Source organism: Gulbenkiania mobilis, from assembly GCA_004346645.1.
Classification (GTDB): domain Bacteria; phylum Pseudomonadota; class Gammaproteobacteria; order Burkholderiales; family Chromobacteriaceae; genus Gulbenkiania; species Gulbenkiania mobilis.
In genome coordinates this window covers 55,750-279,584 of sequence record SMDA01000003.1, presented here as the reverse complement: position 1 = coordinate 279,584, position 223,835 = coordinate 55,750, and the positions used below count along the sequence as shown (strand labels likewise).

At 63.9% G+C, this 223,835-nt stretch carries 219 protein-coding genes, 1 pseudogene and 2 riboswitches (2 of these 222 only partly in view); of the genes and pseudogenes, 127 read left to right on the top strand and 93 right to left on the bottom strand.

Annotated elements, in window-relative coordinates:
• Together queF and murJ are read right to left on the bottom strand one after the other, a co-directional pair.
• Positions 1-333 carry the start of an NADPH-dependent 7-cyano-7-deazaguanine reductase QueF gene (gene queF / locus EV669_RS06280; protein ID WP_132098177.1) on the bottom strand. It extends 507 nt beyond the left edge of the window, so the window shows 333 of its 840 coding nt (coding positions 1-333); the start codon lies at positions 331-333; the stop codon falls past the left edge of the window.
• Positions 334-370: 37 nt separating this feature from the next.
• The gene (gene murJ / locus EV669_RS06275; protein ID WP_132098176.1) at positions 371-1,903 is read right to left on the bottom strand and encodes a murein biosynthesis integral membrane protein MurJ; all 1,533 of its coding nucleotides are present in this window, start codon (positions 1,901-1,903) and stop codon (positions 371-373) included.
• Positions 1,904-2,029: 126 nt separating this feature from the next.
• On the opposite strand from murJ, the gene rpsT reads away from it, so the two are divergent.
• The gene (rpsT, locus tag EV669_RS06270; protein WP_054284520.1) at positions 2,030-2,296 is read left to right on the top strand and encodes a 30S ribosomal protein S20; all 267 of its coding nucleotides are present in this window, start codon (positions 2,030-2,032) and stop codon (positions 2,294-2,296) included.
• Positions 2,297-2,418: 122 nt separating this feature from the next.
• Entirely contained in the window at positions 2,419-3,531 is a 1,113-nt protein-coding gene (locus tag EV669_RS06265) for a phospholipase A (RefSeq protein WP_132098175.1), read from the top strand.
• A gap of 40 nt (positions 3,532-3,571) precedes the next feature.
• On the opposite strand, the gene EV669_RS06260 is transcribed toward EV669_RS06265, so the two are convergent.
• From EV669_RS06260 to fabI, 3 genes are read right to left on the bottom strand one after another with little or no spacing between them, the layout of a single operon-like run.
• Complete coding sequence (locus tag EV669_RS06260) at positions 3,572-4,729, bottom strand: acetate/propionate family kinase (RefSeq protein WP_132098174.1); 1,158 nt, start codon at positions 4,727-4,729, stop codon at positions 3,572-3,574.
• Positions 4,726-5,664, bottom strand: coding sequence for a phosphate acetyltransferase (locus tag EV669_RS06255; RefSeq protein WP_054284523.1), 939 nt, complete (start codon positions 5,662-5,664; stop codon positions 4,726-4,728). The genes EV669_RS06260 and EV669_RS06255 overlap by 4 nt, the downstream gene beginning before the upstream one ends.
• A 31-nt stretch (positions 5,665-5,695) precedes the next feature.
• Positions 5,696-6,475, bottom strand: coding sequence for an enoyl-ACP reductase FabI (gene fabI / locus EV669_RS06250; RefSeq protein WP_132098173.1), 780 nt, complete (start codon positions 6,473-6,475; stop codon positions 5,696-5,698).
• A 256-nt stretch (positions 6,476-6,731) separates the two neighbouring features.
• On the opposite strand from fabI, the gene EV669_RS06245 reads away from it, so the two are divergent.
• The 4 genes from EV669_RS06245 (at position 6,732) to EV669_RS06230 (ending at position 10,341) form a co-directional block, all read left to right on the top strand.
• Positions 6,732-7,004, top strand: a complete 273-nt coding sequence (locus EV669_RS06245) for an FmdB family zinc ribbon protein (RefSeq protein ID WP_054284525.1) — start codon at positions 6,732-6,734, stop codon at positions 7,002-7,004.
• 1 nt (position 7,005) lies between these two features.
• The gene (locus EV669_RS06240; RefSeq protein WP_054284526.1) at positions 7,006-7,629 is read left to right on the top strand and encodes a DUF502 domain-containing protein; all 624 of its coding nucleotides are present in this window, start codon (positions 7,006-7,008) and stop codon (positions 7,627-7,629) included.
• 45 nt (positions 7,630-7,674) lie between these two features.
• Positions 7,675-9,471, top strand: coding sequence for an aspartate--tRNA ligase (gene aspS, locus EV669_RS06235; RefSeq protein WP_054284527.1), 1,797 nt, complete (start codon positions 7,675-7,677; stop codon positions 9,469-9,471).
• Positions 9,472-9,723: 252 nt separating this feature from the next.
• The gene (locus EV669_RS06230; protein WP_054284528.1) at positions 9,724-10,341 is read left to right on the top strand and encodes a peroxiredoxin; all 618 of its coding nucleotides are present in this window, start codon (positions 9,724-9,726) and stop codon (positions 10,339-10,341) included.
• Positions 10,342-10,383: 42 nt separating this feature from the next.
• Here EV669_RS06230 and EV669_RS06225 read toward each other — a convergent pair whose 3' ends face one another.
• Positions 10,384-11,619: an MFS transporter gene (locus tag EV669_RS06225; RefSeq protein ID WP_132098172.1), complete on the bottom strand. Its 1,236-nt coding sequence runs from the start codon at positions 11,617-11,619 to the stop codon at positions 10,384-10,386.
• A gap of 76 nt (positions 11,620-11,695) precedes the next feature.
• Positions 11,696-12,289: an arylesterase gene (locus EV669_RS06220; protein WP_132098171.1), complete on the bottom strand. Its 594-nt coding sequence runs from the start codon at positions 12,287-12,289 to the stop codon at positions 11,696-11,698.
• On the opposite strand from EV669_RS06220, the gene EV669_RS06215 reads away from it, so the two are divergent.
• The 10 genes from EV669_RS06215 (at position 12,288) to glf (ending at position 22,004) form a co-directional block, all read left to right on the top strand.
• Entirely contained in the window at positions 12,288-12,983 is a 696-nt protein-coding gene (locus EV669_RS06215) for an ABC transporter ATP-binding protein (protein ID WP_054284531.1), read from the top strand. The two genes, EV669_RS06220 and EV669_RS06215, sit on opposite strands and share 2 nt — an antisense overlap.
• Positions 12,980-15,469: an ABC transporter permease gene (locus EV669_RS06210; RefSeq protein WP_132098170.1), complete on the top strand. Its 2,490-nt coding sequence runs from the start codon at positions 12,980-12,982 to the stop codon at positions 15,467-15,469. The genes EV669_RS06215 and EV669_RS06210 overlap by 4 nt, the downstream gene beginning before the upstream one ends.
• Positions 15,470-15,494: 25 nt before the next feature.
• Positions 15,495-16,055 (top strand): DUF2946 family protein, encoded by a 561-nt coding sequence (locus tag EV669_RS06205; protein WP_165922714.1) that lies wholly within the window; start codon positions 15,495-15,497, stop codon positions 16,053-16,055.
• An 87-nt stretch (positions 16,056-16,142) separates the two neighbouring features.
• Positions 16,143-17,135 (top strand): endolytic transglycosylase MltG, encoded by a 993-nt coding sequence (gene mltG, locus EV669_RS06200; protein ID WP_054284534.1) that lies wholly within the window; start codon positions 16,143-16,145, stop codon positions 17,133-17,135.
• Positions 17,135-17,755, top strand: coding sequence for a dTMP kinase (tmk, locus tag EV669_RS06195; RefSeq protein WP_054284535.1), 621 nt, complete (start codon positions 17,135-17,137; stop codon positions 17,753-17,755). The genes mltG and tmk overlap by 1 nt, the downstream gene beginning before the upstream one ends.
• Complete coding sequence (gene holB / locus EV669_RS06190) at positions 17,755-18,759, top strand: DNA polymerase III subunit delta' (protein WP_054284536.1); 1,005 nt, start codon at positions 17,755-17,757, stop codon at positions 18,757-18,759. Before tmk ends, holB begins: the two co-directional genes overlap by 1 nt.
• Before the next feature lie 5 nt (positions 18,760-18,764).
• Positions 18,765-19,145, top strand: coding sequence for a PilZ domain-containing protein (locus EV669_RS06185; RefSeq protein WP_054284537.1), 381 nt, complete (start codon positions 18,765-18,767; stop codon positions 19,143-19,145).
• A gap of 15 nt (positions 19,146-19,160) precedes the next feature.
• Complete coding sequence (locus tag EV669_RS06180) at positions 19,161-19,931, top strand: TatD family hydrolase (RefSeq protein ID WP_132098168.1); 771 nt, start codon at positions 19,161-19,163, stop codon at positions 19,929-19,931.
• 41 nt (positions 19,932-19,972) lie between these two features.
• A complete protein-coding gene (locus EV669_RS06175) occupies positions 19,973-20,752 on the top strand; it encodes an MBL fold metallo-hydrolase (protein WP_054284539.1) in 780 nt (259 codons plus the stop codon).
• A gap of 115 nt (positions 20,753-20,867) precedes the next feature.
• Positions 20,868-22,004 (top strand): UDP-galactopyranose mutase, encoded by a 1,137-nt coding sequence (gene glf / locus EV669_RS06170; protein ID WP_055433163.1) that lies wholly within the window; start codon positions 20,868-20,870, stop codon positions 22,002-22,004.
• Between the two features lie 62 nt (positions 22,005-22,066).
• Here glf and trpS read toward each other — a convergent pair whose 3' ends face one another.
• The 3 genes from trpS to ppsR all read right to left on the bottom strand — a co-directional run bounded on the left by trpS (position 22,067) and on the right by ppsR (position 24,762).
• Entirely contained in the window at positions 22,067-23,092 is a 1,026-nt protein-coding gene (trpS, locus tag EV669_RS06165; protein ID WP_055433162.1) for a tryptophan--tRNA ligase, read from the bottom strand.
• A 218-nt stretch (positions 23,093-23,310) separates the two neighbouring features.
• Complete coding sequence (locus EV669_RS06160; RefSeq protein ID WP_054284542.1) at positions 23,311-23,937, bottom strand: VC0807 family protein; 627 nt, start codon at positions 23,935-23,937, stop codon at positions 23,311-23,313.
• A gap of 3 nt (positions 23,938-23,940) precedes the next feature.
• Positions 23,941-24,762: a posphoenolpyruvate synthetase regulatory kinase/phosphorylase PpsR gene (gene ppsR / locus EV669_RS06155; RefSeq protein WP_054284543.1), complete on the bottom strand. Its 822-nt coding sequence runs from the start codon at positions 24,760-24,762 to the stop codon at positions 23,941-23,943.
• Positions 24,763-25,063: 301 nt separating this feature from the next.
• Between ppsR and ppsA the strand changes: the two genes are divergently transcribed.
• Entirely contained in the window at positions 25,064-27,451 is a 2,388-nt protein-coding gene (gene ppsA / locus EV669_RS06150; protein WP_132098167.1) for a phosphoenolpyruvate synthase, read from the top strand.
• Between the two features lie 164 nt (positions 27,452-27,615).
• On the opposite strand, the gene EV669_RS06145 is transcribed toward ppsA, so the two are convergent.
• From EV669_RS06145 to EV669_RS06125, 5 genes are all read right to left on the bottom strand, one after another.
• On the bottom strand, positions 27,616-28,647 hold the full coding sequence (locus EV669_RS06145; RefSeq protein WP_132098166.1) for an HlyD family secretion protein: 1,032 nt from the start codon (positions 28,645-28,647) through the stop codon (positions 27,616-27,618).
• Complete coding sequence (locus tag EV669_RS06140) at positions 28,647-30,743, bottom strand: TolC family protein (protein ID WP_165922713.1); 2,097 nt, start codon at positions 30,741-30,743, stop codon at positions 28,647-28,649. The genes EV669_RS06145 and EV669_RS06140 overlap by 1 nt, the downstream gene beginning before the upstream one ends.
• Positions 30,736-32,088 carry a glycosyltransferase family 2 protein gene (locus EV669_RS06135; RefSeq protein WP_207913789.1) on the bottom strand — a complete coding sequence of 451 codons (1,353 nt, stop codon included), beginning with the start codon at positions 32,086-32,088 and terminating at the stop codon, positions 30,736-30,738. The genes EV669_RS06140 and EV669_RS06135 overlap by 8 nt, the downstream gene beginning before the upstream one ends.
• Positions 32,085-33,485: a TackOD1 domain-containing metal-binding protein gene (locus EV669_RS06130; RefSeq protein WP_132098164.1), complete on the bottom strand. Its 1,401-nt coding sequence runs from the start codon at positions 33,483-33,485 to the stop codon at positions 32,085-32,087. The genes EV669_RS06135 and EV669_RS06130 overlap by 4 nt, the downstream gene beginning before the upstream one ends.
• 93 nt (positions 33,486-33,578) lie before the next feature.
• Positions 33,579-34,496 (bottom strand): LysR family transcriptional regulator, encoded by a 918-nt coding sequence (locus EV669_RS06125; RefSeq protein WP_132098163.1) that lies wholly within the window; start codon positions 34,494-34,496, stop codon positions 33,579-33,581.
• 351 nt (positions 34,497-34,847) lie between these two features.
• Between EV669_RS06125 and EV669_RS06120 the strand changes: the two genes are divergently transcribed.
• Positions 34,848-35,753, top strand: coding sequence for a DMT family transporter (locus tag EV669_RS06120; protein WP_054284549.1), 906 nt, complete (start codon positions 34,848-34,850; stop codon positions 35,751-35,753).
• Positions 35,754-35,776: 23 nt separating this feature from the next.
• A complete protein-coding gene (locus tag EV669_RS06115; RefSeq protein WP_245622671.1) occupies positions 35,777-36,814 on the top strand; it encodes a carbonic anhydrase in 1,038 nt (345 codons plus the stop codon).
• Positions 36,815-36,887: 73 nt separating this feature from the next.
• Here the strand turns inward: EV669_RS06115 and mfd are convergent, their stop codons facing one another.
• Positions 36,888-40,292, bottom strand: a complete 3,405-nt coding sequence (mfd, locus tag EV669_RS06110; RefSeq protein WP_132098162.1) for a transcription-repair coupling factor — start codon at positions 40,290-40,292, stop codon at positions 36,888-36,890.
• Between the two features lie 149 nt (positions 40,293-40,441).
• On the opposite strand from mfd, the gene EV669_RS06105 reads away from it, so the two are divergent.
• From EV669_RS06105 to rplI, 7 genes are all read left to right on the top strand, one after another.
• Positions 40,442-43,711, top strand: coding sequence for a bifunctional diguanylate cyclase/phosphodiesterase (locus tag EV669_RS06105; RefSeq protein WP_318271342.1), 3,270 nt, complete (start codon positions 40,442-40,444; stop codon positions 43,709-43,711).
• Between the two features lie 59 nt (positions 43,712-43,770).
• Positions 43,771-44,520, top strand: a complete 750-nt coding sequence (gene rlmB, locus EV669_RS06100) for a 23S rRNA (guanosine(2251)-2'-O)-methyltransferase RlmB (protein WP_055433155.1) — start codon at positions 43,771-43,773, stop codon at positions 44,518-44,520.
• Positions 44,521-44,578: 58 nt separating this feature from the next.
• Positions 44,579-44,914 carry a metal-sensitive transcriptional regulator gene (locus EV669_RS06095; RefSeq protein WP_082446327.1) on the top strand — a complete coding sequence of 112 codons (336 nt, stop codon included), beginning with the start codon at positions 44,579-44,581 and terminating at the stop codon, positions 44,912-44,914.
• Between the two features lie 110 nt (positions 44,915-45,024).
• Entirely contained in the window at positions 45,025-45,408 is a 384-nt protein-coding gene (gene rpsF / locus EV669_RS06090; protein WP_054284553.1) for a 30S ribosomal protein S6, read from the top strand.
• Between the two features lie 14 nt (positions 45,409-45,422).
• Complete coding sequence (gene priB, locus EV669_RS06085; protein ID WP_054284554.1) at positions 45,423-45,722, top strand: primosomal replication protein N; 300 nt, start codon at positions 45,423-45,425, stop codon at positions 45,720-45,722.
• A gap of 4 nt (positions 45,723-45,726) precedes the next feature.
• The gene (rpsR, locus tag EV669_RS06080) at positions 45,727-45,954 is read left to right on the top strand and encodes a 30S ribosomal protein S18 (RefSeq protein WP_054284555.1); all 228 of its coding nucleotides are present in this window, start codon (positions 45,727-45,729) and stop codon (positions 45,952-45,954) included.
• Between the two features lie 22 nt (positions 45,955-45,976).
• Positions 45,977-46,426: a 50S ribosomal protein L9 gene (gene rplI, locus EV669_RS06075; protein WP_054284556.1), complete on the top strand. Its 450-nt coding sequence runs from the start codon at positions 45,977-45,979 to the stop codon at positions 46,424-46,426.
• A gap of 146 nt (positions 46,427-46,572) precedes the next feature.
• On the opposite strand, the gene EV669_RS06070 is transcribed toward rplI, so the two are convergent.
• Positions 46,573-46,902, bottom strand: coding sequence for a DUF2322 family protein (locus tag EV669_RS06070; protein WP_054284557.1), 330 nt, complete (start codon positions 46,900-46,902; stop codon positions 46,573-46,575).
• A 75-nt stretch (positions 46,903-46,977) separates the two neighbouring features.
• Here EV669_RS06070 and EV669_RS06065 point away from each other — a divergent pair, with 75 nt between their 5' ends.
• The 5 genes from EV669_RS06065 (at position 46,978) to EV669_RS06045 (ending at position 51,905) form a co-directional block, all read left to right on the top strand.
• Positions 46,978-48,051, top strand: coding sequence for an efflux RND transporter periplasmic adaptor subunit (locus tag EV669_RS06065; RefSeq protein ID WP_132098161.1), 1,074 nt, complete (start codon positions 46,978-46,980; stop codon positions 48,049-48,051).
• Complete coding sequence (locus EV669_RS06060; RefSeq protein ID WP_054284559.1) at positions 48,051-49,262, top strand: ABC transporter permease; 1,212 nt, start codon at positions 48,051-48,053, stop codon at positions 49,260-49,262. The genes EV669_RS06065 and EV669_RS06060 overlap by 1 nt, the downstream gene beginning before the upstream one ends.
• Positions 49,255-49,971, top strand: coding sequence for an ABC transporter ATP-binding protein (locus tag EV669_RS06055; protein ID WP_132098160.1), 717 nt, complete (start codon positions 49,255-49,257; stop codon positions 49,969-49,971). Before EV669_RS06060 ends, EV669_RS06055 begins: the two co-directional genes overlap by 8 nt.
• Positions 49,972-50,092: 121 nt before the next feature.
• Complete coding sequence (locus tag EV669_RS06050; protein ID WP_318271341.1) at positions 50,093-50,851, top strand: isocitrate lyase/PEP mutase family protein; 759 nt, start codon at positions 50,093-50,095, stop codon at positions 50,849-50,851.
• Complete coding sequence (locus EV669_RS06045; RefSeq protein WP_054284562.1) at positions 50,838-51,905, top strand: bifunctional transcriptional activator/DNA repair enzyme AdaA; 1,068 nt, start codon at positions 50,838-50,840, stop codon at positions 51,903-51,905. Before EV669_RS06050 ends, EV669_RS06045 begins: the two co-directional genes overlap by 14 nt.
• Positions 51,906-52,189: 284 nt before the next feature.
• Here EV669_RS06045 and EV669_RS06040 read toward each other — a convergent pair whose 3' ends face one another.
• Entirely contained in the window at positions 52,190-52,741 is a 552-nt protein-coding gene (locus EV669_RS06040; protein WP_054284762.1) for a hydrolase, read from the bottom strand.
• A 126-nt stretch (positions 52,742-52,867) separates the two neighbouring features.
• Between EV669_RS06040 and EV669_RS06035 the strand changes: the two genes are divergently transcribed.
• A complete protein-coding gene (locus tag EV669_RS06035) occupies positions 52,868-55,702 on the top strand; it encodes an FAD-binding and (Fe-S)-binding domain-containing protein (protein ID WP_132098158.1) in 2,835 nt (944 codons plus the stop codon).
• 287 nt (positions 55,703-55,989) lie between these two features.
• Here the strand turns inward: EV669_RS06035 and EV669_RS06030 are convergent, their stop codons facing one another.
• From EV669_RS06030 to purM, 10 genes are all read right to left on the bottom strand, one after another.
• On the bottom strand, positions 55,990-56,175 hold the full coding sequence (locus EV669_RS06030) for a hypothetical protein (RefSeq protein WP_055433149.1): 186 nt from the start codon (positions 56,173-56,175) through the stop codon (positions 55,990-55,992).
• Positions 56,176-56,340: 165 nt separating this feature from the next.
• Entirely contained in the window at positions 56,341-57,585 is a 1,245-nt protein-coding gene (locus EV669_RS06025; RefSeq protein WP_054284564.1) for a uracil-xanthine permease family protein, read from the bottom strand.
• 133 nt (positions 57,586-57,718) lie between these two features.
• The gene (gene upp / locus EV669_RS06020; RefSeq protein WP_132098157.1) at positions 57,719-58,351 is read right to left on the bottom strand and encodes a uracil phosphoribosyltransferase; all 633 of its coding nucleotides are present in this window, start codon (positions 58,349-58,351) and stop codon (positions 57,719-57,721) included.
• Between the two features lie 146 nt (positions 58,352-58,497).
• Positions 58,498-59,307: an EAL domain-containing protein gene (locus EV669_RS06015; RefSeq protein WP_132098156.1), complete on the bottom strand. Its 810-nt coding sequence runs from the start codon at positions 59,305-59,307 to the stop codon at positions 58,498-58,500.
• Positions 59,308-59,404: 97 nt separating this feature from the next.
• On the bottom strand, positions 59,405-59,728 hold the full coding sequence (gene grxD / locus EV669_RS06010; RefSeq protein ID WP_054284567.1) for a Grx4 family monothiol glutaredoxin: 324 nt from the start codon (positions 59,726-59,728) through the stop codon (positions 59,405-59,407).
• An 86-nt stretch (positions 59,729-59,814) separates the two neighbouring features.
• Complete coding sequence (locus EV669_RS06005; protein WP_055433147.1) at positions 59,815-61,167, bottom strand: chloride channel protein; 1,353 nt, start codon at positions 61,165-61,167, stop codon at positions 59,815-59,817.
• Positions 61,168-61,202: 35 nt separating this feature from the next.
• Positions 61,203-62,462, bottom strand: a complete 1,260-nt coding sequence (locus EV669_RS06000; RefSeq protein WP_207913803.1) for an RsmB/NOP family class I SAM-dependent RNA methyltransferase — start codon at positions 62,460-62,462, stop codon at positions 61,203-61,205.
• Positions 62,463-62,488: 26 nt separating this feature from the next.
• Positions 62,489-63,598, bottom strand: coding sequence for a DUF3108 domain-containing protein (locus EV669_RS05995; RefSeq protein WP_132098154.1), 1,110 nt, complete (start codon positions 63,596-63,598; stop codon positions 62,489-62,491).
• Positions 63,599-63,622: 24 nt separating this feature from the next.
• On the bottom strand, positions 63,623-64,258 hold the full coding sequence (gene purN / locus EV669_RS05990; RefSeq protein WP_055433145.1) for a phosphoribosylglycinamide formyltransferase: 636 nt from the start codon (positions 64,256-64,258) through the stop codon (positions 63,623-63,625).
• Positions 64,259-64,348: 90 nt separating this feature from the next.
• Positions 64,349-65,386 (bottom strand): phosphoribosylformylglycinamidine cyclo-ligase, encoded by a 1,038-nt coding sequence (gene purM, locus EV669_RS05985; protein ID WP_054284764.1) that lies wholly within the window; start codon positions 65,384-65,386, stop codon positions 64,349-64,351.
• A 280-nt stretch (positions 65,387-65,666) separates the two neighbouring features.
• On the opposite strand from purM, the gene hda reads away from it, so the two are divergent.
• From hda to EV669_RS05955, 6 genes are all read left to right on the top strand, one after another.
• The gene (gene hda / locus EV669_RS05980) at positions 65,667-66,338 is read left to right on the top strand and encodes a DnaA regulatory inactivator Hda (RefSeq protein ID WP_132098153.1); all 672 of its coding nucleotides are present in this window, start codon (positions 65,667-65,669) and stop codon (positions 66,336-66,338) included.
• Positions 66,338-67,018, top strand: coding sequence for a histidinol-phosphatase (locus EV669_RS05975; RefSeq protein WP_132098152.1), 681 nt, complete (start codon positions 66,338-66,340; stop codon positions 67,016-67,018). Before hda ends, EV669_RS05975 begins: the two co-directional genes overlap by 1 nt.
• A 2-nt stretch (positions 67,019-67,020) precedes the next feature.
• Entirely contained in the window at positions 67,021-67,539 is a 519-nt protein-coding gene (locus tag EV669_RS05970; protein ID WP_132098151.1) for a GNAT family N-acetyltransferase, read from the top strand.
• A 14-nt stretch (positions 67,540-67,553) separates the two neighbouring features.
• Positions 67,554-68,423, top strand: coding sequence for an ATP-binding protein (locus EV669_RS05965; RefSeq protein ID WP_132098150.1), 870 nt, complete (start codon positions 67,554-67,556; stop codon positions 68,421-68,423).
• Positions 68,424-68,493: 70 nt separating this feature from the next.
• Positions 68,494-69,444 (top strand): Nudix family hydrolase, encoded by a 951-nt coding sequence (locus EV669_RS05960; RefSeq protein ID WP_132098149.1) that lies wholly within the window; start codon positions 68,494-68,496, stop codon positions 69,442-69,444.
• Entirely contained in the window at positions 69,441-69,866 is a 426-nt protein-coding gene (locus tag EV669_RS05955) for a hypothetical protein (protein WP_054284576.1), read from the top strand. Before EV669_RS05960 ends, EV669_RS05955 begins: the two co-directional genes overlap by 4 nt.
• Positions 69,867-69,933: 67 nt before the next feature.
• Here the strand turns inward: EV669_RS05955 and EV669_RS05950 are convergent, their stop codons facing one another.
• The 4 genes from EV669_RS05950 to EV669_RS05935 form a co-directional block, all read right to left on the bottom strand.
• The gene (locus EV669_RS05950; protein WP_054284577.1) at positions 69,934-70,137 is read right to left on the bottom strand and encodes a hypothetical protein; all 204 of its coding nucleotides are present in this window, start codon (positions 70,135-70,137) and stop codon (positions 69,934-69,936) included.
• 186 nt (positions 70,138-70,323) lie between these two features.
• Positions 70,324-70,806 (bottom strand): hypothetical protein, encoded by a 483-nt coding sequence (locus EV669_RS05945; protein WP_132098148.1) that lies wholly within the window; start codon positions 70,804-70,806, stop codon positions 70,324-70,326.
• Positions 70,807-70,926: 120 nt separating this feature from the next.
• Positions 70,927-71,793 (bottom strand): 4-hydroxybenzoate octaprenyltransferase, encoded by an 867-nt coding sequence (gene ubiA, locus EV669_RS05940; RefSeq protein WP_132098147.1) that lies wholly within the window; start codon positions 71,791-71,793, stop codon positions 70,927-70,929.
• Positions 71,790-72,332: a chorismate--pyruvate lyase family protein gene (locus EV669_RS05935; protein WP_318271340.1), complete on the bottom strand. Its 543-nt coding sequence runs from the start codon at positions 72,330-72,332 to the stop codon at positions 71,790-71,792. The genes ubiA and EV669_RS05935 overlap by 4 nt, the downstream gene beginning before the upstream one ends.
• A 146-nt stretch (positions 72,333-72,478) precedes the next feature.
• Here EV669_RS05935 and EV669_RS05930 point away from each other — a divergent pair, with 146 nt between their 5' ends.
• From EV669_RS05930 to EV669_RS05920, 3 genes are all read left to right on the top strand, one after another.
• Complete coding sequence (locus EV669_RS05930; RefSeq protein WP_054284581.1) at positions 72,479-72,832, top strand: CidA/LrgA family protein; 354 nt, start codon at positions 72,479-72,481, stop codon at positions 72,830-72,832.
• 4 nt (positions 72,833-72,836) lie between these two features.
• Positions 72,837-73,538, top strand: coding sequence for an LrgB family protein (locus tag EV669_RS05925; protein ID WP_132098145.1), 702 nt, complete (start codon positions 72,837-72,839; stop codon positions 73,536-73,538).
• Positions 73,539-73,612: 74 nt separating this feature from the next.
• Positions 73,613-74,077, top strand: a complete 465-nt coding sequence (locus tag EV669_RS05920; RefSeq protein ID WP_055433136.1) for a SixA phosphatase family protein — start codon at positions 73,613-73,615, stop codon at positions 74,075-74,077.
• Between the two features lie 51 nt (positions 74,078-74,128).
• Here EV669_RS05920 and metE read toward each other — a convergent pair whose 3' ends face one another.
• A complete protein-coding gene (gene metE, locus EV669_RS05915) occupies positions 74,129-76,438 on the bottom strand; it encodes a 5-methyltetrahydropteroyltriglutamate--homocysteine S-methyltransferase (RefSeq protein ID WP_132098144.1) in 2,310 nt (769 codons plus the stop codon).
• A gap of 93 nt (positions 76,439-76,531) precedes the next feature.
• Here metE and EV669_RS05910 point away from each other — a divergent pair, with 93 nt between their 5' ends.
• Positions 76,532-77,506: a LysR family transcriptional regulator gene (locus tag EV669_RS05910; RefSeq protein WP_132098143.1), complete on the top strand. Its 975-nt coding sequence runs from the start codon at positions 76,532-76,534 to the stop codon at positions 77,504-77,506.
• Here the strand turns inward: EV669_RS05910 and EV669_RS05905 are convergent.
• From EV669_RS05905 to glnA, 6 genes are all read right to left on the bottom strand, one after another.
• Positions 77,427-80,132: a cation-translocating P-type ATPase gene (locus tag EV669_RS05905; RefSeq protein WP_132098142.1), complete on the bottom strand. Its 2,706-nt coding sequence runs from the start codon at positions 80,130-80,132 to the stop codon at positions 77,427-77,429. The genes EV669_RS05910 and EV669_RS05905 overlap by 80 nt on opposite strands.
• A 98-nt stretch (positions 80,133-80,230) precedes the next feature.
• On the bottom strand, positions 80,231-80,749 hold the full coding sequence (locus EV669_RS05900) for a GNAT family N-acetyltransferase (protein WP_132098141.1): 519 nt from the start codon (positions 80,747-80,749) through the stop codon (positions 80,231-80,233).
• Positions 80,746-82,194 carry a nitrogen regulation protein NR(I) gene (gene ntrC / locus EV669_RS05895; protein WP_055433133.1) on the bottom strand — a complete coding sequence of 483 codons (1,449 nt, stop codon included), beginning with the start codon at positions 82,192-82,194 and terminating at the stop codon, positions 80,746-80,748. The genes EV669_RS05900 and ntrC overlap by 4 nt, the downstream gene beginning before the upstream one ends.
• Positions 82,195-82,223: 29 nt before the next feature.
• A complete protein-coding gene (gene glnL, locus EV669_RS05890) occupies positions 82,224-83,279 on the bottom strand; it encodes a nitrogen regulation protein NR(II) (protein ID WP_132098140.1) in 1,056 nt (351 codons plus the stop codon).
• Between the two features lie 93 nt (positions 83,280-83,372).
• A complete protein-coding gene (locus EV669_RS05885; protein WP_132098139.1) occupies positions 83,373-83,876 on the bottom strand; it encodes a DUF4124 domain-containing protein in 504 nt (167 codons plus the stop codon).
• Positions 83,877-84,008: 132 nt separating this feature from the next.
• Positions 84,009-85,427 carry a type I glutamate--ammonia ligase gene (gene glnA, locus EV669_RS05880; RefSeq protein ID WP_054284590.1) on the bottom strand — a complete coding sequence of 473 codons (1,419 nt, stop codon included), beginning with the start codon at positions 85,425-85,427 and terminating at the stop codon, positions 84,009-84,011.
• Positions 85,428-85,695: 268 nt separating this feature from the next.
• On the opposite strand from glnA, the gene EV669_RS05875 reads away from it, so the two are divergent.
• From EV669_RS05875 to EV669_RS05850, 6 genes are all read left to right on the top strand, one after another.
• On the top strand, positions 85,696-86,148 hold the full coding sequence (locus EV669_RS05875; protein ID WP_055433414.1) for a rhodanese-like domain-containing protein: 453 nt from the start codon (positions 85,696-85,698) through the stop codon (positions 86,146-86,148).
• A gap of 144 nt (positions 86,149-86,292) precedes the next feature.
• The gene (gene aroE / locus EV669_RS05870; protein WP_132098138.1) at positions 86,293-87,117 is read left to right on the top strand and encodes a shikimate dehydrogenase; all 825 of its coding nucleotides are present in this window, start codon (positions 86,293-86,295) and stop codon (positions 87,115-87,117) included.
• Between the two features lie 107 nt (positions 87,118-87,224).
• Positions 87,225-87,908, top strand: coding sequence for a monofunctional biosynthetic peptidoglycan transglycosylase (gene mtgA, locus EV669_RS05865; protein ID WP_054284768.1), 684 nt, complete (start codon positions 87,225-87,227; stop codon positions 87,906-87,908).
• Between the two features lie 222 nt (positions 87,909-88,130).
• Positions 88,131-89,573 (top strand): magnesium transporter, encoded by a 1,443-nt coding sequence (mgtE, locus tag EV669_RS05860; RefSeq protein WP_132098137.1) that lies wholly within the window; start codon positions 88,131-88,133, stop codon positions 89,571-89,573.
• The gene (prmC, locus tag EV669_RS05855; protein WP_132098136.1) at positions 89,570-90,385 is read left to right on the top strand and encodes a peptide chain release factor N(5)-glutamine methyltransferase; all 816 of its coding nucleotides are present in this window, start codon (positions 89,570-89,572) and stop codon (positions 90,383-90,385) included. The genes mgtE and prmC overlap by 4 nt, the downstream gene beginning before the upstream one ends.
• On the top strand, positions 90,382-91,140 hold the full coding sequence (locus tag EV669_RS05850; protein WP_055433130.1) for a phosphatase PAP2 family protein: 759 nt from the start codon (positions 90,382-90,384) through the stop codon (positions 91,138-91,140). The genes prmC and EV669_RS05850 overlap by 4 nt, the downstream gene beginning before the upstream one ends.
• 35 nt (positions 91,141-91,175) lie before the next feature.
• Here EV669_RS05850 and EV669_RS05845 read toward each other — a convergent pair whose 3' ends face one another.
• Positions 91,176-91,655, bottom strand: a complete 480-nt coding sequence (locus tag EV669_RS05845; protein WP_054284595.1) for an FKBP-type peptidyl-prolyl cis-trans isomerase — start codon at positions 91,653-91,655, stop codon at positions 91,176-91,178.
• A 143-nt stretch (positions 91,656-91,798) separates the two neighbouring features.
• Here EV669_RS05845 and EV669_RS05840 point away from each other — a divergent pair, with 143 nt between their 5' ends.
• Positions 91,799-92,929, top strand: a complete 1,131-nt coding sequence (locus tag EV669_RS05840) for a ribosomal protein uL16 3-hydroxylase (RefSeq protein WP_055433129.1) — start codon at positions 91,799-91,801, stop codon at positions 92,927-92,929.
• A 259-nt stretch (positions 92,930-93,188) separates the two neighbouring features.
• Positions 93,189-93,398: a hypothetical protein gene (locus EV669_RS05835; RefSeq protein WP_072242780.1), complete on the top strand. Its 210-nt coding sequence runs from the start codon at positions 93,189-93,191 to the stop codon at positions 93,396-93,398.
• Positions 93,399-93,575: 177 nt separating this feature from the next.
• Here EV669_RS05835 and bamC read toward each other — a convergent pair whose 3' ends face one another.
• Positions 93,576-94,724, bottom strand: a complete 1,149-nt coding sequence (gene bamC, locus EV669_RS05830) for an outer membrane protein assembly factor BamC (protein ID WP_054284597.1) — start codon at positions 94,722-94,724, stop codon at positions 93,576-93,578.
• A 19-nt stretch (positions 94,725-94,743) separates the two neighbouring features.
• Positions 94,744-95,619, bottom strand: a complete 876-nt coding sequence (dapA, locus tag EV669_RS05825) for a 4-hydroxy-tetrahydrodipicolinate synthase (protein ID WP_055433128.1) — start codon at positions 95,617-95,619, stop codon at positions 94,744-94,746.
• 184 nt (positions 95,620-95,803) lie between these two features.
• Here dapA and EV669_RS05820 point away from each other — a divergent pair, with 184 nt between their 5' ends.
• Together EV669_RS05820 and fabG (EV669_RS05815) are read left to right on the top strand one after the other, a co-directional pair.
• Positions 95,804-97,435 (top strand): ABC-F family ATPase, encoded by a 1,632-nt coding sequence (locus EV669_RS05820; RefSeq protein WP_054284599.1) that lies wholly within the window; start codon positions 95,804-95,806, stop codon positions 97,433-97,435.
• 219 nt (positions 97,436-97,654) lie between these two features.
• Positions 97,655-98,395, top strand: coding sequence for a 3-oxoacyl-ACP reductase FabG (gene fabG / locus EV669_RS05815; protein WP_054284600.1), 741 nt, complete (start codon positions 97,655-97,657; stop codon positions 98,393-98,395).
• Positions 98,396-98,480: 85 nt separating this feature from the next.
• Here the strand turns inward: fabG (EV669_RS05815) and cysB are convergent, their stop codons facing one another.
• The gene (gene cysB / locus EV669_RS05810; protein ID WP_055433126.1) at positions 98,481-99,422 is read right to left on the bottom strand and encodes an HTH-type transcriptional regulator CysB; all 942 of its coding nucleotides are present in this window, start codon (positions 99,420-99,422) and stop codon (positions 98,481-98,483) included.
• Between the two features lie 115 nt (positions 99,423-99,537).
• Here cysB and EV669_RS05805 point away from each other — a divergent pair, with 115 nt between their 5' ends.
• The 8 genes from EV669_RS05805 to ispH all read left to right on the top strand — a co-directional run bounded on the left by EV669_RS05805 (position 99,538) and on the right by ispH (position 108,652).
• Complete coding sequence (locus EV669_RS05805) at positions 99,538-100,245, top strand: phosphoadenylyl-sulfate reductase (protein WP_054284602.1); 708 nt, start codon at positions 99,538-99,540, stop codon at positions 100,243-100,245.
• 33 nt (positions 100,246-100,278) lie between these two features.
• Complete coding sequence (locus EV669_RS05800; protein ID WP_055433125.1) at positions 100,279-101,937, top strand: nitrite/sulfite reductase; 1,659 nt, start codon at positions 100,279-100,281, stop codon at positions 101,935-101,937.
• Entirely contained in the window at positions 101,921-102,430 is a 510-nt protein-coding gene (locus tag EV669_RS05795; RefSeq protein WP_132098135.1) for a DUF934 domain-containing protein, read from the top strand. The genes EV669_RS05800 and EV669_RS05795 overlap by 17 nt, the downstream gene beginning before the upstream one ends.
• Positions 102,431-102,650: 220 nt before the next feature.
• Entirely contained in the window at positions 102,651-103,301 is a 651-nt protein-coding gene (locus tag EV669_RS05790) for an OmpA family protein (protein WP_054284605.1), read from the top strand.
• A gap of 130 nt (positions 103,302-103,431) precedes the next feature.
• On the top strand, positions 103,432-104,367 hold the full coding sequence (locus tag EV669_RS05785; protein WP_054284606.1) for a bifunctional riboflavin kinase/FAD synthetase: 936 nt from the start codon (positions 103,432-103,434) through the stop codon (positions 104,365-104,367).
• Entirely contained in the window at positions 104,364-107,147 is a 2,784-nt protein-coding gene (ileS, locus tag EV669_RS05780) for an isoleucine--tRNA ligase (protein WP_132098134.1), read from the top strand. The genes EV669_RS05785 and ileS overlap by 4 nt, the downstream gene beginning before the upstream one ends.
• Positions 107,140-107,643: a signal peptidase II gene (gene lspA, locus EV669_RS05775; RefSeq protein ID WP_132098133.1), complete on the top strand. Its 504-nt coding sequence runs from the start codon at positions 107,140-107,142 to the stop codon at positions 107,641-107,643. Before ileS ends, lspA begins: the two co-directional genes overlap by 8 nt.
• 73 nt (positions 107,644-107,716) lie before the next feature.
• Positions 107,717-108,652 carry a 4-hydroxy-3-methylbut-2-enyl diphosphate reductase gene (gene ispH / locus EV669_RS05770; RefSeq protein WP_132098132.1) on the top strand — a complete coding sequence of 312 codons (936 nt, stop codon included), beginning with the start codon at positions 107,717-107,719 and terminating at the stop codon, positions 108,650-108,652.
• A gap of 54 nt (positions 108,653-108,706) precedes the next feature.
• On the opposite strand, the gene EV669_RS05765 is transcribed toward ispH, so the two are convergent.
• Positions 108,707-109,492, bottom strand: a complete 786-nt coding sequence (locus EV669_RS05765) for a substrate-binding periplasmic protein (RefSeq protein WP_132098131.1) — start codon at positions 109,490-109,492, stop codon at positions 108,707-108,709.
• A 123-nt stretch (positions 109,493-109,615) separates the two neighbouring features.
• On the opposite strand from EV669_RS05765, the gene htpG reads away from it, so the two are divergent.
• On the top strand, positions 109,616-111,520 hold the full coding sequence (gene htpG, locus EV669_RS05760) for a molecular chaperone HtpG (RefSeq protein ID WP_132098130.1): 1,905 nt from the start codon (positions 109,616-109,618) through the stop codon (positions 111,518-111,520).
• 57 nt (positions 111,521-111,577) lie between these two features.
• On the opposite strand, the gene EV669_RS05755 is transcribed toward htpG, so the two are convergent.
• Positions 111,578-112,504 carry a bestrophin family protein gene (locus EV669_RS05755; protein WP_054284612.1) on the bottom strand — a complete coding sequence of 309 codons (927 nt, stop codon included), beginning with the start codon at positions 112,502-112,504 and terminating at the stop codon, positions 111,578-111,580.
• A gap of 107 nt (positions 112,505-112,611) precedes the next feature.
• Between EV669_RS05755 and EV669_RS05750 the strand changes: the two genes are divergently transcribed.
• Positions 112,612-113,091: a hypothetical protein gene (locus EV669_RS05750; protein WP_132098129.1), complete on the top strand. Its 480-nt coding sequence runs from the start codon at positions 112,612-112,614 to the stop codon at positions 113,089-113,091.
• A 74-nt stretch (positions 113,092-113,165) separates the two neighbouring features.
• Here EV669_RS05750 and EV669_RS05745 read toward each other — a convergent pair whose 3' ends face one another.
• From EV669_RS05745 to aceB, 6 genes are all read right to left on the bottom strand, one after another.
• Entirely contained in the window at positions 113,166-113,774 is a 609-nt protein-coding gene (locus tag EV669_RS05745) for a glutathione S-transferase (protein ID WP_054284614.1), read from the bottom strand.
• A 98-nt stretch (positions 113,775-113,872) separates the two neighbouring features.
• Positions 113,873-114,568 carry an SIMPL domain-containing protein gene (locus EV669_RS05740; RefSeq protein ID WP_054284615.1) on the bottom strand — a complete coding sequence of 232 codons (696 nt, stop codon included), beginning with the start codon at positions 114,566-114,568 and terminating at the stop codon, positions 113,873-113,875.
• 166 nt (positions 114,569-114,734) lie between these two features.
• The gene (locus EV669_RS05735; RefSeq protein ID WP_054284616.1) at positions 114,735-115,529 is read right to left on the bottom strand and encodes an ABC transporter ATP-binding protein; all 795 of its coding nucleotides are present in this window, start codon (positions 115,527-115,529) and stop codon (positions 114,735-114,737) included.
• The gene (locus EV669_RS05730; RefSeq protein WP_132098128.1) at positions 115,526-116,425 is read right to left on the bottom strand and encodes an ABC transporter permease; all 900 of its coding nucleotides are present in this window, start codon (positions 116,423-116,425) and stop codon (positions 115,526-115,528) included. Before EV669_RS05730 ends, EV669_RS05735 begins: the two co-directional genes overlap by 4 nt.
• 66 nt (positions 116,426-116,491) lie before the next feature.
• Positions 116,492-117,457, bottom strand: a complete 966-nt coding sequence (locus EV669_RS05725; RefSeq protein ID WP_055433118.1) for an ABC transporter substrate-binding protein — start codon at positions 117,455-117,457, stop codon at positions 116,492-116,494.
• A gap of 209 nt (positions 117,458-117,666) precedes the next feature.
• A complete protein-coding gene (gene aceB / locus EV669_RS05720; RefSeq protein ID WP_054284619.1) occupies positions 117,667-119,262 on the bottom strand; it encodes a malate synthase A in 1,596 nt (531 codons plus the stop codon).
• A gap of 104 nt (positions 119,263-119,366) precedes the next feature.
• Between aceB and EV669_RS05715 the strand changes: the two genes are divergently transcribed.
• Together EV669_RS05715 and EV669_RS05710 are read left to right on the top strand one after the other, a co-directional pair.
• Positions 119,367-120,263, top strand: a complete 897-nt coding sequence (locus EV669_RS05715) for a LysR family transcriptional regulator (protein WP_054284620.1) — start codon at positions 119,367-119,369, stop codon at positions 120,261-120,263.
• 249 nt (positions 120,264-120,512) lie between these two features.
• On the top strand, positions 120,513-121,907 hold the full coding sequence (locus EV669_RS05710; RefSeq protein WP_132098127.1) for an amino acid permease: 1,395 nt from the start codon (positions 120,513-120,515) through the stop codon (positions 121,905-121,907).
• A 631-nt stretch (positions 121,908-122,538) separates the two neighbouring features.
• On the opposite strand, the gene aceA is transcribed toward EV669_RS05710, so the two are convergent.
• Complete coding sequence (aceA, locus tag EV669_RS05705; RefSeq protein ID WP_054284622.1) at positions 122,539-123,837, bottom strand: isocitrate lyase; 1,299 nt, start codon at positions 123,835-123,837, stop codon at positions 122,539-122,541.
• A 418-nt stretch (positions 123,838-124,255) separates the two neighbouring features.
• Between aceA and grpE the strand changes: the two genes are divergently transcribed.
• The 18 genes from grpE (at position 124,256) to mpl (ending at position 143,697) form a co-directional block, all read left to right on the top strand.
• Positions 124,256-124,801, top strand: coding sequence for a nucleotide exchange factor GrpE (grpE, locus tag EV669_RS05700; protein ID WP_054284623.1), 546 nt, complete (start codon positions 124,256-124,258; stop codon positions 124,799-124,801).
• A 105-nt stretch (positions 124,802-124,906) separates the two neighbouring features.
• Positions 124,907-126,832, top strand: a complete 1,926-nt coding sequence (gene dnaK / locus EV669_RS05695; RefSeq protein ID WP_132098126.1) for a molecular chaperone DnaK — start codon at positions 124,907-124,909, stop codon at positions 126,830-126,832.
• Positions 126,833-126,966: 134 nt separating this feature from the next.
• A complete protein-coding gene (dnaJ, locus tag EV669_RS05690) occupies positions 126,967-128,082 on the top strand; it encodes a molecular chaperone DnaJ (RefSeq protein ID WP_132098125.1) in 1,116 nt (371 codons plus the stop codon).
• A 216-nt stretch (positions 128,083-128,298) separates the two neighbouring features.
• Entirely contained in the window at positions 128,299-129,792 is a 1,494-nt protein-coding gene (locus tag EV669_RS05685; protein ID WP_132098124.1) for an alanine/glycine:cation symporter family protein, read from the top strand.
• A 110-nt stretch (positions 129,793-129,902) separates the two neighbouring features.
• Positions 129,903-130,133, top strand: coding sequence for a hypothetical protein (locus EV669_RS05680; protein ID WP_054284626.1), 231 nt, complete (start codon positions 129,903-129,905; stop codon positions 130,131-130,133).
• Between the two features lie 47 nt (positions 130,134-130,180).
• Positions 130,181-131,182, top strand: a complete 1,002-nt coding sequence (gene hemB / locus EV669_RS05675; protein ID WP_132098123.1) for a porphobilinogen synthase — start codon at positions 130,181-130,183, stop codon at positions 131,180-131,182.
• Positions 131,183-131,661: 479 nt separating this feature from the next.
• Positions 131,662-132,867: a glycine C-acetyltransferase gene (locus EV669_RS05665; RefSeq protein WP_132098122.1), complete on the top strand. Its 1,206-nt coding sequence runs from the start codon at positions 131,662-131,664 to the stop codon at positions 132,865-132,867.
• A gap of 74 nt (positions 132,868-132,941) precedes the next feature.
• Positions 132,942-133,967 carry an L-threonine 3-dehydrogenase gene (gene tdh, locus EV669_RS05660; RefSeq protein ID WP_054284629.1) on the top strand — a complete coding sequence of 342 codons (1,026 nt, stop codon included), beginning with the start codon at positions 132,942-132,944 and terminating at the stop codon, positions 133,965-133,967.
• A 113-nt stretch (positions 133,968-134,080) separates the two neighbouring features.
• A complete protein-coding gene (gene glyQ, locus EV669_RS05655) occupies positions 134,081-134,974 on the top strand; it encodes a glycine--tRNA ligase subunit alpha (protein WP_054284630.1) in 894 nt (297 codons plus the stop codon).
• 4 nt (positions 134,975-134,978) lie between these two features.
• Complete coding sequence (locus EV669_RS05650) at positions 134,979-135,413, top strand: surface-adhesin E family protein (protein ID WP_132098121.1); 435 nt, start codon at positions 134,979-134,981, stop codon at positions 135,411-135,413.
• Positions 135,414-135,415: 2 nt separating this feature from the next.
• Positions 135,416-137,488, top strand: coding sequence for a glycine--tRNA ligase subunit beta (glyS, locus tag EV669_RS05645; protein WP_055433413.1), 2,073 nt, complete (start codon positions 135,416-135,418; stop codon positions 137,486-137,488).
• 76 nt (positions 137,489-137,564) lie between these two features.
• The gene (gmhB, locus tag EV669_RS05640; RefSeq protein WP_054284632.1) at positions 137,565-138,110 is read left to right on the top strand and encodes a D-glycero-beta-D-manno-heptose 1,7-bisphosphate 7-phosphatase; all 546 of its coding nucleotides are present in this window, start codon (positions 137,565-137,567) and stop codon (positions 138,108-138,110) included.
• A 6-nt stretch (positions 138,111-138,116) separates the two neighbouring features.
• Entirely contained in the window at positions 138,117-138,890 is a 774-nt protein-coding gene (locus EV669_RS05635; RefSeq protein ID WP_132098120.1) for a lysophospholipid acyltransferase family protein, read from the top strand.
• Positions 138,859-139,566 carry a M48 family metallopeptidase gene (locus EV669_RS05630; RefSeq protein WP_318271337.1) on the top strand — a complete coding sequence of 236 codons (708 nt, stop codon included), beginning with the start codon at positions 138,859-138,861 and terminating at the stop codon, positions 139,564-139,566. The genes EV669_RS05635 and EV669_RS05630 overlap by 32 nt, the downstream gene beginning before the upstream one ends.
• 36 nt (positions 139,567-139,602) lie before the next feature.
• Positions 139,603-139,992, top strand: a complete 390-nt coding sequence (gene gloA / locus EV669_RS05625) for a lactoylglutathione lyase (protein WP_054284635.1) — start codon at positions 139,603-139,605, stop codon at positions 139,990-139,992.
• 129 nt (positions 139,993-140,121) lie between these two features.
• Positions 140,122-141,522 (top strand): sodium:proton antiporter, encoded by a 1,401-nt coding sequence (locus tag EV669_RS05620; RefSeq protein WP_054284636.1) that lies wholly within the window; start codon positions 140,122-140,124, stop codon positions 141,520-141,522.
• Between the two features lie 67 nt (positions 141,523-141,589).
• Positions 141,590-142,252, top strand: coding sequence for a tRNA (guanine(46)-N(7))-methyltransferase TrmB (gene trmB, locus EV669_RS05615; protein ID WP_132098119.1), 663 nt, complete (start codon positions 141,590-141,592; stop codon positions 142,250-142,252).
• Between the two features lie 62 nt (positions 142,253-142,314).
• Complete coding sequence (mpl, locus tag EV669_RS05610; protein WP_207913800.1) at positions 142,315-143,697, top strand: UDP-N-acetylmuramate:L-alanyl-gamma-D-glutamyl-meso-diaminopimelate ligase; 1,383 nt, start codon at positions 142,315-142,317, stop codon at positions 143,695-143,697.
• Between the two features lie 52 nt (positions 143,698-143,749).
• On the opposite strand, the gene EV669_RS05605 is transcribed toward mpl, so the two are convergent.
• The 12 genes from EV669_RS05605 to fumC form a co-directional block, all read right to left on the bottom strand.
• Entirely contained in the window at positions 143,750-144,253 is a 504-nt protein-coding gene (locus EV669_RS05605; RefSeq protein ID WP_235445311.1) for a hypothetical protein, read from the bottom strand.
• A 20-nt stretch (positions 144,254-144,273) separates the two neighbouring features.
• Positions 144,274-145,116, bottom strand: coding sequence for a phosphoserine phosphatase SerB (gene serB, locus EV669_RS05600; RefSeq protein WP_132098118.1), 843 nt, complete (start codon positions 145,114-145,116; stop codon positions 144,274-144,276).
• A 59-nt stretch (positions 145,117-145,175) separates the two neighbouring features.
• Positions 145,176-145,916, bottom strand: a complete 741-nt coding sequence (locus EV669_RS05595; protein ID WP_132098117.1) for an HvfC/BufC N-terminal domain-containing protein — start codon at positions 145,914-145,916, stop codon at positions 145,176-145,178.
• Positions 145,909-146,733 carry an MNIO family bufferin maturase gene (gene bufB / locus EV669_RS05590; RefSeq protein ID WP_132098116.1) on the bottom strand — a complete coding sequence of 275 codons (825 nt, stop codon included), beginning with the start codon at positions 146,731-146,733 and terminating at the stop codon, positions 145,909-145,911. Before bufB ends, EV669_RS05595 begins: the two co-directional genes overlap by 8 nt.
• A gap of 43 nt (positions 146,734-146,776) precedes the next feature.
• On the bottom strand, positions 146,777-147,043 hold the full coding sequence (locus tag EV669_RS05585) for a BufA1 family periplasmic bufferin-type metallophore (RefSeq protein ID WP_054284643.1): 267 nt from the start codon (positions 147,041-147,043) through the stop codon (positions 146,777-146,779).
• Between the two features lie 147 nt (positions 147,044-147,190).
• Positions 147,191-147,820 carry a 7-carboxy-7-deazaguanine synthase gene (gene queE / locus EV669_RS05580; protein WP_165922709.1) on the bottom strand — a complete coding sequence of 210 codons (630 nt, stop codon included), beginning with the start codon at positions 147,818-147,820 and terminating at the stop codon, positions 147,191-147,193.
• Positions 147,821-147,831: 11 nt separating this feature from the next.
• Complete coding sequence (locus EV669_RS14330) at positions 147,832-148,836, bottom strand: 6-pyruvoyl trahydropterin synthase family protein (protein WP_132098114.1); 1,005 nt, start codon at positions 148,834-148,836, stop codon at positions 147,832-147,834.
• Positions 148,833-149,528, bottom strand: a complete 696-nt coding sequence (gene queC / locus EV669_RS05570; RefSeq protein WP_054284771.1) for a 7-cyano-7-deazaguanine synthase QueC — start codon at positions 149,526-149,528, stop codon at positions 148,833-148,835. The genes EV669_RS14330 and queC overlap by 4 nt, the downstream gene beginning before the upstream one ends.
• A 138-nt stretch (positions 149,529-149,666) precedes the next feature.
• Positions 149,667-150,443 carry a substrate-binding periplasmic protein gene (locus EV669_RS05565; protein WP_132098113.1) on the bottom strand — a complete coding sequence of 259 codons (777 nt, stop codon included), beginning with the start codon at positions 150,441-150,443 and terminating at the stop codon, positions 149,667-149,669.
• Between the two features lie 161 nt (positions 150,444-150,604).
• The gene (nemA, locus tag EV669_RS05560) at positions 150,605-151,699 is read right to left on the bottom strand and encodes an alkene reductase (RefSeq protein WP_132098112.1); all 1,095 of its coding nucleotides are present in this window, start codon (positions 151,697-151,699) and stop codon (positions 150,605-150,607) included.
• A gap of 121 nt (positions 151,700-151,820) precedes the next feature.
• Positions 151,821-152,432 carry a TetR/AcrR family transcriptional regulator gene (locus EV669_RS05555; protein ID WP_132098111.1) on the bottom strand — a complete coding sequence of 204 codons (612 nt, stop codon included), beginning with the start codon at positions 152,430-152,432 and terminating at the stop codon, positions 151,821-151,823.
• 457 nt (positions 152,433-152,889) lie between these two features.
• Positions 152,890-154,278: a class II fumarate hydratase gene (gene fumC, locus EV669_RS05550; protein WP_132098110.1), complete on the bottom strand. Its 1,389-nt coding sequence runs from the start codon at positions 154,276-154,278 to the stop codon at positions 152,890-152,892.
• Between the two features lie 133 nt (positions 154,279-154,411).
• On the opposite strand from fumC, the gene EV669_RS05545 reads away from it, so the two are divergent.
• The 4 genes from EV669_RS05545 (at position 154,412) to EV669_RS05530 (ending at position 158,677) form a co-directional block, all read left to right on the top strand.
• Positions 154,412-155,938 carry a fumarate hydratase gene (locus EV669_RS05545; RefSeq protein ID WP_132098109.1) on the top strand — a complete coding sequence of 509 codons (1,527 nt, stop codon included), beginning with the start codon at positions 154,412-154,414 and terminating at the stop codon, positions 155,936-155,938.
• Between the two features lie 137 nt (positions 155,939-156,075).
• Positions 156,076-157,059, top strand: coding sequence for a bile acid:sodium symporter family protein (locus tag EV669_RS05540; RefSeq protein ID WP_132098108.1), 984 nt, complete (start codon positions 156,076-156,078; stop codon positions 157,057-157,059).
• A gap of 29 nt (positions 157,060-157,088) precedes the next feature.
• On the top strand, positions 157,089-157,523 hold the full coding sequence (locus EV669_RS05535) for a DUF4124 domain-containing protein (protein ID WP_132098107.1): 435 nt from the start codon (positions 157,089-157,091) through the stop codon (positions 157,521-157,523).
• A gap of 371 nt (positions 157,524-157,894) precedes the next feature.
• Positions 157,895-158,677 (top strand): substrate-binding periplasmic protein, encoded by a 783-nt coding sequence (locus EV669_RS05530; protein WP_132098106.1) that lies wholly within the window; start codon positions 157,895-157,897, stop codon positions 158,675-158,677.
• Here EV669_RS05530 and EV669_RS05525 read toward each other — a convergent pair.
• The 7 genes from EV669_RS05525 to smpB form a co-directional block, all read right to left on the bottom strand.
• The gene (locus EV669_RS05525) at positions 158,665-159,078 is read right to left on the bottom strand and encodes a DUF2721 domain-containing protein (protein WP_054284654.1); all 414 of its coding nucleotides are present in this window, start codon (positions 159,076-159,078) and stop codon (positions 158,665-158,667) included. The two genes, EV669_RS05530 and EV669_RS05525, sit on opposite strands and share 13 nt — an antisense overlap.
• The gene (locus EV669_RS05520) at positions 159,075-159,740 is read right to left on the bottom strand and encodes a L,D-transpeptidase (RefSeq protein WP_245622669.1); all 666 of its coding nucleotides are present in this window, start codon (positions 159,738-159,740) and stop codon (positions 159,075-159,077) included. Before EV669_RS05520 ends, EV669_RS05525 begins: the two co-directional genes overlap by 4 nt.
• A complete protein-coding gene (gene tadA, locus EV669_RS05515) occupies positions 159,734-160,471 on the bottom strand; it encodes a tRNA adenosine(34) deaminase TadA (protein WP_132098228.1) in 738 nt (245 codons plus the stop codon). Before tadA ends, EV669_RS05520 begins: the two co-directional genes overlap by 7 nt.
• 106 nt (positions 160,472-160,577) lie before the next feature.
• Positions 160,578-160,874: a hypothetical protein gene (locus EV669_RS05510; protein WP_132098105.1), complete on the bottom strand. Its 297-nt coding sequence runs from the start codon at positions 160,872-160,874 to the stop codon at positions 160,578-160,580.
• A gap of 825 nt (positions 160,875-161,699) precedes the next feature.
• Positions 161,700-163,271, bottom strand: a complete 1,572-nt coding sequence (gene guaA, locus EV669_RS05505; RefSeq protein WP_054284655.1) for a glutamine-hydrolyzing GMP synthase — start codon at positions 163,269-163,271, stop codon at positions 161,700-161,702.
• Between the two features lie 96 nt (positions 163,272-163,367).
• Positions 163,368-163,706, bottom strand: coding sequence for a hypothetical protein (locus tag EV669_RS05500; protein WP_318271335.1), 339 nt, complete (start codon positions 163,704-163,706; stop codon positions 163,368-163,370).
• Positions 163,707-163,729: 23 nt separating this feature from the next.
• Positions 163,730-164,176, bottom strand: coding sequence for an SsrA-binding protein SmpB (gene smpB / locus EV669_RS05495; RefSeq protein WP_054284657.1), 447 nt, complete (start codon positions 164,174-164,176; stop codon positions 163,730-163,732).
• Between the two features lie 152 nt (positions 164,177-164,328).
• Between smpB and EV669_RS05490 the strand changes: the two genes are divergently transcribed.
• Together EV669_RS05490 and EV669_RS05485 are read left to right on the top strand one after the other, a co-directional pair.
• The gene (locus EV669_RS05490; RefSeq protein ID WP_054284658.1) at positions 164,329-164,766 is read left to right on the top strand and encodes a type II toxin-antitoxin system RatA family toxin; all 438 of its coding nucleotides are present in this window, start codon (positions 164,329-164,331) and stop codon (positions 164,764-164,766) included.
• A complete protein-coding gene (locus EV669_RS05485) occupies positions 164,759-165,088 on the top strand; it encodes an RnfH family protein (protein WP_132098103.1) in 330 nt (109 codons plus the stop codon). The genes EV669_RS05490 and EV669_RS05485 overlap by 8 nt, the downstream gene beginning before the upstream one ends.
• Positions 165,089-165,152: 64 nt before the next feature.
• Here EV669_RS05485 and EV669_RS05480 read toward each other — a convergent pair whose 3' ends face one another.
• From EV669_RS05480 to EV669_RS05460, 5 genes are all read right to left on the bottom strand, one after another.
• Complete coding sequence (locus tag EV669_RS05480; RefSeq protein ID WP_132098102.1) at positions 165,153-166,937, bottom strand: GGDEF domain-containing protein; 1,785 nt, start codon at positions 166,935-166,937, stop codon at positions 165,153-165,155.
• 82 nt (positions 166,938-167,019) lie between these two features.
• Positions 167,020-167,316 (bottom strand): cell division protein FtsB, encoded by a 297-nt coding sequence (gene ftsB, locus EV669_RS05475; protein ID WP_054284661.1) that lies wholly within the window; start codon positions 167,314-167,316, stop codon positions 167,020-167,022.
• Between the two features lie 3 nt (positions 167,317-167,319).
• Positions 167,320-168,603: a phosphopyruvate hydratase gene (gene eno, locus EV669_RS05470; RefSeq protein ID WP_054284662.1), complete on the bottom strand. Its 1,284-nt coding sequence runs from the start codon at positions 168,601-168,603 to the stop codon at positions 167,320-167,322.
• Between the two features lie 90 nt (positions 168,604-168,693).
• Positions 168,694-169,545, bottom strand: coding sequence for a 3-deoxy-8-phosphooctulonate synthase (kdsA, locus tag EV669_RS05465; protein WP_054284663.1), 852 nt, complete (start codon positions 169,543-169,545; stop codon positions 168,694-168,696).
• A gap of 63 nt (positions 169,546-169,608) precedes the next feature.
• A complete protein-coding gene (locus EV669_RS05460) occupies positions 169,609-171,243 on the bottom strand; it encodes a CTP synthase (protein WP_054284664.1) in 1,635 nt (544 codons plus the stop codon).
• Between the two features lie 274 nt (positions 171,244-171,517).
• On the opposite strand from EV669_RS05460, the gene rpmB reads away from it, so the two are divergent.
• The gene (gene rpmB / locus EV669_RS05455) at positions 171,518-171,751 is read left to right on the top strand and encodes a 50S ribosomal protein L28 (RefSeq protein WP_054284665.1); all 234 of its coding nucleotides are present in this window, start codon (positions 171,518-171,520) and stop codon (positions 171,749-171,751) included.
• A 27-nt stretch (positions 171,752-171,778) separates the two neighbouring features.
• Positions 171,779-171,934: a 50S ribosomal protein L33 gene (gene rpmG, locus EV669_RS05450; protein ID WP_017506994.1), complete on the top strand. Its 156-nt coding sequence runs from the start codon at positions 171,779-171,781 to the stop codon at positions 171,932-171,934.
• A gap of 120 nt (positions 171,935-172,054) precedes the next feature.
• Here rpmG and EV669_RS14195 read toward each other — a convergent pair whose 3' ends face one another.
• From EV669_RS14195 to EV669_RS05405, 9 genes are all read right to left on the bottom strand, one after another.
• Positions 172,055-172,618 (bottom strand): uracil-DNA glycosylase, encoded by a 564-nt coding sequence (locus EV669_RS14195; protein WP_318271333.1) that lies wholly within the window; start codon positions 172,616-172,618, stop codon positions 172,055-172,057.
• Positions 172,619-172,947: 329 nt separating this feature from the next.
• Complete coding sequence (rimI, locus tag EV669_RS05440; protein WP_132098100.1) at positions 172,948-173,394, bottom strand: ribosomal protein S18-alanine N-acetyltransferase; 447 nt, start codon at positions 173,392-173,394, stop codon at positions 172,948-172,950.
• Entirely contained in the window at positions 173,391-174,059 is a 669-nt protein-coding gene (tsaB, locus tag EV669_RS05435) for a tRNA (adenosine(37)-N6)-threonylcarbamoyltransferase complex dimerization subunit type 1 TsaB (RefSeq protein ID WP_132098099.1), read from the bottom strand. The genes rimI and tsaB overlap by 4 nt, the downstream gene beginning before the upstream one ends.
• A gap of 21 nt (positions 174,060-174,080) precedes the next feature.
• On the bottom strand, positions 174,081-175,301 hold the full coding sequence (locus EV669_RS05430; protein ID WP_132098098.1) for an EAL and HDOD domain-containing protein: 1,221 nt from the start codon (positions 175,299-175,301) through the stop codon (positions 174,081-174,083).
• 14 nt (positions 175,302-175,315) lie between these two features.
• Positions 175,316-177,214: a chemotaxis protein CheA gene (locus EV669_RS05425; RefSeq protein WP_055433093.1), complete on the bottom strand. Its 1,899-nt coding sequence runs from the start codon at positions 177,212-177,214 to the stop codon at positions 175,316-175,318.
• Positions 177,215-177,257: 43 nt separating this feature from the next.
• Positions 177,258-178,010 carry a protein phosphatase CheZ gene (cheZ, locus tag EV669_RS05420; protein ID WP_245622665.1) on the bottom strand — a complete coding sequence of 251 codons (753 nt, stop codon included), beginning with the start codon at positions 178,008-178,010 and terminating at the stop codon, positions 177,258-177,260.
• Positions 178,011-178,058: 48 nt separating this feature from the next.
• Entirely contained in the window at positions 178,059-178,448 is a 390-nt protein-coding gene (cheY, locus tag EV669_RS05415) for a chemotaxis response regulator CheY (protein ID WP_054284671.1), read from the bottom strand.
• Between the two features lie 47 nt (positions 178,449-178,495).
• Complete coding sequence (locus tag EV669_RS05410) at positions 178,496-179,434, bottom strand: chemotaxis protein (RefSeq protein ID WP_054284672.1); 939 nt, start codon at positions 179,432-179,434, stop codon at positions 178,496-178,498.
• A 12-nt stretch (positions 179,435-179,446) separates the two neighbouring features.
• A complete protein-coding gene (locus EV669_RS05405) occupies positions 179,447-180,394 on the bottom strand; it encodes a chemotaxis protein (protein WP_054284673.1) in 948 nt (315 codons plus the stop codon).
• A 182-nt stretch (positions 180,395-180,576) separates the two neighbouring features.
• Between EV669_RS05405 and EV669_RS05400 the strand changes: the two genes are divergently transcribed.
• The 4 genes from EV669_RS05400 (at position 180,577) to EV669_RS05385 (ending at position 183,494) form a co-directional block, all read left to right on the top strand.
• On the top strand, positions 180,577-181,758 hold the full coding sequence (locus EV669_RS05400) for a sensor histidine kinase (protein WP_245622664.1): 1,182 nt from the start codon (positions 180,577-180,579) through the stop codon (positions 181,756-181,758).
• Entirely contained in the window at positions 181,755-182,060 is a 306-nt protein-coding gene (locus EV669_RS05395; RefSeq protein WP_165922712.1) for an STAS domain-containing protein, read from the top strand. Before EV669_RS05400 ends, EV669_RS05395 begins: the two co-directional genes overlap by 4 nt.
• A gap of 13 nt (positions 182,061-182,073) precedes the next feature.
• Positions 182,074-183,081, top strand: coding sequence for a SpoIIE family protein phosphatase (locus EV669_RS05390; protein ID WP_132098097.1), 1,008 nt, complete (start codon positions 182,074-182,076; stop codon positions 183,079-183,081).
• Between the two features lie 131 nt (positions 183,082-183,212).
• Positions 183,213-183,494 carry a hypothetical protein gene (locus tag EV669_RS05385; protein WP_132098096.1) on the top strand — a complete coding sequence of 94 codons (282 nt, stop codon included), beginning with the start codon at positions 183,213-183,215 and terminating at the stop codon, positions 183,492-183,494.
• Positions 183,495-183,697: 203 nt separating this feature from the next.
• On the opposite strand, the pseudogene EV669_RS05380 reads toward EV669_RS05385, so the two are convergent.
• A pseudogene (locus EV669_RS05380) lies at positions 183,698-185,119 on the bottom strand (IS5 family transposase); the annotation flags it as partial.
• Between the two features lie 266 nt (positions 185,120-185,385).
• Between EV669_RS05380 and EV669_RS05375 the strand changes: the two are divergent.
• The 9 genes from EV669_RS05375 to cheD are packed head-to-tail and all read left to right on the top strand — an operon-like array spanning position 185,386 to position 193,580.
• Positions 185,386-186,300 (top strand): hypothetical protein, encoded by a 915-nt coding sequence (locus tag EV669_RS05375; RefSeq protein ID WP_132098095.1) that lies wholly within the window; start codon positions 185,386-185,388, stop codon positions 186,298-186,300.
• 26 nt (positions 186,301-186,326) lie between these two features.
• Complete coding sequence (locus EV669_RS05370; RefSeq protein WP_132098094.1) at positions 186,327-188,081, top strand: chemotaxis protein CheW; 1,755 nt, start codon at positions 186,327-186,329, stop codon at positions 188,079-188,081.
• Between the two features lie 13 nt (positions 188,082-188,094).
• On the top strand, positions 188,095-188,589 hold the full coding sequence (locus EV669_RS05365; RefSeq protein WP_054284680.1) for a chemotaxis protein CheW: 495 nt from the start codon (positions 188,095-188,097) through the stop codon (positions 188,587-188,589).
• Between the two features lie 13 nt (positions 188,590-188,602).
• A complete protein-coding gene (locus EV669_RS14290; protein WP_404810840.1) occupies positions 188,603-190,597 on the top strand; it encodes a methyl-accepting chemotaxis protein in 1,995 nt (664 codons plus the stop codon).
• Positions 190,494-190,706 carry a methyl-accepting chemotaxis protein gene (locus tag EV669_RS14285; RefSeq protein ID WP_404810838.1) on the top strand — a complete coding sequence of 71 codons (213 nt, stop codon included), beginning with the start codon at positions 190,494-190,496 and terminating at the stop codon, positions 190,704-190,706. The genes EV669_RS14290 and EV669_RS14285 overlap by 104 nt, the downstream gene beginning before the upstream one ends.
• A complete protein-coding gene (locus EV669_RS14280) occupies positions 190,703-190,975 on the top strand; it encodes a hypothetical protein (RefSeq protein WP_404810837.1) in 273 nt (90 codons plus the stop codon). Before EV669_RS14285 ends, EV669_RS14280 begins: the two co-directional genes overlap by 4 nt.
• Positions 190,960-191,829: a CheR family methyltransferase gene (locus EV669_RS05345; RefSeq protein ID WP_132098092.1), complete on the top strand. Its 870-nt coding sequence runs from the start codon at positions 190,960-190,962 to the stop codon at positions 191,827-191,829. The genes EV669_RS14280 and EV669_RS05345 overlap by 16 nt, the downstream gene beginning before the upstream one ends.
• Positions 191,830-191,832: 3 nt before the next feature.
• Complete coding sequence (locus tag EV669_RS05340) at positions 191,833-192,897, top strand: protein-glutamate methylesterase/protein-glutamine glutaminase (protein WP_132098091.1); 1,065 nt, start codon at positions 191,833-191,835, stop codon at positions 192,895-192,897.
• Entirely contained in the window at positions 192,897-193,580 is a 684-nt protein-coding gene (gene cheD, locus EV669_RS05335; protein ID WP_072242778.1) for a chemoreceptor glutamine deamidase CheD, read from the top strand. The genes EV669_RS05340 and cheD overlap by 1 nt, the downstream gene beginning before the upstream one ends.
• On the opposite strand, the gene fdxA is transcribed toward cheD, so the two are convergent.
• Entirely contained in the window at positions 193,501-193,824 is a 324-nt protein-coding gene (gene fdxA, locus EV669_RS05330) for a ferredoxin FdxA (protein ID WP_132098090.1), read from the bottom strand. The genes cheD and fdxA overlap by 80 nt on opposite strands.
• A gap of 93 nt (positions 193,825-193,917) precedes the next feature.
• Here fdxA and gluQRS point away from each other — a divergent pair, with 93 nt between their 5' ends.
• The 9 genes from gluQRS (at position 193,918) to EV669_RS05285 (ending at position 205,973) form a co-directional block, all read left to right on the top strand.
• Entirely contained in the window at positions 193,918-194,814 is an 897-nt protein-coding gene (gene gluQRS, locus EV669_RS05325) for a tRNA glutamyl-Q(34) synthetase GluQRS (RefSeq protein ID WP_132098089.1), read from the top strand.
• 149 nt (positions 194,815-194,963) lie between these two features.
• Complete coding sequence (locus EV669_RS05320; RefSeq protein WP_054284686.1) at positions 194,964-196,304, top strand: amino acid permease; 1,341 nt, start codon at positions 194,964-194,966, stop codon at positions 196,302-196,304.
• Between the two features lie 139 nt (positions 196,305-196,443).
• A riboswitch (glycine riboswitch) is annotated at positions 196,444-196,533 on the top strand.
• 16 nt (positions 196,534-196,549) lie between these two features.
• Positions 196,550-196,646, top strand: a riboswitch (glycine riboswitch).
• 34 nt (positions 196,647-196,680) lie between these two features.
• The gene (gene gcvT, locus EV669_RS05315) at positions 196,681-197,769 is read left to right on the top strand and encodes a glycine cleavage system aminomethyltransferase GcvT (protein ID WP_054284687.1); all 1,089 of its coding nucleotides are present in this window, start codon (positions 196,681-196,683) and stop codon (positions 197,767-197,769) included.
• A gap of 60 nt (positions 197,770-197,829) precedes the next feature.
• Positions 197,830-198,216, top strand: coding sequence for a glycine cleavage system protein GcvH (gcvH, locus tag EV669_RS05310; RefSeq protein WP_055433078.1), 387 nt, complete (start codon positions 197,830-197,832; stop codon positions 198,214-198,216).
• 81 nt (positions 198,217-198,297) lie between these two features.
• A complete protein-coding gene (gene gcvP / locus EV669_RS05305; RefSeq protein WP_132098088.1) occupies positions 198,298-201,150 on the top strand; it encodes an aminomethyl-transferring glycine dehydrogenase in 2,853 nt (950 codons plus the stop codon).
• A 112-nt stretch (positions 201,151-201,262) separates the two neighbouring features.
• The gene (locus tag EV669_RS05300; protein WP_054284690.1) at positions 201,263-201,817 is read left to right on the top strand and encodes a DUF1415 domain-containing protein; all 555 of its coding nucleotides are present in this window, start codon (positions 201,263-201,265) and stop codon (positions 201,815-201,817) included.
• A gap of 171 nt (positions 201,818-201,988) precedes the next feature.
• Complete coding sequence (locus EV669_RS05295) at positions 201,989-203,569, top strand: ABC transporter substrate-binding protein (protein ID WP_132098087.1); 1,581 nt, start codon at positions 201,989-201,991, stop codon at positions 203,567-203,569.
• Positions 203,570-203,733: 164 nt separating this feature from the next.
• Entirely contained in the window at positions 203,734-205,005 is a 1,272-nt protein-coding gene (locus EV669_RS05290; protein WP_132098086.1) for an O-acetylhomoserine aminocarboxypropyltransferase/cysteine synthase family protein, read from the top strand.
• A gap of 98 nt (positions 205,006-205,103) precedes the next feature.
• Positions 205,104-205,973: a Rossmann-like and DUF2520 domain-containing protein gene (locus EV669_RS05285; RefSeq protein WP_132098085.1), complete on the top strand. Its 870-nt coding sequence runs from the start codon at positions 205,104-205,106 to the stop codon at positions 205,971-205,973.
• Here EV669_RS05285 and pncB read toward each other — a convergent pair.
• The 3 genes from pncB to EV669_RS05270 all read right to left on the bottom strand — a co-directional run bounded on the left by pncB (position 205,970) and on the right by EV669_RS05270 (position 208,547).
• A complete protein-coding gene (gene pncB / locus EV669_RS05280; RefSeq protein WP_132098084.1) occupies positions 205,970-207,172 on the bottom strand; it encodes a nicotinate phosphoribosyltransferase in 1,203 nt (400 codons plus the stop codon). The two genes, EV669_RS05285 and pncB, sit on opposite strands and share 4 nt — an antisense overlap.
• A gap of 92 nt (positions 207,173-207,264) precedes the next feature.
• Positions 207,265-207,969, bottom strand: a complete 705-nt coding sequence (locus tag EV669_RS05275; protein WP_054284694.1) for an SAM-dependent methyltransferase — start codon at positions 207,967-207,969, stop codon at positions 207,265-207,267.
• Entirely contained in the window at positions 207,969-208,547 is a 579-nt protein-coding gene (locus EV669_RS05270) for a Maf family nucleotide pyrophosphatase (protein WP_055433072.1), read from the bottom strand. Before EV669_RS05270 ends, EV669_RS05275 begins: the two co-directional genes overlap by 1 nt.
• Positions 208,548-208,606: 59 nt before the next feature.
• On the opposite strand from EV669_RS05270, the gene EV669_RS05265 reads away from it, so the two are divergent.
• From EV669_RS05265 to pabC, 10 genes are all read left to right on the top strand, one after another.
• Positions 208,607-209,110: a YceD family protein gene (locus EV669_RS05265; protein ID WP_132098083.1), complete on the top strand. Its 504-nt coding sequence runs from the start codon at positions 208,607-208,609 to the stop codon at positions 209,108-209,110.
• Positions 209,111-209,148: 38 nt separating this feature from the next.
• Positions 209,149-209,328 carry a 50S ribosomal protein L32 gene (gene rpmF / locus EV669_RS05260; protein WP_054284697.1) on the top strand — a complete coding sequence of 60 codons (180 nt, stop codon included), beginning with the start codon at positions 209,149-209,151 and terminating at the stop codon, positions 209,326-209,328.
• Positions 209,329-209,377: 49 nt separating this feature from the next.
• Positions 209,378-210,418 (top strand): phosphate acyltransferase PlsX, encoded by a 1,041-nt coding sequence (gene plsX / locus EV669_RS05255; RefSeq protein ID WP_132098082.1) that lies wholly within the window; start codon positions 209,378-209,380, stop codon positions 210,416-210,418.
• 6 nt (positions 210,419-210,424) lie between these two features.
• Positions 210,425-211,384 carry a beta-ketoacyl-ACP synthase III gene (locus EV669_RS05250; RefSeq protein ID WP_055433071.1) on the top strand — a complete coding sequence of 320 codons (960 nt, stop codon included), beginning with the start codon at positions 210,425-210,427 and terminating at the stop codon, positions 211,382-211,384.
• Positions 211,385-211,483: 99 nt separating this feature from the next.
• Complete coding sequence (gene fabD, locus EV669_RS05245) at positions 211,484-212,413, top strand: ACP S-malonyltransferase (protein WP_132098081.1); 930 nt, start codon at positions 211,484-211,486, stop codon at positions 212,411-212,413.
• A gap of 62 nt (positions 212,414-212,475) precedes the next feature.
• Complete coding sequence (gene fabG / locus EV669_RS05240; RefSeq protein ID WP_132098080.1) at positions 212,476-213,213, top strand: 3-oxoacyl-ACP reductase FabG; 738 nt, start codon at positions 212,476-212,478, stop codon at positions 213,211-213,213.
• A gap of 97 nt (positions 213,214-213,310) precedes the next feature.
• Positions 213,311-213,550 (top strand): acyl carrier protein, encoded by a 240-nt coding sequence (gene acpP / locus EV669_RS05235; RefSeq protein ID WP_054284702.1) that lies wholly within the window; start codon positions 213,311-213,313, stop codon positions 213,548-213,550.
• A 203-nt stretch (positions 213,551-213,753) separates the two neighbouring features.
• Positions 213,754-214,995, top strand: a complete 1,242-nt coding sequence (fabF, locus tag EV669_RS05230; RefSeq protein WP_132098079.1) for a beta-ketoacyl-ACP synthase II — start codon at positions 213,754-213,756, stop codon at positions 214,993-214,995.
• A gap of 114 nt (positions 214,996-215,109) precedes the next feature.
• A complete protein-coding gene (locus EV669_RS05225; protein ID WP_132098078.1) occupies positions 215,110-216,402 on the top strand; it encodes an aminodeoxychorismate synthase component I in 1,293 nt (430 codons plus the stop codon).
• A 141-nt stretch (positions 216,403-216,543) separates the two neighbouring features.
• Positions 216,544-217,353: an aminodeoxychorismate lyase gene (gene pabC, locus EV669_RS05220; protein WP_055433069.1), complete on the top strand. Its 810-nt coding sequence runs from the start codon at positions 216,544-216,546 to the stop codon at positions 217,351-217,353.
• Positions 217,354-217,430: 77 nt separating this feature from the next.
• On the opposite strand, the gene EV669_RS05215 is transcribed toward pabC, so the two are convergent.
• Positions 217,431-217,718 carry a DUF4936 family protein gene (locus EV669_RS05215; RefSeq protein WP_055433068.1) on the bottom strand — a complete coding sequence of 96 codons (288 nt, stop codon included), beginning with the start codon at positions 217,716-217,718 and terminating at the stop codon, positions 217,431-217,433.
• A gap of 101 nt (positions 217,719-217,819) precedes the next feature.
• Between EV669_RS05215 and EV669_RS05210 the strand changes: the two genes are divergently transcribed.
• Complete coding sequence (locus EV669_RS05210) at positions 217,820-218,704, top strand: prephenate dehydrogenase (RefSeq protein ID WP_055433067.1); 885 nt, start codon at positions 217,820-217,822, stop codon at positions 218,702-218,704.
• On the opposite strand, the gene EV669_RS05205 is transcribed toward EV669_RS05210, so the two are convergent.
• Positions 218,688-219,143, bottom strand: coding sequence for a nucleoside triphosphate pyrophosphohydrolase family protein (locus tag EV669_RS05205; RefSeq protein ID WP_132098077.1), 456 nt, complete (start codon positions 219,141-219,143; stop codon positions 218,688-218,690). The genes EV669_RS05210 and EV669_RS05205 overlap by 17 nt on opposite strands.
• 131 nt (positions 219,144-219,274) lie before the next feature.
• Entirely contained in the window at positions 219,275-220,570 is a 1,296-nt protein-coding gene (gene aroA, locus EV669_RS05200; RefSeq protein WP_132098076.1) for a 3-phosphoshikimate 1-carboxyvinyltransferase, read from the bottom strand.
• Between the two features lie 191 nt (positions 220,571-220,761).
• Here aroA and cmk point away from each other — a divergent pair, with 191 nt between their 5' ends.
• From cmk to EV669_RS05180, 4 genes are all read left to right on the top strand, one after another.
• Entirely contained in the window at positions 220,762-221,439 is a 678-nt protein-coding gene (cmk, locus tag EV669_RS05195) for a (d)CMP kinase (protein WP_132098075.1), read from the top strand.
• Positions 221,440-221,521: 82 nt separating this feature from the next.
• The gene (gene rpsA, locus EV669_RS05190) at positions 221,522-223,216 is read left to right on the top strand and encodes a 30S ribosomal protein S1 (RefSeq protein WP_132098074.1); all 1,695 of its coding nucleotides are present in this window, start codon (positions 221,522-221,524) and stop codon (positions 223,214-223,216) included.
• Between the two features lie 8 nt (positions 223,217-223,224).
• The gene (locus EV669_RS05185; RefSeq protein ID WP_054284711.1) at positions 223,225-223,539 is read left to right on the top strand and encodes an integration host factor subunit beta; all 315 of its coding nucleotides are present in this window, start codon (positions 223,225-223,227) and stop codon (positions 223,537-223,539) included.
• A gap of 163 nt (positions 223,540-223,702) precedes the next feature.
• Positions 223,703-223,835 carry the start of a LapA family protein gene (locus tag EV669_RS05180; protein ID WP_132098073.1) on the top strand. 158 nt of this gene lie beyond the right edge of the window, so only the first 133 of its 291 coding nucleotides appear in the window; its start codon is at positions 223,703-223,705; its stop codon lies off the right edge, out of view.

Here is a 223,835-nt window from a genome sequence, read left to right as displayed (position 1 = left end):
CAGCTGCGCCTGGAGCACCTGCAGGCTGTCGATGCGTGTCTGGTTGTAGCTGTTGAGATACAGCTTGAATGACTTGGATTCGATCAGGCGCGGCGAGTGGGCGGGGATGCGGAAGGTGGCGATCGCCACCTGTGGCTTGCCGCGCGGGTTCAGCCACGACAACTCGAAGCCCGTCCACAGGTCCACGCCGTCGAAGGGCAGGGCTTCGGCAGACACGCCGATCTCGTCGCGCTTGCTCTGGCGCGGAATGGGAAAAAGCAGCGAAGGGTCATAGGTGTCCTGGTAGCGGACGCTCTTACCCAGCGGCGACTGTTCGGGAGTGGGGGAATGCATGCGGTCTCCTTGTCGAGAGGCAGGGTTGGCCGAAGGTTCACACTTCGCGTCGTGCGAAGTCGCGAAGGCGGAAGCCCAGGGCAAACAGGCTGCCGAAATACACGGCCACGCCTGCCAGGACCAGACCCGTCAGCGAGGCGGCGCGCACATAGGCGCGGGCGTGCCAGTCAATGGGTAGCTGCAGGCCGCCCCACAGCACCAGCGCCATCGCGCCGGTGGCCGCCAAGAGGCGCAGGCCGAAGTCTTTCCAGCCAGGCTGCGGCGTGTAATGGCCGTGGCGGCGCAACAGGTACAGCAATAACCCGGCGTTCAGGCACGAAGCCAGGCCGATCGACAGCGACAACCCGGCATGTTTGAGGGGGCCGATGAAGACGAGGTTCATCAGCTGTGTGGCCGCCAGAGTCAGTAGCGCCACCTTTACCGGCGTCTTGATGTTCTGCCGGGCATAGAAGCCGGGGGCCAGCACCTTCACCAGGATCAGCCCCAGGAGGCCCACCGCGTAGGCCACCAGGGCCTGCTGTGTCATTAGCGCATCGTGGGCCGAGAAGCGTCCGTACATGAAGAGCGTGGACACGAGTGGTCCGGACAGCACGGCCAGCCCCACGGCCGAAGGCAGTGCCAGGAGCAGCGACAGCCGAATGCCCCAGTCCAGAAGCTGAGAGAAGGCCTCGCCGGTGTCGCGCGCGGCATGGCGCGAGAGCGATGGCAGCAGGATGGTGCCCAGCGCCACGCCCAGTACGCCGGTGGGAAATTCCATCAGACGGTCGGCGTAATACATCCACGACACACTGCCGGAAACCAGAAAGGAGGCGAAGATGGTGTTGATGATCAGCGAGACCTGTGCGATGGAAACGCCAAAGATGGCCGGCCCCATCTGGCGCACGATGCGCCAGACCGCCGCATCGCGCCAGGCCAGCCGCGGCCAGGTCAGCATGCCGATCTTGCGCAGGTACGGCAGCTGATAGAAAAGCTGGGCCACGCCCCCCAGAAAGACCGCCACCCCAAGGGCCAGCACCGGCGGGTTCATGTAAGGCGTGAGCAACACCGCGCACAGGATGAACGACACGTTCAGCAGGGTGGGAACGAAAGCCGGCACCGAGAAGCGGTTCCAGGTGTTGAGGATGCTGCCTGCCAGCGACGACAGCGAGATGAACAGGATGTACGGGAAGGTGATGCGCAGCAACGTCACCGTCAGCGCAAACTTGTCCGGGCTGTCGGCAAACCCTGGGGCGGATATCCAGATCACTACCGGCGCGGCCAGCATGCCCAGCGCGGTTACCACCGCCAGCACCAGCGTCAGCGCGCCAGCCACATGGGCGATGAAGGTGCGGGTCTCCTCTTCGTTGCGCGTCTGCTTGTATTCGGCCAGCACCGGCACGAAGGCCTGTGAAAAGGCCCCTTCGGCAAAGATGCGCCGCAGCAGGTTGGGCAGCTTGAAAGCCACGAAGAATGCATCGGTGGCAAAGCCGGCGCCGAACACCCGGGCGATGATCGCATCGCGGACAAACCCGAGGATCCGGGACACCAGAGTCATGCTGCTGACGGTAGCCAGCGCCTTCAGAAGATTCATCGACTGCGCAACCTTGTTTCCCAACGGCGAGCCGGCTAGTTTACGCGGGGCCGAATCGTGTTGCAAAACCTTGGCTTAGCCCTTAAAATCGCGGGTTTTAGAATCCGCTCATCAGGAGAATGTTTCATGGCCAATAGCGCACAAGCTCGCAAGCGTGCACGCCAGGCAATCAAGCAGCGCGCGCACAACGCCAGCCTGCGTACCGCCTTCCGTACCGCTGTGAAGAAAGTAGCCAAAGCGGTTGAAGCCGGCGACAAGGCTGCCGCTCAGTCCGTATTCCAGCAATCGGTCAAGGTCATCGACCGCATTGCCGACAAAGGCGTGTTCCACAAGAACAAGGCCGCCCGTCACAAGAGCCGTCTGTCGGCTCAGATCAAGGGCATGGCTGCCTGATCACGACGCGACCCAGAATTCGAAAGGCCCCGCACAAGCGGGGCCTTTTCTTTTGTCATGCGGTTGTCGGGCATGTTTTTTGCGCAGATGTGGTCGCTTTGCTGCCGGAACACGAGGAAAACATGGGCTCGACCAACAACAAACCGAACTACAAGAAGCTGATCTTCTCCATCGCACTGGCCGGTACCACCGGCCTGGCTGTAGCTGAAACACCCGCGGACGCCCTCGCGCGTTGCGCCAGACTACCCAAGGCCGATGCACGGCTGGGGTGCTTTGACGCAGCCGCCAAGGCCGCAGAGGAGGCGATCCCCGCCCCAAAGGCGGAGGAGCACCCGGAAGTGATCGTTCCGACCCGGGTGGTGGCGCTGGCTCCCCTGGGGGCACCGCCGCCCGCTCCGGACAAGCCGCTGCCGGTCAAGGAAGAATCCCCGCTTGCCAAGGCCTGGGACCTGGACCGTGAGGATGCGCTCGGTACTTTTGTCCTGCGCGGCTACCGGCCCACGTATTTCTTGCCGGTGTGGATCCAGCGCCGCCCCAATACCCAGCCGGGTACGCCCACGCAGGACGCGATCGAAGTCTTTGGCCAGTCGCTCCAGAATACCGAAGCCAAGATGCAGATCTCGTTCAAGACCAAGATCTTCAACGATGTGCTGGATTCGCCGGTGGACCTGTGGTTCGGATACACCCAGCAGTCGCACTGGCAGCTCTACAACCGCGACCAGTCGGCGCCGTTCCGCGAGACCAATTACGAGCCGGAGCTGATGGCCACGCTGCCAGTGCATGCCAAGGTGCTGGGGATGGATGTACGTCTTCTGGGGGGCGGCATCGTACACCAGTCCAACGGGCAGTCTGACCCGCTTTCGCGCAGCTGGAACCGGGTGTACGGCATTGTGGGGGCAGAGCGGGGCAACCTGACGTTGACCGGCCGGCTGTGGGCCAAACTGCCGGAACGGCGTGACAGTAGCGACAATCCGGACATCATGGACTATATGGGCTATGGTGATCTGCTGGTGGACTACAAGCTCGACAAGAACAATACCGTCGGCTCGCTGCTGCGCTACAACCCGTCCACCGGCAAAGGGGCGGTGCGCCTGGACTGGACCTTCCCGGTGGCCGGGCGGCTGCGCGGCTACATGCAGTACTTCTACGGTTATGGCGAGAGCCTGATCGACTACAACTACAAAAACCACGGTATCGGCATTGGCCTGATGCTCAACGACTGGATGTCGCCGTAAAAACGGTCCCGGCCCGCATTGCGGCCGGGACCGGGCCTGCCTAGAGCGCCAGGAGCGGCGCAGCCAGGCGGGCCATCTCGCCTTCCTCGTCGGTCTGCAGTACCCAGGCAGACCGACGGCTGTCCGCCGCGCTGATGCACTGGGCGTTGGCCAGGTTGGCCGAAGGCTCCACCGTGAAGCCCAGCCAGGCCAGCCGTGCCAGGATGCGGGCGCGCACCTCAGGGGAGCGTTCGCCGATCCCGGCGGTGAAGACCACTGCGTCCAGGCCTTCCATCGCGGTTGCAAGCGCCGCAATCTCCTTGGCCGCACGGTAGCAGAAGAGGTCCACCGCCTCCAGCGCGGCCGGCACGTCGCATCCGAGCAGGTCGCGCATGTCCGCGGAAATGCCGGACACCCCCAGCAGGCCGGAGTGCTTGTAGAGTTCGCGACGCACCTCGTCGATGCTCATCCCTTCATGCTCCATCCAGTACAGCACCACTTCCGCGTCCAGCGCGCCTGGGCGCGTTCCCATCATCAGGCCATCCAGTGCGGAAAACCCCATGCTCGAGGCGATGCTGACACCTTGGCGCAAGGCACAGGCACTGGCACCGCTGCCCAGATGGCAGACCACCACACGGGCGTCCCCCAGCCCGACGGCAGGCAGCTGGCGCGCGATCGAACCGTAGGACAGTCCGTGGAAGCCGTAGCGTCGTACGCCTTGGTCATGCCAGTGGCGGGCAATCGCGAAGCGGCTGGCTACTTGAGGCTGATGCGCATGGAAGGCCGTGTCGAAGCAGGCCGCCTGCGGTAGCGGCGGCGCCAGGTTCGCGAAGGCGTCGATCACGCCCAGGCTGACCGGCTGGTGCAACGGTGCCAGCGGAACGAATCCCTCGAGCGCCTCACGCACTGCAGGGGTGATGCGCACCGGTTCCGAAAACAGCTCGCCGCCGTGCACCACCCGGTGCGCCACGCCGGTCACCTCTTCGCCGTGGGCCCGCAACTGCTCAAGGATCGCAGCCACCGCCGCTGCACGGTCGCCAGCGGGCAAACCACGCTCGGCCAGCAGCGTACCGTCGGCTTCGGTCACCCTCAGGCTGGCCTGCGGGCTGCCGAAGCGGTCGATGACTCCGTGCAGCCGAAGGTGCCGGCCATCCCGGCTGTAGGTGCGAAACTTGAGCGTGGCCGAGCCGGCGTTGACTGCCAGCAGTACCGGCGTCACAGCGCACCTCCGGTCAGGGGCTGCTTGCGATGTGCCAGCAGGCAGGCCACCGAGGCCGAGGCCAGCCGTCCGGCGGCGTCCTCGGCTCGGCTGGTCAGCACGATAGGCACGCGCGCGCCCATCACCACGCCGGCGGAGGCCGCCGCCGCCAGATAGGTCAGCTGTTTGGCCAGCATGTTGCCCGACTCCAGGTCTGGCACCAGCAGGATGTCCGGCTCGCCCGCTACCTGCGATGCGATGCCCTTGGTGCTGGCGGCCGCATGCGAGATCGCATTGTCGAAGGCGAGCGGGCCGTCGAGGACGGCACCGGTGATCTGCCCGCGGTCGGCCATCTTGCACAGCGCGGCTGCGTCGATGGTGGAGCGCATGGCAGGACTGACAGTCTCCACCGCTGCCAGGATCGCCACCTTGGGCAGGGGGATGCCCAAGGCATGCGTCAGGTCGATCGCGTTCTGGCAGATGTCGCGCTTGGTGGCGAGGTCGGGGTCGATGTTGATCGCCGCATCGGTGATGAACAGGTAACGCGGGTAGCTTTCTACCCGCATGATGAAGACATGGCTGATGCGTCGTTCGGTTCGGACGCCGGTGTTGCGTGCCAGCACTTCGGTCATGAACTCGTCGGTGTGCAGACTGCCCTTCATCAGCATGGCAGCCCGCCCTTCCCGCACCAAGGCGACAGCGGTTTCCGCCGCCGCATGGCTGTGGGGCACGTCGATGACCTCGAATGGCGTGAGGTCCACATCCAGTTCCTCGGCCAGACGGGCGATCTTGCTGCCCGGGCCGACGAGGATAGGCACGGCGATACCGTGCTGGGAGGCCTCCACCGCCCCTAGCAGGGCCTCGCGGCTGCATGGGTGGGCCACGGCCATCGGCAGCGGGCCGAGGGCCCGCGCCTGTGCATAGATGTCATAAAAAGCGTGTTCGTCGCGGATCATCTACAGTTCTCCGGGCTGGTTGGCCGAAGCCTCAGGCCATGATATGGAAGCCGCCGTCGACATAGATCACCTCACCGGTGATGGCGCGCGACGCATCGGACACCAGGAAGGCAGTAGCCATGCCGACGTCGCGGATGTCCACCAGCCGATGCTCGGGGGCACGGGCGATGGCAGCGTCGATCAGTTGGTCGAAATGCGCGATACCGCTGGCGGCACGCGTCTTGAGCGGCCCCGGCGATACCGCGTGCACCCGGATGCCCTTGCTACCCAATTCGTACGCCATGTAGCGCGTCACCGACTCTAGGGCGGCCTTTACCGGGCCCATGATGTTGTAGTTTTCCACCACTTTTTCCGCACCGTGGTAGCTCATCGTCACCAAGGCGCCCCCTTCGGTCATCAGCGGCTCGGCATGGTGCGCCAGCTCGATGAAGGAATAGCAGGAAACGCGCATCGCCTGGGCAAAGCCCGTTTCCGAGCAGTCCACCACGCGCCCATGCAGATCGTCCATCGGGCAGTAGGCGATCGAGTGGATGACGAAGTCCAGCGTGCCCCAGGTATCGCGCAGTGTGTCGAACACGGCCTGCATCTGACCGGGCGCTTCCACGTTCATGGGCAGGATCAGCGAGGCATCAAGTCCCTCGGCCAGTGGCCGCACGTACTTCTCGGCCTTTTCGTTGAGGTAGGTCACCGCCAGCTCGGCGCCCAGTTCGCGCAGCACGCGTGCGCAGCCATAGGCAATGCTGTGCTCGTTGGCGATACCCACGACCAGCCCTCTCTTGCCGGCCAGAAGATTGCGGATGCTGTTCTCCATGTATTCCCTTTCTCCATTGATGAGGCCTGAAAGCCCGGCCAGACTGCCACGGCCCTGTTGCCAGGGTGTGAACGATTGTTTAGCGTTGCGGATTTCGTGGGCTATAATCGCCCGTTTCGGGTCAGCAAGGGCGACAGGACTTGATCTGCCGGCCGCTGCCCGCATCTTGTGAACGCCGGGCGTATGCTGCAGTGCACACTGTAGCAACATAAGTACCCTGTATGCCATCGGCACATTCACTGGACGGATCAAGACCATGCCTATCTACGAATATCGTTGCAACGCTTGCGGCATCCGCAAGGAACACCTGCAGAAGATGACAGACGCACCGGTTACCCAGTGTCCGGACTGCGGTAGCGCCGAATACCAGAAACAGGTATCCGCTGCCGGCTTCCAGCTCAAGGGCTCGGGCTGGTATGCCACCGACTTCAAGGGCAGCGCAGCCAGCAGCACCACGTCCGGCAGCACCACGTCCGGCGAGGGCAGCGTTGGCGGACACAGCTGTGGTACGGGGTGCGGCTGCGCCTGACATGAGACATATCAAACTGACACTCAAGGGCTATCTTGTCACCGGCCTGCTCATCTGGCTGCCGCTGGCGATCACCTTCTGGGTGTTGAACCTGATCGTCGGCACCCTGGACCAGACCCTCAACCTGCTGCCGCGCGAGTGGCAGCCCCAGCAGGTGTTCGGGTTCACCGTGCCTGGTCTGGGCGTAGTGCTGGCCGTGCTCATCCTACTGGGCACGGGCATGCTTGCGGCCAACGTCTTCGGCCAACGTCTGGTGCGGCTGTGGCACGCCATCCTGTCGCGCACCCCGGTGGTCAAGACCATCTACAACAGCGTCAAGCAGGTCAGCGATACGCTCCTGTCGGATTCGGGCCAGGCCTTCCGTCAGGCGCTCCTGGTACGCTTCCCGCATCAGGATGCCTGGACGGTGGCCTTCCAGACCGGCACGCCCTCGCGCCAGATCTCGGCCGCTATCGGCGAAGACGAACTGGTGAGCGTCTATGTACCCACTACGCCGAACCCGACCTCGGGCTATTTCATCATCGTGCCCAGGCGCGACACGCGCGAACTCGACATGTCCGTCGACGAAGCGCTCAAGTATGTGATCTCGATGGGGGTCGTGGCGCCGCCACCCAAAGCGCGCTAAGCTCCCGCACACCTTTCCAAAATACCCATTGAATCCAGGACAGCAATGCGAACCGACTACTGCGGACTGATCGACAAGAAATACCTGGGCCAGACCGTCACCGTTAAAGGCTGGGCCCATCGTCGTCGCGACCATGGCGGCGTGATCTTCATCGACCTGCGCGACCGTGAAGGCATCGTGCAGGTGGTGATCGATCCGGATACCCCCGAAGCCTTCAAGACGGCGGATTCGGCCCGCAACGAGTACGTGCTGTCCGTGACCGGCATCGTGCGTGCACGCCCGGAAGGCACCGCCAACGCCAAGATGATCTCCGGCGAGATCGAAATCCTGGCCAAGGACATCGAAATCCTTAACACCGCGGCCACCCCGCCGTTCCAGATCGATGATGAGAACCTCTCCGAGACCGTGCGCCTCACCAACCGCGTGATCGACCTGCGCCGTCCGGTGATGCAGAAGAACCTGCGCCTGCGTTACCGCGTGGCCATGGGTGTGCGCAATTATCTCGACAAGCAGGGCTTCATCGACATCGAGACGCCGATGCTCACCCGCTCCACCCCGGAAGGCGCGCGCGACTATCTGGTGCCCTCGCGGGTACATCCGGGCGAATTCTTCGCCCTGCCGCAGTCGCCCCAGCTGTTCAAGCAGCTGCTGATGGTGGCCGGCTTCGACCGCTACTACCAGATCACCAAGTGTTTCCGCGACGAGGACCTGCGTGCCGACCGTCAGCCGGAATTCACCCAGATCGACTTGGAAACCTCGTTCCTGAACGAGGATGAGATCATGGACATCACCGAGGGCATGGCCCGCCACATCTTCAAGGATGTGCTGGACGTGGAGCTGGGTGATTTCCCGCGCATGACCTACGCCGATGCCATGTTCTACTACGGCTCGGACAAGCCGGACCTGCGCGTCTCGCTTCAGTTCACCGAGCTGACCGACGTGATGAAGAATGAGGCGTTCAAGGTCTTCCGCGGTGCCGCGGACATGGCCGGCGGCCGCGTGGTCGCCCTCCGGGTGCCCGGTGGCGCCAGCTTCAGCCGCAAGGAAATTGACGACTACACCCAGTTCGTGGGTATCTACGGCGCCAAGGGTCTGGCCTACATCAAGGTCAACGATGCAGCCAAGCCGAACGAGGAAGGCCTGCAGTCGCCGATCGTCAAGTTCCTGTCTGCCGACGGGCTGAAGGCGATCATCGAGCGCACCGGTGCCCAGAACGGTGACATCATCTTCTTCGGTGCCGACAAGGCCAAGGTCGTGAACGAATCCATCGGTGCGCTGCGCATCCGCATCGGCCACGAACATGGGCTGGAAAACGGCTACTTCGTGAAGGAATGGCGTCCGCTGTGGGTGGTGGATTTCCCGATGTTCGAGCATGACGAGGACGATGACCGGTGGGTTGCCGTGCATCATCCGTTCACCAGCCCGAAGCCGGGGCACGAGGATCTGATGGAGACCGACCCTGGCGCCTGCCTGGCGCGTGCCTACGACATGGTGCTCAACGGCTGGGAAATCGGCGGTGGCTCGGTGCGTATCCACCGTGCGGACATTCAGGAAAAGGTGTTCGCTGCCCTGAAGATTACCCCCGAAGAGCAGGCCAACAAGTTCGGCTTCCTTCTGGACAACCTGAAGTTCGGCGCGCCGCCGCACGGTGGTCTGGCGTTTGGTCTCGACCGTCTGGTGACGCTGATGGCCGGTGCCGAGTCGATCCGCGACGTGATCGCCTTCCCCAAGACCCAGCGCGCCCAATGCCTGCTGACCCAGGCGCCCAACGCCGTGGACGAAAAGCAGCTGCGCGAGCTGAACCTGCGCCTGCGTCAAAAGGCAGAGCAGCCCTCGGCCTGATCGGGGAGGGCGGCGCGCGCTGCAGACGGGCACCTCGGTGCCCGTTTTTCATGGCGGCTGCGCAGGCTTGATAATTCTGACAGCGGGCGCACACTGCACCCGGACCCGCCGGCAATTCTGCGCGATAGGCAATGCCAATCACGGCAATATGGAATTTAAATTGGCGCAGGCCGTTGCCATGATTTATAAACTTCGGGCATCCATGCCGCATTGTGCCGGCAGGAATTGTTGAACACTCAAAAGGAGAACTCCATGGCTGTACTCGTTGGCAAACAGGCTCCGTTTTTCGATACCACCGACAAGCATTTCTCTGCGGTACTGGGCGACGGCCAGATCGTTGACAACTTCAGCTTCAAGGAAGCCGCGGCCGGCAAGTACGCCGTCGTGTTCTTCTACCCGCTGGATTTCACCTTCGTGTGCCCGTCCGAACTGATCGCCTTCGATCATCGTCTGGAAGAGTTCAAGAAGCGCAATGTGGAAGTGATCGGCGTGTCCATCGACAGCCAGTTCACCCACAATGCCTGGCGCAACACCCCGGTGGAAAAGGGCGGCATCGGCCAGGTAGGCTACACCCTGGTAGCCGATGTGAAGCACGAAATCGCCCAGGCCTTCGATGTTGAAAGCGCCGACGGTGTGGCCTTCCGTGGCACCTTCCTCGTCGACCGCGACGGCAAGGTCCGTCATCAGGTAGTGAACGATCTGCCGCTGGGCCGCAACATCGACGAAGCCCTGCGCATGGTGGACGCGCTGCAGTTCTTCGAAGAAAACGGCGAGGTTTGCCCCGCTGGCTGGAACAAGGGCAAGAAAGGCATGAAGGCCGATCCGCAGGGTGTGGCCGACTACCTGTCGCAGAATGCCGGCGAGCTGTAATACCCGCTGGATTGAATCAAGCCCTGCCTCGGCAGGGCTTTTTTATTGCTGGGGCGCAGCGGCTGACCGCATGCGGGGCAGGGCGTAAGCGTGCAGCGCCATGGTCAGCAGCGCCAGGAGGACACAGCTCCACCACAACAGCGCGGGGCCCAGCGCACCGTAGACCCAGGTGCCCAAGGCCGGGGCATACAGTGTGCGGCCGGACCAGGCTGCATTGAAGAGTCCGAGATAGCTGCCCCGGCGGCGCCCCTCGCTGTGCTGCATGACGAGCGCGGACCAGGTAGGCGAGAGCAACAGCTCGCCCACGGTCAGCACCACCATGGTAATCATGGCAAAGAAGGCACCGTGTCCCAGGTTGAGAAAAGCATAGGCGCCGCCCGTTAGCAGTACACCCAACTGGGCACTGCGGATCAGCCCCCAGCGGCCTACACGGTGGGCAATCGCAACCTGCAGGCCCACCACCATCAGGCCGTTCAGGGTAAAGAGCATCCCCACCAGGCTCGGCGACGCATGGTAATGTTCCCGGAGAAACAGGCTGAAGGTACCGTAGATCTGGTCGAAAGCTGCCATGATGATCAGCTGGCCCAGGAGGAATACCAGGAAGGGGCCGTCCCGCCAGGGAGAGGTAGTGGCAAGCGCCGGGGAGGCGGAGGGCGCACCAGCCCGTGCGCCTGCCGTAGCCGGCCAGCGGCGGTAGGCCCACACCAGCCAGACGCAGGCAAGAAGGTTGGCCGAACCCTGCGCTACGAAGACCCAGTGATAGCCCAGGCTGGCGAGCAGGCCGCCGGTGAGGCCGGCCAGCGAGACACCGAGGTTGAAGGCTACGCGGTAGTAACCTTGTGCCGTCAATCGCAAGGCCGGTGGGCACGGTTCCAGCACCAGCCGCATGTTGCCCGGGCGGAACCCGCCATCGCACAGTCCGGCTACCAGCAACAGCGGTGCGTAGGCGCCGGCCTGCCACGGCAGGGCCAGCATAAAAGTGCTCAGCCCGCTGCCGGCCAGCAAGAGCGCGCACAGGCGCCGGGCATCGAAGCGGTCGGACAGCTGTCCACCGAGATAGGCCCCCGCCACGCAACCCGCCCCGTACAGGCCCATCAGCAGGCCGATGCGGCCATAGCCGAGCTGAAAGTGCTCAAGAAAGAAAAGCGGCAGGAACAGTTTGGCGATCCCGCCCATGTTGTTGACCAACGTGGCGAACACCTGAATGTGTACCGGTGCCGGCAGGGGGCGGAAGGGACGGATTAAGCGCGCGAGCAGCGCGGCAGGCAGGGCGGTCATGAGCGGACGGTGGCGGATCGGCCCATGACTCTATCATGATGGATTCGGTGGGCACAGGCCGGCCCGCCTCCGGGGCTCAGCGGACTGGCAAGGGAAGCTGCGCGCGCACGTTCCTCAGCATGATGGGCTGGGCCTGGGCGGTGGGATGGATACTGTCGGCCTGAAAGTACGCCAGGTTGGTCTCGAACCCCTGGATCAGTAGCGGCACATAGGCCAGGCGATGCTTGCGCGCCAGCTCGTCGTAGGCGGCACGGAACTTGGCGACGTAAGGCTGGCCATAATTCGGGGGCAGACCGATGCCGACCAGCAGGACCTTCGCGCCGGCGGCCCGCGACAGCGCCACCATCTTTTCCAGGTTGGCGTACATTGTCTCCACCGGAAGCCCCCGCAGACCATCGTTGCCGCCCAGCTCCAGTACCACCACATCCGGGGTGTGACGGGTCAGTACTTGGGGGAGTCGCGACAGCCCGCCGGCGGTGGTCTCACCGGAGACGCTGGCATTGACGACGCGGTGGCGGGGCGCAAGGTCACGGGCCAGCAGGTCCACCCAGCCCTGGCCACGGCTCAGACCGTAGCCGGCGGAGAGACTGTCCCCGAAAACGAGCACCGTACCGGCCGACGCCGGAGCGGCCAGCACACACAAGACAAGCAACCTGAACAAAGCACGCATGAATCGAACTCTCCAGTCGGAAACGGTCCTGTCGGCCGAAAGTGTGGCCAAGCAGGTGATTTATCATGGCCAGACACTGCATATCCTGTCCGCTGCCAGTTTGACGGTCAGGACAGGGGAAAGTGTCGCCATCGTCGGTGCATCGGGATCGGGCAAGTCCACGCTTCTGGCGATCCTGGCCGGACTGGACACTGCCAGCCAAGGGCAGGTAGCCCTCTTCGGCCAACCCCTGGCATCGCTTTCGGAGGATGACCGTGCACGCCTGCGTCGGGACAAGGTGGGGTTCGTGTTCCAGAATTTCCAGCTCATGCCGCATCTGAGCGCACTGGAGAACGTGATGCTTCCGCTTGAGCTGGCCGGGCGCAGGGGGGCGCGCGATGCGGCGGCCGCCATGCTGGAACGGGTGGGGCTGGCACACCGGCTGGACCACTATCCGCGTCACCTTTCCGGCGGAGAGCAGCAGCGCGTGGCCCTGGCGCGGGCTTTTGCCCCGGGGCCGGGCCTGCTGTTCGCTGACGAGCCCACCGGCAATCTCGACCCGGCCACCGGCCGACAGGTGATCGATCTGCTGTTCGGTCTTAACCGCGAGGCGGGAACGGCGCTGGTGCTGGTCACCCACGACAGCGCGCTGGCCGGCCGCTGCGATGCGCTGTACCGGCTCGCCGACGGCATGCTGGCCGGAGCGGCGACATGAGGCGGCTGGCGCGCTGGGCCTTTGCGCTGCGGTTGGCGCGACGCGAATGGCTGTCGGGCGAGCTGTCGCTGCTGACCCTGGCCTTGGCAGTGGCCGTGGCCGCCATGACGAGTGTGGCGTTCTTTTCCGACCGGATCGAACGAGCCCTGACCCAGCAGGCCAGCCAGCTGCTGGCTGCCGACCTGGTGCTTAACGGCGACATGCCGGCCTCCGAAGCTTTCCGTGCCGAAGCGCGCCGCCGCGGGCTGCGCCTGGCCGAGACCGCCACCTTTCCTTCGATGGCGTTTGCGCGTGGACAGGCCGTGCTGGCCAGCTACAAGGCCGTCAGCGCAGGCTATCCCCTTCGGGGCGAGGTGCAGGTGCGGGATGGACAGGGGCAGGTTCACGCCGGTCGCTGGGCGCCTGCACCGGGTACGGCCTGGATGGACGACCGGCTCGCGCGTCGGCTGGGAGTGCATGTGGGCGAGACGGTGGAGGTGGGCGGTCGCACGCTGCGTCTGGCGGGCATCCTGCAACGCGAGCCGGACGGAGCGATGGATCTGTACAACTTCGTGCCGCGCTTGGTGTTCAACCAGGCCGACCTCGCTGCCACGGGCTTGGTACAGACCGGCAGCCGGGTACGCTGGCGGCTGCTGGTGGCCGGATCGCCCGATGCGGTGGCCGGCTATCGTGCCTGGCTTGCGCCACGGTTGCCGCGCGCGGCACGCTTGGAAGACGTGGAGGAGGCGCGGCCGGAGGTGCGCACCGCGCTGGAGCGTGCACGGCGCTTTCTGGGCCTGACTGCGATGCTGACGGTGGCCCTGTCCGCAGCGGCGGTTGCCATGGCGGTTCGGCGTTATCTGGCCCGCCACTGGCAGCCGGTGGCGGTGCTACGTTGTCTGGGTCTGACCGGGCGGGAAGTGTGGCAGGTGTTTGCCACGGTCCTGCTAACCGTAGCAGGGGTCGCAGGTGTGCTCGGCACCGTGGCGGGCTATGGGGTGCAGCTGGCGCTGACCCGAATGGCAGCAGCCTGGGTTGGGGACGGATTGCCCTCGGCCGGCTGGCTGCCGTGGCTGATGGGGCCGGCCTCGGCGGTACTGCTGCTGGCCGGTCTTGCCCTTCCACCACTGACTGCACTGCGTCGTGTGCCACCAGTGGCGGTGTTGCGCAACGAATTCGTGCCCACCCGGCAGGGGGTATTGGTGCCCCTGCTGGCGCTGGCCACCCTGCTTGGCCTGTCTGCCTGGCAGGTAGGGGATGTCACGCTGGCCGGCTGGCTCTTGGGCGCGCTGTTCGGTTTCCTGGCCGGGGTCGCCGCACTGGCGGCCGGGGTGCTGGGCGTGCTGCGCCGCCTGCCGCTGCGCCCGGGTCCGGGCGGTCGCTTCGCGCTGGCCGGGTTGGCGCGTCGCCCCTGGCTTGCCATCATCCAGACGGTGGCGCTCTCGGTGGGGCTGATGGCCCTGCTGACGCTGACGGTGGTGCGCAGCGACCTGATCGCCGCATGGCAGAAGAGCCTGCCTGCCGACGCCCCCAACACCTTCGTGATCAACATCCAGCCCGATCAGCGTGAGGGCGTGCGGCAGCATTTTCGCGCTGCCGGCCTGCCCGAGCCGGACCTCTCGCCGATGATCCGCGCCCGGCTGGTGGCCATCAACGGCAAGACGGTGCGGCCTGCCGCCTATACGGACGACCGGGCCCGCAGGTTGGCCGAACGCGAGTTCAACCTTTCTTGGCGCGCAACCCTGCCTGCCGGCAACCGCGTCAGCCGTGGAGCATGGTGGTCCGCCGGCAGCCGCGTACCGCAGTTCTCGGTGGAAAAGGGCCTGGCCGATACACTGGGCATCCGCTTGGGCGACACGCTTGGCTTCGACATCGCCGGCACGCTCTACCGGGCCCAGGTGACCAGCCTGCGCGAGGTGGCCTGGGACAGTTTCCGTGTCAACTTCTTCGTGATTGCCCCGGCCGGCTGGCTGGAGGGCGAGGCGGCCAGCTGGATCACCAGCTTCCGCCTGCCTCCCCGGGCCTCCGGCTTCGGGGATGGTCTGGTGGCGGCCTTTCCCAATCTGACGGTGATCGACGTCACCGCCATCCTGCAGGAAGTGCGCGCAGTAGTGGACCGGCTCAGCCGTGCCATCGAAACCATGTTCGCACTGGCGCTGGCCGCCGGCATCTTGGTGCTATGGGCAGCGCTGGCGGCCACGCGGGACGAGCGCCTCTCCGATCTGGCGCTGATGCGCGCCCTGGGTGCAACCCGTGCCCAGCTGCGTCGCACGCTGCTTGCCGAGCTGGCCGGTGTGGGAGCCTTGGCCGGGCTGCTGGCCGGGTTGGGTGCGCTGGCCATCGGAGCGGTAGCCGGTCAGCAGCTCTTCAACCTGCCGCTTTCGGCCAACCTCTGGCTGCTGCCGCTGGGGGCCGGGGCAGGAGTGGTCGTCGTGATCGCTGCCGGCTGGCCGATGCTGCGCCGCCTGCTGCGGGCCTCACCGCTGGATGTGCTGCGCAACGTGTAGCACGCTTGACCTCAAGGAGCAGACAATGGACGAGATCGTACGGGCCGCCATGGAAAAGTGGCCGAATGTGCCCGACCTGTATGGTTGGCTGGCCCTGGACGGGCGCGGGCGTTTCTTGCTGCAGGGCGCACGCGTGGGCAACCCGGCCATGGAGGCGTTCTTCAGTCGCAACTACGACATCGACCCGGCGGGGCGCGCCTTCGTGCAGAACGGTCCGCAACGGGTCTACGTGGCGTTCGGCCAGGCCCCTTACCTGGCACGGCGCCGCGACGGGGGGTTCAGCCTGCATCCTGGCCTGCACGAGGGCGTGGCCGGCTCCGCCTGGCTAACCCCGGAAGGTGAGATCTATCTTTCGGTGGAGGGTCGGCTGGCCCTGCTGGACGGCCCCGACATTGCCCCGCTGGTGGCTGCCGCCTGCCGTCCCGACGGCATGCCGGCGGAGGAAGACGACTGGCAGGGGTTGGCCGAAGGACGGGGCATGCTACGGCTGCGGCTGCCGGAAGGGGAAGTCAACCTCGCTCCAGCCACGCATCCCCTCCTCGTGCAGCAGTTCGGTCTGCAGCCCACACCGGAAGCGAGCGGTTAGCCGCAAGCTGTGCCAGGCTGCTATCATTCCGCGATTCCCCCATATCACGGGCGCTGTGCCTGATGCCGCGGCCCCGACCTGAAGACGATGAAGAAAATTCTGGCACGCACGGTGGCCGCCCTGCTGGCGGCATTGCTGATCTGGCTGGCCTGGGTGGTGGTGGTGCCCGTGCCCCTGCCCACCACGCCCTACAGCGTCGCGGTCGGACCCAGCCGCACCCTCTCGCAGGTGGCACGCACGCTGGAGAGCGATGGTGTGATCCGCAACCGCTGGGTGATGGTGGGGCTGTCACGCATCATGGGCACCGACCGACAGGTCAAGGCCGGGCTCTACGAATTCTCCGGCCCGGTGGCCATGTGGGGGCTGCTCAAGCGCCTGGCCGAAGGCAGCCCGGATCAGGCCGGCCTGACCGCCATTGAAGGCTGGACCTTCCGTCAGTTCCGTCAGGTGGTCGATCGCCAGAAGGACCTGGTGCATGTCACGCGCGGCTGGAGCGAGGAGCGCATCATGATGGAGATCGGCGCCACCGAAACCCGCGCCGAAGGCCTGTTCTTTCCCAGCACCTACTACTACGTCCCCGGCTCGACCGACCTGGAACTTTACCAGCGGGCCTATCGCACCATGCAGCAGCATCTGCAGTCCGTCTGGGAAGGTCGGCGTGCCGAGCTGCCCTACCACTCGGCGTATGAGTTGCTGACGATGGCCAGCCTGATTGAGAAGGAAACCGCCCACCCAGAGGATCGCACCATGGTGGCCTCAGTATTCGTCAATCGCCTGCGCATTGGCATGCGCCTGCAGACCGACCCGGCCGTGATCTACGGCATGGGAGCCAATTACCGCGGCAACATCAGCAAGGCCGACCTACGGCGTGATACCCCCTACAACACCTACACCCGTGCCGGGCTGCCGCCCACCCCGATCGCACTGCCCAGCCGGGCCTCGCTCGACGCGGCGGCGCACCCGGCCGAGTCGCGCGCCCTCTACTTCGTGGCCAGCCGTGAAGGCCGTTCACAGTTCTCGGAAACGCTGGACGAGCACAACGCCGCCGTGCGTGAATTCATCACCAAGAAAGGCCGCTGATGCATCCTGCACGCTTCATCACGCTCGAGGGCATCGACGGTGCGGGCAAAAGTTCGCATCTTGAATTCATTCGCCAGTGGCTGCAGGCCCGGGATATCTCGGCCGTGTTCACCCGCGAGCCCGGCGGCACACCGCTGGGTGAAGCGCTGCGTGGCTTGTTGCTGTCGGTCGAGACCGAGGCCTCGCTCGACACCGAAACCCTGCTGATGTTTGCAGCCCGCCAAGAGCATCTGGATCGCGTGATTCGGCCAGCCCTGGCTGCCGGCCAGTGGGTGGTATCCGACCGCTTCACCGACGCCACCTTTGCCTATCAGGGGGGGGGGCGCGGCGTGCCCGACAGCCGGATCGCAGTACTGGAACAATGGGTGCAGCAGGGCCTGCAGCCCGATCTGACACTACTTTTCGATGTCGCCCCCGATGTGGCAGCCGCGCGCATGGCCACCCACCGCACGCTCGACCGCTTCGAGCGCGAGCAGGCTGCGTTTCATGCCAGGGTGCGCGACGCCTACCTTGCCCGTGCCACCGCCCCACGCTTTGCCGTAATCGACTCGGGCCGCGACTTCGACGCTATCCGGGCGGACATTGCGTCCAGACTGCAGCGTCTGGTGGAGCAGGCCTGATGCTCTACCCTTGGCAAACCGACGACTGGGCCCGGCTCAACCTCGAGCGGGAGCGCCTGCCCAATGCCTGGTTGCTGACCGGGCCCGACGGCATTGGCAAGGGGCGGTTCGCGCGGCATCTGGCGATGTCTCTGCTGTGTGATGCCCCCGGAGCCGGCTACCACCCCTGCGGGCGCTGCGAGGCCTGCCACTGGTTCGAGGCGGGCAGCCACCCCGACTTTCGCCTTCTGGCCCCGCCGGTGGACGATGAAGGCGAGGGGGGCAAGACTGGACGCAAGCTGGCTCAGATCAAGGTGGATGCGGTACGCGAGGTGATCGACTTTGCACATCTGACTGCTCACCGTGGCCGGGGCCGGGTGGTGTTGGTGGAGCCTGCCGAAAGCCTTAATCCGGCAGCGGCCAATGCCCTGCTGAAGATCTTGGAGGAGCCGCCTGCAGATGTGCTGTTCCTGCTCCTGGCCGATGCGCCGCAGCGGCTGTTGCCCACGATCAAGAGCCGGTGCCGCCCGTTCCAGCTGTCTCGCCCTGATCGCGAGACGGCGCTGGCCTGGCTGGCAGAGCAGGGTATCGAGAATGCCCAGGTGGAATATGTCTACCACGGTGAGGTTCCCTTGTTCGAGCACGATCCGGCCTTGGTCAGCGTGCGCCGCGAATTCATCGACGGGCTGGCTGCGCCGGGCTTCGACACCGTTAACCGGTTGGCCGAACTGGTGGAAAAGCACAAGCTGCCCCTCACCCGTCCGGTGCAGTGGCTGCAGAAGTGGCTGCTGGATCTGGCCGGTTTGAGGCTCGCCGGACACATCCGCTATCATCCCCAGCGCAGGGCGGCTCTGGAAGCCTTGGCCGGCCGTGCCGACCTGGATGCCCTGATGCGCTGTCAGACGGCGCTGACCGGCATCGCGCCCTACGGGCAGCACCCCCTGAACGTCAAACTGCAGGTGGAGGCGCTGCTGATGGATTACCTTTCCGTCTTCATTCCGGCCCGACCGGCCGCTACCCGGTAACCGACATGGACACTGCTGCCCGTACCGATCCAACCCGGCAGGACCCCAACCGCCCTGGTGTGCTGTCGTTGCATATCAAGGAGCGCAGCGCGCTCTACGCGGCCTACATGCCTTTCCTGAAAAATGGCGGCATCTTCATCCCAACCACACGCGAGTACACGCTGGGAGAGGAGGTGTTCCTGCTGCTCACGCTGATGGACGACACCCAGAAGATCGCCGTCCAAGCCCGGGTGGTGTGGATTACGCCGGGCAGTGCCAACAACAGCCGCGTGCAGGGCATAGGCGTGGAGTTTGCTGCAGGGGAGGCAGGCAAGCAGGCCCGCGACAAGATAGAGGTTCTGCTCGGCGGGGTGCTCAATTCCACCCGCCCCACCCACACGATGTAAGGCTGTCCGCATACCATGCTCGTCGACTCGCATTGCCATCTCAATTTTCCGGATCTGGCCGCCCGGCTGCCCGAGGTGCTGGCCAACATGGCCGGGAACGGCGTCAGCCATGCGCTGGTTATCGGCGTTTCCCGCCCCGCCTTTGCCCAAGTGCTGGGGTTGGCCGAAGCGCACGACAACCTCTGGGCTACGGTAGGCGTGCATCCTGACGACCCCGAGGCCGAGGAATATACCCAGGCAGAACTGGAAGCACACGCCGCCCATCCGAAGGTGGTGGGCATCGGTGAGACCGGGCTGGACTACCACTGGTGCAAGGGTAACCTGGACTGGCAGCACCAGCGGTTCGCCACCCACATCCGCGCTGCACGTGCTACCGGCCTGCCGCTGGTGATCCATACCCGCGACTCCGCAGCCGACACCGTGCGACTGATGCGCGAAGAGGGGGCCGAGTGCGGCGTAATGCATTGCTTTACTGAAAGCTGGGAAGTGGCGCAGGCAGCGCTGGATTTAGGGTTTCACATCTCGTTTTCCGGGATCGTGACCTTCAAGAGCGCGCAGGCCCTCAAGGAGGTGGCGCGCAAGGTGCCCCTGGACCGGCTGCTGGTGGAGACCGACTCGCCTTACCTAGCACCAGTGCCGCATCGCGGCAAGCAGAACGAACCCGCCTTCGTGCGCCATGTGGCCGAACACGTGGCCGAACTGCGCGGGCTGTCCTTTGAAGCGGTGGCCGAGGCCACCACCGACAATTTCTTCCGGCTGTTTTCCAAGATTCCGCGCCCGGCCTGAGCCGGACCCGGGTCCGGTTTCGGCCAACCCTGGAGACTGGATTGAGCACGCTAGAAGTCACCATCCTTGGCTGCGGCTCCAGTTCGGGCACGCCCGCGATCGGTTGCCACTGCCCTACCTGCACCTCGTCTGACATCCGCAACCGGCGCACTCGCACCAGTGCTTATGTCAGGGTGGGGGCGACCGGCTTTCTGATCGATACCGGTCCGGACCTGCGCCAGCAGGCCCTGCGCGAGGGCATCACCCGGGTGGATGCCGTGCTCTACACCCATCCGCATGCCGACCATCTGAATGGCATCGACGATCTGCGTGCCTTCTGCTACGTGAAGAAGGGCAGCATCACGCTCTACGGCAATGCCTTCACCCTGGATAACATCCGTACCCGCTTTGGCTATGCGCTTCAGCCGCCCTCTCCGGTATGGGATAAGCCGGTGCTGATGCCCCAGGAGGTAGACGGCCCGTTCGAGCACGCTGGCGTTGCCCTGATGCCGATCCCGCTCCGGCACGGCACCTGGCCCTGCCTGGGCTGGCGCATCGGCAATATGGCTTGGCTGACCGATGTGTCCGACATCCCCGAAGCCAGCCTTGCTGCCCTGCAGGGGCTGGACGTGCTGTTTCTCGACTGCCTGAAGCATGACCCCTATCCTTCTCACCTAGGCGTTGAACAGGCCTTCCAATGGGCCGGACGCATCGGCGCACGGCGCACGGTGCTGATCCACATGACGCATCAGCTCGCCTTTGCCGAATTGCAGGCGCTGTGTCCGCCCGGCATCGAGCCCGGCCACGATGGGCTGAAGGTTGCGTTGCCCTTTACCGCTTGAGGCCAGTCCGTAAAAACTGCCTGTCCGTGGCAGCCTGCGCCGTTTTTCGGGCAAAAAGCCCGGGAACGCTATTTGCCTGACAAGGCTCGCCTCTCAAACTTTTCATGGAAATGTCATGGCTTATGATTTTCTGGTGGTGGGTGCCGGCTTTGCCGGTGCCGTCTGCGCCGAAAGGCTGGCCCGTGCTGGCAAGAAGGTGCTCGTGATCGACAAGCGCCCGCACATCGGCGGCAATGCCTTCGATTGCCGTGATGAGCATGGCGTGCTGATCCACCCTTACGGCCCGCACATTTTCCACACCAACTCCAAGCGCATCTTTGAATATCTGTCGCAGTTCACCCACTGGCGCTTCTACGAGCACCGTGTGCGCGCGATCGTGGAGGGCGAGGCCTACCCGATTCCCATCAACCGTACCACGATCAACCGGCTCTACGGGCTGGACCTGTCGGAGGGCGAGGTGGAAGCCTTCCTCGAGAAAGCACGCGAACCGCGCGATCCGGTCCGTACCAGTGAAGATGTAGTGCTCAACAGCGTCGGACGCGACCTGTGCGACAAGTTTTTCCGTGGCTACACCCGCAAGCAGTGGGGGCTGGACCTGTCCGAACTGTCGGCGGGTGTGGCTGCACGTATTCCCACCCGCACCAACGATGACGACCGTTATTTCGGAGACAGCTTCCAGTTCATGCCGGCCGAAGGGTATACCGCCATGTTCGAGAAAATGCTTTCCAGCCCGCTGATCGAGGTACGGCTGGGGGTGGATCTTGATACGGTGAAGGAGACCGAACGCTGGGATCACATGATCTACACCGGCCCGATCGACGCCTTCTTCGATTACCGCTTCGGCAAGCTGCCCTATCGCAGCCTGCGCTTCGAACACAGCCACCTGCCGACCTGCGACCAGTTCCAGGAAACCGGCACGATCAACTATCCGAACGATCACGCCTACACCCGCATCACCGAGTTCAAGCATCTGACCGGGCAGGTTCATCCGGGCACTTCCTTGGTGAAGGAGTATCCGCAGGCCGAGGGCGATCCGTACTATCCGGTGCCCCGCCCGGAGAACGAGGCCCTCTTCAAGCGCTACGAAGCCCTCGCTGCCGCTTGCACCGACGTCACCTTTGTTGGGCGGCTGGCACAGTACCGCTACTACAATATGGACCAAGTCGTCGGGGCTGCGCTCAAGACGGCCGAGAACATCCTTGCGCGGGATACTAGCGCGGCCCGGGTGGCCGAATCCGCGGTAGCCGGCTGACTGCAAGCCACAGTTCGACACACGGGGTGCCCTTGGGCACCCCGTCTTTATCGCTCCGGCGCTCAGTAGTAGTTGAGCCCCATGGCGCCTTTGACTTCGGCCAAGGTCTCGGCCGCCACTTCGCGTGCCCGCGCCGTGCCTGCCTTGAGCATGCCCAGTACGCCGGCCGGGTCCCGTGCGTATTCCTCCCGCCGTCTGCGGATAGGTTCGAGCAGGGCGATCAGCCGCTCTTCCAGATGCTTCTTGATAACGCTGTCGCCCAGCCCGCCGCGGCGGTAGCGCGCCTTCAGGTCTTCCACCAAGTCGGCATCAGGCTCAAACACGTCCAGATAGGTGAACACCACGTTGCCTTCCACTTGGCCCGGGTCGTCTACCCGCAGATGCTGAGGATCGGTGTACATCATCTTCACAGCCTGGCGGATCTCGTCGGGGTTGGCCGAAAGCGGTAGGGCATTGCCCAGCGACTTGGACATCTTGGCCTTGCCGTCGATGCCGGGCAACCGTGCCCCAGCCTCGGGCACCACGGCACGGGCCTCCACCAGCACTGGCCGCTCTACGCTGGCATTGAAGCGTCGCACGATCTCGTTGGTCTGCTCGATCATCGGGATCTGGTCCGCGCCCACCGGCACGATGGTGGCCTTGAAGGCGGTGATGTCCGCGGCCTGGGCGGCCGGATAGGTGAGAAAGCCCGCAGGGATGTCCCGCTCGTACCCGCGCATCTTGATCTCGTCCTTGATCGTGGGGTTGCGCTCCAGGCGGGCCACAGTCACCAGGTTGAGGTAATACGAGGCCAGTTCCGACAACTCGGGCACCAGGCTCTGGATGAAAATGGTGCTTTTCTGCGGGTCGATGCCGACGGCCAGATAGTCCAGTGCCACCTGCAACACGTTGTCGCGCACCTTAAGATAGTTGCCCATGTTGTCGGTCAGCGCTTGGGCGTCGGCCAGCAGCAGAAACTGGGTGCAGTGTTCCTGCAGCAGAACGCGGTTGCGCAGCGAACCCACATAGTGCCCCAAGTGCAGCGGGCCAGTAGTGCGGTCGCCGGTCAGGATAATGTCGCTGGAAGTGATGCCGTCTGGCAGATGCATGTCAGTCTCCAAAGTCCGTGGAAGGTTGGCTTCGGAGCTGCCGCAAGGGGAGGGGAAGATCAACAAAAAACCCGGCACCGCCTTGTCGGCAGCTTCCGGGTTTTCAAACGTACGTCACCGCGGGGCCGCCTGCTAGGGGCGCCACCACCAGAAAAAGGCAAAAGCGGTTACGGGTCGCGTATTCATGGATACAGTCTGCGCCCGGCATCACGCCCGGGTCAAGCCTGGTGTGCGCTTGGCGGCAGAGCCCCCTTCAGCCGGCCCCTGTACCAGACGGTCCAGCCCGCCAGGCTGCCGTAAAAGCCGTAGCTGATCCAAGGCGATACCAGAAGAAAGCGTTCGGGCGGCCAGCGCCAAGCCAGCATCGCTCGCACCATCGTCTCGGCCACCAGGCCCAGACCCCAGACGAGGTTCATCCGGCCGATGCGGGTGCGGAAGAGCGGGTGGGCCTGCCACAGGGCCATAAAGCGTTGTCCGCCGTCCGGCGACTGGCGCCGCACCGTGGCCAGGGCCAGGTGATAGAGCAGCGGTTGGCCGAAAGGCGTGGACAGCAGGAAGGCCAGCCCGACCAGGCCCGAGACCAGCGATTCGCGCAGCAGCAGCATGCGCGTGTCTCCCCCCAGAAGCAGCGCGATGCCCGAGAGCAGAATGCCCCCGAGAACGAGCAGGCTCAATGCGTCCACCCGCCGATGGCGTATCAGCTCGCCCAGGCTCCACACCAGCGGTGGTACCGCCGAGGCCATCAGGCCGCCAGCCTCGCCCCAGCGCGGGGCCGCCCAGCGGTACGCCAGCCAGGGCAGCAGGAAGTTGGCGGCCAGGTCAGCCAGGAGGGCTCCGCGTTTCATGGCTCAGAAGCGGCGGGTCAGGTTGGCCTTGTGGATGATGGTACTGGCGATCTCTTCGATCGACTTGTGCGTGGTGCTGATGAATGACACGCCATGCTGACGGAACATCGATTCCGCTTCGTTCACCTCGAAACGGCAATTGTCCATGCTGGCATACTTGGAGTCTGGACGGCGCTCGGTGCGGATGTTGTGCAGACGGGAAGGGTCGATCGTCAGGCCGAACAGCTTGTTGCGATAAGGCTGCAGCATCTTGGGCAGGCTGGGGCTGTCCAGATCTTCCGGTGTCAGAGGGTAGTTGGCGGCCTTGATGCCGTACTGCAGGGCAAGGTAGAGGCAGGTGGGGGTCTTGCCGGAACGGGAGACTCCGACCAGGATCACATCGGCCTCGTCCAGATCCTTCAGCTTGACGCCGTCATCATGGTTGAGCGAAAAGTTCACTGCCTCGATGCGGTAGTCATACTTTTCCTCGCTGTTCATCCCATGGGCCTTGCCTAGGGTCTCGGTCGCCTTCACGCCCAGCTCGTCTTCCAGTTCTCCGATGAAGGTTTCGAAGAAGTCCACGATCTTCACGCAGTCCACCTTCAGCGCCTGCCGCACCTCGGGATTGACGATGCTGGTGAACACCAGCGGACGCAGGTGGTCGCTGTCGGCCCGTTCGCAGATGCGGTCGGCGACTTCGCGCGCCTTTTCGACGGTATCCACAAAGGGAACGGTTTCGCGCTTGAATTCCAGTCCGTCGAACTGGGTAAGCAGGGTGTTGCCCAGCGATTCGGCAGTGATGCCGGTGCGGTCGGAGATGAAGAAGGCAGAACGGCGGTGTGGCATGGATGCACCTTTGGTCGGCGAGATACGGTAGGAGAGCCTGGGCGCATTATAGCCGTTCCGGGCGGGCGCACCGGCGGGGAAATCCCTCCCGCAGACCTCGCCAAGGGGCGTGGTTGTTGCGTTTGCGTGAAAACTGCATGAAGCGAAATCCCCGCTTCACGCTGCCCGGAAAGCCCCGGGCTCCGGGTCGGCATGGCGCAAACTCCTTGTTGTGCAACGCAAAAGGCGCTACGCAAACAAGGGGGGATTCGGCTAGAATGCGGGTTTTCTATCGTCCCAATCCAACACAGGAAATGAAGTGATGGCAGAGAACTACGTCATCTGGTTCGAGAACCTGCGCATGACCGATGTCGAACGGGTAGGCGGCAAGAACGCCTCGCTGGGTGAAATGATCAGCCAGCTTGCCGGTTCGGGTGTGCGGGTTCCCGGCGGTTTCGCCACCACGGCCGATGCCTACCGCGATTTTCTCGCGCACAACGGCCTTGCGGACCGGATCAATGCAGCACTGTCGAAGCTCGACATCGATGACGTGACCGAACTGGCGCGCGTCGGCAAGGAGATTCGCCAGTGGATCATCGACACGCCGTTCCCTGCCAAGCTCGAGGACGAGATCAAGAGCGCTTGGGACAAGATGGTGGCCGATGCCGGCAATCCGGATATCTCCGTCGCCGTACGCTCCTCGGCTACCGCAGAGGACCTGCCGGACGCCTCGTTCGCCGGTCAGCAGGAAACCTTCCTCAACATCCGCGGCCTGGACAACGTCAAGGACGCCATCAAGCACGTGTTCGCGTCGCTGTACAACGACCGTGCCATTTCCTACCGCGTGCACAAGGGCTTCGCGCATGACGTGGTGGCCCTGTCCGCCGGCATCCAGCGCATGGTCCGTTCCGACACGGGCGCTGCCGGCGTGATGTTCACCATCGACACCGAGTCCGGCTTCGAGGACGTTGTGTTCGTGACGGCCTCCTACGGCCTGGGCGAGACCGTGGTGCAAGGCGCTGTGAACCCGGACGAGTTCTACGTGCACAAGCCGACCCTCAAGGGTGGCCGCCCCGCCATCCTGCGCAAGACGCTGGGCTCCAAGCTGATCAAGATGGAGTTCACCGACGCCTCGCAGGCCGGTCGTTCGGTCCGCACCGTGGACGTGGACGCGGCTGCCCGCAAGCAGTTCTCGATCACCGATGCTGAGGTGGAGGAGCTGGCCCAGTACGCACGGATCATCGAGAAGCACTACGGTCGTCCGATGGACATCGAGTGGGGCCGCGACGGTGAGGATGGCAAGCTCTACATCCTGCAAGCCCGTCCCGAAACGGTGAAGTCGCAGGAAGCCCGCAAGGACACCCTGCGCCGCTATCGCCTGAAGAACCGCAGCCAGGTGCTGGCCGAAGGCCGCGCCATCGGCCAGAAGATCGGCCAGGGCGTGGTGCGCATGATCAAGGACGCTTCCGAGATGGACCGCGTCAAGGCTGGTGACGTGCTGGTGACGGACATGACCGATCCGGACTGGGAGCCGGTGATGAAGCGTGCGGCCGCCATCGTGACCAACCGTGGCGGACGCACCTGCCACGCCGCGATCATCGCGCGTGAGCTGGGCATTCCGGCCGTGGTTGGCTGCGGCGACGCCACCGACGTGCTGCGTGACGGCATGCAGGTGACGGTTTCGTGTGCCGAGGGCGACACCGGCAATATCTACGACGGCCTGCTGGACGTGGAGATCATCGAGCTCGAACTGGACAAAATGCCCAAGAGCCCGGTGAAGATCATGATGAACGTGGGCAACCCCGAGCTGGCGTTCGACTTCGCGCAGTTGCCCAACGAAGGTGTGGGCCTGGCCCGCCTGGAGTTCGTGATCAACCGCCAGATCGGCATTCATCCGAAGGCGCTGCTCGAGTTCGACAAGCTGCCGGCCGACCTGAAGGCAACCATCAGCGACCGCATCGCCGGTTACCCGAGCCCGGTGGACTTCTACGTTGAGAAGTTGGCCGAAGGCATCGCCACCCTGGCCGCAGCCTTCTGGCCGAAGAAAGTCATCGTGCGGATGTCGGACTTCAAGTCCAACGAGTACTCCAACCTGATCGGCGGCCAGCTGTACGAGCCGCACGAAGAGAACCCGATGATCGGGTTCCGCGGTGCTGCCCGCTACGTGGCGGACAGCTTCCGTGACTGCTTCGAGCTCGAGTGTCGCGCCATGAAGAAGGTGCGGGACGTGATGGGCCTGACCAACGTGGAAGTGATGATCCCGTTTGTCCGTACCCTGGCCGAAGCCGAGAAGGTAGTGGAAATCCTGGCGGCCAATGGCCTGAAGCGGGGCGAGAACGGCCTGCGCCTGATCATGATGTGCGAACTGCCGACCAACGCCGTGCTGGCCGAGAAGTTCCTGCAGCATTTCGACGGCTTCTCGATCGGCTCCAACGATATGACCCAGCTGACGTTGGGCGTGGACCGCGACTCCGGCGGCCCGATTGCCTCGACCTTCGACGAGCGCAACGAGGCGGTGAAGGCCATGCTGCACATGTCGATCCAGGCGTGCCGCAAGCTCGACAAGTATGTCGGTATCTGCGGCCAAGGCCCGTCGGACCATCCGGATTTCGCCAAGTGGCTGGTGGAAGAGGGGATCGAGACGATCTCGCTGAACCCGGATACCGTGGTGGAAACCTGGCTCTACCTGGCCAAGGAACTCAACAGCTAACCGGTCGTTCCGACCGCTGCTGCGCAAGCCGCCCCATGGGGCGGCTTTTTTGTGTCCTTCGGCCAACCTCGTGTTCCCTGCGAGGCTGTGGTATCGGCAGGAGGCTGTCTGGCTGCAGTGTGTGGACGAAAAAAACCGCCCCGTGGGGCGGCATGTAGAGAACCTCAGTCCTGGCTGAACGGCCACCAGCGGGACCAGTCATGCGGAAATCGCACCGTCAGCGCCAGACCGTCGACGCGCAGTCGGGCGGGCACCGGGTCCAGCAAGGCCAGCTCGGTCACGATGCCTTCGCGCACCTCACCCAGCCGGCGCACGCTGTCCGGGATGGGGCGGCTCACGTGCGGCAGGCTGAGCACGCGTGCCCGGGCCCGCTCGCCGCTGGGCCAACGCACCATGGCGAGCTGTCCGGGTTGGGCATACCGGCTGTCCTGAGGGGCCACCAGAGCCATGATGCGTGGAGCCGAGTCCGGCTGGATGGCCAGGAGCGCTTGGCCTGCCTGTACCTGAAGTCCCGGGCGGGTGACAACGCGCACCACCGTTCCGGCGGCTGGGGCGGTGATCGTCAGGCTCTGGCGTGCCGCCAGCAGCCTGGCACGCTCGGTCTCCAGCGCGCGCAACGGGGCCTCGTTCACCAGCGCTACCGCAGCGGGGGCGACAGGAGGTACCGAGGCACGTGCCTGGGCCAGCCGTTGACGGGCCTCATTCACTTCTGCCAGCGTGGCGGCCCCGGCTGCAAACAGCTGTTCATAGCGGCGCAGGTTGTCCGCCAGCCAGCCGGTATCAGGGGCAGAAGCCGCCACCGCCGGTCGAGACTGGTGGCTGGCGCGGAGGGCGGCCTGCTGCGCCAGCCACTCGCGTTCCAGGCCCTGCAGTCGCGCGTCCAGCTGCGGGTCGCGCAGCACCAGCAGCGGCGCGCCCGTCGCTACACGGCTTTCCGGCTGTGCCTGGATGGCCTCGACCACCGCGTTCTGGGGGGCTGTCAGCTCCACGACTGGCTGGTCGACGAAGCCCGGCGCCTCCACGAGCCACCAACTGGCGAGGAGGTTATACGCCAAGAGCAGGAGCGGGCTTGCCACCAGCAGCAGGATGATATACCAGCGGATCTTGTGTGCCTGGCGCTGCGGGGGGGCATAGGGCACGCGCAGGCCACGATCGACGTCCGGTTGGGCGCGTACAGGGGTAAAACGGATTTTCATTATTTGAGTCCTTGGTAATCCTGCCACGTCTGGAAATAGAGTGCCGGGGCGGCCGCACCCCGCTGGCGCAGTAGGGCTTGGGCCAAGGTGGCGATCTGCTGTCGGCCCAGCGTGGCAAAGCTTTCACTTACGGGCAGTGCCGGCTCTGCACTGACGACGAGGCTGTACGGCAGGCCCGCCAGCGACTGGAAGGCCTTGCGTTCGGTCGCCAGCACCGTGGCGCGCCGGCTGCTGAAGATCATCACGCAGGCTTCCTGCACGCCTGCGGCGCGCAGCGCATCGGCCAGATCGGGGCTGTCCAGGTGACGGTGGTGGAAGGTGGCGGCCAGCGGCCACGGGGACACGGCGGCGGCTGCGCGCAGGGTGTCCAGCCACGCCTGCCGCAAGGCTGCGCGCTCTTCCGGCCAGCCCTTGCTCTGCTCAATCTCCAAATCAAGATTCAGCCCGTCGAAGGGCAGCGGCGCCAGCTGGCGGATCAGGGCCAGCAGCCGGGGCCGTTCCTGCAGCGTCATCCAGTCGGCATCGCCCAGTAGCAGTGACACCTTCACGCCTCGGGCGTGGGCGGTGTCCAGCAAGGCTTGCAGCCGTACAGGCAGTTCGGCCTCGGCCAGCTGGCTGCCATCAAGACCGAGCAGAATCCTGCTGATACCGGCTGCCTGCCAAGCCATCACGGCCGCGTCCGGATCGGCCAGCGTGCTGTGGCTGTTCCAGAGATAGGCTCCGCTTGTCACCGCGAGGCCCGCGGCCGTCTGCGCGACGGGCTGTGTGCGGGCTGCAAGGGAGGGCGCGGCGGCCGGGGCTTCCTGCAGCGTGCTGGCCATCCGGTCCGGTAGCGGGAGCGGTGTGGGCACCAGAGGATAGCCGAAGCGGGCCAGGTCCACCGCAGCATTCTGCAGGCGTGCCCACTGTTCCAGCCGCTGCTGGGCTGCCTGATAGTAGTTGAAGCGGGCGCGGTACAGCTGCTCTTGCACATCGCCTGCGATCAGCGCACGGCGCAAGCGGCGTTCGGTCACCGCGCGCGCGGCAGCGGCCTCCTGCTCGCGGGCATACTCGGTATCGGCCAGGGCGCTGACATAGGCCGCCTCCGCCTCGCTGCGCCCCTGCGTACTCTGCTGGCGGGCAAGGTCGTAACCCAGCCGGGCCTGTTCGAGACGTGCGGCGCTTTCTTCCGCCACTGCACTGCGCAGGCGACCGAGCTCGAAAGGCAGGCTGAAGTTGATGCCGGCCTGGACCGCACGCCCGGTCTGGTCGCTGGCCCAGCTTTCCCGGCTGTTGCTGACGCTGACAGTCAGGGCCGCTTCGATGCCGGGAGCCTTCTGGGCACGTATCCGGGCCTGCTCCGCTTCCAGGCCCAGCCGTGCCAGCGCGGTGGCGGTGGTTTCGCTGTTAGCGGGACGTTTCAGGTCGGCGGCCAGGCGGGGCGGCTCCAGCGGCTCCAGCCCGGAGGGCGACAAACCGGTCAGCAGCGACAATTCCGCCAGCAGCACCTGCTCGCTGCGCAGCGCCGCCTGCCGGCGGTTTTCGGCCAACGTGTACCAGCTTTGGGCGGTCTGGGCATCGGAGGGCAGCACGAGACCAGCTTTCTGCCGTTCGCCAAGCACCTGCCGCGCCTGTACGGCGTCCGAAAGAAAGGCTTCGGCCAACCTTTTCTGCTCACGGGCCTGCCACAGGGCCACATAGGCCCGCCGTAGCCGGGTGCGTGCGTCGTCCAGGGCCAAGGCAGCCCGTGCCCCGGCCGCAACGGTTTCCTGCTGTGCTTCGACTTCACGCAGCCTTTGCTGGCTGCGGCTGCCCAGCAGTGGATAGCTGGCCCCTACGGTGTAGCCGTGGTTGCTGTAGCTGCGGGTGCTGTCTGCCGTGGCGATCTCGTGGGTACGCCCACCGCTCACCGAGCCGAACAGCCGCCAGCCGCTCTCGGCCTGGCGCTGGGTCAGCCGGCTTTGGGCGATGCGGGTTTCCTGCTGCTGGAAGGCCACGGACGGCGCATGTGCAGCCAGCCGCTGCTCCAGCTCGGTCAGGCCCAAGGCGCAGGCCACCGGGCTGGCGAGCCCGCTGAAGAGGGCGGGCATCAAAAGTAGGAAGGGAGGCTTAGTCATCTTTGTTCTTTGCATTGCGTTGCAGCACCCACCAGGGCGCCATGCTGGTTTCCTCATGACCCTTGCGCCAGATCTCGTTGACCAGGGCCACCGCGCTCCACAGCCGGTTGACCAGCAGGAAGAGCGAAAAGGCGGGCAAAAGCAGCAGGTCGGGCAGGTCACGCCTGGGCTGTCTGGAGATGCAGGTGAGGTAGACCAAATACAGCACGAAGGCGATCGCCAGGTAGAACAGCGTGATCACCAAGTTGACAGCCACGAAGACCGGCAGTGGCAGCGCCCACAGCAGGTAGAGCATGTAAAACAGGATCACGAACGGAGAGACAATCTGGAACAGCAGCCCGCCCCATACCAGGATCAGCAGGTTGCGACCGCCCACCAGTCGGCGCTGGAAGGCTTTCCAGTGCTTTTCCAGATACATGTAGGCCAGATCTCCGTCCCAGCGCAGCCGCTGCTTGAAAAAAGCCTGCCAGGTGTCGGGCGCATCGGTGTAGCCCATGGCGCGAGGTTCGAACACGATGCGCAAGCCGTTGCGTCGGAAGTACTGCTTGAGCCGCAGCGTCATGTCCAGGTCCTCGGCCGATCCGGTGTTCCAGCCCCCGGCCGTCTCCAGCACGCTGCGCCGGAAAACGCCGAAGGCGCCGGAAACGTTGTTGACCAGGTTGAACTCGGACAGACCCACCTTGGCCAGCATCAGCGACAGCCGGTATTCGATCGCCTGCAGGTGGGTGACGAGCGAATGCTGTTCGTTGCGTACCGCCAGTGCGCCGGACACGGCACACACCCGCGGATCGATAAAGTGCGCGCTAGTCTGCGCCACTATGTCGTTCTCGAACGAGGTATCCGCATCCAGCGCCATCACGATCTCGCCCCGCGCCAGCGAGAGCCCTGCATTGAGCGAGGAAACGCGCCCGCCCCGCTGCCACTTGGGCACCGGGCGGATGCGCCGGTTGGGATAGCGGTGGCCTTCGGTGGCGATGAACGAACGGATGGCGTCGTATGTGGCCTGGTTGCGCAGTGCGCCGTCGATCACCGGTAGCAGTTCGATCTCGCCCGGATAGATCTGTTCGCACAGGGTGCGCAGGGTTTGCTTGACCGCTTCTCCTTCGCTGTAACAGGTGATGATGCAGCTGACCGAGGGATAGAAGGGCACGTCCCGCGGGGGATGCATCAGCCGGTGCAGCTGGTGGCGCGCCACCCCCGCCACCAAGAGCAGATAGTAAGGCAGCTCCAGAAACAGCAGCATCGGGATGAACAGCACCGCTGCATCGGCCGGCGATGCAAGCCAGTAGTCCACGATGCCCCGCAGGGCTTCGTTGGTGGCCTGCCAGAAGGCAAAGGGACTCAAGCCGTCACCTCACTGGCCAGCACCTCCATCAGGACCTCCGGCTCCGTCGGGGCGTGGGACTCTGCCGGCGAGGTATGGCTGGCCAGATGCAGCACCAGCGGCGGCTCGGTGCCTTCTGCAAGATCGGTGAGCAGGGTTTCCAGCTTCTGCCGCAGGGCGGCCATGCCGTTCAGGTCGGTGTTGGGGAACAGCATCCAGTAGAGGTTGTCGTCGGTGCGGGTTACGAGGTCGGTGCTGCGCAGGTATTCACGCAGCCGTTCGGCCAACCCTTCCAGGATCTCATTGGTGCGCGCATAGCCATGAGCATCGATCAACTGCGGCACATTGGCGAAGTACAGCGCCAGAAGCGAGTAGCCCTGCTGCGGGTAGCGGGCCGCCAGAAGGTCGGTCCAACGCAGGGTGAAGCGGAACAGATCCGGAGAGATGATCTCCAGGGTGGACAGCGGCACCAGGGTCTGCAGAAGCTGGCCGTGGCGGCACAGCAGCTGTCCTTCCTCGGTCAGCTCCAGCACTTCGATGGGCTGGATGGCGAGGTCCTCGGGTGTATGGGTCTCGCTGCACTCCAGACAGCGTGCCACCACCTCCGGCTCCACGAACAACTCGTTGCAGGCATTGCAGTGGTAGTTCTCCATCGGGCGGTCGTAGTCGGCACCGATGTGGCGCAGTCTGGTCTGGCAGTTGGGGCATTCCAGCGTGCCCTGACGGCGGAAGCGTTCCTGCGGGGCCACGAAGCCACAGGTAAAACAATGGATTGCCGGCGTCTGCTCGATGTCCAGCGCATGGCATACCGGACAACGGTCGACGTAGGAGACATGCGCATGATGACAGGCCGGGCAGGTGCGTACCCGGTCTACCAGCCGACTGGGGGCCAGCAGGTTGCGGCGACGCAGGCGCTGCATCAGTTCCATCGCCGGCGTGCCGGCCCCCGCTGCGGTGTCGAGCACCGGATAGCGGTAGAGCAGCGGCGCCTGCCAGTCTGGCACGGGCGTGAGCGCCCGCCGGTCGCGGGCAAAGAGGAAGCCCAGCACGCGCTGCGTGGCCTCGTCCGGGTGACTCAGCTGCATGGACGTCTGCCGGCCGGCCCAGCGGCTTGCGGCTTCGGCTGCCGCGGTAGCGCCTGGCCAGCTGCCATCGAGCAGTTCGCGGCTGTCGGCATCCAACTCGGCCTCGGGCCACAGGCTGAAGATCAGCACCTGGCTGCCCCGGCCATCGCTACGCAGCCGGTAGAGCCAGGCGCGATGCGCTTCGGCGGTCTGGGGGTTGAGAAGGACCACATGCGTCTCGGGGCCCAGGGCCACCGGCTGGTCATGGCGGGTGAGCTGTCCTGCCAGAGCGGAAGCGGCTTCCAGTTCCGGTGCAGGTTGGCCGAACAGCACGGTGCGTGTGGTGGAGATCATTATTTCCAGGTATTTATCTGTTTTTTAAGCAAGTCGATATATTCTATTTGGATTTAAATCTTCTGTCGTGTCTGCTTACAGATACTGTCGCGTTTACGCATCTGCGCCGAGCAAGCTCCGCACCCGTGGCACGATAAAATCAAGAAAAACCTGGTATTTCCTAGGCATCGGCTGGCGGTAGGGGTACACAAGAAAGATCGGCCAGCTCGCGGTATGCCAGCCGGGCAGGGCTTCCACCACCTCGCCCTGTTGTAGCCAAGGGCGCATTACATAATGAGGCAAGAGGGCGATGCCCTGATGGGCGCGCATGGCTGCGGCCAGCACGGCGTACTGGTCCGCCACCAGCGTGGGTTTGATGTCCACCGACGCGATCTGTCCGCCTTTTTCCAACCGCCAGGCATGGCCGTGATCGCAGAAGCTGTTGTGCAGCGTCTGGTGCATGCTCAGGTCCTCTGGCGTCTTCGGCCAACCTTGTTGTTCCAGGTAGAGCGGGGTGGCTACCGGCACTTCACACAGAAAACCAAGGGATTTGGCCACCAGCCGGTCGTCGTGCACATTGCGGGTGCGCAGGCAGAAATCCAGGCTGGACTCCACCGGGTCTTGCAGACGGTTTTCGGCCATCAGCTCGATGCGCAGTCCCGGGTATTGCGCGCCCAGCTGTGCGAGCAGCGGCGCAAGCACATACTGGGCAAAGGCGAAGGTGGAGCCGATGCGCAGCGGGCCCTCCACACTGCCTTGGGTGTCCGTGATGTCCGGCTTCACCCGTTCCAGTAGTTCGCGCAGTCGCGCTGCGTGCTGCGCCAGACGCACGCCGGCCTCGGTCAGGGCCACCCGGCGGGTGTTGCGCAGCACCAGCACCGCTCCCAGGTCGCGCTCCAGCTCCTTCACCAATTGGCTGACCCGGCTTTTGGCACATCCCAGCGCTTCGGCCGCAGCGGTGAAGCTGCCCTGGCGGGCCAAAGCGTCAAAAGCCAGCAAGGCATCGGGGGAGGGGGGCGGTGTTGTTTTCATCGCAGAACAGTCCGTTGCTTTCAGGCGTTTTCAAGGCTTGAAGCCGAGTATATCCGATCGAAAGACCCTTCTTATTGAACAGTCGGGGCCTGCGGAAGCCTGTACGGCGCATGGGCCATGCATGGCTTGTCTGTCTGGGAACGGTACGCGTACCACGCGAGAAGGTGGCCCGTTGGGCCGGGCAGACCGGTGCAGGCAAGGGCTGTACCGTCAGCCTCTTTGGCTGAGACATGCTTTTACAGAAAGCGGCCTCGTGGCCGGATGGGCATTCGACAAGCCTGGCCCCCTCTGGGACAATCTGGGCTCTTCCCGCGGCGGAACGCCCGCCCCGCAATCCCTGTCAGGTGCCCCATGCTGCCTTATCTCGCGCTGACCACGGCCATGCTGCTGTGGGCCAGTTCCTTCATCGCGCTCAAGTATGTTTTTGCTGTTTTCGACCCCATCGTGGTGCTGTTCGCACGCATGGTGATTGCCTCACTGTGCATCGCGCTGCTGGTGTTGCGTCCGGGCGAAAAATGGCGCTACGAAAAGGGTGACTGGAAGTGGCTGCTGGCCATGGGCATTGCCGAACCTTGCCTCTATTTCATGCTGGAGGCACGCGCGCTGCTCTACACCAGTGCTTCGCAGGCCGGGGTGATCACGGCCACGCTGCCACTACTGGCGGCGCTGGTGGCCTGGGCCTACCTGAAGGAAAAGCCCACGCGCATGACCTGGCTTGGCATGGCGGTGTCCTTTTCCGGGGTGGTGATGCTGACGATGGCCGGTGAAACCAGCGATAGCGCGCCCAACCCGTTGCTGGGCAACTTTCTGGAATTCCTGGCCATGGTGTGTGCATCCGGCTACATGATGACGATCAAGCGCCTCTCTCCCCGCTACTCGCCCTTGGTGCTGACCGGAGTGCAGACGCTGATGGGCATGCTGTGGTTTGGCGGCGCACTCCTCACCCCTTGGGTAACGCTCCCTACCGAATTTCCCTTCTGGCCGGTGATGTGGGTGGTGTATCTTGGTGCGGTGATCACGCTGGGCGCATACGGGCTCAACACTTGGGCCATCAGCCGTGTACGGGTGGCCATCGCCGCCGCCTTCGTCAACCTGATTCCGGTCTTCACCGTGCTTCTGGCGTGGTTCATCCTTGGCGAAACGCTGACCTGGGTGCAGGGCCTGGCCTGCCTCCTGGTGTTCGGTGGCGTCATGCTCAGCCAGCGTCAGAGCGCGGGCGCCCCGGTGCCGGTGGCCTCGCAGCAGACGGCGGCCTAACTTCGCGCATTACAGGAAGCCCCATGCGTCTCTTTGCCCGTACCCTGCTGTCTGCCGTTCTCGCCGCGGGGCTGTCGCTCCCGTCGGGTGCGGCGCCGCTTGCCCGACCCATCGATCCGTCCAGCCCGCTGGCCACCCAGGCAGCATCGACCGTGATGCAGGTGCGCCCGGCCCCGGTTCCTGCCAGCGGCGGTGCCGAACGTTCTCACGCTCAATCCAGTGCCGCGCCTGCCGCTGCGGTGGCGCCGCACACGGCCGCCCCCGCACAGGCCTCGGCACCGACACCTGCGCCGCGGGAGCCGGTGCTGCTCAAACCGACCGCTATCCCGCCACGTGCCAAGCCGCGGCCGGCTCCGGTGCGTCCGGCGCGTCCGGTGGCATCCCGCCATACGCATGAGGCCGGTGCACATGCCGATGCCGCTCACGGCAGCGAGCTGGCCCAGGTCCGGGCGGCGGTGTCAGCACTGCTTTCGGCCAACGTGCGCATCACCGAGACGCGCGGCCCCGCCTACTACGGCCGCCTCGTTCCGCGCCAGACGCCGCGTGCTACAGTGGTGACCTGCGCCGATTCCCGCGTACAGACCAACGGCTTTCATGCGGACCCCACCAACGACCTCTTTGTCGTGCGCAACATCGGCAACCAGCTGGCCACCGCCGAAGGATCGGTCGAGTATGGCGTGCGCCACCTGCACACGCCGCTGCTGCTCTTCATCGGCCATTCGGTCTGCGGCGCGGTGACGGCCGCTGCCGGCGACACCGCTCGCCTGGAGCCGGCCATCCAGCGTGAACTGGCCACCATCGACATTCCGCGTGGCATCGACGTGACCGATGGCGTGCTGCTCAACGTCAACAACCAGGTGGAAAGCGCCATCCTCAAGTTTTCCGGGGAGGTGGAGGCTGGCCGGCTGGCCATCCTGGGGGCGTACTACGACTTCCGCAACGACCTGGGGCAGGGCGCGGGCCGGCTGGTGATCACCAACCTCAACGGCGAAACCGATCCTGCGCGCATCCGCAGCCGGCTGGCCGCGGGCGATTTGCTGCGTTACGGCTTCATGCGCTAGTCCACCGGCCGTGCCGCAAGGAAAAACCGCCGGTTTACGCCCGGCGGTTTTTTTGCGCTGGCCTGAGGCGGGGTCAGCCGCCCAGCTCGCGCAGCAGTTCTTTCACCCGCACCACGCGCACGGCCACATCCTCAATCGCCACTTCCACCCGCAGCCTGTCCTGTCCGGCCAGCCGGTAATTGCGTCGGCTCTGGATCAGCTGGATGATGCGGGCCGGCTCGATCGGCGGATTAGGTGCGAAGTGCACCTGCACCGCCACCTCACTGGCGTCCACCTTCTGGATGCCCAGCGCACGGGCCAGAAGCCGCAAGCGATGGCTGTCGATCAGCGTCTTTACCTCCTGCGGCGGCAGTCCGAAGCGGTCGATCAGCTCCTCGTGCAGACCATCGATCTCGGCTTCCGTTTCGCAGGTGGCCAGGCGTTTGTAAAGCACCAGCCGTTCGTGCACGTCCGGGCAGTAGCCTTCGGGCAGCAGCGCCGGTGCGTGCAGGTTGATCTCGGTTGTCACCCCCAGCGGCGCATCCAGGTCGGGTTCGCGCCCTTTCTTCAGGTCGCGCACCGCCTGCTTGAGCATCTCGGTGAACAGGCTGAAGCCCACTTCCTGCATCTCGCCCGACTGGCCTTCTCCCAGGACTTCGCCAGCGCCACGGATTTCCAGGTCGTGCATGGCCAGATAGAAGCCCGAGCCCAGTTCTTCGGACATCTGGATCGCCTCCAGCCGCTTCTGTGCATCCTTGCTCAGTCCTTCGGGGGTGAGCAGATAGGCATAGGCCTGGTGGTGGCTGCGACCCACGCGACCGCGCAGCTGATGCAGCTGAGCGATGCCGAACTTGTCCGCGCGGTTGATGAGGATGGTGTTGGCATTGGGTATGTCAATGCCGGTCTCGATGATGGTGGAGCACAGCAGCACGTTGTAGCGCTGCTGCAGGAAGTCGCGCATCACCTGCTCCAGCTCTCGCTCGCGCAGCTGGCCGTGGGCCACACCGATGCGCGCCTCCGGGATCAGCTCCGCCAGCTTCTCGCGCATGTTCTCGATGGTATCCACCTCGTTGTGGAGGAAGAACACCTGCCCACCGCGCTTAAGCTCGCGCAACACCGCTTCCCGGATGACGCCGTTGGAGAACGGGCTGACGAAGGTCTTCACCGACAGCCGGCGGCTGGGGGCGGTGGCGATCACCGAGAAGTCACGCAGCCCTTCCAGCGCCATCGACAGCGTGCGAGGAATCGGCGTGGCCGTCAGCGTCAGCACGTCCACATTGGCCCGCAGCCGCTTGAGCTGCTCCTTCTGACGTACGCCAAAGCGGTGCTCCTCGTCGATGATGACCAGCCCCAGGTTCTTGAACTGTATGTCCGGCTGGACCAGCTTGTGGGTGCCGATGACGATGTCCACCGTGCCTTCGGCCAACCCCTGAAGCGCCGCACGGGTTTCCTTGGTGCTGCGAAAGCGTGACAGCTCGGCGATCCGGATCGGCCAGTCGGCAAAGCGGTCGGCAAAGTTCTGGAAATGCTGCTCGGCCAGAAGCGTGGTTGGCACCAGCATCGCCACCTGCTTGCCCCCCATCACCGCTACGAAGGCTGCCCGCAGCGCTACCTCGGTCTTGCCGAAGCCCACATCGCCACAGACGAGCCGGTCCATGGGTTTTCCGCTGGTCATGTCGCCGATCACTGCCTCGATGGCGCTGGCCTGATCGGGGGTTTCCTCGAAGCCAAAGCCTGTGGCAAAGGCTTCATAGTCGTGATGGCTCAAGCTGAAGGCATGGCCTTCGCGGGCGGCGCGCTGGGCATAGAGGTTGAGAAGCTCCGCCGCGGTGTCGCGCGCCTTTTGGGCGGCCTTTTTCTTGGCTTTTTCCCACTGCGGGCTGCCCAGGCGATGCAGCGGGGCATCCTCCAGCGCACCTCCTGCATACCGTGAGATCAGGTGCAGCTGCGATACCGGCACGTAGAGCTTGGCGCCCTCGGCGTACTCCAGCTGCATCAGCTCGGTTTCGCCTTCGCCCAGGTCCATGCTCACCAGCCCCATGTAGCGACCGATACCATGCTGCTCGTGCACCACCGGGTCGCCTATCTTGACCTCGGCCAGGTCGCGCAGCATCGCATCCGAGCTGATCCGGGCAGCCCGCCGGCGGCTGTGGCTGCGCGCCACATGCTGGTAGAGCTCGGATTCGGTCACCACGGCCAGCAGCGGGGTTTCCAGCGCAAAGCCGCTGTAAAGCGGGGCTACCGTCAGTGCCAGGCGCATGCTGCCCATGAGGAAGTCGGCCCAGCCATCCACCGGTTGCGGGCGGAAACCGTGGTCTAGCAGGAACTGGTGCATCGTCTCGCGTCGGCCCAAGCTTTCGGCTACCAGCAGGATGCGGCCCTCGAAGCGGGCGGCAAAATCCGTCAGGCGATGCAGCGGATTGTCGGCGCGCCGTTCCACGGCCAGGCTGGGCAGGGCGGCGAAGCCCGGCTGCGGTGCGGCGTCGGCCGGTACCTCGATGCGCGGCCAAGGCTTTACCGCTCCGAGCAGGCCATCCTGTCGTAGAAACAGTTCGGTCGGTGGCAGGGCGGGGCGGTCGGGGTCGGTGCGGGCAATGCCATAGCGGCTTTCCGCATCTTTCCAGAAGCGCTCGGCAGCGTCCGGCACGTCGCGGTGCAGTACGATGAGCGAATCTTCACCCAGATAGTCGAAGAGGGTGGCCGTCTCGTCGAAGAACAGGGGCAGATAGTATTCGATCCCCGCCGGAAACAGCCCTGCCGACACGTCGCGGTAAATACGGCTTTTGGAGGGGTCGCCCTCGATGCGCTCGCGGTAGTTCTGGCGGAAGGTGGTGATGCCGGTTTCGTCGGTCGGGTACTCCCGCGCCGGCAGCAGGCGGATCTCGGGCACCGGGTACAGCGTGCGTTGCGTGTCCGGGTCGAAGGTGCGCAGGGTGTCGATCTCGTCATCGAACAGGTCGATGCGGTAAGGCATCGGCGAGCCCATCGGGAAGAGGTCGATCAAGCCGCCACGGATCGAGAACTCGCCCGGCGCTACCACCTGGGTCACATGCTGGTAGCCGGCGGTGACGAGGTCGGTGCGCAGCCGCTCCACGTCCAGACGGCTCTTCTGCTTGAGGAAGAAGGTGCGCCCGAGAAGGTAGCTGACCGGTGGCAGCCGTGTCATGGCGGTGGAAACCGGGGCGATGACCACGTCGCATTCGCCCTGACGGATCTGCCACAAGGTCGCCAGCCGCTCGCTGACAAGCTCGCCGTGCGGCGAGAAGTGGTCGTAGGGCAGGGTTTCCCAGTCGGGCAGCAGCGCCACACGCAGCGCCGGGGCGAAGAAGGGGATCTCCGCCCGCAAACGCTGTGCGGACTGTGCGTCGGCCGTCAGGATAACCACCAGCCGGCCCGCTTGCGCCAGGCCGGCAAAAAAGGCGGCATCGGGGCCGTCGGGAATGTGGCCGAGGCGGGTTTTTTGCCCGGCGGCCGGAACAAGTGCTTGAATATCCAGCATGATGTTAACATTTGTCGATCTCGGGGTATTATACCCCGAACCCCCCGCTCCCCCGGGGTGGCTGAACGGCCGGCTGCAATAGCCCGCCCATAACGATAAGAATCATTGACCGGCATCGCCGGGTCGAACGGCTAGGGGCCACCACCACCGTGAACATCCAGGGTTTCATTGCGTCCGCGCTGATGGCCGGCGCCTTCCTTGCGTCGGTCTTCTGCTGGCCGGCGGAGCCGTTTTCCCCTCTATGGCTGGCAAGTTTCCTGCCGCATGGCCTGTTTGCCTTCCAGTTGCAACGGCGGGGGCTGCGCAGTGTGTGGTGGTGGCCGCTGGCGGCTGGCGGCGTCTTCCTCCTGCGTGCCGATCCTGCCTGGGTCCTGGTGCTCGCCGGTTCGCTGTACGGGTTGCATGCGGGCCTTCAGATGGCCGGGCTGCGGCCCGAGGCGCCGCCACCGGCGCATCCACGCGCCCTGCTGCGCCTGCTGGCCAAACTCGCCCTTTATCCTGCGCCCGCCATCCCCTTGCTGCTGGGCTTGTGCATGCTGCCCTTTGGTCCGGCGCCCACCTTGCTGGGCTGGCTGGTGCACGGCTGGGGTGTGCTCGGCCTGGCGCTGACGCTCGCTGTGCCACTGTCCTTGGCCGAACTGCCTCCCAAACGTTTCCTGTGGCTGGAACTACCGCTGCTTTCGCTGGCGGTGATCGGCCTGGGGTTGATCCTGGTGCTAGTGGATCGGCCCCCTTTTCCAGTGGTGACGCTGTTTTTCCCCGTGATCCTGGCCGGTGCATTCCGCGGAGGCATCCACGGCACGGCGCTGACGGCTGCGCTGGCCTACCTGCTCGTTTCGCTGGGCGGCCAGTACAACTGGCTGAACACCAGCGCCGACATGGCGTTCTTGTCCGGCGGCGTCACCGACACCGTGCTGGGGCTCGCCTTTGCCGTGGCCGGGCTGTGCATGGCGGTGTTGGTAGAGGGGTTCGGTCGCAACCAGCGTGCCCTGAGCGAGTTTCAGGCGCGGATCGAATCCATGGTCAACAACAGCCCCAACATGATGTCGCTCAAGGGGCTGGACGGCCGCTTCCTGCTTGTCAACCGGGCCTATGCGCGCCTCTTGGGGCGCCTGCCCGACCAACTGGTGGGGCGTACTGCCGGCGAGTTCTTCCAGGCGGACGACGCCCGCTTGATCGAGGCCCAGGACGAGATGGTGTTGCGCAGCCTGGAGGCGCGTCAGTTCGAGGAAAGCTTCGAGCTCAACGGCAAGACCTATACCCTGCTGGTTAGCAAGTTTCCGCTGTTCGATGCGCATGGCCGGCCGGCAGGTGTGGGCAGTGTCGACACCGACATCACACAAGTGCGGGAGGAAGAGCGCGCCAAGCACGAGGCCGAGGAGAAGTTCCGTGCGCTGGTGGAGCAATCGCTGGTGGGCATCTATATCCTGCAGGACGAGCGCATGGTTTACGTCAACAGCAAGCTGGCGGACATCGCTGGCTTTGCCGTGGGCGAGATGACCGGCATGTCGCTGGAAGCGTTGCTGCTGGTGCCCGGCGAGGTGGAGCGCATCCGCAAGCAGATTGCGCGGCGCCACAGCGAGAATATTGCTGTCATGCACTACCAAACACGTGCACGACACAAGGCTGGCGGCGCGGTGGACATCGAGGTGCACAGCCGGCTGTTCGAATACCAGGGCCGGCCGGCCATCATCGGCGTGGTGGTGGACATCACCGATCGCATTTCGGCGGATGCCAACCAGAAGCTTTCGGCCAAGGTGTTCGAGACATCGGCGGCTGGCATCGTCATCACCGACGCCAGCGGGTGCATCCAGGCGGTCAACCCTGCCTTCACCCGCATCACTGGCTATGGCGAGGAGGAGGCGGTTGGGCGGGTGTCGCGCATGTTCAGCGACAGTCATCCGGGCTCGGGCACTTCCATGCGCGAGAGCCTGCTTTCTGTGGGCTACTGGCAGGGCGAGATGCTGGACCGGCGTAAGAGCGGCGACTGGTACCCGGCAGAGTTGTCGATCTCGGCACTGCGCGACCCGGAAGGCCAGGCCACCCACTTCGTCGGGGTGTTTTCCGACATCACCGTGCGCAAGCAGGCCGAGGAGCGGCTGCAGTTCCTCGCCAGCCACGACCCGCTGACCCGCCTGCCCAACCGCACCAGCCTGACGGCGGCGCTGGAGTCTGCCATCCTCGCCCGCTCCGGTACCTCCGAACCGATGGCGCTACTGTTCATCGATCTGGACCGCTTCAAGCTGATCAACGACTCGTTCGGCCATCAGGCCGGTGATGAACTGTTGCGCATCATCGCCGGCCGGCTGCAGGCAGCCGTGGGGGAGCGCGGCCAGCTGGCCCGGCTGGGCGGGGACGAGTTCACGCTGCTGGTGCCGTCCTTCCAGGCCCAGGACGATCTGGCAAGGTTGGCCGAAGACGTGTTGACGGTGCTGATCCAGCCACTGCGGCTGGAAAACCACGAGGTCTTCGTCACCGGTAGCATCGGCATCAGCCTCTATCCCAACGACGGGGTGGACGCGCGCACCCTCCTCAAGCATGCCGACGTAGCCATGTACCGCGCCAAGGAGGCCGGCAAAAATACCTATCAGTTCTTCGATGCCGAGATGAACACCCAGACCTTCGAGAGGCTGCTGCTGGAGAACGGCCTGCGCCTTGCCTTGGAGCATCAGGAGTTCGAGCTGCATTACCAGCCACAGGTAGATGCGGTCAGCCGTAGCCTGCAGGGGGTGGAAGTGCTGTTGCGCTGGCGTCACCCCGAGCTCGGGCTGATCCCGCCCAGCCGTTTCATCCCGCTGGCGGAGGAAACGGGTCTGATCCGCCCCATCGGTCACTGGGTGCTGCGCGAGGCCTGCCGGCAGGTGACTGCCTGGGAGCGGCAGGGCCTGTTCGTCCCGCGGGTAGCTGTCAACCTCTCGGCCCGTCAGTTCGAGCAACAGTCGCTCATCGGCAACGTGGCCCAGGCTCTTGCCGAGGCGCGGCTGCCGGCCAGTCGGCTGGAGCTGGAAATGACGGAAAGCATGATCATGCAGAACCCGGTGGAAGCCGTGGGTTTGCTCAAGGAGCTCAAGGCACTGGGTGTGCAGCTGTCCATCGACGATTTCGGCACTGGCTACTCTTCGCTCTCCAACCTCAAGCGCTTCCCGCTGGATACGCTGAAGATCGATCGCTCGTTCGTCGATGGCCTGCCAGACGACGAGGACAGCGCCGCCATCGCCGAGGCCATCCTCGCCATGGCGCGCAAGCTCAAGTTCACCGTGGTGGCCGAAGGCGTAGAGACCGAAGCCCAGGCGGGCTTTCTCACGCTCAAGGGCTGCGCCATGCTGCAGGGCTACCTCATCAGCCGCCCTCTGCCTGCGCCTGCCTTTGCCGATTACCTGCGGGCCCGCCTGCGGCCGGAGGCCGCCCTGGATGGCTGATTGGCCCGCACACCGGCAGCGGCGCTACAATGCGCGCAGACCATTGAAAGGGACGTGTCTTGAGCAACAAACGCCTGATCCACGGGTTTCACGCCGTCAACGCGCGGCTGTGGCAGAACCCCAAGAGCCTGATCGAACTCTACCTTGCCGGCGGTCGGCACGATGCCCGCGCCCAGGCCGTCATCGACAAGGCCGCAGAGGAAGGCCTGAAGCTGCACGTGGTGGACAAGGAGCGCCTCGACAGCATGACCGGTCGCGCGCGTCATCAGGGCGTGGTTGCCGTCATCGACGCCTCCCGTAACCATGTCGTGCTGGAAGACGTGCTGGAGCACCTCCACGAGCCGCCCCTGCTGCTGATTCTGGATGGCGTTACCGATCCGCACAACCTGGGCGCGTGTCTGCGCGTGGCCGACGCCATGGGGGTACATGCCGTCATCGCCCCCAAGGACCGCTCCGCCGGGCTCAATGCCACCGTATCCAAAGTCGCGTGTGGGGCCGCCGAAGTGGTGCCCTACATCACCGTTACCAACCTCGCCCGTACCCTGCGTGACCTCAAGGATGCAGGCGTGTGGATCGCAGGGACAGCCATGGAGGCGCAGACTGACCTGTACCATTTCGAGGCCTCCGGACCATTGGCCTGGGTCATGGGCTCCGAAGGCGAGGGCATGCGCCGCCTTACCCGCGAGCACTGCGACGTCCTGGTCTCCATTCCCATGTTCGGTACGGTGGAGAGCCTTAACGTCTCTGTCTCGGCCGGCATGGTGCTGTCCGAAAGCCGGCGCCAGCGCACGCTGAAGACACTGGGCTGAAGCACGCCTGTTTCGCGCTCTGCGACGGAGCGCCGTTTCCGCATCCCGAAAGACCATCATGCATTGCTGTCCCGATGATTTGCCTGCGTCGCCCGCCCCGTTTGAAGAGGGTGACGTTTCCGGAAAGACCGTCGTCCAGCCGGACAAGGCCGCCCTGCTCAAGCGCCTGGCGCGTATCGAAGGCCAAGTGCGCGGCATCCAGGGCATGATCGATGCCGACCGCTACTGTGTGGACGTGCTGACCCAGGTGGCGGCGGTCAAGTCGGCCCTGGATGCCGTGGCGCTGCAGCTTCTCGAAAACCACATGAAAGGCTGCGTGGCGCGCGCGCTCAGCGAAGGGGACAGCTCCGTCGCCGTGTCCGAGCTCATCGGCATCGTACGCAAGATCCGCTGAGTGGGAGCGCAGCTTGTCTTGCGCGGGGTTTTCCTGTAAAATCCGGCGGTTTTCCACCTTGCCTTCCGTGTCACGCATGACGGAAGGCTTTATAGCCACAAGGAGTTCACATGCGGCATTACGAAATCGTGTTCATCGTCCACCCGGACCAGAGCGAACAAGTTCCGGCGATGATCGAGCGCTACAAAGGCATGGTTCTGGCCGCCGAAGGCAAGATCCACCGCCTGGAAGACTGGGGCCGTCGCCAGCTGGCTTACCCGATCCAGAAGCTGCACAAGGCACACTACGTTCTGATGAACGTTGAATGCCAGGCAGAAACCCTCGCCGAAATCGAGCACGCCTTCAAGTTCAACGACGCCGTTCTGCGCCACCTGACCATCAAGATGGACCGTGCCGTGACCGAGCCGTCCCCGATGATGAAGGACGAGAAGGCCAAGAACCTGCTGGACCCGCAACCGGCTGCTGCCGAAACGGCTGAAACCGGCGCTGCCTGATTCCGGCCGGAGTCTTGCAGAACCGTCTTCTGCTGACCGCCACCGTCGAGCGCGAGGAAGCGCTCCGGGTCACGCCAGCCGGGGTTCCCGTGCTGGAAGTGTGGCTCAGGCATCAGTCCCGACAGACTGAAGCCGGCATCGAAAGAGATGTGGCCTGTGAAATTCAGGCCGTCATCGCCGGGGAAAAAGCCCGGCAGCTTTCCGGCCGGCTGAGCGGCTGCCAGATCGAGGCACAAGGCTTTGTCTGTCAGCGCAGCCTGCGCAACGCGCGGTTGGTACTGCATATCGAACACGTTGAATTTGTTAAAGGTTAGACACATGGCTCGCCAACTCTTCAAGCGCAAGAAGTTCTGCCGCTTCACGGCAGAAAACATCAAGGAAATCGACTACAAAGCCGTCGACCTCCTGAAAGACTTCATCGCCGAAAACGGCAAAATCATCCCGGCTCGCATCACCGGCACCAAGGCCCGTTACCAGCGTCAGCTGACGACCGCGATCAAGCGTGCGCGCTTCCTGGCTTTCCTGCCGTACACCGATCAGCACTAATACCGGGAAAGGAACGCTCAAGATGCAAATCATTCTGCTCGAAAAAGTGGCCAACCTCGGTCAACTGGGTGACGTAGTCAAGGTCAAAGACGGCTACGCACGTAACTTCCTGATCCCGCAAGGCAAAGCCAAGCGTGCTACCGAATCCAACCTGAAGGAATTCGAAGCCCGCCGCGCCGAGCTGGAAGCCAAGCAGGCTGCTATCCTGGCCGATGCCCAAGCGCGTGCCGGCAAGCTGGAAAACGCTGTCATCACCATCGCCCAGAAGGCCGGCGTGGACGGTCGTCTGTTCGGTTCGGTGACCAACGTCGACATCGCCGAGGCGGTTACCGCCAGCGGTGTTGAGGTGAAGCGTCACGAGATCCGCCTGCCGAACGGCCCGCTGAAGATGATCGGCGAATACGATCTGGAAATCGCCCTGCACCATGACGTGGTGACTCCGGTGAAGATCGTGGTAACGCCCGAAGCCTGATCCGGTTTGCCGGATTGCAAAAAAGCCCGCCGAGTGCGGGCTTTTTTCATGGCCGGGTGTGAAGGGGCGAGCCCGAAAGCTCGGTAGCAGGCGCTTTGGCCAACCCTGCGCCAAGGCGTCGGGTGCCGGCTGCTGGCCTCGCAGCTTCAGCCCTTGAGCACCAGCCGTACCCGTAGACCCGGCGCTGCGCCTTCGGCGATCGACAGCAGCCGGTCGATGTTGGGATGACGGCCGGGGTTGCGCCGTGCGTCTTCGGTGTGTTCCGCATACAGCACCAGGCCCTTGCGTGCGGCTTTGCGATCAATGTGGCCGAACGCCTCCACCAGGGCATGGTACACGCGTACCGAGCCGGCCGTACCGGGCTGGTTGTCCAGACGGGCCACAGGTTCGCCGTCCGGCCCTAGAAGCACGATCGCTTCGAGGTGATCGGTGGGCGGGAGCGTGGCCAGTATGGTGTTGAAATCGTCAGCGTGCATGAGAGATCGGGGTGTGGGAGGCGACACGCGCTAGAATAGCAGCATTCGGTTTTGATCTGGATTGATGGGAGCAGCATGGTCGGCAAAAAGCGGTGGCTGTTGGGGGGCGTGGCGATGGCTGCGCTGGCGGTCGTCGGGGCGCTGGCCGTGCGAGGCTGGATGGGGCCGGCGGTGTCCGCCCTGGTCGTGAAAGCGGTACCGCTGACGCGTACCGTGGTGGCGACGGGACGGGTGAGCAGCGCTCAGGAAAGCGCGCTAGGCAGTACGGTGACCGCGCGGGTGGTGGAGACGCCCGTGGCGGAAGGCGCCCAAGTGCGGGCCGGGACCATTCTGGTGCGGCTGGAAAGCGAGGCCAGCCGCGCGGACCGCGCGGCTACGGCGGCCAGTCTGGCCGAAGCCGAAGCCACCTTGGCCGAAGCGCAACGCCAACATGCCCGGCAGCTGGCACTGTTTCAGCGCGGTTTCATCAGCCGTGCAGCCTTGGACAGTGAGCAAAAGACGCTGCGGCTAGCCCAGACGCGCCGCGAGGCGGCTGCGGCACAGCTCAAGGCGGTGGAAGCCCGGCTGGGCGAGCTGGCGATCCGGGCCCCTGCAGACGGACAGCTTCTGGCGCGTGATGTGGAGGTGGGCGACCTGGCCACGGCCGGCAAGGCCATCCTCACATTCGCGGCAGCAGGCCGGACCGAAATCCGCCTGGATGTGGACGAACGCCATCTGGGCAGTCTACGGGTCGGCCAGGCCGCCCGGGTACTGGCCGATGCCTATCCCGATCAGCCTTTTGACGCCGCCGTCAGCGAGGTGGCTCCGCGCATCGACCGTGAGCGTGGTACTTTGGAAGTACGGCTCCTGCCTCAACGGCCCCCGGCCTTCCTACGACAGGACATGACCGTTTCCGCCGAGGTGGTGGTGGCGCAGCGGGCATCTGCCATCGTGGTGCCTGCCTCGGCTGTAGCCGACCCGGCCACAGCCCCCTGGGTGTGGCGCGTAGAGGGCGGGCGCGTGCAGAAGCGGCCGGTGCGTCTGGGCAGCCTTGCCGATGGGCAGGCCGAGATCCTGGCCGGCTTGGCCGAAGGCGATACCGTGCTGACCACCACCGGCACGCTTGAAGCCGGGCAGCGGGTCCGGCCACAGCTGCCGGGAGCGCACTGATGCCTTTCGAGTGGACCGTGGCCCTGCGCCTGTTGCGCGAAGGGCGCTTTCAGACGCTGCTGATTCTCGGGGGCGTCACCATCGGTGTGGCGGTCGTGGTCTACATCACCGCGCTCGTTAACGGCTTGCAGGCCAACATCATCGACAAGACGCTTTCAACTCAAGCCCATGTGGTGCTCAAGCCACAGGAAGATGAAAACCGTCGCCTAGTGCAGGCACCGGGTGTGGTAATGGCCGAGGTGGAAAAGCGCACCCAGCGTGAGAATACCATCGACAACTGGCAAAGCAGGATGGCGGCGGCCCGAGCGGTGCCAGGCGTGCGCAGCGCCGCAGCCATGGCCAGCGGGCCGGGGTTTGCCGAAAAGGGCGGGGTGCGCAAGTCTGTCGCCCTGATGGGTGTGGAACTGGCCGATTACCTAAAGGTGGTGCGCCTGGATGACAAGCTGTTGTCCGGACGCCTGCGCCTGCCCAGCGGGGCGGTGATGGTGGGCAGTGAACTGGCGCGCGAACTGGGCCTCTCCGTAGGCGACCGGCTGCGGCTGGTGGGCGCCACCGGGCGCACCGAGAGCTACCTCATCAGTGCGGTGCTGGATTTCGGCTTGAAGGACCTCAACCGCCGCTGGGTGCTGCTGCCGCTGCGCAGCGCCCAGACCTTGCTGGGGTATCAGCTCGACATCACCGAAATCTACCTGCAAGTAAACGATCTGTTCCAAGCCGAACGGATGGCGCCGCTCTTGGCCGCGCGCACCGGGCTGATGGCCGACAGCTGGCAGGTGACCAACGCGCAGCTGGTGACGGCCCTGCGCAGCCAGAGTGCCTCCACCCTGATGATCAAGACCTTTGTGTCGCTGGCCGTGGCGCTTGGCATCGCCAGCGTGATGGTGGTGTCGGTGGTGCAAAAGCGACGCGAGATCGGCATTCTGCGCGCGATGGGCACTCCGGCCCGGCGCATCCTGCGCATCTTTCTCATCCAGGGCGGGCTGGTAGGGCTGGTGGGCTCGGTGTTCGGCTCCGCGCTCGGCAGCGCTATCGCCATCCTCTTTACCCGGCTGGTGCTGGACGACCGCGGCCAGCCGATGTTCCCGATTTCAGTCACGCCCGCGTTGCTGGCAACCACCTCGCTGCTGGCTCTGCTGGTCGGAGTGCTGGCTGCGCTGGTGCCTGCCCTGAATGCAGCCCGGCTGGACCCGGTGGAGGCGATTCGTGGCTGATGTGATGACCCTCTCAGGCATCCGCAAGGCTTACGGTGGCGGACGCTCTCCTCGGGTAGAGGTACTGCACGGCATCGATCTTGCCTTGGCCGAAGGCGAGTTTGCCGCTCTGACCGGGCCCTCTGGTTCCGGGAAGTCCACGCTGCTGAACATCATGGGCCTGCTAGAGGCGCCGACCTCGGGCACGTTGGTAATTGCCGGGCAGAGCACCGCCGGTAGCGACGATGCGTTGCGGACCGCGCTGCGCAGTCGCTATCTGGGCTTCATTTTCCAGTTTCACCATCTCCTGGCGGCCTTCAGTGCGCTTGAGAACGTGATGATGCCGGTGCACGCTGCCCATGGCCGTGTCACCCGGGCGGACCGGCAGCGTGCCCTGGCGCTTCTGGAGCGGGTGGGACTTTCTGCGCACGCACACAAATCGCCTTTACAGCTCTCCGGTGGCCAGCAACAGCGTGTCGCCATCGTCCGCGCACTGATGGCCCGGCCACGGCTGGTGCTGGCGGACGAACCCACCGGCAACCTGGATACGCAGAGTGCCCAGGAAGCCTTTGCGCTGATGCGTGAGATCAATGCGAGCGACGGGGTCACCTTTCTCATCGTTACCCACGACCCGCGTTTGGCCGACACCTGTGACCGGCAGATCCGCCTGGTCGATGGCCAACTGGTCGCTTCGCCTGACACAGGGGTGAACGCGTCCCCGCCTGCCTGAGCGCTCTGGTGCGCTGCGCCTGAAAAATACCTGTCCGGTTTTCGGTTGTAGCTGCCTTGGCCCGCTCCTAAGCTGGGGGCTCCACAACAAGGAGGCAGGGTACAGGATGGACTTTTTCGCGATGCACAGGCAGCCGCAACCGCTATTGCTGGCTAATGTCTGGGATGCCGTCAGTGCGAGGGCCGCCACTGAGACAGGGTATACGGCGCTGGCCACCTCCAGTGCTGCCATGTCCGCCATGCTGGGCTGCGAAGACGGTGAAGGGCTGGACCCGGACACGCTGCTGCATTGGGTGGCTCGGCTGCGGGCGGTCACACATTTGCCGCTGACGGTGGATATCGAGGCCGGCTATGGCGGATCGCCCGAGGCGGTGGCGGCCTGGCTGAGCAGGCTAGCGGCGCTGGGGGTGGTTGGTGTCAACCTTGAGGACAGCGTAGTGCACAACGGGCAGCGCACGTTGATGGAAACCGAAAGCTTTGCACAGCGGCTGCGGGCGATCCGTGCCGCGCTGAAGGTTGCGGGGGTCCGGCTGTTCCTGAACGTGCGGACCGACCCCTATGTGTTGGCCATGCCTGCTGCCTGCCTCCATGCCATCCAACGCGGGCTTCGGTATGCGCAGCATGGGGCCGATGGCCTGTTCGTGCCGGGCGTGACAGACGAGGCAGAGATCGCCGCCATCGCAGAGGCCGTCCCCCTGCCGCTCAACGTGATGTGCATGCCGCAGCTGCCAGCGTTTGGCCGGCTGGCGCAGTTGGGAGTGAAGCGCATCAGTATGGGCAACTCCGTACTCACCGCCCTGCAGCAGCCTCTCTTCGAGCTCTTGCGTGGGATCCGACAGCAGCAGTCGTTCGAGGGGGTATTCCGGCATGCTGGTGACTGAAGCGCGACTGGCGGATCGCTATTACCGGGCGCTGCTGGAGCGGGCCCCGGAATATGCCGGCATCTTCTTTGTTGGTGTGCGCACCACCGGGGTGTTCTGCATCGCTACCTGCCGGGCACGCAAGCCCAAGCGCGAGAATGTGGAGTTCTACACCGACTTCAGGTCGGCGCTGGCGGCGGGGTTCCGTCCATGCAAGATCTGCCGACCCACCGAAAACGCACAGGGCGCGCCAGAGCCGGTACGCCAGGCCCTGGACTGGCTGCGCCGTCAGCCGGAGGGCCGCCTGAGCGACGCGCAGCTGCGGCAGGCGGGACTCAGCCCCGAGGGGGTGCGGCGCTGGTTCGTGCGTCACTACGGCATGACCTTCCAGGCCTTCCAGCGCATGGTGCGCATCAACACCGCCCTGCAGGCCCTCAGGCATGGGCGTAGTGCCACCGAGGCGGCCTTCGACAGCGGCTACGGTTCGCTCAGCGGCTTCGGCTATGCCTGCAAGAAGGCCACGGGCAGTGCTCCAAGCGAACAGCCCCAGCCGATCCTCATGCATCGCTTCACTACACCGTTGGGGCCGATGTTCGTCTGCGCCAGCGAGCGCGGCGTCTGCCTGCTGGAGTTCGTGGACCGGCGCATGCTGGAGACCGAGCTGGGAGACCTGCAGCGCCTGCTGGGTGCGCGTATCCTGGCCGGCGAAAATGTTCATACCCGTCAGGCGGAGCAGGAGATGGGCGAGTATTTCGCGGGCGTACGGCGGCAGTTCAGTGTGGCCTTGGACACGCCTGGCAGCGACTTCGAGCGAGCGGCCTGGCAGGCGCTGCTGGCGGTGCCCTACGGTCAGACGGCCAGCTACAGCCAGCAGGCCGAGGTGCTTGGGCGGCCGCAGGCGGTACGGGCCGTGGCCCGGGCCAACGGGGCTAATCGGGTAGCGGTCATCGTGCCCTGCCATCGCATCGTGGGCAGCAATGGGGCACTTACTGGCTATGGGGGCGGGCTGGCACGCAAGGCGTGGCTGCTGGCGCACGAGCGGGCACATGCACTGGTGTCGGCTGCCAGCGGCTAGTGGCTTTGCGTGGACAGGACGTGGTGCAAACGCGCACCGGTTTGGTGCATTCTGATCGCTGCCGTGCTTGCCAAGTAGGGCGGTGCGGCCAGCCCATCCGCTTCAGCAGGCTCTTCCGCGCCTTGGCACGGGTTTTGCTTTTATAGCTTCGCGTCTACGGGCGAAAGGGGTCGTCCCCATCCGCGCCGGTCTGCAAGGGAGACAAAGAGAGCGGCTCAGCCGCCATCCGTCGAATCAGGTTGGCCGAAGTGCTTTCGGCCAACCTGTTCGCTTTTGTGGCTTTTTCAAGGTTGTTCGCCGAGCAGGAACTGCTGTGACAGCAGCTTGAACTGTGGCGTACCGGCAGTGCGCAGCATCTCGAAGAGCACCATCTCGCGGGTGACAATCACGGCGCCCGCAGCCCGCATCCGTGCGATGGCGGCCAAGCGGTCACTGCCGCGGCGACTGCTGATGGCATCCTCGACCACGAAGACTGCCTTGCCCACAGCCAGCAGTTCCAGCACGGTCTGCAGCACGCACACATGGGCCTCCATGCCACAGACGATTACCTGATCGCGCTCCAGCAGCATCTCCGGCAGACAGTCGGCCGCCAAGCAGGAAAAGTGTTTTTTCTCCACCACCGTGGCATGAGGGGCCGCCTCCAGCAGCACCGCCATGGTCGGCCCCAGACCCTGCGGATACTGCTCGGAAAATACCACCGGTAGCCCGGTCGCCTGCGCCACTCCCAGCAGCCAGCGGGTTCGGGCCATCAGGCCGGCCGCATCCTCCACCGCCGGCAGCAGCTTTTCCTGGATATCCACCACCAGCAAGGTGGCCTGTTCACGGTCCATCAGCATCACGTTCTCCTTGCCATCCATCGGCCCCGCTAGGGCAAACCCTTGCTGGGCCGGGCGCCGACTTGTGGCACACTCGGCCGATCACGCTAACCGACCTGCGCCTCGGGGCGCCTGAGGATGGATTTCATGTTGTCTGGTTCCTACCGTACCTTTGTCGACCGCATCGCTCGCGCCATCGACGCCGGCCGCATCTATACCGACCCCTTGTCCACGCTGGCCTACGGCACCGACGCCTCATGCTACCGCCTGGTGCCCAAGGTGGTCATCAAGGCAGGCAGCGAGGCCGAGGTGCGGGCCATCCTGGCGGAGGCTGCCGCGCTCGATCTGCCCGTCACCTTCCGGGCCGCTGGCACCTCGCTGTCCGGTCAGGCCGTGAGCGACTCCATCCTGGTGGTGGCCAGCCATGGCTGGAAGGCACTGGAGGTGCTTGATGACGGCGCACGCATCCGTCTGCAGCCGGGCGTGATCGGCGCTCAAGCCAATGCCGCGCTGGCAGCCTATGGTCGCAAGATCGGGCCGGACCCGGCCACCATCAACTCTGCCATGATCGGCGGCATCGTCAACAACAACTCCAGCGGAATGTGCTGCGGTACCGCGCAGAACAGCTACCAGACGCTGGCTTCGGTGCGGGTGCTGCTGGCGGACGGCACATTGCTGGACACCGGGCTGCCGCAGAGTGTGGCCGCCTTCCGGCAGAGCCATGCGGGCCTCTTGTCAGCGCTGTCGGCGTTGCGTCACCGTGTACTGGCCGACCGCTTGCTGGCCGACCGCATCCGGCGCAAGTACCGCATGAAGAACACCACCGGCTACAGCCTGAACGCTCTGGTGGACTTTGAGGACCCCATCGATATTCTGGCGCATCTGATCGTGGGCAGCGAGGGCACGCTGGCCTTTGTCTCCGAGGTCGTCTATCACACCGTGCCGGAGCATGCCCACAAGGCCAGCGCATTGGTGCTTTACCCCACCATCAAGGCCGCCTGCGATGCCATCCAGGTGCTGGCGCTGCACAAAGACCGTGTGGCGGCCGCCGAACTGCTCGATCGCGCCAGCCTGCGTTCGGTGGAGGACAAGGCTGGGGTCCCGGCCACGCTGCGCACCTTGCCGCCTGAGGCCGCTGCCATCCTGATCGAAACCCGCGCTGAAGACCCGACATCCCTTTCGGCCAACGTTGCGGCCGTCACGGCGCTGCTCGCCCCGTTCGAGACGCTGGAACCCGTTCGCTTCACCGACGTGCCGGCCGAGTACACCCGACTGTGGAACATCCGCAAGGGCATGTTCCCCAGCGTGGGCGCGATGCGCGCCGCCGAGACCACCGTTATCATCGAAGACGTGGCTTTCCCGATCGCCCATCTCGCCGAAGGTACGCTCAAGCTACAGGCCCTGTTCCAGACCTTCGGCTATCACGAAGCGATCATTTTTGGCCACGCGCTCGAAGGCAACCTGCACTTTGTCTTCACCCCGGATTTCAGCGGCCCCGAGGAAGTGGCGCGCTACGAAGCGTTCATTGATGCCGTCTGTCGGCTGGTGGCGGTAGAGTACGAGGGTGCCGTCAAGGCGGAGCACGGTACCGGTCGCAACATGGCCCCGTTCGTGGAGATGGAGTGGGGGCCGGATGCCTACCGGCTGATGCAGGACATCAAGACCCTGTTCGACCCCCAGGGCATCCTCAACCCGGATGTGATCCTGACGCGCGACGCCTTGCTGCACCTGAAGGCGCTCAAGCCGATGCCTTCGGCCAACCCCCTGATCGACAAGTGCATCGAGTGTGGTTTCTGCGAGGTGATGTGCCCCAGCCGTGGGCTGACGCTGACCCCGCGCCAGCGCATCGTGGCCAACCGAGAGATGGCCGCACTGCGCACCAGTGGCCAAGCGCCCGGGCGTCTGGCCGAACTCGAACGGTTGTACGCCTATGCCGGGGACGAGACCTGCACCACCTGCGGCCTGTGCGAGACGGCCTGTCCTGTGGGCATCAATACCGGCAGCCTCACCCGCCTGTTGCGGGAAGAGGCGCTCTCTGCGCCGGGTAAGCGCGCTGCTGGCTGGCTGGCCTCGCACTATGCCAGCGCCACGTCCGCTGCACGGACCGGGCTTAAGGTGCTCGACACTTTCCAGACCATGGCCGGGCCGCAGACCACGCGTGCGATGATGCGCGGCCTGCGCAGTCTTGCCGGTCGCCGTGTCCCCCACTGGTCGCCCGCCTTTCCGCGAGCGGCCAGCCGCTTGAGCCTGCAGCCGGGCCGGGTGGGCAGTCCACGCAAGGTGGTGTATTTCCCTTCCTGCCTGACACGCACCCTGGCCCCGGCACGGGGTGTCGAAGCAGCGCGTCCGCTCAACGAGGTGGTGGCTTCGGTGCTGGGCAAGGCCGGTTACGCCATCCTCTACCCCCAAGGGTTGGCCAACCTTTGCTGTGGCACGCCTTTTTCGTCCAAGGGCGCTGCCGAGGCTGCCCGCAGCAAAGAGGCCGAAGTGCTGACCGCGCTGCTCGAAGCTAGCGAGAACGGGCGCTGGCCAGTCATCGTCGACAACGGCGTCTGTACTGCCGCCCTTCTGGACGGGCTGCGGGATCCTCGCTTGCAGATCCAGGATGTCACCACCTTCGTGGAAACGGTGGCTGCCTCCGACCTCATCTTTGAACCGGTGGAGGAGCACGTGGCGCTGCACGCGGTGTGCTCGCTGCGCAAGCGGGGGCTGGATGCGCACTTCCATGCGCTGGCCCGCCGCTGTGCCCGTCAGGTCACCATCCCGTCTGGCATCACCTGTTGCGGTTTTGCCGGTGACAAGGGGTTCACCCACCCCGAGCTCAACGCCTCGGCCCTGTCGGGGCTGCGCGAGCAGGTCTCCGGCTGCAGCGGTGGGTATTCCACCAGCGCCACCTGCGAGATCGGTCTGAGCGAGCACTCCGGTCTGAGTTATCAGCATCTGATGGTGCTGGTGGATGCGGCCACCCGTCCACGCAGCTAGGCGCTCTCGGTTCTGCGCTAAGCAATAGGGGCCGCTGGGGCTCCAGAGCTGCGACAGCCGCCGGATCGTTGTCTTGGCGGCTTCAGGCCAGCCTTGGGGTTGCACCTGTTCAGGCCTTTTGGGCAGCAAACGGCGACGGCTGGTAAAAGGAAGGCTTGGGTGCCTGTCTGGGCTTGGCGTGGGTGGCTCAAGCTGCTGAAGGGGGGCACAAGCACAAAAAAATGCCCCGGCGAACCGGGGCATAACCATGTGCAACAACACAACGTCAGAAAGGAAAGAGTAGAGCCTTAGGCCGACCGTCCGAAGTGATACGGCGACAGGCGATAGAACGGATTCAGAGGGTGGTAGCCATCGTAGGCTTTTCCGGCCTGAGAGAAGCGGGCACGCAGGCCTCCCAAGAGGAATGCCAGAGCCCCACCTACCATCGGCAAGACCAGGAAGTACAGCAGGACGGCAGCAACGATCGTTTGCATGATGGGACTCCAGAAAATTGCATACATTATTCCTGCCGTCTGTCATGGTGTCGTTCAGCTTACGGACGCCTGCGTGTGTCTATGCGACATGTAGAGTTTTTAACCAACTGATTTTCAATAAAAAACCGGAGCCAGGCTCCGGTTTTCCCAGACAGTACGGAGGCCTCAGACGTCCTGGCCTTCCAGGATGCCGTCGTGGGTGGCCGAGCGCTTGGGCAGGATCAGGTTGAGCACGATGGCCAGGATGGAGCACAGCCCCACCCCCGCAAGTTCGAGCCCGCCCAGCTTCAGCGTCAGGCCACCGATACCGGCGGTGAGCACCACCGAGATGATGACCAGATTGCGCGGCTCCATCAGGTCCACCTTGGCTTCGATCAGTGTCTTGAGGCCGATCGATGCGATGGTGCCGAACAGCAGCACCATGATGCCGCCCATTACCGGCATCGGGATCGATTGCAGCAAAGCGTTGAACTTGCCGAAGAAAGCCATGCAGATGGCGAACACCGCAGCCCAGGTCATCGTGACCGGGTTGAAGTTGCGTGTGATCATCACCGCACCGGTTACCTCGGCATAGGTGGTGACCGGCGGACCGCCGATCAGGCCGGCCACGCATACCCCGAGGCCGTCGCCCGCCAGTGTGCGGTGCAGGCCTGGGCTCTTGGTGTAGTCCTTTCCGGTGACGCCACCGATGGCCATGACGCCGCCAATGTGCTCGATGGAGGGGGCGATGGCCACTGGCAGCATGAACAGCGCAGCGGCCCAGTTCACTTCCGGAGTGTGGAACGCCGGGACGGCGAACCAGGGCGCATCGACCAGTTTGGCGAAGTCCACCACGCCCATGAAGGCAGCCACGATGTAGCCCACCGTTACGCCGGCCAGGATCGGCACCAGACGGAACATGCCCCGAGCGAAGATGGAGACCACAATGGTGGTGGCCAGCGATACGGCGGCGAGAATGAGCGAGGTCTCGTAGGGAATGACCTGCTTGCCCCCCGCCAGGCCCATGGCCATGCCGGAGGCTGCAGTGGCGACGGAAAGGCCGATGATCATGATCACAGGGCCGATCACCACCGGGGGTAGCAGGTGGTTTACGAGCGCCATGCCACGCCAGCGCACGATGGCTGCGAACACGAAGTACATGAAGCCGGCGCAGAACAGGCCGAACATGGTGGCGGCCTGCCCCCAGGTGTGCATCGAGTAAATGATCGGGCCGATGAAAGCGAAGGAGGAGCCCAGGAAGATGGGGACCTGGCGTCCGGTGCATACTTGGAAGAGCAGGGTGCCGATACCGGCGCCCAGCAGGGCCATGGCAGGGTTGAGGCCGGTCAGCAGGGGCACCAGCACCAGCGCGCCAAAGGCGACGAACAGGATCTGGGCCCCGGAAACCGCCTGCTTGACGGATTGGAACATGTCGGTTGGTCCTCGTGGAAAGGTTGGGAATCGGTTGCGGGCGCTCGCTCTGGCGGCGCTGCGGCGCCCGTTCTCAAAAAAACGCCGCTGATCCCGGAAGGAAAAAGCGGCGTTTTCGCTGTGATCGCTGTCCTCAGCTGTGTTTGGTGCCGAAGATCTTGTCCCCGGCGTCACCGAGGCCGGGAATGATGTAGCCCTGCTCGTTCAGATGGCTGTCGAGCGAGGCGGCATAGATCTGCACGTCCGGATGGGCCTCGTTGACGATCTTTACGCCTTCGGGGGCCGCAACCATGACCACGGCCTTGATCTGTCGGCAGCCTTTGCGCTTGAGCAGGTCGATGGTGGCCACCATGGAGCCGCCGGTTGCCAGCATCGGATCGATGATGAGGGCGATGCGCTCGTCGAGACTGTCCACGAACTTGTCGAAGTAGGGCACAGGCTCCAGCGTCTCCTCGTTGCGGTACAGGCCGACGACGCTGATCTTGGCCGAAGGCACGAGATCGAGCACGCCGTCGAGCATGCCGAGGCCAGCGCGCAGGATGGGCACGACGGTAACCTTCTTGCCTTTGATCTGTTCGACCTCGATCTCGCCGCACCAGCCCTGGATGGTGGTTTTTTCCAGTTCGAAGTCGCGGGTGGCCTCGTAGGCGAGGAGGCGGGCCAGTTCTTGGGTGAGCTGGCGGAATTTCATGGTGCTGATGTCGCCTTCGCGCAGCAGCCCGAGCTTGTGCTGCACCAGCGGGTGGCGCACAACCGTAATGTTCATGGTTTCCCTACCTGTGAGAAAGCCGTTTTCGCGCCGGTAACGTCCGCAAAAACGGCTTTTATTCTGGATAAACGAAACCGGCAGACGGGCTGCCGGCTGGGTTACGGACGGCCTTGCCGTTCGTTCACGCGGTATGGGCGCGTATTCTAGCCGTTTTCCCATGCAGAAATCCACGGGATTAACCCTTGGGCCGGCAAGGGTGGGCTGCAGATATAGCCCTGCACGGCGGTGCAGCGAATCTCCGTCAGCACCGCCAGGTCCGCCGCATCCTCCACGCCGATGGCCACCGTGGTCAGCCCGTGCTTCTCGCCCAACGCCACGCTCTCGCTCAGGATGGAGAGCAGGTGGCTGTTGCTGGCCGCTCCGTGTACGAAGGCCCGGTCCATTTTCAACGCGCTGAAGCAGCGGTTGTCGATCTTCTGCTCCAACCCGAAGCCTACCCCGAAGTCATCCACCGCCACGCCGAACCCCTGGGCACGCAGGGCCATCAGTTGCGGGGCGGCGGTGTCCCAGTGCTGGCGCAAGGTGTTCTCGGACAGCTCCACCATCAGGTTGGCCGGCGGCAAGCCGGCGATGCGCGCCTTCTGGGCAATGTAGGCGGGCAGCTGCTGGTCGGCCAGCGACAGGCCGGAAAGGTTGATCGAAACGAACAGGTCGTAACCGCTGTCCAGCCAGTCGCGGCAGGCGTATAGCGACTTTTCCAGGATCAGCTCGGTCAGCTCACGCATCATGCCGCGCTCTTCCATGACCGGGACGAAGGTGACCGGCGAGAGCACGCCCAAGGCAGGATGATGCCAGCGGGCCAGGGCTTCTGCTCCCAGTACCTTGCGGTCCGCCAGGTTTACGATCGGCTGAAAGAAGGGCACCAGCTGGTCGTTGACGAGGGCTTGCCAGATTTCGTCGAGCGGCATCGCGCTCTTAGCGGTGGAGGTGGGCGGGAAGACGGACATAGGCATGAGCGGTGGCAGAATCAGCCCAGATTCTATGTCAGCCGCTTGCGCTGCAGGAAGGGGTTGGCCGAAAAAGAAAACCCGCCTTGCGGCGGGTGTGGTGTCAGGCGTCGCTGCCGGCGGGCTTGAGCAGCGTTTGCAGCTCACCGGACTGGTACATTTCGTACATGATGTCCGAGCCACCGACGAATTCGCCGTTGACGTAGAGTTGAGGAATGGTGGGCCAGCTGGAATAGTCCTTGATGCCCTGACGGATCTCCGGATCGGCCAGTACGTCTACGGTGACGAATTTGTCTACACCACAGGCCTTGAGGATCTGGACGGCGCGGCCGGAGAAGCCGCACTGCGGGAACTGGGCCGAGCCCTTCATGAACAGCACGACCGGGTTCTCGGTGACGGTTTGCTTGATGGTGTTCTGGATATCCATGGCAGTTTCCTGGTTGGCGGGCCGGGCAGATGCCGCAATACCCGAGTAAATACATGGGGTATTTTACGCGTCTGCCCGTGCGGTGGTCAATTTGCGCCCGGTGCCGCGGTTGGCTTCGCCGCAGCCGGGTGCAGGATGAGGCGTGCCTGGCCTTCGTACAGTGGACGGCGCGTGAGAAAGCGCGACAGGTTGGCAGCGATCAGGGCGGTGGCCATCAGCGGAATGATCATGGTGGAGGAGTCGGTCATTTCCATCACGATCACGAAGCCGGTGAGCGGCGCGCGGGTCATGCCGGCGAAGAAGGCCACCATCCCCAGCAGGATGACCGGCGTGGCCGGCAGGAAGGGCAGCAGCTCGGCCATGTTCAGTCCAAGGCCCGCCCCCACGGCCAGCGACGGCGCGAAGCTGCCGCCCGGCGCGCCACTGATGAAGCTGAGCAGCATTGTCACCAGCTTGAGCAGGCCATAGTTTTCGAGCCCTTCCGGATGGCCGGCGAGAATGTCGCTGGCACGGAAATAGCCGGTGCCAAAGGTGGTGCCGCCACTGGCGATGCCGATGAGGGCGATCACCAGCCCGCAGGCCGCCGCGAACAGCACCGGAAAGCGCAGCCGGCAGGCGTGCAGCGGGCCGGGCAGACGTTCGCTCAGGCGTAGCATCACTGTCGCGGTCAGCCCGCCCAGTACGCCACCGAGCACCGCGCACAGCGGAACTGCAATCCAGCTGGCGCCCAGCTCGAGCTCGGCGGCCGAAGCCCGACCGAAGTAGGTGTCGTTGCCCATGACGGCAATGGCGGTCAGACCGGCGAGGATCACCGAGAAGAGGATGGTGCGGCTGGCTCGCTGGTCGAAGGTGCGGCCCATCTCTTCGATGGCGAACACGATACCTGCCAGCGGGGTATTGAAGGCGGCGGCCACGCCCGCCGCGCCTCCGGCGAGGATGAGACTGCGGGCTTGGCCTTCGTTGCGGTAAGTGCGCCGGCTTAGGGAATACTTGAGCGCGGCCCCCACCTGCACAATCGGCCCTTCATAACCGAAGGTGGCGCCCGAGGAGATGCCAAGCAGCGTGAGCAGCATCTTGCCCAAGGCGGCACGCAGGCTCAGAAAGCGGTCGCGCAGTACGCTGCCGGCGGGCTCCAGCGTGACGATGGCCTGCGGGATGCCCCCGCCTGCGGCACCCGGGAAGTAGCGGTGCATCAGCCAGACCGACAGACCGAGCCCAAAGGGGGTAATCAGCAGCGGCCAGTAGCGCGAGTGGTCATAGATCTCGAAAAACAGCTCGTGCGACAGCCGGCTGCCGCCGGCAAAAAGGCAGGCCACCAGTCCGATGAGCACGGCGGACGCCCATACCGGGCCCCAGCGGCGCCAGACCGTCAGGGACCAGTACAGGTAGCGGAACTGACGGCGGAGCCGCCGCCGCGTCTTGGAGCGTCCAGTGGGCACGATAGCAAATATTTGGATGGTCTAATATTTGCAGTTTAGTTTGTGTCAGGCTGTTTGACCAGAACGGTGGCAAAGAATCCGTCGGTATTGTGCAGATGGGGCTTGAGCTGCAGCATAGCCCCAGTGTCGAGCCCGACTTTCTGTTCGGCGAGCACTTCGTTGGCCGGCACAATGGCAAAGTCCGGGTGCGCAGCCAGGAAGGCTTCCACGATGGACTCGTTTTCCTGGGGTAGCAGGCTGCAGGTGGCATAGACGAGGCGTCCGCCGGTCTTCACCAGACGGGCTGCCGCGGCGAGGATGCTGGCCTGCTTGGTGTTGAGTTCGGCTACGCTCTCCGGGCTCTGGCGGTACTTGAGGTCGGGGTTGCGGCGCAGAGTGCCCAGCCCTGAGCACGGTGCGTCCACCAGCACGCGGTCCACCTTGCCCGCCAGCCGCTTGATGCGGGTGTCGTTCTCGTGGGCGATCAGCTGCGGATGCACGTTGGAAAGGCCGGAGCGTGCAAGGCGCGGCTTGAAGTTGGCCAGACGCTTCTCGGACACGTCGAAGGCGTATAGCCGACCGCTGGAGTGCATCTGCGCCCCCAGGAGGAGCGTCTTGCCGCCAGCACCGGCGCAGAAGTCCACCACCATCTCGCCCCGGCGGGCGCCGGTGAGCAGCCCGAGCAGCTGGCTGCCCTCGTCTTGCACTTCCACCACGCCTTCCGTGAACAGCCGGTGCCGGTTGAGAGCGGGCTTGCCCTGCAGGCGGATGCCCCAGGGAGAGTAGGGCGTGGCCTCGGCAATGAAGCCCTCGCGGTTGAGGATAAGCAGGGCTTCGTCGCGCTTCATCTTCAGCGTGTTGACACGCAGGTCGAGCGGGGCCGGTTCCATCAGGCCGCGCCCTAGGGCCAGTACCGCCTGCGGATCGGTTTCGGCCAACCTTTCGATGACCCAGGTCGGCAGTTCTGCGGCCACTTCCAGCGTATCGGGCAGCGTCCGACCCTTGATCTCGCCCAGCCAGGTGCGCTCGGTCTCGTTGGTAATGGCCGTCAGCTCGCGCAGGTTGGCGCCCCGCAGGCGCACCAGCGCCACCAGTGCCAGACGCCGGGCGCTGGGTTTCTGCGGCGCTACCAGGGCACGAAGCGACTCCAGACGGCGCAGCACGGCAAAGGCAGTTTCGGCGATCAGATGGCGATCACCACTGCCGAGCTTGTTGTGTTCGCGGAAATACGCCGACAGTACGGCGTCGGCGGGCCGGTCGAAACGGATCATCTGGCCGATGACAGCCTCGACATGTGCGAATTGTGCAGAATTGATCATTGAGTCACAGGTTGAAATGCCGGTTACCAGATGGACTTGCCATCGATTTCGATGCGGTCGATCCGCTGTTCCAGCTTTTTGTCATTATCGGTACGCAGGATGCGTACCGGCAGGTTGGAAAGTTCGGGCGCCAGCCAGAATTCCGTTTCCTCGTCGTTGCCGCGCGCCTGGACCACGATGGCGCGGATCGGGCCACGCGGCGCCTTGAGGGTGTTCTGTCCCGCCTGCGTCAACGGGTATTGGTAGACCTTCTTGCCAGTGGTCAGCTGCAGCGGCACACCATCGCTTTCGAGCCCACGCAACGCCAGCTGCCAAGCCACGCTCAGGATGTCTTGAGCGCCCGCCGCCAGCGGGGCTTCACGGCTTTCGCGGTCGCCATACTCCAGCTTCTGCGCGCTCCAGTCGAAGCGTGCGTGCTCGCGCTGGTCGCTGTTGCGCCAGGCGGTGTAGCTGTCCGGTCGCAGCCCGGCCTTGGTCACGCTGCCTTCGGATACGTAGCGCAGATTGGGGCCGATCACCGGCGTCAAACGGGTTTCCAGCCGGTAGCGGTTGCCGGTGTTCTCCCACTCGACGCGCCCGGTGCCGGCACGCATGCCATTGTAAAACACCTGATAGTAGAGCGTGGCGCGTTTGGGAAAGCGTGCCGGCGCCTCCACCTCGCCGGCGGCCGCTTCCGCTCCGCCTTTTGGGGCAGCCGGCGGCGCTGGTGTCGTGGCTGCCGCTGCCAGCTTCTGGGTTTCTCCCACGGGCTGCAGGTCTTGGCCCGGCGTGCCAGCGACAGTAGTGGCTTCCTCAGGGGCAGGGTTGGCCGAAGCGTCCGCTGGAGCGGCTTCGGCCGCGGGGGCACTGCTTTCGCCGGGGCGGTTGGCAGGGGCGGGGCCCATCAACCGGGCGGGGGGCGCGTCCGCAGGGCGTGCATCCGGCAGGCCGGCCGGTGTCTGGATCGACGGGCCGATGCTCGGCGGTGGCGGCTCCGGCTCGGTGGCCTGCGGCATCAGCCGTGCCACAATCGGACGCAGTACCCCGATGCCGTCGTCGGCATGGCTGTCCCGCGTCCAGCCCACACCCAGCAGGGCCAGGTGCACGAGCACCGAGACCAGCAGGGCAGCAGCCAGGGTACGGGGGGCAGGCATGGACGACTCCTTTCTGTTTTCAGGTTAGACGGTCGGTACGACCAGTGCTGCGGGCAATGCCGCCACGCCGCGGTGGCGGACCCGTCCGTCTTCGATGACGAGCGAGCCCTCCACGAACCAACGCACCGCAGCCGGATACAGCTGATGCTCCACCTGCAACACGCGTGCCGCCAGGGTGTCCGGCGTGTCAGCATCGTGGACCGGCACCACACCTTGAGCCACGATCGGGCCGTGGTCCAGCTCGGCGGTGACGAAATGGACGGTACAGCCGGCGACCTTGCAGCCGGCTTCGATGGCGCGCGCATGGGTGTGCAATCCGGTGAAGGCCGGCAGCAACGAGGGATGAATGTTGAGCATGCGGCCCTCGTAGCGGCGCGTGAAACCGGCGGTAAGAATGCGCATGAAGCCGGCCAGTACCACCAAGTCGGGCGTGAAGCCGTCCACGGCTTCGGCCAACGCCGCGTCGAAGGCTTCGCGCGATGGATAGGCCTTGTGGTCCAGCGCCACGGTGGCAATGCCCCGTGCGGCGGCCCAGGCCAGCCCGGCGGCGTCCGGCCGGTTCGAAATCACTGCAGCAATCCGCGCGCCGGGTGGGGTGGCCTCCACGATGGCCTGCATGTTGGAGCCGCGGCCAGAAATCAGGATGACGATGTTTTTCATGGCGATGCCAAGGATGGATACGGCCCTGAAGGGCCAAAAGCAAGCGCCGCCAGCAGCGGCCGGCGGCGCAGGAAGCGGGATGGGCGGGAGTCAGCCGACCTGCGTCTGGTGCTCGCCACCTTCGCGGGCACGTACCTGTCCGATGCGGTAAACCGTTTCCCCTTCTCCGGTCAGCAGCGCCATCGCGGCTTCGGCGTCCTCTGGCGCCACGATCACCACCATGCCGATGCCGCAGTTGAAGGTGCGGTACATCTCCTGCGCCTCAACGTTGCCTTGGGTCTGCAGCCACTGGAACAGCGGAGGCATCTCCCAGCTGGCGGCGTCAATCTGGGCCACGGTGTCTTCGGGCAGCACGCGCGGGGTGTTCTCGGTGATGCCGCCACCGGTGATGTGCGCCATGCCCTTGACGTTCAGCTTCTCCATCAGCGCCAACAGCGGCTTCACGTAGATGCGGGTGGGGGCGATGATGGCCTCGCGCAACGTCTTGCCACCATCGAAGGGCGCATCCAAGTCCGGCTGGGCGCGTTCGATGATCTTGCGTACCAGGCTGTAACCATTGGAGTGCACGCCGTTGGACCGCAGGCCCAGCACGACGTCCCCGGGGCGGATCTCGCGGCCGGTGATAACCTTGCTTTTCTCGACAACGCCAACGGCAAAGCCAGCCAGGTCGTACTCGCCCACCGGGTACATGCCAGGCATCTCGGCGGTTTCGCCACCGATCAGCGCACAGCCGGCCTGCTCACAGCCTTCGGCAATGCCCTTGATGACCTGGGTGGCCTGCGGAACGTCCAGCTTGCCGCACGCAAAGTAGTCCAGAAAGAACAGCGGTTCGGCGCCCTGTACCAGGATGTCGTTCACGCTCATGGCCACCAGGTCGATGCCTACGGTGTCATGACGGTTCCAGTCGAAGGCGAGCTTGAGTTTGGTGCCCACACCGTCGGTGCCCGAGACGAGCACCGGCTCTTTGTATTTCTTGGAGATTTCCACCAGTGCGCCGAAACCGCCGAGGCCGCCGAGAACTTCCGGGCGCATGGTGCGCTTGGCGAACGGCTTGATGTTTTCGACGAGCGCGTCGCCCGCATCGATGTCGACGCCGGCATCACGGTAACTGAGGGACGGGGTGTTCAAGTTCGACTCGCTTTCTGCTGGTTTCCGGCCTGCGCGGGCGGCGCCATGGCCGGCCTTGTGGGTGGCCCGAGGTCGCATCGGGGGCCGGGATAGTTTCACGTCAAGCTTTCTGTTCACGAAAGCGCCTGTATTTTAACCGAATTTTCCCGGTTTCGGGGCGGCGTACTCCGATGGGGCCGCCCGGTCGTGTACATGGTTTTGCCGTGGGGACGTATCGTCGTAAAATCGGGGCATTGCCTCTCTTCGGCCAACCTGTCCGTCTGAACCGTCGCACCGTATCTTGGACCAGCTCGTACTCGACCTTTCCCCCACGCCCCTGCCGGCGTTCGACAATTTCGTCGCCGAGCGCAACCGCGAGATCATCGCGGCGCTGACCCATCCGGGCGACGAGCGCTTCGTCTATCTGTGGGGGCCGCCGGGCAGTGGCAAGACCCATCTGCTGCAGGCGTGGATCGCCCACGCCGAAACGCTGGGGCGCGCCTCGATCTATCTGGATGCGCGGGTGGAACCCTTGCCGGACTTTGCCCGCGAGGCCAGCTTCATCGCGGTGGACCATGTGGACGAGCTGCCCCCCGATGACCAGATCACGCTGTTCTCGATCTACAACTCGCTCAAGGAAGGCGGCGAGGGGCGGTTGCTGATGGCGGGCCGCCGACCTCCGGCTGCACTTGAAGTGCGTGACGACCTGCGCACCCGCATCGGCTGGGGGCTGGTGTTCGCGGTGAACCCGCTCTCGGACGACGACAAGCTGGCGGCGCTGCGCGCCCATGCCGCGGACCGGCAGCTGTCTATTCCCGACGATGTCTTCCGCTATCTCCTGACGCACTGGCGCCGCGACCTGGCCAGCCTGACGGGCATGATCGACATGCTGGACCGCTATTCACTGGCTCTGCGGCGGCCGATCACCGTGCCCCTGGTGCGCAACATCCTGCAAACCGCTCCGAGCGAATGATGACTCCCACGCACAACCTTGCCCTTTTCGACCTCGACAACACGCTTCTGGCCGGTGACTCCGATCACGAATGGCCCCGGTTCCTGATCCGCCGCGGCCTGCTGGACGAGGCGCACTTCGCCCGACAGAACGATCACTTCTATGCGCAGTATCAGGCAGGCACGCTCGACATCCAGGAGTTCCTGGCCTTCCAGCTCGCGCCGCTGGCGCGCTTTTCCCGCGCGGAGCTGGATGCACTGCATGCCGAGTATCTGGAACAGCACATCCGTCCGATCATCCCGGCGCGGGCGCGCGAACTGCTGGCTGCCCATCAGGCGGCCGGTGACGTGGTAATGATCATCACCGCCACCAACCGCTTCATTACCGGCCCCATCGCCCGGGAGCTGGGGGTGGAACACCTGATCGCCGTGGAGCTGGAGGAGGGGGCCGATGGACGCTTCACCGGCCGGCCCACCGGCATCCCGAGCTTTCAGCACGGCAAGATCCAGCGCCTGGAAGCGTGGTTGGCCGAACGGGGCGAAACGCTGGGCAGCTATCCGAAAAGCTTCTTCTACAGTGATTCGCGCAATGATCTGCCGCTGCTCGAGCGGGTGACCGACCCGGTAGCGGTGGACCCGGATCCGACGCTGCGCGCGATCGCCGAAGCTCGTGGCTGGCCGGTGATCTCGCTGCGGGGCTGAGCATGCTGGACCTGCGACGGGCCACCCTCGCCGATCTGCCGGCTCTGCTCCGTCTGGTCAACCGTGCCTACCGGCCGGCGCAGGGGGAAGGCGGCTGGACGCACGAGTCCGCCCTGCTGCGCGGGGAACGCATCAATCTTGACCAGTTGTCGGCGCTGGTGGCCGGCCCGGGGGAGGTCTGGCTGGGAGGTCGTGCCGGGGTATTGCTTGCCTGCGTTTATGTGGAACCCGGCCCTGATCACGGCTACGTGGGCATGCTGGCGGTAGAGCCGGCGTGCCAGGACGGCGGGCTGGGCTCGGCCATGCTGGCCTGTGCGGAGGCACGGCTGCGCGACGTGCACGGATTGCCGCTAGCGCGGATGAGCGTGATCTCGGCCCGACCGGAACTGCGCGCGTTTTATCTACGGCGCGGCTACCAGCCCACCGGCGAGCGGCTACCTTTCCCGATGGACGCGGGTGCAGGCAGGCTGCTGCAACCGGGTCTGGCGCTGGAAGTGCTGCAGAAACCCCTGATTTCTTGAGCGACGGCCCCTACATGGACAAACTGGAACAGTTCCTCACCCGCGCGGAAGCGCTGCTGGCCCGGCTGGAGCCGCTGTTGCCCCCGGCGATGCCCGAACCCGACTGGACGGCTCCGGCTTTTCACTGGCGTCGCCAAGGGCTGGCCGGCTGGCTGGAGGCCATCCACGCGCCCCATACCGTGGCCCTGGATGACCTGACCCATATCGACCGGCAAAAGGCGCAGATCGTGCGCAATACCCGCCAGTTCCTGGCAGGGCGGCCCGCCAACAACGTGCTCTTGACAGGGGCGCGGGGCACAGGCAAGTCCTCGCTCGTGAAGGCACTGCTGGCTGCTTTTGCCAGCAACGGCCTGCGCGTGATCGAGGTGGACAAGAGCCATCTGGTGGACCTGCCGTTGATCGTGGCGCGCGTGGCCGAGCGGCCGGAGCATTTCATTCTTTTTGCCGACGATCTTTCCTTCGAGGAAGGCGACGACGCCTACAAGGCACTCAAGACCACACTGGATGGCGGGCTGGCCCGGCGCGCCGGCAACCTGCTGGTCTACGCCACTTCCAACCGGCGTCACCTGATGCCCGAGAAGGTCAGCGAGAACCGCGATGTGCAACAGCACGATGGCGAAATCCACCCCGGCGAGGCCATCGAGGAAAAGGTGTCGTTGTCGGACCGCTTCGGCCTGTGGCTGTCTTTCTACCCCTTCGACCAGCAGGCGTATCTGGCGGCCGTGGCACGCTGGCTAGCCCATTTCGGTTTGCCCTGCGACGAGGCCGCCGAGCGCGCCGCCTTGCAGTGGAGCCTGATGCGCGGCAGCCGGTCGGGCCGTGTGGCGTGGCAGTTTGCCTGCGACTGGGCCGGGCGCGACGCGACCAATGGCCCCGACGCCTGACCCCGAACCTTCGGCCAACCTTCTGACGGCTTGCGCCCGCCTCTCGGGCGGACGCTTGCGGAACTTCAATATGACCTCCCTATCCCCGAATCCTTCTCGTCTGCTGGTCGTGGCCGGTGCGCTGATGCGCCCGGATGGCAGCTTCATGCTCGGCAGCCGCCCCGAAGGCAAGCCCTATGCAGGGTACTGGGAGTTTCCCGGCGGCAAGGTGGAGCCGGGCGAGACCCCTTTTGCCGCGCTGGTGCGTGAGTTCAACGAGGAGATGGGCATCCGGGTCGAGGCGGCCACCCCCTGGCTGACCCGGGTGCATCATTACGAGCACGCCACCGTCGAGCTGCGCTTTTACCGTATCTGGCGCTGGGCAGGCACGCCACAGCCCCAGGAAGGCCAGTCCTTCGCTTGGCAGCAGCCCGGCGCGCCTTCGGTGGCGCCGATGCTGCCGGCCAACGGGCCGATCCTCAAGTCGATGGAGCTGCCATCAATGTTTGCCATTACCTGTGCCCACCTGATAGGGGAGACCGCACTGCTCCAAAGGTTGGCCGAAGGCCCCGCCTTGCCTTGGGTACAGGTGCGGGAACCGCAAATGGATCGCACACGGTTGGAGCACTTCGTCGCCCAGGTGGCCGGCATCGTTCACGCCCGCGGTGGAAAGGTGGTAGTCAATGCTGATCCGGCGTGGGTAGAAGACTGGCCGGTGGACGGAGTGCATCTGCCCGCCCACCGCCTTTGCGCACTTACTGCCCGGCCGGCGTTTGCGTGGGTGGGTGCCTCGGTGCACAACGCGCAGGAGCTGGAGTTGGCGGGAAAGCTGGAGCTGGATTACGCATTGCTCGGCCCGGTGAAGAAAACAGCCACCCATCCGGAAGCGGTACCGATCGGCTGGGATGGTTTCGAATGCCGGCTGGCGGCCGGCGCGCGCCTGCCCGTCTACGCTTTGGGCGGACTGACTAAGACCGATCTGGAGGCCGCCCGCGCTGCCGGCGCTCACGGTGTGGCGCTGATGCGGGGAGCATGGCAATGAACGCTCGACAGAAGAAGTGGCTGGCCATCGGTGTGGCCTTGATGCTCCTGGGGGGGCTGAAGATCGGCCTGATCGTGCACTATCTTCGTCAGGCGAGCAGGGTGCCGGTGCAGACCGTTGCCTGCAACGACCTGGGCCGTGGCTGTAGGCTGCCCGGTGGCGGCAGTGTGCATTTTGTCACGCCGCCTGCCAATGGTCGGCCATTCGAGATCGTGCTGACAGGCGCGGGGGGGCAGGCACCATCAGCCGAGTTTTCCATGCAGGGCATGGACATGGGGTTCAACCGCTACCGGTTCGTGGCCGATGGCAAGGTCTGGCGGGCACGGGTGACGCTGCCGGTCTGCAGCACCGGTCGCGCCGACTGGCTGATGACGCTGGAGGTCGATGGCCGGCATTACCAACTGGGCTTCACAGTGAGCTGAAAGGCTCCTTGCCAAAAACAACGGGCGCTTGGGGCGCCCGTTCTTGCTCAGCGAGACCGGCTCGGGATTACTGTGCTGCGGAAGCGGCCTTCTTGTGGGCTTTCTTGTGCACGGCTTTCTTGTGAACTGCCTTCTTGTGGGTAGCCTTTTTGGCCGCAGCCGGTTGGGAGGCTTCAGCCTTGGCAGCCGGAGCAGCGGGTGCAGCCGGGGTGGCAGCAAAAGCGGCGGTGGCGAAAGTACCAGCAATCAGGGCGGCAAGCAGTTTTTTCATGGCCAAATCCTTTTATCCAGAAGTATGGAAAGCAACGGTAACACTGGCGTTGTCTTGTTCAACCAGTCCCCTCCATAACGCAGCCTTGGGCAGGACGGTTGACAGGTTTTTGGCCCGACGCGTGAAAAGTGTGCAGCCATAAAAAACGGACCCGAGGGTCCGTTTTTTATGGTGCGAAAGGCGGGCTTACTGGCCGACCGAGCCCGAGCCGCTGCCGGCGGTGCTGGCACCCATACCCGAGGACGAGCCGGTGGTGCTGCCAGAGGTACCGTTGGTGCCGGAAGTACCGCTACCGCTAGTGGTGCTGCCAGCGCCCGAGGTGCCAGCGCCACCTTGGCCCAGGGTGCTGCCGTTACCCATACTGCTGCCCTGTTGGCCGGTGGTCGTGCCCTGGTTGTAGGTGTTGTAGGTGGAGTCCTGCGCCGGACGGTTGTTGCTGCGGGTGGTATTGGTGTTCTTGGTTCCACGGTTGTTGTTGGCGCCATTCTTCTTGGTTGCGGCGGACGGAGCCGAAGCCGAGGCCTTGCCCCCTGCGGCGGCCGAGCCGGATTGCGACCAAGTGGGCGAGCCGGAGCCGGTGTTACCGGTACCCGAGGTGGACGGCGTTGCGGCGAAGGCGCTGGTGGCCACGAAAGCGGACGCGATCAGTGCAGCAGACAACTTTTTCATCATGTATTCCCTATGGTTGCGTTGACGGATCGTCGTAAGCGGAGCGCTTCGACAAGCAGTAGGGAGATACGGGCAATTTCGATGCCTGCTGTTATTAGTTCTTTTATATTTGTTTATAAATTACAACAGGTAATCCAGGGCCAGACCGGCAAAAATGACCGCGCCCACCCGGTTGTTGTCGTTAAAGGCCTTAAAGCAGCGCGCGCGGTCACGGTCGCGGATGTCGAAATACTGCATACCGATCAACACGACTGCTGCTAGTAGTCCGGCCGCGTAGAAGATGCCCCGCCCGGTCAGCACGCCCAGCCAGGCCATCAGCCCGATGAACACCGCATGGCACAGCATGACCGCGCTTACATCGTGGTCACCGAAGGTGAGGGCAGAGGTTTTGATGCCGATCTTGATGTCGTCCGGCTTGTCGACCATGGCGTAAGCCGTGTCGTAGGCCACCGTCCAGAATGCGCTGGCACACAGGATCAGCCATGCCAGCGCCGGTACTGTACCCGTCTGCGCGGCAAACGCCATGGGAGCGCCAAACGCGAAGGCGATGCCGAGGTAGGCCTGCGGCACCGGAAAGAAGCGCTTGGTGAACGGATAGGTGGCTGCCAGGAAAAGGGCCGGCAGGCTCATCAGAAGGGTAAGCCCGTTAAGCGGCAGGATGAGGAGGAAGGCCACCAGCGCTAGACCGGCGGCCAAGAGCAGTGCCTCGCGCTCGGTGACCGCACCGCGGGCGAACGGCCGCTGTGCGGTACGCTCCACGTGCGCGTCGAAGTGGCGGTCGGCGTAATCGTTGATCACGCAGCCTGCCGAACGCATCAGGAACGTGCCCAAAGTGAAGATCAGCACAACCCGCCACTCCGGGTGCCCGTTGGCCGAAATCCACAGTGCCCAGTAGGTCGGCCATAGCAGCAGCAGTGTGCCGATGGGCTTATGCAGGCGCATCAGGTGCGCGTAGTTGTACAGTCGGGTGTGCAGTGTAGCGGTCATGACAGCAGAAACCTTTCTAGCGTGGGCAGGAACGCCTCGGCCACGATCAACGGGGCGCCGTCGCGCAGGAAGCGAGAGCGGCGTGCCGGCAGGTGCTGCAGAGGGGTATGCAGGCCGGCGGCGTCACGCGCCAGCCGGACCAGGGGGTGGTCGTCCCCGGCCCGACAGTAAGCCAGTGGGCTGCGCTCCAGGTCGTCCAGCTCTCCGAACAGCGTGAAGCCGAGTGACCGGCCCCCGCGTTCGAGCACCTCGCGCCAGAAAGTGGCATCCGGGGGGGTGACACTGCGCGCGGCCACCACTGGCGTGTCGGACAGCGTCAGCAGCACATGACGTACATAGGCCGGACTGCCTGGCGGCAGGCCCAGCCACTGCGCCTCGTCGGCGGCCACCTCGGCCATGCCCTGCATGACCACGGTCACGCCGAAGGGATGGCCGGTGGCGATCAGGTGCTCGGTGAGCGAGCCGCGCGCGGTCAGGCAGGCAAGCAACGCAGGGGGAAGGCGCGGCGGGCTGGGGTGCCAAGGGGTGTGGGCAATCATGGCGCGCATTATGCCAAAACGCGACGCAGGCTGTCCCCTAGCCGCCGCCTGGGCGGCAGGGGCGGGTTATCCCGCTGGGCGATGCTGCACCGCAAGGTTATGATGACGCTTTTGGTCCGACGACCTGCAGGACGCCTGAACCCATCATGATCGAATCGCTGATCTGGCTGCTGGGCTACCAGCTCGCCGGTGAACTCGTTAGCCGTGCATGTGGCCTGCCGATTCCCGGCGCGGTGCTCGGCATGCTCTTCCTTTTCATTACGCTGTGCTGGCGGCGCGGGACACCGGCCGTGCTGGCCAGCCACGTGCCGGCTTTCCTCAAGCACCTGTCGCTGTTGTTCATTCCGGCCGGCGCGGCAGTGCTTGCCTACCGCGACCTCCTAACCGGCCATGCGCTGGCGATCGCCTTCGTGCTGGTGGCCTCGACGCTGGTCACCCTGCTGGTGCCGGCCGCCGTGCTCAGGCTGGCGCTGCGCCTGCGCAGCGAAAGACGGGGATAGGGCCATGCTGGAGTTCATCCGTACCTCGCCCCTGGTGGCGATTTTCGTCACGCTGGTGGCGTATCGTGCAGCCATCGCCATCAACCGTCATTTTCGTGGTCATCCGCTGTCCAATCCGGTACTGGTAGGCTGCCTGCTGCTGCTGGCCTGGCTGGTGGCCACCGGTACCACCTTCGATCACTACATCCGCGGCGGGCAGTTCATCCAGATGCTGCTGGGGCCGGCCACGGTAGCGCTGGCAGTCCCTCTGTACAGCAATCTGGCCCGCCTGAAGCGGGCGGCGCTTCCCTTGGCGCTCTCTATCGGCATCGGCGGGCTGACCGGTATCGTCAGCGCCGTCGGGTTCGGCGCGGTGGCAGGCCTGCCCCATGAAGTATTGCTCTCGCTGTGCACCCGGGCCGTCACCACCCCGATCGCCATGGGTGTTTCGCAGGGTATAGGGGGCATTCCCGAACTTTCGGCGATGTTCGTTATCCTCTCTGGAATCTTCGGTGCGGTGATCGTCAAGCCGCTGTTCGGCTGGCTGAGACTGAGCGACGAGACGGTGCTGGGGGTCTCCACGGGCATTGCCGCGCACGGCATCGGCATGGCGCGGGTGTTCCAGATCTCCGAGCCGGCCGGTGCCTTTGCCGGGCTGGCCATGGGTCTGAACGGCCTCTTCACCGCCGTCGTGGTGCCGCTCCTGGTTGGCTTCATCCATCCTTAAAGCCGCCGCAACCGCGCCGAAACGCCCTTTTGGTATGCTTGTGGCCAATCAACGCGATACCGGAGGGAGGAGAGATGGATCTGATTCTGTGGCGCCACGCGGAGGCCGAGGAAGGTTCGGATGACCTGGCGCGCGCCCTGACGCGCCGTGGCCAGCAGCAGGCCAGCCACATGGCGGCCTGGCTGCGCCTGCGTCTGCCGCGGGACTACCGCTTGTTGGCCTCCGAGGCTATCCGTTCTCAGCAGACAGCCGCGTTTCTCGCCAAATCCTATGAAGTGTTGCCCGCCCTGAACCCCGATGCCGATGTGGACAGCGTGCTGGCCGCCGTCGGCTGGCCCGAGGGGGAGGGTACAGTGGTGCTGGTAGGGCATCAGCCCTACATCGGACGCACCGCAGCCCGCCTGCTGGCGGGCGAGCCGCAGCTGTGGAGCGTAAAGAAGGGCGCGGTCTGGTGGCTGCAGCACCGGGCACGCCACGGCATTGAGCAGGTACGACTGAAGGTGATGATGACGCCGGGCGTGCTGACCGCCAACGACTAGCCCCGGTGTGGCCTCTGCACCGCACCGGGGCTTTCTTCAGGCCCGTGCCCTTTATGGGCAGACGTTCTGGCCGGCTGGCAGACCGCGCCCTTCGGCCAACCTTGCCCGCAGCCGGTGGGCCACCCGCACCATGTTGCCCAGTGCGGTTTCTACTTCCGGCCACTGGCGTGTCTTGAGACCGCAGTCCGGGTTGACCCAAAGACGGGCTGCCGGCACTGTCTCCAAGGCGCGCTCCAGAAGACGAGTGATCTCCGCCTCCTGAGGGATGCGCGGGCTGTGGATGTCGTATACCCCAGGTCCGATGGCATTCGGGTAGGCAAAACTGCCGAAGTCGTCCAGAAGCGCCATGTCCGACCGCGAGGTTTCGATGGTGATCACGTCTGCATCCAGGTGCACGATGGCTGGCAGGATGTCTCCGAACTCCGCATAGCACATGTGCGTATGGATCTGCGTGGCATCGTCCACACCCGCCGAGGCGAGGCGGAAGGCTTGGCCCGCCCAGTCCAGATAGTCTGCCCACAGCGCCCGCGACAGGGGCAGCCCCTCGCGCAGCGCCGGCTCATCGATCTGGATGATGCGGATGCCGGCGTTCTCCAGGTCCAGCACTTCATCGTTCAGCGCCAGCGCGATCTGCCGGCACACCAGGCTGCGCGGCAGGTCGTCGCGCACGAAGCTCCACTGCAGCAGGGTGACTGGCCCGGTCAGCATGCCCTTGACCGGACGCGACGTCAGGCTCTGCGCATACACCGACCACGCCACGGTCATCGGTGCCGGGCGGGCCACATCCCCGTAGAGGATGGGCGGCTTCACGCAACGGCTGCCGTAGCTCTGCACCCAGCCGTGCTCAGTGAAGGCAAACCCCGAGAGCTGCTCGCCGAAGTATTCCACCATGTCGTTGCGCTCGGCCTCACCGTGCACCAGCACGTCCAGCCCCAGCGCTTCCTGACGACGGATGGCGGTTTCGATCTCGGCCCGCATCCGCTGCTCGTAGGCAGACTGGTCCAGCTCGCCCTTGCGGAAGGCGGCCCGTGCGCTGCGGATGGCCGGGGTTTGCGGAAAGGAGCCGATGGTGGTAGTCGGCAGAAGTGGCAGCTTCATCCAGGCGGCCTGACGGGCGGCACGCACCGGGTAGGAGCTGGCACGCCGGTCGCTGCCCGCGGGCAGCGCTTTCAGACGGGCCGCCACCTCCGGGCGGTGGATCAGCGGGCTGCTGCTGCGCAGCTGCCGGGCAAAACGGCTGCCGGCCAGTTCGCTGGCCACCGCATCACGCCCTTGCTCCAGCCCGCGCTTGAGGGTCTTGAGCTCGTTGAGCTTCTGCACAGAGAACGCCAGCCAGAGTTTCACGTCCTGCGACAGCCGCGTTTCCTGGGCCACATCCAGTGGGCAGTGCAGCAGCGAGCAGCTCGGTGCCAGCCACAGTGTTTCGCCCAGTTGACCGTACACGGGCTCCAGCCGGTCGAGCCAGTGTTCGAGGTCAGCACGCCAGACGTTGCGGCCATCCACCACGCCCGCCGACAGTACGCGCCCCGCCGGCCAGTGTTCGAGGAAGGTCTCCAACTGCTCCGGCGCCCGGACCAGGTCCAGGTGCAGGCCGGCCAGCGGCAGCGCGGCCAGACGCGCCGCATGGGACGCTACGCTGCCGAAGTAGGTGGCCAGCAGCAGCCGCACCGGGGCCTGGGCCAGACGCCGGTAGCAGGTGTCCAGCGCCGCTAGCCATGCCCCGGGAAGATCCAGCGCCAGGATAGGCTCGTCGATCTGTACCCAGTCCGCCCCGGCCGCTGCCAGCGCCTGAAGCAGGCTTGCATACGTCTCGACGAGGGCGGGCAGCAGCGACAGCCGGTCGAAGGGGGCGCCGCGCACCTTGCCCAGCCACAGCAGCGTTAGCGGCCCCACCAGCACGGGTTTGGCCCGCATGCCTAATCCCTGGGCGGCCTGCAGGGCTTCAAGCAAGGGCGCAGGGTTGGCCGAAAAGCAGGTATCGACCGACCACTCCGGCACCAGGTAGTGGTAGTTGGTGTCGAACCACTTGGTCATTTCCAGCGCGGGTTGTTCCGCAGTGCCACGCGCCAGGGCGAAGTAGCCTTCGTTGTCGAGCTGCGCTGCATTCAGCCCAAAACGCTCCGGTAGCGCACCGACCAGGATCTGGGCATCCAGTACATGGTCGTAGAGCGCGAAATCACCGACCGGGCTGATGTCCACTCCGGCGCCCTTCTGCAGCAGCCAGTGACGCTGCCGTAGTTGGCGGCTGCCGGTGTGAAGGGCCGTGGCGTCGATGCGGCCGTGCCAGTAGTCTTCCAGCAATGTCTTGAGCTCACGCCGCGCACCGATGCGCCCAAAGCCCAGCAGATGGATGGTGGTCATGGTTCACCTCGTCTCAATGAAGTGATTTCATCATCTGGGTTGCGGCATAATGAATCAAACGCATTATTTTTATATTTTGCATGAGTGTGATTCATGAAGCCCAGCCTGCTCGAGCTACGTCACCTGCGTACCCTGCTGACCTTGGCCGAAACCGGCAGCGTGTCGGCTGCGGCCGACCGCCTGTTCCTCACTCAGTCCGCCCTGTCTCACCAACTGCGCCAGCTGGAGGCGCATTACGGACTGAGCCTGTTCGAACGCAAGAGTCAGCCCGTGCGCTTCAGTCCCGCCGGAGAGCGGCTGCTCACGCTGGGGCGCGAGGTGCTACGCGCGGTGGAGGACGCGGACCGTGCCTTGGCCCGGCTGCGGGAAGGCGAGGCCGGTTCACTGCGGATTGCCGTGGAGTGCCACACCTGCTTCGACTGGCTGATGCCGGCGATGGACACCTTCCGCAGCCACTGGCCCGCGGTGGAGCTGGACATTGTCTCGGGGTTTCATGCCGACCCGGTGGGCCTGCTGCTGACGGGGCGGGCCGATGTGGCAATCGTGTCGGAAGCCGAGGCACAGCCTGAGGTATGCCATCAGCCGCTGTTCGCCTATCGCATGGCAGGCATTGCAGCGCGTGATCACCCGCTTGCTGAAAGGAAAGTGTGGCAGGCGGAGGACTTTGCCGACGAAACGCTGATCACCTACCCGGTGCCGGACGCCATGCTGGACCTGGTGCGCAAGGTGCTGCGGCCGGCCGGGGTGAGCCCGGCGCGGCGTACCTCGGAGCTGACCGTAGCCATCATCCAGCTGGTGGCCAGCCGGCGTGGCATCTCCGCCCTGCCGCTCTGGGCCGTCAAGCCCTATCTTGAGCGCGGATATGTGGTGGCGCGCCCGATCGGCCAGCCGCCCCTGACAAGCGAACTGTACGCTGCCTGTCGCACGCAAGACGCGCCGCTCGCTTATATGCAGGACTTCCTCGACACCGTGCGCGGTACGGCGTTCGCTACCTTGCCCGAGCTGGCGCCACTTTCTGTCCTGCCCGACGGCGCAGGGCCTTCTCCGCTTCTACCAGCAGAAAAGTGACCCCACCGCATCCAGCCACCGCCAGCCATTCGCCCGCCGAGAGCGGCGCCGTGCCGAACAGCCGCTGCATCATCGGCAGACCGGTCAGCGCGGCCTGCAAGAGCAGCAGCACGCCCACGGCCCAGGCCACCGCCGGGTTAGGCCGGCGCCCACCCCGCGGCCAGGGGGCTGCCAGCAGGGCGCGGCTGTTGAAGAGATAGCCGATCTCGGTGGCGACCATGGCATTGACGGCCAGCGTGCGGGCTTGGGCCACCGTGCTGCCGTTTGCCTCGGCCCAGAGATAGAGCGCAAACGGTAGCGCCACCATCAGTGCGCCCACGAATACCAGCCGCCACACGAACAGCCCGTCCATCAGCCGCGCCTCAGGTGGGCGTGGCGGACGCTGCATCACATCACCTTCGGGCGGCTCGAAGGCCAGCGCCAGCGCCAGCGTGACGGCGGTGACCATGTTGATCCACAGGATCTGCAGCGGGGTGATCGGCAGGGGTACCCCCGCCAGGATGGCCGCGACGATGATCGCCGCTTCACCGGCATTGGTGGGCAGGATGAACAGGATGGTCTTCTTCAGGTTGTCGTAGACGGTCCGGCCTTCTTCCACCGCCCGCACGATCGAGGCGAAATTGTCATCGGTCAGCACCATGTCGGCGGCTTCGCGCGCGGCATCGGTGCCCTTGGCTCCCATGGCCACACCCACATCGGCACGCTTGAGGGCGGGGGCATCGTTCACCCCGTCACCGGTCATCGCAATCACCCGTCCCTCGGCCTGCAGCGCCTTCACCAGCCGCAGCTTGTGCTCGGGGCTGGTGCGGGCAAACACGTCGGTGTCGCGGATGGCTTCGGCCAACGTGGTGTCGTCCAGCACCTCCAGCTGGGCCCCGGTCAGTACGCGGCGCCCGTCACCGATGCCCAGTGCCGAACCGATGGCCACGGCCGTGGCTGCATGGTCGCCGGTAATCATCTTGACGCGGATTCCGGCAGACTGGCATGCCCGCACCGCTTCGCGCGCTTCCTCGCGCGGCGGATCGATCAGGCCCACCAGGCCTAGCAGGGTCAGCCCGCCTTCGAGCAGGCTCTCATCGAGCTCGGCCTCCACCACATCCGGAACGGCTGCGAGCGCCAGCACGCGCAGACCCCGCGCCGCCAAGGCATTGACCCGTTCCTGCCAAAAGCCGACCTCCAGCGGTATCGGCCCTTGGCCCGACAGCGCGCTGACTGCCCGGGCCAGGATCACCTCCGGCGCGCCCTTCAGGTAGGCCACGCGGTGGCCCTGATGATCATGATGCAGCGTGGCCATGAAGCGCCGTTCCGACTCGAAAGGGAGGGTGTCCAGCCGGGGCAGGCGGGCAAGCAATGTTTCAGGCGGCAGACCTGCCTTGTGCGCCAGTGTGAGAAGAGCCCCCTCGGTGGGGTCGCCCTCCACCTGCCACTGGCCGTCGCGTACATAAAGCCGGGCATCGTTGCACAGGGCGGCCGCCCGCAGCAGCGGCGCAAGCGTGGGCAGCGTGCCCGCCTCCAGCGGCTGGGCCTCTCGCAGCAACCGACCCTCAGGCGCATAGCCGTTGCCTTCGGCCACGAGGGCCGCGTCGGCCAGCATGATCTCGGCCACCATCATCTCGTTGCGGGTCAGCGTGCCGGTCTTGTCGGTGCAGATCACGCTGACCGCACCGAGGGTCTCCACCGCCGGCAGCTTGCGCATGATCGCCCGCCGCCGTGCCATGCGCTCCACACCAATGGCAAGGGTAATGGTGACGATCGCTGGCAACCCCTCCGGCACTGCGGCCACAGCCAGCCCCACGCCGGCGAGGAACATCGCTTCCCAGCTCTCGCCGCGCCAGTACACACCCAGCAGCAGGGTGAGGACGGTGACGGCCAGGATGACACCGGTCAGCCAGCGGGCGAAGCGGTCCAGCAGGCGGGTAAGCGGGGTCTCGCGGCTCTCCACGCCGGCCAGAAGCGTGGTGATGCGGCCAAGTTCGGTTTCGCGACCGGTGGCCACCACCACACCCTCTGCCTGGCCATAGCTGACGACCGTGCCGGCATAGGCCATGTTGTGTCGTTCGGCCAACGGGGTATCGGCCCGGCAGGGCGCCTCGGACTTTTCCACCGGCACCGACTCACCGGTCAGCGCGGATTCGTCCACCCGCAGCGCACGCACCTCCACCAGCCGCAGGTCGGCCGGCACCTTGTCGCCGCTTTGCAGCAGCACGATGTCGCCTGGTACGAGTGAGGCGGCCTCCACCTCTTGCCGCTGGCCGCCCCGCCGTACCAGTGCGCGGGGCGCGAGGAGGGTGCGGATGGCCGACAGTGCACTTTCGGCCCGCCCTTCCTGCAGCGCACCGATTACGGCATTGATCAGCACCACGCCCAGGATCACGCCTGTGTCCAGCATGTCCCCCAGCCAGGCCGTGACGCCCGACGCGGCAAGAAGGATGTAGATCAGAAGGTTGTGGAACTGGCGGAAAAAGCGTTGCAGCAAGGTCTGCGGGCGGGCCTGGGGCAGGGTGTTGGAGCCATGGTGTGCGCGCCGCTGGCAAAGCGCCGCATCGTCCAGTCCGTCGGTGGACGTTTCAAGAGTGGCCAGGGTCTCTGCGGCACTTAGGGCGTGCCAGTCGCTGGGGGCGGCCATGGGCGATCCTTCATGACATTGGGTTCTGAAGGATAGACGACTGGCTGGAGCGCGGGTTCCGCTGCCGCACAGGAAGCTTGCGGCAGCGCAAGCTTGTCTCAGCGCCGGCCGAGCCGCTTGTAGAAGTAGCGGGTGGTGAGCAATTGCCCGTCAGGGGTGAGGGCGTAGTCTGGAATGTCCCCTACCGCCTCCCAGCCTAGATGCCGGTAGAAGCGCTCGGCAGGCGAGCCCGCCTCGGTGTCCAGCACCAGTAGGGTGCAGCCCTGGGCATGCGCGGCGTCTTCGGCTGCCTGCATCAGCCCGGCGGCAATGCCGGCCCTGCGGTGGGCAGGGTGGACCATCAGCTTCTGGATCTCGGCGCGATGCCGACCGTTGGCACGCAGACAGGGGGCTAGTTGCACGCTGCCGACCGGCTGGCCGTTCATCTCGGCCACCCAGCAGCGCAGCGCCGGGCCACCCAGCGCGCAGCCCACGGCCTGCCAGTAGGCCCGCGCCTCGCCTTCCTCCAGCGGAGCGAGGAAACCGACCGAAGCGCCGGCCTCCACCGTGGCCTGCAGGAGCTTGGCCAAGGCAGCGATGTCCTCGGCCTTGAGATGGGTGCATTCACGCAGCATCATCCTTCGCTCCCCGCCTCCAGCCCGAGTTCGTGGATCTTGCGCGTCAACGTATTGCGCCCCCAGCCCAGCAGGTGGGCGGCCTCCACCTTGCGACCGGCAGTGTGGGCCAGCCCACTGCGGATGCAGGTTTCTTCGAAGCGTCGTGTCAGGTCGTCGATGATGCCGATCTCACCCGCCCGCAGACGCCGGGCGACCTCTTCGGCCAACCCCCGTGTCCAGTCCGCAGCAACTAGCGGTGTCGGTACAGCTCCCTGAACGGCCGGCGCTGCTTCCAGGCTATTGCCCGCCATCGGGTCGCGTACCTCGGGGGGCAGGTCCGATGCTTCGACCGTCTGGCCCGGGGCCATCACCGTGATCCACTGACAAAGGTTCTCCAACTGGCGTACGTTGCCCGGGAAGGGGTAATGCCGGATGCAGTCCATCGCACTGTCGGTGAGCCGCTTCGGCTCCACGCCCAGCGTGGAGGCACTGCGTACCAGAAAATGGCGGGTAAGGAGCGGAATGTCCTCGCTGCGTTCGCGCAGCGGGGGTAGGCGCAGGCGGATCACGTTCAGACGATGGTAGAGATCCTCCCGAAACTGCCCCTGCCGGACCCGCTCTTCCAGATTTTGGTGAGTGGCCGCAATGACGCGCACGTTCGCCCTGATCGGCGTATGCCCACCTACACGGTAGAAGTGGCCGTCGGAGAGCACGCGCAGCAGACGGGTCTGCAGTTCGGTGGGCATGTCGCCGATCTCGTCGAGGAATAGCGTTCCGCCTTCGGCCTCCTCGAATCGCCCGCGGCGCATGGCCAGCGCCCCCGTAAAGGCCCCTTTTTCATGGCCGAAGAGTTCGGATTCGAGCAGGTCCTTGGGGATGGCGGCGGTGTTCAGGGCGATGAACGGCTTGCCGGCCCGCACCGAGTGCCGGTGCAGTGCCTCGGCCACACGCTCCTTGCCCGTACCCGACTCGCCGGTGATCAGCACGGTGACGCTCGACTGGCTTAGTCTGCCGATGGCACGGAACACGTCCTGCATCGCCGGCGCCTGGCCGAGCAGGGCGGGCATGTTCTCCAGCCCCGCGCCCGACTCTCCCGCCTGGGACCGCTCGCCCACCGCGCGCTCGATCAGTGCCAAGGCGTGGTCGACGTCGAAGGGTTTGGGCAGGTACTCGAAGGCCCCTCCCTGGAAAGCCGCCACCGCAGAATCCAGGTCGGAGTGTGCGGTCATGATGATGACCGGTAGCTGTGGATGCTCTGCCTTCACTTGGGCGAGGAAGCGCAAACCATCGGTGCCCGGCATGCGGATGTCGCTGATGATGGCCTGTGGCGTATGGTCGTACAGGGCATTGAGCGCGTCGTCGGCGCTGGCAAAGCTCTCGAAGCGGATGCCGCTGCGTGTGAGGGCCTTTTCCAGCACCCAGCGGATGGCTTTGTCGTCGTCGATGATCCAGACCGGTTGCGTCATGGGCATGTCCTTGTGATTGTCGCCGGCGCTCAGGCGTCGTGGCCGAAGGGAAGCAAGACGGTGAAGCAGGTGTGGCCGGGGCGTGAGTCGAACTCGATGGTGCCGCCGTGCTGGTGAACGAAGGCCTGCGCCAGGGTCAGCCCCAAGCCCGTGCCTTCGGCGCGGCCGGTCACCAGTGGATAGAAGATATGGTCGCGGATGTCCTCCGGAATGCCGGGGCCGTTGTCGACGATCTGCAGCTTGAGCGCCAGTGTGTAGCGCTTGCGGGCCAATGTGACCTGGCGCGCCACCCGGCTGCGCAGCACGATCTCGCCCTGGCCCTTCATGGCTTGGATGGCGTTGCGCACAATGTTGAGCACCACCTGGATCAGCTGCTCCTTGTCGGCGATCAGCGTGGGCAGACTGGTGTCGTAATCACGCAGCAGCGTCAGGCCACTCGGATACTCGGCCAGCACGATGCTGCGCACCCGCTCCAGCACTTCGTGAATGTTCACCTCGCTGGACACATGCCGCTTGTGCGGCGCCAGCAGGCGGTCAACCAGCGACTGCAGCCGCAAGGCTTCTTCCTTGATGACCGCGGTGTACTCCTTGAGCTCCGGCCGCTCGGCCAGCTCGTGCTCGAGCAGCTGGGCCGCACCGCGGATGCCGCCGAGGGGGTTCTTGATCTCGTGGGCCAGGTTGCGGATCAGTTCGCGGTTGGCCTGCTGCTGCAACAGAAGTCGCTCCTCGTTGGCGATCTTCAGCTGCTGGTCGAGCGGACGCAGCTCCACCAGAGCAAGCGAGCCTTCGGCATCCACCGGGGTCACCGACAGCGCCACATGCAGCTGCAGTTCGCTATGCGCCACTGTCAGTTCCAGATCGTGCTCGATGAAACTGGCGTTATGGCTCAGGGCCGTCTTCAGGGCCTGCCGCAGCGGCACACTTTCATGGAAGAGGTCGAACAGCCGGTGACGCAGCAGCTCTCGCCGTCCGAGGGCGAGCAGGTTTTCACATGCGGGGTTGACGAATTCGAGGCGGCCATCCGCCCGGGCGATGAGCACGGGCGTGTCCAGCAGTTCGAGTCCGGCATAGTGAGATGCGGTCATGGGCCTGGTCCGTAAGCACTGTCCGCGGGCTCTTAGCAATATCTACGCCAGAGCCACGGCGGGGTTTGCAGGGCTGAAAAGACCCATGTTGCACTATTTTGGTGCGGCCTGTGCTTGACCCAGCTCGCGTTGCAGGGCTTCGACGTTCTTCTGACGGTCGGTGACCGCATCCTGAAGACGTTGTACCCGGTCCAGATACTTCTGGTAGTTGCGGGTTTCATCGCCGTTGCGGGTGGCTCGCCCTTCGGCCAAGGCCTTCTGGGCCGCTTCCAGAGCTTTTTGTTCGTTGGCGAGCTCCTGCTGCAGGATCTGCTGGCGGCTGCCATCGCGCTGGCGCTGCGTGCTTGGATCCACAGACGGATAGGCCGTGGGCACACGCGGGGCCGGTGCGGCGGGTTGGGGCGCGGGCGCACTGCTGCCCTGGCCTTCCGCATTGCGGTTCGAATAGCTCGACAGACCCGGCAGCTTCATCGGCTGGGCGCCCTTGAGCGGTACGTTGGTGAAGGTGACGTTGCCGTTGGCATCGACATACCGGTAGACGGTGGCGGCCTGGGCAATGCCCGCCGCCAGCATCAGACAGACAGCGAGAAGTTTCATGGCTTGAACAGCTTGAAGGCAGTGGTGGGTGCATGATAAGCCAACGTCCGGCTGCCGGGTATGCCTGCGTTGGCCGACACCCAATAAAAACGGCAGCCCGCAGGCTGCCGTGATACACGCTGTGCCGAAGCCTTACAGGCTGTAGTACATCGCGAATTCCACCGGATGGGTGGTCATGCGGTGCAGGTTCACTTCCTGCATCTTCAGTTCGATGTAGGCATCGATCCAGTCTTTGCTGAACACGCCGCCACGGGTCAGAAACTCGTGATCGGCAGCCAGTGCAGCCAGTGCTTCCTCCAGAGAGGCGCACACGGTCGGGATCTTGGCATCCTCTTCCGGCGGCAGGTCGTAGAGGTTTTTGTCGGCGGCATCGCCCGGATGGATCTTGTTCTGCACGCCATCCAGGCCGGCCATCATCAGTGCGGCGAAGCACAGGTACGGGTTGGCCAGCGGATCGGGGAAGCGCGCCTCGATGCGACGGCCCTTCGGGTTGGCCACATGCGGAATGCGGATCGAGGCGGACCGGTTCTTGGCCGAGTAGGCCAGCTTCACGGGTGCTTCGTAATGCGGTACAAGACGCTTGTACGAGTTGGTACCCGGGTTGGTGATGGCGTTCAGCGCCTTGGCATGCTTGATGATGCCGCCGATGTAATAGAGCGCGAAGTCGGACAGGCCGGCATAGCCGTCACCGGCGAACAGGTTCTTGCCATCCTTCCAGATGGACTGGTGGACGTGCATGCCGGAACCGTTGTCGCCCACGATCGGCTTGGGCATGAAGGTGGCGGTCTTGCCGTAGCTGTGGGCCACGTTGTGTACCACGTATTTCAGGATCTGCGTCCAGTCGGCGCGCTGGGTCAGCGTGCTGAACTTGGTACCGATCTCGTTCTGGCCGGCGGTGGCCACTTCGTGGTGGTGTACTTCCACCGGTACGCCCAGCTCTTCCAGGATCAGCACCATGGCGGAGCGGATGTCCTGCGAGGAATCCACCGGCGGGACCGGGAAGTAACCTCCCTTCACGCCCGGACGGTGGCCCATGTTGCCCCCCTCGAACTCCTCCGCCGAAGCCCAGGCGGCTTCCTCGGCCTTGATCTTCACGAAGCAGCCGGACATGTCGGTGCCCCAAGTGATGCTGTCGAAGATGAAGAACTCGGGTTCCGGTCCGAAGTAGGCCGTGTCGCCGAGCCCCGATGCCTTGAGGTAGGCTTCTGCACGCTTGGCGATAGAGCGGGGATCGCGGTCGTAGCCCTTGCCGTCGGCCGGGTCGATCACGTCGCAGTGCATGAATACCGTCGGCTCGTCGAAGAAGGGGTCGATGCGCGCGGTGGCCGGGTCGGCGATCAGCAGCATGTCGGACGCCTGGATGCCCTTCCAGCCGGCGATGGAGGAACCGTCAAAGGCGTGGCCGCGCTCGAACCAGCCTTCGCCGTCCTCGAGGACGATGTGGGCGGGGATGGATACGTGCTGCTCCTTGCCGCGGGTGTCGGTAAAACGCAGGTCAACGAATTTGACATCGTTGTCCTCGATCAGCTTCAAAACGTCAGCAACCGCCATGAGGGTCTCCTAGAAATCACCCGGCGCGGGCCGGGAAGAATCGCAAAACATGTGACGGGCAGCCAAAAGCATGAACCGTGCCAACCCGCCAATGCCGAAATCGCCTAGTGTTGGTGCAGGATAAAACATTTCCAGCCTGCCGGCTTGCCCTGTTTTGGTGCGCACACAGCAGTGGTGCTCCAGAATGGTGCGCGCTCGGTGTTTGGCGGCACCGTCGGTCCTGAACAATAATGATGCTGCATTCTTTCATCCGAACGAGGAGGGCTTCATGAGCCAGATCAGCGAGATTCTCGAGCGTGCCCGCCAGCGGCGCGAAGCCCAGGACCTGCCCTATGCCGGCGCAGTAACGCCACGGGAAGCGTTTGCCCTGATGCAGGGATTGCCTCATGCCACTTTGGTCGATGTGCGCAGCGCGGCCGAGTGGCAGTTTGTGGGAACGGTGCCCGATGCCGTGCGGATCGAATACAAGACTTTCCCTGGTATGCAGCCCAATCCGCATTTCGCTACGCAGCTGACCCAGCAGGTGGACCGGGAGCGGGTAGTGCTGTTTCTGTGCCGCACCGGTGCACGCTCTGACGAGGCAGCCAGGGTGGCCGCTTCGCTCGGCTTTACGGAAGCGTACAACGTGCTGGACGGCTTCGAGGGGCAGAAGGACGCCGAGGGCCACCGGGGCCGGCAGGATGGTTGGAAGGCCTCGGGCCTGCCCTGGACGCAGGGCTGAGCAGGCCGACCAAGGTTTCGGCCAACCTTGCGGGGTTGATCCCGGTTGATGTTTGGCCGGCTTCGGGGCAAAGTGTTGCCCAAAATGCTTGCAGCCTTCCGGGCCTGCCTGCAGCGATCACACTTACCCAGGGACTGAACTTCCATGACCGACCGCTATGCCGTCATCGGCAACCCCGTTTCCCATAGCCAGTCGCCTTTCATCCACAACGAGTTTGCCAAGGCCAACGGCGAGGACATCCGTTACGAGAAGCTGTTCGCCGAGGTCGGCCGCTTCGAGGAAGTGGTGCGTGCCTTCATCGCCCAAGGGGGCAAGGGGCTCAACGTCACCTTGCCGTTCAAGGGCAATGCCTGTCGCATGTCCACCGAACTGACGGATCGCGCCCGGGCTGCCGAGGCGGTCAACACACTGACCTTCACCGAGGACGGGCGCATCCTGGGGGACAACACCGACGGCGTTGGCATCGTGCGCGACATCGTGGACAACCTCGATGTGCCGATCGTCGGCAAGCAGGTGCTGATCCTTGGCGCGGGCGGCGCGGTACGGGGCGTGCTCGGTCCCATCCTGGCGGAGAAACCGGCCTCGGTCACCATTGCCAACCGGACGCTGATCAAGGCCGAGTCGCTGGCGCACCACTTTGCGGATCACGGCAGCGTGAGCGCTGTCGGGTATGAAGACCTGCGCGACAAGCACTTCGATCTTGTCATCAACGCCACCTCCACTAGCCTGAACAACGATTTGCCGCCGATTCCGCCAGGTATCTTCACCGCCCGTACACTGGCCTACGACATGGTCTACAGCAAGGGGCTGACGCCTTTCCTCAAACGCGCCCAGGCAGAGAATGCCGGTATGCTGGCCGACGGGCTGGGCATGCTGGTGGAACAGGCCGCCGAGTCCTACCGCATCTGGCGGGGCCGTCAGCCGGAAACGCGCAAGGTCACCAACATGCTGCGCGAAGTGCTCGCGTAAGGTTCTTTCACCCCCGGTTTTTCGCGGCCCGCCTTTCTGGCGGGCCGTGGCGCATGATCCGGGCCGATGTTTGCAGGGCCGCCCTGTCCGGCGGCAAAGAGTGTCCGATGCGTGTCTTTCTGAAAGTCCTGGCCGCACTGCTGGTGCTGTTCATCCTGTACCAGCTGTGGATCTTCGGCCATATCGTTTACTGGCGTACCAACAATCCTTCGGCCAGCGCCTTCATGACCGAGCAGCTGGCCCGCCTGCAGGAAACCGACCCCAACGCCGAGCTGCGCCACAAGTGGGTGTCCTACGAGCGCATTTCCCCCAACCTGAAACGGGCGCTGATTGCGGCAGAGGATGCCAAGTTCGTCGATCACGAAGGGTTCGACTGGGATGGCATGGAAGCTGCCTTCGAAAAGAACATGAAGCAGGGACGCATCGTGGCCGGCGGCTCCACTATCAGTCAGCAACTGGCCAAGAACCTGTTTCTCTCCAGCCGCAAGACGCCTTGGCGCAAGCTGGAGGAGGCGATCATCACCGTCATGCTGGAGGCGGTGATGGACAAACGCCGCATCTTCGAGATCTACCTCAACGTGATCGAGTGGGGGAACGGCGTGTTCGGTGCCGAGGCTGCCGCACGGCACTATTACGGCATTTCCGCTTCCCGCCTCTCGGCGCCACAGGCTGCCAAGCTGGCCGCCATGGTGCCCAATCCCCGCTATTACGACGAGCATCGCAATGCCCGCGGGCTGGCGCGCAAGACGCGTATCATCCTGCGTCGCCTGCCCTATGCCGATCTGCCCTGAATGGCTTGCCGCACCGCCCGCTTACGGGTGGTCGCGGCTGGGCCTGCCATGCTAGAATCCCGCCTTTCTTTCGTTGCTGCCGCGTACGAGGCGCGGTTTTAACGTATGGACTTACCCAGTTACCCCGTAACAGAAAAGCGTTACCCCCTTACCTGTTAAACCCCGCCGCAGCAAACCGTGGTGCGCCCTGCGCTCTCGCCCTTGCGGCGGAAGGAGGCGTGCATGACGGTTGTCGACAAGAAACAACCCACCGATCGTCTGCAAGACAACCTGAGCCAGGTCCAGCGGCTGATTGAACGCCAGCGCCTGGTAGAGGAGCTCGTCCATCGCCAGGACATGCCACGGCATGACCTCGTCGAGACGTTGGTCCACAAGCAGAACCTCACCGAGCTGCAGCAAAAGCTGGCCCAGCTGCATCCGGCCGACATCGCTTACATTCTGGAGTCGCTGCCGCTCGAGGACCGGATGCTGGTCTGGGACCTGGTGCGTGCCGAGCACGACGGTGACATTCTGCTCGAAGTGTCCGATGCCGTTCGCGAGTCGCTGATCGAGTCGATGGACAAGGACGAGCTCGTGGCTGCAGTGGGCGAGCTGGATGCCGACGAGCTGGCTGACCTGGCACCCGACCTGCCGCGCCAGGTGGTGTACGAGGTGATGGGTTCGCTCGACGAGGAGGAGCGGGAGCAACTGCAGTCCGCCTTGTCCTACGAAGAGGGGCAGGTCGGCGCGCTGATGGACTTCGAGCTGGTCAAGATCCGTGCCGATGTCACCTGCGAGGTGGTCTTGCGCTATCTGCGCCGCTTCGACGAGCTGCCGGACCATACCGACAAGATTTTCGTTGTGGATGAGGACGAGCACCTTAAAGGGGTGTTGTCCATCCGCAAGTTGCTGGTCTCCGACCCGGAGGCGCTGGTAGGGGCGGTGATGGCCACCGATGTGGTGACCTTCCATCCCGAAGAGGACGCCGAAGAGGCCGCGCTGGCCTTCGAGCGCTACGACCTGATCACCGCGCCGGTAGTGGACACCCAAGGCAAGCTGATCGGCCGCCTGACGGTGGACGAGATGGTGGATGTGATCCGTGAGGAGTCAGAGTCCGACGTCCTCAACCTCGCCGGCCTGAAGGAAGAGGAGGACCTGTTCGCACCGGTGATCAACTCGGTGCGGAACCGCTGGGCTTGGTTGGCCGTCAACCTGGGCACGGCTTTTGTGGCGTCGCGCGTGATCGGTGCCTTTGAAGGTTCGATCCAGAAGATCGTGGCCTTGGCGGCATTGATGCCCATCGTAGCCGGTATCGGAGGCAACTCGGGCAACCAGACGATTACGATGATCGTGCGGGCCTTGGCGATGGGGCAATTGCAGCGTGGCCAGGCGGTGCGGCTGTGGCGCAAGGAGCTGGGCGTGAGCATCATCAATGGCATCGTCTGGGGCAGTGCGCTGGGCGTGCTGGCCTGGGCGCTGTACAGCAGCATGGCGCTGGGCCTGGTGATGATGGCGGCGATGACGCTCAACCTGATGCTGGCGGCCACAATGGGCGTGTTCATTCCGCTGACGATGGAGCGCTTTGGCCGCGATCCGGCGGTCGGCTCCAGCGTGATGATTACCGCGTGTACCGATTCCGGCGGGTTCTTCATCTTTTTGGGCTTGGCTACGCTGTTCCTGCTATGACCACCCTTGCCCAGGCCCTTCAGGCTTTCCCGTTGCCACGCCTTGAGGCGCGGCTGCTGCTGATGCATGCCAGTGGCTGCAGCCATGTGGATTTGATTGCCCATGGCGACCGGACCCTGCTGCCCGAGACGGAGGCGGCGTTCGCCGATCTTGCCGGGCGCCGTCTGGCAGGCGAGCCGGTAGCCTATCTTTTGGGCGCGCGCGAGTTTTTCGGCCGACCTTTCCAAGTCAGTCCGGCGGTGCTGATTCCGCGTCCAGATACCGAGCACCTGGTGGAAGCCGCGCTGGAGCGGGCGGCCACACTCGGCCGCTGCCGGGTGCTGGACCTCGGTACCGGCAGCGGTGCCGTGGCCATCACTCTCGCACTGGAGGCCCCGCACTGTGCGGTTTCTGCGGTGGATGTCTCGCCGGCTGCGCTGGAGGTAGCACGCCGCAACGCCGAGGCCCTTTCGGCCAACGTACGTTTCCTGCAGGGCAGCTGGTTCACGCCACTGCCTTCGGCGGAACGCTTCGAACTCATCGTTTCCAATCCGCCCTACATCCCGGCCGGCGACCCGCACCTCGCACAGGGCGACGTCCGGTTCGAACCTCAGCTGGCACTGACCGACGGTGATGACGGGCTGAGCTGCCTGCGGCATGTCGCCCAAGAAGCGCCCTACTGGTTGGTGCCGGGCGGCTGGCTGCTGGTTGAGCATGGCTACGACCAGGGCAGGGCGGTACGCCATCTGTTCGAAAGTGCCGGGTTCTGCGACGTGACTACCACAACCGACCTGGGCGGTAACGAGCGTGTCACCCAGGGGAGACGTCCATGAGTCCGCGTCATCTGGCCTTGCTGATGCTGCCGCTGGCGCTGCTGTTTACTTGGCAGCCAGAACTCAATACCCAGGCCTTCCTTTGGGCCCACACCGTCAGCCGGGGGCTGCCTGCCGGGTTGTGGCGCGTGCTCACCCTGTTTGGCGACTGGATCACGGTGGTGGCCTTGTTGTTTCCGATCGCCTATCACCATCGCGAGCGCCTGTTGCCGCTGGTATTCGGCTCCACAGGGGTGATCTTGCTGACGGTGCTGCTCAAGGCGCTGTGGGCCGAACCCCGTCCGCCCCTAGTACTGGGGCCGCTGGTCCAGCTGCTCGATCGTTTGCCCGGCAACGCCTCTTTTCCTTCCGGCCATGCAATGGCTGTCAGCTATCTGGCGGGGTGGTATGCCTCTGCCTTCACCCTGCCACTGTGGGCACGACTGGGCTTGTGCCTGCTGATGATGGCGGTGGCCTGGTCGCGCCTGGCCATCGGGGTGCACTGGCCGGTGGATGTGTGCGTCGGCCTGGCTGCCGGGGCCTGGATCGGTCACTGGGCCGCGCTACAGGCATGGCCACTGCGCTTCGACCTCTGGCGACGCCTGCTGGGCCTTCTGGTGCTGGTGCTGGTCGTGGCCGGCTGCGTACACCTGAGCTGGCTGTGGCAGACTGCGCATGCGGCAGACTTTGTCCGTTTCGGCCTGATTCTGACGCTGGGTTTGGCCACCGGCTGGGGCGTGTATCGTACCCCGGCAATGAAAAGCCCGCCTAGGTGACAGGCGGGCATTGAGGCTTCAGGCGCTTGCGGGGATCAGTGGTGATGCCCGTGCTCGCCGTGTGCGTGGCCGTGCGACTGCTCTTCCTCGGAAGCGGGGCGAACCTCGACTACCTTGGCTACAAAACGGATGGTCTGCCCGGCCAGAGGGTGGTTTGCATCGACAACGGCCTTGCCGTCCGCAATGTCGGTCACGCGGAACAGCAGCACTTCGCCGGTTTCCGGATCGTCGGCTTCGAACATCATGCCGACCTCGACATCGGAGGGGAATACATCGAGCGGCTCGACGCGTACCAGTTCTTCTTCCGGGTCACCGAAGGCGTCGTCCGGCTGCATGGTGACATCGACCGAGTCCCCCACAGCCTTGCCCTGCAGGGCTTCTTCGACCAGCGGGAAAATGCCGTCATATCCGCCATGCAGATAGCTGATCGGCTCCTCGGTCTTGTCCAGAAGAGTGTTGTTCGCGTCGAACATTTCGTAATGAAGCGTAACGACGGTGTTTTTGGCGATTTGCATGCGTATAGTCCGTGCTGGATAAATGGAAAGGCTTGGCAGCCGCGTGGAAAACATTCCTTCGCCCGCAAGCGTGAACGCGAGAGATCCCTTGCGTGTCCCTCTATTGTAAACCATTGCCTCCCCGGCTCACCGAGTAAAGCAACATGAGTTCCGTACCCCCCTTGGGCGGCCTGACGCCCGAACAGTTCCTCACAGAGTATTGGCATAAGAAACCGCTGCTCATTCGCAAGGCGGTGACCGACGTCGGCCCACCTGTCGGTTTCGAAGGGTTGGCCGAACTGGCCCTGCGTGATGATGTGGAATCCCGGCTGATCGAGAACCGCGGCGGCCACTGGCATTTAGAGCGCGGGCCCTTCCGTCCTTCCCGCTTCCGGCGCCTGCCAGAGAGTGACTGGACGCTCTTGGTGCAGAGCGTCAACCATCATCTGCCACACATTGATGCCCTGTTGTGGCGGTTCAACTTCGTCCCGTACGCACGCTTGGACGACCTGATGATCAGTTATGCCCCACCGGGCGGGACTGTAGGCCCGCATTTCGACTCCTATGACGTATTTCTGCTGCAGGTAGGCGGGCGCAAGCGCTGGCAAATATCGGCCCAGAAAGACGAGCGCTTCCTGGAGAACGAGCCCATTCGCGTGCTGCAGGACTTCCAGGTGGAGGAAGAGTACATCTTGGAGGAAGGCGACATGCTGTACCTGCCCCCCAAGTACGCGCATTACGGGGTGGCCCTCGAACCAGGCATGACCTATTCGATCGGATTCCGGGCGCCCACTGCCCAAGAGCTCACCACGCAGTTCCTCGTCTATCTGCAGGATCGCATCTGCATGGAGGGGCGCTACAGCGACCCGGATCTCGCGCTGACAGGTACGCCGGCTGCTATAGAGACTCCAATGGTGGAGCAGGTGGCCAGCATGCTCGATCGCATCGTCTGGGATCGCGACACGGTTGGCGACTTCCTCGGCCATTACCTCACCGAACCCAAGGCGCATGTCTTTTACGACGCCCCGGACGATCCGATGGATGAGGCGACATTTGAAGACGTAGTGCACACGGCCGGACTGGTGCTCGATCCGAAGAGTCAGATTCTCTACCTTGGTGAAGCCGTGTTCTGTAATGGTGAACGGCTGAACGTCCCTTCGCAGGATGTCGTGCAATGGCAACAGTTTGCCAATGCGCGACGCTTGGCTGCGGGGCCGGTCAGTGAAGAAATGCTGGACACGCTGTACGAGGGTTATCTGTCAGGATATTGGCATGAAGCATCAGATGTTGCTTAATTGCGACATCTGCTTTCGTAACGGTGGCTTAAGAACGGCTGGATTGATCTGACTACATATGGTTGAAACAACTGTTCGGCTAATATAGTTGCCTCGTGGAAAGCACGGCTTGCTGCAGTGCGGTTTTTGTGCGTTGCCGGCCCTACACAGCCGTTTTTTTCATGCTACAATCTTGCCCACTGATGAATTTTCAGTCGTTCGCTATTTGCAGAACGATTTACTGATGTCTTGTTCAACTTATCTTTAAAGGTAAAGAAAAATGAAACAGTCGCTCCTCGTTGCTGCCCTGCTGGCCGTTGCTCTTTCTGCTTGCGGCAAGAAAGAAGAAGCTCCGGTAGAAGCTTCCGCTCCGGCCGTTGAAGCTTCGGCTCCGGCTGTTGAGGCTACCACCGACGCTTCGGCTCCGGCTGCCGACGCTTCGGCTGCTGCTGCTGACGCTTCGGCTCCGGCTGCTTCCGCTGCTCAGTAATCCTTTTAGGGTTACGCAAAAAACCGGCTCGAGCGAGCCGGTTTTTTTATGCCCTCCGGAAGGAGCCAGGCGCTGTGAGAAGATGATTGCCACTTCTCGAGCCAGCCCTAAGGTTTTACCGTGTGCGTAAAAAAGCCCGTCCTTGGACGGGCTTTATGTTTCCAGCTGATGCGGGCTTTATTGCAGTTCGGTCTGCAGTCTAGACAGTGCCGTGCGGCCGAAACCATCCTGAAGGGGACGGCCCTGCGCATCGGTCAGTACTACGCGGCTCGTGCCCGGTGCGGTTTCCTTGACCTGCACGCGGAGGTCCTGACCCTTGGGTACGCCGGCCTCGTTCTTGTCGCTGCGCCAGAACGCCAGCCCAGACCAGAAACCGCCCGGCTTCTTACCCGTTTCCGTGGCCTCGTTCTCGGCCGGCTTAACGTAATAGGTGCCTGCAGAACGGTCCCGGTCGGTCACGACCAGACCCACCCGATCCAAGGCCAACCCGACACGTCGCCAAGCCCGGTCGAAGTTGTCGCTGACTTCCAAGGCGCCGTCCGTCAGGCGGGCGCGTGCCGCTACCGGTGCGGTTGCTGCGGGAGCGGCCGCGGCTTTTGCCTGGGCCTTGGCTTTTTCTTCCGTCAGGCCCAGACGCACCATGAAGCGGGAGAGGAATTCGGCCTCCAGCTCGGGATCGGCCGGACGCGGTTGCCAGCGGGTTTCGTCCTTCTTCTCGTCGACATAAACCTCCGCCATGCCGCGATGGGTGAAATAAACTTCGGTACCGTTCTGGCCCTTTTCCAGCCGAATACGGAACTTGTCGCGTTCTGCGGTCGAGTAGATGCCGCCCAGGCCGGTGGTTTCCAGCAGCTTGCGCAGCATGTCGTTGGGTAGCTTGGCCCGGTTCTCGGCCCAGTCGGTTTCCAGAATGCCCAGATCGGGCTCTTCGGTCTTGATGACGAAGCCGCTGTCCTGCCAGAAGGCTTTCAGTACCGGCCACAGCTCTGCCGGGCTGCGGTTGTCCACCACCAGCCAGCGCTGGCTACCCGCCCGTTCAATATGGGCGTCCTGCACCGGGGCCAGCACGCCGCCACTCGTGGCTACAGCCGGCTGTCCGGTCTGCGCCTGTGCTTGGGCACTGGCTGTGGCCGGACCGGTGGAGGGAATGGCGTATTTATTCTGGATCTGCGGGGCGGTCAGGTCCGGCGGCACTTCGAGGTTGTTGCCGGTCTTGGGTTCGAAGGAGCGGTAATCCAGCTTCTTGTCGGCGCTGCCGCCCATCAGGCTGCAGCCAGTCAGGGCGCCGGCTGTCAGCAGGATGGCAAAGGGTACACGGTAGTTCATGCAGTCTCCATCTGCTGGCTTAAAGGACGCCAGCCTGTTTCATTGCAGCTTCGACCGCCGGAATGGACTGGTCGTTCAACGGGGTCAGCGGCAGGCGGATGCCCTGCCCGATCAGGCCCATGCGGGCAAGGGCCCACTTGGCCGGAATGGGGTTCGGTTCGGCAAACAGGTGCTTGTGCAGGCCCTGCAGTGTGTCGTTGATGGCACGGGCCGCTGCGGCCTCACCAGCACGGGCGGCCTTGCACAGCGCGCTCATGCTCTTGGGTGCCACGTTGGCGGTGACCGAGATCACCCCGTGACCGCCGCAGAGCATGAAGGCCATGCCTGTCGGGTCGTCGCCGGAGTAGAGAGCGAAGTCTGCCGGGGCGCGGCGGATCAGGTCGCACGCACGGCCGATATCCCCGGTGGCATCCTTCAGGCCGACGATATTGTCGATCTGGGCCAAGCGCAGCACGGTGTCGTTTTGCATATCCGCTACCGTACGGCCCGGCACATTGTAAAGGATGAGCGGCAGTTCGACGGCTTCGGCGATGGCCCGGAAGTGCTGGTACATCCCTTCCTGCGTGGGCTTGTTGTAGTAGGGCACGACGGAGAGGGCGGCTGCCGCTCCTGCCTGCTTGGCGGCACGGCTCAACTCGATGGCTTCGGCCGTGGCGTTTGCGCCCGTACCTGCCACGACCGGCACGCGCCCGGCCGCCTGCTTGATGACGGCCTCGACAACGGCGATGTGTTCCTCGACTGCAAGCGTGGCCGATTCACCCGTGGTGCCGACGGCAACGATGCCATCGGTGCCATTGTCGATATGGAATTCCACGAGGCGGGCCAAGGCTTCGAAATCCACCCTGCCATCCCCGTGCATCGGGGTGATCAGGGCAACCAAGCTACCGGTGAGCATAGTAAGCCTATTCAGAAGAGAGGGAATGTCAAAGGCCTCCGATTGTAGCGGAATTCGCCAGAGCGGCAAAAGAGCGTAACCTTGCGACGCAACGGGCCGGGCGGTCTTCGGCCAACCTGGCTTTCCGTGCTAGAATCCCACGTTTTTCCGATACTTACGGTAACCGGCTTTAAGGATTGCACGCGTGATTACCACCAACAACATTACCATGCAGTTTGGCGCGAAACCCCTCTTCGAGAAGGTTTCGGTCAAATTCGGCGAAGGCAACCGCTATGGTCTGATCGGCGCCAACGGTTCGGGCAAGTCCACCTTCATGAAGATCCTTGGGGGCGATCTGGAGCCGACGTCGGGCGAGGTGGCAATCGAGAACGGCCTGCGCCTTGGCAAACTACGCCAGGACCAGTTTGCCTACGAAAGCCAGCGCGTGATCGACGTGGTGCTGATGGGGCATACCGAGATGTGGGCGGCGATGACCGAGCGCGATGCCATCTATGCCAATCCGGAGGCCACCGAAGACGACTACATGCATGCCGCCGAGCTGGAGGCCAAGTTTGCCGAGTACGACGGCTATACCGCTGAAGCCCGTGCCGGCGAACTCTTGATGGGGGTGGGCATCCCGGTAGAGCAGCACTTCGGCCCGATGAGCGAGGTGGCACCCGGCTGGAAGCTGCGCGTGCTGCTGGCGCAGGCGCTGTTCTCCAACCCGGACATCCTGCTTCTGGACGAACCGACCAACAACCTCGACATCAACACCATCCGCTGGCTGGAGAACGTGCTCAACGAGCGCAACTCCACCATGATCATCATCTCGCACGATCGGCACTTCCTGAATTCGGTCTGCACCCACATGGCGGACCTGGACTACAACACCATCCGCATCTACCCGGGCAACTACGATGATTACATGATCGCCTCCACCCAGGCGCGCGAGCGGCAGCTGGCCTCGAACGCCAAGGCCAAGGAGCGCATCCAGGAGCTGCAGGAGTTTGTGGCCCGCTTTTCGGCCAACAAGTCCAAGGCCCGTCAGGCCACCAGCCGTCTCAAGCAGGTGGACAAGCTCAAGGCCGACATGGTGGAGGTGAAGCCCTCCAGCCGGCAGAGTCCGTTCATCCGCTTTGAGGCTGACGAGCGCTACAAGCTCCACCGCCAAGCAGTGGAGGTGGACGGGTTGGGTAAGTGGTACGACAGCAAGGTACTGTTCCGCGATCTGGGCTTCATCCTAGAAGCCGGCCAGCGTCTGGCGATCATCGGCCCCAACGGCGCCGGTAAGACCTCGCTGGTGCGCCTGCTGGCCGGTGCCTTCGAAACCAAGTATGCCGACGGCCTGACAGCGGATGCCGGGACCATCAAGTGGGCCGAGAAGGCTTTGATCGGCTATTACGCGCAAGACCATGAGGAAGAGTTTGACAGCGACATGACGCTGACCGAGTGGATGCGCCAGTGGGGGCAGGATGGCGACGATGAACAGGTGATCCGCGGCACGCTCGGCCGTCTTCTCTTCGGCGGGGACGAGGTGGGCAAGCCCGTGCGGGTGCTATCCGGTGGGGAGAAGGGGCGCATGCTGTACGGCAAGCTGCTGCTGCAAAAACCCAACGTACTCATCATGGACGAGCCGACCAACCACATGGACATGGAATCCATCGAGGCGCTGAACATGGCGCTGGAGAAATACAAGGGCACCCTGATCTTCGTGTCGCACGACCGGCAGTTCGTGAGCAGTCTGGCCACACAGGTGCTGGAACTCGACGGCAAGGGCGGCTATGAGCTCTACCAAGGCAACTACGAGGACTATCTGGCAAGCAAGGGCATCGAATAAGCCTCTAGAGCGTTTGCTTTACCCGCGGAAGGGAGTGCGCTATAGTGCAACGCCGGTTTTGTGCGGTGCAGCTATTGCGGCGCACAAAACCTTCCGCGTTTTTGTTTGTCCAAAAAATATAAAAAAACAGGCACTTGCACCTGGAGGTCGTTGGTGGAGCACAAACAGCCGGCCCGTGGGTCGGGTTGCCTGCAACCCTCGTGAAATGAAGGAAAAACCATGCGATTGAAAGGGAAAGTGTCGATCATCACTGGTGCAGCCAGCGGGATCGGCAAGGCCACCGCCGAGAAGTTCGTCAAGGAAGGCGCCATCGTTGCTGTGTGCGACCTGAACCTCGATGCGGTAAATGAAGTCGTCGAGTCGCTCAAGGCCGCCGGTGGCGAGGCCGTGGGTTATCAGGTGGATGTGACCAACAAGAGCCAGATTGCGGACATGGTCGGTGACCTGAAGAGCCGTTACGGCCGTATCGACGTGCTGGTGAACAACGCCGGCATCGTGATGGACGCACAGCTCGCCAAGATGACCGAGGAGCAGTTCGACAAGGTGATCGACATCAACCTGAAAGGCGTCTACAACTGTGCCCGTGCCGTGGTCGACACCATGGTGGAGCAGGGCAGTGGCGTAATCCTCAATGCCTCGTCCGTGGTGGGCGTGTACGGCAACTTTGGCCAGACCAATTACGCAGCTACCAAGTTCGGCGTGATTGGTTTCGTGAAGACCTGGGCCAAGGAGCTGGGCAAGAAGGGCATCCGCGCCAATGCGGTCTGCCCGGGCTTTGTGGCTACCCCCATCCTGAAGGCCATGCCCGAGAAGGTGATCCAGGCCATGGAAGACAAGGTGCCGATGAAGCGCATGGCCCGCCCCGAGGAAATCGCGAATGTGTACGCCTTCCTCGCGTCGGATGAGGCCAGCTACATTAACGGCGCAGCCATCGAAGTGACCGGTGGTCTGACGCTCTGAGCACCGCCTTCAGCAGAAACGCCCCGGCAAGCAACCGGGGCGTTTTGCTTTGCGGCTTCGGCCAACCCTGCTGGGGACGGAACCCTCAGGCTTCCTCGCGGGCGTGTGCCAGCAGCGCAGCCTCCACCTCCTTACGGTGCAGGTGGGGCGCGAACAGCTCGATGAAGGTATAGGCGAACCCTCGCAGATAGGCATCCTTGCGGATACCGATCTTGGTGGTAGACGGTTCGAACAGGTGGCCGGCATCGAGGGCGCACAGCCCCCGGTCGCGTTCGGGTTCGAATGCCATCGTGGCGATGATGCCAATGCCAAGGCCCAGGCTGACATAGGTCTTGATCACGTCGGTGTCGATGGCGGTCAGCACCACATTGGGACTGAGCCCAGCGGTGGCGAAGGCCTTGTTGATCTTGCTGCGTCCGGCAAAGGCAAAGTCGTAGGTCACAATCGGGTAGGCGGCAATATCTTCCAGCGTGATCGGCCGCTCCAGCGCCAGTAGAGCGTGGTTTTCCGGCACCACCACGCTCCGGTTCCACGCATAGCAAGGGAGCATGGCCAGGTCCTTGTAGAGCGCAATCCCTTCGGTCGCGATGGCCAAGTCCGCCTCGCCTGCCACCACCATCTCGCAGATCTGCGTGGGGCTGCCCTGCTTGATGGACAGCTTGACCTTCGGGTGCTTCTGCACGAAAGCCGCGATCGTCTGGGGCAGCGCATAGCGGGCTTGGGTGTGGGTGGTGGCCACCGTCAGGGCGCCTTCGGCCTCACGCGAAAACTCTTCCCCCACGCGTTTCAGATTTTGCGCCTCGCGCAGGATGCGTTCGGCGATCCTGAGCACTTCCTTGCCCGGCTCGGACACCGCCACCACCCGCTTGCCATTGCGAATGAACACCTGAATGCCCAGTTCGTCCTCCAGAAGGCGTATCTGCTTGGAAATACCCGGTTGCGAGGTGTGGAGCTTTTCCGCAGCCTCGGACACGTTCAGGCCCTGCTTGGCCACTTCGACGAGATAGCGCAGCTGCTGGAGTTTCATGATCTTGCCGCTTTGTTAAAACCAGAAGTAATTAAATACTAACACAATATTCTTTTGTGTTTATAAGGCATCCGCTACCATCGGGCAACCTCCCTCAACCCGACCGGATTATCCCATGAGCCTGGAAGACCGCCTCGCCGCCACCGAAGCCCTGCTGCATGCGATCGCCGCGCGTCACCAGCGGGTGGTGCTGGCCAACAGCTATGGCGCCGAGGACATGGTGCTGACAGACATCGTGGCCCGCTTGGGGCTACCGTTTGCCACCTTCAGCCTCGACACCGGGCGCCTGCCTGCCGAAACCTACGCCCTGATGCAGGAGGTGGGCAGCCGCTACCCAGTGCTGCCGGTGCGGGTGTACTACCCAGATACTGCCGCGACCGAAGCCTATGTCAATACACACGGCATCAACGGTTTCTACCAGAGTGTGGAAGCGCGCAAGGCCTGCTGCCAGGTGCGCAAAATCGAGCCGCTGCGACGTGCGCTGGCCGGACAGGACGCATGGCTGACCGGACTGCGCCGTGAACAGTCGCCCACCCGGCAGGATCTCGGGGCCGAGGCCTACGATACCGACAACGGACTGATGAAGTACAACCCCCTCATCGACTGGACCGAAACGGATGTCTGGGCCTACATCCGACGGCATGGGGTGCCATACAACGCCCTGCACGACCGCCATTATCCTTCCATCGGCTGCAGCCCGTGTACGCGTGCAATCGCCGTTGGCGAGGATGTCCGGGCCGGTCGCTGGTGGTGGGAGAACCCGGATACCAAGGAGTGCGGCCTGCATGTACAGGCCAGCCCGCTCAAGCGCCCTGCGGCCTGAGCTTCTCTGCCGTCTTTAGCCTCTAGGACCGCCATGTACCTTTATGACGAAATCGACCGCCGCATCGTGAAGGAGCGGGCTGAGCAGTTCCGCGACCAGACCCGACGCTTTCTTGCCGGCGAGCTGAGCGAGGAGGAATTCCGCCCCTTGCGGCTGATGAACGGCCTCTACATCCAGCGACACGCCCCGATGCTGCGCATCGCCATCCCCTACGGCCACCTCTCCAGCCGGCAGCTGCGCAAGCTGGCCCATATCGCACGGACCTACGACCGGGGCTACGGGCACTTCACCACTCGCCAGAACATTCAGTTCAACTGGCCTGCGCTGGAGCAGGTGCCCGACATTCTGGATGAGCTTGCCGAGGTGGACATGCATGCCATCCAGACCTCGGGCAACTGCGTGCGTAACACCACGACCGATGCCTTTGCCGGCGTGGCCGCCGACGAGCTGATCGACCCGCGGCCGTACTGCGAGATCATTCGCCAGTGGAGCACGCTGCACCCCGAGTTCGCTTTCCTGCCCCGTAAGTTCAAGATTGCCGTCTCAGGCAGCACCGAGGACCGGGCCGCTACCTGGGTGCACGACATTGGCCTGCACGTGGTACGCGATGAAGGTGGGGAGGTCGGATTCAAGGTCATTGTGGGCGGGGGGCTGGGGCGTACTCCCATGGTGGGCGAGGTGATTCGCCCCTTCCTGCCTACCCGCCACCTGCTGACCTATCTGGATGCGGTACTACGCGTCTACAACCGCTTCGGCCGACGTGACAACAAGTACAAAGCGCGGATCAAGATTCTGGTCAAGGCCATGACCGCCGAGGGCTTCGCCGCCAAGGTCGAGGACGAGTGGCAGCACCTCAAGGATGGCCCTTCCACGCTGCGCGATGAGGACGTGGCCCACTTCGCCAGCTTCTTCGTCGATCCACCTTACGAGACGTTGCCGGCCTTCTCGGAAACCTTGGCCGCAAGGTTGGCCGAAGACCGCGTCTTTGCCCGCTGGGTGGAGCGCAACACCCGCCTGCACCGTCATCCCGGTTACCGTTCTGTGGTGCTGTCGCTCAAGAAGACGGGCGTGCCGCCCGGCGACATTACCGCCGAACAGATGGAGCATGCAGCCGACTGGGCCGACCGGTTCGGCTTTGGCGAGCTGCGGGTGGCACACGAGCAGAACCTTATCCTCCCGGACGTGCGCGAGGACGACCTCTACACCGTGTGGCAGTTGGCACGCGAGCAAGGCTTCGCCACCCCCAACATCGGCCTGCTGACCGACATCATCTGCTGTCCGGGCGGAGACTTCTGCTCGCTGGCCAACGCCAAGTCCATCCCGGTGGCCCAGGCGATTCAGGAGCGCTTCGACAACCTGGACCACCTTTACGACCTGGGGGAGATCGACTGCAACATGTCCGGCTGCATGAATGCCTGTGGTCACCACCATATCGGCAACATCGGCATCCTCGGCGTCGACAAGAACGGCGAGGAGTGGTACCAGATCACGCTGGGCGGCAGCCAGGGCAACCACACCGCCATCGGCAAGGTAATCGGACCTTCATTTGCCCAGGCGCAGATTCCTGACGTGTTCGAAAAGATCATGCAGGTGTACCTCGAACAGCGGCAGGCCAGCGAGCCCTTCATCGACACCGTCCGCCGCATTGGTCTTGACCCCTTCAAGGAGCGTGTGTATGCGAAGCATCATTAAGGATGGGGCGATCGTCGAGGACAACTGGCGGCTGGTGCGACCGGACGAAGCAGGTGTACTGCCCCAAGTCCCAACAGACACGGATGTGATCGTCCCTCTGAACGCCTGGCGCAGCGCTGACTGGCGCCAGCGCACCGGCCGCACGGCCGTGTGGCTGGCACCGGACGAAGACCCGGGCCTGCTTGTGTCCGACCTTGACGTATTGCCACTCATTGCCGTCGATTTTCCCTCTTTCACCGACGGCAGGGGCTACAGCATCGGACGCCTGCTGCGGGAACGCTATGGGTTCTCAGGGGAGATGCGCGCCGTGGGCGACGTATGGAAGGACGTGCTGCACTATCTGTGGCAGGTAGGCTTCGATGCCTTCGAGCTCAAGCCGGGCAAGGAAATTGCCCTGCACATGCAGGGGCTGCAGGACTTTAGCGAGCGGTACCATTCCACATGGCGGGAACCGGAGCCGCTGTTCCGTCGTCGAAGCAAGACAGGCGCATGACGGTAGGGTAAGTCCCCGGCAATCGCATGACGTCGCAAAGAGGACCGTAAACGCAACGCGCACGCTGATTGCTGTACCTGCTGTGTTGACACTGGCTTATCGCATTCCTATAGTTCGAGGTAGCTGCATAACACAGACGAAGCTCCCCTGTCGTTTGCAGTAAATTTTGATTCGGCTGGCATTCTCCGGATGACCTGCCCTGAAAAAAAGAGGGAATAACATGACTAAAATGCTGAAACTGAGTGCCCTGGCTGCTGCTCTGATGGTTTCGGCCAGCGCTTACGCCGTTAAGCCTGGCTATCTGACCGACCAAGCTACCGACAACGTCGTACGCAACAACTACGGCGAATGCTGGCGCACCGGTACCTTCGACAAGGCCCAGCATGGCCTGGTCGAGTGCGGTGACCGCGCTCCGGTTGCCCCGGTTGCCGAGGCTCCGAAGCCTGTCCTGGTGGCCGTGAAAGAAAAAGTTACCCTGTCCGCCAAGGTTCTGTTCGACTTTGACAAGGCCACCCTGCGCGCCGATGCCAAGAACGAACTGGATCCGCTGGTTGCACGCCTGAAGGGCGACGCCAACCTGCGTGGCGTTGAAGTGGCCGGCCACACCGACTTCTTCGGCACCGAGAAATACAACCAGGCGCTGTCCGAGCGTCGTGCCAACGCCGTACGCAACTACTTCGTTGCCAACGGTGTACCGGCCGAGAAAGTCACTGCAGTGGGCAAGGGCGAGTCCGAGACTCAACTGACCCAGCAATGTCAGGCTCAGAAGCTGAAGCGCACCGCCCTGAAGGCTTGCGTGGAAGGCGATCGCCGCGTCGAAGTGACCATCGATACCTCCAAGGAATCGGTTGTCCAGCAGCCGGCCAAGTAAGTCCTCCCTGGCTGAAAGCTCAAAGCCCTGCTTTTGCAGGGCTTTTTGTTTTTCCGCGAGCTACCCGCGGCTGGACGGTGGCGCGCGCCTGCCGCTAGAATCGAAAGTTTCCATGAAACGCTGACGGACAATGCAGGTATATTTCGGCAATCCGCACCGCTTTGGTCTGTCTGGCTGTGCGCTGACCATAGGCAATTTCGACGGTGTCCACCTGGGGCACCAGAAGATGCTCGCCCGCCTGCGGGACGAAGCGCGCGCGCGCGGACTGCCCTCCGCGCTCCTGACCTTCGAACCCCACCCTCGCGAATTCTTTGCAAAGGGCCTGCCGCCTGCCCGGCTGTCTACCTTGCGCGACAAGCTCGGTTATCTTGATGAGCGTAAGCTGGTGGACCGGGTGTTCGTCTACCGTTTCAACCACGCCTTTTCCCGCATGTCCGCCAGCGATTTCATCAGGACCGTGTTAGTGGAGGCCCTGCAGACGCGTTACCTGCTGATTGGCGATGATTTCCAGTTCGGCGCCGACCGAAGTGGCAATTTCGAATTACTGGCTGGTTGTCCTGACTTTGTCACCGAGGCGATGCCGTCGGTCCTGGTGCAGGGGGAGCGAGCGTCCAGCACCCTGGTTCGGGAGCGACTGGAAGCCGGTGATCTGGAGGCTGCTGCCCGGCTGCTTGGCCGGCCATATCAGATATCTGGGCGTGTAGTGCACGGCCGCAAGCTTGGCCGAACGCTGGGCTTTCCCACGGCAAACGTCCATCTTCCCCACCGTCGACCGGCGCTTTCGGGCGTGTTTGTCGTCAGCGTGGACACCCCTTTCGGGGTGGTGGGAGGCGTGGCCAGCCTGGGGCTCAACCCTACGGTGAGCGACACGCCGGAGTACAAGCTAGAGGTCCATCTCTTCGACTTCGGCCATTCTCTCTACGGACAGCGCATCCGGGTGCGCTTCCTGAAAAAGCTGCGCGATGAAGCGCGCTACGAGACTCTTCCGGACTTGGTCGCGCAGATCGAGCGCGATGCGGACCAAGCCCGAACCTATCTCTCCAGTTTGCAACGAGAAAACGCATGACCATCGACTATCGCAAGACCGTAAACCTGCTGGATTCGCCGCTGCCGATGCGTGGCGACCTTGCCCGGCGCGAGCCGGGCTGGATCAAGCGCTGGCAAGACCAGAAACGCTACGAGAAGCTGCGCCGACTGGCGGCAGGTAGGCCCAAGTTCATCTTGCATGACGGTCCGCCGTACGCCAACGGGGACATTCATGCCGGTCATGCGGTGAACAAGGTACTGAAGGACATCATCGTCCGCTCCAAGACGCTGGCGGGCTTCGATGCGCCCTACGTGCCGGGCTGGGACTGCCACGGCCTGCCGATCGAACTGATGGTGGAAAAACTGCACGGGAAGAACATTCCTGCTGCCAAGTTCCGCGAGCTCTGCCGCGAGTATGCCCATGAGCAGATTGCCCGCCAGAAAAAAGACTTCATCCGTCTGGGCGTGCTGGGCGACTGGGACAACCCCTACCTGACGATGGACTTCAAGACCGAAGCCGACATCGTGCGCACGCTGGGCAAGATCTACGAGAACGGCTACCTCTTCAAGGGGGAAAAGCCGGTGCACTGGTGCATCGAGTGTGGCTCGGCACTGGCCGAGGCCGAGGTGGAGTATGAGGACAAGAACTCCCCGGCCATCGACGTGGCCTTCAGGGTGCTGGATGGCGACCGCCTGGCTGCCGCCTTTGGTCTACCCGACAGCGTGGACGATGGCTATGCGGTGATCTGGACCACCACACCGTGGACGTTGCCCGCCAACCAGGCAGTTTCCGTGAGCCCCGACCACACCTACCAGTTGATCGACACGCCAAAGGGCAAGCTGATTCTGGTAAAAGAGCTGGCCGAAAGCGCTCTGGCCCGCTATGGCGTGGAAAACGCCCATGTGCTGGGCGAAGCCAGTGGTGAGACGCTGGATTTGATCCGTCTGCAGCATCCTTTCTATGACCGCACCGTGGCCATCATCTGCGGTAGACATGTCACCACCGATGCCGGTACCGGCCTGGTGCACACCGCGCCGGCGCATGGTCTGGAGGACTTCCAGATCGGTCAGCAGTACGGGCTGCCGGTGGAGAATCCGGTGGCAGACGACGGCCGCTACAAGTCCAGCACGCCCCTGTTTGCCGGACTGACGGTGTGGGAAGCCAACCCGAAGGTCATCGAGGTGCTGGAGGAACGGGGAGCCCTTCTGGCCAACGTACGGCTCAAGCACAGCTATCCGCATTGCTGGCGCCACAAGACACCGATCATTTTCCGTGCCACAGCACAATGGTTTATCGGTATGGACAAGGCCGGCAACGACGGCCAGACGCTGCGCACCAAGGCCAACCTTGCCGTGGAGTCCACCGAGTTCTTCCCCGCGTGGGGGCGGGCGCGTCTTGAGGCCATGATTGGCAACCGCCCTGACTGGTGCGTCTCGCGCCAGCGCAACTGGGGTGTGCCGATGACCTTCTTCGTACACCGTGAATCCGGCGAACTGCACCCACGGTCGGCCCAGCTGCTCGAAGAAGTGGCGCTGCGGATCGAGCAACAGGGCATTGAAGCCTGGTTCAGCCTGGACCCGGCCGAACTGCTGGGCGAGGAGGCCACCGAGTACCGCAAGCTGACGGATACGCTGGACGTATGGTTCGACTCGGGCTCGACGCATTTTGCAGTGCTCAAGCAGCGCCCGGAGCTGGCCTGGCCGGCCGACCTGTATCTGGAAGGCTCCGACCAGCACCGAGGATGGTTCCAGAGCTCGATGCTCACCGGCTGCGCCACCAGCGGTCGTGCGCCCTACAAACAGCTGCTCACGCACGGCTTCGTGGTGGACGGCGAGGGCCGCAAGATGTCCAAATCGCGCGGCAACGTCGTTGCCCCACAGAAGGTCAACGACACGCTGGGCGCCGACATCCTGCGGCTGTGGGTGGCGCAGACCGACTATTCGGGCGAACTGGCCTTCTCGGACGAGATTCTCAAGCGGGTAACCGAGAGCTATCGCCGCCTGCGCAACACCCTGTGCTTCCTGATGGCCAATCTGTCGGATTTCGATCCGCTGGACGACGCGTTGCCGTTCGAGGCGCTGCTGGAGGTGGACCGTTATGCGGTGCTGCTGGCCAAGAGCCTGCAGACGCGCGTGGCGGGCGAGCTCTACAGCCGCTATGCCTTCCATCACGTGATGCAAGAGCTGGTGAACTATTGCTCGGAAGACCTGGGCGCCTTCTACCTGGACGTGCTGAAGGATCGCCTCTACACCACCAAGGCCAACAGTGCGGCACGTCGCAGCGCGCAGACCGCGCTCTATCACATCACCCGCAGCCTGCTGCTCCTGGTGGCGCCGGTGCTGTGCTTCACTGCCGAGGAAGCCTGGGAAGTGCTGACACGCAGCGAGGAGGAATCCACCCTCTACCATACTTGGCACGAGTTCCCGATGGTGGAGGCCGAGGCCGAGTCGGCGCTGCTGGAAAAGTGGAACACTATCCGCGCCTTCCGGGCCCAGCTGAACAAGGACATCGAGACCCTTCGCACCGACAAGAAGATCGGCTCCTCGCTGCAGGCCGAAGTGGACATTACGGCAGATAACACGCTGTATCCCTTGCTGGCCAGCCTGGGGGACGACCTGAAGTACGTGCTGATCGTGTCCCGCGCCACGCTCGCGGCCGGCACGGAAACTTCCGTCACGGTCACCCCGTCTGAGCATGCCAAGTGCGATCGCTGCTGGCACTATACGGCCGATGTTGGAACCCATTCCGGTCATGGCGCCATCTGCGGTCGTTGCGTAGACAACATCGACGGACAAGGCGAGGTACGCACGCATGCATGATCTGGCTTCGGCACCGGTAGGGCGGGCCGAGAAGGGGCGTTGGTTGAGGTGGCTGCTAGTGGCGGTGGCGATCATCGTGGTCGACCAGTGGAGCAAGATCTACTTCAACGGCCATTACCAGTTTGGAGAGGTCCGGCCTGTCGTGCCCGGCTTCTTCAACTTCACGCTGCTCTACAATCCCGGGGCGGCCTTCAGCTTCCTCGCGGGGGCTGGGGGCTGGCAAAAGCACTTCTTCACCCTGCTGGCCTTCGGTGTCTCCAGCTGGCTGGCATGGAACGTGGTGAAGGGGCGCTTCTCGGAGATGATGAACCTGGCGGCCGCCTTCATCGTGGGCGGGGCGCTGGGCAACGTCATCGACCGGCTGGTGCATGGCCATGTGATCGATTTCATCCAGCTCTACTACCGCGACTGGTACTATCCCGCCTTCAACCTGGCAGATAGCTTCATCTGTGTCGGTGCCGTGCTGATGGTGATCGATAGCTTCCGCAAGCCCTGAACAGAGCGGCTGCAGAGGGTTGGCCGAAGGGTGCTTCGGCCAACCCTGTTTCATGTAAAACGCAAGGAATGCGATGAACAAGACCATCATGCTCGCCAACCCCCGTGGCTTCTGCGCCGGGGTGGACCGGGCCATCGCCATCGTCGAGCGGGCGCTGGAACGCTACGGCGCCCCGATCTATGTGCGGCACGAAGTGGTGCACAACCGTTTCGTGGTGGACAACCTGCGTGACAAGGGGGCCATCTTCATCGAAGAGCTGGACGATGTGCCTGCGGGCGCCACGCTGATCTACTCGGCCCACGGTGTGCCCCAGTCGGTGCGCCACGAGGCCGAGTCGCGCGGCTTGCGTGTGTTCGACGCCACCTGTCCGCTGGTGACCAAGGTGCATGTGGAAGTGAAGCGGATGCATAAGGCTGGCATGGAGATCATCATGATCGGCCACGCCGGGCATCCCGAAACCGAAGGCACGATGGGCCAGGTGTCGGACCGCATGTATCTGGTGCAGAACGTGGAGGAGGCCGAGGCCCTGCAGGTGAGCAACCCGGAGGCATTGGCTTACGTCAGCCAGACCACGCTGTCGGTGGACGAGACCCAAGACATCATTGCCGTGCTGCGCCGCCGCTTTCCGCAGATTGCCAGCCCCAAGAAGGACGACATCTGCTACGCGACACAGAACCGGCAGGATGCGGTGAAGACCTTGGCCGAAGCCTGTGACCTGGTGATCGTGGTCGGCTCACCCAACAGTTCCAATTCCAATCGCTTGCGCGAAGTGGCGGCCCTGCGCGGCGTTGAGGCCTACATGATCGACAACGCCAGCCAACTGGACCCGGCCTGGCTGCAGGATCGCAGACAGATCGGCGTGACGGCCGGCGCCAGTGCCCCCGAGGTCCTGGTGCAAGCGGTGATCGAGGCCATCCGCAACTATGGCGGTGCCACGGTGACCGAGCTGCCCGGTGTGGAAGAAACCACCTCCTTCGCCTTGCCGCCTGCGCTGCGGCAACCGGCCTGAGGACAGGCAACTTCGTTAAAAACCCCGCTTCGGCGGGGTTTTTAACGGGCGATGTCAGCGGCTGCCTTCTGCCAGCTCCGCCTGTTGACGCCATTCGCCAAAGCCCTGACCGGTATGCTGACGGTAGAGGGTGTCGAAACGGCCACTGCGCCGCATCGCACGCAGCACCCGGCTGAGCCGTGGCGCCAGTGCTGCGTGCGGCCGGGCCAAGGCAGCATACAGGGGCTGCGCATTCACCAGCGGGCGTAGTGCGCGCAAAGGCAGGCCGAGGGCGCGGTTGCGTGTTTCGAAGTCCACCAGGTCCAGGAACACCACGTCTACCCGCCGGTTTTCCAGCTGCCGGTAAGCCTGCACCGGTGAGAAGGTCATGCGCGCCCGTGGAGCAATGAAACGGGCAAGGGCCTCCGGATACACGTACCCTTCCACGGTACCAACCAGGCTGCTGCGGAAGGTTTCCAGCCCGGTGAAGCGTTGCCAAGGGGCGTCACGGTGCACGATAGCCGCAAGGAGCCAGTATTCGGTGGGTTCGCGGGTGGTCGGCAGGTCCGGCAGCTCATTGGCCAGCACGAAGAGCTTCATGTCCATCGTACCCAGCCGTACCTCCTCCGAGCAGCGGTTGTACGAAATCGGCAGAAACTCCACCGTGTGGATGCCCAAGTTGGCCAGTGCCTCGCGATAAATGTCCACGCTGGGTCCGGTGACGCTGGTGCCCGCCACAAAGGCATGGGGAGGCCAGTCTTCCAGGCAGATGCGGAAGGGGCGGCTCCAGGCGTGCACGGGAGACAGCAGGCAAAGGATAAACAGCCAGGCAGCCAGGCGGTAGCAGCTGGACGGGTTCATGCAGTCGGTCAGGGGGCGTTTGGGGAGGACAGCTTACTCGAATCATGACAGAGGGGTTGAAAAAAGCGTTTCCGCCCCGATGTCAGCCGTCGTTCCTGTTAACCCTAAACAACAGACCCGACCATGAGCGTACAGAAAGAAACCCTGGGCTTTCAGACCGAAGTCAAACAGCTTCTGCACCTGATGATCCACTCCTTGTACTCCAACAAGGAGATCTTCCTTCGGGAACTCATCTCCAATGCTTCCGATGCCGCCGACAAGCTGCGCTTTGAAGGGTTGGCCCACCCGGAACTGTTCGAGGACGATCCGGAACTACGCATCCGCATCACCTTTGACAAGGACGCGCGCACCATCACTCTCTGCGACAACGGCATCGGCATGAGCCGTGACGAGGTGATTGCCAACATCGGCACCATCGCCAAATCCGGCACCAAAGCCTTCTTCGAGCAGCTTTCTGGCGATGCCAAGAAAGACGCCAACCTGATCGGCCAGTTCGGTGTGGGCTTCTATTCCGCATTCATCGTCGCGGACACCGTGACACTGACCACACGCCGTGCCGGCCAGCCGGCCAGCCAGGGCGTGCGCTGGACCTCGAAGGGGGAAGGTGAGTACACGCTGGAGACGGTAGAGCGCGCCCAGCGGGGTACCGAGATCGTCCTGCACCTCAAGGAGGGCGAGGACGAACTGCTGAACGATTGGACGCTCAAGCGCATCGTGCGCACCTACTCGGACCACATCTCGATCCCGATCGAGATGAAGAAGGGCAACAGCTACGGCGAGGACGGCGAGGTCATCGTCAGCGACGAGTTCGAGGCCGTCAACGAAGCTTCTGCCCTGTGGACGCGTAGCAAGAACGAAATCACCGAAGAGCAGTACAAGGAATTCTACAAGCACGTCGCTCACGACTTTTCCGACCCGCTGGCCTGGAGCCATGCCCGGGTGGAAGGCCGCCAGGAGTACACCGAGCTGCTGTACATCCCGTCGCGCGCACCGTTCGACCTGTGGGACCGCGAGCGCAAACAGGGCGTGAAGCTGTATGTGCGCCGCGTCTTCATCATGGAGGACAGCCACAAGCTGATGCCACAGTACCTACGCTTTGTGCGTGGCGTGATCGACAGCAACGACCTGCCGCTGAACGTGTCGCGCGAGATCCTGCAGGCGTCGAAGGACATCGACGCCATCCGTTCGGGCTGCGTCAAGAAGGTGCTGGGTCTGCTGGAGGATCTGGCGGAGAACGACAAGACCAAGTACGCCGACTTCTGGCAGGAGTTCGGCCAAGTGCTGAAGGAAGGCGTTGGCGAGGATTTCGCAAACAAGGAACGCATTGCCAAGCTGCTGCGCTTCGTGTCTACCGTCTCCGAGTCCGATGTGCCCGAGATCTCGCTGAGCGACTACATCGGCCGCATGAAGGATGGACAGGACAAAATCTATTACATCACCGCCGACACGCTCTCGGCCGCACGCAACAGTCCGCATCTGGAAGTGTTCAAGAAAAAGGGTGTGGAAGTACTGCTGCTGACCGATCGTGTGGACGAATGGGTGGTAGGCTCGCTCACCGAGTTCGACGGCAAGAAGCTGCAGTCGGTGGCCAAGGGCGCGCTCGATCTGGGAGCGCTGGAAGACGAAGCCGACAAGGCAGCGCAGAAGCAGGTGGAAGAGGCCGCCAAACCGGTGGTGGAATTGGTGCAGAAGGCGCTGGGTGAGCGGGTGGAAGCCGTGCGCGCCACAGCCCGGCTGACCGACAGCCCGGCCTGCCTGGTGGTGGGCGAGCACGACATGAGTGCGCATCTGGAGCGTCTGCTCAAGCAGGCGGGGCAGCCGGTGCCCGAGGGCACGAAGCCCACGCTGGAAATCAACCCCGAGCATGTGCTGGTGAAACGCCTGGCCGAAGAGCAGGATGAAGCCCGGCGCACTGATCTGGCGCATGTGCTGTACGATCAGGCGCTGTTGGCCGAAGGCGGTAAGCTGGACGACCCGGCCACCTTCGTGAAGCGGATCAACAAGCTGATGCTGGAGCTCTCTGCCTGAGAAGCACTCCGCACCACGACAAAGCGGGCCTTGGGCCCGCTTTTTTCATGTCTGCATTCACAGCAGCACGTCGCCCACCGGACGCGGCGCTTCGGCCAACGGGGCTACCCCCACCAGCTCGCATACCGAGGCTTCGATCGTATAGCACATCGCACCCAGCGCCAGGTCGTTGGGCTCTTCGCCGAAGGGTTCCTCGATTTCCTCTGCAATCGCGTCCAGCGCCAGAAAGGCATAGGCGACGAAACCGGCGATCAACGGCGTCAGCCAGCCGATGCTGCTGGCCAGGCCTAGCGGCAACAACAGGCAATAGCCCATGACGGTACGGTGGATCAGCACCCGGTAAGTGTAGGGAATCGGGGTGTTGGCAATGCGCTCGCAGCCGCCCAGCACCTCCGACAGGGTATTGAGTGTGAGGTTGAGCGATTGTAGCTGCAGGTCGGTGATTGCTCCTTGACGCCAGAGTGCGGCCACCTCGTGTCCGAGGAACAGCAATACCGCTGAAGGCTTGAAATGTGCACTGCCGATGCCGGCCATCGCCTCGGGCGGCAGACGCTGCACAAGGTCGGCCGAAGCATCGCTGCCGCGCAGCTGGTGCTTGAGAGCCAGGGAAAAAGCCGCTACGCCGCGTGCGATCCGCGTGCGCGCTTCGGCGTACTCCGGACTGGGGGCGAAACTTGCCACCTCCCGTACCAGGGAACGGGAAAAGATCACCAGCGTGCCCCAGAGCTTCCGGGCTTCCCAAAAGCGGTCGTAGCTGGCGGTGTTGCGAAAGCCGAGAAAGATGGCAAGGGCTACCCCCATCAGGGTGAAGGGGGGAATGCCAAGCGCGGAGCCGGCATGTTCGGCCAACCACCAAGGGCTGCACAGGACGCTGATCACCGACACCAGCAGTACCCACAGCAGTCGCCACCCCAGGCGTTGCAGTACCGAGCCTCGCCAAGTGAAGAGCAGGTGCAGCCAGTGGTGATGAGAGCGGACGATCATGGCGGGAAACCGGGCAAAGAAGCCGATGATACCAGCGTTTGTATTCGCTCCGGACAGGCCCCGGGCTTGCTTGTGGCTTCGGGAAGGCTTGTGATGGGAGGTTCCTTATGCCACGACGACGTCACACACTGCTTGGGCGGCTGGTGCTCTATCTGGGTTGGATGGGGGTGGGGCTGCTGGCCGCCTGTCAGGTGCGGGCGAGCCCGCGGGTGTTTTATCTGCCGCCAGCGACCCTCCAGTCTGGGTGCGGATGCAGCTTTCACGTACCGGCGCAGGCCGGTGCGAGGGGCCAGGCCGTGCTGCAGTGGCTGCAGGGACAGCCTGCCCTGATGCGCATCGACCAGCGCTTGGTCCGGCTGCAGCCCTTGCCGGCCCAGGGGGTCCCCGAGGTGGACCAAGCTCCGGGCACCAAGCGAACCTATACCCTGACCGCTCCCGGCATCCGGGTAACGGCGGACTGTACCGCCTTGCAAAGCTGCGCCGGCGGGGCTCCGGGCTGCGAAGCAGCCAGCTACCGGGTGCGACTTTCCGTGGTCAGCGCTCAGGGGAGGCGTGTTCTGCCTGCATGGGGCTCTTGCGGCTGCTAGTACCTGGTGAGGGGCGTGCGCAGGCAAGAAAAAGCCGGCCTGCGCCGGCGGGGAGGGGGCTGTGCCTTGTTTCTTCAGCGAGGGGGAAGGGTATCGAGAAAACTTGGGCGGGCGGCCAAGCGTTCGGACAGAGCCTCGAGATTGGGATAGCTGGTGCGCCATTCGACGTCGGGGAAGCGAAAATCCAGGTAGCCCAGGCAGCACCCCACTGCGATGTCAGCCAGGCTGTAGCTGTCGTTGTTGCACCAGGTGCGTTCGCCCAAGTCGCCGGACATGGCTGCGAGCGCACGGTTGATCTTGGTGTACTGGCGGTCGATCCAGTCCGGGTCCTGCTTCCCTTCGGGGCGCTTGCGTTCCAAGAAGACGGCCACAGCGGCGTCACACAGGCCATCGGCCAGTGCTTCCCAGCGGCGGGTCGCAATGAGTGGCCGGTTTTCCTGCGGCAGAAGGCGGGACACCGGGGAGATGTTGTCCAGGTACTCGACGATCACGCGCGAGTCGAACAGCGTGCTGCCATCATCCAGAACCAGCACGGGCACCTTGCCCAGCGGATTGTAGTCGGGCACGTGGGTGTCGGCGTTCCAGGGAATGTCTTCTTCCAGCGGGCAGTCGATCTTCTTTTCGGCCAGCACGATGCGCACCTTGCGGGCGTAGGGGCTGGTAAGGGAGGCGATCAGTTTCATGGCTGGTCTTGATCTCGGGAGGGCCACACGGTTCCGGCCCGGGTTGGGGATGCAGCCGTTACTTTACCGCACCGCCACCGGGGCCGGGTAGTCGGCAATCAGCGCAGCTCGGCCTTGCCGTTGACCTGCAGCTGGATGAGGCTGCGTCCCGGCTGCCACTCAGGGGCGGCCACATCGGCCGCAGCACTCTCCATCCGCGCCTTGGCCTGCATCATCATCGGGCGCACCATCGGGGGCGCACTCTGGCCCACCTCCAGCGATTTCAGGCTGACCGTGCTGCGCCCCACTGCCCGCGCGGTGGTTTGCGCCTGGGCCTGCAGGGCCGCGATGGCTTCGGGCAGAAGCTGGTTCTCGGTGGCGCGGCGGGCTTCATCCGATACGCTGAACTGTACACCCTCGAGCAGCATGCGCTTTTGCAGGCGCGCTACCAGCTCGGTGGTGGGCGTCAGCTCACGGCTCTTGAGCATCAGCTCGGCACGGCCGGTCCATCCTTGGATGCGGCCGTTCTTGTCGTATTCGGGCCAGGTGCTGTAGCTGCCGCTGCTGGCCGTGACCGCGGGGAACTGGCGGGCTTCGGCCAACCCTTCCTTCAGTTGCTGGTTGAGGCGGTTGGCCAGCTGGGCCGGGCTGGCCTGCCGCTCCTGCACATAAAGGGTGGCACTGATCTGGTCGTTGGCCACTTCGCGTTGTGCACTGGCTGAGAGGGTCAGTTCGATCGGGTCAGCGGCCAGCGCGCCGGCGGAGGTCAGCGCCAGGGCGGTGGAGAGGGCAAGCAGGGGGAGCCGGAGATGCATGGTTATTGTCCTTTCTGGTGGGACGGGCCTGCCGTCTGCAGGCGGGCCCAGGCATAGGACCGTGCCTAGGGGTAGACGGTTCCACACGGTCGACGTGGCTATTGTGCGGCAAGCGACCGCGCGGCAGCCAGCGCGCGCGTCCAGACGCGGCCTGCCTGATCGGCGGTCAGCCCAGCAGTAGGGCGTCGTCGTCCAGTTGCTCCCCGCGTGTGCGCTCGAACAGGTGCAGCAGGTCCGGTACATCCAGGCGCGCCCGCTCCTCGCCGGCCACGTCCAGTACCACCCGACCCTGATGCAGCATAACCGTGCGGTCGCCATGATCCAGCGCTTGGCGCATGGAATGGGTGACCATCAGCGCCGTCAGGCCATTCTCGCGGACGATGGTGTCGGTCAGCGCCATGACGAAACTGGCGGTTTTCGGGTCCAGCGCGGCCGTGTGCTCATCCAGCAGCAGCACCTTCGACGGCTGCAGGGAAGCCATCAGCAGGCTCACCGCCTGACGCTGTCCGCCGGACAGCAGGCCCATGCGGTCACCCAGGCGGTTTTCCAGCCCAAGCTTCAGCGTGGCCAGCCGGTCTCGGAACAGAGCCCGGTCGGAGGGGCGCACTGCCCGCCCGAGGCCACGCCGCTGGCCGCGCTGCAAGGCCAGTGCCAGGTTTTCCTCGATCGTCAGGCCTTCGCAGGTGCCCGCCAACGGGTCCTGGAAGACTCGGGCGACGCTGCCGGCGCGCTGCCAGGCATTGAGCCGGGTCACGTCCGCACCGTCGATGAACAGCCTGCCGCTGTCGGGAGTGATGTCGCCGCTGATGGCGTTGAGGAAGGTCGACTTGCCGGCACCGTTGCTGCCGATGACGGTGACGAACTGGCCGTTCTCCAGCGTGAGCGACAATCCGCGCAGCACCGGGTTCTCCAGCGGCGTGCCACGGTTGAAGGTCTTGAAGAGGTTGTCTGCGCGGATCATGATGCGGTCCTCTTGCCAGAACGCAGTGAACGTTTCAGGCGAGGCAGCACCAGTGCCAGGCCTACCAGTAGGGCGGTGACCAGGTTGAGGTCCTGCGCCTGCAGCCCCAGAAAGTCGGCATTGAGTGCCAGGGCGATCAGCAGACGGTACAGCAGTGCGCCCAGCACCGTGCCCAGCGTGATCAGCCACAGGCTGCCAGCGGGCAAGAGGGTTTCGCCGATGATGACGGCGGCCAGGCCTACAACGATGGTGCCGATGCCCATCGAAACGTCGGCACCGCCTTGGGTTTGTACATAGAGTGCACCCGCAACGGCAATCAGCGCGTTGGAAAGAGCCATGCCCAGCAAGGTCATCCGGTCAGTCGAGATGCCCTGTGCTCGCGCCATGCGGGCATTGGCGCCGGTGGCACGCATCGACAGCCCGGCCTGCGAGGCGAAGAACGCATCCAGTGCCAGCTTGGCCACCACCACCACCGTGGCGAGCAGTGCTGGCTGCATCAGCCAGGCATTAGCGCCATCCGCATCAATCAGCGGGGCGAACACCGTGGGCGAGCCGATCAGGGGCACGTTCGGGGCGCCCATGATCCGCAGGTTGATCGAGTAGAGGGCAATCATCACCAGAATGCTTGCCAAAAGCTGCAGGATGCCCAGCCGGACATGCAGCCAGGCCGTCAGCCAGCCGGCACAGGCGCCGGCCGCGGCAGCCACGGCGCAGGCCAGCCAAGGGTCATGCCCGCCAGCGATGAGGGTGGCGGCCACCGCACCGCCCAGCGGGAAGCTGCCGTCTGCGGTCAGGTCGGGGAAGTTCAGGATGCGGAAGGAAATCAGCACGCCCAGCGCAACCAGCGCAAAGATGAGCCCGATCTCCATCGCGCCCATGAAGGCGATCAGGGTCATGTCGGTCTTTCAAATGAAGCGGCCGGACCCGCAGTCCGGCCATGTCGCGAGGTTCGGCCAACCTGTTTACTTGATGGTTTCCTTGGCTTCCTTCTGCAGCGCTGCCGACAGCGGCACGCCTTGCTTCTGGGCAGCGGCAGGGTTGACTACCAGGGACAGCGCTTCGCCCGTCTGCGGTGCGATCGTGCCCGGCTTCTCGCCCTTGAGGATGCGGACCACGATCCGGCCGGCCTGGCGCCCCATGTCGTAATAGTTCATGCCCAGGGCCGCGATGGCGCCGCGCTTGACCGAGTCGGTGTCGGCGGCCACCAGCGGAATCCGGTTCTGGTTGGCTACGGCCACCAGCGATTCATAGGTGGAGACCACGTTGTTGTCAGTGCTGGTGTAGATGGCGTCCACCTTGCCTACCAGATTCTTGGCGGCCGGGGCCACGTCCACGGTACGCGGTGCGGGGGCCTCCACCAGCGTCATGCCCTGTTGCGTCAGGGCAGTCTTCATTTCCTTCATTACCGTCACCGAGTTGATCTCACCCGGGCTGTAGATCATGCCGATGCGCTTGGCCGAAGGCTTCACCTTCCGGATCAGCTCGATCTGGGGTGCCAAGGGCAGCCGGTCTGATACACCGGTCACGTTGGTGCCGCTGGCTTTCCAGCTGGGCACGAGCTTGGCTGCCACCGGGTCGGTCACGGCGGTGAACACCACCGGGATGCTGCGTGTGGCGGCCACGACGGCCTGCGCGCTGGGCGTTGCGATCGCCACGATGGCATCGGGTGCGTCACCCACGAACTTGCGGGCGATCTGCGCCGCGGTGGCCGGATTGCCCTGTGCGCTCTGGAACTGGTACTTCACCTGTTTGCCCGGTTCAAAGCCGCTGCTCTTCAGCTCGTCCTCCACCCCCTTGCGCACCGCGTCCAGCGCAGGATGCTCGACGATGGCGGTCACCGCCACGGACTTCATGTCGGCTGCGAGGGCGGGAGTGAGAAGGGCGGCCAGCGTTGCGGCCAGAAGGGTACGGGAAGTCTGCTTGATCATCGTTGAGCCTCGGACGAAAAAAGGGCGGCATGCTGCCAAATGGGTGGTTTGCGCAATATTATTCCATTGGATAAAGAATTTCTTCCGTAATTAAGCAATAAAATTCCAATAAAAAAATTTTGGAGACAAAATATTCTAATTATTCCAGCTGAAAATATAAAAGGCGGCCCGAATCGGGGCCGCCTTGGTGCAAGCTGGCAAATTTTCGCTCAGTCGATGTAGTCGTAGCCGGGCAGGGTCAGGAACTCCACGAACTCATCCGACGTGGTCAACTCGTCGAACATGCGCGAGGCATCTTCATACTGCTTGGTCCAGCGGTTACCGTACTCTGCACGCAGCTTGGTCACCTCGTCCGCTGTCAGGGCGCGGAACAGCTCTACCGTCACCTTGCGTCCGTCTTCGAGCACGCCCTTGGGCGAGCGGATCCACTGCCAGATCTGCGAGCGCGAGATTTCCGCCGTGGCGGCATCTTCCATCAGGTTGTGGATCGGGACGCAGCCGTTACCGGAAATCCACGCGCCCAGGTACTGGATGCCCACATTGATGTTCATGCGCAGGCCGGCTTCGGTGATGGGGGCCTCGGGCTGGAAATTCAGCAGGTCGGCAGCACTGACCACCACGTCATCACGCTGCTTTTCAATCTGGTTGGGGGCGTCGCCCAGTACCGCGGTGAATGCCTCGTTGGCGATCGGCACCAAGCCCGGGTGTGCTACCCAGCCGCCATCGTACCCGTCAGTAGCATCACGCTCCTTGTCGGCGCGTACACCGCCCAGGGCCTTTTCATTGGCGGCCGGGTCGTTCTTGATCGGGATCAGCGCGGCCATACCGCCAATGGCGGGGGCATTGCGCTTGTGGCAAGTCTTCAGCAGCAGCAGCGCGTAAGCGCGCATGAAAGGGACGGTCATGGTGATGCGGGCACGGTCGGCCAGGCAGAAATCGCGGTTCTGCTTGAACTTCTTGATGCAGCTGAAGATGTAGTCCCAGCGGCCAGCGTTGAGGCCGGAGCTGTGCTCGCGCAGTTCGTACAGGATCTCGTCCATCTCGAAGGCTGCCAGGATGGTCTCGATCAGTACGGTGGCCTTGATCGTGCCCTGCGGGATGTTCAGCGCCTTCTGCGCAAACACGAACACATCGTTCCACAGCCGTGCTTCCAGATGGCTTTCCATCTTTGGCAGGTAGTAATAGGTGGCACTGCCGTTCTCAACCAGATAGTGGATGTTGTGGAAGAAAGACAGGCCGAAGTCGAACAGCGCGCCGGAAACGATCTGGCCATCCACCTTCATGTGCTTTTCCATCAAGTGCCAGCCACGCGGGCGCAGGATCAGGGTAGCGATGGTGTCGTTGAGGCGGTACTGCTTGCCTTCCGGGCTGGCGAAGCTAATGGTCTTGCGGTAGGCGTCGCGCACGTTGATCTGGCCGGCTACCTGGTTTTCCCAGCTCGGGCAGTTGGAGTCCTCGAAGTCGGCCATGAAGCTCTTGGCGCCCGAGTTTAGGGCGTTGATCATCATCTTGCGATCCACTGGGCCGGTGATTTCCACCCGGCGGTCCAGCAAGTCCTGGGGCAGGGGCGAAATCTTCCAGTCACCGCTGCGGACGGTAGCGGTTTCGGGCAGGAAATCCGGCAGGCGGCCGGCATCCAGTTCGGCCTGACGCGCCACGCGCGCCTCCATGCGCTCCCGGCGACGGTTTTCAAACTCGCGGTGCAGGCTGGCCACGAAGGCGAGGGCGTCATGGGTGAGGATGGCTTCGAATTCGGGGTTGACCGGCGCGAGGATTTCCACGCCTTGCGGAAGCTTGAGGGCCATGGTGCGTTTCTCCAGTGTTGAGGTGTGATGCAGGCAGTTTAAGTATGTTTTAGTTAATGAAAAACGCCTAAAATCGCATATCAATTTTTACTTTCAAGTATCTAATGGACGCCTTCAAGCAGCTGGAAACCTTCGTGGCCGTGGTGACGCTGGGCAGCCTCTCGGCGGCGGCCCGGCAGGAGGGCGTGGTGCCGGCGGTGATCGGCCGCCGTCTGGACGCGCTGGAAGAACGCCTAGGCGCGCGCCTTCTAGTCCGCACCACGCGCAGCGTCACGTTGACCCAGGAGGGTAGCGCTTTCTTCGAGGACAGCCAGCGCATTCTCAGCGAGCTGGCCGAGGCCGAGGCTGCGGTCGCTTCGGGCAGCGGGCGGGCACGCGGTCATCTGCGACTCTCTGCCCCCGCAGGCTTCGGGCGGCGTCATGTGGCCCCGCATCTGGCAGCCTTCCAGCAACAGCATCCGGACATCCGCATCACCCTGGATTTGTCGGACCGGCTGGTGGACCTCGCACGCGACCGCATCGACTGCGCCATCCGCATCAGCGATCTTGCCGATTCCTCGCTGGTGGCGGTGCGTCTCGCGGAAAACCGGCGGGTGGTGGTGGCGTCGCCGGCCTATCTGGCGCGGCATGGTATTCCGCATTCTCTCGAGGATCTGCAGCATCATGCCTGCCTGTCACTGGGCGAAAGCCAGAGCCGCGGCTGGACCTTCCGCGTCGATGGGGAACTCGTCAACCTCAAGGTGTCGGGCATGCTGGAGTGCAATGACGGTGCGGTCCTGCACGACTGGGCCCTGCAGGGGCTGGGGCTGGCGTGGCGTTCGCTTTGGGAGGTAAAGGACGATCTCTCCGACGGCCGGCTGGTGACGGTGCTGGATGCGTATTCGGCTGCTGATTATCCCGTCTACGCGGTGGTGCCGCAGCGGCGCTTCCTGCCGGTTCGGGTACGCCGCTTCATCGATCATTTGCGCGCGGTGTATGCCAGCCCAGGTTACTGGGATTGACAGGGTTGGCCGAAGGCCCCATGCCATGCAGGCTTTTTGGGGGCGTGCATCCTTTTTTGACTGATCTGCCTCAAGAGAACGGGCGTTACGCAGTGCAGCGCTTGAGGTATCATGCCGGCCTTCTGCGGCAGCCAGGGCTCGAACCCGGCGCACGCTGGAACAGTCGACAAAACATTCCCACCGCAAAGCGATGCCCGCCTTGTGCGGGCATTGGCTTTTCGACCGGGACAAGACAGGGACACGGACCTAATGAGTTTGCTACGCAAGAAAAGCGTGCAGGGCATGTTGGAATTTGCCCGCATGTCGCACGGCCTGCGCAAGGAGCTGAGCGCATTCGACCTGACCATGCTCGGCATCGGTGCCATCATCGGCACCGGCATCTTCGTTCTGACCGGCACCGGTGCCACGGTGGCGGGCCCCGGGCTGGTACTTTCCTTCATCATCGGCGCCATGGCCTGCGGCTTTGCCGCACTCTGCTATGCGGAATTTGCCGCGATGTTGCCGATCTCCGGCTCCACCTACACCTATGCCTACGCCACTCTGGGCGAGCTGGTGGCCTGGATCATCGGCTGGGACCTGATGCTGGAATACCTGCTGGCCTCCTCGGCGGTGTCGGTGGGCTGGTCCGGCTATTTCCAGAGCCTACTGGCAGGCTTCGGCCTGCACCTGCCTGATGCGCTGACGGCTGCGGCCGGTGCGCGTCCAGGCGTGGAGACCGTCTTCAATCTCCCGGCTTTCGTAGTGGCCCTGCTCATCACTACGCTTCTGGCCTTCGGCATTCGCGAATCCAAGCGCGTGAACAACTTCGTCGTTTTCATCAAAGTGGCGGTCGTGGTCCTGTTCATCGCTGTGGCGGTATGGCACGTGAAGCCGGTCAACTGGAGCCCTGCACTGCCGTACGGCATGAGCGGCGTCTTTCATGGCGCGGCCATCGTGTTCTTCAGCTTCCTGGGGTTCGACGCCGTGACCTGCGCCGCCGAGGAGGTCAAGAATCCCGAGAAGGACATCCCTCGCGGCGTAATCTGGTCGCTGGCGATCTGCTCGCTCTTGTACGTGGTGGTCTCGGCCATCATGACCGGCATCGTGCCGTACATGGACTTCAAAGGTATCGACCATCCCGTTTCGCTGGCCCTGCAGGTAGCCAAGCTCGACTGGTTTGCGGGCTTTGTGGACCTGGGCGCTATCCTGGGCATGCTGACGGTGATACTGGTGATGACCTACGGCCAGACCCGTATCCTGTTCGCCATGTCGCGTGACGGTCTCCTGCCCAAGTTGTTCTCCGAAGTACATCCCAAGTATGGTACGCCCTACAAGGCCACCTGGCTCATTGGCACACTCATCGCCCTGATCGCCGGTTTCGTGCCGCTGGGCACCCTGGCCGAGCTCGTCAATATCGGTACGCTGGCCGCTTTCAGCCTGATCGCCGCAGCCATCATCATCCTGCGCCGGCGCGAGCCCGACCTGCCGCGCAAGTTTCATTGTCCGGCGGTACCCGTGGTGCCGGCACTGGCCATCGTGTTCTGCGTCTTCCTGATGACGCAGCTCTCCGCCCTGACCTGGCTGTGCTTCGTCGTATGGCTGCTGATCGGCCTGGTCGTTTACTTCGGGTACTCGCGCAAGCGCTCACACCTGCACAAGGCCTGAGCCTTCCTCAAAAGCCGGGCGATGCCCGGCTTTTTTGCGATCGTTGTCTGTCCCTCATGTCTGGGCGGCTTGCCCGCGCCGCCTGTCGCAAGCGTTGCCCGCTGTCCTATCTCCCTTGGGGACCCACAGGGATATCGCCACGCGGCCAGAAGGTATCGACGGCTCGAGCAGGCTCTCTCCCTAGGCAGGCCGTTTTGTGGGTCTCTTTAGCTGGCACCTCCCGCCGTGCCCGCCTCGTAGGGCTCTCCAGCGCTCTAGTGTCGGCAGCTTGCCCGGGTACATACTCCGGGGCCAGATTTACGGCAGGGAGCGGGGCCGAAGAAGGCGAAGGGCGCCCGGCAGCCAAGCCAGCCTGTGCGTTCAGGAATACCCGCCTTCGCCCACTTTCTCGCGCCAGTGTCGACAGAACAGTCCAACCCGGGAGCGGTGCCATCTGCAAGGCAGTTGGGGGGGGCTATTCAGGGTTGTATGGTGGTAGACAAGATTTATCCAGCCAGGCCGGCAGAGGGGCCTGACTGCTTGCCGGCGGGGCAAAGGTTGGCCGAAACGGACGGCTCCACAATGAAAAACCCCCGCCGAGGCGGGGGCCAGATGCAGACGGCAGGGTCGAATTGCCGTTTGATTGCAAGGCTTAATGGAACTGTTCTTCTTCGGTGGAACCGGTCAATGCGGTCACCGAGGATTTGCCACCCTGGATCACCGTGGTGATGTCGTCAAAGTAGCCCGTACCCACTTCCTGCTGGTGCGACACGAAGGTGTAGCCACGCTCGCGGGCGGCGAATTCCGGCTCCTGCACCTTCTCCACGTAGGCGGACATGCCGCGTGCCACGTAATCTTGTGCCAGATCGAACATGTTGTACCACATGTTGTGAATGCCGGCCAAGGTGATGAACTGGTACTTGTAGCCCATTGCACCCAGTTCGCGCTGGAACTTGGCGATGGTGGCATCGTCCAGGTTCTTCTTCCAGTTGAAGGACGGCGAACAGTTGTAGGCCAGCAGCTTGCCCGGGTGTTTGGCATGCACGGCTTCTGCAAATTTCTTGGCAAACTCCAGATCCGGCGTGCCAGTCTCGCACCAAACGAGGTCGGCGTATTCGGCATAAGCCACAGCGCGGCTGATGGCCTGCTCCAGACCTTTCTTGGTCTTGTAGAAGCCTTCGGCAGTGCGCTCCCCGGTGAGGAAGGGGCGGTCACGCTCGTCGCAGTCACTGGTTAGCAGGTCGGCCGCTTCGGCATCGGTACGAGCGATCACCAGGGTCGGCACGCCGTAGACGTCGGCCGCCATGCGTGCGGCGATCAGCTTCTGTACGGCTTCCTGCGTCGGAACCAGCACCTTGCCGCCCATGTGACCACACTTCTTCACGGAAGCGAGCTGGTCTTCGAAGTGCACGCCCGAGGCACCGGCGCGGATCATGGCCTTCATCAGCTCGTAGGCGTTCAGCACGCCGCCGAAACCGGCTTCGGCATCGGCCACGATGGGGGCGAAGTAGTCGGTGAAGCCAGCGTCACCCTGCTCGATGCCCTTGGAATGCTGGATTTCGTCTGCGCGGGTAAAGGCATTGTTGATGCGCTCCACCACCTTCGGCACCGAGTCCACCGGATACAGCGACTGGTCCGGGTACATGGCCGAGTATTCGTTGTTGTCGGCGGCTACCTGCCAGCCCGACAGATAGATGGCCTTGATACCGGCCTTCACCTGCTGCATTGCCTGGCCGCCGGTCAGTGCGCCCAGACAGTTGATGTACGGCTCGTTGTTGACGAGGTTCCACAGCTTTTCGGCACCACGACGGGCGAGGGTGTATTCAACCTGGACCGAGCCGCGCAGGCGCTCCACGTCGGCCGCGGTATAGCCGCGCTTGATGCCCTTCCAGCGCGGATTCTCGTCCCAGTCTTTCTGAATAGCAGCGATGCGTTGTTCGCGAGTAGTCATGCTGTAACCCTTCTCGATATGTTTCTCTATCGGTGCCGGAAACCGGCGCTCTGCCTTGATCTCGACCGCCTGCTTTAGCGGGGTCTTTCTTGTCTGGCGACGGGGTGGACGTCGCCGTCCCTGTGGCGTGCCCGAACGGCTCGGATGGAGCCCGGACGGGGCTTGCCGGGGGTGGGTGTAGGGGCATTTAAGCATAAAAAATTTGACTTGTGTGCGGTGCAACACACAAAAAAACTTGCTTTTTCGCAAGCTTACAGGGCCGTTGCCAAACGAATAAAAAACGCCAGCGGCGATGATGAATTTGCGAACCTTGCATGATTGCAACCGCACATCTGAACATTGCTCTTGAAATCGCTCCCAAAGCCCCTACCTGTGGTCGGGACTTCGCATATCGCCGAATCCGCCAAAGGGAACCACCATGCAAGATCAAGAACACCAGAATCTGAACCCTGACGTGAACGCGGCCGCGGAAGCCGCTGACGCCGGCGCGCCTGAGGAGGCCCTGGCGCCCGAGGCCCGCATCGCCGCACTGGAAGCCGAACTGGCCGACATGAAGGAGCAGTTCCTGCGCAGCCGCGCGGACCTTGAGAATCAGCGCCGACGTACGCAGGAAGAGGTGGCCGCGGCCCATAAGTACGCGGTGAACAAGCTGGCGCAGGAGCTGCTGCCGGTGAAGGACAGCCTAGAGATGGCGCTGGCTGACCAAAGCGGCCAGTTCGACAACCTGAAGTTCGGTGTGGATCTCACCCTTAAGCAACTGGCTGCCGCCTTCGAGAAGGTGCAGATCCGAGAGATCGCACCGGCCGCCGGTGACCGGCTAGATCCGCACCAGCATCAAGCCATGACGATGGAGCCGTCGGACCTAGAACCCAACACTATCGTGCGGGTAATGCAGAAGGGCTACCTGATCGCCGATCGCGTGCTGCGTCCGGCCATGGTCGTGGTGTCCAAGCCGAAGTCATGAAATCTTGGCCGAAGCCACTTGAAATGAGTGCGGCCGCCAATACTTAAAGCTTCGAAGACTGATTCCCCCAATGGGACAGACACAGAATTCAGGAAAGGAACACGAATGGGCAAAATCATCGGTATCGACCTGGGCACCACCAACTCCTGCGTGGCCGTGGTAGAAGGCGGCAACCCCAAGGTAGTGGAAAACGCCGAAGGCGCACGGACTACGCCGTCGATCATTGCATACATGGAGGATGGCGAGATTCTGGTGGGCGCGCCTGCCAAGCGTCAGGCCGTCACCAACCCGAAGAACACCCTCTATGCGGTCAAGCGTCTGATCGGCCGCCGTTTCGAGGATAAGGAAGTACAGAAGGACATCGACCTGATGCCCTTCGAGATCATCAAGGCCAAGAACGGTGATGCCTGGGTGAAGGTGCGTGACCAAGAGCTGGCACCGCCGCAGATTTCCGCCGAAGTGCTGCGCAAGATGAAGAAGGCTGCCGAGGACTACTTGGGCGAGGAAGTCACCGAAGCGGTGATCACCGTGCCGGCCTACTTTAACGACAGCCAGCGTCAGGCCACCAAGGATGCGGGCCGCATCGCCGGTCTGGAAGTCAAGCGCATCATCAACGAGCCGACCGCGGCCGCGCTGGCATTCGGCCTGGCCAAGCAGGAGGGCGACCGCAAGATCGCGGTCTATGACCTGGGCGGTGGCACCTTCGACATCTCGATCATCGAGATTGCCGATGTGGACGGCGAGCACCAGTTCGAGGTGCTTTCGACCAACGGGGATACCTTCCTTGGCGGCGAGGACTTCGACCAGAGACTGATCGACTACATCGTCACCGAGTTCAAGAAGGAGCAGGGCGTTGACCTCAAGAACGACGTGATGGCCCTGCAGCGCCTGAAGGAAGCCGCCGAGAAGGCCAAGATTGAGCTGTCCTCCGCGACCCAGACCGAGGTGAATCTGCCGTACATCACCATGGATGCCACCGGTCCGAAGCACTTGGCGATGAAGATCACCCGTGCCAAGTTCGAATCGCTGGTGGACGAACTGATCGAGCGCTCCATCGAGCCGTGCCGCGTTGCCCTGAAAGATGCCGGCCTGAAGGTGACCGACATCGACGACGTGATCCTGGTGGGGGGGCAGACCCGTATGCCCAAGGTGCAGGAGGCTGTGAAGGCCTTCTTCGGCAAGGAACCGCGTAAAGACGTGAACCCGGATGAGGCCGTGGCCGTCGGTGCCGCCATCCAGGGTTCGGTGCTCTCGGGGGACCGCAAGGACGTGTTGCTCCTGGACGTGACCCCGCTGTCGCTCGGGATCGAGACGCTCGGCGGCGTGATGACCAAGCTCATCCCGAAGAACACCACTATTCCGACCAAGGCACAGCAAGTGTTCTCTACCGCCGACGACAACCAGACGGCCGTGACCATCCACGTGCTGCAGGGCGAGCGGGAGAAGGCTTCGGCCAACAAGTCGCTGGGTCAGTTCAATCTGGGTGACATTCCGCCGGCTCCGCGGGGAGTGCCGCAGATCGAGGTTACCTTCGACATCGACGCCAACGGCATCCTGCATGTGTCGGCGCGTGACAAGGCCAGCGGCAAGGAAGCCAAGATCACCATTCAGGCATCCAGCGGTCTGTCCGAGGATGAAATCCAGCGCATGGTGAAGGATGCCGAGGCCAACGCCGAGGAAGACAAAAAGCTGCACGAGCTGGTCCAGGCCCGCAACCAGGCTGAAAGCTTGATCCACAGCGTCAAGAAATCGCTGGCCGACTTTGGCGACAAGATCGAGGCAGACGAGAAGTCCGCGATCGAGGCTGCCCTGAAGGACGCCGAGGAAGTGGTGCAGGGCGACGACAAGGAAGTGATCGAAGCCAAGACCCAAGCGCTGATGACCGCATCGCACAAGCTGGCCGAAAAGATGTATGCGGCCCAGGGCGGCGAGGCAGCAGCCGGTCAGCCGGGTGCCGAGGCCGGTGCCAATGCCAAGGACGACGGCAACGTAGTCGATGCCGAGTTCGAGGAAGTGAAGGACAAGAAGTAAGCGTCTTGTCCTGAACGTCGGGAGGCACAGGGATACAGCAGGCAGCTGCCTCGCTGGCCTCTGTGCCTTCTGCCGTATTCGCACCAGCCAGAACGATTATGGTCCGCCTGCGAGCGGGCCCGATGGGAACGATCATGTCCAAACGCGATTTTTACGATGTGCTCGGCGTCAATCGCGATGCGTCGGAAGACGACATCAAGAAGGCGTACCGCAAGCTTGCGATGAAGTACCACCCGGACCGTAATCCGGACAGCAAGGAAGCCGAGGGCAAGTTCAAGGAAGTGAAGGAGGCGTACGAGATTCTCTCCGACGCCCAGAAGCGCGCGGCCTACGACCAGTACGGACATGCCGGCGTGGACCCGCAGGCCGGCATGGGCGGCGGCGGAGCAGGCTTCGGCGGTTTCGATTTTGGCGACATCTTCAGCGACATCTTTGGCGGAGGTGGACGGGGTGGACGCTCCAACGTGTACCGTGGCGCAGACCTGCGCTACAACATGGAGATCACCCTGGAAGAAGCCGCACGGGGCTGCGAGAAGCAGATCCGCATCCCCACGCACGAGGCCTGCGATACCTGCCATGGCACCGGCGCCAAGCCGGGCACCCAGCCCAAGACCTGCGCCACCTGCGGTGGTCACGGTCAGGTGCGGATGAGCCAGGGCTTCTTCTCGATTCAGCAGACTTGCCCTACCTGCCACGGCACCGGCAAGCAGATTACCGACCCGTGCAACAAATGCCATGGGGCAGGTCAGATTAAGTCCAACAAGACGTTGAACGTGAAGATCCCGGCTGGGGTGGACGAAGGTGACCGCATCCGTCTGGCAGGTGAAGGCGAGCCGGGTCAGAACGGTGGGCCGGCCGGGGACCTCTATGTGGTCACCCATCTCAAGCAGCACCCGGTGTTCCAGCGCGATGGCATGGACCTGCATTGCGAGATGCCGATCAGTTTTGCCACCGCCGCGCTGGGCGGCGAAGTGGAGATTCCCACGCTGGACGGCGTGGCCAAGGTGAAGATTGCTCCAGAAACCCAAAGCGGCCGGGTATACCGCCTGCGCGGCAAGGGGGTGAAGGCCGTGCGCGGCAACGACTATGGCGACCTGATGTGTCACGTGGTGGTGGAAACCCCGGTCAACCTGAACGAACGCCAGAAGGAGCTATTGCGCGAATTCGACGCCGTGACGCGCAACGATGCCGCCCGTCACAATCCGCGTTCCAAGTCCTTCATGGACAAGCTGAAAGATTTCTTCGGCTAAAGTCCTCTGGTTTTCCTTTCGTGACGGCAGCTTTGGCTGCCGTTTTTCTTGCGCAGCATCAGCGCTGGCACTGCAAGGTCATGCTTGGCATGGCGGGAAGATGACGTTAAGGTTACTGCCTCTTTGCCTACAGGACACTGTATCCGGTAGGCAGAGCGGCAGGGGCTGCCTGACGGGTCCGCCGGCCTAACAAACGAGAAAAGAGAGGAAAACCTGATGAACCAGTGGGTGGATGCCGTAAACGGCATCATCTGGAGCCCGGCACTGATCTACCTGTGCCTGGGTGTGGGCCTGTATTTTTCGCTGCGCACGCGCTTTGCGCAGGTGCGCCATTTCCGTGAAATGATCCGCCTGATGTTCGACGGCAAGAGCGACGAGCACGGTGTGTCTTCCTTCCAGGCCCTGGCCATGACGCTGGCCGGACGGGTGGGCACCGGTAACATCGCCGGTGTGGCCACCGCCATTACCTTCGGCGGCCCCGGAGCCATCTTCTGGATGTGGATGGTGGCCTTCTTGGGGGCCAGTTCTGCGTTCGTGGAGTCGACACTCGGCCAGGTGTACAAGGAAAAGCTGGAGGGTCAGTACCGAGGTGGCCCGGCCTTCTACATCGAGAAGGGACTGGGCATGAAGTGGTATGCCTGGGTGTTCGCGATCGCCACCATCTTTGCCACGGGCGTACTGCTGCCGGGCGTGCAGGCCAATTCCATCGCCTCCGGCCTAGAGAACGCCTTCGGCGTAGCCCCGGCCGTGACGGCCGCTGTGCTGGCGATTCTGCTGGGCTTCATCATCTTCGGGGGCGTGAAGCGCATCGCTTCGTTTGCCGAGATCGTGGTGCCGTTCATGGCGCTGGGCTACATCATCGTGGCCTGCGTCATCATCGCTCTCAACATTCACCAACTGCCTTCGGTGCTGGGGCTGATCTTCAAAAGCGCCTTCGGCATGGATGCGGGCTTCGGCGCAATCCTGGGCCTGGCGATCCAGTGGGGCGTGAAGCGGGGCGTGTACTCCAATGAGGCTGGCCAGGGCACCGGGCCGCACGCTTCCTCGGCCGCTGCGGTATCACATCCGGCCAAGCAGGGCCTGGTGCAGGCCTTCTCGGTCTATGTGGACACGCTGTTCGTGTGTTCGGCCACGGCCTTCATGCTGCTCATCACCGGCCAGTACAACGTGCAGGGGGCCGACGGTAAGGCACTCTACACCGGTATTGCCGGCGTAGCGGCCGGCCCTGGCTACACCCAGACCGCGATGGAGACGATCATGCCGGGCTTCGGTTCCATCTTCGTGGCCGTGGCACTGTTTTTCTTTGCCTTCACCACCATCGTGGCCTACTACTACATCGCCGAGACCAACATCGCCTACATCAACCGCAAGGTGAACCGCCCGTGGCTGACCTTCGTGCTTAAGCTGGCACTGATGGCATCGGTGGTGTACGGCACGGTGAAGACGGCCGAGCTGGCCTGGGGGCTGGGCGACATCGGCGTTGGCCTGATGGCCTGGCTGAACATCGTGGCCATCCTGATGCTGCAAAAGCCGGCACTGGCCTGCCTGCGCGACTATGAGGCCCAGCAGGCCCAGGGGGTGGACCCGGTCTTTCATCCTGAGAAGCTCGGCATCCGCAACGCCGACTACTGGGCCGGGCACCGCTCGGAAGACAACCTTGCGGCCGAGCGTGCGGAAGCAGCCGGCCGTCCGGCACCGCAGCAGCGCTGATACGCGATCTGTTGCCCTACAACGCCCGGCCCCGCCGGGCGTTGTCTATTTCGGGCCTGGCCAAAGCGGGCGTATGATCCGCTTTTGACCTTTTTCAAGGAAGCGTGCACATGGATCTGGTCCACTCCACCTGGTTCTGGGTGCTGATCATGGGGGCGCCCGCTGTGGGCGCCATCGGCACGCTGATCCGGCTGTCACGACGCGAACCGCCCCCCGACCTGCCGCCCGGGGTGAAGCCTCAACCTTACGCCAACGATGACAGCGATAAGGAAGAGGGGGACGACTACGGCCTGCCCCCCGCACCGCGCATTCCGTCGCACCACGATAGCGAGCGACGCTGAATCTACCCGCCCGCCTGCGCGCGGGCCGAACCACAAGCGAGACCGCAATGATTTTTGCCAACCGTTTCTTTCCTGCCACCCGCCTGCGCCGCATGCGCCACGACGACTTCTCGCGCCGCCTGATGCGCGAGAATGTGCTGACTACCAACGATCTGATCTATCCGGTCTTCGTGCTCGAAGGTGACAACCGTGAACAGGCAGTGAACTCCATGCCGGGCGTCACGCGCCAAAGCCTGGACAAGCTGCTCCATACCGCCGAAGAGGCGGTCAAGCTGGGCATTCCGATGCTGTCGCTGTTTCCGGTGATCGAAAGCGGCAAGGACAACTCGGGCGCCGAGGCCTACAACCCGGACGGGCTGGTGCCCCGCACCGTGCGTGCCCTGAAGGAGCGTTTCCCGGAGCTGGGGGTGATGACCGACGGTGCATTGGACCCGTACACCATCCACGGCCAGGACGGCATTCTGGATGCGTCGGGCTACGTGCTGAATGACGAAACCACCGAGGTACTGGTCAAGCAGGCCCTCTGTCATGCCGAGGCCGGTGCAGACGTGTTCGGCCCGTCAGACATGATGGACGGACGCATCGGTGCGATCCGTGAGGCGCTGGAAGAGGAAGGGTTCATCCATACCAAGATCCTTGCCTACAGCGCCAAGTATGCTTCCGCCTTTTACGGGCCCTTCCGTGACGCGGTGGGGTCTTCGGCCAACCTTGGCAAGGCGGACAAGTACACCTACCAGATGGACCCGGCCAACCTTGAGGAAGCTATCCAGGAAGTGGCAATGGACCTGGAGGAGGGCGCAGACATGGTGATGATCAAGCCCGGCATGCCGTATCTGGACGTGATACGGCGGGTGAAAGACACCTTCCGCGTGCCCACTTACGCCTATCAAGTCTCGGGCGAGTACGCCATGCTGAAGGCGGCCTTCCAGAACGGCTGGCTGAACGAGGAGAAGTGCATGATGGAGAGCCTGATCGCGTTCAAGCGTGCCGGAGCGGACGGCATCCTGACCTACTTCGCCCTCGATGCGGCGCGGCTGCTCAGGCGCTGAAGTCCTGGCTGACCGCGCACCAGGCGGCCTCAGGGCCGCCTTTCCGTTTGGCCCTGGGTCTCGGCTTGCCCACAGGGGGGGCAGTCCACGACAGAGGTGCCTCAGCGCCCGCCCTTGCTTGCCGGGTTACGCGGCGTAAAGGTGTGGCAGTGTTGGCCGGTCGCGGACCGTACGTCGTCCATCGGCAGGCGCCGGCTCTTGAAGTCCATGGCCCGACAGCCATAGGGGAAACGGCTGTTATGGGTGATGTAATAGTGGCGGCAGTGGCGGCAGTGTGGAGCGGACACGGTCACGGCAGGAGAGGGCAAAGCCCGATTGTCGCACAGGGGCCCGTGCCGGTTTAAGACAGGCACACCCGCCCCCCGAAAATCGCGCCCAACTGTGCCTGAACAATGACCGGGCACAGGTCTAGAATGGTGACAAAACAATGACGCCCGGCGTCCTGCCGAGGCGGACACGCTGACCACAGGAATCGTCCCATGAACCATACCTACCTTGCACATCTGGAGGCCACGCTGGCCCAGATCCGTGCCGACGGCTTCGAAAAGCCCGAGCGGGTCATCGCCACCCCCCAACGCGCCCATGTCGCGCTGGCCGACGGCAAGAACGTGCTCAACTTCTGCGCCAACAACTATCTCGGTCTGGCCGATGACGCCCGGCTGATCGAAGCGGCCAAGGCCGGTCTGGACGCCTACGGTTTCGGCTGTGCGTCAGTGCGCTTCATCTGCGGCACGCAGACCATTCACAAGTCGCTGGAAGACACCATCTCGCGCTTCCTGGGTACCGACGATACCATTCTCTATTCGAGCTGCTTCGACGCCAATGGCGGCGTGTTCGAAACCCTGCTGGGCGAGGAGGATGCGGTGATTTCCGACGAGCTCAACCATGCCTCGATCATCGATGGCGTGCGCCTGTGCAAGGCCAAGCGCTTCCGTTACCGCAACAACGACATGCATGATCTGGAAGCCCAGCTTCAGGCTGCAGAGGCCGCCGGCGCGCGCTTCAAGCTGATCGTGACCGACGGGGTGTTTTCCATGGACGGCATCATCGCCGACCTCAAGGGCATTTGCGACTTGGCCGAACGCTACGATGCACTGGTAATGGTGGACGACTCGCACGCCGTCGGCTTTATCGGCGCGCAGGGTGCCGGCACGCCGGAGCACTGCGGCGTGTCCGACCGGGTGGACATCTACACCGGCACGCTCGGCAAGGCACTGGGCGGTGCTTCCGGCGGCTATGTGTCGGGGCACAAGCCGATCATCGATCTGCTGCGCCAGCGTTCGCGGCCCTACCTGTTCTCCAATTCGCTGGCCCCCGCCATTGTGGCCGCCAGCCTGCGCGTGTTCGAGATCCTGGCCTCGGAAGAGGGCGCCCGCCTGCGTCATCAGCTGGCCGACAACGCCCGCCGCTTCCGCGAGGGCATGACGGCAGCCGGCTTCACGCTGGTGCCGGGCGAGCATCCAATCATTCCGGTGATGCTGGGCGATGCGCGGCTGGCCGCAGACATGGCGGCCGCCCTGCTGGCCGAAGGCGTGTACGTGATCGGCTTCTCTTATCCAGTGGTGCCCAAGGGCAAGGCCCGCATCCGTACCCAGATGTCTGCGGGCCACACCGCCGAGGACGTGGATGCGGTCATCGCCGCGTTCACCCGCGTCGGGCGCATGCTGGGCGTGCTGCCGGCCTGATCCCTTCTTTTCCTGATTTGGGGTTGGCCGAAGCGTGCTTCGGCCAACCTTCTACCGTCTATGCGGAGAGCTGCATGAAGGCGCTTGCCAAACTCGAACGGGCCGCCGGCCTGACCATGACCGACGTGCCTACCCCGGAAGTCGGCCACAACGACCTACTCATCAAGATCACCAAAACCGCCATCTGCGGTACCGATATCCACATCTGGAACTGGGACGACTGGGCGCAGCAGACCATCCCGGTGCCCATGCACGTCGGCCACGAATATGTCGGTGTGGTGGCCGGCATGGGCTCTGAAGTGCAGGGGTTCAGAATCGGCCAACGCGTCTCCGGCGAAGGCCACATCACCTGTGGCTACTGCCGCAACTGCCGCGCCGGCCGGCGGCATCTGTGCCGCAATACGGTTGGTGTGGGGGTCAACCGCCCCGGTGCGTTCGCCGAGTATCTGGTGATCCCCGCGTTCAATGCCTTCCCGATTCCGGATGACATCTCTGACGACCTGGCATCCATCTTCGACCCCTTCGGCAATGCGGTGCATACCGCACTGAGCTTCAACCTGGTAGGCGAGGACGTGCTGATCACTGGCGCCGGCCCCATTGGCATCATGGCCGTGGCCATTGCCAAGCACGTGGGCGCGCGGCACATCGTCATCACCGATGTGAACGATTATCGCCTTGAGCTGGCTCGCAAGATGGGCGCCAGCCGTGCGGTGAACGTGGCGCGCGAGGATCTGCGACAGGTGATGGGCGAGCTGCACATGTGCGAAGGCTTCGATGTCGGCCTGGAAATGTCCGGCAACCCCCAGGCGTTCCGCCAGATGCTGGACGTGATGAACCACGGCGGCAAGGTGGCACTGCTGGGCATCCCGCCCAAGGACACCAGCATCGACTGGAACCACGTCATCTTCAAGGGTCTGGAAATCAAGGGCATTTACGGACGGGAAATGTTCGAGACTTGGTACAAGATGGTAGCCCTGATCCAGTCCGGGCTCGACATCACTCCGATCATCACCCACCACTACAAGGTGGACGACTTCCGCACCGGCTTTGAAGCCATGCTGTCCGGGCAGAGCGGCAAGGTGATTCTGGACTGGCAGTAAGCACGCCTCGCCCGCCGTCGGGCTGCCCTCCGGGTGGCTGCGGCGGGCGCTTGCTTTTCGCGGGGGGCACGAATCGGTAGAATCGGCCTGATTCCATTCCGATTGACCCCGCTATGCTGACTTTTCAGGAAATCATCCTGACGCTCCAGAACTACTGGAACCGTCAGGGATGCGCCCTTCTGCAACCTTACGACATGGAAATGGGCGCCGGCACCAGCCATACCGCCACTTTCCTGCGCTCCATCGGTCCGGAACCGTGGAATGCCGCCTACGTGCAGCCCTCGCGCCGCCCGAAGGATGGTCGCTATGGCGAGAACCCCAACCGCCTGCAGCACTACTACCAGTATCAAGTGGTGCTCAAGCCCTCTCCGCCCAACATTCAGGACCTTTACCTCGGCTCGCTCAAGGAGCTGGGCATTGATCCGACGATGCATGACATCCGCTTCGTCGAAGACGACTGGGAGAATCCCACCCTCGGCGCTTGGGGGCTGGGCTGGGAGGTCTGGCTCAACGGCATGGAAGTGACACAGTTCACCTACTTCCAGCAGGTGGGTGGCCTGGACTGCAAGCCGGTCCTGGGCGAGATCACCTACGGCCTCGAGCGGCTGGCGATGTACCTTCAGGGCGTGGAGAACGTCTACGACCTTACCTGGACGGTGTATCCCAACGGCCAGAAGGTGAGCTATGGCGACGTGTTCCACCAGAACGAGGTGGAGCAGTCCACCTACAACTTCGAGCACAGCAACGTGCCCTTCCTCTTCGGGCAATTCAACCAGTTCGAGGCGGAGGCCAAGCGCCTGCTGGACACGGGGCTGCCGTTGCCAGGCTACGAGATGATCCTCAAGGCAGCCCATACCTTCAACCTGCTGGACGCGCGCGGCGCGATCTCTGTGACCGAGCGTGCCGCCTACATCGGGCGTATCCGTACCTTGGCACGACAAGTGGCACAGGCCTACTACGATTCGCGCGAGGCCTTGGGCTTCCCGATGTGCCAGGACCGGAGTTAAGACGGTGCAGCGCGTGGCCCGGGCACTCTTTTTCCTCGCGGTTTTCGGCGCCGGCACGGTTCAGGCGGCCGACTGGCGTGTCTACCAGGCCGGGCCGGCGCTGGAGCTGGCGGTGGACGCCGACAGCATCGTCCGTGACGCCGAAGGCTGGACGGTGTTTGTCAATCAGGAGCGCTTCACCGAGATGCGCCGGGACGAGGCGCTCAAGATCCGCTACCGCATCCGCCGCACCGAAGGCCGCGCCGACTGCACGGGCTACCGTTACCTCTTCCTCTCCGCCTCGTATTTCTCCGGTTCGGGCCAGCCTGTGTATTCGCAGATGTTCCCGCTGCAACGCTACAAATGGACGTGGCAGCCGGTTTATGAAGGCTCCGTGGCCGACGCCATGATGCGCACCGTCTGCACGCTCGCCCGAAACGCACCCAGCAAGAAAAAATGACCATGACCGCTACCCTGCTCATCGAACTACTCACCGAGGAACTGCCGCCCAAGGCGCTGCCTCGTCTGGCGGCGAGTTTCGCCGAATCCATTACCCGCGACCTGAAGGCGCGCAAGCTGGTGGCCGACGAGGCCGTGCCGCAGGTCTTCGCCTCGCCGCGCCGTCTCGCCGTCAGCCTGAAGGGCGTGGCTGCTCAGGCGGACGATGCCGAGGTGGTGGAAAAGATCATGCCGGTGTCCGTGGCGCTGGATGCTGCCGGTGCACCGACCCAGGCCCTACTCAAAAAGCTGGAGGCCCGAGGCATCGCCCCCAGTGAGGTGGCCCGTTTCGAGCGTCGCCAGGACGGCAAGGCTGAAAGCCTGTTCCACCGTTACCGTGCGGCGGGAGCCCGTCTGGCCGACGAACTGACCGGCATCGTGGCCGAGGCCCTCAAGAAGCTGCCGGCGCCCAAGCTGATGCGCTGGGGCGACCTGGAGCACCAGTTCGTACGACCCGTGCATGGCCTGATGATGCTGCACGGCAGCCAGGTACTGAAAGGCGAAGTGCTGGGGCTTGCGAGCGGCAATACCACCCTGGGCCACCGCTTCCTGTCCTCGGGCCCCGTGACCGTGGCCGATGCCGACAGCTACGCCCGCGTGCTGTTCGAGACCGGTCGCGTGGTAGCCAGCTTCGAAGCCCGTCGCGAACTGATCGCCAAGCGGCTGCAGGATGCGGCGGCAGCGCTCGGCGCCACCATCGCCGCGGACGATGCGCTGATCGACGAGGTGACTGCGCTGGTCGAATGGCCGGTGGTTCTGGAGGCCGGCTTCGAGGCCGACTTCCTCAAGGTGCCGCAGGAATGCTTGATCCTGACGATGCAGCAGAACCAGAAGTACTTCCCGCTGCTGGACAGCTCGGGCCGGCTGATGAACCGCTTCCTCCTCGTTTCCAACCTGGAAGCGGCCGATCCCTCGCATATCATTCACGGTAACGAGCGCGTGCTGCGCGCGCGCCTGTCGGATGCCAAGTTCTTCTTCGAGCAAGATCAGAAGGTACGGCTGGAAACCCGCCTGGAGCGCCTGCGCGATGTGGTGTACCACAACAAGATCGGTACGCAGTACGAGCGGGTGGAGCGTCTCAAGATCATTGCCGGCGTAATTGCCGAGCAGTTGGGCGCCGACCGTGCGCTGGCGGAGCGCGCGGCCTGGCTGGCCAAGGCCGACCTGGTGACTGACATGGTGGGCGAGTTCCCGGAACTGCAGGGCATCATGGGCATGTATTACGCCCGCCACGACGGCGAGCCGCAGGAGGTGGCGGCCGCCATCGAAGGTCACTACCATCCGCGTTTTGCCGGCGATACGCTGCCCGAAGGGCCAGTGGCCACCGCGGTGGCGCTGGCTGACAAGCTGGAGACCCTGGTGGGTATCTGGGGCATCGGCCTCATCCCCACCGGTGACAAGGATCCGTTTGCCCTGCGTCGTGCAGCGCTCGGCGTGCTGCGCATGGCGCTGGCGGCGCCGCTGGACCTGAAGGCCCTGCTGCAACAGACGGCTGACGCCTTCCCCGCAGGCAAGCTTTCGGCCAACGTTGCGGACGAGGTGTTTGCCTTTGCACTGGAACGTCTGAAGCACTTCCTCGCAACCGACTACAAGGCCGACGAGGTGGAGGCCGTGCTGGCTTTGGCTCCGTCGCGTCTGGACGAGGTGCGCGCGGTGCTGGCCGCGGTGGCCGGCTTCAAGGCCCTACCCGAAGCCACCGCGCTGGCGGCTGCCAACAAGCGGGTGAAGAACATCCTGCGCAAGAATGCCACCGAGACTGGCGAGGTGAACCCGGCCTTGCTGGTCGAGCCGGCCGAACAGGCTCTGTTCGCTGCGGTGGAAAAGACTGCGCCGGCGGTGGAGGCCCACTTTGCCGAGCGCGACTTTGCCGGGGCGCTGTTCACCCTGGCCACGCTGAAGGCTCCGGTGGACGCTTTCTTTGACGACGTGATGGTCATGGCTGAGGATGCTGCCGTGCGCGACAACCGTCTGGCGCTGCTGGGCCGGCTGTCCGACCTCTTCAACCGCGTGGCCGACATTTCCCTACTGGCCGAGTGATCCACACAGCCGGGCTGCCGAGCCGCTGTTTGCGGACGCGGCAGCCCGGTTTCGAACCTTCCCGCGGAACACGACCTTGAAACTAGTGATTCTCGACCGTGATGGTGTCATCAACGAAGACCGTGATGACTTCGTCAAGAGCAGCATGGAGTGGGTGCCGCTGCCGCGCAGCATCGAGGCCATCGCCAACCTCACGCAAGCCGGATGGCGCGTGGTGGTGGCCACCAACCAGTCCGGCCTGGGGCGTGGGCTCTTCGACATGCATGCGCTCAACGCAATGCACGAGAAGATGCACCGCCTGGTCAACCAGGCCGGCGGGCGCATCGATGCGGTGGTGTTCTGCCCGCACACTGCGGCCGACCGGTGCAATTGCCGCAAGCCGGCGCCCGGGATGGTGCTGGATATCGCCGACCGCTTCAACATCCGCACCCAGGGTATTCCGATGGTAGGCGACAGCCTGCGCGACCTGCAGGCGGTGGCCGCCGTGGGCGGCAGGCCCATTCTGGTAAAGACCGGAAAGGGCGAGAAAACCCTCGCCCAGGGCGGTCTGCCTGAGGGTACGCTGGTCTTCGACAATCTTTACATGGCGGCCGAGCACCTGATCGCCGGCGCCTCTGCCTGAGCAACCATGAGTCTGATCCTTCGCAATCTGGTGTACTGGCTGGTGCTGGTGCTGGTCACCCCCCTGTTCTTCCTTGCCCTGTTCCTGACCGCCCCGCTGCCGCGCCGCATGCGCCATGTGTTCGGAGAATCCTGGGCCCGCTTCCTGCTGTGGATGCTGGTGCATGTCGTCGGCCTGAAGTACCGCGTGGTGGGGGCCGAGAACATTCCTGCTACTCCGTCCGTGATCTGCTCCAAGCACCAGTCCGGCTGGGAGACGCTGGCCCTGCAGGAGATCTTCCCGTCGCAGGTGTATGTCGCCAAGAAGGAACTGCTGTGGATTCCCTTCTTCGGCTGGGGGCTGGCACTGATGAATTCGATCGCCATCAGCCGCGCTGACGGTGCCCGCGCTACACGCATCATTCAGGAGCAGGGTCGCGAGCGGCTGTCGCACGGCTTCTGGATCACCATCTTTCCCGAGGGGACGCGGGTGCGTCCCGGCCAGCATGGCCGCTACAAGCTGGGTGCGGCGCGCATGGCGCAGACACTCGGCATCCCGCTGGTGCCGGTGGCGCACAATGCCGGTGAATTCTGGCCGCGCAACGCCTTTCTGAAGTATCCGGGCGAGGTGACGGTGGTCATCGGTCCGGCAGTCATGCCGACCGAAACCTCGACGCCGGACAGCCTGATGCAGCAGGTCGAGGCATGGATCGAGGCGCGTCAGCGTGAGATCGGCGGTGTCGGCCCGTTTGCCGATCCGGAGGAGAGGCGTGCCCGCCTGGCTCGAACTGCCGCTGCCTGACGGGCCGGTGCCGGTGGTGCTGACCCGTCGCCGGCGCCAGACCATCGGCTTGCGGGTGGGGAGCGAGCGGGTCGAGGTGATTGCCCATCCGCAGGTGCCGCTGAGCGAGCTCGAAGCGGTGCTCCGGCGCCGTAGCGACTGGATTGCCGAGCACTGGCGCATCCAGCAGCAGCGCAAACGCGAAAGGTTGGCCGAAACCTACAGCCTGTGCCTGCTGGGCGAGCCAGTGCCGGTGCGGCGCCGTGCCGAAGGCCGCCGGGTACGGGTGGTACACACCGACGGCGCGCTGGAGGTGCAGGGTGTGGCGGAGGGCGACGAGGCGGCCTTGCGCACAGCCCTTGCCGCATGGATGAAGCGTGAGGCACAGCTGGACTTTCCACGCCGCGTGGCCCGGCTTGGCGCCGGACTGTTGCGTAGCCCCAGCGCCTGCCATCTTTCCGCAGCCCGCACCCGCTGGGGCTCCTGTACGGCCCAGGGCGTCATCCGGCTCAACTGGCGCCTGCTGCAAGCCCCGCCCGCAATCATCGACTACGTGGTGGCGCACGAATTGGCCCACCTGATGCACATGAACCATTCGGCCGCCTTCTGGGCGCAGGTGGCCGCCCTGTACCCCGACTGGCGCGTCGCCCGCCAGTGGCTGAAAACCGAAGGCCACCGGCTGTTTGCGCTGGGCTGAACGGCCCGCTGCCCCGGGCCCAAACTGGAGAAAGACATGCGATTACTGCACACCATGCTACGCGTTGGGAACCTTGAGCGTTCTCTGGCATTCTATCAGGACGTTCTGGGCATGCGCCTGCTGCGCCGCCAGGATTATCCGGACGGTCGCTTCACGCTGGCCTTTGTCGGCTTCGGCGACGAAGACGACACCACGGTGATCGAACTGACCCACAACTGGGACACGACCTCGTACGATCTGGGCACCGGGTACGGCCACATCGCCATTGAGGTGGAAGATGCCTATCGGGCCTGTGATCTGGTGCGCGAACGCGGTGGCAAGGTCACACGCGAGGCCGGCCCGATGAAACACGGCACCACCGTGATCGCCTTCGTCGAAGACCCGGACGGCTACAAGATCGAATTCATCCAGAAAGGGACCCGCTGACCGGTCCGGCACACTGCTGGCCCCGAATGCGCCGGGCGCTTTCTCCTCAGGAAAGCGCCCTTTGCATTTCCAAGCACCGCGCCGGGTCCGGCGGGCCCGCCCCACACATCACCATCAGGGAGTGAACTCATGTTGCGATACCTACCGCTGGCCGGGCTGGGCCTTCTGGCGCCGGGCCTGGCCTCTGCGGCCGACCTGAACGGCGCCAGCCTCAGCCTGGCCTGGAGCCTGCCGTTTGCCGGCATCCTGCTGTCGATCGCGCTGTTTCCGATGCTGGCGCCCGGCATCTGGCATCGCCATTTCGGCAAGATCACCGCATTCTGGACAGTGCTGTTCCTCCTGCCCTTTCTGTTCGCCTTCGGAGCGGGCACGACCGCCGCTGTCGTCTCCCATGCCTTGGTGACCGAGTACATCCCTTTCATCGTACTGCTGTTCGCGCTCTACACCATCTCCGGTGGCATCCTCGTGTGGGGCAACATGCATGGCTCGCCCGCCTTGAACACCGGGCTGCTGGCGATCGGGACGGCGCTCGCTTCAGTGATGGGCACCACTGGGGCCGCCATGCTGCTGATTCGGCCGCTGCTCAAGGCCAACGACAACCGCAAGCACAATGTGCACGTGGTGGTGTTCTTCATCTTCCTTGTCGCCAACATCGGAGGCGGCCTCACGCCGCTGGGCGACCCACCGCTGTTTCTGGGCTTCCTCAAGGGCGTGGACTTCGGCTGGACGGTGCGGGCGATGGCCCTGCCGGTTCTCCTGGCCTCGCTGGTGCTGCTGTTCGTGTTCTATCTGGTGGACAGCTACTATTTCCGGCGTGAAGGCGTGCTCTCGCGCGACCCTTCGCCCGATACGCGCACCCTCAAGCTGATGGGCAAGTTCAACTTCCTGCTGCTGGCGGGTGTGATCGCGACTGTGCTGGTGTCGGGGCTGTGGCGCCCGGGCATCGTGTTCAACGTATTCGGGGCCCCGCTGGAGCTGCAGAATCTTGTCCGCGACCTGGTGCTCGTTGGGCTGGGCATGATGTCGCTGGTGCTCACTCCGCGCCAGATCCGGGCCGGCAACGAATTCAACTGGGATCCGCTGCTGGAGGTGGCCAAGCTGTTTGCCGGTATCTTCGTCACCATCGCGCCGGCCATTGCCGTGCTGCGCGCCGGCAGTGACGGTGCGCTGGCCCCTCTGGTGGCGCTGGTGTCCGGCGAGGACGGCATGCCCGCCAACGCGATGTACTTCTGGCTGACGGGGGTGTTGTCGGCCTTCCTCGATAACGCGCCGACCTATCTCGTGTTCTTCAATCTGGCCGCCGGCGATGCACAGCTGCTAATGAAGGAACTGCCGCAGACCCTGCTGGCCATCTCGATGGGTGCGGTGTTCATGGGGGCACTCAGTTACATCGGCAACGCGCCCAACTTCATGGTGAAGGCGATTGCAGAGCAGCGTCGGGTGAAGATGCCCAGTTTCTTCGGCTACCTGCTTTGGTCGGGCGCCATCCTGCTGCCGCTGTTTGCGGTGCTGACGCTGGTCTTCTTCTGACTCCCCGCTGCCGTCCAGGCAGCAAACGGTTCATAATGGCGGCCCCTGTGGCCGCCGTTTTCTTGCCATGCACGCCAATTCACGCTTTGTCACCAGCAATCAGACCGGTCCGCACGAGCACCTGCCTGTGCTTCTGGCGCGGCATCGTGCCCACCCGTTCCGCAAGCCCTTTGCCGACCACAACATCGCCGCTTGGCGCGAGGCCCGTGCGGCCTGGCAGGGGCGGGCGCCGCTGGTGCTGGACACGGGTTGCGGTGTGGGCGCATCCACCCTGCAGCTGGCGGCTGCCCGCCCCGATGCCTTCGTGATCGGGGTGGACCAGTCACTTGATCGCCTTGCCCGCGGCAAGCCGCAGCCCCTGCCCGACAACTGCATCCTCGTGCGCGCGGATCTGGTGGATTTCTGGCGGCTGATGCTGGAAGACGGCACAAGGTTGGCCGAACACTGGCTGCTATATCCCAACCCCTGGCCCAAGGCGCGGCACCTGCAGCGCCGCTGGCACGGCCATCCGGTGTTTCCGCTTTTGCCGCATCTGGGTGGCATGATGGAGCTGCGCACCAACTGGGCGCTCTACGCCGAGGAGCATGCGTTGGCCCTGTCGCTGCTGATCGGCCGGACGCTACGGCCTGAGCGCTGGCACCCCCAGACCTGCCTTACCCCCTTCGAACGGAAATACCGTGATTCCGGCCATGCGCTCTGGCGAGTGCGTGCCGATCTGGCAGGGGCGTGAAGCCCGCGCGCCGGGTCGCTTTGCGGTATCCTTGCCGTTTTGCCGTCTTCCGCTTTCACACCATCATGCATATCCATATCCTGGGCATCTGCGGCACCTTCATGGGGGGCATCGCCGCCATCGCCCGTCAGGCCGGACACAAGGTCACCGGCTGTGATGCCAACGTTTATCCTCCGATGAGTACGCAGCTGGAGGCGCTGGGCATCGAGCTGATCGAGGGCTTCGGTACCGAGCAGCTGGCGCTGGCTCCCGACGTGTTCGTCATCGGCAACGTGGTGCGCCGAGGCACTCCGCTGATGGAGGCGATCCTCGATCGCGGCCTGCCGTATGTGTCGGGCCCGCAGTGGCTGGCCGAAAACGTGCTGCAGGGGCGGTGGGTGCTTGCCGTGGCTGGTACGCACGGCAAGACCACCACCTCCAGCATGCTGGCGTGGATCCTTGAGGATGCAGGGCTTGCACCGGGCTTCCTCATCGGTGGCATTCCCGAGAATTTTGGTGTTTCGGCGCGGCTGCCGGGCGCGCCTGCGCAGGAGCCCGGCGGAGAGAGCCCGTTCTTCGTGATCGAGGCGGACGAGTACGACACCGCCTTCTTCGACAAGCGCAGCAAGTTCGTGCACTACCGTCCGCGCACCGCGGTACTGAACAATTTGGAGTTCGACCACGCAGACATCTTTGCCGACCTGGGCGCCATCGAGACCCAGTTTCACCACTTGGTGCGTACGGTGCCCGGGGCCGGGCGCATCGTGGTCAACGGACGCGAGCTCAGCCTTGCGCGCGTTCTGGAACGGGGCTGCTGGACGCCAGTCGAGGCCTTCGGCGTGGAGACAGGATGGTCGGCGGGCCTGCCGGACGCCAACGGCCACTTCGACGTGATGTGCGCCGGCGTGACCGTAGGCCGGGTGGCCTGGGGCCTTTTGGGGGAACACAACCGGCTCAATGCGCTGGCGGCCATCGCTGCGGCCCGCCATGCGGGGGTGACCCCGCAGCAGGCGGCCGAGGCGCTGTCGCGGTTTGCCAACGTCAAGCGCCGCATGGAGGTGCGTGGTGAAGCGGGGGGTGTGACGGTCTATGACGACTTTGCCCATCATCCGACGGCGATTGCCACCACCGTGGCCGGCCTGCGGGCCAAGGTTGGCCGAAACCGCATTCTGGCCGTACTGGAGCCACGTTCCAACACCATGAAGCTGGGGACGATGAAGGATGCCCTGGCAGCTTCGCTACAGGATGCCGACCGGGTGTTCTGCTCAGCCGTCGGCCTGGGCTGGAGTCCGGCCGAGGCGCTGGCGCCGCTGGGCGAGCGGGCCCAGACCTTCGATGCCTTCGACGCACTGGTGGAGGCCATCGTGGCTGAGGCACAGCCAGGCGACCATGTTCTTGTGATGAGCAACGGTGGCTTCGGCGGTATTCATGCCCGCCTTCTGGAGCGGCTGGGCGCACGTGCCTAGGCGGTATTCGACCCAAATAAAAACCGCGCTTTGAGGCGCGGTTTTTTGTGGCTCAGCGCTGGTGAATCGCCTGTCGGTGTCGGCGGAACACCCATTTCTCCCACATCAGCAGGGTGTGTTCGTCAAAGGCGTGGCGGATATCGGCCAAGACCGCAAACCGTTCGCCGGCTGGCTGACAGGCAACGATGTGGCCGGTCAGGTGCAGCGTGAGCGCTGACTCGGTATGCGGCGCCAAGGTGAAGAGGTGGGTATCGCCGGGCTGGAAGACGGTGTCGGCCAGCCACGCCAGCTGGTGCAGACCAACGCGGCAGGGCGTCGGGTGGGCCTCGTCGCGGTGGTAGCCCACGAGCGTCAGTTCCAGCGCCAGGTCGATCTTGGCTTCCAGCCGGATCAGCAGCGGGTCGCTGTCCTCGTGCAGCTCGGTGGGAGCGGCCAGGACCCGCAGCGCCAGCCGGGTCTCGCGCACCAGCCGGGGCGGCGTGGGGCCGTTGGCGGCCGGGCCGATCATCAGCGGCAGTTCGCCGTCGAAGGAAACCGTTTCCAGTTGGGGGAGCATGGCTGTCTCCGTCAGGGGCGTCATGCGAACAGGCCGATCACGCGATCAAGCCCGCCGTGCCGTATGGCCACATCGGCCTGGCGGCAGACTACCGGCTTGGCATGGAAGGCGATGCCGACACCGGCTTCGGCCAGCATCTCCAGATCGTTGGCGCCGTCGCCCATCGCGATCACCTGCGCGGCAGCCAGCCCCAGGGCCTCGCGCACCTGCATGAGCAGGGTGCGCTTGGCGCGGGCATCGACGATCTCCCCCGTCACCCTGCCGGTCAGCCGGCCGTTGGCAACTTCAAGCTCGTTTGCAAATGCATAGTCGAGCCCGAGCTCGGCCTTGAGGCGCTCGGTGAAGAAGGTGAATCCGCCCGAAACCAGCATGAACTTCACGCCGTACGCCCGGCAATGCGCCAGCAGGGTTTCCGCCCCCGGCGTCAGTTGCAGCCGCTCGCGATAGACGGTGTCGAGGGCGGACTCCTCCAAGCCTTCCAGCAGCGCCACACGCGCTTTGAGCGAGGCAGTGAAGTCGATCTCGCCACGCATGCTGCGTTCGGTGATGGCGGCCACCTGGGCCTTAAGTCCCTGCATGGCGGCGATTTCGTCAATACATTCGATGGTGATCAGCGTCGAATCCATGTCAGACACCAGCAGCCCCAGGTCTTCCCAGCGGGTGGTCGCGGGCACAAAGGCCGCATCCCAGTTCCGCGCTTCGCAGAAGGTAGCGACCCTATCGCGTTGCGCCGGATCGGCATTTTCGAACCGGGCAAGGCCGGGGGCGTTGAGGGTGGGCGCGGGGGCATCGAGGATGTGGGCGACTTCGGCCAGGGCGCCCGGCTCCAGCCGGTCGGCCTGCAGAACAAGCGCGTATTGCATGGGTCTGACTCGGTTCGCGTAAGAGGTGGGAAAGCAGGATTATGCCACGGTGCGCCCTGCTAGGCGGCGAAGAGGCCGCCAGTCAGCATGAAAGCCAGCCAGCCTTGCAGGTCAAACCCTGCGTCGTGGACCAGGGCCGCATCGGTGGCGGACTCCAGGGTGGCGCCTTCGGCCAGCGCGCTCAGCCAGGCTGCCCCGGCGGCATCGAGTCGGCGCAGATCCACCTCACCGGCTGTGCGGTAAAGCAATAGGCGCTCGCCGGGCGCATCCAGGTCCACCTGCTCCTCCGTGCCGGCCCGATGTGCAAGCCAGATGGTGCCTACCGGATGGGACGAGGCGAAGCAGCGCGCGTTGGCCGAAAGCGGCAGCGTCAGCGCCTCACCCTGGCGGTTTGCCCGCTCTCCAAGGGCTGCCGCATCCAGCACCGGCACATCGGCATGATAGTAGAGGCGGTGCAGGCACCACTCCAGGCGTGCCGTATCGGGCAGATAGGGCAGAGAGGCCGCCGGGCCGAAGCCGTCGAGAAAGGCGCCGAAGCTTTCTCCGTACAGATGCAGGTTGCCGGAGTGTGACGGGGTGCGGGCGATGTAGGCCTGAGCCAGTCCATGGAAGAAGTCTGCTCCCACGATGGCGGCCACCACCGGGTAGGCCAGGGCCAGCGCCCCTTCCAGCCCCACGCGGTAGTTGTTGCGGTATACCGCCAAAGCGGCAGGGGAGAAGTCCACAGCCGCTGGCGTAGCGGCGGTGATGGCGGCCAGGAAGTCGGCCTGCAGGGCGGCCGGGTCCTTGGGCTCAGCCATGGTCGCGCACCTCGTCCAGCAGACGGTTGGCCTTGTCCGCCTCGGCCAGTAGCGTGTCCAGCGGGGGAATGTCCAGATCCCATTCGATCAGCGTCGGGCGCGGCCCGATGCGTGCCAACACCTTGCGGTAGAGCGCCCAGACTGGCGCGTGCACCGGGCGGCTATGGGTGTCCACCAAGAGGCCGTTGCGCTCGGTGAAGCCTGCCAGGTGGATTTCTCCGATGGCATCTGCGGGTAGGGTGGCGAGCGCCGCCTCGACGTCGGTGCCAAGATTCTGCTGGTTGACATAGAGGTTGTTGACGTCCAGGAGCAGCCCACAGCCGGTACGCTGCACCAGCTCCGCCAGGAAGGTGGCCTCGTCCATCTCGCTGTCGGGAAAGGCCAGGTAGCTCGACAGGTTCTCCAGCATCAGCGGCCTGCCGATGGCGTCCTGCGCCTCACGCACGTTGGCCGAAACCAGATCAAGCATGTGCCGGGTGTAGGGCAGCGGCAGCAGGTCGTTGGCATAGCGCCCGCCCACATGGTTGAAGGCCAGGTGCTCGGACACGGCCGCCGGTCGTACCTCTTCCACCAGCCGGCGCCAGGCCGCCAAATGCTGGGGGTCGGGGCGCTCGGCCGAGCCTAGGCCCAGCCCCACGCCGTGCAGCGAGAGCGGGTAGATCTCGGCTAGCCGTTGCAGCATTGCCACCGGCTGCCCGCCTTCGAAGAAATTCTCGCTGTGCACCTCCAGCCAGCCTGTCGCCGGCCGGGTCGAGAGCACTTCGCGATAGTGTGGGGCTCGCAGGCCGATGCCGCAGGTGAGAGGCAGGGTGTTCATCCGCGCTTTCAGGAAAAAGGCCCCGCAATGCGGGGCCTCGGGATCACTTCTTGGGAGCGGGTGCCTGCGCGTTGCCGCCCATTTTCTCGCAGCTGCCCTTGGCCACGTAACGCCAGTCGCCGTTGTCGTTATCGACCTTGGCCTGACCAGCGCAGCTGTGGGCGCCGGTGGCCGAGGCACAGTCATTCTTGCCAGCCTTGGCGATGCCGTAGCACTTTTCCTTTTCGGCGGCGCCGGCGGGCGCTGCGATCAGCCCCATGGCCACGACACTGCCCAGAGCAGTGGCGATCAGTTTCTTGGATGCGGACATGGTGGTTCTCCTGTCGGTGTGTCGCCGGCCCTGCCGGCTACACGGGTTCTTCGCCCGACCGGTGCAGCCGCAGCCGCTCCGGACACCCGGACGAGTTTAATGGGGAAGAAAGGCTTAGGCCACTGGGGCGCCGTACGGTTCCCTGGCTCAGCGGATGTTGACCACCTTGTGTGTCTGCACCGACAGCCGCCACTGCGGGTGTGCCATGCAGTAAGCGATGGCTGCCCGTGTGTTGGCGGCCCCATCCGGACCGTCCATCGGCTGGAGATAGAAGTGCTCGAAGTCGAGTGCGGTCACCGCCTCTGGAAGCAGGGTGGGTTGGGGATAGACCAGCTTCAGCTCGTGGCCACGCGTCTGCACCAGAGGTGCCCCGGCCTTGGGGCTGACGCAGATCCAGTCCAGCCCCGCGGGCGCGGCCACCGTGCCGTTGGTCTCCACCGCCACTTCGAAGCCACGGGTATGCAGTGCCGCCAGAAGCGGTGCGTCCAGCTGCAGCAATGGCTCGCCCCCGGTGCACACCACGTACGGCGTGCCGCCGCTGCCCGCTGGCCAACTGGCTGCGATGCGGTCGGCCAGCGCATCCGCCTCGGCAAACTTGCCTCCATCCGGCCCGGTACCCACGAAGTCGGTATCACAGAACTGGCAGATGGCTTTGTGCCGGTGGCGCTCCTTGCCACTCCAGAGATTGCAGCCAGCAAATCGGCAGAATACGGCGGCACGTCCGGCCTGCCGGCCTTCTCCCTGCAGGGTGTAGAAAATTTCCTTGACGGTGTACACGGCCGCGTCCCTCACAAGAGCGGCCACGGCCGACCGTGCGCGAGGCACAGACTGACGCCGTCGCGGGCCGAGGTCATCAGGTCCACGCGTGCAAGCTCGGGCAACTGCGGCGCCAGGCGGCCGGCGATCCATCCGGCGACATCGCCCGTGCTTCCGCTGCGGAGGCCCGGCAAAGTGTCGAGTGGATTATGGTCGAGCTGTCGGTAAAGCGGTTTGAAGCGATCCTTCACATCCCCGAAGTCCAGCAGCCACCCCATGGTTTCGTCCAGGCTGCCGGCCAGCATCAGCCGCACAAGATAGCTGTGCCCGGTGTAGCGGCCCTCGGTGTCCAGCGGCGTGGCGCTCTCGAAGCGTTGCTCTTTCCAGATGAGGAAGCGCTCACCGTCGAACAGGCTGCCAGCGGTGCGGGTTTCGTGCACCTCCACCCAGCGCAAACCCGGCAGACGCGGCAGCAGGGCGGCGTGTAGCCAGCGCGCCATCACCTCGCTGGTGGGGTTGTCCAGCCCGGGCAGGTCGTTCAGATAGCGGTGGTTCAGCTGCAGGAAGAGCGGCGCCCAGGCGGCGACCAGGTCGGCCGAAGCGTGGCGGTCGGCATCGGCCACCAGACGGATGCCAAAACCATGACCATGCAGGCGGCCACACTTGTGACCGGGCGGTACATGCGGCAGGCAGTGCGCGGCCTCGAATTCGGTGCGATAGCTGACCAGTGCCTCTGTGGCGTCCAGTTCCACCCCATGTTCGGGTGCGCCGAAGAGCGCCACCCGGCTGCCCTGCGGCAGCGCCCGCAGCAGTGCTTCGGCTAGGGTACGGTCGTCCGGCCGGGCAAAGCGGGTGTTGAGATCGGTGTAGTCCAGCGGCGCCACCGCGGCGGCCAGCGCTTCGGCCAACCCTGGCTGGGGACTGCTGGCGCATACGCGGAAGCCATGGCCATGCAGACCCTGGCTGCGTGGGTCGGGCGAAGCCGGCAGACGGCGGGCGGCCTCGAAGCGGGCAGTCGCGAGCGTGCTGAGCGTCATTGCGGCCGTCCTGCGCAGCGTACCACCAGCGGGTCTGGTTCGCCGGCCTCGGCAAATCCTTTGGCGCGCAGTTCGCACGACGCACAGTGACCGCACGGCGGTACCGTGCCGTTGTAGCAGGTATGGCTGTATGCCAGTGCCTCCATCGCGCCGACCGAGCGTGCCAGATGCACCGTCTCGGCCTTGGTCAGGTACATCAGTGGCGCGTGCAGCACTACCCGGCTGTCCATGCCCAGGCGTAGGGCCAGTTCCAGGGCCTTGAGGGTGTTCTCCCTGCAGTCGGGGTAGCCCGAGTAATCGGTCTGTGCCACGCCCGTTACCAGATGGCGCGCGCCACGGGTATAGGCCAGCGCGGCGGCAAAGGTGAGGAAGATCAGGTTGCGCCCCGGCACGAAGGTATTGGGCAGCGCTCCCTCGGCCGGGCCCTCCGTTTCGGGCGTGATACTGGCATCGGTCAGGGCATTGCCGCCGATGGCCGCGAAGGTGTCGATCGGCAGCACCGTGTGGTGCACGCCAGCCATGCGGGCAATGTGCTCTGCCGCTTCCAGCTCCACCCGGTGGCGCTGGCCATAGTCAAAGGTGACGGCCTCCACGTTGGAAGGGCCGCCGAAGCGCTCGAGTGCCCAGTAGAGGCAGGTGGTCGAGTCCTGGCCGCCCGAAAGCACCACCAGGGCCTTGTCTTGTTGGTTCATTGCGGTATCCATCGAAATACAGTCGAGGGGAAATGCCGCGGCGTCTGGCCGCGGCCCGCTGCAGGATCGGTCTCACCCGCAACGGAAAACCCGACATTGTACTCTGGCCGGTGGCGCACGGTCACGGGCTGCTGCGTGTCAGCGGCTGGCGGACTGGATGTCGTAGCGTCGCCGCAACCGATCGATCACGCCTTCCTGTTGCAGGGCCTGCATCGTCCGCGCATAGGCCTGCACCCGGTTAGGGTCGCTGCCGGGAGTGAAGGCCAGATAGAGCGGTACCGTCAGGGCAGGGAGGGGCAGGGCGCGGGCGAACCGCTCCGGCGCATAGCCGGCCAAACGTGCGTTCTGGCGCAGCGCATCGCTGTTGGTGACGGCGATCAGTTCGACACGTCCGCCGATCAGCTTGTGCAGGTTGGTGATGTCGCTGGGGGCGACTTGCAGCGTCTCGCCGATCTTCAGCTCCTGCTTGACGAGAAAGCTGGTCTTGAAGTCGTTGTCCACCACGCCGATGCGGTAGCTGCCCAGGCTGGCTAGGTCGGTAGGACGCACATCGGCGCGCTCTGCTAGGCGCCACAGCGCCACGTCGTTGCGGACCAGTTCGCCTACCCAGCCGAACTGCTTTTCCCGCTCGGGCGTGCGTGCCAGCGAGAAGAGCAGGGCGTCAGGCGTGCGCAGTGCCTGCTGATAGCTGCGCACCCATGGCTGGAAGCGGAAGCCTACGGTGTCGCCCTGGCGCCGGGCCAGCTCGCGCACCACCTCCACCGCGAAGCCTTCGGGCTGGCCGTCACGCAGGGTCTGGAAAGGGGCGAATTCGGTGGTCAGGGCCAACAGCTGCGCCGCCGGCGTAGCTGTTGAGGCCGCCAGAAGGCAGAGGGCCGCGAGTACGCGCAGCCGGAAGGAAGAGGAGGACTTCATGGCAGCGTTCCGGTGCCGGCAGCGGGGCCGGCCTTGTTGCGGTATGCGTGCCACTGTACGGGCTGCTGAGCGGCAAGGCAATGCGTTGCCTGAAGATCAGCAGGTAAAACGGCCGGCTCGGACGCATCCGGAGCCGGCCGCTGGCGCAAGTCCTGTACGGCTTACAGCGTGGGGTAGTCGGTGTAGCCCTGGGCGCCCCCACCGTAGAAGGTTTCCGGCTCGGGCGTGTTAAGGGCCGCGCCAGCCTGAAGGCGCTCCACCAGGTCGGGGTTGGCGATGTAAGGTCGGCCGAAGGCAGCTGCATCGATGAGCCCGGCCTTGATCAGACGTTCGGCCTTTTCACCAGTGTAGCCGCCGGCCCCGATGATCGGCCCCGGGAAGCGCTGGCGCATTGCCTGACGGAAGGCGTCGCTATACGCCGGGCCGCCTGCCCAGTCCGGTTCGGAGATGTGCAGGTAGGCCAGCTTGCGTTTGGCAAGCTCTTCCACCAGGTAGTAGGCCATTTCTTCCTGCCCCGAATCGTCCAGGCCGTTGAAGGTACCCAGCGGCGAGATGCGGATGCCTACGTGGGCGGCGTCCCACTCGGCTACGACCGCATCCACTACTTCCAGCACGATGCGGGCACGGTTCTCGATGCTGCCGCCGTAGCGGTCGCTACGATGGTTGGCGTTGGGCGAGAGGAACTGGTGCAAGAGGTAGCCGTGGGCTGCGTGCACCTCCACCAGATCGAAGCCGGCACGGCGGGCATTATCGGTGGCACGGCGGAAGTCTTCGATCAGGTCTTCGATCTCGGCGGTTTCCAGGGCGCGCGGGGTGGAGCAGTCCACGCGCTTGAGGTTGCCCTGCTCGTCGCGGATAGTGGTACGGGTGTCGGCGGCCAGGGCCGAAGGCGCCACTGGCGCGGCACCGTCGGGCTGCAGGGCGGTGTGCGACACACGGCCCACATGCCACAGTTGCAGCGCGATCCGCCCGCCCTTGTCGTGTACGGACTGCGTTACCGGCTGCCAGGCCTGAACCTGTTCTTCGCTGTAGATGCCGGGTGCACCGGCATAGCCTTTGGCCACCGGCGAGATATGCGTGGCCTCGCTGATGATCAGGCCGGCGCTGGCGCGCTGCGTGTAGTACTGCGCCATCAGTGCCGTGGGCACGTCGCCCGGCTCGGTGCTGCGCAGCCGGGTCAGGGGGGCCATGACCACCCGGTTGGGTAGCGTCAGGGTGCCGACGGCAAGCGGGGTGAAAAGCGCGTCATACGCCATGGAGTGCTCCTTTTTTGCGAAGGTTGTCCGGATTGAATAGACCGGTCGTCTAATTCGGGCTTAATGAAAACCCGCCTCAGGGGCGGGGCAAGCAATACGTGCCGCCGGAGCGGCCTTGTCTTTAGCCAGCAGGCAGCGTGCCGGGCGGCAGCCGGCTGGCGGTGTCCTCGAGCAGCCCTGCCATTAGCGCCGGGTTACGCGTTACTTTTACCCGAAGGGCCATGCCCAGCCAGTTGGTGTACAACGCTTCGGCCAACCTGTCCGCGTCCGCCACCGGTGCGAGCGAACCTTCGGCCTGTGCCGCGCGCAGTCCCTCGGCCAGGCGGGCGATCACGCGGTCCATCCCTTCAGCCAGCGCCAGACGCATCGGCTCGGACAGGTCCGCCACCTCGCCGGCAAGCTTTACGGCCAGGCAGGGACTGCGGCCGTCTTCCTCACAGGCGTTCTCGCTCCAGCGGGCAAAGTAGCTCATCAGCCGGCTGCGGCCGGTGCCCCCGGCCTGCGGTGCCAGCAAGGTAGCCACCGCCTGCCCGTAGCGTTCGAAATAGCGGCGAATCAACGCTTCGCCGAAGTCTTCCTTGGAGCGGAAGTAGTGGTAGAACGAACCCTTGGGCACGGCGGCTTCCCGCAGCAGCTCGGACAGGCCCAGCGCAGTGAAGCCGGAGCCGTGGATCAGGCGCTCTCCGGTGTCGAGGATGTGCGCGCGGGTGTCTTGCTGGGAAAGTCGGGTCATGGGGGGAGTTTAATAGACCGGTCGTCTAGAATGCAAGCCCGGGCCTGCGCACCCTACCGTAGGGGGCTACAGGGGGATCAACGGGGTTTCGCTGTGATGGCCCTGCTGGAGGGCAGGCCGTGCTTGTTGCGAGACGGTTGGGCGGGGTGTCTTGCCAAAGCAAGGCTTCGGGCGAACCATCTTCCTTGAAAACGTCTTTTGCGGGAACATGGGAATGGCTGGTCCAGCCCTGCGCCGGTGGGCCTCGGATAGCGTCGGGAATGAAAGTAGCAGCGCTCGATCTCTTTCTGTGAGCCACGGCGCTGTATGACAGCCTCGGGTAGCAGGCTCCCGGTAGCTGGCGTCAGCCAGCTACCCCAGTGGCCCCCCCCCGCTATGTACGGGCGAGGACGGGGGTTCGATTCCCCCCGCCACCTGATGCCTCTTGCCAGGCCCGCAAGGACGTCGGGAAGAATGCTTAGCCGCGCCCTACCATTTTCTCCGGCCGCACCCAGGTATCGAACTCCTTGGCGCTGACAAAGCCGCTGGCCACCGCGGCCTCACGCAAGGTCAGGCCTTCGCGGTGAGCAGTCTTGGCGATCTGCGCTGCCTTGTCGTAGCCGATGTGCGGATTGAGGGCCGTCACCAGCATCAGCGAGGCTTCCACCAGTTCGGCGATGCGTACCTGGTTGGCTTCGATGCCGATGGCGCAGTGCGCGTTGAAGCTGGCCATGCCGTCTGCCAGAAGGCGCACGCTCTGCAGGAAGTTGTGGATGATCAGGGGCTTGTAGACGTTCAGCTCGAAGTTGCCGTGCGCGCCCCCGATGTTGAGGGCGACATCGTTGCCCAACACCTGGCAGCACAGCATGGTCAGCGCTTCGCTTTGCGTCGGGTTGACCTTACCGGGCATGATCGAGCTGCCCGGCTCGTTCTCCGGCAGCATCAGTTCGCCGATGCCGCAGCGTGGGCCGCTGGCCAGCCAGCGTACGTCGTTGGCGATTTTCATCAGCGCGCACGCCAAGGTCTTGAGCGCCCCGTGGGCGTGCACCAGGGCATCGTGGGCGGCCAACGCCTCAAACTTGTTCGGTGCGGTGACGAAGGGTAGCCCGGTGTCTTCGGCCAACCTTGCCGCCACACGTTCGGCAAACTCGGGGTGCGCGTTCAGGCCGGTGCCCACCGCGGTGCCGCCCAGCGCCAACTCGTAGAGGTGCCCGAGCGCCGCTTCCACATGCCGGTGTGCATGGTCCAGCTGCGCCACATAGCCCGAGAATTCCTGACCCAGGGTCAGCGGGGTGGCGTCCTGTAGATGGGTGCGCCCGATCTTGACGATGTCGGAGAAGGCCGCCGACTTGTTGGCCAGCGTCTGGCGCAGTTCGCACAGCGCCGGCAGCAGCCGGTGTACCAAGGCAGCGACGGCCGCTACATGCATCGCGGTGGGGAACACATCGTTGGACGACTGCCCCCGGTTGACCTCGTCGTTGGGGTGTACCAGCCGGGCTTCACCGCGCTCGCCGCCTAGGATCTCGCTGGCGCGGTTGGCCAGCACCTCGTTGACGTTCATATTAGTCTGCGTGCCCGAGCCCGTTTGCCAGACCGCTAGCGGGAATTCCTCGGGATGGCGGCCGTCGATCACTTCGTCGGCTGCAGCGATGATGGCCGCAGCCTTGTCCTCATCCAGCACCCCAAGATCGGCATTCACCCGGGCCGCGGCGCGTTTTACCCGCGCCAACGCCTCGATCAGCTCGGACGGCATTTTTTCGCTGGAAATGCGGAAGTTTTCCAGTGAGCGCTGCGTTTGTGCGCCCCACAGGTGCCGGGCCGGTACCGCAATCGGTCCGAAGGTGTCGCGTTCTTCGCGATGTTCCATATGTGTTTCCCCAAACGGTGGCAGCCTGCGGGCGGCAAGGCGCGCAGGCAGGCTGTTGGACAGTGTTACAATGGCACAAGGGCAAGCACAATGCCTGCCGAACATTCCTGTAACCCGTGTTGCGAGACCGCGTATGACCCTCATCCGCCAGGAAGACTTCATCCAGAGCATCGCCGATGCCTTCCAGTACATCAGCTACTACCACCCCAAGGACTACATCCAGGCGCTGTACCAGGCTTATCTGAAAGAAGAAAGCCCGGCCGCACGCGACGCGATGGCGCAGATCCTCATCAACAGCCGCATGTGCGCCGAGGGGCGCCGCCCGATCTGTCAGGATACCGGCATCGCCGTGGTCTTCCTCAAGGTGGGCATGAACGTGCAGTGGGAAGCCGCCCTGAGCGTGCAGGACATGGTGAATGAAGGGGTGCGCCGCGCCTACAACCATCCGGACAACAAGCTGCGCGCCTCGGTGCTGCTCGACCCGGCTGGCAAGCGTCAGAACTCCCGCGACAACACCCCAGCGGTCGTGCACTACGAGATTGTGCCTGGCGACGGCGTCGAGGTGATCTGTGCGGCCAAGGGGGGCGGTTCTGAGAACAAGTCGAAGCTGGCCATGCTCAACCCTTCCGACAGCATCGTGGACTGGGTACTGAAGACGGTGCCTACCATGGGCGCAGGCTGGTGTCCGCCGGGCATCCTAGGCATCGGCATCGGCGGCACGCCTGAGAAGGCAATGCTGCTGGCCAAGGAAAGCCTGATGGACCATGTGGACATCCACGAACTGAAGGACAAGGCCGCCAGTGGCGCCGAGCTCACCCGCGTCGAATCGCTGCGTCTGGAACTGTTCGAGAAGGTCAATGCGCTGGGCATCGGTGCGCAGGGCCTGGGCGGCCTGACGACCGTGCTGGACGTGAAGATTCTGGACTACCCCACCCATGCGGCCAGCCTGCCGGTAGCGATGATCCCTAACTGTGCCGCCACCCGTCATGTGCACTTCCATCTCGATGGCAATGGTCCGGCGCATCTGGAGACCCCGAGCCTGGACGACTGGCCGGAAATCACCTATGACAGCTCCAACGGCAAGCGTGTGGATCTGGATACCGTAACCCGGGAAGAGGTTCAGAGTTGGAAGCCGGGCGACGTGCTGCTGCTCAACGGCAAGCTGCTCACCGGACGCGATGCGGCACACAAGCGCATGGTGGACATGCTCAACAAGGGCGAGAAGCTGCCGGTGGACTTTACCAACCGCTTTATCTACTACGTCGGTCCGGTGGACCCGGTGCGTGAGGAGGTCGTCGGCCCGGCCGGCCCCACCACCGCCACCCGCATGGACAAGTTCACCCGTCAGATGCTGGAAGAGACCGGCCTTTTGGGCATGGTGGGCAAGGCCGAGCGCGGTCCTGCCGCGATCGAGGCCATTCGCGACAACAAGGCGGTGTACCTGATGGCCGTGGGCGGCGCGGCGTATCTGGTTTCCAAGGCGATCAAGGCGGCTCGTGTGGCGGCCTTCGAAGATCTGGGCATGGAGGCCATCTACGAGTTCGAGGTAAAGGATATGCCGGTCACCGTGGCGGTGGACAGCGAAGGCACCTCGGTGCACAACACCGGGCCCGCCGAGTGGCGTATCAAGATCGGCAAGATCGCCCTGGCCAACGCCTGACCCGCTTCGGCCAACCTTGGCCAGCCCCTGCAACCGGCGCCCTGTGGCGCCGGTTTTGTTTTCACCGCAAGAGAATTGCCCACCTGCGCGGTGCGGCGCACAATACCCGCCTTTCCGTTTGCGGCACTGGGTACGCAATGAACTGGCTTAAACGTTTCGGACTCGACGGCTTCATGCTGGCGCTGGTGGGCGCGGTGGGGCTGGCGGTGGCATGGCCGGCGCTTGGACGCACCGGCGGACTGGTGCGCATCGAATACTTCACCAACTACGGCGTGGCGCTCGTGTTTCTGCTGTACGGTCTGACACTCTCGCCACAGAAGCTGCGCGAGGGGCTGTTCAACTGGCGCCTGCATCTGGTGGTGCAGCTCTCCACTTTCCTGCTGTTTCCCCTGCTCGGGCTGCTGCTGGTGACGCTGTTCGGGGCGCACCTCACCCCGGCCCTGGCGCTAGGCTTCTTCTATCTGGCGGCGCTGCCTTCCACTGTGTCCTCTTCGGTGGCGATGACCTCGATCGCACGCGGTAATGTACCCGGTGCCATCTTCAATGCCAGCCTGTCCAGCCTGATCGGGGTGTTCGTCACGCCGCTATGGGTCAATGCCTACCTCAAGGCCAACGGCGCGGCCTTTGACCTGTGGCCGGTGATCCTGAAGGTGGTGCTGCTGGTACTGCTGCCCATCGTGCTCGGCCAGGTGCTGCGTCCGCTCTTGATCCGCTGGCTGACGCAGAATGCTGCACTGACCAAGCGGCTGGACCGCGCCACCATTCTCGCCATCGTCCTCAACTCGTTTTCCGATTCGGTGGCCGAAGGCGTGTGGGCCCAGCATGGTGTGTCTACCATCGCGCTGATCGCCGCTGTGTCGGTGGGGCTGTTCGTGCTGGTCTACGCACTGATGAATTTGCTGTGCCGCAGGCTGGGCTTCGACCGGGGCGACACCATCGCCAGCACCTTCTGCGGCTCCAAGAAGTCGCTGGCTACCGGCGTGCCAATGGCCAAAGTGATGTTTGGCGCCCACCCTGCGCTGGGGCTGATCATTGCCCCGATCATGGTTTACCATTTCCTGCAGCTGGTCATCGTCAGTTACCTGGCCCGGCAGCTGGGCGAGGCAGAGGCTGCCCGCTAGCCGGGTTTCATTGCAGGAGGTTGGGATAGATGCATGTTGTACTCATGCGGGCCGCTGTTGGCCTGCTGTGCTGTCTGGGAATATCCATGGCGCAGGCGGATGTGCTGCGCTGTCGCAACGACCGTACGGGGGAGATCCTGTTCGGCGATGCTGCACGCTGTCCGGACGGCTACACCCTGCAGTCCCGTCGGCCCATTGTGCCGGCTCCACCCCGCCCAGAGCCCGAGAAACTCTACCGACGGCCTCTGCCAGACCGGACGGTGGTGATTGTGGACGGGGACTCCACCTACCGGCTGCCGCGTGAGCGCGCGCTGCCTCGCACCGACTGCGAGGTGTTGCGCGGTCAGCGTGATGCGCTTGCCTACCGGCTCAACAACAACCTTCCCATCGACAACGGCCTGCAGCGACTGCGGGACGTGCAGGCCTCCATGCACAGCAATGGCTGCCGCGCCTACGCCCAGTAGGGCACGCCTTTCGTCGACAGCCCAAAGCTGTCTCTGGCCGCAAGGCTGATGCAGGCTTGCCACGCTGGCTGGCATCGGTCGTGGGGGCGCTCCAAGGCCGGGGCTGTTGTGGCGATGTCGTCTGTTTGCCGCACAATGCCGAAGATAAACGGCTGGTGCGGAATTTGCCCGGCCACGCAGTGGAGGTGGCGTGCAACAGGCGGCTCCCCGCTGAGAGGGCCTGCCCGGCACCTGCATCAATCCGCTTCCCTTGGTGGCCCCGGGGATGCCAATATCCCTGCTGCATCTTCCGTACGTTGGCCGAAGGCACTGTCTGCCCGGCCGGCAATCTGATCGCCCCGGTCGAGCGGGGCCCTAGAAGGGTGGGCTGGATGAAGAGGTGGGTTCTGCTGCTGCTCTGGGCGTTTTACGGCGTCGCGCCGGCACGGACGGCGCAGACCCTCACCCTGGCGGTGGAGGACGATTGGTTTCCTTACGCCGCCGAGCGCAACGGCCAGCCGGAAGGATTCGTGGTGGACGTGGTGCGCGAGGCCTACCGCGCCGTGGGGGTGGACGTCACCCTCAAGAGCATGCCCTACGCGCGCTGCATGCGGGTGGTACGCTATGGCCACATGGCCGGTTGTTTCAACTCGCTCAAGGATGCCTCCACCGTCCGCTTCTACCTCTTTCACAACACGCCGCTGTTCGTAGCGGACATCGGCATCTATCGTCAGACCGGTGCGCCGCTGCGGCGCCCTCTCACGGTGAACAGCCTCGAAGGCAAGCGCGTCGGGCTGACCAATGGCTACACCTATGGCGACGCCGTCGAGCGCAGCGTTGCCTTCCGCAAAGAGTACGCCCTGTCCGACCTACAAAATCTGCGCAAGCTGGCTGCGGGACGGCTGGATTATGTGCTGATGTACAGCCGGGTGATGGACCATCTGGTGGGCAGCCATGTCCTGGAGTTCCGCGGGCGCTTCCAGCGTGTGGGTACGGCCATCGAGAATCCACTCTACGTCACCTTCTCACCGCGTCATCCGCAAGGAGAATGGGCAATGGAGCAACTGGATGCAGGGCTTGCCGTCCTGCATCGCTCCGGCCGCTATCATCAGTTGGAACAGCGGTGGGCGTTCGGCAAGGCGAGCCCGGGTGGTTGGCACGGTCAGCGGCCCTGAACCGTATGGTCGTACTCCGCCTCCAGGTCTGAAAGCAGAATGTTGAGGGCATCGGTGGACATGCGCAGTTCCACCAGCGACAGCCCGAGCGAGGCGATCATCATGACCAGGCTGACACCGAACACCCAATGTCCGGCCTGCTCCCAGCCTGCATACACCTGCAGCATCACCACCACGCACAAGAACAGGCTGCCCATGCCCAGCCCCTGCATCCACTTGATCAGCAGGATGCGCCGGCGCAGGTTGCCGATCTGACGCACGATCTTCACGTCCGGGTTGGACTGATAGTCGTTGTACAGCTGCCGGACGATGCTCGACAGTGCAAGGTAGCGGTTGGTGTAGGCCAAAAGCAGCAGCGAGATGGCCGGGAACAGCAGGGCAGGGGTGGTCAGCGAGATCATTGTTGTTCGTCGATGTAGACATCCAGGCCCAGCTGGGCCAGCTCGTACAGCTCGATGATGTCATCGTTACGCATGCGCACGCAGCCGCGTGAGGTGGGCGTACCGAAGGGGACGTGGCTGCCGGCGCCGTGCAGGTAGATCGCCCGGTCGTAACTGTCGACGTCGCCGCCCTGGTTCCTGCCCGGCTCCTGTCCGCACAACCACAGGATGCGCGTTAGGATCCAGTCCTTGTCCGGGTACTGGGCATGCAGTTCGGGTGTGTACTTCCATTCGGTGATACGGCGCCGGTAGATGATGGTGTCCGGCTCCACGCCGTCCCCGATCTTTTCGCAGATCTGGTGCCAGCCACGCGGCGTCTGGTAACTGTTGACCTTCTCGCCCACGCCGTTGCGGGCGGTGGAGACCACATAGCGGCGGGTTTCCCGCCCCCATTCGTCGAACAGTACTGCGGTCTGCGTGCGCACACCCACTCGCAACCACGGCGCACCATAGTGCAATCGGTTGGGTTCGGTGGGCGCAAGCGGCGCCGCGAGCTGCTGCTCCAGTACAAACTGGACCGCGCCCGGCGTCATCCCCCCAGGAACGGGCAGGGCGGCGCGCACCGCGGGGGCCAGCAGCAGGGTCAGGCTGACCAGTCCTTGGCTAAGCACCTTCATCAGCATGGGAGTTCCTTGCGTCGGCTTCGGAAGAAGGCACTCAGCCGCTGGCTGCAGGCCTCGCCTTCCGGTGCCCGGAATACGGCAGTATGGTGGTTCAGGCGGGGCTGCGCGAAAAGGTCCAGCACGCTGCCGGCCGCACCTGTCTTGGGGTCGGGCGCCCCGAAGATTACACGGGCCACGCGTGCATGAAGGATGGCCCCGGCACACATCGGGCACGGCTCCAGCGTCACGTACAGATCGCAGCCGTCCAGGCGGTAGTTGCCGAGCGCGGCGGCCGCGGCACGCAGGGCCAGCATTTCCGCATGCGCCGATGGGTCGTGATCGGTAATCGGCCGGTTGCAGCCCTCGCCGATGATGCGACCTCTATGCACCACCACCGCGCCCACCGGCACCTCGCCTTGGGCTGCGGCTTCTTCGGCCAAGGCCTGCGCACGGTCCATGTAACGTATGCGCGCTTCACGGTCCGGAGGCAGACGCACCGGGGGGCTGGTGGACAGGGCCTTTAGCAGGTCCTGACGATCCACCTCCGTCAGGTGCCGCCAATGAATGCCGCGCACGGCCGCTTCCAAGGCAAACAGCAGTCGGCTGGTAACCGTATGGCCAGCAGCCTTGAGCAGCAAAAAGGCACGCACGGCCCCAGTACGCGCCAACTCTTCCTGGCTGTCCACCCCTAGGGCCGCCAGCCAGGCGATGGCAGCGGGCGGAAGCGGCGGAGTGGTCAGGGGTGTGGGCATCATGGCGCCATTATAAGCGCAGCCTTCCCATCCGGAACTGTCCTCTGACACCGTCCGCAGCCATAAAAAAAGGGGGGCCATCCGGCGCCCCCGGGCGATGTACGCCTTACTGCGGCTTGTCGTTACCGGTCGGATACGATTTGGTATCGCCGCTGGACGTCTTGGCGCCGGCCGGCATGTCATTGGCGTGGAACATGCTGCAACCAGCAAGGAAACTTACGGCAAACAGGGCTGCGAGAAGCTTTTTCATGATGAAGCCTTTCTTGAGGTTGGGAGAGGTGCTTCCTCCGGACAGACAATCACCGGTCCGGCGCCACTTTTGCAGCTCGCACGAAAGCCACTTCGGAATATCTTTCGTGCCGAACGCAGGCTGAGCGGCTGGCCTACCTCCAGCATTTGCCATACCCGCACCCCTTTGCCAGCCCGACCAAGGGGCGAGCGTCACTTTTCGGCCAACGTCAGCCGAGCCGTGCCTTAACGAGCACTCGCCCGGGTTTCCCGAGCCTGTTCAGCCTGTAGGCCGGGCTGAAGGGCGTGGTGCCGCGCCCCCTTGCAAACCATCTGGGTCGGCAACCTCGGTTCTCCTGTCCGCGTGTGCTGGCTGCTTCAGCTTGGTATCGGTCAGCATGTCATTTTGTTTTGGGGAGAAGCTACCGTCATCGACCGGGCTGACGGTTAGTCTGCTAAAAGCCGTGCCCCTCTTGGGTTCCCGCCGATTTTTGCCGTCAAAATGGGCGTTGATCGTTGAGGGTATATTAAATATGGGATAGGGGCAGGCAGAAACATACCACCAAGAATCCCGTCAGAAATTTCCGTCTTCCCCCTTGCGGCTGAAAGCAGACAAGAAAAAGCCCCGCGCAAAAGCTTGGGGCTACTGGGCTTCATGATGGTTGCCGAATGCAGGCGACTAAGGTTGAATCACTCCCGTCAGCACTCTACCGTCTCCTGAGTCGGGGTTTTTACCGTCATTGCCCGATATCTCGCAGGGAGGCTTGAAACCCGCGCCGTTATTGGGTTTTTGCGTGGTTTTTACCGTCACGATGGGGGACTGTGTGACGGTACGGTATCGGGCATCACTGGCGTGATTAAAAAATACCGCCGTTCATACCAGAAAAGATTTGCGGCTTCCAACGATAGCCGCCGAAAGCAGAAAAAAGAAAACCCCGCGCAAAATGGCGGGGCTGCTGGGTTTTGCGATAGCTGCCGAATGTCAGCGGCTAACGTGGAATCATTCCCACTCGATGGTTGCCGGCGGTTTGCCGCTCACATCGTAAACTACGCGGTTGATGCCCTTGACCTCATTGATGATGCGGTTGGAGGCGCGGCCCAAGAGGCTGTAGGGCAGCTCGGCCCAGTGGGCGGTCATGAAGTCGCTGGTGACCACGGCGCGCAGGGCTACCACGTAGTCGTAGGTGCGGCCGTCGCCCATCACGCCGACCGATTTCACCGGCAAAAATACGGCAAAGGCCTGGCTGGTCTTGTCATACCAGGACACACCCTGTTCGTCCTTGGTGTTGCGCAGCTCTTCGATGAAAATGGCGTCAGCCTGGCGCAGCAGGTCGGCGTACGTCTGCTTGACCTCGCCGAGAATGCGCACTCCCAGGCCCGGGCCGGGGAAGGGATGCCGGTAGACCATGTCGTGCGGCAGGCCGAGGGCCACACCCAGTTCGCGCACTTCGTCCTTGAAAAGCTCGCGCAGCGGCTCCAGCAGCTTGAGGTTCATGTCCTCGGGCAGGCCCCCCACATTGTGGTGACTCTTGATGGTGTGGGCCTTCTTGGTCTTGGCGCCGGCCGATTCGATCACATCCGGATAAATGGTGCCCTGTGCCAGCCACTTGGCGTTGGTGAGTTTGCCGGACTCACGCTGGAACACCTCAACGAATTCGGCGCCGATGATCTTGCGTTTCTTCTCCGGGTCGGTCTCGCCGGCCAGCTTCTGCATGAAATCGGCCGAAGCGTCCACATGCACCACTTTTACCCCCAGGTTGCGGGCAAACATCTCCATCACCATCTCGGCTTCATTCAGGCGCAGCAGACCGTGGTCGACGAACACGCAGGTCAGCTGGTCGCCGATGGCTCGGTGGATCAGTGCGGCCGCCACCGAACTGTCCACGCCGCCGGAAAGGCCAAGGATGACTTCTTCCTCACCCACCTGTTCGCGGATCTTGCGCACGGCTTCGTCGATGTAGTTGGGCATGGTCCACGACGGTTGGGCACCGCAGATGTCCAGCACGAAGCGGTGCAGCATCTCGCGTCCCTTGCGGGTGTGGGTAACCTCCGGGTGGAACTGCACACCGTAGAAATGGCGGTGTTCATCGGCCATGGCGGCAATCGGGCACGAGGGGTTGCTGCCGATTACGGTGAAGCCGGCCGGTAACTGGCTGACCTTGTCGCCATGGCTCATCCACACTTCGAGCACATGTTCGCCGTTGGGCAGGGTCTTGTCTTCCAACCCGTTGAAAAGCCGGCTGGACACGGTGTGCACCTCGGCGTAACCGAACTCGCGCACATGACCCGCATCTACACGACCACCCAGGGCATGGGCCATCCACTGCATGCCATAACAGATGCCGAGCACCGGCACGCCCAAGGTCAGCAGGGCAGGGTTGGCCTGGTAGTCGGATTCGTAGACCGAATTCGGCCCGCCGGAGAGGATGATGCCGGTGGGTGCAAAGGCGCGGATGTCCTCGATGGGCATGTCGTAGGGATGCAGCTCGCAGTACACATGCGCTTCGCGCACGCGGCGTGCGATGAGCTGGGTCACTTGGGAGCCGAAGTCGAGAATGAGGATCTTGTCCATGCCTGTCTTTCCAGTGTTGGCCGAAGCCGGTTCAGTACCTGATATGAAATCTTGATGTAAAAATACCGAGGCGGCCCTGCGGCCGCCTCGGACAGTTCAGTGTTCGGCTGGCGGGCCCTTGCGTCCGCCTCGTGGTGCCTGCCGCTCGGGAATACGACGGTTGTGGGCCAGCAGCATCAGCAGGCCGGCCAGTACCATGCCCAGCGAGAACACGTGGCTGAAGCGCACGCCGTAGTGGTCGTACACCCAGATGGCTGCGCCCGTGTACATCAGCAGCGGGCTGCTGACGATGGAGGATTTGTTCACTCCTTCCAGAACCAGCAGCAGAAGGCCGCATCCGGCAAGCAGCAGCGCCAGCAGGGTGGCGGTATTGGGAAGCAGGGCCGTGCTCTTGAGGAACCATACCGAGCCGAGGGCGATCAGCAGCAGTGGCATGCCAAAGCTCTTGGGCATTGGGTTCACCCCTTGTTGCGCATCAGGCGCTGCTTTTCGCGGGCCCATTCGCGCTCTTTTTCGGTCTCGCGCTTGTCGTGCAGCTTCTTGCCGCGCGCGAGGCCCACCTCCAGCTTGATGCGCCCTTTGTGAAAGTGCATGTCGAGCGCCATCATCGTGTAGCCTGCGCGCTCGACCTTACCAATAAAGCGGTTGATCTCGGCCTGCGACAGCAGCAGCTTGCGCGCCCGGACCGGGTCGGCCTTCACATGGGTGGAAGCCGAACTCAGGGGCGTGATGTGACAGCCCACCAGCCAGAAGGCGCCGTTCTTCCAGTCGACGTAGCTCTCCTTGAGCTGTACGCGACCGGCACGGATGGCCTTGACCTCCCAGCCTTCGAGCACAAGCCCGGCTTCGAGCTTTTCCTCGATGAAGTAATCGTGAAATGCCTTGCGGTTCTGGATAATGCTCATGGGCGCACATGCCTTGAAGAATCCATCATTTTAACAGAAGCCGAGGGTTCGCCAAAGTCACGGAAATTCAGCCGCTTGGCGCGGCCGCCCTTGTGGCCTTGTCGCCCCCGCCTCGCTTCGTGTACCGTAGCGCTTTTGAGCCAAGCGACTCTATGCAGGTTGTCGAGAAGACCGTTCTGGTCGCCCACACCCCGGAAGAAATGTTCAAGCTCGTGGATACGGTGGAAAACTATCCGCGTTTTTTGCCGTGGTACGGAAAGACCGAAGTCCATAGCCGCGAGGGCAATCAGCTGGTGGCCAGCCTCCACATCGATTACCTGCGGGTCAAGCAGCACTTCACCACCCGCAACACCAACGATTTCCCGCACGCCATCCACATGGCGCTGGTCGAAGGTCCCTTCGAGTTTCTGGAGGGCGACTGGCGGTTTCATCCGTTGGGAGACTTCGGCTGCAAGGTCGAGTTCCGCCTCCGCTACGAATTCTCCAGCCGTCTGCTGGAAAAAATCATCGGTCCGGTGTTCGGTCACATCTCGGGGATGCTGGTGGACGCCTTCATCAAGGAAGCGGACAGGGTATACGGCGATGACTGAAACCATTCGCGTGGAAGTGGCCTGTGCCCTGCCGGACCGGCAGCGTCTGGTAGCGCTGCAGGTGCCTCTGGGTACCACGGTGGCCGAGGCTGTTTCGCGCGCAGGCATGGCGGCGCTGTTTCCGGAACTCGACATCCCTGCACTCAAGCTGGGGATTTACGGCAAGGTGGTTCCGCCGACTACCGTGCTTCAGGCCGGAGACCGTGTGGAGCTCTACCGTCCACTGAAAGCAGATCCGAAGGAAGTACGGCGCCAGCGGGTGGAAGCCAGCCGTGGCGGGCGCCAGCCCGCTTCGGCCAACCCTGCGGCCGCACCAAAATGAAAAGCCGGGCGATGCCCGGCTTTTGGGTGGGCGCCCCTGATCAGTCTGCCAGAGGCATGGTGTCCTAGAGGTCCAGGTTCTCGGCCGAAAACACACGATTCTTGCCGCTGAGCTTTGCCTGGTACATGGCCCGGTCTGCCCGTTCGATCACGTCCGCGTCCTGCTCGCCCAGGTGCCAGCAGGCCACGCCCGCGCTGAAGGTGATCACCAGCCGGTCGTTGTTGGCCAGGAAGAAGGTCTTGGTTAGCTCCCGCTGCAGGCGCTGCACCGTCTGCATCGCCTCTTCGATGGACGTTTCCGGCATCAGCACCACGAATTCCTCGCCCCCGAAACGGGCCACCACATCCGAAGGCCGTACAAAGTGGCGAATTACGTCCACCAGGTACTTGAGGGCGTCATCCCCGGTCAGGTGGCCGTAGCGGTCGTTGAGTTGCTTGAAGTTGTCCACATCCAGAAGCGCTACGCTTAACGGGTTGTTGCTGCGCTCGGCACGACTGATTTCGCGCTGGAAGTGCTCCGCCAGACCACGGCGGTTGTAGGCGCCGGTCAGCTGGTCTTCCTTCACCTTGGCGCTGGCTGCTGCCAAGGCGCTTTCCAGTTCGCGGATACGGTGCTCGGCCGCCTCCACCTGCTCCCGCGCCGTGATCAGCTCGTCACGCGACCGGCTGAGGTCCACCTGCATCTCCGAGGTATCCTCCACCAGCGAGGAAATGATGTCCTTCACTTCCTCGATATCATGCGCGCTGCGCAGCTTCTCGCTGTGTCCGTTGATCTTGGTATGGAACTCATCGGTGCTGTCGGTCATTGCCGCCAGCCGGGTGATGAACCGGTCCAGCAGCGCACGCAACGAGCTGGCGGCTTCATCCAGCGAGCTCTTGAGCTGGCCCTGCTTGCGGATGACTTCCTTGAGTGTGGTTTCCAGCTGGTAGATGTGCTGCATGGACAGCGGGCGCTGCCCCAGCACCTCCTGCAACGACGCCACCTGCCCAACCAGATAGCTGTCCGAGCGGTTGATTTCAGCAATGTTCTCCAGCAGCAGGTGCAGCAAGCCCACCAGGCCGTGCACCAGCCGCTCTTCCTGCTGGGTCTGCAGCTCCAGACGGATCATGAAGGCGCGCAGGCGGGCAAGGAAGGTGGTGAGGGCAGCCTCGTCCTTGAGGCCGGATACTTCGCGAATCAGGGCTTCCAGAGCCTGCACCAAATCGGGATACAGCTCCAGCCGTGGCTCAAGGCCGTGCTTGAGCGAAAGAGTGAGCAGGCGCTGCCATGTCTGCCAGGCCTGCATGCTGCCCAATGGCGGGGCCGGGATGTCTTGCGTGACACCCGGCAGCGGTGCCTCGCCGTCCTCGGAGGCGACTCGTGCCCGGCTCGGCGTCAGCCAGTTTTCCACCAGTGCGGCCAGCTTGCGATTCAGCTCTTCCGGTCGGTCGCCGTAATTGATCAGTACGCGCTCAAGTGCCGTTTGCTTGTAGGTCTGGGTAAGGTCCGGCTGGCGCATTTCCCAAGCCCGGATCAGGTTGGCCAACAGCGTGCCCCAGGATTCGGTGAGCGCCGTCTGTGTCTCCGCGTGGCGGATAAATTCGATTGCCAGCTGTGGCACCTGCTCCCATCGTTCCTCTTCCATCACCTGGCGCAGGCGCGAGAAGGTAGCGCGGGCGGTGACGGTGGCAGTGGGCAGGGTTTCCAGCGCACGCATCAGCTGCAGCGCCAGTTTGTTCTCGCGTTCGACCGGGGTGCCTGTCAGCTCGTTGTAGACGCGCTCGAAGTTTTCCGGTGTGGGCAGAAGCTTGCGGGCACTGAGCTGTTTGAGGGTTTCGCGGGCGACGTCGATCGGGTTTTTGGTTGTCATCGACCAGACCTTGGTGCTTTTGTACGAAGCCATGTGTTTTTTTTATAGGGTACTACGCATTTGGGCCCGGTCGACGCCGGTATCAGTGCGGTGGGGGGGTCTTATGGGCCGGTTGCAGTAGCTGGAAGAATACCTCGCCCTGACGGATCATGCCCAGTTCGCTGCGGGCGCGCTCCTCGATAGCGTCGGTACCTGTCTTCAAGTCTCTCACTTCCGCATCCAGCGCCGCGTTGCGGGCAATCAACGTTTCGTTGACCGCCCGCTGGACTTCCAGTTGCTTGTCAAGCTGCCAGACCCTGAGCCAGCTGCCCTTGCCGAACCAGAGCGGCCATTGCAGTGCGGCAATCACGATCAACAGTACCAGGGTCAGCCAGCGCATGGTTTATTTCAGATGGTAGAAGGCAGCACGGCCCGGGTACCAGGCGGCTTCGCCCAGTTCTTCCTCGATGCGCAGAAGCTGGTTGTACTTGGCCATCCGGTCGGAGCGCGACAGCGAGCCGGTCTTGATCTGCATGCAGTTGGTGGCCACAGCCAAGTCGGCGATGGTGCTGTCCTCGGTCTCGCCCGAGCGGTGGCTCATCACGCTGGTGTAGCGCGAGCGCTTGGCCAGATCGACGGCCTTGAGCGTTTCGGAAAGGGTGCCGATCTGGTTGACTTTTACCAGCAGCGCGTTGGCCAATCCCTTCTCGATGCCTTCGCCAAGGATCATCGGGTTGGTGACGAACAGATCGTCCCCCACCAGTTGCACACGGGTGCCCAGTCGGTCCGTCAGCACTTTCCAGCCGTCCCAATCGTGCTCGGCCATGCCGTCCTCGATCGAGATGATTGGATAGCGTTCCACCAGCGTTTCCAGGTAGTCGGCAAACTGCTCGGAGGTCAGCGACAGGCCCTCGGCAGTGAGGTGGTACTTGCCGTCGCGGTAAAATTCGCTGGAAGCGCAGTCGAGGGCGAGCAGCACGTCTTCCCCGGCCACATAACCGGCGGCGTCGATCGCTTCCAGGATCAGCTTGATCGCGTCTTCGTGCGAGGCCAGATTGGGGGCAAAGCCGCCTTCGTCGCCGACGGTGGTGGCATACCCTTTCTGGTCGCAGATCTTTTTCAGCGTGTGGAACACCTCGGCCCCGCAACGCAGCGCGTCGCGGAAGGTCTTGGCCCCGACCGGCATGATCATGAATTCCTGGATGTCGAGCGTGTTGTTGGCGTGTGCACCGCCGTTGATCACGTTCATCATCGGCACTGGCAGCGCCATCGGTCCTGCACCGCCGAGGTAACGGTAAAGCGGCAGGCCGGCGTCTTCCGCCGCAGCACGGGCTACGGCCATGGAAACGGCCAGCATCGCGTTGGCACCCAGGCGGCCCTTGTTTTCGGTGCCGTCCAGCTCGATCAGGGTCTTGTCGATGAAGGTCTGGTCGGCTGCGTCGAGGCCGACGATGGCTTCGCAGATCTCGGTATTGATGTTCTCTACCGCCTTGAGCACGCCCTTGCCCAGATAACGGCCTTTGTCGCCGTCACGAAGTTCCAGCGCTTCCTTGGCACCGGTGGAGGCGCCGCTCGGCACGGCTGCACGGCCCATTACGCCCGACTCGAGCAGAACGTCGGCTTCCACCGTCGGATTGCCCCGGGAGTCCAGGATTTCACGTGCGACCACGTCGATGATCGAACTCATGCGTAATTCCCCTTCAATAGCTTAAAGTTGGTCTTCCGTATACGGATTCGGCCAACCTGTCGTGGCGACGGCTGGCCAAAACAGGGTGCGTCAGGCCGAAGCCTCGGGCCACTCGCCGCTCTTCACCACCGCATCCAGTGCTTGCAGTGTGGCCAGCAGCGACTGCATGCGTGGCAGTGGCCAGGCGTTCGGGCCATCGGAGAGGGCCTTGCAGGGATCCGGGTGGGTCTCCATGAACAGGCCGGCAATGCCCGCTGCGACCGCGGCCCGCGCCAGTACCGGCACGAATTCGCGCTGGCCGCCGGAGCTGGTGCCCTGACCGCCCGGCAACTGTACCGAATGGGTGGCGTCGAATACCACCGGGCAGCCGGTCTCGCGCATGATCGCCAGGCTGCGCATGTCGGAGACAAGGTTGTTGTAACCGAAGGAGGCCCCGCGCTCGCACGCCATGAATCGGTCTTCCGACAGGCCGGCTTCACGCGCAGCATCGCGGGCCTTGTCGAGGACATGCTTCATGTCGCCCGGTGCCATGAACTGGCCCTTCTTGATGTTGACAGGCTTGCCGGACTGCGCCACAGCGCGGATGAAGTCCGTCTGACGAGCCAGAAAAGCCGGGGTCTGCAGTACGTCCACCACTGCGGCCACGTGCGGCACCTGCTCTTCGGTGTGTACGTCGGTCAGGATGGGTACCCCCACCTGGCGGCGTACCTCGTCCAGAATGCGCAAGCCCTTTTCCATCCCGAAGCCACGGAAGGACTTGCCCGAGGAGCGGTTGGCCTTGTCAAAGCTGGACTTGTAGATGAAGGGCATGCCCAGCGCCTGGGTGATTTCCTTGAGCTGGCCTGCCGTGTCGATCGCCAGCTGTTCGCTCTCGATGACGCAGGGCCCGGCAATCAGGAAAAGTGGCTTGTCTAGGCCGACTTCGAATCCGGTCAATTGCATGGTGTTGCCTCCTAGGTCGGGAAAGGTTGGCCGAACAGGCTTCGGCCAACCCCGGGCTCGGCATTAGGCCTTATCGGCCTTGTAGCCCAGTGCGGCGTTCACGTAGGCGATGAAGAGGGGATGCCCGTCGCGCGGCGTAGAGGTGAATTCCGGATGGAACTGGCAGGCAAAGAACCAGCGATGGTCCGGCAGTTCGATGGTTTCCACCAGTTTCTCGTGCCCTGCCGAACGGCCGCTGATCGTCAGGCCGGCGGCTTCGAGCCTCGGAACGTAGTAATTGTTCACTTCGTAGCGGTGGCGATGGCGCTCCACGATATCGGTATTGCCGTAGATGCGCGCGGCCAGCGAGCCTTCGACCAGATCGCAGTGTTGTCCACCCAGGCGCATCGTGCCGCCCAGGTTGGAGTTCACGTCGCGCGTTTCCACCTTGCCGTCATGGTTCACCCACTCGTCGATCAGCGCTACCACCGGGAACTCGGTGTCGATGTCGAATTCGGTCGAGTTGGCGCCGGGCATGCCGGCCACGTCGCGTGCGTACTCGATCAGTGCGATCTGCATCCCTAGGCAGATGCCGAGATAAGGAATGTTGTGCTCGCGGGCGAATTTCACCGCCTTGATCTTGCCTTCTACGCCGCGCTTGCCGAAGCCACCCGGCACCAGGATCGCGTCCATGTCTTTCAGGGCCGCGCAGCCGTCGCGCTCCACTTCCTCGGAGTCCACGTAATGGATGTTGACCTGGGTACGGGTGTGCACGCCGGCGTGCTTCAGCGCCTCCGACAGCGACTTGTAGGATTCGGTCAAGTCGACGTACTTGCCCACCATGGCGATGTCGACGCTGTGCTCAGGATGCTCGATGGCATCGATGATGCGGTTCCACACCGACAGGTCCGCCGGCGGCAGGTCCAGTTGCAGCTGTTCGCAAATGATGTTGTCGATGCCTTGGGCGTGCAGCATCGCCGGCACTTTGTAGATGCTGTCGGCGTCGTAGCAGCCGATGACCGCCTCCTCTTCCACATTGCAGAAGAGGGCGATCTTGCGCTTTTCGTCCTCGGGCAGCTCGCGGTCCATGCGACACAGCAGGATGTCAGGCTGGATGCCGATCTCACGCAGCTCGCGCACCGAGTGCTGGGTCGGCTTGGTCTTGATCTCGCCGGCGGCAGCAATGAAAGGCACGTATGAAAGGTGCACATACAGCGTGTTCTTGCGACCGAGGTTTGCGCGCATCTGGCGGATGGCTTCCAGGAAGGGCAGCGACTCAATGTCGCCCACCGTACCGCCCACCTCGACGATGGCCACGTCGGCCTCGCCGGCGCCCTCGCGCACCTTCAGCTTGATTTCATCGGTGATGTGCGGAATCACCTGTACGGTGCCGCCCAGGTAGTCCCCGCGCCGCTCCTTGCTGATGACCGACTCGTACACCTGGCCGGTGGTGAAGTTGTTGCTTTTCTTCATCTTGGCGTGGATGAAGCGCTCGTAGTGGCCGAGGTCGAGGTCGGTTTCGGCGCCGTCCTCGGTCACGAAGACTTCACCGTGCTGGAACGGGCTCATCGTACCCGGATCGACGTTGATGTACGGGTCGAGCTTCAGCATGGTGACGTTCAGCCCGCGCGACTCGAGAATGGCCGCAATAGACGCGGCGGCGATGCCTTTGCCCAGAGAGGACACCACACCGCCGGTAACGAAGATGAACTTGGTCATGGGAACACACATCTAACGGAATCCGGGATTTTAACCCGAAACCGGCAAAAAACAGAACCGTCACGCAGCAAGAGTCGTTGTTAGCCAGCCTTCAAATACATGATTTCCCAGAGAAAGATTTTTCATTGGCCCGCTGACAGCGCCTTACGTCTCTGGTATGCTGCACGGCAGTGCGGCGTGCTTTCCCGAGGGGGCTGGGCACGCTTTTCTCTTGAATCTAGGCCTGTTTTCATGATATAAAGCCGGCTTTTACCGGTTTTGGGAGTGTTCAACCATGGCGCGTGTTTGCAAAGTCACCGGCAAGCGTCCGATGACCGGGAACAATGTTTCCCACGCCAATAACAAGACTAAACGTCGTTTCCTGCCGAACCTGCAGTACCGCAAGTTCTGGGTAGAAAGCGAAAACCGCTGGGTGCGTCTGCGCGTTTCCAACGCCGCCCTGCGTACCATCGACAAGCTGGGTATCGATGTCGTGCTGGCCGACCTGCGCGCCCGCGGCGAACTCTGATTTCAGCGATATCTAGCGAGGTAAATCATGCGCGACAAGATCAAGCTCGAGTCCACTGCGGGCACTGGCCACTTCTATACCACCACCAAGAACAAGCGCACCATGCCGGAAAAGATGGAGATCAAGAAATTTGATCCCGTTGCCCGTAAGCATGTGCTCTACAAAGAGACCAAGCTCAAGTAAGCAGTCTTGCTGTGGTGTGAAATAGAGAACCCTTCGCTGGTGCACGGCGAAGGGTTTTTTCATTTCAGGCTGCCCTGTGGCGGCCTTTTCCTGCCCCTGATTACACCTGCGCGTGTGGGCTCAGGGTTTCCCTTGCAGGTGTGCCATCTCGCGACGTGCGAACACGAGGTCCTGCCAGGCCTTGGCCTTGTCAGGCTGGGTGCGCAGCAGATAGGCGGGGTGATAGCTGACGATGAGCGGTGTGGAAGCATAATGATGCACCTTGCCGCGCAGCCGACCGATCGACTCGGTCGTTTCCAGAAGGGTCTGTGCGGCAAAGCGTCCCAGCGCCAGGATCAGGCTGGGCTGGATATGGTCGATCTGCTGGCGCAGGTAGGGCTGGCAGGCGGCGATCTCGTCCTGGCTAGGGTTGCGATTGGCCGGCGGTCGGCACTTGATCACGTTGGCGATGTAGACATCGGTGTCGCTGTCCAGCCCGGCAGCCCGGAGCATGTTGTTCAGCAGTTGGCCTGCCCGGCCCACGAACGGCAGGCCTTGACGGTCTTCCTGCTCACCGGGTGCTTCACCCACCACCAGCCAGCGGGCCTTGGGGTTGCCGCGACCGAATACCGCCTGCGTGCGCGTCTCGCACAGGCGGCATCGCGTACAGCCTTTGACCTCGGCTCCCAGCGTGGCCCAGTCCATTGGAGGCAGGGCCCTTGCCGGCGGCTGGGCTGGGGATAGCTGAACCGCTTGGTAGGGGGACTCGGCGAGTGGGAGTGCTTGCGCCTGCCTTTCGGCATACGCATACGCAGGCCTGTCTGCCGACAGAGCCTGCTGCAGTTGACTGCTGGCCGGTTGCGCAGGATCCATCGCGGGTGAAAGCCTCTCCGTATGCGTCATTTCTGCGGAGGACGGCAGCACGGCAGGCATTTTTTCCGCCGCTGCACTCGCTAGGGCAGCAGGGTATGTCTGCCCACGTCGCACCCAGCGTGGGCCCAGTCCGAACTGACTGAGCACATATTCCTTGCGGTTCATCCGAGTTGCTTCTCCATGAGGATCGCGTCTTCCCGAAGCCCGTTGGCCGAAGGGTAATACTGCTTGCGCACGCCACAGGAACGAAAGCCCAGGCGGGCATATAGCGCTTGGGCAGGTGCGTTGCTCTGACGTACCTCCAGCAGCATCCGGGTCGCGCCCGCCTGCTTGAGATGCTGGATCACCTGTTGCAGCAGGCAGGTGGCCAAGCCTGCACGGCGACAGGCGGGGGAAACCACGATATCAAGCAACTCGGCCTCACCTGCCGCGTTTAGAATGACAGCAACGGCCAGCAGTCCGGTCTCGTCTTCGGCCAACCAGACAGCATGCCCAGCCTCAAGTGAGCCGCGATACTGGTGTTCACTCCAAGGATAGGGTGTCCCCGCCTTGGCCAAGGCGGCAATGGCCGCGAGATCGGAAGATATGGCCAGACGGTGGCGGGTCATGTGCGACGGGCCTGCTGCTCGCTTGCAGTCAGCGCCACCTTGTCACGGACGTACAGCACTTCGGCCTCGCGGGCGGGGCGCTTTGGGTAATGGCCATTGCTGGCCAGCTTCAGGTAAGCCGCTGCTTCAGGGCGCAGGACATCCGTCCGGTTGAAGGGCCGGCCCGTCAGGCGCCCAGTCAGCAACGCCTCGTGGACTTGCCAAGCGTCGCCTGCCAAGGTGAAGGCATCTTCTGGCAGGGGCAACGCTTCGGGTGAGAAGAGGCCGATCGCCCCTTGGCAGCGCCCATCCTGGTATACCGCTGCATAAACCTGCCCCATACGGGCATCCATGGCGACGAGCACGGTCCCGCTCGCCCCTGTCTGGGCCGCCACTGCGTCCAGCGTCGGGATGCCGATGAGGGGAAGGTTGGCCGAAAAAGCCAAGCCCTGGGCCAGTCCGCAGCCAATGCGCAGTCCGGTGAACGAGCCCGGACCTTGGCCGTATACCACCGCATCCAGACTGGAGAGGGCGAGCCCTGCCTCTTCCAGCAGTCTGCTCAATGCAGGCAATGCGGTTTCGGCATGCTTCTGGCCCACACGTTCATGATGCGTAAAAACGCGCTCGCCGTCGGTGACGGCGAGCGAGAGGAAATCGGTAGAGGTGTCGAGTGCGACAAGTTTCATCCGGTACAGGCACTCCGGTAATTACAGACCCAGGTCTTCTACCCAGGTCAAGGCCTCGATATGGGCCAGATTGAGGGTTTCGGCGCTGATGCCCACGCTTTGGGCCAAGGCCTCGATGTTGTCCAGTCGGGCGTCCTCGCAAGCCTCCACCAGCTTGAGATACGGGCCGTAGCGCCCTTGGTGGTTCTCCAGCGCCTGCTTGATGTCTTCCGGCAGGTGCAGGTGTTCGAGAAGGCGATCCATCGGCATCTCGAAGAGCACGTCCAGCAGGCTGAACATGCCCACGATGAAAAGGTTATCGCAGCACTCGGTCGGCAAGCCCAGCTTGCGGCCGATCAGCTCCATTTGCCGGCCCCGCGTGATCACCGTCTTCTGCAGGGCAGGAGGCGTACGTCCGTCCTCGGACGCCGTTACGAGTAGCAGCGTCAGCCATCGGTAGAGCTTTTGGTAGCCCAGTACCGTTACCGCGTGCGAGAACGAGCTGATGGTGGTGTTGAGCCCGGCCGCTGCCGAGTTCACATAGCGCAGAAGCTTGTAAGAGAGGGCAACGTCCCGTTTGAGGATCGCCTCGATCTCCGGCAGGTCAGCGTCCAGACGCAGCAGGTTCAGCAGTTCCAGCGTATTGGAGAAGGTGGGGTGGATCACCCGGGCGGAAAGAGTTTCCGGCTTGGCGAAATAGTAACCCTGGAAGCCGTCCATGCCCAACTCGCGGCAGAGGTGGAACTGCTCGCGCGTTTCCACCCGCTCCGCAATACGGATGACCGGATAGCTGCGCAAGCGGGCCGCGATCACCTGAAAACGGTTGCCGTCATGGTTCTGGACATCCAGCTTCACATAATTGGCCAGATCCAGGAAAGCAGCAGAGGGTGCTTCAAAAGAGAAGTCGTCCAAGGCCACTCCGAACCCCAGCGAGCGCAGGTGCCGCACCCTAGACAGCAGTTCCGACGAAGGCGTTACGGTAGGCGCGATGTCCAGAATCACCCTGCGCGGAGGCAAAAGCTCTAGGAACTCGCTCGTCAGCATGGTCTCGCCGACGTTGATGAAAGCCAGCTTGCCGCCGACGAGCCAGCTGGTTCCCATGTTGTTTAACGTGTTGACCAGAACGTCGGTGTCGGCCTGCAGTTCTGCGTGTGGGCCCACCTCCCGCGCCTCGCCGCTGGGCCGGAAAAGAAGTTCGTAACCGATCAGCTGCTGGTTGCGGTTAAGAACCGGCTGGCGGCCGATGAAGGCGCTGGAGGACATGGGGAGCCCAGTAATCAGTTGGCTACAAATTCGGACGTGCGCACGATCTGGTTGCTGCCGCTGGCGTCACTGGCCGACAGCAGGTCTTCCATGTCGAGAACAAGTACCACCGAGCCGTCGCCGGAGAGGGTGGCACCGGCCACGCCCTTGGGACGGATGTTCTGCAGCGGCTTGATCACCACGTCATCACGGCCCACGAAGGAGTCGATCGCGAGGATGAACGATTTTTCCGCCGACTGCATCAGCACGCCAAAGCAGGGCTTCTGCGTCGGGGCCCAGCCGAGCAGTCCGGCCAGGGTGCGCAGTGGCAGGATCTCGTCCCGCACCACAATCGTGGGCTTGCCCGATACCTCCTGGATGGCATTGCTGTCGATGGTGATGATCTCACGAACCATGGCCAGCGGTACCGCGAACGGCTGGTTGCAGGCACGCACCACCAGTACCGGCAGAATGGCCAGGGTCAGCGGCAGCGATATACTGATCCGCGTGCCTTCGCCCGGCACCGAGTTGATGTCGATGCGGCCGTTGAGCTTCTGGATGTTGGTACGCACCACATCCATGCCGACGCCGCGCCCGGAGACGCTGGAAATCTGGTCCTTGGTGGAGAAGCCCGGCAGAAAGATCAGCTGCAGACACTGCTTCTCATCCAGCGAATTGGCGGTCTCTACATCGATCAGGCCCTTTTCGATGGCCTTGCGACGCAGGCTGTCCGCATGCATGCCTCGACCGTCGTCGGTGATCTCGATGAGGATGTGGTCACCCACCTGCTCCGCGGTTAGCTGGACCACGGACTGTGCCTTCTTGCCCGCAGCCAAGCGTTCTTCCGGGCTTTCGATACCGTGGTCGACCGCGTTTCGGACGAGGTGTACCAGTGGATCGTTGAGATCCTCGATCATCGTCTTGTCGAGTTCGGTTTCCTCTCCCGACAGCACCAGTTCCACTTCTTTGCCCAGCTGACGCGCAAGGTCACGTGCCAGGCGCGGATATTTCTGGAACAGGCGTCCGATCGGCTGCATACGCGTTTTCATCACCGCGTTCTGCAGATCACTGACCAAAAGATCCAGCTGGCTAATAGACTCGTCCAGCGAGCGCAGGGTATTGGGGTCGTGGCTGCCTTGCAGGATTTCGGTACGCAGCGTGGTGAGACGGTTCTTGGTCAGCCCGATCTCACCCGACAGGTTGAGGACCATGTCCAGACGCTGTGTGTCGATGCGGATGGTGTTTTCCTGCCCCCCACCCGAGCCTCCCTTGTTGGTCATCGGCTTGGAAGCGGGGCGCTCCACGGGCACCGGCGCCGCAGCGGGGATGACCTCTACGGCCTGGGCCGCCGTGGCAGGTTCAGGCGCCGGTGTCGGAGCCTGGTCTGCACTGACAGGGGTCGCCGGCGCTGTGCTTCCCGGCTGGATGGCCTGGTACAGCGCCTGCCAGTCCGGGCCCCCATCTGTGCTCGGGGCTGGAGCGGCGGGCGCTGCCGCTGGCGGCGCCGGCGTAGCGGGGGCCGCAGGAGTTCTGCCCGGTGTGCGTCCGGCCAGAACTTCATCCAGGTCGGCTAGAACCTTGGCATCGGCATCCCCTGGCATCAGGCCTTGTGCCAGTGTGTCGAACATGTCACGCACAATGCCAGTGGCATTGAGAATCACGTCCATCACTTCTGGGTTGAGCTTCAGCTCACCGTTGCGAAGCTTGTCGAACAGGTTTTCCGTCCGGTGGCACAGGTGCACCATCGGAGTCACGTTTAGGAAGCCGGCGCCGCCCTTGATGGTGTGGAAACCACGGAAGATATCATTGAGCAATGCCCGGTCTTCCGGCCGTTTTTCCAGTTCCACCAGCTTGTTGTCTACATCCGACAACAGCTCGGTGGACTCCATCAGGAAGTCCTGAAGCAGCTCTTCCATTCCACCAAAATTGCTCATATCCGTACTCCAGGGTGGGGGGCAGCGTCTGCGGCCAGCGCGCTCAGAAGCCCAGGCTTTCGAGCAGGTCGTCGACCTGCTGCTGATTGGTGACTACATCGTTGCGGCCTTCCGGGTTGATGACGGGGCCGTTGAGCAGCACCGGATCCAGTTCTGCCTTCTTCTCGTGCGGCGAGAACTCGATCAGGAAGGCGACCAACTCGGTTTCAAGGAGCTTGACCATTTCCATCATCTTCTTGATGACCTGACCGGTCAGGTCCTGGAAATCCTGTGCCATGACGATTTCCAGCAGCTGTGTACTGGTGGCTTGGGTGCGGTCCGGTACACGGCTGAGATAGCTGCGCGTCTCTTCGGCCAAGGTTTTGAACTCGCTCACGGACAGCTGGTTTGCAAACAGGCGGTTCCAGCGCTCGGAAAGCTTCTGGGCCTCGCTCTCGAGATCGTCTTGGATCGGCTTGGCGATGTCGGTGGCGTTGAGCACGCGTTCGGCTGCACTCTCAGTCAGCGAAGCGATATAGGAGAGGCGGTCCTTGGCATCCGGAATCGCCTCTGCCACGCGTTCGAGAGACTTGTCATAGCCGACGTCGCGCATGGCATCGTGCAGTTTGCGGGTGAGCTGGCCGATCTGGGCATACATGTTTAGCGGGTCAACAATGCCGCCTTGGGCTGGCGCTGTGGCTGACGCATCGGCGGAAGCCGGAGGCGCGTCGGCGGTCTGCTGCCGGGCAATGCTCTCGAACAGGGCTTCGAGTTCGGGCGAATCTCCGCTTTCCAAAACGTGGTCCGGCACGATCATTCCTCCTGAAGGCGGCCGCAGGCTGCTGCGCCTGCGCGGGCGACAGCCTTACTTGTTAAGCGTCTGGAAAATCTTGTTCAGCTTCTCTTCAAGCGTGGCTGCCGTGAAAGGCTTGACGATATAGCCGTTCGCCCCCGCCATGGCCGCTTCGATGATGTTCTCACGCTTGGCTTCGGCCGTGATCATGAGGAACGGCATCGTCTTGAGCTGGGCATCTGCACGCAGCGCCTTGAGCAACTCGATCCCAGTCATGTTGGGCATGTTCCAGTCGGAAACCACGAAGTCAAAACTCTGGGTCTTGAGCTTGTGCAGGGCCACCTGGCCGTCTTCCGCCTCGTCCACGTTGGTAAACCCGAGTTCCTTGAGCAGGTTCCGCACGATGCGTCGCATGGTGGAAAAGTCGTCCACGACAAGGAAGCGAATGTTTTTATCTGACATCGAGGTTTATCCTGAAGGTTCAGTTGCTGTGCAGCGGATTCTACCGTCTACCTCTGCAGGAATGGAATCATGGTTTCCGCAAGGACGATCGGATCGAATTTCGCCACGTATGCATCTACCCCGACACTAGAACCCATGGCGCGGTTGGCGTTGGAGGACAGCGACGAATGCATGACCACCGGGATGCCGTTGAAGCGTGGGTCGGACTTGATGAGACGGGTGAGCACGTAGCCGTCCATTTCCGGCATCTCAGCATCCACAAGAATCATCTTGAGGTTGTCGTGCAGCGACTCGTCGGGGCCTAAGTGGCGATGCGCCAGCGCCTGCAGGCGGTCCCAGGCTTCGCGGCCGTTGGTGGCCTGCTGGAATTTCACGCCCATCTTCTCGAGCACGCTGGTAATTTCCTTGCGGGCCACCACCGAGTCATCCACGAAGAAGACGTACTGGTCGCTTTCAAGCTGGGCGGTGGGAATGTCCGGCACGCGAGCCTCGCCAATGACGGTGGCGAGGATCTGCTCGACGTCCAGAATGGAGACGAGCTTGCCATCCTCCAGTTCGGTGATGGCGGTGATCAGGTTCTGGTTGGCGCCGTTGACCATCATGTTTTCCGGCGCCCTTACCTTGTCCCAGTCTACGCGGATGATGCGGTCCACCGAGTCCACCAGGAAAGCCTGGGTGCTCTTGTTGAACTCGGTGACGATCATCGTGCTGTAAGTGCGGTCGGCCTGTTCAGCCCCGATGAACTTGGCGAGCGAGATCACAGGGATGATGTTGCCGCGCAGGGAGATCACCCCCTCCACACCGAACGGCATGTTGGGCGTCCGGGTGATGAAAGGGGTCTGGGAGACTTCACGCACCTTGAACACGTTGATGCCGAAGGTTTCGCGCGTCCCCAGGGAGAACAGCAGAATTTCCATCTTGTTCGAGCCCGCCAGCTTGGTACGGGCGTCGACCGTTGCCAGCAGAGAGACGTCGGTTGCGGTCATGGTGCGCCCCCTTTATTTGGTCAGCTTGAGCATTTCGCGAAGCTTCATCGACAGCTTCTGCGGTTCGAACTTCGAGACATACGAATCCACGCCGACCGATTCCCCAAGCTTCTGGTTGGAGACGCCGGAAAGAGAGGAGTGCATCAGGACAGGAATGCCGGCGAAGCGAGCATCGCTCTTGATCATCTTGGTGAGCATGTAGCCGTCCATTTCCGGCATTTCCACGTCGGTGAGCACGAGGTGGAGAAGATCGCTGAGCTTGCGGCCCGCCAGTTCGGCCTGCATGGCCATCTTCTGCAGGTCTTCCCAAGCGCGCATACCGTTCATGGCATAGGCGTACTTAACGTTCATGGCCTCCAGCGTGCGCTCGATCTGCTTGCGCGCCACGGCCGAGTCGTCGGCAAAGAAGATCATCCGTTCTTCGGTGATCGGCTCGATGTTGATGAAGTGGTGGGAGTCATCGTTGAGGGCGGTTTCGGCCAACACCTTTTCCACGTCCATCATCATTACCAGCGTACCGCCCCCCAGTTCGGTGACGGCAGTGACGAGGCCCGCCATGCGGTTGGTGATCATCTCCGGCGGCACCCGCATCGCGGACCAGTCCAGGCGCAGGATCGTATCCACGGCCTCCACGAGGAAGCCCTGGGTGTGACCGTTGTATTCGGTGACGATCATGATCTCGGGCTTATGGGCGGTGACGATGCCGGCATATTTGGCCAGGTCGATGACTGGAACCAAGGTGCCGCGCAGGCTGACCATGCCTTCCACCGAGGAGGGCATTTCGGGCGCCGCGGTGATCTCCGGGGTGCGCATGACCTCGCGCACCTTGAAGACGTTGATCCCGAAGGTTTCCTTGCGGCCCGTACGCTGGTCCTCCCCGAGGGAGAAGAGCAGGATCTCAAGCTTGTTGGTGCCGGCAAGCTTGGTGCGGGCATCAATTTTTTTGAGAAGTTCTGACACAGAAACCTCCGCAGCAGCTGGTAATGGTGAGGTGCTTGAAACACCTGTTATTGGTATGCGCCGATCGGGGAGAAAGGCGGTGTTGCTGCCCTGTTACGGTGACTCGCAGGGGGCGCTGTCATTATCATACCGATCTACTACTTTTTACAAATTACTTCCTGATTATGACGAAAAAAGTGGCCGTGCCGCACGACCCCCGTCAGCTCGAGGCGGCCTTTGCGCAGTTCAACGCGGTGTCAGGCCAGCTGATCGATGCCTATAGCCAGCTGGAGGCACAGGTGCACGTGCTGAACGCGCAGCTGGAGGCGGCAAACAGCCAGCTGCGCAGCAAGATGGAAGAAAACGCGGCGCTGGCCGAGCGGCTCTCGCGCCTGCTGTCAGCGCTGCCGGCCGGTGTGGTGGAAATGGATGCAGTCGGCTGCGTACGTCACGAAAATCCCGCCGCGGCCCGAATGCTGGGGCGCAGTACCCTCGGTCTGTGCTGGCAACAGGTGGAAACACTGCTGGAAGCCACCGAACTGACAGACACTTATTTGGTCCCGGGTGATGAGGACGGCCCCGCGCGGCGTGTTTCGCTGCAGTACCAGGATCTGCCTGAGCAAGGGGGGCGCATTGTACTGATGCACGACGTCACCCGGTTGCATCAGCTGTCTGGCGAACTGGCCAACCAGCAACGCCTAGCGGCCATGGGCAGCATGGCTGCCTCACTGGCCCACCAACTGCGTACTCCGCTGGCCACGGCAATGCTCTACACCGCCAATCTGCGCAACCCGGGACTGGCGGAGGCGGAACGCAGCCGCTTTATCGACAAGAGTCTGGCGCGGCTGAAGGCGCTGGAGGGGCTGATCCAGAACATGCTCAGCTTCGTGCGGGGCCATGTGTCGGAACTGGAAGGGCTGGATGCGGCAGGGTTGGCCGAAGAAGTGCGTGCCATCATGGCGCCCCTGTGTCAGGCACGCGATGTCGCGCTCGATTGCCAAGTAGGGGTGGACTCTGCCATAACGGTATCAGGCGACCGCAAGGCCCTGTCGGGTGCACTGCTGAACCTGCTGGAGAATGCCCTGTTCTTCACGCCGTCCGGCGGCCAGGTGGGGCTGGGCGTGCGGCAGACGGGAGGGCAGGTGATGTTCGAGGTCACCGACACCGGACCTGGCCTGTCGGCCGAAGTGAAGGCGCGGATGTTCGAGCCCTTCTTCACCACCCGCTCCGGCGGTACTGGCCTGGGACTTGCCATCGTCAAGAAGGTAGCAGAAGAACTGGCCGGGACCGTATCCTGCGAGAACCGGCCGGAGGGCGGCGCCCGCTTCGTGCTCAGTCTGCCTGCCGCGACGGCAGGCCCCACCGGAGCTAGGGAGAAAGCATGAAATCCGTCATCAAACTGGAAGGTTCTGTCGGCAGGCTGGTGCTGGTGGGCCCGTTCGACTTCAACATGCACAAGGATTTCCGTCAGGCCTCACAGTCGCTGCTGGACGAACCGGGCGTAGAGGAGATCTTGGTCGATTTCGAGCAGGTGCCTTTTCTGGACAGCTCTGCGCTGGGGATGCTGCTGCTTCTGAAGGAGCGGGCTGCCGCCCAGAAGCGCACGCTGGCGCTGATCAACTGCCGCGATACCGTCAAGCAGGTGCTCGAGATCGCCTGCTTCAACAAGATGTTCGTCATCCGCTGAGTCCGTCGTTTCCATGACCATCCTGGCGGCCGTCAGTGCTGCATTGCGTCACGCCATTGAGGACGATCCCTGGCTGCAAGGGCTCGACTGGCGCTTCGAGGGGGCGCCCGATACCCGCACCGAACTGGTGATTCTTGAGGGCGCACAACCGGAGAGCCTGTTGCAGAGCGGAAACCCGCCTGTCTGGTGGTTTGGGCCATCACCGCACTGCTGGGATCCACCGCGCGGGGTGGACGTCTTTTCCCGCGCTCCTTCTCTGGATGGCCTGCGCGCCCGGCTGGTGGTGTGGCTCTGGCGCCAGGGGCGGGCAGTACCGGTAGGTTTTTCCGCAACGCCCAGACTGTTTTCTCATGGCTGCGGGCAGGCCTCGCTGGCGCTGAGCCAAGGTCGCGGGCGCCTGGAGCTTGCCCTGGCCCCCTTGGAAGGGCAAGGCGGAGACATCGCTCTGGTGCTGGAGGATGCCCAAGGTAGCCTGCTGGTGCTGGGGGATGCCATCGGACACGGCCTGGAAGCCGAGATGGATGCGCTGCTGTTTGCGCTTGCGGTGCTGCAGCATCTTTCGGCCAACCGGCTCGACAATGAACAGCTGGCCGGGCTCGACCGTTTTTTGCGGGACAGCATGGCGGATCAGCGTTTCGTCGCGGCCACCGTGCTGCGGGTGGACTGGCAGGCCCGGCAGTTGGCCCTCGTCAATGCCGGAATGCCCGAAGTGGTCGTGCGCATCAATGGGGCCTGGCAGGCCCGCTACGGGGCCCGGCGTCCAGCCTTTGGCCTGGGCGAGCCCGGCCATTGTGACGATGCCATCCAGCAGGCACCGCTTTTGCCCTCCAGTGAATGGGTGCTGCACAGCGACGGGCTGGATGCCGGACGAATGGACCGCTACTGGAGTGAGACTGCGTCTCATAAAAACCCTGGCAATGGCATATTGCGTGCTATACCGTCCTTGTCGGCGCTTGCGACGGATGATCTGGCCGACGACCTGTTGTGCATGGTTCTGACCGTGGCCTGTAGCCTTAACTGAAGCCTTCCGGCCGGTCCGAACCGCCTTCCGGCCGGTCCGAACCGCCTTCCGGCCGGTCCGAACCGCCTTCCGGCCGTCCCCCGTCCTTCAACCCGACGTTCTGCACCCCTTCCTCCCACAAGGAACCGGTCATGGAGTGTGCCCCCATACCGCCGCGCAGGCGGATCCTCGTTGTCGCCGTCGTCGGTGCCGTGCTGCTGGTGCTGCTGGCGCTGGCTGGCCTGAGTGCCGGTTGGCTGGCCGCCGCAGCGGTACTGGCCCTGGCTGCGGTGACTGGGGCCGCGTTCAGCCTTGGCGTCGCTCAGACCAGCCGTTCCTCCGACGCCGGCCATCCGGGCCCGGCTTTGGCCTCCGTTCCCGCTCCTGATGCTGCTTCCCCCATGCCGACTTTGCTCTGCAACAGATCAGCCTGAGCACCGAGGAGGTGGAGCGGGTGCGCGGTCTCGTCGGTGAGGCAGTGCAGACGCTGATGGACAGTTTTTCCGGGCTCACGGCGGAAGCGGAGGAGCAACTGGCGCTAGTGTCCAGCCTGGCCCATGGCGACGGCACCGTCGGCCAGCACGAGATGTCGTCGGCCCTGCAAAATTCGTCTCGCGGCGCCGACGAGAAGCGCCGGACGTGCAAGAGTAGCGAGTCGACTCGCCGACGCTGCGAGCGCTGACAGCAGCCAAAGCGAGCGCAAAAAGGCTGGAGCAATGCCCCGCCGGGCGATGGCACGCAGCAGCCAGCGGATGTTGAAGCCGGCTGCGCACAACACCGCATGCAGCGCGTCACCCTCAGCGCCCTTGAGCCAGCAGCGCTTCATGCCGTGATCGTGCCTGGCATGCCCGATGGCCGGCTCGACCGCCTGACGCCGCTTCAGCCAGCGCCGCTGGCTGCGCGTGAGCGAGCGGCTCTTGCCGCGATGGATCAATGTCACCCCGCCAATGTCGGCATCCGCCCCCCGGTAGCCCAGGTCGACGATGGCCGTGTGCGGCCTGACGCCCAGCTCCTGCAGCAAGACGGTGGTCTGCTCCAGTTGCTCGGCCAGCGTGTGGCCGTCGTAGGGGTTGCCCGGCAGGCTGCGCGCACCGACCATCAAGCCCTGCTTGGCCGTGACGGCCACGCTGACCTTCACGCCGAACTCGTAGGGCTGGCGGGCCTTGCCCTTGCCGATGCACTCGACCTGCGGCGCATGCAGCGCGTACAGCTTGTGCTTGTCCTTGGGGCGCTGCGAGCGGATGCGTTCGGCACGCTCCAGCCATGGCTGCAGGCGATCACGCACGTCTTGCGGCGCTGCCAGCAGGCGGCGTTGCACGTCGCGCAGCACGCGCCCGAGCACGGTGCGCTGGCGCTTGAGCACCCGGCGCAGCCGCTTGAACTGCTTGGCGTGCGCATAGCCGCCGGCACGCCGGCGCAGGCTGCGGCCCTCGCGCTCGAAGGTCTGCTTCAGCCGCAGCCCGGCGCGCTGCGCCAGTTGCACCACCTTGGCCCGCGCCACTTCCAGCAGCCGGCTGTCGGTGGGATAGGCCACCGCCTTCTCCTGCACCGTGGTGTCCACGATCACACGCTGCAGTTCGCTCTTGCGCACCGCCTGCATCTGCACGGCCGCCTCGATCGTCTTGGCCAGCAACTCCTCCACGCCGGCCTCGCCCAGCACCCGCCTGAAGCGCCCGATCTGCGTGGCATCGCACGGCAGGCGTGGCTCGTAGTACTCCTGCCCGCTGAAGAACTGCCACACCACGTTCTCGGCCCAGCGCTCGACCACGGCCTCGTCGCTCAGGCCATAGGCATGCTTCAGGTACAGCAGCGACACCATCAAGCGGATCGCCAGGCGCGGGCGGCCTGCCGCGCTCACGCCTGCGCCGACCACCTGCAGCGTGGGGCCGAACAGGTCTGCACCTTCGATGCTGCGCCCGCGCCGGTCCTTGCGCGCCAGCAGCGGCGCCACGCTCGCTTCGATCTGCTGCCACGGCATGCGTGTGGCCAGCACCGCCAGCGGGTGGCGCAGGTCGATCATCTGGTCCAGTCGGGCGCGGAAAAAGTCCGGCGTGCTCATCGAAATCCGTCTCCAAACTCCCAGAAATTCGCATCGAGCCGATTCATCTTCGGGAGTTCCAACCCCGCAACATCACCTCACCAACTCAGTGTCCATGCGGCTTCAGGGCGTTTTGCAGGGCTGACGAATAACCGAGCGGATAAAGTGGTCCGCAGCCAAAGACAAAGCGCCTCACAGGGAGGCGCTTGTTTTTGACAAAAACCATTTGGCATACACCACAGATTTTGGAGTAAACTCTAAATATTTCTAACCCTAAAATTACTTCAATGAGAAAGTCTGAATCTATCGTCGGCCTTGGTGCCCACGCAGCCTGTTATCTCCTTGAGAGTCTCAAACTGCCTCCCGATGAAGAGCAAAATTCGGGGCCAGAGTTTACTTATTTAGGCGTCTTTCTCAGTGGGCTTTGCTTCAAGGCTTACAACTACTCTGCTACAGACCTAGTATCGCTATGTCTTGATGGATTCAAGAATATATATGCCAAGTTACACTATTCTGAAGCGATCATTGCTAATGGTCTAGCAGAATCAGCATTTCACGACTATTTATTAGTGATGCCTTCGTGGCCAAAAAAAGATGCATTTCTTCGTTCCGGCATTGAACTTTGTTCAGTTCTAACGACAAGGCTTAAGCAGTATCACGGAGTTACACTTTCAATAATGCAGCAAGCACGACTGCGAGCACTGATTTCTGATCAGTTCGAGATTTTGGCAATTGCTCACCTAGAAATACGGCATGCCGCGGAAAGAGATTCAAACCTAAAGCATCAATCTAGTATAGTGGGCAATAGGTGTGAAAGTATGGAAACAACACCTAGCACTGACAACAGTAGCATCCGTCTGATGGAAATAAAAAAAGCCAAGGATAAGTTATGGAAGCAACTGGAAGAAGGGGATGTTACTGAATCTGAGTGCCGTGAGAATCTGGATAAAATCACTCAAGACGAAATAGCACTTCATGTGATTGCGAAAGAAAATAGATCCCAACAAAGGAGAAATACAGGGACTTGGCAAATAGTCGCCACCCTGATGATTGGGGTATTTTTAGCTGGGTTCTTTATCAGCCCCTGGCTTTATCCAAAAATTTTTGGTTTTAGAAGCGCCGAAGAGTGCATCATTGCTACCAAGAGCAGATATACCATGAGTGCCTGTTACACCTTGTATCCTAGCATCAGGAGTGAATAGCTTTTACCTTATCGCCTGCCCACTTCATGGTCACCCCCCTGCCTGCCCCGGCAGAGGATGAGGATTTCGGGCTATTCGAGCCGGTCTTGCCGGCCAGGGAGGAAGGCGCTCTGCAGACAGACGAGGTCGTCTTGGTGGAGGAAGAGGGCTTCGGTCTCTTTGCACCGCTACCCCCAGCCGGGATGGTTTCGGCCAACCCTGAGGACGGAGTCCTGCTGGAAGAGGACGGGTTCGGACTCTTTCAGCCGTTGTCCTCTTCCACTGTGGAAAGCGTGCCTCCAGCGGGCTCCGGCGTTGCAGTGGAAGAGGACGGGTTCGGCCTGTTCGAACCGCTGCCCTCGGAGGGGCCGGCAGGCGCTCAGCCGGAAGGGGAAGGGCCTGTGGCGTCCGCTTCGGCCAACGGCGAGGTGGCCTATGAAGAGCCCGGTTTCGGACTGTTCCGCCCCCTGCCCAAGCATGAAGCCCCTGAAGGCGAGCCCGCGCCGCCCAGCGCACCGTCGCCGCAGGCCTCCCCGCCGGCGGAGAGCGCCCGCCCCGCTACGCCCACCCGAAACGAGCGTGCAGCCGCCAGCGCAGCCGAAAGCTCCATCCGCGTCAGTACCGACAAGGTGGACCTGCTGCTCAACCTGGTGGGCGAACTAGTGATCACCCAATCCATGCTGCAACAGTCTGGCAGCCAGCTTGACCCGGCCAGCCACGAACGCTTGCTGCATGGCATCAGCCTGCTCGAGCGCAACTCGCGCGAGCTGCAAGAGGCGGTGATGTCGATCCGCATGACGCCGGTGTCTTTTGTCTTCAGCCGCTTTCCCCGTGTAGTGCGCGATCTGGCCAGCAAGCTTGGCAAACAGGTAGAGCTGAAGATGGTGGGCGAGAACACCGAACTGGACAAAGGTTTCATCGAAAAGCTGGCCGATCCGCTCACACACTTGGTGCGCAACAGCCTGGACCATGGCTTGGAGCTGCCGGACGCGCGGGTGGCCAAGGGCAAGTCGCCGGTCGGACGGCTGACCCTGCGGGCCTTCCATCAGGGCGGATCGATCGTGATCGAGGTCACCGATGACGGGGCAGGGCTCAGCCGGGAGCGGATCCTCTCCAAGGCCCGCGAACGCGGCATGGCCGTGTCTGGTGCTCTCAGTGACACCGAGGTGTGGGGTCTGATCTTCGAACCTGGCTTTTCCACTGCCAGCACCGTTACCGATGTGTCGGGACGCGGTGTCGGTATGGACGTGGTCCGACGCAACATCCATGCCATGGGCGGACAGGTCAGCATCGACAGCCTGCCCGACTTTGGCACCACCATCGCGATCCAGTTGCCGTTGACGCTGGCCATTCTGGACGGCATGTCGGTGCGGATCGGCGAGGAGATCTACATCCTGCCGCTGTCATTCGTGGTGGAGTCGCTGCAGCCCACTGCGGGGCAGGTACACCGCGTGGCGGGGCGTGGCCGGGTGGTGAACGTGCGGGGCGAATATCTGCCGATCGTGGCCCTGGGCGAGCTCTTCCTCGTGCCCGGTGCAGGGCAGCATCCCGAGCGGGGCATCCTCATTATCGTGGAGGCCGACGACTGCCGCATGGCCCTGCTGGTGGACGACCTCATCGGTCAGCAGCAGTTCGTGGTCAAGAATCTGGAAACCCACTACCGCAAGGTGGAGGGGGTGTCGGGCGCCACCATCCTGGGCAACGGACAGGTGGCGCTCATTCTCGACGTCACTACCATCGTGCGCAGCCAGCGGCAGGTCAGCCCGCTGGCCGGAAGCGAGGCGATGGTGGGTGCAGCCTGAAGGATATCCATCCATGGCCTTGGCCGAAACCGCCCCGTCCGCCGCAACCAGTCGTGAAGTACTGGTGTTCACCCTGGGGGAAGAAGAGTACGGGATCGACATCCTCAAGGTGCAGGAGATCCGTGGCTACGACTCCGTCACCCGTATTGCCCGCGCGCCAGCCTTCATCAAGGGCGTGATCAACCTGCGTGGCAGCATCGTCCCCATTGTGGACATGCGTATCCGTTTCGGCTTGGGTGAGGCCCAGTACGATGCCTTCACCGTGGTGATCGTGCTCAACATCCTCGGCCGAACGGTCGGCATGGTGGTGGATGGCGTCTCCGACGTACTGGAGCTTTCCGAGGACAGCCTCAAACCGCCCCCGGAGTTCGGCGCGGCCATCGATACGGCCTATATCCGGGGCCTGGCCACCGCCGCAGAGCGGATGATCATCATCATGGATATCGAAAAACTGCTGAGCAGCGACGACATGGCTCTGGTGGATGTCGCCCGGGCCGGCGCACGATAGGGGGAACACACACATGGCAACGATGAAGGTGAAGAACCGCCTGCTTCTGGGCTTCGGGCTGCTCCTGGTATTGATGGCGATCGCGATTGCCGTCTCCGTCTGGCAGATTGCCGCCCTGCGCGGAAGCATCGAGAGCATCAGCAACCGCAGCCTGCCGCAGACCGCCAGTGCCAACAAGGTGATCGATCAGGTCAACACCACCGCCCGGGCGGTGCGCACGCTGTTCATCTCGCCCGATCCCAAGCTGCATGCCGAGCAGCGCACCACCATCGACAAGGCGTTTGCCGAGGTGGACCGTGCGATGAAGACCCTGGAGGGCATGGCGGCTGGCGAGGATGAGCGCAGCCAACTCTCGGCCATCCGGGCCAGCGAGGCCGACTACCGCGGCAAGATGCGTCAGTTCATGGCGCTTTACGAGGCGGGCCAGACTGACGAGGCGCGCACCTTCCTGCTCGGCCCCCTGCGCGACACCCAGTTGCGTTACATGGCCCAGGTGGCCGATTACATCGCCAAGGCCGAGGACAGTGCGCAGAATCTTGCGGACCGTACGGTTGAGGGCGCCGTCATGGCCACCCAGCTGCTCTGGGGGCTGCTGGTTGCGTGCGTGCTGCTGGGGGCGCTCGCCGGCTGGATGATCGGTCGCAGCCTGATGCGTGAGCTAGGCGGCGAGCCGGCCATGGCAGTGCAGTTGATGGAAGAGCTTGCCGCCGGCGAGGTAACGACCGAACTGAAGGTCAAACCCGGCGATCAGACCAGCCTGTTCGCGCGTATGCAGCAGGCTGCCGGGCGTGCGGTCGAGAACATCCGCATCCGCAATGCCTTGGATAATGTGAACACCAACGTACTGATCGCCGATACCGAGCGGCGCATCCTGTACCTGAACCGCAGCATGCAGGAGCTTCTCTCGCGCACGGAGGCGGAGCTGCGCCGCGACCTGCCGCAGCTTGATGTGCGCAACCTGATCGGCTCCAGCGTCGACGTGCTGGCCCGTCCGGGCAGTGCCCACCAGGGGATGCTGGATAACCTGCAGGCTTCGCGTCAGCTCGAGACACAAATCGGCGGCCGCCACTTCGCGCTCACCGCCAGCCCGGTCTTCAACCGCAGCGGCACCCGTATCGGCTCGGTGATGGAATGGAAGGACCGGATTGCCGAAGTCCGCGTGGAGGACGAGGTAGCGCACATCGTCAGTGCCGCAGCCCAAGGGGACCTGGCGGTGCGCATCCGGCTGGAGGACAAGGAAGGTTTCTTCCGCCAGCTGGGCGAGGGGGTCAACCGTCTGCTGGACGTGACAGCCCGCGGACTCTCGGATGTGGCAACGGTGCTGGGGGCGCTGGCCCGTGGAGATCTCACCCGGACCATCGACAACGAATACCAAGGCATGTTCGGCCAACTGAAGAACGACACCAACAGCACAGTGGAGAAGCTGCGCGAGATCGTGGGCAACATTCAGGAGTCTACCGAGACGATCTCCACCGCCGCGCGCGAGATTGCCGCGGGCAACACCAACCTCTCCAGCCGGACCGAGCAGCAGGCGGCCAGCCTGCAGGAAACGGCTTCCAGCATGGAGGAAATCACCAGCACCGTGCGTCAGAACGCCGACAACGCACGCCAGGCCAACCAGCTGGCCATCGGTGCGTCGGACATCGCCAGCCGCGGCGGGGAAGTGGTGGGCCAGGTGGTGACCACGATGAACGAGATCAACGACAGTGCCAAGAAGATCGTGGATATCATCAGCGTCATCGACGGCATCGCCTTCCAAACCAACATCCTGGCACTCAACGCTGCGGTGAAGGCCGCGCGCGCCGGCGAGCAGGCGCCGCCGTACATGAGGTGGTCAGCATCAGGCGGTGGAGGCCGCGCGCGCCGGCGAGCAGGGGCGTGGCTTTGCAGTGGTAGCCAGCGAGGTGCGCAACCTGGCGCAGCGTTCGGCCGGTGCCGCCAAGGAAATCAAGGCCCTGATCGGCGACTCGGTAGGCAAGGTGGACTCTGGCAGCCGGCTGGTGGATGAGGCCGGACGCACGATGCAGGAGATCGTTGCTTCGATTCGGCGCGTCACCGACATCATGAGCGAGTCACGGCCGCTTCGCTGGAGCAGAGCGCTGGCATTGAGCAGGTGAATCTGGCTGTCAGCCAGATGGACGAGAATACGCAGAAAAATGCCGCTTTGGTGGAAGAGGCCGCTGCCGCTGCCGAATCCTTGGAAGAACAGGCCCGTCTCCTGGCCGAGACCGTTGCCCTGTTCCGCCTCGACCGCCGCAGCAGCCCGCGCAGCGGGCCTGCGTCGCCACCGGCCGCAGTGCGCGCCCATCCGCAGCGGGAAGCCCAGCTGCCTGCAGCGGTGGCCCGTCCCCCACGCGATGACGAGGGCGAATGGGAGTCCTTCTGAAAGTAGCACCCACGCTGAGGGTGGTGGAAGGCAGCCAGCGCGAGCTGGAGTTCACCACCGCCGATTTCGAGCGGGTGCGCACCCTGATGCACCGGCACGCCGGCATCGCGCTCGGAGAAGCCAAGCGGCAGATGGTGTACGCAAGGCTGGCGCGCCGGCTGCGGGCGCTGGGGCTGCGCCGTTTTTCCGATTACCTCGCCTTGCTGGATGCAGAGCCGGACGGTCCGGAATGGCAGGCGTTCGTCAACGCCCTGACCACCAACCTGACGGCGTTCTTCCGGGAACGGCATCATTTCGAACTGCTGGCCCAGCATGCACGCGCGCGGCGCGGGCGGGACGCACCCTACCGGGTGTGGAGCGCGGCCGCATCCACCGGTGAGGAGGCGTATTCGGCGGCGATGACGCTGGCCGAGGTGTACGGTGCCGCATCGGCCCGCTTCGAGGTGGCGGGCTCGGACATTGACACTCAGGTCCTGCAGGAAGCGGCACGCGCCATTTATCCCACCGACCGCCTTGAAAACGTTGCGCTCCCCTTGAAGAAGGCCTATTGCCTGCGAGGGCGGGGCCGCCAGGCAGGCTGCGTGCGTATCCAGCCGTTTCTGGCCGAAAGGGTGCGCTTCTTCCGCTTCAACCTGTGCAGCGAACGTTGGCCGAAGCTGGGACCGTTCGATGCCATCTTCTGCCGCAACGTGATGATCTATTTCGACGCCGACACTCAGCGCAGCGTGCTGTTGCGGCTGGCCGAATGTCTGGCGCCGGACGGGCTGCTGTTTCTGGGGCATTCCGAGAACATCCAGCATCTGGGCACCCCATTCGTTGCGGCAGGCCAGACGGCCTACCGGCTTCCGGACTGAGCGATGGATACCGCACCGGCCCGGAAAATCCGTGTAGTGGTGGTGGACGACTCTGCCCTGATCCGCAGCGTGCTCACCGAAATCATCAATACCGCCGGGGACATGGAGGTGGTGGCCACGGCTGCCGATCCGCTGATCGCACGCGAGCGCATTCGCGAGCACGATCCGGACGTGATCACGCTGGACGTGGAGATGCCGCGCATGGATGGCATCGAATTCCTGCGGCGATTGATGCGGCTTCGGCCAACCCCGGTGGTGATGATCTCCTCGCTGACGGCCCAGGGGTCCAGCGTGGCGCTGGAAGCCCTGTCGCTCGGGGCGGTGGACGTGATGCCCAAGCCTGCTTTCGACCTGCGCAATGGCCTGCAGGGTTATGCCGAAGATATCCGCGAGCGGCTGCGTGGCGCTGCGCGTGCCCGCGTGCGGCCAGCTGCACCGCGGGTGACAGGCAGCCAGCCGCTACCGCCGCCGCACCGCCGGCTTCCGCCGCCGTCGCTGATTGCCATCGGCGCCTCCACCGGCGGCACCGAGGCGATTCGGGAGGTGCTGGAAGGACTGCCGGCGGTTGGCCCGCCCATCGTCATCGTTCAACACATGCCGGCGCTCTTCACCCGCACCTTTGCCGCGCGTCTGGACCGTCTGTGCCCAATGCAGGTGAAGGAAGCCGAGGACGGCGAGGTCCTGCGTCCCGGCTGGGCCTATCTTGCACCGGGCGGTGCCACCCATATGGCAATGCGTACCACGCTGCAGGGCTGGTGCGTTGTGCTTCAGCCCACGCCGCCGGTCAACCGGCACCGTCCGGCTGTCGATGTGTTGTTCGATGCGGTTGCCCGCGAGGCGGGGCGGCGCTGCGTTGCCGTGCTGCTTACCGGGATGGGCAAGGACGGGGCGCAAGGCATGTTGCATCTGCGCCAGGCAGGGGCGTACACGCTGGCGCAGGACGAAGCCACATCGGTGGTGTACGGGATGCCGCGAGAGGCAGTGGTGTTGGGCGCGGTGGACGAAGAGCTTCCGCTGGAGATGATCGCGCCGCGCATCCGTACCCTTCTGGTGGGAAGGACGCGCTGATGGACGATGGCAGCGGGCGCTACTACGACAGGCAATTCCGGCGCGAGGCCTTCAAGCTCTTGCCCGGCGATTACCGGGTGGCGCAGGACGGACGCCTGTTTGTGACGGTGCTGGGCTCGTGCGTGGCTGCTTGCCTGCGGGACCCGCGCAGCGGCGTGGCCGGCATGAACCACTTTCTGTTACCGGCTGGGGACGGCCGGCAGACACTGACCGAGTTACCCGCCCGCTATGGGGTGCAGGCTATGGAGCTGCTGATCGGGGCGCTGCAGAAACTGGGTGCTTCACGGCAGCGGCTCGAGGCCAAGCTGTTCGGTGGCGCCACGGTGCTCGACGGCCTGACGCAGACCAACGTCGGCGAGCAGAACATCGCCTTTGTGCGCACCTATCTGGAGCGTGAGGGGATTGCGGTGGTGGCCGAAGACTTGGGCGGGACCGAGCCGCGCCGCGTGTATTTCTTCACCGACAGCGGACAGGTGATGGTACGCCGGCTGCGCCCGGCCGGCAGCCGGGCGGTAGTTCGCGAAGAGGCACGCTACCGCGACCGCGTGCTGCGGCAGGCGCCCGAGGACGGCGGCGTGGAGCTGTTCAACGAGCGGTGGGGCGCTAGCGCTCCAGATGCGGCAGCTTCCCCTTCACCGCCGCCCACTGCGCGTGGTCGGGCAGGGGGGCCTTCTTCTGCGTGATGGCGGGCCATGTTCGCGACAGCTCAGCATTGAGAGCCACAAACACTTCCTGACCGGCAGGCACGTCATCCTCCGCATAGATGGCCTCGACCGGGCACTCTGGCACGCACAGCGCACAGTCGATGCACTCGTCCGGATCGATGGCCAGAAAGTTGGGCCCCTCGCGGAAGCAGTCCACCGGACAGACATCGACGCAATCGGTGTATTTGCATTTGATGCAGGCATCGGTTACAACGTACGCCATCTTTAGCGGCCCCTCTGAATGGTTGACTGAAACAAACACTCGACATTCTAGCAAGTTTGCCGGCGCTTCCTCCCTTCGGCACGCATCATGCCCATGCCCCCTCATCCTGACCCCGAATACCGCGGCCGCTTTGCTCCCAGCCCCACCGGGCTGCTGCATGCGGGTTCGCTGACCACCGCCGTCGGCAGCTATCTGGAAGCCCGCGTGCGCGGGGGACAGTGGCTGGTGCGCATGGAAGACCTGGACCCGCCACGCGAGGTGCAGGGGGCGGCGGATGCCATCCTGCGCACCCTGGAAGCCTTCGGCTTCGAGTGGGATGGCGAGGTCGTATACCAGAGCCGGCGTCATGGGCTTTATCGCGCGGCGCTGGACGCCTTGCGGCAGGCCGGGCTGGCCTACCCGTGTACCTGCACCCGACGCGAGATCGCCGCAAAAGCGCGGCGTGGAGTGGACGGCTGGGTCTATCCCGGCTTCTGTCGTTCCGGGCCCCGCAACGACCGGCCCCAGCCGGCATGGCGCGTGCGAGTGCCCGAAGACCCCGTTGGCTTCGACGACCGGCTGCAGGGCCATCATGCCCAGGCACTGAGCACGGACGTGGGCGATTTCGTGCTGCAGCGTGCCGACGGCTTCTGGGCTTATCAGCTGGCCGTGGTGGTGGACGACGGGGAACAGGGCATCACCGATGTGGTGCGGGGGGCGGACCTGCTGGTTTCCACCCCTCGGCAGCGCTGGCTGCAGATATGCCTGGGGCTGCCGCATCCGGGCTACTGCCACCTGCCGGTCATGGTCAATGCGGCGGGCGAAAAGCTCTCCAAGCAGACGCTGGCGCCCGCCATTCGGCCTGAAGCTGCTGCGCGAGAGTTGGTCGGGGCGCTGACTCGGCTGGGCCACCCGCCTCCGCAGGGGTGTGGCACGCTGGAGGAGGTGTGGCAGTGGGCGCGCAGCAACTGGTGTCTTGAGCGCGTGCCGGCAGGGCCGGTGATGGTGTAGTTGCGGCACTTGACCGGGCCTGTTGTCCGGTGCAGAGTGCGCCGTCTTTCAAGGTGCGAGCGGCCAGAGGCTGCCCGACAGCGCAGGCCCCGGTCGTGGTGACAGGTGGTGCCATGCGGTGCAAGTTTGCGTATTACTGGAGATTCAAGATGACAACCGCTTCGGCACCTGCCGGCAAGCTCGGCTTCTGGATGTGCACGGCCCTGGTGGTCGGCAACATGATCGGCTCCGGCGTGTTTTTGCTGCCGGCGTCGCTCGCCCCCTACGGCATGCTGTCGCTGGTAGGCTGGGGCCTGACCTCCGCCGGGGCCATCTGCCTTGCGCTGGTGTTTGCCCGTCTGGCGGCGATGCTGCCCAAGAACGGTGGACCGTACGCCTATATCCACGAAGGGTTTGGCGATTTCGCCGGTTTCTGGATCGCATGGGGCTACTGGATCGCCCTGTGGGCCGGCAACGCCGCGCTTGCCGTAGCGGCCACCAGCTACTTACAGGTGTTCTTCCCCGCGCTGGCCCATCACAACTACCTTTCGGGCGCGGTGGCCATTGGCCTGATCTGGCTGGTGACGTGGATCAACACCCGGGGAGTGCAAAGTTCGGGCGCCGTTGCGGTGGTCACCACGGTGATCAAGCTGGTGCCGCTGGCGGCGATTACCTTCATCGGCTTCTTCTACCTCAACCCCGACTACCTCGTCTTCAATCCCAACAACAAGCCGGTCGGTGCCTCGCTGGGGGCGACGGTGGCGCTGACCCTGTGGGCCTTCCTCGGGCTGGAGTCGGCGTCGGTGCCGGCTGGGGACGTGGACAATCCCACACGGACCATTCCCCGCGCCACGGTGGTGGGTACGCTCCTGGCTGCCGTGCTCTACATCCTTTCCACCGTTTCGCTGATGGGCCTGATGCCGGCCGCGGCCTTGGCGGTGTCGCAGGCACCGTTCGCCGACGCCGCGCGCCTGATCTGGGGTAACTGGGCCTACTATGCCGTGGGCTTTGGTGCAGTGGTGGCCTGCTTTGGCGCCCTCAACGGCTGGTGCCTGATGCAGGGGCATGTGCCTGCGGCCGCAGCGGCTGACCGCCTCTTCCCGGCGAAATTCGCACACATGAATCGGCACAACGTGCCGAGCTTCGGTCTGGTGCTCTCCAGCCTGCTGGTGACGATACTGCTGGGGCTGAAGTATGCGGGCGGCGAGGGGGGCGTGAAGATCTTCGAGTTCGTCATCCTCCTGGCAACCGCCACCACGCTCTTGCCCTACGCCTTCTGTGCCATGGCCCTGCTGGTGGTGATGCTGCAGCGGCATGAACACTTCGGCCCGCGCGATTTCGTCGCCCCGCTGGCGTTTGCGGGCACGGGCTTTCTGTATGCGCTCTGGGCCATCTACGGCGCCGGGGCGGACATCGTGATGTGGGGGCTGCTGCTGCTGATGGCGGGTCTGCCGGTGTATGTCTGGCAGCTCAAGGAGCGCTACGAGGCCGACCGCAACCTGTCGATGTGAGCAGGGGTGACACGGGGCGGCTTCAGCCGCGCCATGTCCCCAGCGCGGGGCGGCGACTTCGGCCAACCCTTGGCAGTCCGTTCTCTTTGCGTGAAGATTTTCTTCCCTTGCCAGTGCCCGGGCTTGGCCCCGATAATGCGCCCATCGTGCAGGAGAGCGCGGCTTAGGGCCGCCGCCGAAGGCGCAAGTGCACCCGCAATCGCTCAGGCAAAAGGACTGCATCATCGGGTCGGCCATCCGTGCCGCCCGCCAACTCTGGAGAGCGGCGCCCGGTGCGCCCACCGAAGGGGCTAACGGCGCCATGCGCCGGAAAATCTCAGGTTGCCGGACAGAGGGGTGTGAGCTATAGGACCATCACCCCCTTGCGAGGACGCCCATGACGGCCCCCAAACGTACCCCCCTGTTCGAAGAACATCTCGCCGCCGGCGCCAAAATGGTGGATTTCGCCGGCTGGGAAATGCCCATCCATTACGGCTCCCAGCTCAAGGAGCACGAGCTGGTGCGTACTGATGCCGGTGTGTTCGACGTGTCGCACATGACGGTGATCGACATCACTGGCGGTGATGCCCGTGCCTGGCTGCAGAAGCTGATCGCCAATGACGTGGCCAAGCTCGGCTTCGAGGGTAAGGCCCTGTATTCGGGCATGCTCAACGAGACCGGAGGCGTGGTAGACGACCTGATCGTGTACCTCACCGCCAGCGGCTATCGCATGGTGGTCAACGCGGGCACGACTGAAAAAGACCTGGCATGGATGGAAAAACACAAGGCCGGTTTCGACGTCACCCTCACCGTGCGCCGCGATCTGGCCATGCTGGCGGTACAAGGCCCCCAAGCCATCGACAAGGTCTGTGCGCTCAAGCCGGACTGGGCCGAAGCCATCCGCAGCCTCAAGGTCTTCCAGGGCATGCCCTTCGGTGGCTGGTTCGTCGCACGTACCGGCTATACCGGCGAGGACGGGCTGGAGATCATGGTGCCGGCTGACGAGGCGCCTGCATTCTTCCGTGCGCTTCGCGAGGGAGGCGTAGCGCCCATCGGCCTCGGCGCCCGTGACACCCTGCGACTGGAAGCGGGCATGAACCTCTATGGGCACGACATGGACGAGACCGTGTCGCCGCTGGAAGCCGGAATGGGCTGGACGATCGCCTGGGCGCCCGAAGAGCGCGACTTCACGGGCCGCAAGGCGCTCGAAGCCCAGAAAGCTGCCGGGGTGGCCATGAAGCAGGTCGGCCTGGTGCTGGAAGGGCGTGGCGTGCTGCGCGAGGGTCAGAAGGTGGTGGTCGACGGCGTGGGTGAAGGCATCATTACCAGCGGCACCTTCTCGCCGACGCTCAAGCATTCCATCGCCATCGCCCGTGTACCGGCAGCCACCGGCGCCACCGCCCAGGTAGACCTGCGCGGTACGCTGACCGACGTGCGCGTCGTCAAGATGCCGTTCGTGCGCAACGGCAAAAAAGTATTCGAATAAACGGGCCGTACGGCCCCCGCAATCGCGAACCTCTGAACCCCAGCCAATCCGGAGACTTTCATGAGCCAGATTCCCGCCGAACTGAAATATGTATCCAGCCACGAGTGGCTGCGCACCGAAGCCGACGGCACCGTCACCGTGGGCATCACCGACCATGCCCAGGAACTCCTGGGTGATGTGGTCTTCGTAGAACTGCCCAAGGTGGGTGCCCATCTTGCCGCCGACGAACAGGCCGGCGTGGTCGAGTCGGTGAAGGCCGCTTCCGATGTGTACTGTCCGGTGGCCGGCGAGATCCTGGAAGTGAACGCCGAGCTGGAAGCCAGCCCGGAGCTGGCCAACAGCGACCCGTACGGTGCCGGCTGGTTCTTCCGCATGCGCCCGGCGGACGCCGCCGCGCTGGACGGCCTGATGGATGCCGCCGCCTACGCCAGCGAAATCGGCGCCTGATGCGTGCCCGGGCCCTGTCGTCGCGAGACGGCAGGGCTTTTTGTTGCGGCCGCTCGCAGGGCCGAACCGAAGGAACTGAGCATGACCCTCTCCAAGCTTTTCAATCACGAAGAATTCATTGCGCGTCACATCGGTCCCAGTGACGAAGAACGCGGGCAGATGCTGGCCACCGTCGGTGCCGCCTCGCTGGAGGCGCTGATCGACGAGACCGTGCCGGCCGACATCCGGCTCAAACGTCCGCTGGAGCTGCCGCCCGCGCAGTCCGAAGCCACGGCCCTGGCCGCCCTCAAGGCGGTGGCCGGCAGGAACGTGATCAACAAGTCGTTCATCGGTCTGGGCTATCACCCGGTGCTGACGCCCACCGTCATCCTGCGCAACGTGCTGGAGAACCCGGGCTGGTATACCGCTTATACCCCGTATCAGGCGGAGATCGCTCAGGGCCGCCTGGAAGCGCTGCTCAACTACCAGCAGATGGTGATCGACCTGACCGGTCTGGAAATCGCCAATGCCTCGCTGCTGGACGAGGCGACCGCTGCCGCCGAGGCGATGGCGATGGCCCGACGCGTCTCCAAGGCCAAGAGCAACCAGTTCTTTGTCGACAGCCGCGTACTGCCGCAGACGCTGGACGTGCTGCGCACTCGTGCCAAGTACTTCGGCTTCGAGCTGGTGCTGGGCCATCCGGAAGAGGCCGGCAATGCGGCCTACTTCGGAGTGCTGTTCCAGTATCCGGGCGAGGCCGGCGACCTGATCGACCTGACCGCTCCGATCGCTTCGGCCAAGGCGCAAGGGGCGGTGGCCATCGTGGCAGCCGACATCATGGCCCTGGTGGCGCTCAAGTCGCCGGGCGAGATGGGGGCCGACGTAGCGGTGGGCAACACCCAGCGCTTCGGTGTGCCGATGGGGTTCGGCGGGCCGCACGCCGCCTACTTTGCCTTCCGGGACGAAATGAAGCGCTCCGCTCCGGGCCGCATCATCGGCGTGTCGGTGGACGCCAAGGGCAAGACGGCCCTGCGCATGGCCCTGCAGACCCGTGAACAGCATATCCGCCGCGAGAAGGCCAACTCCAACATCTGTACCAGCCAGGTGCTGCTGGCCAACATGGCCGGCATGTACGCGGTGTACCATGGCCCGGAGGGCGTCAAGCGCATTGCCGCCCGCATCCACCGTCTGGCCGCAATCTTCGCGCATGCCGTGAAGGCTGCCGGCGGTACGCTGGTGTTCGACCGCTTCTTCGATACTGTGCAGGTGGAGCTGGCCAATGCCGACGCGGTATACCAAGCCGCACTGCAGGCCGGTTACAACCTGCGTCGGGTTTCGGCCAACGTGCTGGGTGTGTCTTTCCATGAGGCTGCCACCGAGGACGATCTTGCCGCACTGATCGGGCTCTTCACCGGCAAGGATGCGGATCTTTCCGCGCTCGACGCTGCCGCAGCCGATGCCATCCCGGCCGGTCTCAAGCGCACGTCCGCTATCCTCACACACCCGGTTTTCAACAGCCATCACAGCGAGCACGAGATGCTGCGCTACCTGAAGAAGCTGGAAAACCGCGACCTGGCGATGAACCACTCGATGATCAGCCTGGGCAGCTGCACGATGAAGCTCAACGCCACCAGCGAGATGATCCCAATCACTTGGCCGGAATTCGCCAACCTGCATCCGTTTGCCCCGCGCGACCAGGTTCAGGGCTATCTGGCGCTGATCGAGGGCCTGCAGCAGCAGCTGATGGCCATCACCGGATTCGATGCGATCTCGATGCAGCCCAACTCCGGTGCGCAAGGTGAATACGCCGGCCTGCTGGCAATCAGCCGGTATCACGAAGCGCGGGGCGAAGGCCACCGCAATGTGTGCCTGATCCCGCAGTCGGCCCATGGCACCAACCCGGCCACCGCCCAGATGATGAACATGCAGGTGGTGGTGGTGAAGTGCGACGAAAACGGCAACGTCGACATCGCGGACCTCAAGGCACGCGCCGAACAACATTCGGCCAACCTTGCCGCCCTGATGATCACCTATCCGTCGACCCACGGTGTGTTCGAGGCCGGCATCCGCGAGATCTGCGAGATCGTGCATGCGCATGGCGGCCAAGTGTACATGGACGGCGCCAACCTCAATGCCCAGGTGGGCGTGACGCGTCCGGCCGACATCGGTGCCGACGTATCGCACATGAACCTGCACAAGACCTTCTGCATTCCGCACGGCGGCGGTGGGCCCGGCATGGGACCGATCGGCCTGAAGGCTCATCTTGCGCCTTTCATGGCCAATCACGTGGTGGCCGAGGTGCCGGGCGCACAGGCAGGGCAGAGTGCCGTATCGGCTGCGCCGTTCGGCTCGGCCTCGATCCTGCCGATCTCCTACATGTACATTGCCATGATGGGTGCGGAGGGTATGAAGCAGGCGACCGAGAACGCCCTGCTCAACGCCAACTACATCGCACGCCGCCTCGGCGAACACTACCCGGTGCTGTACACCGGCGCCAACGGCCGTGTGGCGCACGAGTGCATCATCGACCTGCGTCCGCTCAAGGCGGCCAGCGGCATCACCGAGGTGGACGTGGCCAAGCGCCTGATGGACTACGGCTTCCACGCGCCGACCATGAGCTTCCCGGTGCCAGGCACGCTGATGATCGAACCGACCGAGTCCGAGTCCAAGGCCGAGCTTGACCGCTTCATCGACGCGATGGCCTCCATCCGCCGGGAGATCGACAAGGTGCAGAACGGCACTTGGCCGAAGGACAACAACCCGCTGGTGAACGCGCCGCATAGCAAGGCCGACATCGTCGGCGAGTGGGACCGTCCCTACAGCCGTGAGGAAGCGTTCTTCCCGCTGCCTTTCGTGCTGGAGAACAAGTTCTGGCCGAGCGTGAACCGCATCGACGATGTCTATGGCGACCGCAACCTGATCTGCAGCTGCCCAAGCACCGACAGCTACCTGTAAGCCCCGTTGCCGTAGTCACGACCACCCCGCCGAGCGCAGGCCCGGCGGGGTTTTTCGTGTCCGTGACAGCTGGCTGTGCTAGCGTACGGGCTTTCAGACTCCGCCTTCGCCCATGAACGACGAAACCATCATTGCCGCCACCCGCGTGTGGCTGGAAAAGGCCGTCATCGGCCTTAACCTCTGTCCCTTCGCCAAGTCGGTGTATGTGAAGGACCAGGTCCGCATCGTGGTCAGTCATGCCCCACATGTGGATGCCTTCCTGGAAGAGCTGGATGCAGAGCTTGAGCATCTGTCGGCCACCGACCCGGAGACCACCGACACCACGCTGCTGATTCATCCCACCTTGTTTCCGGCCTTTCTCGACTTCAACGATTTTCTTCAGTTTGCCGAGGCGGCGCCGGCCGATCTGGGGCTGGAGGGCGAGATCCAGGTGGCAAGCTTCCATCCGGACTTCCAGTTTGCCGACACCGCGCCAGATGACCCGGGCAACCTCACCAACCGCGCCCCGTATCCTACGCTGCATCTCATCCGCGAGCAGAGCATCGCCCGCGCCGTGGCGAGCTTTCCCGATCCGGCCGCCATCTTCGAGCGCAACATCGAAACGGTAAACCGCCTGGGGCCTGAAGGCTGGGCCGCTCTGGGCATTCCTTATCCGTCCAAGGGCTGAATGCGCCTGACAGCGTCGGGCGCAGGGCGCTTCCTGCCGCGCTGGATGGCAGGCGACGCAGCGTTGTGCTATCGATATGACGTTTTCTTAGTTGGGTTTCGGGCCATGGTTGCGTACGCTTCTGCCATCGGCCCGGCCCCTTGCCCGGCCCGTCATTTTCAGGAGATCCCGATGACCCTGCGCTCTCTTGCGCTGCTCGCTCTGGCGGTACCGTCCGTCGTGCTGGCCAAGCCGCTTACCGTGTGCACCGATGCCAATCCCGAAGGTTTCGACGTGGTGCAGTACAACTCCCTGGTGACCACCAATGCTTCGGCCGACGTGTTGATGGACCGGCTGGTCGACTATGACGCCACCGCGCGCAAGGTGGTGCCGGCCTTGGCGGCCAGCTGGGAGGTTGCTCCGGACGGCCTGAGCTACACCTTCCGGCTGCGTCCGAATGTGGTCTTCCACACCACCGACTACTTCAAGCCCAGCCGCCGGCTCAACGCCGACGACGTCGTGTTTACCTTTGAGCGCATGCTCAAACCGGATCATCCCTGGTACAAGACCGCGCCAAACGGTTACCCGCATGCGCAGTCGATGCAGTTCACCAAGCTGATCAAGGATGTCAAGAAGGTCGATGATAATACGGTGCGCTTCGAGCTCAACTATCCGGAGTCCACCTTTCTTTCCACGCTGACGATGGGGTTTGCCTCCATCTACTCCGCCGAGTATGCCCAGCAGCTGCAGGCTGGCGGCCGCCAGGCCGAGCTGAACCAGAAACCGGTGGGGACGGGCCCGTTCGTCTTCCGCAGCTTCCAGAAGGACACGGTGGTGCGCTATGCGCCCAATACTGCCTACTGGGGCGGCCAGCCCAAGGTCAGCGCACTGGTGTATGCCATCACTCCGGATGCGGCGGTGCGGGCGCAGAAAGTGAAGGCAGGCGAGTGCCAGATCGCCATCTCGCCCAAGCCGCTGGACGTGCAGGCCGCACGCAGCGACACCAACCTGCGCGTAGTGCAGACGCCCGCCTTTATGACCGCGTTCGTGGCGATGAACAGCCAGAAGAAACCCTTCGACAGCGCCAAGGTGCGCCAGGCAGTCAACCTTGCCTTCGACAAGTCAGCCTATCTCAAGACGGTGTTCGAAGGCACGGCCACCGCCGCCAACCTGCCGTATCCGCCTAACACCTGGAGTTACGCCAAGGAGATCAAGCCCTACGCGCTAGATGTAGCGCAGGCGAAGAAGCTCCTGGCGCAGGCGGGCTATCCCAACGGCTTCGATACCACGCTGTGGGTGCGGCCAACCGGCAGCGTGCTCAACCCCAACCCCAAGGCCGGGGCCGAACTGCTGCAGGCCGACCTGGCCAAGGTGGGCATTCGCGCCAAGGTGGCCGTGATCGAATGGGGAGAGCTGATCAAGCGTGGCAAGGCCGGAGAGCACGACATGCTGTTCATGGGCTGGGCTGGCGACAACGGCGACCCGGACAACTTCCTCACCCCGCAGTTCTCGTGCGCCGCTGTGCAGTCGGGCACCAACTTCGCCCGCTTCTGCGACCCCAAACTTGACAAGCTGATCGCCGACGGCAAGAAGAGCAGCGACTTCAAGGCGCGCAGCGTCCTGTATCACAGTGCCCAGAAGCTCATCCACGATCAGGCGCTCTGGCTGCCGCTGGCGCATCCGACCGCCTTTGCCATCACCCGCAAGGACGTGACCGGTTACACCGTCAGCCCCTTCGGCCGGCAGAACTTCACCCGCGTCAGCGTGCGCTGAGTCCGTCTCTGTGCCCTCTCACCGGCCGCCCTGTGCGGCCGTTTTTTCTGTGCAGCCCGTTTTCCTACATGCCTTTTTGTTATGAACTGCGCAGATTTTATTTCTTGGCAGAAAAATGACGATTCGCTAAGGTAAGGGTTCGCCAATCCTACGGAGCCGGAACGATGAGACTGGAAACCCTTGCCGTGCATGGCGGCTATAGCCCCGACCCGACCACCAAGGCCGTGGCCGTGCCGCTGTACCAGACCACCAGCTACGCCTTCGACAGCACCCAGCACGGGGCCGACCTGTTCGATCTGAAGGTGCAGGGCAACATCTACACCCGCATCATGAACCCCACCACCGACGTGCTCGAAAAGCGGGTCGCTGCATTGGAGGGCGGGGTGGGAGCGTTGGCGTTGGCATCAGGCATGGCCGCCATCACGTATGCGATCCAGACCATCGCCGAGGCCGGCGACAATATCATTGCCACCAGTACCCTGTACGGGGGGACCTACAACCTGTTCGCCCATACCTTTCCTCAGTTGGGCATCGAGGTGCGCTTTGTCGACTACCGGGACCCGGCAGCCATCGCCCGGCTGGTGGATGCCCGTACCAAGGCGGTGTTCTGCGAGTCGATCGGCAACCCGCTGGGCAATGTGGTGGATTTTGCCGCGTTTGCCGAAGAGGCACACCGGCACGGTTTGCCACTGATCGTGGACAACACCGTGCCCTCGCCCTACCTCTGCCGTCCCTTCGAACACGGGGCCGACATCGTGGTGCACAGCCTTACCAAATACATGGGTGGCCATGGCACCAGCATCGGCGGCATCCTTGTGGATTCGGGGCGGTTCCCTTGGGCGGAGCACAAGGAGCGCTTCCGCCGGCTGAACGAACCGGACGTTTCCTATCACGGCGTGGTGTACACGGAGGCACTGGGGGCGGCGGCCTACATCGGCCGGGCACGCGTGGTGCCGCTACGCAACATGGGCGCCGCCATTTCGCCGTTCAACGCCTTCCAGATCCTGCAGGGCATCGAGACGCTGGCATTGCGCATGGACCGCATCTGCGACAACACCCTGCAGGTGGCGCGTCATCTGAGCGGACACGCGAAGGTGGAGTGGGTGGAGTATGCCGCGCTCGAAGGGCATGCCAGCAAGCCATTGGTGGATCGCTACATGGGCGGCCGCGCATCGGGCATCCTTTCCTTCGGCATCAAGGGCGGCATTGAGGCCGGCGGCCGCTTCATCGACGCCTTGGGGCTCGTCACCCGCCTCGTCAACATCGGGGATGCCAAGTCGCTGGCTTGCCATCCGGCGTCCACCACGCATCGCCAGCTTTCGCCCGAAGAGCAGCTCAAGGCTGGTGTGCGTCCGGAAATGGTGCGCCTGTCCATCGGCATCGAGCACGTGGACGACATTCTGGCCGACATCGAGCAAGCCCTCTTGGCGGCCTGACCCATACGCAAGAGCAGTCAGGCGCCCTCGGGCGCCTTTTTGCTGAGCGGCAGTCGAGGCATACTGGCAAGCCCGGATCAGCAAGGAGGAAGCAGGGCATGAGCACTCTGGCCATCGTAGGGGGCGGTCGTCTCGGCCAGACCTTCGGCCGTCTGGCGCATGTGGCAGGCTGGCAGGTGGAGGCTGTGGTCAACCGTGATGCGGACCATGCCCGGGCCGCCGCCGATTTCTGCAGTGCCCGACAGGCGCTGACCGACGTGGCCGCGCTGCCTGCGGTGTCGCTGCTGCTTCTTGCGGTGCCCGATACAGCCATTGCCGACGTTGCGGCGCGGTTGGCCGAAGCCGGGGGGGTGGCTTCCGGTACAGTGGTCTTTCATGCGAGCGGCGCGCTGGACGCGACAGTGCTGGGTGCCCTGAAGTGTCGCACTCCCCATCTTGCCAGTCTGCATCCGGCTTATGCTTTCGCCGACCCGGTCCAGGCCTCCGCGCACTTTGCCGGTACCCTGTGCGCGCTGGAAGGCGAGGCGATGGCCTGCACCACGCTGGAGGGATTCTGCCGTGACTTGGGCGGGGTGCCGTTCGCGCTTGCGCCCGGCAGCAAGGCGGCCTATCACGCGGCCCTGTCGGTGGCGTCCAACTTCCTGGTCACCCTGCGGTACTGGGCCACTGCGCTCGCCGGGCGCGCCGGGGTGCAGCCAGGGTTGGCCGAAGCCCTGGTCGGCACGCTGATGCGGCAGACACTGGCCAATACCGACGCCTTGGGCACGGCTGCGGCCCTGACCGGGCCCATTGTGCGGGGCGATGCGTCGACAGTCTCCCGGCATCTGGAAGTGTTGCAAGGCGATGAAGCTGCGGCCTATCGTGCGCTGGGGGCGCTAACGGTGGACTTGGCGGGCGCGCGACTGGACGGTGCCACCCGCACCGCACTCCTCGAGGCGCTGTACCCTCGCAAGTCGGGCCCGTACTAGCTGGCGATGCCGAAGACCTGGCGCAGGTAGGCCAGGAAGGTAGCATCGGTGCACATCGTCTTGCCCGGGCTGTCGGAGAGTTTGGCCACCGGCTGCCCGTTGCAGTGAGTGAGCTTGAGTACAATCTGCAGCGGCGACACGCCCATGTCGTTGGTCAGGTTGGTGCCGATGCCGAAGCTGGTCTGGATGTGCGGGTCGAAATGGCGGTACAGCGCCAGGATACGCTCCACGTCCAACCCGTCGCTGAAGGTCAGCATCTTGCTGGCCGGGTCGATGCGCAGGGCCTGATAGTGGCGGATGGCCTGCTCCCCCCAAGCGTACGGGTCCCCGCTGTCATGCCGCAACCCATCAAAGAGCTTGGCAAAGTAGAGGTCGAAGTCGGCCAGAAAAGCGGCCATGCCCACCACGTCTGTCAGGGCAATGCCCAGGTCGCCCCGGTATTCCTGCACCCAGGTCTCCAGCGCCGCTTTCTGGAAGTCACGCAGCCGCACGCCGAGCGCCTGGAAGGCTTGCAGGAATTCGTGCGCCATGGTGCCAATCGGCGTCATGCCCAGTTGCCAGGCCAGATAGACGTTGCTGGTGCCTCTGAACACTGTCGGCAGTGCCGCGTGCACCTGTTCCACCGCATGGCGCTGCCAGTTACGCGAGAAGCGGCGGCGGGTGCCGAAATCGGCAATCAGCAGCGGAAAGCGGCAGCGTGCCGCCTCCTCACTGGCACAGAACGCTGCCAGCCGGGCGATCTTCCCGTCCAGCCGGCGTTGTCCTTCCGCCCGGCGCTCCTCGGTGTCGCACGGCTGGAAGTAAAGCTCGTTGACGATAGCCAGCACGAAGATCTCAAAGAACATCGCCTGCACCATCGGCCCCTTGATGCGGATGGTCAGCATGTCACCCGTGGTGCTCACCTCGATGAAGCGGCGCTGCAGGTGGAAGAGCTCCAGATAGTCGACGAAGTCGCTCTTGATGAAGCGCAGGTTGCGCAGGTAGGCCAGCTCTTCCTGGGTGAAGCGCAGGGTACACAGCGCATCCAGCTGGGCTTCCACCTCGGTACGCAGAGCAGACAGCGGCCGCTCGGGCACGTTGCGGCAACGGAACTCGTATTCTCCGTGTGCACCCGGAAAGTGGTGCAGCACCACCTGCAGCATGGTGAACTTGTAGAGGTCGGTGTCCAGAAGGGACGTGATCAGCGGCGAAAAGGACATGACAGACTCGTAAACAGACCGGGCCGGCCATCATGCGCTGCCGGTCGCCCGCCAGCAAGCACACCCGGCCGGGGGCCGGGCTTCGGCCAACCTTAGGCAGCGTGCACCACGAAGATCGCCGGACGCTTGTGCAGGTTCGGCGCGCACTGCGGCCAGTCGGCTACACGCCGGCTGATGACGGTCTCTTCCGGTAGCGTCAGGTCAACGGCCACTGCCAGCCGCGTGGCGGGCGCGAGCGTCTCGCGTAGCTGCTGCAGCAGGGCATGGTTGCGGTAGGGCGTCTCGATGAATACTTGGGTTTCGTTGGCCGAACGAGAGCGCGCCTCCAGTTCGCGGATGGCCCGGCTGCGTTCGGCCGCGTCCACCGGCAGGTAGCCTAGAAAGGCAAAGCGCTGGCCGTTGGCCCCGGCCGCCATCAGGGCCAGCAGGATGGACGACGGGCCGATCAGCGGCACCACGCGGATGCCGTGCTCGTGCGCCAAGGCGACGAGCTGGGCGCCCGGGTCGGCGACCGCCGGGCACCCGGCCTCGGAGATCAGGCCCACGTCGTGCCCCGCGTGCAGGGGCGCGAGCAGCGCGGTCACTTCGGTGGCCCGGGTGTGCTCGTTCAGCGGCAGAAGCGTCAGCTCGCGGATCGGCGTAGTCACGCCCAGCGCCTTCAGGTGGCGGCGGGCCGTCTTTTCCGCTTCCACCACGAAATGTGTGATGTGCGTCACGCGCTGACGCTCCGGCTCCGGTAACCACGGGCGGGTCTCGTCCCCCAGCGGGGCGGGGATCAGGAACAGGGTGCCGGGCATCAAAGTACCTCTACACCTTCGTTCTGCAGCATCGTCACCAAGCGGAACAGTGGCACGCCGATCAGCGAATTGGGGTCATCGGACTCTACCCGCTCAAGCAGAGCGCCGCCCAGCATCTCGCTCTTGGCGCTGCCCGCGCAATGCAGCGCATCCGGCTCGCGCGTCAGGTAGCTGCGGATCTGTGCGTCGCTCAGGGTGCGCAGCGTGACCCGGGTGAGGCCCACATCTTCCTGCAGCCGGCCGGTGTGGCTGTTGTAAAGTGCGAGGGCCGAGTGGAACACGACCGTGCGGCCGCTCATCCAGCGTAGCATCTCCACCCCTTTGTCGAAGGTGTGCGGCTTGCCGATCTGCTGTCCGTCCAGTAGGGCCACCTGATCGCCCCCGATGATCAGCGCATCCGGATGGGTCGTCGCCAGCGACATGGCCTTGGTCCGCGCGAGGCGAACGGCCGTCTCCAAGGCGCTTTCGCCCGGCAGGGGGGTCTCGTCACAGACCGGCGCACTGGCGGTGAGCGGCAGTCCGAGGCGTTCGATGATTTCGCGCCGATAGCGCGAGGTGGAGGCAAGCACGAGCTGCATAACGGTAATGACTGATTCTTTTGACAAAGAGAAGCGGCGAATTATATCATGCGAGGTTTATGTCTAACCCGATTTTGATCGATCCGGTCGCCTATGCGCGTGCCGGACAGTGCCGAGAAGGCCGGCTTGCCATCGCCGAGCTCGATCCGCGCGTTCACGAAGTGCTGGCCAACCGCCAGGGCAACGTGTCTTGGCGGGTCGAAGGCTTTGTCGACCGGCTGCGTCGTCCCTCGCTCAGGCTGGTGCTCGACACCACCGTGAACGTGACGTGCCAGCGTTGCCTCGAACCGATGACCCCGCTGCTTCAAGGTGACTCGGTCGTCACGCTGTTTTTCAGCGCCGAGGCCCTGGAAGCCGCCACGGAAACGGATGAAACGCTTGATGCGATTCTGGCCGAGCCCGAGCTTGACGTGAAAGCGCTGATCGAAGACGAAATCATCATGGGTTTGCCGCTGTCTCCGCGTCACGAAACGTGTGACAACGCAGCGCTGGCCCGGGCAAAGGCAGACAAGCCCAACCCGTTCGCGGTGCTGGCCCAGCTGAAAAGCGGCAAGACCGAGTAAACGTTTTTAGTTTTAGCTGAATTTCTTAGGAGTCGACCATGGCTGTTCAACAGAACAAAAAATCCCCCTCCAAGCGCGGCATGCATCGTGCACACGATTTCCTGACCGCTCCGGCCCTTGCCAAAGAGCCGACTACCGGCGAGGTTCACCTGCGTCACCACATCAGCCCGAACGGTTTCTACCGCGGCCGCAAAGTGGTCAAGGCCAAAGGCGAATAATCCTTCCTCCCCTGCATAACAACAGGTAGGTCCACTACCGTACACGTTGATGACTATCACCGTCGCGGTCGATGCAATGGGCGGTGACGTTGGCCTCAAGGTCACCGTCCCAGCATCTGTCCGATTCCTGCAAGACCATCCCGCTGCCAGACTGATCCTCGTGGGCGACACCGCTGCCATTGAAGCAGAGCTGTCGGACCCCCACGTCCAGGCTGTGCGCGACCGCATCCACATTCACCACGCCTCCGAAGTTGTCGGCATGGACGAATCGCCCCAGCTTGTTCTCAAGAACAAGAAGGACTCGTCGATGCGCGTGGCGATCAACCTCGTGAAGGCAGGCGAGGCGCAGGCCGCCGTGTCCGCTGGCAATACCGGCGCGCTGATGGCCACTGCCCGCTTCGTGCTCAAGACCCTGCCGGGCATCGACCGTCCTGCCATCGCCAAGATGCTGCCCTCGCTGCGGGGCACCACCTGCATGCTCGACCTGGGCGCCAACGTGGACTGTACCCCCGAACAGCTGCTGCAGTTCGGCATCATGGGTGCCGAACTGGTGGCCAGCGTCACGCAGAAGCCCAATCCGTCGGTGGGTCTGCTGAATATCGGCTCCGAAGACATCAAGGGCAACGAGACCGTCAAGCAGGCAGCCGAGCTTCTGCGCGAGAGCGAACTGAACTTCTATGGGAACGTCGAAGGCAACGATGTCTACAAGGGTACCGTAGACGTCGTTGTCTGCGACGGCTTCACCGGCAATGTGGCGCTCAAATCGGCTGAGGGGCTGGCGCACATGATTGCCGACATCCTGCGCGAAGAATTCACCCGCACCTGGTGGACCAGGCTGTGTGCCCTGGCTGCCATGCCCGTGCTTAACCATTTCCGCAAGCGGGTGGATACCCGCCGCTACAATGGCGCCAGTCTGCTCGGGTTGCGTGGCATCGTGGTCAAGAGCCACGGGGGAACCGACGCGCTGGGATTCCGTTACGCGCTGGAACAGGCTTGCGAGGAAGCCCGTGCCAACGTGATTGGCCACATCGCCGACCGGGTTGCCCACCAACTAAACACTATCCGGCAATCCGAGGCAGCACCGGACTGACACGTCATGGTCTACTCCCGCATTCTCGGCACTGGCAGCTACCTGCCTTCCAACGTGCTCACGAATGCGATGCTGGCCGAGCGCGTGGATACCAGCGACGAATGGATCGTTTCGCGCACCGGTATCCGCGCCCGCCACATCGCCCACGAACATGAAAAGACCAGCGATCTTGCGCTCATGGCTGCCCGGGCAGCCATCGACGACGCCGGCATCGCGCCCTCCGAGATCGATCTGATCATCGTCGCCACCACCACGCCCGACATGGTGTTCCCGAGCACGGCCTGCCTGCTGCAGGAGAAGCTCGGGCTTCCTGGCATTCCAGCCTTCGATGTGCAGGCCGTCTGCGCCGGCTTCATGTATGCCCTGACTACCGCCGACTGCTACATCCGTGGCGGCATGGCACGCAAGGTCCTGGTCGTCGGCGCCGAGCTGATGAGCCGCATCCTGGACTGGGAAGACCGCCGCACCTGCGTGCTGTTCGGCGATGGGGCTGGCGCGGTGGTGCTGGGCGCCTCCGACACGCCGGGCATCCTGCATGCCAAGCTCGCTGCGGACGGGCGCTACAAGGACATCCTAAACACCCCCGCGCAGATCGCCGGTGGCAAGATCCAGGGTATGCCCTATCTCAATATGGATGGCCCGGCGGTGTTCAAGTTCGCAGTCAAGGCGTTGGCCGACATCGCCGAGAAAACCTTGGCCGAAGCGGGTATTGCGCAAAGCAGCGTGGACTGGCTCGTGCCGCACCAAGCCAACCTGCGCATCATCGAATCGACTGCCAAGCACCTGGGACTGCCGATGGAGCGGGTGATCGTTACCCTGCCCGAGCAGGGCAACACCTCTGCCGCCTCCATCCCGCTGGCCTTGGACGCCGCAGTGCGGGACGGGCGTATCCGTCGCGGGCAGACACTGCTGCTTGAGGGTATCGGTGGCGGCTTCGCTTGGGGTGCTGTCGTACTCGTCTTCTGACCGGGCAGCCGCCGGCCTCAAACGCGCGTTTGCGCGTCGGGCTTTGCAAGCGGCCGCTTTCCCGTCATCATTCGTGCCGCTTTAACAGGAGGCTGAAATATGTCGTTTGCTTTCGTCTTTCCCGGTCAGGGGTCGCAGAGTCTCGGAATGATGGATGGCTTTGCCGGGCTGACCGCGGTGAAGCAAACCTTTGACGAGGCGTCTGCCGTGCTGGGTGACGACCTGTGGGCCATGCTGTCGGCTGAGAGCGCCGATGCCATCAATGCCACCGTGAATACCCAGCCGCTGATGCTGACCGCAGGTGTGGCCGTATGGCGTGCCTGGCTGGAGTTGGGGGGCGCGCGTCCGTCCGTGTTGGCTGGCCACAGCCTCGGCGAGTACAGCGCGCTAGTCGCTGCCGGGGTGCTGGACTTTGCCGATGCGGTGCGTCTGGTCCGCCTGCGCGCCCAGGCGATGCAGGAGGCCGTTCCGGCTGGGGAGGGCGCCATGGCCGCCATTCTCAACCTGGCGGATGACGACATCCGCGCTGCGTGTGCCGAAGCAGCCCAAGGCGAGGTGGTGGAGCCCGTCAACTTCAACTCCCCGGGTCAGGTGGTGATTGCCGGGACCAAGGCTGCCGTCGAGCGTGCCATGGAAGCCTGCAAGGCGCGTGGCGCCAAGCGTGCGTTGGCCTTGCCGGTGTCGGTCCCCTCCCACTGTGCCCTGATGAAGCCGGCCGCAGCCCGCCTGGAAGCGGCGCTGGTCGATGTGGCGCTGGCGCAGCCGGCTATTCCGGTGCTGCACAATGCCGATGTGGCCGCCTACGACACACCCGATCGCATCCGGGACGCGCTGGTACGCCAGCTTTACAGTCCGGTGCGCTGGACAGAAACCGTTCAGGCGATGTCGGCCGATGGTATCCGCCTGATGGCGGAGTGCGGCCCCGGCAAGGTGCTGGCTGGCTTGGCCAAGCGTATCGACGGCGAGATCAAATGCCATGCCCTGACCGATGCCGCCGCACTGGACGCGGCACGCGCCGAACTGGTGTAAGCCACAGGATGACAGGGTTGGCCGAAAGAAGCGGCCAGCCGCATGAACAGGAGCAGGATTCGATGTCTTTGCAAGGCAAAGTGGCACTGGTTACCGGTGCATCGCGTGGTATCGGCGCGGCAATTGCCGATCACTTGGCAGCCGAGGGCGCCATTGTCATCGGTACCGCCACCAGCGAGGCCGGTGCGGCCACGATTGGTGACCGTCTCGCTGCCCAAGGTGGCGCCGGCCGTGTGCTGGACGTGGGCCAGGAGGGGGCCATTGAGGCGCTTGTGGATGAGGTGGAGAAGGCATTCGGCCCGGTGGCCATCCTCGTCAACAATGCGGGTATTACCCGTGATGGACTGCTGATGCGTATGAAGGATGAGGACTGGGATGCCATCATGGACACCAATCTCAAGTCGGTGTTCAAGGCCAGCAAGGCGGTGCTGCGGGGCATGATGAAAGCCCGCTGGGGCCGCATTATCAACATCGCCTCGGTCGTGGGTGCCATGGGCAACGCCGGGCAGGCCAACTATGCCGCCGCAAAGGCAGGTATCATGGGTTTTACCAAGTCGATGGCCCGCGAGGTGGGAAGCCGTAACATTACGGTGAACTGCGTGGCGCCCGGCTTCATCGATACCGACATGACGCGTGCGTTGCCCGAGGCGCAGCGTGAGGCGCTGGTACAACAGATCGCACTTGGCCGTCTGGGCGAGGCGAAGGACATTGCCGATGCAGTGGGCTTCCTGGCATCGGATCGCGCAGCCTACATCACCGGCCAGACCCTGCACGTCAACGGTGGCATGTTGATGCCCTGACACGGACGTGCAGGATTTAGGTAGGCCACTCTAAAAATTTTTTGTAGAATACCGGGGTTTTGTTATCCCGAAACAGAAAGGTAAAGGGTTAATACAAATGGAAAACATCGAACAGCGCGTCAAGAAGATCGTTGCCGAGCAACTGGGCGTGAACGAAGCCGAAGTGAAGAACGAGTCTTCGTTCGTGGACGATCTGGGCGCTGACTCGCTCGACACCGTTGAACTGGTGATGGCACTGGAAGAAGAGTTCGAGTGCGAGATTCCGGACGAGGAAGCCGAAAAGATCACCACCGTTCAGCAAGCGATCGACTACGTATCGGCCCACCTGAACAAGTAATACCGTTTTTTTCGGACAGCAGGACCTCTGCCGGGTTAGCGTAGGCTGCCAGCAGAGGTCTTTTTGCTGAACAGGGTTCTAAACGGGCGTTTGGTCCGGCCCGTGCCGTTTCCCGGCCATCCGGCCGGGTTGCCAACGGTGCGGCCCGCCCGTCCCACTAGAACATCGGGAGGCTGCCTCCCGCTGCTCACGGAGATTTCCGCGTGTCCAGACGCAGAGTTGTTGTAACCGGCCTTGGGCATGTCGCCCCGGTCGGCAATGATGTCGCAACCGGTTGGGCCAACATCGTGGCCGGCAAAAGCGGGATCGGCACGATCACCCGATTCGACGCCAGCGACCTGGCTTGCCAGATCGCCGGGGAAGTGCGCGATTTCGACATCACGCAATACATTTCGGCCAAGGATGCCCGTCGGATGGACCTGTTCATCCATTACGGCATCGCTGCGGCCCTGCAGGCTGTGGCCGATGCCGGCCTGGACGACATTCCCGGGCTCGACAAGACCCGCGTGGGCGTCAACATCGGCTCGGGCATCGGTGGCCTGCCGCTGATCGAGGAGACCGGCGTCGAACTGCAGAACGGTGGTCCGCGCAAGATCGGCCCGTTCTTCATCCCCGGCTCGCTGATCAACCTGATCGCGGGCCACGTCACCATCCTCAAGGGGTACCAGGGACCGTCGTACGGCATCGTTTCGGCGTGCACGACCGGTGCGCACTGCATTGGTGATGCGGCACGCCTGATCCAATACGGAGACGCTGACATCATGGTGGCCGGTGGTTCCGAGGGGGCGATCGCCCGCCTGGGCATCGGTGGCTTTGCCGCCATGAAGGCGCTTTCCACCCGCAATGACGATCCTGCCACCTCTTCCCGTCCGTGGGACAAGGGACGCGACGGCTTCGTCATGGGCGAAGGTGCCGGCGTGGTGGTGCTGGAAGACTACGAGCATGCCAAGGCGCGCGGTGCGCGTATCTATGCCGAGCTGATCGGTTTTGGTATGAGCTCTGACGCACACCACATCACGGCGCCCAATGCGGATGGCCCGGCGCGCGGCGTGAAAAATGCCCTGCGCGATGCTGGCATCAATCCGGACGAGGTGCAGTACGTCAATGCGCACGGTACCTCCACGCCGCTGGGCGATGCGAACGAGACCGAGGCACTGAAGATGGCTTTCGGCGCCCATGCCTCCAAGCTGGCCATCAGCTCCACCAAGTCGATGACCGGCCACCTGCTGGGGGGCGCGGGTGGTGTGGAGGCGGTGTATTCCATACTGGCCGTGCACAATCAAGTGGCACCGCCGACCATCAACCTCTTCGAGCAGGATGTGGAAGGCGGTTGCGACCTCGACTATGTGCCGAACACCGCACGCGAGATGCCCATCAACGTGGCCATCTCCAACTCGTTCGGCTTTGGTGGCACCAACGGCACGCTCGTCTTTCGCCGCATCTGAGGCCACTGGCCAGGCAGGCCTGGTCGCTGGTTGACACCCCGAACCGCTGCGATACACTCGCGGCGGTTTTTCTTTATGCGCACCCCACGGGTGCCGCCTCGCTACAGGACCGGCATGCACACCGAACAACTGGCTACCGTACCCGACCTTCTGGCGCTGCATGCAGCCCACCGTGATCGTCTGCCCTTTCTGCTGATGTCCTCGGGAGAGCAGGGCTGGGACATGCTGTTTTCCGCCAGCGACCTGCAGCTTTACCACGACGGGGAGGGCGCACGGTTCATCGACGCGCTGCGTGCGCTGCCGCTGCAGCCGGAGCCGCCGCCGCAAGGACTGCCTTTCGGCGGCGGCTGGTTCGTGTATCTGGGTTACGATCTGCTCAGCGAATTCGAACCGACCGTGGCGCCTGCGGTGCCCGACAGCTTTCCGCTGGCCGCACTGGCGCGTGTGCCCGCGGCCTTTCTTGTGGACCGCGCGCGCCAGCAGGCCTGGCTTGTGGCCGAGACCACCACGGCGGCCCAGTCACTGCGTGCATTGCTCTTGTCCACACCTACACTGGTGCCCCGTCCGGTGGTGCTGGAGCGCTTGGACGAAGATGCGCCGGCCCAATACACCGACGCGGTGGTGCGCATCAAGCGCTACATCCGCGAAGGGGATGTGTTTCAGGTGAACATTTCGCGCGGCTGGCAGGCTACCTTGGCCGAAGACGTGCAGCCTGCCGACCTGTTTGCAGCCTTGCGCCGCGCTAATCCGGCACCTTTCTCTGCACTGGCGGACTTTGGCCATGCCCAGATCGTCAGCTCCTCGCCTGAGCGGCTGGTACGGGTGCGGGACGGCTGGGCGGAAACGCGCCCGATCGCTGGTACCCATCCGCGTTCGAGCGATGCGGCCGAGGATGCAGCCCTCAAGGCCCGGTTGATCGGCAGCCTCAAGGAGCGGGCCGAGCATGTGATGCTGATCGATCTGGAGCGCAACGATCTGGGGCGGATCAGCCAGCCGGGCACGGTGGAGGTCAACGAGCTGATGGCGGTGGCGAGCTATGCGTATGTCCACCACATCGAATCAAACGTGCGTGGCCGCCTGCAGCCGGGTGTGGCCCCGGTGGATGTGGTCCGGGCACTGTTTCCGGGGGGGACGATCACCGGCTGCCCCAAGGTGAGGACGATGCAGATCATCCGCGAACTGGAACCTTCGGCACGACGTGCGTATACCGGCAGCCTAGGCTACATCAACCGCGACGGAACCATGGACTTGAACATCCTCATCCGCACCTTTATGCAACAGGGCCAGCAGCTGCGTTTCCGGGCAGGCGGGGGGATTGTGGCCGATTCCGACCCACAACGCGAACTTGAGGAAACACGGCACAAGGCTCGAGGACTGTTGCGGGCCCTGGGGGTGACGGGCGCCTGACAGGGTTGGCCGAACGGGGGCGGCCTTCCCCGGCAGAGGAGGAGGATGCCGTCGCAGCGCAAACCGGCCTGCACCTGAGTAGGCTGGCTTTGGGTGCTTTTTTAGTGATCCAACACGCTCGACTCACCAAGGAGTACTGACATGCTGATCAACGGCCAGCCTGGGACGCTGCTTTCCGCTCAGGACCGCGGGCTTGCCTACGGCGACGGGATTTACCGGACGCTGGAGGTGAAGGCCGGGCATCCCCTGTTGTGGCGCTGGCACTGGCAGCGTCTTGCGGCAGACTGCTTGGCGCTGAGACTGCCCTGCCCGGAAGAGGCGCTGCTTCTGCAGGAGATCGGGCAGGTGTGCGCCGATTTGCCCAGGGCGGTTGTCAAGGTGATGCTCACCCGTGGTGAGGGGCCGCGCGGCTATGCGATGCCCGAGGTGATGCATCCCACTCGCATCGTGAGTGCTGCTCCCTGGGGGGGCTATCCGCCCGAGCGGGCGGAGGAGGGCGTGTGCGTGCGGTGGTGCCTCACCCCGCTCGCCATCCAGCCCCGCTTGGCGGGCATCAAGCATCTCAACCGTCTGGAAAACGTTCTGGCGCGCAGCGAGTGGAGCGATCCGGGGGTGGCCGAAGGACTGATGTGCGATACCGAGGGCAGCGTGGTGGAAGGTACTATGACCAACCTGTTCATGGTTCGATCCGGCGTCCTCATCACGCCCGTGCTGGACCGCTGCGGCGTTTCCGGCGCCCTGCGCGCCTGGCTAATGGAGGCGGCCGCCTCCCTCGGGCTGTCGGTGCGGGAGATCCGCCTCAGTCGAGAATGCCTACTGCAGGCGGACGAGGTCTTCATCGGCAACAGCCTGGCAGGGCTCTGGCCGGTGACCAGGCTTGATGAGCGGGCCTGGCCTGTGGGCGCGCTGACGCGGCGGCTGCAAGCGTGCCTGGCCTTGGAGCGGGGCTAAGACGTATACAGGCTGCCGGACGCGCGTTCAGGTGCAGGTTACGGCAGGCTCCACCCGTGCCCGCTCGTGCCAGCCTGCTAGAGGGGCTGAAACCATTCCTCATGCCGGATGAGGCCGAACCGGTCAAGGCCGTAGCGGCTGCGTGCTTCGGCCAAGACGCTACGGAACTGCTCCGCATCGACAATACCTTCGTATATTTCCATCCAGGTCAGCGCATCGTCGCGCCGCCGCAGCAGCGCCTGGCGCGTGCAGGTTGCGGACCCCGCAAGATCTTCCTGCATGGCCACCGTCAGGTCGGCCAGCGAGCCGATCAGGGCCGGCTCGGTCTCGTCGAGCTTGAAATACACATACAGCGTCAGGGGCATGGCTCACCCTTTCGGGCCGCAGCGGTGCGGCAGTGCAAAATGGCGTTATGATAGCCCTTCCAGTCAACGGATGAAGAACTCTCGCAGCGAAGGGGAAAAGGGTGCAGGAAAGCATCGGGACCTTGGTGGTGGCCGGCGTCGGGCTGATCGGCGGATCGTTTGCGCTGGGACTCAAGCGAGCCGGCCGGGTGGGCCACGTGATCGGGGTCGGACGGTCGCCGGAAAACCTGCGCCGGGCGCTGGAACTGGGCGTGGTGGATGAGGTGGCCCAGGACATCGCCGCTGTGGCCGGCCGTGCCGATCTGGTGCTCCTGGCCACGCCCGTGGGGCAGATGGGGGCGCTAATGCAGGCGCTGTCCACCACGCTGGCCCCGCACGCCATCGTCACCGATGCCGGCAGCACCAAGGGCGATGTGGTTGCCCTGATGCGCGCTCATCTGGCCCCCCATCTGGCGCGCTGCGTGCCCGCTCACCCAATTGCCGGGTCGGATCTCTCCGGCGCTACGGCCGCGCAGTACGGCCTCTACGAGAACCGCAAGGTGGTACTGACACCGTTGGCCGAAACTGACTCCGACGCCTGCAATACGGTTGGTGCACTCTGGCAGGCATGCGGTGCGCGCATCGAACGGCTGGCCCCACTCGAGCATGACGCCATCTTCGCCGCGGTCAGCCATCTGCCCCACCTGCTCGCCTTCGCCTACGTGGACATGATCGCCCGCAAGCCCAATGCCGCGCGCTGTTTCGATTTCGCCGCCACGGGCTTTCGCGATTTCACCCGCATTGCCGGCAGCCATCCCGAGATGTGGCGCGACATCGCGCTGGCCAACCGCGAGGCACTTCTGGATGAACTGGCCACCTATCGCGCAACGCTTGAGCAGCTTGAAGCGGCCGTCAGCACGGGCGACAGTGCACGGCTGACCGAAACTTTCGACACCGCGCGAGCCGCACGGGTGGCTTGGAACCAGCGCTTTATGCGTCAGGGCTAGCCGGCGTGGCGTCACCCGGCGCGTGCATCTGCCGTGCTCGCCGTATCACGCCCAGCTTGTCGGCTGCTTGCCACCCTTCCGGCTTCAGTATCTTGCCATCAGGGCGGCGTATCACTTGGCCGTTTACCCGCTTGCGCAGGTTGGCGGCATGGATCTCGGCGAACATTTCTTCCACCGGCAGACCTTGGGAGAGCAACAGGCTGCTGATCACGTTGAGCAGATCCACTCCTTCCGCCGTCAGCTCGGCCATCGCCACCTCCCGCTCTGCGCCCGGACGGCTCGTCCGGTAAGCCGCCAAGGCTTCCTGAAACTCCTGCCACTCCTCATGCAGCATGGTTTCCCACAGGGCGAGTGCGGCAGGGGCATGGCTGGGTTCGAGTGGCACCTCCAGCCCGAAGCGTTGCATGAACTGGCGGCGGTCGGCAAAAACGGTGGACATGGAGAGCAATTTCGGTTTCAAAACGCTATATATTGTGTTTTATTGCTTTTTAATTATCAATATATAGGTGGTAAGAAAGAGTGGCGCACGAAAAAGCGCCCTTTGGGGCGCTTTTCTCGGGGTAATGTGTCTCAGGCCGGCTGGCGCAGCGTTTCGAACACACGGAAGTAATCGGGGAAGGTCTTTGCCACACAGCCCGGATCGTTGATCCTTACCGGAACACCCATCAGCGCCACCAGCGAAAAACACATCGCCATACGGTGGTCGTCATAGGTGTCGATGCAGGCATCGGGCGTCAGGCGGGCGGGCGGAATGATGGTCAGGCTGTCGCGCCCCTCGGTCACGCTGGCCCCGAGCTTGCGCAATTCGGTGGCCATGGCGGCGAGCCGGTCGGTTTCCTTTACCCGCCAGCTCTCTACGTTGCGGATCACGGTGGTGCCTTCTGCGGCCAGCGCCGTTACAGCTATCGTCATCGCCGCGTCGGGAATATGGTTGAGATCCGCATCCAGCGCCTGCAGGCGGCCCGACGCCGGCCCGCGCACCTCAATCCAGTTGTCGCCCATTTCCACCTGTGCCCCCATCGCCTGTAGGACTTCGGTAAAGCGCACGTCCCCCTGGATACTGCTTCGGCCAACCCCCGTGACCCGCACCGGCCCGCCGCTGATGGCTCCGGCGGCCAGGAAGTAGGAGGCGCTGGAGGCATCGCCCTCCACGGTGATCTCGCCCGGCGAAAGATAGCCTTGTCCACCAGGCACTACGAAGCGTGACCAGCCATGGCGCTCCACCTCCACCCCGAAGCGCGCCATCAGGTTGAGCGTGATCTCAATGTAAGGCTTGGAGATCAGTTCCCCCTCCACCTCAATGGTGACTGTCTCACCCGTCAGTGGCAGGGCCATCAGCAAGGCGGTCAGGAACTGGCTCGACACATTGCCCTTCACCGGAATCGGTCGCCCGGTGTCCAGCGTGGCAGGGCCAATGGCCAGGGGGGGGAAGCCCGGGTGCTCCAGATAGGCGATATCCGCTCCGGCCACGCGCAGCGCGTCTACCAGATCACCAATCGGACGCTCGTGCATACGTGGCACCCCCGAGAGCCGGTACTGCCCCTGCATCAGCGCCAGGGCGGCCGTCAGCGGCCTGAAGGCAGTGCCGGCATTGCCAAGGAAGAGGTCGGCGCTCTTGACCGGAAACGCACCGCCCGTGCCTTCGACGCGAAAGTCGTTGCCACCGGCGGGCTCCACCTTCACGCCCAGCAGGCCCAGGGCATTGAGCATGTGGCGGATGTCGTCCGAATCCAGCAGGTCACGCACCAGCGTCACACCACCGGAGAGGGCGGCCAGCAGCAGGGTTCGGTTGGAGATGCTTTTGGAGCCGGGCAGTGCCACCGTACCGGCGGCCCGGGCGATTGGGGAAAGCGACAAGTGTTCCATGAGTTTCCGTTGCGTCTTGCAGGCTGTCTCGTTATCGCGGTGCCTCACCGCCTTGTGTCCTGCACTCTACCGCCCGGCGGCAGCGGTGCGCAAATCCCGGCAGCGGCGGTTTTTACCGACACATTTCCAAGCTGCGCTAAAATGGCCGCTTTGTCCGCCGGCAGCGTCCGGCTATTCGGAACCCAGCATTCATGACCGCCTCCCTCCCTCCCGTCATCGCCATCGACGGCCCCTCCGCGTCCGGAAAGGGTACCGTGGCCGCCCGTGTGGCCGAACGACTCGGCTTTCATTACCTGGACTCCGGGTCGCTTTACCGCCTGCTTGCCCTGCATGCCAAGCAGCGCGGGATTGACTGGAGCGATGAGCCCGGCCTGGCCGCCGCGGCCGCCGCCTTACCCGTGGACTTTTCCTGCGGCGGCATGCGGCTGGACGGAATCGAGGCCGGCAACATCATCCGTAGCGAGGAGATCGGCATCGGCGCTTCGCGCGTCGGGGCCCTGCCCGCCGTCCGGGAAGCTCTGCTGGCGCGGCAACGCGCCTTCCGCTGTTTGCCTGGCCTGGTGACCGACGGGCGCGACATGGGCTCGGTGGTGTTTCCCGATGCCACGCTCAAGGTCTATCTGACCGCCAGCGCGGAGTGCAGGGCTGAAAGGCGACATAAGCAGTTGATCGAAAAAGGAGAATCTGCTAACCTCCCGCAGATTCTGCACGACATCGTCGAGCGGGACGCGCGTGACGCGGCCCGACCGGTGGCGCCGTTGCGACAAGAGCCGGATGCCCTGCTGCTCGATACCACAGCCCTTGCCATCGACCAGGCGGTCGACCAGGTGCTGGGCTGGTTCGCGGCACGACAGGTCTCCGGCCAATGATTTTCCGGTGCCGGCGGGTGTCCGTCGGCCAATTTCAACCTCAACCCCGCAAGCCGCAAGGCCTGCACCGAGAGTAAGCTTGATGACTACCCTCTCCATGGAAAACTTTGCCCAGCTGTTCGAAGAGAGCCTGACCCGTCAGGACATGCGCGTGGGCGAAGTGATCACGGCCGAAGTCGTTGCCGTTGATTCCAACTTTGTAACCGTTAACGCCGGCCTGAAGTCGGAGTCGCTGATCAGCGTTGACGAATTCAAGAACGATCAGGGCGAAGTGGAAGTGGCCGTTGGCGACTTCGTCACCGTCGCGATCGACGCGCTGGAAAACGGTTTCGGCGAAACCAAGCTGTCCCGCGAGAAAGCCAAGCGCCTGGCCGCCTGGGTGGAGCTGGAAGAAGCCCTGGAAACCGGCAAGATCCTGTCCGGCCTGATCAGCGGCAAGGTCAAGGGTGGTCTGACCGTCATGGTCAACGGCATCCGCGCCTTCCTGCCGGGCTCCCTGGTGGACGTGCGTCCGGTGAAGGACACCACGCCGTACGAAGGCAAGCAGATCGAGTTCAAGGTGATCAAGCTCGACCGCAAGCGCAACAACGTGGTCGTTTCCCGCCGTGCAGTTCTGGAAGAGACCCTGGGCGAAGAGCGCAAGGCTCTGCTCGAAACCCTCAAAGAGGGTGCCGTGGTCAAGGGCATCGTCAAGAACATCACCGACTACGGTGCGTTCGTTGACCTGGGCGGTATTGATGGCCTGCTGCACATCACCGACCTGGCATGGCGCCGCGTGAAGCACCCGTCCGAAGTTCTGGCCGTTGGCGACGAGGTGGAAGCCAAGGTCCTCAAGTTCGACCAAGAGAAGAACCGCGTATCCCTGGGCCTGAAGCAGCTGGGCGAAGATCCGTGGGTGGGCCTGTCGCGTCGTTACCCGTCGGGCACCCGCCTGTTCGGCAAGGTGACCAACCTGACCGACTACGGTGCGTTCGTCGAGATCGAACAGGGTATCGAAGGCCTGGTGCACGTGTCCGAGATGGACTGGACCAACAAGAACGTACACCCGTCCAAGGTGGTGCAGGTTGGCGACGAAGTCGAAGTGATGATCCTCGAGATCGACGAAGACCGCCGTCGTATCAGCCTGGGTATGAAGCAGTGCATGGCCAACCCGTGGGACGAGTTTGCCGAAAACTTCAAGAAAGGCGACAAGCTCAAGGGCGCGATCAAGTCGATCACCGACTTTGGCGTGTTCGTGGGTCTGCCCGGCGGCATCGATGGTCTGGTTCACCTGTCCGACCTGTCGTGGACCGAAGCCGGCGAAGAAGCCGTACGCAAGTTCAAGAAGGGTGACGAGGTTGAAGCCGTCGTTCTGTCGATCGACGTCGAGAAAGAGCGTATCTCCCTGGGCATCAAGCAGCTCGAAGGTGATCCGTTCAACAACTTCGTAGCCATGCACGACAAAGGCTCGATGGTGAAAGGCACTGTCAAGACCATCGACGCCAAGGGTGCAGTGATCCAGCTGGAAGCCGACGTTGAAGGCTACCTGCGTGCATCGGAAGTGTCGCGTGACCGTGTTGAAGACATCCGCACGCACCTGAAGGAAGGTGACGAAGTGGAGGCGATGATCATTGCCGTGGATCGCAAGTCCCGCAATATCAGCCTGTCGATCAAGGCCAAGGACGTTCAGGAAGAAAGCCACGCCCTCAAGGGTCTGCAATCCGAAAACGTTACCGCCGGCACGACCAACCTCGGCGCCCTGCTGAAGGCCAAGCTTTCGGGCAATAACGCCGAGTAACGCGTGACATGACCAAGTCTGAGCTGATTGCGAGGCTGGCAGAACGACTTGCCGAGCGCAATTCTCAGTTGGTCAACAAGGACGCTGAGCTGGCCGTCAAGACCATCCTGGATGCGATGGCCAGCAGTCTGGCAAAGGGACAGCGGATCGAAATTCGCGGCTTCGGTAGCTTCGACCTGAACTACCGGCCGCCGCGAGTCGGCCGCAACCCCAAGTCGGGCAGCAGCGTCTCGGTTCCTGAGAAGTATGTGCCTCACTTCAAGGCCGGCAAGGAGTTGCGCGAGCGGGTGGACCTGTCCCTCTCTCTGCGTGACGAAGGCTGAGCCTGACCGACCGTCTGCCGGTCAAGACACGAAGCGCCGTCCCTGACGGCGCTTTTTCTTTTGTCGCCGGGCGTGCTGAAGCGCGGAATCGGGCGCCCTGCTTGGGTTGGCTTCATCAATCGTTTACACTTCGGTCTCTGCCACCACGTCGTGAGAGAGGACCATGCGCTATCTGCTGCGGATCATCGAACTGGCCCTGCTGCTGCTGCTGATTGCAGTCACGGTGCAGAACAGCCACAGCGTCGACTTCAAGCTGTTCTTCGGTCATGTGTGGAGTGCACCGCTGATCGTCTTCC

Excerpts from the sequence above, each read along its gene's own strand:
- aspS (WP_054284527.1), top strand. The coding sequence starts at position 7,675 with ATGCGAACCGACTACTGCGGACTGATCGACAAGAAATACCTGGGCCAG.
- EV669_RS05320 (WP_054284686.1), top strand. The coding sequence starts at position 194,964 with ATGACAACCGCTTCGGCACCTGCCGGCAAGCTCGGCTTCTGGATGTGC.
- EV669_RS05595 (WP_132098117.1), bottom strand. The coding sequence starts at position 145,916 with ATGGCTGAGCCCAAGGACCCGGCCGCCCTGCAGGCCGACTTCCTGGCC.
- EV669_RS05715 (WP_054284620.1), top strand. The coding sequence starts at position 119,367 with ATGGACGCCTTCAAGCAGCTGGAAACCTTCGTGGCCGTGGTGACGCTG.
- gloA (WP_054284635.1), top strand. The coding sequence starts at position 139,603 with ATGCGATTACTGCACACCATGCTACGCGTTGGGAACCTTGAGCGTTCT.
- EV669_RS06180 (WP_132098168.1), top strand. The coding sequence starts at position 19,161 with ATGCTCGTCGACTCGCATTGCCATCTCAATTTTCCGGATCTGGCCGCC.
- ispH (WP_132098132.1), top strand. The coding sequence starts at position 107,717 with ATGAACAAGACCATCATGCTCGCCAACCCCCGTGGCTTCTGCGCCGGG.
- EV669_RS06265 (WP_132098175.1), top strand. The coding sequence starts at position 2,419 with ATGGGCTCGACCAACAACAAACCGAACTACAAGAAGCTGATCTTCTCC.
- acpP (WP_054284702.1), top strand. The coding sequence starts at position 213,311 with ATGGAAAACATCGAACAGCGCGTCAAGAAGATCGTTGCCGAGCAACTG.
- EV669_RS05950 (WP_054284577.1), bottom strand. The coding sequence starts at position 70,137 with ATGAAAAAACTGCTTGCCGCCCTGATTGCTGGTACTTTCGCCACCGCC.
- dnaK (WP_132098126.1), top strand. The coding sequence starts at position 124,907 with ATGGGCAAAATCATCGGTATCGACCTGGGCACCACCAACTCCTGCGTG.
- dapA (WP_055433128.1), bottom strand. The coding sequence starts at position 95,619 with ATGCTCACCGGTAGCTTGGTTGCCCTGATCACCCCGATGCACGGGGAT.
- fabG (WP_132098080.1), top strand. The coding sequence starts at position 212,476 with ATGTCTTTGCAAGGCAAAGTGGCACTGGTTACCGGTGCATCGCGTGGT.
- EV669_RS06210 (WP_132098170.1), top strand. The coding sequence starts at position 12,980 with ATGAGGCGGCTGGCGCGCTGGGCCTTTGCGCTGCGGTTGGCGCGACGC.
- rpsT (WP_054284520.1), top strand. The coding sequence starts at position 2,030 with ATGGCCAATAGCGCACAAGCTCGCAAGCGTGCACGCCAGGCAATCAAG.
- EV669_RS05790 (WP_054284605.1), top strand. The coding sequence starts at position 102,651 with ATGACTAAAATGCTGAAACTGAGTGCCCTGGCTGCTGCTCTGATGGTT.
- EV669_RS05805 (WP_054284602.1), top strand. The coding sequence starts at position 99,538 with ATGAGCCTGGAAGACCGCCTCGCCGCCACCGAAGCCCTGCTGCATGCG.
- EV669_RS06230 (WP_054284528.1), top strand. The coding sequence starts at position 9,724 with ATGGCTGTACTCGTTGGCAAACAGGCTCCGTTTTTCGATACCACCGAC.
- EV669_RS05800 (WP_055433125.1), top strand. The coding sequence starts at position 100,279 with ATGTACCTTTATGACGAAATCGACCGCCGCATCGTGAAGGAGCGGGCT.
- murJ (WP_132098176.1), bottom strand. The coding sequence starts at position 1,903 with ATGAATCTTCTGAAGGCGCTGGCTACCGTCAGCAGCATGACTCTGGTG.
- EV669_RS14330 (WP_132098114.1), bottom strand. The coding sequence starts at position 148,836 with ATGACGCTCAGCACGCTCGCGACTGCCCGCTTCGAGGCCGCCCGCCGT.
- EV669_RS06215 (WP_054284531.1), top strand. The coding sequence starts at position 12,288 with ATGAATCGAACTCTCCAGTCGGAAACGGTCCTGTCGGCCGAAAGTGTG.
- EV669_RS05270 (WP_055433072.1), bottom strand. The coding sequence starts at position 208,547 with ATGCAGCTCGTGCTTGCCTCCACCTCGCGCTATCGGCGCGAAATCATC.
- rplI (WP_054284556.1), top strand. The coding sequence starts at position 45,977 with ATGCAAATCATTCTGCTCGAAAAAGTGGCCAACCTCGGTCAACTGGGT.
- trmB (WP_132098119.1), top strand. The coding sequence starts at position 141,590 with ATGCACGCCAATTCACGCTTTGTCACCAGCAATCAGACCGGTCCGCAC.
- EV669_RS14290 (WP_404810840.1), top strand. The coding sequence starts at position 188,603 with ATGGCAACGATGAAGGTGAAGAACCGCCTGCTTCTGGGCTTCGGGCTG.
- EV669_RS06240 (WP_054284526.1), top strand. The coding sequence starts at position 7,006 with ATGAGACATATCAAACTGACACTCAAGGGCTATCTTGTCACCGGCCTG.
- rpmB (WP_054284665.1), top strand. The coding sequence starts at position 171,518 with ATGGCGCGTGTTTGCAAAGTCACCGGCAAGCGTCCGATGACCGGGAAC.
- EV669_RS05765 (WP_132098131.1), bottom strand. The coding sequence starts at position 109,492 with ATGAACCCGTCCAGCTGCTACCGCCTGGCTGCCTGGCTGTTTATCCTT.
- kdsA (WP_054284663.1), bottom strand. The coding sequence starts at position 169,545 with ATGCAATTGACCGGATTCGAAGTCGGCCTAGACAAGCCACTTTTCCTG.
- ftsB (WP_054284661.1), bottom strand. The coding sequence starts at position 167,316 with ATGCGCTGGCTGACCCTGGTACTGTTGATCGTGATTGCCGCACTGCAA.
- fumC (WP_132098110.1), bottom strand. The coding sequence starts at position 154,278 with ATGGAACATCGCGAAGAACGCGACACCTTCGGACCGATTGCGGTACCG.
- EV669_RS05735 (WP_054284616.1), bottom strand. The coding sequence starts at position 115,529 with ATGATCCGCGCAGACAACCTCTTCAAGACCTTCAACCGTGGCACGCCG.
- serB (WP_132098118.1), bottom strand. The coding sequence starts at position 145,116 with ATGCAATACGCGCTTGTTCTGCAGGCCGACCGGCTGGAGCCGGGCGCC.
- lspA (WP_132098133.1), top strand. The coding sequence starts at position 107,140 with ATGCATGATCTGGCTTCGGCACCGGTAGGGCGGGCCGAGAAGGGGCGT.
- EV669_RS06120 (WP_054284549.1), top strand. The coding sequence starts at position 34,848 with ATGCTGCCTTATCTCGCGCTGACCACGGCCATGCTGCTGTGGGCCAGT.
- EV669_RS05935 (WP_318271340.1), bottom strand. The coding sequence starts at position 72,332 with ATGATTGCCCACACCCCTTGGCACCCCAGCCCGCCGCGCCTTCCCCCT.
- smpB (WP_054284657.1), bottom strand. The coding sequence starts at position 164,176 with ATGAGCATTATCCAGAACCGCAAGGCATTTCACGATTACTTCATCGAG.
- upp (WP_132098157.1), bottom strand. The coding sequence starts at position 58,351 with ATGAACATTACGGTTGTGCGCCACCCGCTGGTGCAGCACAAGCTCGGG.
- EV669_RS06035 (WP_132098158.1), top strand. The coding sequence starts at position 52,868 with ATGTTGTCTGGTTCCTACCGTACCTTTGTCGACCGCATCGCTCGCGCC.
- EV669_RS06065 (WP_132098161.1), top strand. The coding sequence starts at position 46,978 with ATGGTCGGCAAAAAGCGGTGGCTGTTGGGGGGCGTGGCGATGGCTGCG.
- holB (WP_054284536.1), top strand. The coding sequence starts at position 17,755 with ATGCTCTACCCTTGGCAAACCGACGACTGGGCCCGGCTCAACCTCGAG.
- pncB (WP_132098084.1), bottom strand. The coding sequence starts at position 207,172 with ATGTCCTTTTCGCCGCTGATCACGTCCCTTCTGGACACCGACCTCTAC.
- EV669_RS05910 (WP_132098143.1), top strand. The coding sequence starts at position 76,532 with ATGAAGCCCAGCCTGCTCGAGCTACGTCACCTGCGTACCCTGCTGACC.
- EV669_RS05205 (WP_132098077.1), bottom strand. The coding sequence starts at position 219,143 with ATGTCCACCGTTTTTGCCGACCGCCGCCAGTTCATGCAACGCTTCGGG.
- rimI (WP_132098100.1), bottom strand. The coding sequence starts at position 173,394 with ATGACCCGCCACCGTCTGGCCATATCTTCCGATCTCGCGGCCATTGCC.
- cysB (WP_055433126.1), bottom strand. The coding sequence starts at position 99,422 with ATGAAACTCCAGCAGCTGCGCTATCTCGTCGAAGTGGCCAAGCAGGGC.
- EV669_RS05725 (WP_055433118.1), bottom strand. The coding sequence starts at position 117,457 with ATGATCAAGCAGACTTCCCGTACCCTTCTGGCCGCAACGCTGGCCGCC.
- rpsA (WP_132098074.1), top strand. The coding sequence starts at position 221,522 with ATGACTACCCTCTCCATGGAAAACTTTGCCCAGCTGTTCGAAGAGAGC.
- rpsF (WP_054284553.1), top strand. The coding sequence starts at position 45,025 with ATGCGGCATTACGAAATCGTGTTCATCGTCCACCCGGACCAGAGCGAA.
- grxD (WP_054284567.1), bottom strand. The coding sequence starts at position 59,728 with ATGGATATCCAGAACACCATCAAGCAAACCGTCACCGAGAACCCGGTC.
- EV669_RS05530 (WP_132098106.1), top strand. The coding sequence starts at position 157,895 with ATGAAGAGGTGGGTTCTGCTGCTGCTCTGGGCGTTTTACGGCGTCGCG.
- EV669_RS05975 (WP_132098152.1), top strand. The coding sequence starts at position 66,338 with ATGACTCCCACGCACAACCTTGCCCTTTTCGACCTCGACAACACGCTT.
- EV669_RS06025 (WP_054284564.1), bottom strand. The coding sequence starts at position 57,585 with ATGTTCCAATCCGTCAAGCAGGCGGTTTCCGGGGCCCAGATCCTGTTC.
- aroE (WP_132098138.1), top strand. The coding sequence starts at position 86,293 with ATGACCGACCGCTATGCCGTCATCGGCAACCCCGTTTCCCATAGCCAG.
- EV669_RS05585 (WP_054284643.1), bottom strand. The coding sequence starts at position 147,043 with ATGTCCGCATCCAAGAAACTGATCGCCACTGCTCTGGGCAGTGTCGTG.
- EV669_RS05745 (WP_054284614.1), bottom strand. The coding sequence starts at position 113,774 with ATGAAACTGATCGCCTCCCTTACCAGCCCCTACGCCCGCAAGGTGCGC.
- ileS (WP_132098134.1), top strand. The coding sequence starts at position 104,364 with ATGACCATCGACTATCGCAAGACCGTAAACCTGCTGGATTCGCCGCTG.
- EV669_RS05845 (WP_054284595.1), bottom strand. The coding sequence starts at position 91,655 with ATGCAAATCGCCAAAAACACCGTCGTTACGCTTCATTACGAAATGTTC.
- EV669_RS06140 (WP_165922713.1), bottom strand. The coding sequence starts at position 30,743 with ATGACTAAGCCTCCCTTCCTACTTTTGATGCCCGCCCTCTTCAGCGGG.
- EV669_RS05885 (WP_132098139.1), bottom strand. The coding sequence starts at position 83,876 with ATGAAACTTCTCGCTGTCTGTCTGATGCTGGCGGCGGGCATTGCCCAG.
- EV669_RS05375 (WP_132098095.1), top strand. The coding sequence starts at position 185,386 with ATGAGAAAGTCTGAATCTATCGTCGGCCTTGGTGCCCACGCAGCCTGT.
- EV669_RS05510 (WP_132098105.1), bottom strand. The coding sequence starts at position 160,874 with ATGGCAAATGCTGGAGGTAGGCCAGCCGCTCAGCCTGCGTTCGGCACG.
- EV669_RS06145 (WP_132098166.1), bottom strand. The coding sequence starts at position 28,647 with ATGAAAATCCGTTTTACCCCTGTACGCGCCCAACCGGACGTCGATCGT.
- EV669_RS06115 (WP_245622671.1), top strand. The coding sequence starts at position 35,777 with ATGCGTCTCTTTGCCCGTACCCTGCTGTCTGCCGTTCTCGCCGCGGGG.
- htpG (WP_132098130.1), top strand. The coding sequence starts at position 109,616 with ATGAGCGTACAGAAAGAAACCCTGGGCTTTCAGACCGAAGTCAAACAG.
- EV669_RS05955 (WP_054284576.1), top strand. The coding sequence starts at position 69,441 with ATGAACGCTCGACAGAAGAAGTGGCTGGCCATCGGTGTGGCCTTGATG.
- EV669_RS05605 (WP_235445311.1), bottom strand. The coding sequence starts at position 144,253 with ATGCTCCCCCAACTGGAAACGGTTTCCTTCGACGGCGAACTGCCGCTG.
- prmC (WP_132098136.1), top strand. The coding sequence starts at position 89,570 with ATGACCACCCTTGCCCAGGCCCTTCAGGCTTTCCCGTTGCCACGCCTT.
- glyS (WP_055433413.1), top strand. The coding sequence starts at position 135,416 with ATGACCGCTACCCTGCTCATCGAACTACTCACCGAGGAACTGCCGCCC.
- EV669_RS05750 (WP_132098129.1), top strand. The coding sequence starts at position 112,612 with ATGCCACGACGACGTCACACACTGCTTGGGCGGCTGGTGCTCTATCTG.
- cmk (WP_132098075.1), top strand. The coding sequence starts at position 220,762 with ATGACCGCCTCCCTCCCTCCCGTCATCGCCATCGACGGCCCCTCCGCG.
- mltG (WP_054284534.1), top strand. The coding sequence starts at position 16,143 with ATGAAGAAAATTCTGGCACGCACGGTGGCCGCCCTGCTGGCGGCATTG.
- EV669_RS05425 (WP_055433093.1), bottom strand. The coding sequence starts at position 177,214 with ATGAGCAATTTTGGTGGAATGGAAGAGCTGCTTCAGGACTTCCTGATG.
- nemA (WP_132098112.1), bottom strand. The coding sequence starts at position 151,699 with ATGGCGTATGACGCGCTTTTCACCCCGCTTGCCGTCGGCACCCTGACG.
- EV669_RS05755 (WP_054284612.1), bottom strand. The coding sequence starts at position 112,504 with ATGATCGTCCGCTCTCATCACCACTGGCTGCACCTGCTCTTCACTTGG.
- EV669_RS05370 (WP_132098094.1), top strand. The coding sequence starts at position 186,327 with ATGGTCACCCCCCTGCCTGCCCCGGCAGAGGATGAGGATTTCGGGCTA.
- EV669_RS05730 (WP_132098128.1), bottom strand. The coding sequence starts at position 116,425 with ATGACCCTGATCGCCTTCATGGGCGCGATGGAGATCGGGCTCATCTTT.
- EV669_RS06050 (WP_318271341.1), top strand. The coding sequence starts at position 50,093 with ATGCACAGGCAGCCGCAACCGCTATTGCTGGCTAATGTCTGGGATGCC.
- EV669_RS05555 (WP_132098111.1), bottom strand. The coding sequence starts at position 152,432 with ATGACCCGACTTTCCCAGCAAGACACCCGCGCGCACATCCTCGACACC.
- eno (WP_054284662.1), bottom strand. The coding sequence starts at position 168,603 with ATGAGTTCGATCATCGACGTGGTCGCACGTGAAATCCTGGACTCCCGG.
- EV669_RS05250 (WP_055433071.1), top strand. The coding sequence starts at position 210,425 with ATGGTCTACTCCCGCATTCTCGGCACTGGCAGCTACCTGCCTTCCAAC.
- glnA (WP_054284590.1), bottom strand. The coding sequence starts at position 85,427 with ATGGCGGTTGCTGACGTTTTGAAGCTGATCGAGGACAACGATGTCAAA.
- EV669_RS06030 (WP_055433149.1), bottom strand. The coding sequence starts at position 56,175 with ATGCAAACGATCGTTGCTGCCGTCCTGCTGTACTTCCTGGTCTTGCCG.
- cheY (WP_054284671.1), bottom strand. The coding sequence starts at position 178,448 with ATGTCAGATAAAAACATTCGCTTCCTTGTCGTGGACGACTTTTCCACC.
- gluQRS (WP_132098089.1), top strand. The coding sequence starts at position 193,918 with ATGCCCCCTCATCCTGACCCCGAATACCGCGGCCGCTTTGCTCCCAGC.
- trpS (WP_055433162.1), bottom strand. The coding sequence starts at position 23,092 with ATGCATCTGCCAGACGGCATCACTTCCAGCGACATTATCCTGACCGGC.
- EV669_RS05520 (WP_245622669.1), bottom strand. The coding sequence starts at position 159,740 with ATGCTGATGAAGGTGCTTAGCCAAGGACTGGTCAGCCTGACCCTGCTG.
- aceA (WP_054284622.1), bottom strand. The coding sequence starts at position 123,837 with ATGACTACTCGCGAACAACGCATCGCTGCTATTCAGAAAGACTGGGAC.
- EV669_RS05835 (WP_072242780.1), top strand. The coding sequence starts at position 93,189 with ATGAAACAGTCGCTCCTCGTTGCTGCCCTGCTGGCCGTTGCTCTTTCT.
- EV669_RS05960 (WP_132098149.1), top strand. The coding sequence starts at position 68,494 with ATGACCTCCCTATCCCCGAATCCTTCTCGTCTGCTGGTCGTGGCCGGT.
- EV669_RS05290 (WP_132098086.1), top strand. The coding sequence starts at position 203,734 with ATGAGACTGGAAACCCTTGCCGTGCATGGCGGCTATAGCCCCGACCCG.
- EV669_RS05540 (WP_132098108.1), top strand. The coding sequence starts at position 156,076 with ATGAACTGGCTTAAACGTTTCGGACTCGACGGCTTCATGCTGGCGCTG.
- EV669_RS06245 (WP_054284525.1), top strand. The coding sequence starts at position 6,732 with ATGCCTATCTACGAATATCGTTGCAACGCTTGCGGCATCCGCAAGGAA.
- EV669_RS05485 (WP_132098103.1), top strand. The coding sequence starts at position 164,759 with ATGACTGAAACCATTCGCGTGGAAGTGGCCTGTGCCCTGCCGGACCGG.
- EV669_RS06130 (WP_132098164.1), bottom strand. The coding sequence starts at position 33,485 with ATGATCTCCACCACACGCACCGTGCTGTTCGGCCAACCTGCACCGGAA.
- EV669_RS06255 (WP_054284523.1), bottom strand. The coding sequence starts at position 5,664 with ATGATCCGCGACGAACACGCTTTTTATGACATCTATGCACAGGCGCGG.
- pabC (WP_055433069.1), top strand. The coding sequence starts at position 216,544 with ATGCTGATCAACGGCCAGCCTGGGACGCTGCTTTCCGCTCAGGACCGC.
- EV669_RS06160 (WP_054284542.1), bottom strand. The coding sequence starts at position 23,937 with ATGAAACGCGGAGCCCTCCTGGCTGACCTGGCCGCCAACTTCCTGCTG.
- plsX (WP_132098082.1), top strand. The coding sequence starts at position 209,378 with ATGACTATCACCGTCGCGGTCGATGCAATGGGCGGTGACGTTGGCCTC.
- tadA (WP_132098228.1), bottom strand. The coding sequence starts at position 160,471 with ATGCCCACACCCCTGACCACTCCGCCGCTTCCGCCCGCTGCCATCGCC.
- gcvT (WP_054284687.1), top strand. The coding sequence starts at position 196,681 with ATGACGGCCCCCAAACGTACCCCCCTGTTCGAAGAACATCTCGCCGCC.
- ntrC (WP_055433133.1), bottom strand. The coding sequence starts at position 82,194 with ATGACGCAACCGGTCTGGATCATCGACGACGACAAAGCCATCCGCTGG.
- EV669_RS05875 (WP_055433414.1), top strand. The coding sequence starts at position 85,696 with ATGAGCCAGATCAGCGAGATTCTCGAGCGTGCCCGCCAGCGGCGCGAA.
- purN (WP_055433145.1), bottom strand. The coding sequence starts at position 64,258 with ATGAAAAACATCGTCATCCTGATTTCTGGCCGCGGCTCCAACATGCAG.
- EV669_RS05500 (WP_318271335.1), bottom strand. The coding sequence starts at position 163,706 with ATGCCACTGCTGCTGATCGCCCTCGGCTCGGTATGGTTCCTCAAGAGC.
- EV669_RS06060 (WP_054284559.1), top strand. The coding sequence starts at position 48,051 with ATGCCTTTCGAGTGGACCGTGGCCCTGCGCCTGTTGCGCGAAGGGCGC.
- EV669_RS06225 (WP_132098172.1), bottom strand. The coding sequence starts at position 11,619 with ATGACCGCCCTGCCTGCCGCGCTGCTCGCGCGCTTAATCCGTCCCTTC.
- EV669_RS05395 (WP_165922712.1), top strand. The coding sequence starts at position 181,755 with ATGAAATCCGTCATCAAACTGGAAGGTTCTGTCGGCAGGCTGGTGCTG.
- EV669_RS05565 (WP_132098113.1), bottom strand. The coding sequence starts at position 150,443 with ATGAAGTCCTCCTCTTCCTTCCGGCTGCGCGTACTCGCGGCCCTCTGC.
- gcvH (WP_055433078.1), top strand. The coding sequence starts at position 197,830 with ATGAGCCAGATTCCCGCCGAACTGAAATATGTATCCAGCCACGAGTGG.
- glnL (WP_132098140.1), bottom strand. The coding sequence starts at position 83,279 with ATGACCGCATCTCACTATGCCGGACTCGAACTGCTGGACACGCCCGTG.
- EV669_RS05795 (WP_132098135.1), top strand. The coding sequence starts at position 101,921 with ATGCGAAGCATCATTAAGGATGGGGCGATCGTCGAGGACAACTGGCGG.
- hemB (WP_132098123.1), top strand. The coding sequence starts at position 130,181 with ATGATTTTTGCCAACCGTTTCTTTCCTGCCACCCGCCTGCGCCGCATG.
- EV669_RS05740 (WP_054284615.1), bottom strand. The coding sequence starts at position 114,568 with ATGCATCTCCGGCTCCCCCTGCTTGCCCTCTCCACCGCCCTGGCGCTG.
- guaA (WP_054284655.1), bottom strand. The coding sequence starts at position 163,271 with ATGGACAAGATCCTCATTCTCGACTTCGGCTCCCAAGTGACCCAGCTC.
- EV669_RS06220 (WP_132098171.1), bottom strand. The coding sequence starts at position 12,289 with ATGCGTGCTTTGTTCAGGTTGCTTGTCTTGTGTGTGCTGGCCGCTCCG.
- EV669_RS05970 (WP_132098151.1), top strand. The coding sequence starts at position 67,021 with ATGCTGGACCTGCGACGGGCCACCCTCGCCGATCTGCCGGCTCTGCTC.
- fabD (WP_132098081.1), top strand. The coding sequence starts at position 211,484 with ATGTCGTTTGCTTTCGTCTTTCCCGGTCAGGGGTCGCAGAGTCTCGGA.
- EV669_RS05945 (WP_132098148.1), bottom strand. The coding sequence starts at position 70,806 with ATGAAAAAGTTGTCTGCTGCACTGATCGCGTCCGCTTTCGTGGCCACC.
- queC (WP_054284771.1), bottom strand. The coding sequence starts at position 149,528 with ATGAACCAACAAGACAAGGCCCTGGTGGTGCTTTCGGGCGGCCAGGAC.
- EV669_RS05850 (WP_055433130.1), top strand. The coding sequence starts at position 90,382 with ATGAGTCCGCGTCATCTGGCCTTGCTGATGCTGCCGCTGGCGCTGCTG.
- EV669_RS06045 (WP_054284562.1), top strand. The coding sequence starts at position 50,838 with ATGCTGGTGACTGAAGCGCGACTGGCGGATCGCTATTACCGGGCGCTG.
- bamC (WP_054284597.1), bottom strand. The coding sequence starts at position 94,724 with ATGAACTACCGTGTACCCTTTGCCATCCTGCTGACAGCCGGCGCCCTG.
- EV669_RS05480 (WP_132098102.1), bottom strand. The coding sequence starts at position 166,937 with ATGACAACCAAAAACCCGATCGACGTCGCCCGCGAAACCCTCAAACAG.
- fdxA (WP_132098090.1), bottom strand. The coding sequence starts at position 193,824 with ATGGCGTACGTTGTAACCGATGCCTGCATCAAATGCAAATACACCGAT.
- EV669_RS05460 (WP_054284664.1), bottom strand. The coding sequence starts at position 171,243 with ATGACCAAGTTCATCTTCGTTACCGGCGGTGTGGTGTCCTCTCTGGGC.
- EV669_RS05265 (WP_132098083.1), top strand. The coding sequence starts at position 208,607 with ATGTCTAACCCGATTTTGATCGATCCGGTCGCCTATGCGCGTGCCGGA.
- EV669_RS06015 (WP_132098156.1), bottom strand. The coding sequence starts at position 59,307 with ATGCCTATGTCCGTCTTCCCGCCCACCTCCACCGCTAAGAGCGCGATG.
- tsaB (WP_132098099.1), bottom strand. The coding sequence starts at position 174,059 with ATGAAACTTGTCGCACTCGACACCTCTACCGATTTCCTCTCGCTCGCC.
- EV669_RS06070 (WP_054284557.1), bottom strand. The coding sequence starts at position 46,902 with ATGCACGCTGACGATTTCAACACCATACTGGCCACGCTCCCGCCCACC.
- EV669_RS14195 (WP_318271333.1), bottom strand. The coding sequence starts at position 172,618 with ATGGACTGGGCCACGCTGGGAGCCGAGGTCAAAGGCTGTACGCGATGC.
- EV669_RS05930 (WP_054284581.1), top strand. The coding sequence starts at position 72,479 with ATGATCGAATCGCTGATCTGGCTGCTGGGCTACCAGCTCGCCGGTGAA.
- grpE (WP_054284623.1), top strand. The coding sequence starts at position 124,256 with ATGCAAGATCAAGAACACCAGAATCTGAACCCTGACGTGAACGCGGCC.
- EV669_RS05925 (WP_132098145.1), top strand. The coding sequence starts at position 72,837 with ATGCTGGAGTTCATCCGTACCTCGCCCCTGGTGGCGATTTTCGTCACG.
- tdh (WP_054284629.1), top strand. The coding sequence starts at position 132,942 with ATGAAGGCGCTTGCCAAACTCGAACGGGCCGCCGGCCTGACCATGACC.
- EV669_RS05635 (WP_132098120.1), top strand. The coding sequence starts at position 138,117 with ATGAGTCTGATCCTTCGCAATCTGGTGTACTGGCTGGTGCTGGTGCTG.
- ubiA (WP_132098147.1), bottom strand. The coding sequence starts at position 71,793 with ATGACCGCTACACTGCACACCCGACTGTACAACTACGCGCACCTGATG.
- EV669_RS05665 (WP_132098122.1), top strand. The coding sequence starts at position 131,662 with ATGAACCATACCTACCTTGCACATCTGGAGGCCACGCTGGCCCAGATC.
- tmk (WP_054284535.1), top strand. The coding sequence starts at position 17,135 with ATGCATCCTGCACGCTTCATCACGCTCGAGGGCATCGACGGTGCGGGC.
- EV669_RS06125 (WP_132098163.1), bottom strand. The coding sequence starts at position 34,496 with ATGAAAACAACACCGCCCCCCTCCCCCGATGCCTTGCTGGCTTTTGAC.
- EV669_RS05620 (WP_054284636.1), top strand. The coding sequence starts at position 140,122 with ATGTTGCGATACCTACCGCTGGCCGGGCTGGGCCTTCTGGCGCCGGGC.
- cheZ (WP_245622665.1), bottom strand. The coding sequence starts at position 178,010 with ATGATCGTGCCGGACCACGTTTTGGAAAGCGGAGATTCGCCCGAACTC.
- EV669_RS05710 (WP_132098127.1), top strand. The coding sequence starts at position 120,513 with ATGAGTTTGCTACGCAAGAAAAGCGTGCAGGGCATGTTGGAATTTGCC.
- mtgA (WP_054284768.1), top strand. The coding sequence starts at position 87,225 with ATGCGTGTCTTTCTGAAAGTCCTGGCCGCACTGCTGGTGCTGTTCATC.
- EV669_RS05215 (WP_055433068.1), bottom strand. The coding sequence starts at position 217,718 with ATGCCCCTGACGCTGTATGTGTATTTCAAGCTCGACGAGACCGAGCCG.
- EV669_RS05785 (WP_054284606.1), top strand. The coding sequence starts at position 103,432 with ATGCAGGTATATTTCGGCAATCCGCACCGCTTTGGTCTGTCTGGCTGT.
- ppsR (WP_054284543.1), bottom strand. The coding sequence starts at position 24,762 with ATGCCACACCGCCGTTCTGCCTTCTTCATCTCCGACCGCACCGGCATC.
- EV669_RS05685 (WP_132098124.1), top strand. The coding sequence starts at position 128,299 with ATGAACCAGTGGGTGGATGCCGTAAACGGCATCATCTGGAGCCCGGCA.
- EV669_RS05430 (WP_132098098.1), bottom strand. The coding sequence starts at position 175,301 with ATGTCCTCCAGCGCCTTCATCGGCCGCCAGCCGGTTCTTAACCGCAAC.
- EV669_RS05410 (WP_054284672.1), bottom strand. The coding sequence starts at position 179,434 with ATGACCGCAACCGACGTCTCTCTGCTGGCAACGGTCGACGCCCGTACC.
- EV669_RS05295 (WP_132098087.1), top strand. The coding sequence starts at position 201,989 with ATGACCCTGCGCTCTCTTGCGCTGCTCGCTCTGGCGGTACCGTCCGTC.
- glf (WP_055433163.1), top strand. The coding sequence starts at position 20,868 with ATGGCTTATGATTTTCTGGTGGTGGGTGCCGGCTTTGCCGGTGCCGTC.
- EV669_RS05185 (WP_054284711.1), top strand. The coding sequence starts at position 223,225 with ATGACCAAGTCTGAGCTGATTGCGAGGCTGGCAGAACGACTTGCCGAG.
- aceB (WP_054284619.1), bottom strand. The coding sequence starts at position 119,262 with ATGGCCCTCAAGCTTCCGCAAGGCGTGGAAATCCTCGCGCCGGTCAAC.
- metE (WP_132098144.1), bottom strand. The coding sequence starts at position 76,438 with ATGACCACCATCCATCTGCTGGGCTTTGGGCGCATCGGTGCGCGGCGT.
- fabG (WP_054284600.1), top strand. The coding sequence starts at position 97,655 with ATGCGATTGAAAGGGAAAGTGTCGATCATCACTGGTGCAGCCAGCGGG.
- EV669_RS06095 (WP_082446327.1), top strand. The coding sequence starts at position 44,579 with ATGCATTGCTGTCCCGATGATTTGCCTGCGTCGCCCGCCCCGTTTGAA.
- EV669_RS05920 (WP_055433136.1), top strand. The coding sequence starts at position 73,613 with ATGGATCTGATTCTGTGGCGCCACGCGGAGGCCGAGGAAGGTTCGGAT.
- rpsR (WP_054284555.1), top strand. The coding sequence starts at position 45,727 with ATGGCTCGCCAACTCTTCAAGCGCAAGAAGTTCTGCCGCTTCACGGCA.
- EV669_RS05995 (WP_132098154.1), bottom strand. The coding sequence starts at position 63,598 with ATGCCTGCCCCCCGTACCCTGGCTGCTGCCCTGCTGGTCTCGGTGCTC.
- EV669_RS05490 (WP_054284658.1), top strand. The coding sequence starts at position 164,329 with ATGCAGGTTGTCGAGAAGACCGTTCTGGTCGCCCACACCCCGGAAGAA.
- EV669_RS05390 (WP_132098097.1), top strand. The coding sequence starts at position 182,074 with ATGACCATCCTGGCGGCCGTCAGTGCTGCATTGCGTCACGCCATTGAG.
- EV669_RS06205 (WP_165922714.1), top strand. The coding sequence starts at position 15,495 with ATGGACGAGATCGTACGGGCCGCCATGGAAAAGTGGCCGAATGTGCCC.
- glyQ (WP_054284630.1), top strand. The coding sequence starts at position 134,081 with ATGCTGACTTTTCAGGAAATCATCCTGACGCTCCAGAACTACTGGAAC.
- EV669_RS05300 (WP_054284690.1), top strand. The coding sequence starts at position 201,263 with ATGAACGACGAAACCATCATTGCCGCCACCCGCGTGTGGCTGGAAAAG.
- EV669_RS05905 (WP_132098142.1), bottom strand. The coding sequence starts at position 80,132 with ATGGCCGCCCCCAGCGACTGGCACGCCCTAAGTGCCGCAGAGACCCTG.
- EV669_RS05840 (WP_055433129.1), top strand. The coding sequence starts at position 91,799 with ATGAGTTCCGTACCCCCCTTGGGCGGCCTGACGCCCGAACAGTTCCTC.
- gcvP (WP_132098088.1), top strand. The coding sequence starts at position 198,298 with ATGACCCTCTCCAAGCTTTTCAATCACGAAGAATTCATTGCGCGTCAC.
- mfd (WP_132098162.1), bottom strand. The coding sequence starts at position 40,292 with ATGCTGGATATTCAAGCACTTGTTCCGGCCGCCGGGCAAAAAACCCGC.
- aroA (WP_132098076.1), bottom strand. The coding sequence starts at position 220,570 with ATGGAACACTTGTCGCTTTCCCCAATCGCCCGGGCCGCCGGTACGGTG.
- fabI (WP_132098173.1), bottom strand. The coding sequence starts at position 6,475 with ATGGAGAACAGCATCCGCAATCTTCTGGCCGGCAAGAGAGGGCTGGTC.
- EV669_RS06040 (WP_054284762.1), bottom strand. The coding sequence starts at position 52,741 with ATGCTGATGGACCGTGAACAGGCCACCTTGCTGGTGGTGGATATCCAG.
- EV669_RS05340 (WP_132098091.1), top strand. The coding sequence starts at position 191,833 with ATGGATACCGCACCGGCCCGGAAAATCCGTGTAGTGGTGGTGGACGAC.
- EV669_RS05285 (WP_132098085.1), top strand. The coding sequence starts at position 205,104 with ATGAGCACTCTGGCCATCGTAGGGGGCGGTCGTCTCGGCCAGACCTTC.
- ppsA (WP_132098167.1), top strand. The coding sequence starts at position 25,064 with ATGGCAGAGAACTACGTCATCTGGTTCGAGAACCTGCGCATGACCGAT.
- bufB (WP_132098116.1), bottom strand. The coding sequence starts at position 146,733 with ATGAACACCCTGCCTCTCACCTGCGGCATCGGCCTGCGAGCCCCACAC.
- EV669_RS05525 (WP_054284654.1), bottom strand. The coding sequence starts at position 159,078 with ATGATCTCGCTGACCACCCCTGCCCTGCTGTTCCCGGCCATCTCGCTG.
- dnaJ (WP_132098125.1), top strand. The coding sequence starts at position 126,967 with ATGTCCAAACGCGATTTTTACGATGTGCTCGGCGTCAATCGCGATGCG.
- EV669_RS05535 (WP_132098107.1), top strand. The coding sequence starts at position 157,089 with ATGCATGTTGTACTCATGCGGGCCGCTGTTGGCCTGCTGTGCTGTCTG.
- EV669_RS05365 (WP_054284680.1), top strand. The coding sequence starts at position 188,095 with ATGGCCTTGGCCGAAACCGCCCCGTCCGCCGCAACCAGTCGTGAAGTA.
- EV669_RS05680 (WP_054284626.1), top strand. The coding sequence starts at position 129,903 with ATGGATCTGGTCCACTCCACCTGGTTCTGGGTGCTGATCATGGGGGCG.
- EV669_RS05225 (WP_132098078.1), top strand. The coding sequence starts at position 215,110 with ATGCACACCGAACAACTGGCTACCGTACCCGACCTTCTGGCGCTGCAT.
- EV669_RS06185 (WP_054284537.1), top strand. The coding sequence starts at position 18,765 with ATGGACACTGCTGCCCGTACCGATCCAACCCGGCAGGACCCCAACCGC.
- EV669_RS05345 (WP_132098092.1), top strand. The coding sequence starts at position 190,960 with ATGGGAGTCCTTCTGAAAGTAGCACCCACGCTGAGGGTGGTGGAAGGC.
- cheD (WP_072242778.1), top strand. The coding sequence starts at position 192,897 with ATGGACGATGGCAGCGGGCGCTACTACGACAGGCAATTCCGGCGCGAG.
- EV669_RS05965 (WP_132098150.1), top strand. The coding sequence starts at position 67,554 with ATGGACAAACTGGAACAGTTCCTCACCCGCGCGGAAGCGCTGCTGGCC.
- mgtE (WP_132098137.1), top strand. The coding sequence starts at position 88,131 with ATGACGGTTGTCGACAAGAAACAACCCACCGATCGTCTGCAAGACAAC.
- EV669_RS05900 (WP_132098141.1), bottom strand. The coding sequence starts at position 80,749 with ATGATGCTGCGTGAATGCACCCATCTCAAGGCCGAGGACATCGCTGCC.
- rpmG (WP_017506994.1), top strand. The coding sequence starts at position 171,779 with ATGCGCGACAAGATCAAGCTCGAGTCCACTGCGGGCACTGGCCACTTC.
- EV669_RS05385 (WP_132098096.1), top strand. The coding sequence starts at position 183,213 with ATGGAGTGTGCCCCCATACCGCCGCGCAGGCGGATCCTCGTTGTCGCC.
- rpmF (WP_054284697.1), top strand. The coding sequence starts at position 209,149 with ATGGCTGTTCAACAGAACAAAAAATCCCCCTCCAAGCGCGGCATGCAT.
- EV669_RS05545 (WP_132098109.1), top strand. The coding sequence starts at position 154,412 with ATGACCCTCATCCGCCAGGAAGACTTCATCCAGAGCATCGCCGATGCC.
- EV669_RS05275 (WP_054284694.1), bottom strand. The coding sequence starts at position 207,969 with ATGCCCGGCACCCTGTTCCTGATCCCCGCCCCGCTGGGGGACGAGACC.